The 180457-nt window shown below is 41.3% G+C and carries 151 protein-coding genes; 49 read left to right on the forward strand and 102 right to left on the reverse strand.

Annotated features, from left to right (window positions below; genetic code table 11):
- Positions 1–167: 167 nt before the first annotated feature.
- From hemG to pepQ, 4 genes are read right to left on the reverse strand one after another with little or no spacing between them, the layout of a single operon-like run.
- Positions 168–692: a menaquinone-dependent protoporphyrinogen IX dehydrogenase gene (gene hemG / locus PSF11_RS12935; RefSeq protein ID WP_060560932.1), complete on the reverse strand. Its 525-nt coding sequence runs from the start codon at positions 690–692 to the stop codon at positions 168–170.
- Positions 693–708: 16 nt separating this feature from the next.
- A complete protein-coding gene (gene trkH / locus PSF11_RS12940; RefSeq protein WP_004924738.1) occupies positions 709–2160 on the reverse strand; it encodes a Trk system potassium transporter TrkH in 1452 nt (483 codons plus the stop codon).
- Positions 2161–2187: 27 nt separating this feature from the next.
- Complete coding sequence (locus PSF11_RS12945; RefSeq protein WP_004924737.1) at positions 2188–2802, reverse strand: IMPACT family protein; 615 nt, start codon at positions 2800–2802, stop codon at positions 2188–2190.
- Positions 2802–4136, reverse strand: a complete 1335-nt coding sequence (gene pepQ, locus PSF11_RS12950; protein WP_072503006.1) for a Xaa-Pro dipeptidase — start codon at positions 4134–4136, stop codon at positions 2802–2804. The genes PSF11_RS12945 and pepQ overlap by 1 nt, the downstream gene beginning before the upstream one ends.
- 257 nt (positions 4137–4393) lie before the next feature.
- Between pepQ and fadB the strand changes: the two genes are divergently transcribed.
- Complete coding sequence (gene fadB, locus PSF11_RS12955; protein WP_053110157.1) at positions 4394–6586, forward strand: fatty acid oxidation complex subunit alpha FadB; 2193 nt, start codon at positions 4394–4396, stop codon at positions 6584–6586.
- A 4-nt stretch (positions 6587–6590) separates the two neighbouring features.
- On the forward strand, positions 6591–7757 hold the full coding sequence (gene fadA / locus PSF11_RS12960) for an acetyl-CoA C-acyltransferase FadA (protein WP_014656857.1): 1167 nt from the start codon (positions 6591–6593) through the stop codon (positions 7755–7757).
- Positions 7758–8095: 338 nt separating this feature from the next.
- On the opposite strand, the gene fre is transcribed toward fadA, so the two are convergent.
- The 3 genes from fre to pepE form a co-directional block, all read right to left on the reverse strand.
- Positions 8096–8797: an NAD(P)H-flavin reductase gene (gene fre / locus PSF11_RS12965; RefSeq protein WP_272682829.1), complete on the reverse strand. Its 702-nt coding sequence runs from the start codon at positions 8795–8797 to the stop codon at positions 8096–8098.
- Between the two features lie 10 nt (positions 8798–8807).
- Entirely contained in the window at positions 8808–10280 is a 1473-nt protein-coding gene (gene ubiD / locus PSF11_RS12970; protein WP_036941968.1) for a 4-hydroxy-3-polyprenylbenzoate decarboxylase, read from the reverse strand.
- A 114-nt stretch (positions 10281–10394) separates the two neighbouring features.
- A complete protein-coding gene (pepE, locus tag PSF11_RS12975; RefSeq protein ID WP_072502548.1) occupies positions 10395–11120 on the reverse strand; it encodes a dipeptidase PepE in 726 nt (241 codons plus the stop codon).
- Positions 11121–11288: 168 nt separating this feature from the next.
- Between pepE and rfaH the strand changes: the two genes are divergently transcribed.
- On the forward strand, positions 11289–11780 hold the full coding sequence (gene rfaH, locus PSF11_RS12980; RefSeq protein WP_004924724.1) for a transcription/translation regulatory transformer protein RfaH: 492 nt from the start codon (positions 11289–11291) through the stop codon (positions 11778–11780).
- A gap of 92 nt (positions 11781–11872) precedes the next feature.
- Here rfaH and tatC read toward each other — a convergent pair whose 3' ends face one another.
- The 17 genes from tatC to ltnD all read right to left on the reverse strand — a co-directional run bounded on the left by tatC (position 11873) and on the right by ltnD (position 27575).
- Positions 11873–12646, reverse strand: a complete 774-nt coding sequence (gene tatC, locus PSF11_RS12985; RefSeq protein ID WP_014656860.1) for a Sec-independent protein translocase subunit TatC — start codon at positions 12644–12646, stop codon at positions 11873–11875.
- 3 nt (positions 12647–12649) lie between these two features.
- Positions 12650–13198 (reverse strand): Sec-independent protein translocase protein TatB, encoded by a 549-nt coding sequence (tatB, locus tag PSF11_RS12990; RefSeq protein WP_014656861.1) that lies wholly within the window; start codon positions 13196–13198, stop codon positions 12650–12652.
- A gap of 3 nt (positions 13199–13201) precedes the next feature.
- Positions 13202–13495, reverse strand: coding sequence for a twin-arginine translocase TatA/TatE family subunit (gene tatA, locus PSF11_RS12995; protein ID WP_004924718.1), 294 nt, complete (start codon positions 13493–13495; stop codon positions 13202–13204).
- 113 nt (positions 13496–13608) lie between these two features.
- Positions 13609–15243, reverse strand: a complete 1635-nt coding sequence (ubiB, locus tag PSF11_RS13000; RefSeq protein WP_004924714.1) for a ubiquinone biosynthesis regulatory protein kinase UbiB — start codon at positions 15241–15243, stop codon at positions 13609–13611.
- On the reverse strand, positions 15230–15883 hold the full coding sequence (locus tag PSF11_RS13005; RefSeq protein WP_004924712.1) for a ubiquinone biosynthesis accessory factor UbiJ: 654 nt from the start codon (positions 15881–15883) through the stop codon (positions 15230–15232). Before PSF11_RS13005 ends, ubiB begins: the two co-directional genes overlap by 14 nt.
- Position 15884: 1 nt before the next feature.
- Positions 15885–16640 (reverse strand): bifunctional demethylmenaquinone methyltransferase/2-methoxy-6-polyprenyl-1,4-benzoquinol methylase UbiE, encoded by a 756-nt coding sequence (gene ubiE, locus PSF11_RS13010; protein WP_004924710.1) that lies wholly within the window; start codon positions 16638–16640, stop codon positions 15885–15887.
- 76 nt (positions 16641–16716) lie between these two features.
- A complete protein-coding gene (rmuC, locus tag PSF11_RS13015; protein ID WP_004924708.1) occupies positions 16717–18072 on the reverse strand; it encodes a DNA recombination protein RmuC in 1356 nt (451 codons plus the stop codon).
- Positions 18073–18176: 104 nt separating this feature from the next.
- Positions 18177–18707, reverse strand: a complete 531-nt coding sequence (locus PSF11_RS13020) for a DedA family protein (protein WP_004924706.1) — start codon at positions 18705–18707, stop codon at positions 18177–18179.
- A 69-nt stretch (positions 18708–18776) separates the two neighbouring features.
- The gene (locus tag PSF11_RS13025; protein ID WP_004924704.1) at positions 18777–19559 is read right to left on the reverse strand and encodes a tyrosine-protein phosphatase; all 783 of its coding nucleotides are present in this window, start codon (positions 19557–19559) and stop codon (positions 18777–18779) included.
- Positions 19560–19772: 213 nt separating this feature from the next.
- Positions 19773–20528, reverse strand: a complete 756-nt coding sequence (gene udp, locus PSF11_RS13030) for a uridine phosphorylase (RefSeq protein WP_004924702.1) — start codon at positions 20526–20528, stop codon at positions 19773–19775.
- Between the two features lie 258 nt (positions 20529–20786).
- Positions 20787–22163 carry a GntP family permease gene (locus PSF11_RS13035; RefSeq protein WP_004924699.1) on the reverse strand — a complete coding sequence of 459 codons (1377 nt, stop codon included), beginning with the start codon at positions 22161–22163 and terminating at the stop codon, positions 20787–20789.
- 10 nt (positions 22164–22173) lie between these two features.
- The gene (denD, locus tag PSF11_RS13040) at positions 22174–23133 is read right to left on the reverse strand and encodes a D-erythronate dehydrogenase (RefSeq protein ID WP_072502549.1); all 960 of its coding nucleotides are present in this window, start codon (positions 23131–23133) and stop codon (positions 22174–22176) included.
- 55 nt (positions 23134–23188) lie between these two features.
- Positions 23189–23956 carry a DeoR/GlpR family DNA-binding transcription regulator gene (locus PSF11_RS13045; RefSeq protein ID WP_105874153.1) on the reverse strand — a complete coding sequence of 256 codons (768 nt, stop codon included), beginning with the start codon at positions 23954–23956 and terminating at the stop codon, positions 23189–23191.
- Positions 23957–23968: 12 nt separating this feature from the next.
- The gene (gene otnI, locus PSF11_RS13050; RefSeq protein WP_004924693.1) at positions 23969–24748 is read right to left on the reverse strand and encodes a 2-oxo-tetronate isomerase; all 780 of its coding nucleotides are present in this window, start codon (positions 24746–24748) and stop codon (positions 23969–23971) included.
- A 10-nt stretch (positions 24749–24758) separates the two neighbouring features.
- Positions 24759–25400 carry a 3-oxo-tetronate 4-phosphate decarboxylase gene (gene otnC, locus PSF11_RS13055; RefSeq protein ID WP_036941979.1) on the reverse strand — a complete coding sequence of 214 codons (642 nt, stop codon included), beginning with the start codon at positions 25398–25400 and terminating at the stop codon, positions 24759–24761.
- Positions 25393–26670, reverse strand: coding sequence for a 3-oxo-tetronate kinase (gene otnK / locus PSF11_RS13060; RefSeq protein ID WP_072502550.1), 1278 nt, complete (start codon positions 26668–26670; stop codon positions 25393–25395). Before otnK ends, otnC begins: the two co-directional genes overlap by 8 nt.
- On the reverse strand, positions 26667–27575 hold the full coding sequence (gene ltnD, locus PSF11_RS13065; protein WP_004924688.1) for an L-threonate dehydrogenase: 909 nt from the start codon (positions 27573–27575) through the stop codon (positions 26667–26669). Before ltnD ends, otnK begins: the two co-directional genes overlap by 4 nt.
- Before the next feature lie 396 nt (positions 27576–27971).
- Between ltnD and PSF11_RS13070 the strand changes: the two genes are divergently transcribed.
- On the forward strand, positions 27972–28361 hold the full coding sequence (locus PSF11_RS13070; RefSeq protein ID WP_004924685.1) for a YidB family protein: 390 nt from the start codon (positions 27972–27974) through the stop codon (positions 28359–28361).
- 68 nt (positions 28362–28429) lie between these two features.
- Here PSF11_RS13070 and metE read toward each other — a convergent pair whose 3' ends face one another.
- Positions 28430–30703, reverse strand: a complete 2274-nt coding sequence (gene metE / locus PSF11_RS13075; RefSeq protein WP_072502551.1) for a 5-methyltetrahydropteroyltriglutamate--homocysteine S-methyltransferase — start codon at positions 30701–30703, stop codon at positions 28430–28432.
- Positions 30704–30810: 107 nt separating this feature from the next.
- Between metE and metR the strand changes: the two genes are divergently transcribed.
- The gene (metR, locus tag PSF11_RS13080; RefSeq protein WP_004924682.1) at positions 30811–31767 is read left to right on the forward strand and encodes an HTH-type transcriptional regulator MetR; all 957 of its coding nucleotides are present in this window, start codon (positions 30811–30813) and stop codon (positions 31765–31767) included.
- Here metR and PSF11_RS13085 read toward each other — a convergent pair.
- From PSF11_RS13085 to PSF11_RS13095, 3 genes are all read right to left on the reverse strand, one after another.
- Positions 31667–32551: a carboxylate/amino acid/amine transporter gene (locus tag PSF11_RS13085; RefSeq protein WP_014656864.1), complete on the reverse strand. Its 885-nt coding sequence runs from the start codon at positions 32549–32551 to the stop codon at positions 31667–31669. The genes metR and PSF11_RS13085 overlap by 101 nt on opposite strands.
- Positions 32552–32568: 17 nt before the next feature.
- Positions 32569–34218 carry a Na+/H+ antiporter gene (locus PSF11_RS13090; RefSeq protein WP_004924681.1) on the reverse strand — a complete coding sequence of 550 codons (1650 nt, stop codon included), beginning with the start codon at positions 34216–34218 and terminating at the stop codon, positions 32569–32571.
- A 260-nt stretch (positions 34219–34478) separates the two neighbouring features.
- Positions 34479–35825: an NCS2 family permease gene (locus tag PSF11_RS13095; RefSeq protein ID WP_004924678.1), complete on the reverse strand. Its 1347-nt coding sequence runs from the start codon at positions 35823–35825 to the stop codon at positions 34479–34481.
- A 634-nt stretch (positions 35826–36459) separates the two neighbouring features.
- On the opposite strand from PSF11_RS13095, the gene PSF11_RS13100 reads away from it, so the two are divergent.
- Positions 36460–38130 (forward strand): ArnT family glycosyltransferase, encoded by a 1671-nt coding sequence (locus PSF11_RS13100; RefSeq protein WP_072502552.1) that lies wholly within the window; start codon positions 36460–36462, stop codon positions 38128–38130.
- 51 nt (positions 38131–38181) lie between these two features.
- Here the strand turns inward: PSF11_RS13100 and PSF11_RS13105 are convergent, their stop codons facing one another.
- The gene (locus PSF11_RS13105) at positions 38182–39372 is read right to left on the reverse strand and encodes an MFS transporter (RefSeq protein WP_004924464.1); all 1191 of its coding nucleotides are present in this window, start codon (positions 39370–39372) and stop codon (positions 38182–38184) included.
- Between the two features lie 168 nt (positions 39373–39540).
- On the reverse strand, positions 39541–40293 hold the full coding sequence (locus tag PSF11_RS13110) for a sulfite exporter TauE/SafE family protein (RefSeq protein ID WP_014656867.1): 753 nt from the start codon (positions 40291–40293) through the stop codon (positions 39541–39543).
- Between the two features lie 224 nt (positions 40294–40517).
- Between PSF11_RS13110 and PSF11_RS13115 the strand changes: the two genes are divergently transcribed.
- Positions 40518–41075 (forward strand): helix-turn-helix domain-containing protein, encoded by a 558-nt coding sequence (locus PSF11_RS13115; protein WP_004924471.1) that lies wholly within the window; start codon positions 40518–40520, stop codon positions 41073–41075.
- On the opposite strand, the gene PSF11_RS13120 is transcribed toward PSF11_RS13115, so the two are convergent.
- The 4 genes from PSF11_RS13120 to ivbL all read right to left on the reverse strand — a co-directional run bounded on the left by PSF11_RS13120 (position 41072) and on the right by ivbL (position 44104).
- Complete coding sequence (locus PSF11_RS13120; protein WP_014656868.1) at positions 41072–41734, reverse strand: hypothetical protein; 663 nt, start codon at positions 41732–41734, stop codon at positions 41072–41074. The two genes, PSF11_RS13115 and PSF11_RS13120, sit on opposite strands and share 4 nt — an antisense overlap.
- A gap of 191 nt (positions 41735–41925) precedes the next feature.
- Positions 41926–42210 carry an acetolactate synthase small subunit gene (ilvN, locus tag PSF11_RS13125; RefSeq protein WP_004924476.1) on the reverse strand — a complete coding sequence of 95 codons (285 nt, stop codon included), beginning with the start codon at positions 42208–42210 and terminating at the stop codon, positions 41926–41928.
- Positions 42211–42212: 2 nt separating this feature from the next.
- Positions 42213–43910, reverse strand: coding sequence for an acetolactate synthase large subunit (gene ilvB / locus PSF11_RS13130; protein WP_014656869.1), 1698 nt, complete (start codon positions 43908–43910; stop codon positions 42213–42215).
- A 104-nt stretch (positions 43911–44014) separates the two neighbouring features.
- Positions 44015–44104, reverse strand: a complete 90-nt coding sequence (gene ivbL / locus PSF11_RS13135; protein WP_154598840.1) for an ilvB operon leader peptide IvbL — start codon at positions 44102–44104, stop codon at positions 44015–44017.
- Between the two features lie 385 nt (positions 44105–44489).
- Between ivbL and PSF11_RS13140 the strand changes: the two genes are divergently transcribed.
- Positions 44490–45656: an MFS transporter gene (locus PSF11_RS13140; protein ID WP_060560925.1), complete on the forward strand. Its 1167-nt coding sequence runs from the start codon at positions 44490–44492 to the stop codon at positions 45654–45656.
- 156 nt (positions 45657–45812) lie between these two features.
- On the forward strand, positions 45813–46220 hold the full coding sequence (gene aarP / locus PSF11_RS13145) for an HTH-type transcriptional activator AarP (RefSeq protein ID WP_004924490.1): 408 nt from the start codon (positions 45813–45815) through the stop codon (positions 46218–46220).
- Between the two features lie 490 nt (positions 46221–46710).
- Here the strand turns inward: aarP and PSF11_RS13150 are convergent, their stop codons facing one another.
- The 3 genes from PSF11_RS13150 to PSF11_RS13160 form a co-directional block, all read right to left on the reverse strand.
- Positions 46711–48060 carry a DNA-processing protein DprA gene (locus tag PSF11_RS13150; RefSeq protein ID WP_036941998.1) on the reverse strand — a complete coding sequence of 450 codons (1350 nt, stop codon included), beginning with the start codon at positions 48058–48060 and terminating at the stop codon, positions 46711–46713.
- Positions 48057–50156: a RecQ family ATP-dependent DNA helicase gene (locus tag PSF11_RS13155; RefSeq protein WP_004924500.1), complete on the reverse strand. Its 2100-nt coding sequence runs from the start codon at positions 50154–50156 to the stop codon at positions 48057–48059. The genes PSF11_RS13150 and PSF11_RS13155 overlap by 4 nt, the downstream gene beginning before the upstream one ends.
- A 650-nt stretch (positions 50157–50806) precedes the next feature.
- On the reverse strand, positions 50807–51322 hold the full coding sequence (locus tag PSF11_RS13160; protein ID WP_004924506.1) for a single-stranded DNA-binding protein: 516 nt from the start codon (positions 51320–51322) through the stop codon (positions 50807–50809).
- Between the two features lie 389 nt (positions 51323–51711).
- On the opposite strand from PSF11_RS13160, the gene uvrA reads away from it, so the two are divergent.
- Positions 51712–54546: an excinuclease ABC subunit UvrA gene (gene uvrA, locus PSF11_RS13165; RefSeq protein ID WP_061064667.1), complete on the forward strand. Its 2835-nt coding sequence runs from the start codon at positions 51712–51714 to the stop codon at positions 54544–54546.
- Positions 54547–54795: 249 nt separating this feature from the next.
- Positions 54796–54906, forward strand: a complete 111-nt coding sequence (locus PSF11_RS21330; RefSeq protein ID WP_350572682.1) for a transposase domain-containing protein — start codon at positions 54796–54798, stop codon at positions 54904–54906.
- A 213-nt stretch (positions 54907–55119) separates the two neighbouring features.
- On the opposite strand, the gene PSF11_RS13170 is transcribed toward PSF11_RS21330, so the two are convergent.
- From PSF11_RS13170 to dnaB, 3 genes are all read right to left on the reverse strand, one after another.
- Entirely contained in the window at positions 55120–56316 is a 1197-nt protein-coding gene (locus PSF11_RS13170) for an amino acid aminotransferase (RefSeq protein ID WP_014656877.1), read from the reverse strand.
- A 69-nt stretch (positions 56317–56385) separates the two neighbouring features.
- A complete protein-coding gene (gene alr, locus PSF11_RS13175; protein ID WP_004924542.1) occupies positions 56386–57468 on the reverse strand; it encodes an alanine racemase in 1083 nt (360 codons plus the stop codon).
- Positions 57469–57609: 141 nt separating this feature from the next.
- Positions 57610–59019, reverse strand: coding sequence for a replicative DNA helicase (gene dnaB, locus PSF11_RS13180; protein WP_004924545.1), 1410 nt, complete (start codon positions 59017–59019; stop codon positions 57610–57612).
- A gap of 329 nt (positions 59020–59348) precedes the next feature.
- On the opposite strand from dnaB, the gene PSF11_RS13185 reads away from it, so the two are divergent.
- Positions 59349–60332: an NADPH:quinone reductase gene (locus PSF11_RS13185; RefSeq protein ID WP_036942008.1), complete on the forward strand. Its 984-nt coding sequence runs from the start codon at positions 59349–59351 to the stop codon at positions 60330–60332.
- Between the two features lie 37 nt (positions 60333–60369).
- Here PSF11_RS13185 and dusA read toward each other — a convergent pair whose 3' ends face one another.
- The 6 genes from dusA to PSF11_RS13215 form a co-directional block, all read right to left on the reverse strand.
- Complete coding sequence (gene dusA, locus PSF11_RS13190; protein WP_061064665.1) at positions 60370–61383, reverse strand: tRNA dihydrouridine(20/20a) synthase DusA; 1014 nt, start codon at positions 61381–61383, stop codon at positions 60370–60372.
- 198 nt (positions 61384–61581) lie between these two features.
- On the reverse strand, positions 61582–62376 hold the full coding sequence (locus PSF11_RS13195; RefSeq protein ID WP_081368638.1) for an inositol monophosphatase family protein: 795 nt from the start codon (positions 62374–62376) through the stop codon (positions 61582–61584).
- 50 nt (positions 62377–62426) lie between these two features.
- Positions 62427–62906, reverse strand: a complete 480-nt coding sequence (locus PSF11_RS13200; RefSeq protein WP_036942011.1) for a DUF6882 domain-containing protein — start codon at positions 62904–62906, stop codon at positions 62427–62429.
- 78 nt (positions 62907–62984) lie between these two features.
- On the reverse strand, positions 62985–63920 hold the full coding sequence (gene uriH / locus PSF11_RS13205) for a uridine-preferring nucleoside hydrolase UriH (protein WP_004926079.1): 936 nt from the start codon (positions 63918–63920) through the stop codon (positions 62985–62987).
- 102 nt (positions 63921–64022) lie between these two features.
- Complete coding sequence (locus PSF11_RS13210) at positions 64023–66182, reverse strand: ornithine decarboxylase (RefSeq protein ID WP_072502554.1); 2160 nt, start codon at positions 66180–66182, stop codon at positions 64023–64025.
- Between the two features lie 271 nt (positions 66183–66453).
- The gene (locus PSF11_RS13215; RefSeq protein WP_004926073.1) at positions 66454–67473 is read right to left on the reverse strand and encodes a mechanosensitive ion channel family protein; all 1020 of its coding nucleotides are present in this window, start codon (positions 67471–67473) and stop codon (positions 66454–66456) included.
- A gap of 190 nt (positions 67474–67663) precedes the next feature.
- Between PSF11_RS13215 and PSF11_RS13220 the strand changes: the two genes are divergently transcribed.
- Positions 67664–68068, forward strand: a complete 405-nt coding sequence (locus tag PSF11_RS13220) for a DUF2750 domain-containing protein (protein ID WP_072502555.1) — start codon at positions 67664–67666, stop codon at positions 68066–68068.
- Positions 68069–68158: 90 nt separating this feature from the next.
- Here the strand turns inward: PSF11_RS13220 and rbsK are convergent, their stop codons facing one another.
- Positions 68159–69079, reverse strand: coding sequence for a ribokinase (gene rbsK, locus PSF11_RS13225; protein ID WP_036942016.1), 921 nt, complete (start codon positions 69077–69079; stop codon positions 68159–68161).
- A gap of 171 nt (positions 69080–69250) precedes the next feature.
- On the opposite strand from rbsK, the gene deoC reads away from it, so the two are divergent.
- Both deoC and deoR read left to right on the forward strand, forming a co-directional pair.
- On the forward strand, positions 69251–69919 hold the full coding sequence (gene deoC / locus PSF11_RS13230) for a deoxyribose-phosphate aldolase (RefSeq protein ID WP_014656886.1): 669 nt from the start codon (positions 69251–69253) through the stop codon (positions 69917–69919).
- Between the two features lie 46 nt (positions 69920–69965).
- A complete protein-coding gene (deoR, locus tag PSF11_RS13235; protein ID WP_014656887.1) occupies positions 69966–70745 on the forward strand; it encodes a DNA-binding transcriptional repressor DeoR in 780 nt (259 codons plus the stop codon).
- Between the two features lie 93 nt (positions 70746–70838).
- On the opposite strand, the gene rnz is transcribed toward deoR, so the two are convergent.
- Positions 70839–71753, reverse strand: coding sequence for a ribonuclease Z (gene rnz / locus PSF11_RS13240; protein ID WP_040132740.1), 915 nt, complete (start codon positions 71751–71753; stop codon positions 70839–70841).
- A 99-nt stretch (positions 71754–71852) separates the two neighbouring features.
- Positions 71853–73433 carry an RNA repair transcriptional activator RtcR gene (gene rtcR, locus PSF11_RS13245; protein WP_004926065.1) on the reverse strand — a complete coding sequence of 527 codons (1581 nt, stop codon included), beginning with the start codon at positions 73431–73433 and terminating at the stop codon, positions 71853–71855.
- A 476-nt stretch (positions 73434–73909) separates the two neighbouring features.
- Here rtcR and PSF11_RS13250 point away from each other — a divergent pair, with 476 nt between their 5' ends.
- The 5 genes from PSF11_RS13250 to PSF11_RS13270 all read left to right on the forward strand — a co-directional run bounded on the left by PSF11_RS13250 (position 73910) and on the right by PSF11_RS13270 (position 78528).
- Positions 73910–75031, forward strand: a complete 1122-nt coding sequence (locus PSF11_RS13250; protein ID WP_169342296.1) for a slipin family protein — start codon at positions 73910–73912, stop codon at positions 75029–75031.
- A 3-nt stretch (positions 75032–75034) separates the two neighbouring features.
- The gene (locus tag PSF11_RS13255) at positions 75035–76261 is read left to right on the forward strand and encodes an RtcB family protein (protein WP_072502556.1); all 1227 of its coding nucleotides are present in this window, start codon (positions 75035–75037) and stop codon (positions 76259–76261) included.
- Positions 76262–76270: 9 nt separating this feature from the next.
- Positions 76271–77062 carry a nucleotidyltransferase domain-containing protein gene (locus tag PSF11_RS13260; protein WP_072502557.1) on the forward strand — a complete coding sequence of 264 codons (792 nt, stop codon included), beginning with the start codon at positions 76271–76273 and terminating at the stop codon, positions 77060–77062.
- A gap of 117 nt (positions 77063–77179) precedes the next feature.
- Positions 77180–77878, forward strand: coding sequence for a helix-turn-helix transcriptional regulator (locus PSF11_RS13265; RefSeq protein ID WP_004926059.1), 699 nt, complete (start codon positions 77180–77182; stop codon positions 77876–77878).
- Positions 77879–77928: 50 nt separating this feature from the next.
- Positions 77929–78528 (forward strand): glutathione S-transferase family protein, encoded by a 600-nt coding sequence (locus PSF11_RS13270; protein ID WP_014656891.1) that lies wholly within the window; start codon positions 77929–77931, stop codon positions 78526–78528.
- A 56-nt stretch (positions 78529–78584) separates the two neighbouring features.
- On the opposite strand, the gene PSF11_RS13275 is transcribed toward PSF11_RS13270, so the two are convergent.
- Positions 78585–79007, reverse strand: coding sequence for a DoxX family protein (locus PSF11_RS13275; RefSeq protein ID WP_014656892.1), 423 nt, complete (start codon positions 79005–79007; stop codon positions 78585–78587).
- A 472-nt stretch (positions 79008–79479) separates the two neighbouring features.
- Here PSF11_RS13275 and PSF11_RS13280 point away from each other — a divergent pair, with 472 nt between their 5' ends.
- The gene (locus PSF11_RS13280) at positions 79480–80535 is read left to right on the forward strand and encodes an AraC family transcriptional regulator (RefSeq protein WP_004926055.1); all 1056 of its coding nucleotides are present in this window, start codon (positions 79480–79482) and stop codon (positions 80533–80535) included.
- On the opposite strand, the gene PSF11_RS13285 is transcribed toward PSF11_RS13280, so the two are convergent.
- The 6 genes from PSF11_RS13285 to PSF11_RS13310 all read right to left on the reverse strand — a co-directional run bounded on the left by PSF11_RS13285 (position 80523) and on the right by PSF11_RS13310 (position 88420).
- Positions 80523–81311, reverse strand: a complete 789-nt coding sequence (locus PSF11_RS13285; protein WP_004926053.1) for a MoaF C-terminal domain-containing protein — start codon at positions 81309–81311, stop codon at positions 80523–80525. The genes PSF11_RS13280 and PSF11_RS13285 overlap by 13 nt on opposite strands.
- A 20-nt stretch (positions 81312–81331) precedes the next feature.
- The gene (locus tag PSF11_RS13290) at positions 81332–82384 is read right to left on the reverse strand and encodes a RidA family protein (RefSeq protein WP_004926051.1); all 1053 of its coding nucleotides are present in this window, start codon (positions 82382–82384) and stop codon (positions 81332–81334) included.
- A gap of 60 nt (positions 82385–82444) precedes the next feature.
- A complete protein-coding gene (locus tag PSF11_RS13295; protein ID WP_014656896.1) occupies positions 82445–83584 on the reverse strand; it encodes a class II histone deacetylase in 1140 nt (379 codons plus the stop codon).
- A gap of 63 nt (positions 83585–83647) precedes the next feature.
- A complete protein-coding gene (locus PSF11_RS13300) occupies positions 83648–85318 on the reverse strand; it encodes an amidohydrolase (RefSeq protein WP_072502558.1) in 1671 nt (556 codons plus the stop codon).
- A gap of 10 nt (positions 85319–85328) precedes the next feature.
- Positions 85329–87101, reverse strand: coding sequence for an SDR family NAD(P)-dependent oxidoreductase (locus PSF11_RS13305; RefSeq protein WP_004926047.1), 1773 nt, complete (start codon positions 87099–87101; stop codon positions 85329–85331).
- 2 nt (positions 87102–87103) lie between these two features.
- Positions 87104–88420, reverse strand: coding sequence for an MFS transporter (locus PSF11_RS13310; RefSeq protein ID WP_072502559.1), 1317 nt, complete (start codon positions 88418–88420; stop codon positions 87104–87106).
- A gap of 314 nt (positions 88421–88734) precedes the next feature.
- On the opposite strand from PSF11_RS13310, the gene chiP reads away from it, so the two are divergent.
- Positions 88735–90120: a chitoporin ChiP gene (gene chiP / locus PSF11_RS13315; RefSeq protein WP_169342291.1), complete on the forward strand. Its 1386-nt coding sequence runs from the start codon at positions 88735–88737 to the stop codon at positions 90118–90120.
- A 511-nt stretch (positions 90121–90631) separates the two neighbouring features.
- On the opposite strand, the gene PSF11_RS13320 is transcribed toward chiP, so the two are convergent.
- From PSF11_RS13320 to soxR, 12 genes are all read right to left on the reverse strand, one after another.
- Positions 90632–91702, reverse strand: a complete 1071-nt coding sequence (locus PSF11_RS13320; protein ID WP_230084741.1) for an adhesin — start codon at positions 91700–91702, stop codon at positions 90632–90634.
- A 47-nt stretch (positions 91703–91749) separates the two neighbouring features.
- Positions 91750–92271 carry a fimbrial protein gene (locus PSF11_RS13325; RefSeq protein ID WP_072502560.1) on the reverse strand — a complete coding sequence of 174 codons (522 nt, stop codon included), beginning with the start codon at positions 92269–92271 and terminating at the stop codon, positions 91750–91752.
- Positions 92271–92798 carry a fimbrial protein gene (locus tag PSF11_RS13330; protein WP_004926035.1) on the reverse strand — a complete coding sequence of 176 codons (528 nt, stop codon included), beginning with the start codon at positions 92796–92798 and terminating at the stop codon, positions 92271–92273. The genes PSF11_RS13325 and PSF11_RS13330 overlap by 1 nt, the downstream gene beginning before the upstream one ends.
- Positions 92791–93198, reverse strand: a complete 408-nt coding sequence (locus PSF11_RS13335) for a hypothetical protein (RefSeq protein WP_060560911.1) — start codon at positions 93196–93198, stop codon at positions 92791–92793. Before PSF11_RS13335 ends, PSF11_RS13330 begins: the two co-directional genes overlap by 8 nt.
- Positions 93199–93237: 39 nt before the next feature.
- Positions 93238–93975 (reverse strand): fimbrial biogenesis chaperone, encoded by a 738-nt coding sequence (locus PSF11_RS13340; RefSeq protein ID WP_036942049.1) that lies wholly within the window; start codon positions 93973–93975, stop codon positions 93238–93240.
- Positions 93976–94028: 53 nt separating this feature from the next.
- Positions 94029–96545: a fimbria/pilus outer membrane usher protein gene (locus PSF11_RS13345; RefSeq protein WP_072502561.1), complete on the reverse strand. Its 2517-nt coding sequence runs from the start codon at positions 96543–96545 to the stop codon at positions 94029–94031.
- 58 nt (positions 96546–96603) lie between these two features.
- A complete protein-coding gene (locus tag PSF11_RS13350) occupies positions 96604–97185 on the reverse strand; it encodes a fimbrial protein (protein WP_014656905.1) in 582 nt (193 codons plus the stop codon).
- A 60-nt stretch (positions 97186–97245) separates the two neighbouring features.
- Entirely contained in the window at positions 97246–97797 is a 552-nt protein-coding gene (locus PSF11_RS13355) for a fimbrial protein (RefSeq protein WP_004926028.1), read from the reverse strand.
- Between the two features lie 197 nt (positions 97798–97994).
- Complete coding sequence (locus tag PSF11_RS13360) at positions 97995–98264, reverse strand: helix-turn-helix domain-containing protein (protein WP_004926025.1); 270 nt, start codon at positions 98262–98264, stop codon at positions 97995–97997.
- 1036 nt (positions 98265–99300) lie between these two features.
- Positions 99301–99975, reverse strand: coding sequence for a hypothetical protein (locus PSF11_RS13365; RefSeq protein ID WP_040132730.1), 675 nt, complete (start codon positions 99973–99975; stop codon positions 99301–99303).
- 65 nt (positions 99976–100040) lie between these two features.
- Positions 100041–101687: a Na+/H+ antiporter gene (locus PSF11_RS13370; RefSeq protein ID WP_004926020.1), complete on the reverse strand. Its 1647-nt coding sequence runs from the start codon at positions 101685–101687 to the stop codon at positions 100041–100043.
- A gap of 555 nt (positions 101688–102242) precedes the next feature.
- Positions 102243–102740: a redox-sensitive transcriptional activator SoxR gene (gene soxR, locus PSF11_RS13375; protein WP_004926014.1), complete on the reverse strand. Its 498-nt coding sequence runs from the start codon at positions 102738–102740 to the stop codon at positions 102243–102245.
- 159 nt (positions 102741–102899) lie between these two features.
- Between soxR and PSF11_RS13380 the strand changes: the two genes are divergently transcribed.
- From PSF11_RS13380 to PSF11_RS13395, 4 genes are read left to right on the forward strand one after another with little or no spacing between them, the layout of a single operon-like run.
- Positions 102900–103328: a DoxX family protein gene (locus PSF11_RS13380; protein WP_004926011.1), complete on the forward strand. Its 429-nt coding sequence runs from the start codon at positions 102900–102902 to the stop codon at positions 103326–103328.
- 12 nt (positions 103329–103340) lie between these two features.
- Positions 103341–104450, forward strand: a complete 1110-nt coding sequence (locus PSF11_RS13385) for an efflux RND transporter periplasmic adaptor subunit (protein WP_004926007.1) — start codon at positions 103341–103343, stop codon at positions 104448–104450.
- Between the two features lie 10 nt (positions 104451–104460).
- A complete protein-coding gene (locus PSF11_RS13390) occupies positions 104461–107565 on the forward strand; it encodes a MexW/MexI family multidrug efflux RND transporter permease subunit (protein WP_072502563.1) in 3105 nt (1034 codons plus the stop codon).
- Positions 107562–107738: a hypothetical protein gene (locus PSF11_RS13395; RefSeq protein WP_004926002.1), complete on the forward strand. Its 177-nt coding sequence runs from the start codon at positions 107562–107564 to the stop codon at positions 107736–107738. The genes PSF11_RS13390 and PSF11_RS13395 overlap by 4 nt, the downstream gene beginning before the upstream one ends.
- 56 nt (positions 107739–107794) lie before the next feature.
- Here the strand turns inward: PSF11_RS13395 and arnT are convergent, their stop codons facing one another.
- The 4 genes from arnT to dcuC all read right to left on the reverse strand — a co-directional run bounded on the left by arnT (position 107795) and on the right by dcuC (position 114711).
- On the reverse strand, positions 107795–109444 hold the full coding sequence (arnT, locus tag PSF11_RS13400) for a lipid IV(A) 4-amino-4-deoxy-L-arabinosyltransferase (protein WP_004925999.1): 1650 nt from the start codon (positions 109442–109444) through the stop codon (positions 107795–107797).
- A gap of 480 nt (positions 109445–109924) precedes the next feature.
- Positions 109925–111199 (reverse strand): bifunctional O-acetylhomoserine aminocarboxypropyltransferase/cysteine synthase, encoded by a 1275-nt coding sequence (locus PSF11_RS13405; RefSeq protein WP_072502564.1) that lies wholly within the window; start codon positions 111197–111199, stop codon positions 109925–109927.
- A 607-nt stretch (positions 111200–111806) separates the two neighbouring features.
- Positions 111807–113054, reverse strand: coding sequence for an aromatic amino acid transport family protein (locus PSF11_RS13410; RefSeq protein ID WP_072502565.1), 1248 nt, complete (start codon positions 113052–113054; stop codon positions 111807–111809).
- Positions 113055–113352: 298 nt separating this feature from the next.
- Positions 113353–114711 carry an anaerobic C4-dicarboxylate transporter DcuC gene (gene dcuC / locus PSF11_RS13415; protein WP_004925992.1) on the reverse strand — a complete coding sequence of 453 codons (1359 nt, stop codon included), beginning with the start codon at positions 114709–114711 and terminating at the stop codon, positions 113353–113355.
- 753 nt (positions 114712–115464) lie between these two features.
- Here dcuC and PSF11_RS13420 point away from each other — a divergent pair.
- The gene (locus PSF11_RS13420; protein ID WP_072502567.1) at positions 115465–115764 is read left to right on the forward strand and encodes a PAAR domain-containing protein; all 300 of its coding nucleotides are present in this window, start codon (positions 115465–115467) and stop codon (positions 115762–115764) included.
- Between the two features lie 20 nt (positions 115765–115784).
- On the opposite strand, the gene PSF11_RS13425 is transcribed toward PSF11_RS13420, so the two are convergent.
- Together PSF11_RS13425 and PSF11_RS13430 are read right to left on the reverse strand one after the other, a co-directional pair.
- The gene (locus PSF11_RS13425; RefSeq protein ID WP_072502568.1) at positions 115785–116240 is read right to left on the reverse strand and encodes a regulatory protein RecX; all 456 of its coding nucleotides are present in this window, start codon (positions 116238–116240) and stop codon (positions 115785–115787) included.
- Positions 116241–116321: 81 nt separating this feature from the next.
- Complete coding sequence (locus tag PSF11_RS13430) at positions 116322–117782, reverse strand: DUF4026 domain-containing protein (protein ID WP_004925984.1); 1461 nt, start codon at positions 117780–117782, stop codon at positions 116322–116324.
- A gap of 236 nt (positions 117783–118018) precedes the next feature.
- Here PSF11_RS13430 and PSF11_RS13435 point away from each other — a divergent pair, with 236 nt between their 5' ends.
- The 8 genes from PSF11_RS13435 (at position 118019) to PSF11_RS13470 (ending at position 127035) form a co-directional block, all read left to right on the forward strand.
- The gene (locus PSF11_RS13435) at positions 118019–118201 is read left to right on the forward strand and encodes a hypothetical protein (RefSeq protein ID WP_072502569.1); all 183 of its coding nucleotides are present in this window, start codon (positions 118019–118021) and stop codon (positions 118199–118201) included.
- Positions 118202–118416: 215 nt separating this feature from the next.
- Positions 118417–119418 carry a hypothetical protein gene (locus PSF11_RS13440; protein WP_072502570.1) on the forward strand — a complete coding sequence of 334 codons (1002 nt, stop codon included), beginning with the start codon at positions 118417–118419 and terminating at the stop codon, positions 119416–119418.
- On the forward strand, positions 119418–120569 hold the full coding sequence (locus tag PSF11_RS13445; RefSeq protein WP_014656913.1) for a BamA/TamA family outer membrane protein: 1152 nt from the start codon (positions 119418–119420) through the stop codon (positions 120567–120569). The genes PSF11_RS13440 and PSF11_RS13445 overlap by 1 nt, the downstream gene beginning before the upstream one ends.
- The gene (locus PSF11_RS13450; protein WP_072502571.1) at positions 120569–121714 is read left to right on the forward strand and encodes a DUF4056 domain-containing protein; all 1146 of its coding nucleotides are present in this window, start codon (positions 120569–120571) and stop codon (positions 121712–121714) included. The genes PSF11_RS13445 and PSF11_RS13450 overlap by 1 nt, the downstream gene beginning before the upstream one ends.
- Before the next feature lie 478 nt (positions 121715–122192).
- A complete protein-coding gene (locus tag PSF11_RS13455; protein ID WP_014656915.1) occupies positions 122193–122999 on the forward strand; it encodes a protein bax in 807 nt (268 codons plus the stop codon).
- Positions 123000–123259: 260 nt separating this feature from the next.
- Complete coding sequence (locus tag PSF11_RS13460) at positions 123260–124678, forward strand: MBOAT family O-acyltransferase (protein ID WP_036944032.1); 1419 nt, start codon at positions 123260–123262, stop codon at positions 124676–124678.
- Positions 124665–125852 (forward strand): SGNH/GDSL hydrolase family protein, encoded by a 1188-nt coding sequence (locus PSF11_RS13465; RefSeq protein ID WP_041705094.1) that lies wholly within the window; start codon positions 124665–124667, stop codon positions 125850–125852. The genes PSF11_RS13460 and PSF11_RS13465 overlap by 14 nt, the downstream gene beginning before the upstream one ends.
- Positions 125803–127035 carry an SGNH/GDSL hydrolase family protein gene (locus PSF11_RS13470; RefSeq protein WP_014656917.1) on the forward strand — a complete coding sequence of 411 codons (1233 nt, stop codon included), beginning with the start codon at positions 125803–125805 and terminating at the stop codon, positions 127033–127035. The genes PSF11_RS13465 and PSF11_RS13470 overlap by 50 nt, the downstream gene beginning before the upstream one ends.
- A gap of 228 nt (positions 127036–127263) precedes the next feature.
- On the opposite strand, the gene gntU is transcribed toward PSF11_RS13470, so the two are convergent.
- From gntU to gntR, 3 genes are all read right to left on the reverse strand, one after another.
- A complete protein-coding gene (gntU, locus tag PSF11_RS13475) occupies positions 127264–128622 on the reverse strand; it encodes a gluconate transporter (protein ID WP_004925967.1) in 1359 nt (452 codons plus the stop codon).
- Positions 128619–129161: a gluconokinase gene (gene gntK, locus PSF11_RS13480; protein ID WP_004925965.1), complete on the reverse strand. Its 543-nt coding sequence runs from the start codon at positions 129159–129161 to the stop codon at positions 128619–128621. Before gntK ends, gntU begins: the two co-directional genes overlap by 4 nt.
- A 193-nt stretch (positions 129162–129354) precedes the next feature.
- Positions 129355–130350, reverse strand: a complete 996-nt coding sequence (gene gntR / locus PSF11_RS13485) for a gluconate operon transcriptional repressor GntR (RefSeq protein WP_004926113.1) — start codon at positions 130348–130350, stop codon at positions 129355–129357.
- A 202-nt stretch (positions 130351–130552) separates the two neighbouring features.
- Between gntR and PSF11_RS13490 the strand changes: the two genes are divergently transcribed.
- From PSF11_RS13490 to PSF11_RS13525, 8 genes are all read left to right on the forward strand, one after another.
- Entirely contained in the window at positions 130553–131578 is a 1026-nt protein-coding gene (locus PSF11_RS13490; RefSeq protein WP_072502572.1) for an ABC transporter substrate-binding protein, read from the forward strand.
- Positions 131575–132579 (forward strand): FecCD family ABC transporter permease, encoded by a 1005-nt coding sequence (locus PSF11_RS13495; protein ID WP_014656919.1) that lies wholly within the window; start codon positions 131575–131577, stop codon positions 132577–132579. The genes PSF11_RS13490 and PSF11_RS13495 overlap by 4 nt, the downstream gene beginning before the upstream one ends.
- Positions 132576–133343, forward strand: a complete 768-nt coding sequence (locus PSF11_RS13500) for an ABC transporter ATP-binding protein (RefSeq protein ID WP_004925950.1) — start codon at positions 132576–132578, stop codon at positions 133341–133343. The genes PSF11_RS13495 and PSF11_RS13500 overlap by 4 nt, the downstream gene beginning before the upstream one ends.
- Positions 133344–133353: 10 nt before the next feature.
- A complete protein-coding gene (locus PSF11_RS13505) occupies positions 133354–134172 on the forward strand; it encodes a class I SAM-dependent methyltransferase (RefSeq protein WP_014656920.1) in 819 nt (272 codons plus the stop codon).
- Positions 134169–135014, forward strand: coding sequence for a ModD protein (gene modD, locus PSF11_RS13510; RefSeq protein WP_072502573.1), 846 nt, complete (start codon positions 134169–134171; stop codon positions 135012–135014). Before PSF11_RS13505 ends, modD begins: the two co-directional genes overlap by 4 nt.
- A 108-nt stretch (positions 135015–135122) precedes the next feature.
- Entirely contained in the window at positions 135123–137132 is a 2010-nt protein-coding gene (locus PSF11_RS13515; RefSeq protein WP_072502574.1) for a TonB-dependent receptor plug domain-containing protein, read from the forward strand.
- Positions 137133–137607: 475 nt separating this feature from the next.
- Positions 137608–138597 (forward strand): winged helix-turn-helix domain-containing protein, encoded by a 990-nt coding sequence (locus PSF11_RS13520; protein WP_014656923.1) that lies wholly within the window; start codon positions 137608–137610, stop codon positions 138595–138597.
- Positions 138598–139077, forward strand: coding sequence for a FidL-like protein (locus PSF11_RS13525; protein WP_004925940.1), 480 nt, complete (start codon positions 138598–138600; stop codon positions 139075–139077). It begins immediately after the preceding gene.
- A gap of 69 nt (positions 139078–139146) precedes the next feature.
- Here the strand turns inward: PSF11_RS13525 and PSF11_RS13530 are convergent, their stop codons facing one another.
- The 9 genes from PSF11_RS13530 to PSF11_RS13570 form a co-directional block, all read right to left on the reverse strand.
- On the reverse strand, positions 139147–140199 hold the full coding sequence (locus PSF11_RS13530) for an isoaspartyl peptidase/L-asparaginase family protein (protein ID WP_004925938.1): 1053 nt from the start codon (positions 140197–140199) through the stop codon (positions 139147–139149).
- Between the two features lie 75 nt (positions 140200–140274).
- Complete coding sequence (locus PSF11_RS13535) at positions 140275–141042, reverse strand: fimbrial biogenesis chaperone (protein ID WP_004926106.1); 768 nt, start codon at positions 141040–141042, stop codon at positions 140275–140277.
- A gap of 34 nt (positions 141043–141076) precedes the next feature.
- Positions 141077–142339, reverse strand: a complete 1263-nt coding sequence (locus PSF11_RS13540; protein ID WP_014656925.1) for a hypothetical protein — start codon at positions 142337–142339, stop codon at positions 141077–141079.
- A gap of 120 nt (positions 142340–142459) precedes the next feature.
- On the reverse strand, positions 142460–145000 hold the full coding sequence (locus tag PSF11_RS13545) for a fimbria/pilus outer membrane usher protein (RefSeq protein ID WP_072502575.1): 2541 nt from the start codon (positions 144998–145000) through the stop codon (positions 142460–142462).
- Positions 145001–145095: 95 nt separating this feature from the next.
- Complete coding sequence (locus PSF11_RS13550) at positions 145096–145800, reverse strand: fimbrial biogenesis chaperone (RefSeq protein ID WP_072502576.1); 705 nt, start codon at positions 145798–145800, stop codon at positions 145096–145098.
- 17 nt (positions 145801–145817) lie between these two features.
- Positions 145818–146393 (reverse strand): fimbrial protein, encoded by a 576-nt coding sequence (locus tag PSF11_RS13555; protein WP_072502577.1) that lies wholly within the window; start codon positions 146391–146393, stop codon positions 145818–145820.
- A 15-nt stretch (positions 146394–146408) separates the two neighbouring features.
- Positions 146409–146981, reverse strand: coding sequence for a fimbrial protein (locus PSF11_RS13560; RefSeq protein WP_041705099.1), 573 nt, complete (start codon positions 146979–146981; stop codon positions 146409–146411).
- A complete protein-coding gene (locus tag PSF11_RS13565) occupies positions 146962–147708 on the reverse strand; it encodes a fimbrial biogenesis chaperone (protein WP_004925930.1) in 747 nt (248 codons plus the stop codon). The genes PSF11_RS13560 and PSF11_RS13565 overlap by 20 nt, the downstream gene beginning before the upstream one ends.
- An 80-nt stretch (positions 147709–147788) precedes the next feature.
- A complete protein-coding gene (locus tag PSF11_RS13570) occupies positions 147789–148346 on the reverse strand; it encodes a fimbrial protein (protein WP_014656930.1) in 558 nt (185 codons plus the stop codon).
- Between the two features lie 2137 nt (positions 148347–150483).
- On the opposite strand from PSF11_RS13570, the gene zur reads away from it, so the two are divergent.
- A complete protein-coding gene (gene zur, locus PSF11_RS13575) occupies positions 150484–150999 on the forward strand; it encodes a zinc uptake transcriptional repressor Zur (RefSeq protein ID WP_004925923.1) in 516 nt (171 codons plus the stop codon).
- A gap of 166 nt (positions 151000–151165) precedes the next feature.
- On the opposite strand, the gene lexA is transcribed toward zur, so the two are convergent.
- Positions 151166–151789 (reverse strand): transcriptional repressor LexA, encoded by a 624-nt coding sequence (gene lexA / locus PSF11_RS13580; RefSeq protein ID WP_004925920.1) that lies wholly within the window; start codon positions 151787–151789, stop codon positions 151166–151168.
- 136 nt (positions 151790–151925) lie between these two features.
- Positions 151926–152300, reverse strand: coding sequence for a diacylglycerol kinase (locus tag PSF11_RS13585; protein WP_004925918.1), 375 nt, complete (start codon positions 152298–152300; stop codon positions 151926–151928).
- 126 nt (positions 152301–152426) lie between these two features.
- On the opposite strand from PSF11_RS13585, the gene plsB reads away from it, so the two are divergent.
- The gene (gene plsB / locus PSF11_RS13590) at positions 152427–154895 is read left to right on the forward strand and encodes a glycerol-3-phosphate 1-O-acyltransferase PlsB (protein WP_014656931.1); all 2469 of its coding nucleotides are present in this window, start codon (positions 152427–152429) and stop codon (positions 154893–154895) included.
- Positions 154896–155038: 143 nt separating this feature from the next.
- On the opposite strand, the gene ubiA is transcribed toward plsB, so the two are convergent.
- The 3 genes from ubiA to pgi all read right to left on the reverse strand — a co-directional run bounded on the left by ubiA (position 155039) and on the right by pgi (position 158339).
- The gene (gene ubiA / locus PSF11_RS13595) at positions 155039–155893 is read right to left on the reverse strand and encodes a 4-hydroxybenzoate octaprenyltransferase (protein WP_169342289.1); all 855 of its coding nucleotides are present in this window, start codon (positions 155891–155893) and stop codon (positions 155039–155041) included.
- Between the two features lie 33 nt (positions 155894–155926).
- The gene (gene ubiC / locus PSF11_RS13600; RefSeq protein WP_004925912.1) at positions 155927–156433 is read right to left on the reverse strand and encodes a chorismate lyase; all 507 of its coding nucleotides are present in this window, start codon (positions 156431–156433) and stop codon (positions 155927–155929) included.
- A gap of 259 nt (positions 156434–156692) precedes the next feature.
- Positions 156693–158339 carry a glucose-6-phosphate isomerase gene (pgi, locus tag PSF11_RS13605; protein ID WP_040132715.1) on the reverse strand — a complete coding sequence of 549 codons (1647 nt, stop codon included), beginning with the start codon at positions 158337–158339 and terminating at the stop codon, positions 156693–156695.
- Between the two features lie 264 nt (positions 158340–158603).
- Between pgi and lysC the strand changes: the two genes are divergently transcribed.
- A complete protein-coding gene (lysC, locus tag PSF11_RS13610) occupies positions 158604–159980 on the forward strand; it encodes a lysine-sensitive aspartokinase 3 (RefSeq protein ID WP_004925907.1) in 1377 nt (458 codons plus the stop codon).
- 53 nt (positions 159981–160033) lie between these two features.
- Here the strand turns inward: lysC and PSF11_RS13615 are convergent, their stop codons facing one another.
- The 4 genes from PSF11_RS13615 to metH all read right to left on the reverse strand — a co-directional run bounded on the left by PSF11_RS13615 (position 160034) and on the right by metH (position 166584).
- Positions 160034–160651 (reverse strand): LysE family translocator, encoded by a 618-nt coding sequence (locus PSF11_RS13615; protein WP_004925905.1) that lies wholly within the window; start codon positions 160649–160651, stop codon positions 160034–160036.
- Positions 160648–162129 (reverse strand): tetratricopeptide repeat protein, encoded by a 1482-nt coding sequence (locus PSF11_RS13620; RefSeq protein ID WP_004925902.1) that lies wholly within the window; start codon positions 162127–162129, stop codon positions 160648–160650. The genes PSF11_RS13615 and PSF11_RS13620 overlap by 4 nt, the downstream gene beginning before the upstream one ends.
- Positions 162130–162276: 147 nt before the next feature.
- Positions 162277–162864 carry a hypothetical protein gene (locus PSF11_RS13625; RefSeq protein WP_004925899.1) on the reverse strand — a complete coding sequence of 196 codons (588 nt, stop codon included), beginning with the start codon at positions 162862–162864 and terminating at the stop codon, positions 162277–162279.
- Between the two features lie 54 nt (positions 162865–162918).
- A complete protein-coding gene (gene metH / locus PSF11_RS13630) occupies positions 162919–166584 on the reverse strand; it encodes a methionine synthase (RefSeq protein WP_072503007.1) in 3666 nt (1221 codons plus the stop codon).
- A 227-nt stretch (positions 166585–166811) separates the two neighbouring features.
- On the opposite strand from metH, the gene iclR reads away from it, so the two are divergent.
- Positions 166812–167642 carry a glyoxylate bypass operon transcriptional repressor IclR gene (gene iclR / locus PSF11_RS13635; protein ID WP_004925895.1) on the forward strand — a complete coding sequence of 277 codons (831 nt, stop codon included), beginning with the start codon at positions 166812–166814 and terminating at the stop codon, positions 167640–167642.
- A gap of 18 nt (positions 167643–167660) precedes the next feature.
- Here the strand turns inward: iclR and PSF11_RS13640 are convergent, their stop codons facing one another.
- From PSF11_RS13640 to PSF11_RS13650, 3 genes are all read right to left on the reverse strand, one after another.
- Positions 167661–168545, reverse strand: a complete 885-nt coding sequence (locus PSF11_RS13640; protein WP_014656937.1) for an N-acetylmuramoyl-L-alanine amidase — start codon at positions 168543–168545, stop codon at positions 167661–167663.
- A gap of 917 nt (positions 168546–169462) precedes the next feature.
- Positions 169463–169738, reverse strand: coding sequence for a helix-turn-helix domain-containing protein (locus PSF11_RS13645; RefSeq protein WP_004925889.1), 276 nt, complete (start codon positions 169736–169738; stop codon positions 169463–169465).
- Positions 169739–170209: 471 nt separating this feature from the next.
- Positions 170210–170998 (reverse strand): N-acetylmuramoyl-L-alanine amidase-like domain-containing protein, encoded by a 789-nt coding sequence (locus PSF11_RS13650; RefSeq protein ID WP_004925887.1) that lies wholly within the window; start codon positions 170996–170998, stop codon positions 170210–170212.
- A gap of 357 nt (positions 170999–171355) precedes the next feature.
- Here PSF11_RS13650 and edd point away from each other — a divergent pair, with 357 nt between their 5' ends.
- Complete coding sequence (edd, locus tag PSF11_RS13655) at positions 171356–173152, forward strand: phosphogluconate dehydratase (RefSeq protein WP_376739128.1); 1797 nt, start codon at positions 171356–171358, stop codon at positions 173150–173152.
- A 25-nt stretch (positions 173153–173177) separates the two neighbouring features.
- Positions 173178–173819 (forward strand): bifunctional 4-hydroxy-2-oxoglutarate aldolase/2-dehydro-3-deoxy-phosphogluconate aldolase, encoded by a 642-nt coding sequence (locus PSF11_RS13660; RefSeq protein WP_072502579.1) that lies wholly within the window; start codon positions 173178–173180, stop codon positions 173817–173819.
- Positions 173820–173880: 61 nt separating this feature from the next.
- On the opposite strand, the gene aceK is transcribed toward PSF11_RS13660, so the two are convergent.
- The 4 genes from aceK to metA form a co-directional block, all read right to left on the reverse strand.
- Complete coding sequence (aceK, locus tag PSF11_RS13665; RefSeq protein WP_004925884.1) at positions 173881–175632, reverse strand: bifunctional isocitrate dehydrogenase kinase/phosphatase; 1752 nt, start codon at positions 175630–175632, stop codon at positions 173881–173883.
- 105 nt (positions 175633–175737) lie between these two features.
- On the reverse strand, positions 175738–177045 hold the full coding sequence (gene aceA / locus PSF11_RS13670; protein WP_072502580.1) for an isocitrate lyase: 1308 nt from the start codon (positions 177043–177045) through the stop codon (positions 175738–175740).
- Between the two features lie 53 nt (positions 177046–177098).
- Entirely contained in the window at positions 177099–178697 is a 1599-nt protein-coding gene (aceB, locus tag PSF11_RS13675) for a malate synthase A (RefSeq protein ID WP_014656941.1), read from the reverse strand.
- Between the two features lie 354 nt (positions 178698–179051).
- Complete coding sequence (gene metA / locus PSF11_RS13680) at positions 179052–179981, reverse strand: homoserine O-acetyltransferase MetA (protein ID WP_014656942.1); 930 nt, start codon at positions 179979–179981, stop codon at positions 179052–179054.
- Positions 179982–180457: the final 476 nt, after the last annotated feature.

Consider the following 180457-nt stretch of genomic DNA (forward strand, 5'->3'; position numbering starts at 1 on the left):
TCACTGGTTTCTTTTCTAACCTGACCACCGAAGCGGTTTGTCGTGACAACGGATGCGCATTATAGGGAGTCAGAAAATTCTAGCAAGTGTTTTTTAAACTTTTTAATTCAACCGATGAAACATTAAACAAATCGTTTAAAAACACCACTTATCGTTAAAGATATGAGCTATAAACAGTCAAATTCCTGTGTAAACTTGCTCACTTTTTCCCAGTTCGTATATTCTATCTCTGTATTTGGGTCGGTTGGCCCATCTGTCATTTTCATAATAAGTCGAATCATCGTCTTATCGAACCAACCATAACGTGGATAGAACAATGCGCCAGCAAATACTGAGCTTAGTGTTGGTTGCCAAGGGCTTTTCTCCAGAAACTTGCGCGTATAGGCATTCGTTTCAGGAGTATCTTTGCCTTCTTTGCGCGCAGTTAAGTTCACACCAAAGAAAGCGGTTTTCATTGTATTTAATTGGCTTTGATGAATCGTTGCGAACCGCATCAGTGCTTTATTGAAGTGACCATAACGAATAGACGCTCCAACTAACACCTTTTCATACGATGTAATATTGATATTTTTTTCGCTATTTAAATCTCGAATATCACATTGGCGCCCTACACTTCGTAGTTGCTCCGCCATTTTCAAAACAATTTTTTTAGTTTGTCCATCTGTGCTCGAATGCAAAAGTAAGTAACTCATTCTTGATCCTATCTTATTAATCGCGCCAGAAGGTTGGCGTGAATAACACTAATAATGTAAAGACTTCAAGACGACCGAACAGCATAGTCACTACCAGTATCCATTTCCCTGCTGGGTTCATCGATGTAAAGTTATCAGCGACAGTGCCAAGGCCTGGCCCTAGGTTATTTAACGTTGTTGCGATAGCTGAAAAAGCAGAAAATTCATCGACACCCGTTGCAATTAATAGAAGTAAACTGACGATAAAAACGAGCGCATATGCTGAAAAGAAGCCCCATACCGCTTCGATGATCCTTTCAGGTAAAGCTCTTTGCCCTAACTTTATGGTGTAAACGGCATTTGGGTGAACAAGCCTTTTTAATTCCCGAGATCCTTGCAAAAACAATAGCAAGATACGGATAACTTTTAATCCGCCTCCTGTTGAACCAGCACAACCGCCAACAAATGCGGCACATAGAAGAAGCATCGGCAGGAACAAAGGCCATCCGGCAAAACTATCTGTTGTAAAACCTGCAGTTGTTGCCATTGAGACAACTTGGAAAAATGCCTGATCTAATGTTTGCCCAAAAGAGCCATACACTGAGTGATAAAGTAAAACCAGTGTACAGATAATGACGAGGGCTAACTGGAAGCTAATGAATGTTTTAAATTCAGGATCGCGCCAATAGATACCTAAGCTACGCCCAGTAAGCACGGCAAAGTGCAGACCAAAATTACAACCTGAGATAATTAAGAAAACCGCAATAATGGTATTTATCGCTGGGCTATTGAAATACCCCACACTCGCGTCATGCGTTGAAAAACCACCAATCGCTATTGTAGAAAAACTATGAGAGATGGCATCAAACACATCCATACCTGCTATCCACAGCGCAATCGCACATACAATCGTCAGCAATACATAGATGAGCCAAAGGGTTTTTGCCGTTTCTGCAATACGCGGTCGCATTTTATTATCTTTAAGCGGCCCAGGCATTTCAGCACGGTAAAGCTGCATTCCCCCAACACCGAGTAATGGCAGGATCGCCACAGCAAGTACGATGATCCCCATCCCACCTAACCACTGTAGCATTTGCCTATAAAATAAGATGGCTTTCGGGAGCGTATCGAGCCCAGTTAACGTTGTCGCTCCTGTTGTGGTTAACCCAGAAAAGGATTCAAAAAAAGCATCGGTTATGGAAAGGTTTGGCTTTTCAGAAAAGATAAAAGGTAATGCCCCCACACTTCCTAGCACGGTCCAAAACAAGACGACAATAAGAAACCCTTCTTTTGCTTTAAGTTCATGCTTGCTGTTGCGCGTTGGGATCCATAACAGTAATCCGAGCACTAAAGCCGTAACAAACGTTTGACTAAATGCTCGACCTGCTCCATCACGATAAATAAGCGCAACAATACCCGGCACAACCATGGTAAAAGAGAAGATAATAACGAGTAGCCCGACAATACGGGTTATTGCACGAAAATGCATTCGGCAGGTTCCTTGCTAACCAATTGACTATTCAGATTCAGGTATGAGTTCTAAAGCCCCGCGACTCATATCGCGTAATTTATCATTGACTTCTTGCTCTAAGGTAGCAGGAATTGCAATTCGTAGGGAAACAGATTCGTTATATTCACTGTGTAAAATCATCCCGTTGACCTGCGTAACTAGCTGCTCAACCGTATTAATAAATGCATAATCACAAACTAGCTGGAAAAATTTTTGCGGTACTTTTGTTTGTGTTGGTAATAACTTAAGTGCTTGCTGAGCACCATTACCATAAGCTTTAACTAAACCGCCTGTCCCTAGTTTGATACCACCAAAATAACGTACAACAACACAGGTGATCTCCCCAAGATTGCTGCCGAGCAATTGTGCCATTATTGGCTTTCCGGCCGTTCCTGTTGGCTCACCATCGTCGGAAAAACCTAACTGCTGAGAATCATCCGGGCGTCCTGCAACAAATGCCCAGCAATGGTGCCGAGCATCTGGGTATTGAGCTTTAATGGATTGAATATACTCCTTTGCGGCATCAATACCTTCTGTATGTGCAAGATAGGTAATAAAACGGCTTTTTTTAATTTCTTCTGTATAACAGATAGATTCAGCCGGTATTAAATAAGGTTTCATTACGGTAGTTGCAAATCTCGCGTCATATTTTCAATCCGATTATGATGAATGATGATGTTATCTTCAATACGAATACCCCCATAAGGTTTGAACTGCTCAATTTTTTCCCAATTAAAGTGTTGAGCAAATTCGCCTGCGCGCCAAGATGACAGTAACGATTCGATAAAATAAAGGCCGGGTTCAATAGTCAGCACCATTCTTGGTTCCAGTACGCGAGTGCAGCGAAGGAAAGGATACATTTTCGGTGCAGCAAGCAGTGTTCCATCTTCATCCTGCATAAAACCAGCAGCATCATGAACTTGTAAACCTAGAGGATGGCCTAACCCATGGGGTAGGAATGGCGTGGTTAGCCCTTGCTCCACCATAGTTTCTTCGCTAATTCCCTTAATGATTGAGTGTTTTTTCAATAGTTTAGCAATTCGATGGTGCATATCGACATGGTAATCGGTATAGCGTACACCTGCTTTGATGGTATCAATCAAGGCCAACTGTTCTTTATTCATATCGGCAACAAGAGCAGCAAACTCACTTTTGCCTTTTGCGGCATAAGTACGAGTTATATCAGCAGCATAGCCGTTATACTCAGCCCCTGCATCAATCAGAAAGCTTCTTATTTCATTCGGTGCTTGTTGCTGTAATTTAGTGTAATGCAATACGGCTGCATTTTCATTGAGTGCAACAATATTTCCATAAGGCACATCTGTATCGCGATGCCCTGTCGCTTGTAAGTAACTGATGTTGATATCAAACTCACTCATGCCTGCTTGGAAAGCCTCGAATGCCGATAAATGACCATTTACCGCCATTTTTTGCGCTTCACGCATGCAATACATTTCATAATCTGTTTTATAAGAACGATGGAAATGATAGAAATCAACGACAGGTTTTGGGTTAATATTTTGTAGGCGAATACCCAGTGATTCCGCTCTAGCTTTAGCAGAACCAATATAGGCAATATTTTCTTTAGGTATATTCGCTAAAAACTCACTAATATCATCTGCATTTTTTAAATGAATAAGCTCAACTTCTTTGGTCCAAAAGCTATTTGGTAATGGCTCAACGCTGTGCCAATAATCAACGGGAGAATAGAACCAAAGTTTAGGTTTATTCACACCATCCACTAATAACCAAGAATGTGGAACATCGGTGACAGGCACCCATGCTTTAAAGTGAGGATTCACTTTGAAAGGATAGTCGCTGTCATCAAGAAAAATACGTTGAGGTTCACCCGAATGAATCAGTATGGCGTCTAGCTTGCTGCGTTGTAAGACCTGCTGAGTTGTTGTTTGCAAAGTTTTAATATGGTCAGCGTAGAGTGCAGTCAGTTTTTCCATTTCATTCAACCTTTCAGTTTTATTAGAAAATCCAAGCTTAGCACGTTCTTGAATTGACTGGTATGCAATCTGAGGGGAAATCCACTTAATCAACTGATTATTAAATAGAATACTATTTTCCCTCTCCTATATTTCACTTATTTGCTGTGATCAACGTTCCAGTTTTGTTATCAATTATTTGCATTCCCTTAACATTCTAGTCACACTCAACTCTATCTGGTCGTACCAGATGATAAAATCATCATAAGGAGAACGGCATGCTTTATCAAAGTGAAACAATCTATGTTCAATGGTTGAAAACAGGTATTGCAGAACTCGTTTTTAACTCGCCTGGGCCAATAAATAAATTGGATACTCATACCGTTGCTTCACTTGATGAAGCAGTTGCTGTACTTGAACAGCAATCAGGCCTATTAGGCGTTATTCTAAGATCTGACAAGCCTGCATTTATTGTTGGGGCAGATATCAAAGAGTTTCTTTCACTTTTTGAAGCACCAGCAGAGACCCTAAGCGAGTGGTTAGGCTACGCAAATGGTATTTTTAATCGTATCGAAGACTTACCTGTTCCTACTCTTAGCGCCATTAATGGGTATGCGCTAGGTGGAGGCTGTGAATGTATTCTTTCTACTGACTTACGTATTGCGACTCCAGATGCGCGTATTGGGTTACCTGAAACGAAACTCGGTATTATGCCGGGCTTTGGCGGCTCTGTTCGTTTACCTCGATTAATCGGTTTAGATAGCGCCCTAGAAATTATTACCGCAGGCAAAGACATTAGTGCCGCAGAATCACTCAAATTCGGCTTGGTTGATGCCGTTGTTGAGACGGACAAACTTGTAGAATCAGCCCTTGCCCTCATTGAATCAGCAATCGCAGGAGCGATTAATTGGCAGCAAAGACGTCAACCTAAGTTACAACCATTACAACTTAGCCCTATTGAACAAAACATGAGCTTTAATGTTGCAAAAGGTATGGTGTATAAGATTGCAGGAAAACACTATCCCGCCCCTATGACGGCAGTCAATACCATTGAAAAAGCAGCCAACTGTGCTCGTACTGAAGCCCTAAAACATGAAACAGCAGCTTTTGTTCCACTTGCTCATAGCGATGTTGCTCGCTCATTAGTTAGTATTTTCTTAAATGATCAGCAAGTTAAATCAACAAGCAAACAGCTTTCTCGTCACGTTGAAGCCCCTCAACATGCCGCAGTACTAGGAGCAGGAATTATGGGAGGTGGAATAGCCTACCAGTCCGCAAGTAAAGGCGTTCCTGTGCTCATGAAGGATATTAATGAAAAATCTTTAGATTTAGGCATCGAAGAGGCTCATAAACTATTAAATGGTCAATTTGAGCGCGGGAAAATCAATGCCTCAAAAATGGCGAAAACACTCGCATCGATTCATCCTTCGCTTTCTTACGCGGGTATCGAAAATTCACAAGTGATCGTGGAAGCGGTCGTTGAAAACCCCAAAATTAAAGCCGCTGTGCTGACGGAAGTTGAAGCATTAGTTAGCCCAGAAACAATTTTAGCGTCTAATACGTCGACCATACCGATTACTGAGCTAGCGAAGTCGTTAAAACGCCCCGAAAATTTTTGTGGTATGCACTTCTTCAACCCTGTGCATCGCATGCCGCTTGTTGAGGTTATTCGTGGTCAAAAAACCTCAGAGGATACCATCGCCAAAGTCGTCGCTTACGCCAACAAAATGGGTAAAACCCCCATTGTCGTTAATGACTGCCCTGGTTTCTTCGTCAATAGGGTTCTTTTCCCTTACTTTGCAGGTTTTAACTTACTGCTACAAGATGGTGCAGATTTCAGAGAAATCGATAAAGTCATGGAAAAAGAATTTGGCTGGCCGATGGGACCTGCATATCTTCTTGATGTAGTTGGTATTGATACCGCATCCCATGCAGAGCATGTAATGGCACTAGGGTTCCCTGAGCGCATGAGTAAAACAGGCAAAAATGCTATTGATGTTATGTTTGAAGAAAAACGGTTTGGGCAAAAAAATGGTAAAGGCTTTTATCAATATGAAAAAGATAAAAAAGGAAAGCCAAAGAAAGTTGATGACCCCGCCACAGATGCATTACTCGCCTCAATCAGCCAAGGCAAGCGCTCATTTACAAAAGAAGAGATCATTGCACGTATGATGATCCCGATGATCAATGAGGTCGTTCGTTGCTTAGAAGAGGGCATCATTCAAAGCCCTGCCGATGCAGACATCGCTTTAGTTTACGGCCTTGGGTTCCCTCCTTTCCGAGGAGGCGTCTTCCGCTACTTAGATACCGTTGGCACACAATCTTATGCTAAGACAGCGGAGGCCTATGCTCAGTTAAGCCCTCTGTATCAAATTCCTGCGGGTCTCAAAGAAAAATCTCAGGCCAATTCCAGTTATTATGCGAAGCCACCTGTAGTGGCAATTGATATTAAAAAAGTTGCGAGAGGCTAATAGTATGGAAAATGTCGTTATTATCGATGGAATACGTACACCAATGGGGCGTTCAAAGGGCGGTGTATTTCGCCATGTCCGAGCGGAAGACCTCTCAGCACACCTGATGAATGTGATTTTTGAACGCAACCCTAACGCAAGCAAAAAAGAACTCAATGATATTATTTGGGGCTGTGTGCAACAGACCCTTGAACAAGGGTTCAATATCGCTAAAAACGCTGCGTTACTGACTGATATCCCACATACAGTTCCTGCGGTCACAGTTAACCGTTTGTGTGGCTCTTCAATGCAAGCTCTGCATGATGCTAGCCGACTTATTATGACAGGCGATGCAAACTCAGTCTTAATTGGTGGTGTGGAGCACATGGGTCATGTTCCCATGACACATGGTATTGATTTCAACCCTAAATTAACGTTACGTGTCGCAAAAGCGGCTGGTGCAATGGGTCTAACCGCAGAAATGCTGGCTAAAATGTACAAAATTAGCCGTGAGGAGCAAGATGCGTTTGCCCTTAGATCGCACCAACGTGCTGCCCAAGCCACTAAAAATGGTCAATTTAAACATGAAATAGCGCCCGTAGCTGGGCATGACAGCCAAGGCAATCTCTTTGCCGTGGATTATGATGAAGTTATCCGTTTTGATGCAAGCCTCGAAAGCCTAGCATCATTGCGCCCCGCCTTTGACCCCGTAAGTGGTACCGTCACGGCAGGTAACTCTTCTGCCCTTTCAGATGGGGCGTCAGCAATGCTCATCACAGGCGAAAGCTACGCTAAAGAACGAGGGCTCAAGCCACGTGCCAAAGTTCGCTCAATGGCCGTTGTTGGCTGTGATCCTTCAATCATGGGCTTTGGGCCAGTTCCTGCTACAGAGCTAGCGCTAAAACGCGCGGGGTTATCATTAGCGGATATCGATATTATTGAATTAAATGAAGCATTTGCCGCTCAATCCATTGCCTGCTTAAAAGGGCTGAAACTGCCAGAAAGCCTTATTGATGAAAAAGTCAACCTTAATGGCGGTGCTATTGCATTGGGCCACCCTCTGGGTTGTTCTGGGGCAAGGATTACAACGGCATTGCTCAATCAGTTAGAGCTGAAGGATAAACAATTTGGCCTAGCAACAATGTGTATCGGATTTGGGCAAGGCATTGCCACGATCATTGAGCGTGTATAGTGTGTCTATACCCTAAGTCGTTCAAGCGCATGTTTGCCAAAAGGATAAGCTCAAAAACGGTATTATCTGAGCAATGCCAAACAGCTAAACCTGCGCCAATTGAAATATAAAGGGTATAGCCACGAGTTGCCGTAGTGTTGTTGTATGTTGTCAACATTCCCGCCTAGTCAGGGGCGGGCTTTTTCTTTTTTGCCACTTGGTTTATCCATTTGGGCAAAGTTTAACTGACAAATTACTGTCTAAAACAACCAATCAATGTCATCACCAACGAGGAAAGTGGCACATATACGCTCAATCATGCCACAGGCCATCGATTCAAATATTCAGTAAATTATCATTTAAATAAACTCGTAGGCATCACCAAATAATTGTTCAGGCTTTGCATTACGCTCTGCACAAAAACGTTCTCTGGCGATTTTTGCCATTTCAAAACGCCCTGCTATGTAAATATCATAGGAGGACAAATCACCAAAATCTTCCAATACCCCACTTAAAACCGTTCCTGAGCGCCCTCTCCATTGTTCATCCGGTTGTTCAACGATAGGTATCACTTTTAGATTAGGATAACGTTCACTAAGCGCTTGCAGCTCTCCTAAGTCGTAAAGGTGCTCTAGCTGACGCCCCCCCCAGTAGAAGGTAATATCCCTAGAAGGGTTTTCCATGAGAGCCGCGAGTAGGATCGAATGCGTGTAAGAAAACCCCATGCCCCCTGCAACTAAGATCATTGGGTTTTGGCTATTTTCTCTAAACCATGCCTTGCCATGTGGGATATCAATATCGATGCGGCGTTGATCTAAAATTCGATCCATCACCGCCATGGCATAAAGATTGATTTCTGAAGCGCCAATATGTAATTCAATTGTTTCGTTATTAGCAGGTGTAGATGCCATTGAGAATGGGCGCTTATCACGCTCATCCATGATCACCATAAGGTACTGACCTGCTTTAAAATGAAAAGGACCATCCGGCAACAAAATAACCCGATATACTGTGTCAGTTATGGACTCAACAGATGTGACTTTACAGCTCAAAGTTGCCATGGCTCCCCTCTTATTTTTCAAAAATATTCAATTGATCCCAAATATCATCAATTCGCGACTTCACTTGTTCATCCATAACAATTGGCCTACCCCATTCCCTGTTTGTCTCACCGGGCCATTTATTTGTTGCATCTAGCCCCATTTTTGACCCTAGACCAGAGACTGGTGATGCAAAATCAAGATAATCGATAGGTGTATTTTCCATCATAACAGTATCGCGAGCAGGATCCATACGAGTGGTTATCGCCCAGATCACATCTTTCCAGTCACGCGCATTGATATCATCGTCACACACAATAACAAATTTTGTGTACATAAATTGACGGAGGTAAGACCAAACACCCATCATGACGCGTTTTGCATGGCCTGCGTATTGTTTTTTCATCGTAACAACAGCAAGACGATATGAGCACCCTTCTGGAGGAAGGTAAAAATCGACGATTTCTGGAAACTGCTTTTGTAAAATAGGTACTAGGACTTCATTTAGGGCTTCACCCAGTACGGCAGGCTCATCGGGTGGCCGGCCTGTATAGGTAGAATGGTAAATCGCATCACGGCGTTGAGTAACATGGGTTACCGTAAAGACAGGGAAACTATCTATCTCATTATAATAACCAGTATGATCACCATAAGGCCCTTCCGGCGCGAGCTCACCAGGTTCAATGTAGCCTTCTAAGATAATCTCAGCGCCCGCAGGTACTTCAAGATCATTCGAGATACATTTAACGACTTCCGTTTTATTACCACGTAATAAACCGGCGAACGCATATTCAGACAGCGTATCAGGAACTGGAGTCACCGCACCTAGGATAGTTGCAGGATCCGCACCAAGCGCTACTGCGACAGGGAATTTTTCACCCGGATGCTGTTGGCACCACTCTTGAAAATCCAGCGCACCACCGCGGTGAGAGAGCCAACGCATGATCACTTTATTTTTCCCCAACACCTGTTGGCGGTAAATACCCAAGTTTTGACGCTCTTTATTAGGGCCTCTTGTTACCGTTAATCCCCATGTAATCAGCGGCGCAGCATCTTCAGGCCAGCAGTGCATAACAGGGATTTTGGTTAAATCGACGTCATCCCCCGCCCAAATTTGCTCTTGGCAAGGGGCTGAGCTTAGCCGTTTTGCTGGCATGTTGAGTACCTGTTTGAACTTAGGTAATTTATCAAACAGGTCACGAAAACCTTTCGGTGGATCCGGCTCTTTTAGAAAAGCAAGCAGCTTACCAACATCGTGTAGTGCCTTGATATCTTCCTGCCCCATTCCCATCGCAACACGTTTGGTTGTGCCAAATAGGTTGCACAAAACGGGCATATCATAGCCTTTAGGGTTTTCAAATAATAAGGCAGGGCCCCCTGCTCTAAGCGTGCGATCAGCTATTTCCGTCATTTCGAGGTAAGGGTCGACTTCCATCGTAATACGTTTTAGTTCGCCTTGCTTTTCAAGCTGGGCAATGAAGTCTCTTAGGTCACGGTATTTCATTGTCATCTTTTACTATTACAGAGGGAGTCTCATTATAAGACGTCCGGCCAAGGTTACAAGTTACCCATAAAAACTATTCATAATCAATATGGTTATAGTCAAAAACATCTTATTTTACTGGCAATCGAATGGAACCAATGCTTTTAATGATAAAGTATCAAACTGTTCAGGAAATGATTGGTTGTGCTGAAAGAGTTTAAAACCTTCATTTTTACCACTGAAATAAGTCAATGTGTTGCCTTTAATCTGTAATCCACTACCTTCTCTCAGCGCAACCACGACTTCATGAGGGTTGATGACACAAAACTCTTGTAATCGCTCATCTCGTGTTTCCCCCATATGACCTGAGATATGAGAATCGATATAGTGGGGATTTATCTGTACGGGAAACAACCCCAAAGACGGCATAATCACCGCATTACTCACAGGCATATCATTGGTCGTACGAATACTTGGTGTAGCCACATTACAACCCGCACTCCAACCAATATAGGGAACATCACGCTCTTTAACCGCGCGCTGGATAGCAACAATCAACCCATTTTCATGCAGGCATTTATTTAACCACCATGTATTGCCCCCACTTACAAGGATACATTCTGCTTGTTCAATCGCTTCGACAGGGCTGGAAAAATGTTCAATTGACGTAACTTTAATACCTAAAGCTTCGCTTAATTGCTCTGCTCGCTCATCATGAGGATCCCGTAATATCGCATAAGGCACCAATACCGCTGATTTAATGTTCCTACGTGCGATCATTTCATGGATACGAGGTAAGGCATAACTTAGCCATACTGGATTGTTTGGAAGCTTACCGTTACTCAATAAAAAAATTTCCATGCTGTCTCCTAGATAACCTGTTATTACATTATCACTAACTATAATTTATTGATTTTTAGTTAGTATATATTTCTGATTCTAAATGCTATTCTTACTTTGTCGATTAGTCACATTTTTATACTTTAATTTGTTATGATGAGCATAATTTTGTTGTATTGGGTTTAAGAAATGGAAAAATGGCATCTGCTATATTGTAAACGTGGCCAAATTGATAGGGCCATAGAGCACCTAAATAGGCAAAATGTGATCTGCATGACTCCCATGACAGAAATAGAAAAAGTGGTTAGAGGAAAGCGAACAAAAGTACAAGAGCCGCTATTCCCTAATTATCTGTTCGTGAAGTTCGATCATAACGAAATCCATACCACTACAATACAATCCACTCGCGGTGTCAGCCATTTTGTCCGTTTTGGCCTACACCCCGCCATTGTACCAGACGAAATCATCGAACTTTTGCAACAAGCGCCCCTTGGGCATCTCGTCGATCCCGAAACGCCAACTCATGGTGATAATGTCTTGATTACCGAAGGCATTTTTGCAGGTATTCAGGCAATTTATGATGAGCCTAATGGTGAATCACGCTCAATCTTATTACTGAATATTTTAAATAAAAATGTGTCTAAAGTACTCGATAATACTCAGTTTAAAAAACTATCTTAACCCACATAAAAAAACTGCACCTTAATTGGGTTGGCTACCAACCTGTTGAGTGCAGTTATAAATCGAGTTTTTATAGACTGAATAACGATAAATTAAGGCTCTTCTTTCTCTTCATCGTCTTCTTCATTATTTTCCCGATCTCGCCGACCTTTACCCACATAAAAGTTAGATAAAAGCACACCAAGCTCAAACAACAGATACATTGGCACGGCAAGTAACGTTTGAGAAAGTACATCTGGTGGTGTTAAAAACATCCCCACAATAAATGCACCGACTAAAATATAAGGCCGTTTGCGTTTTAGTGATTCAGGGGTTGTGACGCCGGTCCAACACAACAGAATAATAGCAATCGGTACTTCAAAGGCCGCACCAAATGCCATAAATAAGGTCATTACAAAACTGAGATATTTACTAATATCAGGAATGAAATTGACGCTATCCGGTGTTGTTTTGACAAAGAAACCAAAGGCTAATGGGAAGACAACAAAGTAAGCAAAAGCCATCCCTAAATAGAAAAGGAAGCTACTGGAGACCAATAAAGGCAGCATCAGCCGACGTTCGTGCTTATATAACGCTGGCGCAATAAAGGCCCAAATTTGGTATAGGATCACCGGTATCGAAATAAATACCGATACCATCATGGTCAGTTTAATTGGAGTGAAAAAGGTTGATGCCACATCTGTCGCACTCATTTGAGAACCAACAGGAAGCTTATCAATCAAAGGTGCGGCGACTAGCCGATATATATCATTTGAAAAGTAAGCTAAGGCAGCGAACACAATCAAAACCGTAATCAAACAGTTTAACAGCCGCTTCCTGAGTTCAATGAGGTGGCTAATAAGTGGTTGTGTATCATTTACAGCCATGTTCTATTTTTCGCTTTCTGTCTGATTAGGATTTTTTTTCTCTGTAACGCCATTTTGCTGGTCGCTGTCATTGTTTAGCGATGGCTTTGTCGGCTCATCGACGACAGCTGCCATTTTTGCTGCATATTCAGGATCAGGATCCGATTCAGACTCTGGTGGTTGCGAAGCTTTATTTTGAGCATCTTTAACTGCATTGTCGTAGTTATCAGTTAACTCTTTTGCTTTTTGTAGCTCACTTGCAACGCTCTCTGTTGTCGAGTGATATCCTGTTTTTAATGATTGTGCAGCTTGGCGAAGCTCATCCATAGATTGTTTCAGTTCAGGGGAAAGCGTTTCCATACCCGCTTTTTCCTGAACTTTTTTCAACGTGTCTTGTAACTCTTGCAATTTGAGTTCTTGTGACAATTCATTTTGCACATTGGAGGCTAATGAACGCATCGCACGGATCCAACCAGCAACAGTTCTCACTGCTACTGGTAGGCGCTCAGGGCCTAAGACGACAAGACCAATAACTGCAACAAGCAGCAGTTCACTGAAACCTATGTCAAACACGGTTTAACCCTGCTCTTTATTTTTGCTCTCAACTGGGCTGTCTTTCTTGTCAGCAGCCTGTTGCTGTTCTGTAATATTTTTAGGTGCAAAGTCAGCATCTTGTTTTTCTTGCTCTTCTTTTGCAGCCTTAGCAGCTTCATCATCGTTCATCGCTTTTTTAAAGCCTTTCAATGATTCACCTAAATCCGACCCCAGAGAACGTAATTTTTTGGTGCCGAAAATTAAAATAATAAGTAGAGCAATAATAATAAGTTGCCAAGGGCTACCAAAAGCGGCCGTTGCAATAGTTGATTCCATTGTTTATACCTCTGTAAAAGTGGGATCAATAGTTATTTATCCCATTATATACAACCTGCTCACAATACGGAAATATTCACAGGCTTATAAACTTGTCGCAAAACAAGGTTTACTTAACTTTTCCCCGATTTATACCAGCCTATAATCCATGATAACGCGCCAGCAGACATAAATGCTATAGCCATTCTATTTGAAGCGGAAATAAAGAATAAACTCCCGCAAAGAATCAGTGTTGCACCAATTCCTAATAGGTATTGAGACTTACGCTGTTTATTACGTTGCTGTTTTAATTGTTCTGACAATTGTTCGATATTGGACTGTAAGAACTTATGTTGACGCAAAGCACCATAAATTAAGTCTGGAATTTCAGGCATTTTCTCGGCCCAGTAAGGGGCTTTCTCTTTTAACGCTTGGGTAATTGCAGGAATACCGACTTGACTGTGTACCCAATCTTCTAAAAATGGTTTCGCCGTTTTCCATAGATCCAATTGAGGATAAAGCTGACGGCCTAAGCCTTCAATATAGAGTAAGGTTTTCTGTAGCAGTACAAGTTGGGGCTGCACTTCCATATTGAAACGGCGCGCAGTATTAAATAAGTTTAATAGCACATGCCCAAATGAAATTTCAGCTAACGGTTTTTCGAAAATAGGTTCACAAACGGTTCTGATAGCAAACTCAAAATCTTCAACGTTAGTATCTGCTGGCACCCAACCTGAGTCGACATGCAGTTCAGCGACCTTACGGTAATCACGATTAAAGAAAGCAATAAAGTTCTCTGCAAGATAGCGCTTATCTTCTTTATTCAGTGAACCAACAATACCACAATCGATGCCGATATACAGCGGATCTTCAGGGTGCTCATAGCTGACAAAAATATTGCCGGGGTGCATATCTGCATGGAAAAAGCTGTCACGAAAAACTTGAGTAAAGAAGACTTTCACGCCCCTTTCCGCCAAGATTTTCATGTTTGTCCCTTGCGCTTTTAAAGCCGCAATATCGGAAACAGGAATACCATAGATACGCTCCATGACCATAACGTTTTCGCGACAATAATCGGCATAAACCTCCGGTACATATAGCATTGAGCTATTCTCAAAATTACGACGAAGCTGAATAGCATTAGCCGATTCACGTAAGAGATTTAGCTCATCGATCAAGGTTTTTTCATATTCACGAACCACTTCTTTAGGGCGTAGACGGCGACCATCAGGCAGTAAAGGCACCCAATTAGCGATACGATACATGAGTTTTACATCCGCTTTGATAACCGGCAGGATATCAGGACGGATAACTTTTAAAACGACTTCCTTACCATTTTCTTTGAGTTTTGCGGTATGTACTTGAGCAATCGAAGCTGACGCTAGTGCCTTTTCATCGAAATCATCAAACCACTGTTCGAGTGGGCCGCCTAATGATTCTTCAATGTAACGACGAGCCAGTTTGCCGTCAAAGCTAGCGACCTTATCTTGCAGCAAAGAGAGTTGGTCAGCGATAGCGGGTGGAAACAGATCGCGTCGGGTAGATAGCATCTGCCCAAACTTGATCCAGACAGGCCCCAATTCTTGTAAAGCTAAACGTAAACGCTCACCAAGCTCTTTGCCCTTATGCTGGTTTTTAATCCAAAAGAAACCAAAACGACCAATACGCAGTGGTAACGTCAGCTTTACTTTTGGGATGAGCTCATCCAAACCATACGAAAGGAATACCCGAATAATAAAGTAGAGACGTTTTATTTCACCGGGCGTCATTATACTCCTCCAACTGGCTCAATCGTTTTTCTAGCTCACTTAGTGAATCAGAAACTTGTTCTACTTCATCACTAAAATAAGCCAGTTCGAGTGGGTTTGGAGCCATTTTCCACTCTTCAAGCAGTGTGTCTTTGATATAGTTTTTTTGCCTGCATGCTAAATGTGAAGCTAAACTCGCGCCCTTGCGTAGTACTTGGCTAATACCTTGTGCCGCGACATCGCCTAAGTAAGGGGATAGATAGTGTGCAGGATCCCAAATTGCCATATCTAATAATGACGACCAATGCTGTACAACCTGCATATCACCTTCAATAACAATTTCACCACTATTGATTAGCTGTGATAACTGTTGTTTGTCTTTTAGCTTAATTAGCGTAAAGAGGGATGTTTTGATTGTACAATCAGCAGGCTCATGCCATTGGCTTAAAACATCGACATGGTTATCACTGAAAATCAACGTCAATGTTTTATTCAGCTCTTTCAAATCGATAGACATGACTTTACCCGCTAAGCGTGCTCTAGCGGGTTTTAAGACCGATTCTTTAAATAACATATGATTCAAACATGTTTCCATGAATGCCGTCATTAAAGAATATAACACTGTATTTTGGCTTTCAGCCTGTGCTGATGTGGCTTCCATCTTAGAATTTAAACCCTTTATGCAATGCGACAATACCACCTGTCATATTGGTATAGGAGACTTGTTCAAAGCCTGCATTTTCCATCATTGATTTCAGTGTTTCTTGGTCTGGGTGCATACGGATAGATTCTGCAAGATAACGATAGCTATCAGGATCCCCAACCACAGCTTGACCAATACGAGGTAGAACATGGAATGAATACGCGTCATAAGCCTTATTAAGCGGCTCAATAACAGGCTTAGAGAATTCAAGTACTAGCAGACGACCACCTGGCTTTAACACTCTGAACATTGAGCGTAAAGCTTTGTCTTTATCGGTCACATTACGTAGCCCAAAAGAGATGGTGATACAATCAAAATAGTTATCAGGGAATGGCAGTTCTTCTGCGTTGGCTTGAACATAGCTAACATTACCAACAATACCAAGATCACGTAATTTTTCACGTCCCATTTTTAACATAGAGTCGTTAATATCAGCGAGGATCACCTCACCTTTTTCACCGACAAGACGAGAAAACTTCGCGGTTAAATCACCAGTACCACCAGCAAGATCTAAAACACGTTGGTTACGACGTACACCACTGGCTTCTATCGTAAAACGTTTCCAGACACGATGAATGCCGAAAGACATTAAATCATTCATCAAGTCATATTTTGATGCTACAGAGTGAAAAACATTAGCCACAAGGCCAACTTTATCTTCTTTGCCTACGGTACGGAAACCAAAATCAATAGTTTCTTTTGATGGTTCTGTCATTTCTATTATGCCTGTTTATAATTCAAACTTTTGTAGGAAGTGTAACAGTCTTTGAGGTAAAACCCTATCAAGAAGTCTAAGATTCCGCACAATATGGCTTATCTGACTTTTCAACGAGCTGTGGTGAAATAGGCTGTTTTACCTCAACCCCCATTTCTTTAAAGCTTTCTGCCTGACTAATTAAATTACCACGCCCCTCAGCCAACCTTTTCATTGCGGATTGGTAAGCATTATCCGCTTTATCAAGGCTTGCCCCTAAAAGTTGCATGTCATCAACAAAAAGGCGTAATTTGTCGTACATTTTTGCGGCTTTTGCGGCAATTTCTTGCGCATTTTGCCCTTGGCGTTCATAGCGCCACAAATTGTTAATTGTTCGCACCGCCACTAATAATGTGGAAGGGCAAACTAACATGATATTCTGTTTTATACCTTCATCAAGTAGCTCAGGCGATTCTTTTAAAGCCAATAAGTAAGCAGGTTCAATTGGAATAAACATCAATACATAATCTAAAGAGCGTATCCCCGGTAGTTGATGATAGTCCTTATGACTTAGCATACGCATGTGATTACGAATTGAAGCTACATGGTTTTTGATAGCCTGAGTTTGTTCGTCAGGGTCTTCACTATTGAAATATCTTTCATAAGCGACCAGTGACATTTTTGCATCAACAATCACGTCTTTACCTTCAGGCAAGCGGATAATCACATCAGGCTGATAACGGCTGTTATAGCTGGTATTAATACTGACTTGTGTTTCAAACTCACTCCCTTTGCGTAAACCAGAAGCTTCCAAGATCCGCGTCAGAATGGTTTCTCCCCAGTTTCCTTGGATCTTGTTATCCCCTTTAAGGGCTCGAGTCAGGTTAACCGCTTCTTTGGTCATTTGAGTATTTAGCTGCTGTAACTGACGGATTTCATACGCCAGTGTATGCCGCTCTTTGGCTTCTTCACCAAAGCTTTGCTGTACCTGTTGGCGGAACCCTTCAAGCTGTTCACGAAATGGGGATAGCATGGCAATCAAGCTTTTTTGCTGCTGCTCTGATGCCCTACGCTCATTCTGCTCAAAAATCCGGTTGGCTAAATTTTCAAATTGAATCGTTAACCGCTGCTCACTGTTTTGCAGCAGGCGCTGTTTCTCTTCATTGGCTAGCTGGCTTTGCTCAAAACGTGTTGTGATTTCTCGTAATTCAGCTTCTTGCTCACGATTAATATCTCTGAGTGTTCGCAACTCTTGATCGAGACGTTCATATTCCATTTTCCACTCAGAAAGATGGATGTTTTTTTCATCACTGGCCGCAAGTTGACGATTAATGTGTTGGAGTTCTTGCTCTTTTTGGTTAAGTTTTTGCGCAATAAACAGCCAAACGGCTAAGCCGCCAATTAATATACCGCCAAGGGCGCCAATAACCCCATATAAAAGAGAGGTATCCACTGTTAAATCCTTACATGACGAGATCTAGGGTAAGGTAATCGGATACTGTATATCAGTCCAGAAGTAATTTAAAACAAGCCCTAAATTGCGAGACGATTCGCAGCTTAGCCCATCCACTGAGCTAGCCAACGTAATCCAAATGCACCTGGCGCTAATATACCAAATGCCCAAATCATCGCAGACACTAGGTTTGCCGCCTGAAAATAGCGTTTAGGCATTTTACAAATCCCAGCCACTAAAGGTACGACAGCTCTGAATGGCCCGAAGAAACGCCCTAAAAAGACACTCCATATGCCCCAACGATTGAAAAAGTGCTGCCCTCTATCAATCATTTGAGGTTTGCGAGAAATCGGCCACATTTTACGGACGTTATCTTTATAGTGAAAACCAAACCAATAAGAGAGCCAATCACCAAAAAATGCCCCTAACGTTGCCGCAAGCCATACAGGCCAGAATGTAATACCACTTTCGCCGATGAGGGCACCTAAACCTAACAGGATGACAGTTGCAGGCAACAGCAAAGATAAAAAGGCTAAAGATTCACCAAATGCTAGAAAGAAGATGATTGGCAGCGCCCATATTTCATGTTCACGGGTAAATTCGGTCACGGTATGGACGATTTCATTCAACGTCACAGCCTTTCTCCCTTATAATGGATTGGTTTAATACATTAACTAATATGTAATAAACCAATCTTAAACTAATTATTCGAGAAAATAACTTTGAAGTAAGCTTCTGCCAGCATTATCCAGTCCAAAATCACTCTCCAGCCATTTATCAATACTACCATAATGTGTTTTTATGCTATTTATGGCTGTCATAAGAAATTCTTCACGCACAGAATAGACATACTCAAACTTTTTCACCACACTGTCACTCATCCTTTGTGCATGCTCTTCCAATAAATGCTTACGGAATGGCGCGAGGGTTTCATTTGTCAGTAGGTAATCTTCCATGACGGTATCTAAGTCTGCACCCAGCGCAAATAGTACCAAAGCGGCGCCAACACCAGTACGATCTTTACCGACCGCACAATGCTGAACGATCCCCCCTTTTTCAGGCTGCTTTAACATACTCACAAGTTGATGGTAAGCAGGATTATTTAAAGGCAATAGCTCGTAAAGGCGCCCCATAAATATTTTAGGGTCAAACTGTTCAAGTGACTCTGGTGTCAGTTGACCTAAGTCGGCACTGACCTCCTTTGCCATAGGGTTCGCTGGGGCATTAACATAATGAGCACCATCCCAAATCATATCTGGTTTTGCTTTTGTTTCCGCCACATCACGGTAATCCAAGATTTGATAAAGGTTTTGTGATTGTAAAACGGCCAAATCCTCTGTCGTTAAATGGTTCAAAGCTCCTGAACGAAATAGCACGCCTGATTTTATTTTGTTGCCATTGGCTAATTTTTTTCCGCCGAGGTCACGGAAGTTAATTCCACCTTTTAACGGTAATACTGAAGGGTGTAAATAAGGTGTTTTTGTCATAATTATCGCTACCTATGATATTGATTATGACTAAAACCATAACAGATTATGACCGGAAAAAAATCAGAAAAAATACCCGCCGTTAAGCAGGTATTCATAAAAGAGTGCATTGAAATGTAATCAATATCGAAAAAGAGAAAGAAAACTGGGCTCGTCTACGGTTTATTCACAACCGAGCGAACATCAAAGTAAACGAGCCAGTAATAGGAGAAATTAAAGTAGACGACGCGCAGCTTCAACAACAATGCTTAATACATTGCTTTCTGTTTTCTTCAACAGTGCTTCGTCTGGAATTTCTTGTTGAGTACGGTTAACAATCACACCCGCAACCATACCCGCACGTAGGCCTTGGCTTGAGCACATGGTCAGCAACGTCGCTGATTCCATCTCATAGTTCATCACGCCCATATCTTGCCATTCTTTCATTGAACCTCTGAAATGGCGCATCACACGACCAGTATAGGTGTCATAACGCTCTTGGCCTGGATAGAAGGTATCCGATGAAGCAGTCACACCCACATGGACTGTTGCACCCGCTTCTTTCGCTGCATCATAGAGTGCATTCGTACAAGTAAAGTTAGCAACGGCTGGGTATTCCAATGGCGCAAAATGTTGGCTCGCACCGTCTAATCTTACGGCTGCGGTTGTCACTAACACATCACCAACATTAATATTTTCTTGAATAGCCCCTGTAGTACCAATACGCAAGAAAGTACGAATACCTAGCTGCGCAAGTTCTTCTACAGCAATAGAGGTTGAAGGACCACCAATTCCCGTTGAACAAATAATGACTGCTTTACCATCAAGCTCACCACGCCAAGAGGTGAACTCACGTAAAGAAGCGAGATGTACCGGATTATCCATCAGGCGTGCGATTTTTTCGACACGATTTGGATCACCGGGAACAATTGCAACGGTTGCACCCTGTAAGTCACTCTTTTTTAGCCCTAAGTGGAATACGTCAGACATATCAAACTCCTTTACACAATGGCATCATTGAATTTATACGTTGTGATTAATATAGCGGTAAACCCATGTCAATTTAGTGACCATAGTCACTTTTAATGGAAATGATTTTATCTAGATTTCATTAAATGGTGATTTAGCTCACAAATTAATTGTTTTAAATACAAATATGCAATCAGTATAGACGATATGAAAGAAAGTCACGAAAAAGCGCCCGAAGGCGCTTTGAATTATTGGCAGAAATAAAAGATAGTTTATCTATCAGAGAACTACATCAAGGATCAGAACGCCTACTAGACCAATGGCCCAAGCTATCGTTGTTGGGATAGACCAAACCATCATCTGTTGTCTAACGTCCTTAATACCCATCATTCGGTTAACAACCCAGTAGAGGCTGTCGTTGAAATAACCAAAGAACAGTGACCCCATTGTCGCAGCTTGAGCCGCAACAAGCAGATTGATATCAGGGATCTGGCTAATAATGGGAGCAGAAATCGATGCCGCTGTGATCATCGCGACGGTGCCCGAACCCTGAATTAAACGTACCAATGTGGCGATAATAAATGGGATCAACACTGGAGTGATTGGTAAACTCGCCACATGCTCCGCTAAAATATTCCCCGTACCACTGTCACGTAAAACCGCACCTAACGCACCACCCGCACCTGTTACCAGTAAGATGATCCCGGCTGACTGTAAGCCTTCTTCCATGCGGTCGATGACTTCTTCTTTCGTCGCTTTTGGCATCAGCGTATAAACGGCAATCAACACACTGATAGACAGAGCGATTATTGGCGCACCAAGGAATTCAAAGGTTTGGAAATACCAATTATTCTCCATCCCTTGAAAGGCGTCGGTTTTTAGCAATAACCCGTTGACCGCATTGATAAAGATCAACAAGATCGGTGTTACGATAGGTAATACAGATAAGAAGAGGCTTGGTAACGGCTTGTTCGCCTTTTCTTCCATATAGCGGTCGTGAATTTCTTTCAGATCTGCGTTGTTGCTTTCATCGGGCATAAACTCAGGGTATTTAACAGCTAACCACTTCGCGTAAAATACGATCCCAATAACGCAAGGGATAGCAAGGGTCATCCCCGTTAAGATCATGGCACCAATATCCACACCGAAGATCCCAGCAACCCCTAAAGGACCCGGAGTCGGCGGCACTGTGTGGTGAGTAACCACTAAGCCACCAGCTAATGCGACACCAAGAGTCAACAGACTACGCTTACCATTTTTCGCTAATGCCTTCGCTAATGGGTAGAGGATCACGAATGCGGAGTCAACGAAAATTGGAATACTGACGATATAACCTGTGATAGCCAGCGCCCATTCTTCGCGTTTTTTCCCTAACCAACGAATAAAGCTATACGCTATTTGTTCAGCGGCACCAGAAACTTCTAGTACCCTTCCCATCATTACCCCGAGACCGATAACAATACCGATACCACCGAGTGTGCTACCAAAACCTTTTGTAATTACAGAGACGGTTTCTGCGGCGGTTAACCCACCTGAGATACCTGCAATAGCTGCTGCAATCAACATGGCAAGTAACGCATGAATACGCGTTCGCAATACCAAGAAGATCAGGACAAATATGGCCACCGCGAGGCCAATAATAGGAATATAGGACATAGCTTATCCCCTATTGCTGTGAGCCGTGGTGAGTGATGAATGAACGAATTGCATCAGCAAACGAACCATCTGCACGGAAACCAAGGCCTAAAGCACGGCTAATATCGAATTTACCCGGCCAACTTGCGACAATACGGTTAATGGCTTCATCCGGCTCAAAACGGATCAGATCAACCGTTTTTTGGCCTGCGACATCACGTAGAGCATCAATCATCCCTTGAACTGTCACAGTGATCCCCGGTAAGTTAACCGTACGAGACAAGCCAAATTGCTCTGCTGAAATGGTTGCAGCATGAATGAAATTACTGACAACCGTTTCTGGACTCGAGAGCCACAACGCAAGTTCAGGTGAAACAGGGCAAACACTCTCAACCCCATTTAATGGCTCACGAATGATGCCACTGGCAAATGAAGAAGCGGCTTTGTTCGGAACGCCAGGGCGCACACTGATTGTTGGTAGGCGTAACACACGTCCATCAACATAGCCTTTACGTGAATAGTCATTAACCATCAATTCGCACATCGCTTTTTGTGCACCATACGATGATTGCGGGTTAACCACACAAAGGTCAGTGATAACGTCAGGTAGTTCACCGCCAAATACTGCTAATGAACTGGTAAAGATAAACTTCATTGCAGGGTTTTTAGCACGAGCCACTTCCAATAATTGGCGAGTCGCTTCGAAATTTACTTTCATGCCTAAATCAAAATCGCTTTCAGCATGACTACTCACAATAGCAGCGAGGTGATAAACGATGTCGGTTTGCGCATCAATCAGCTTATCAGCGGCACCCGGCTGAGTTAAATCTGTTGCAACACAACTCACTCTAGCGTCTTCAATTGGCGATGTAGGGCACTGAATATCCGCTAAAACGAGTTGGTCAAATTTAAAACCCTGGCTGTTTTTAAGTAAAGCAGCGGCTAGCTGCTGACCCAAAAAGCCAGCGCCGCCTGTAATGATAACTTTCATTGTTATTCTCCTTGAATAGCCCTAATTTGAGCTATTCATCATTAGGTAAGATTATTTATGTCTTTATTAAATGAAGTTTTATATTTTGTTCTGTTATCCGCTGCACAGCATCGTTTGGTAGCTGATTATCACAAATAATGTCGTGCAATTGATTTAGTGGGCAAACACGGAACATGCCATATTTACCAAATTTGCTACTGTCAGAAACCAGCACACAGCGCCGAGCAACATCCAGTAATGTTTGTTTTATTTGTACTTTTTCTTCATGAGGCGTGGAAACCCCATGCAGTAAATCCCAAGAGCTAGTGCTAATAAATGCCACATCAACATTTAGGGTTTTCAGCATCATTGCGGCGGTATTGCCAACACACGAATGGTTACGTTTATCCACTTGCCCCCCCGTGTGATACAGATTGAGTTGTGATTTGTTCATCAAATACTGCATGATAGAAAAATCATTAGTCACAATCGTCAAATTAAACCGTTCACCCAGCACACGGGCTATCTCAAATGTCGTTGTTCCCGCATCGAGATAAACCACTTGCCCATCTTCAACGAGCGATGAGGCAAATTTACCTATTTCACGTTTGCTTCGGTGATGTAAACGCGCTTTCTCACTCCAAGGAAGCTCTTGGCGTAACGCATCGTTTAACCGAACACCACCGCTTATTGCAACGACTTTCCCTTCCTCTTCTAGCATGCGGATATCACGTCTTACCGTCATATGCGACACATTCATTAGCTCCACCAAGTCGTTAATCGACACGGTTTGGTACTCATGGACGTAACGGTAAATAAAATCACGACGCTCTGAAGGGATCATAGGCTCTCCTGTTTAAGACTGTGCTTGCTTCAGCCAACCTAAACCGTCTTCGGTACGACCTGCGGGGTGATATTCACATCCAAGCCAACCTTGATATCCCATTTCATCTAATTGTTTGAAAATCCATGGGTAATTGACTTCACCGCTATCAGGCTCATGACGATAAGGAACTGAAGCTATCTGAATATGACTAAATTTACCCCATAAACGCTCAATTGTTTTCAATAAATCACCTTCCATAATTTGGCAGTGATAGAGATCCAATTGAATAAACACATTTTCACGTGCGATCTTTGGTAGCAATGCCTCAGCTTGCTTTTGCGTAGTCAAAAAGTAACCCGGCATATCACGCGTATTGATAGGCTCAATTAATACACGAATGCCATGCTCAGCCATAATATCTGCGGCATATTGAATATTTTTAATAAAACACGCTTGCTGCTGTTCAGGGGTAAATCGGGCATCCAATTTACCTGCCATCGCATGCACCTGCTTACAACCCAACGCTTTGGCATATTTCAGTGCCGTCTGTACGCCTTGTGCGAACTCATCTTCACGACCCGGAATAGATGCCATGCCGCGTTCACCCGCCGCCCAATCGCCCGCTGGCATGTTGAACAGCGCTTGAGTTAAACCATATTTTTCCAACTGTTCAGCTATCGCTTCAGGTTGTTCTTCATAGGGGAAAAGATATTCAACGCCAGTAAAGCCCGCTTGTGCAGCGCGTTCAAAGCGCTGAATAAAAGGAACTTCGTTAAACATCATACTGAGGTTTGCTGCAAATTTAGCCATATCAGGTGCCTCATTTCTTTGGATAACGGCTTTCTAGCTCGTTAACTTGCTCTTCAGTGAGTGTTGTAAAACCTTGCTGGCGTAATGTGATATATAAACGCGCCGTATCTTCCAACTCTTCAGCATTGAAGAAAGCTTGCCTTAAGGTTTTACCGCCAACTACGGGTCCATGATTCGATAGCAGTACTGCGTTATGGTTAGGAGCCAATTTTTCAATTTCTTCACCAATACGGTCATCCCCCGGTGGCAAGTATTGAATTAATGGCAATTTGCCGACTCGCATCACGTAATAAGGCGTGATTGGCGGCAAGCAATTGCTGCTATCAAGCCCTGATAAACACGACAGTGCGGTTAGCCAAGGGGAGTGTAAGTGAACCACCGCTCGGCAATCAGGACGCTGTCGATACATCGCCATATGCATAGAGACTTCTTTAGTGGGCTTATCGCCATCGATCCAGTGCCCTTCTGCATCCAACTTACTTAGTCTTTCAGGATCTAAATCCCCAAAGCTGGAGTTAGTTGGCGTGACGATAATGTTCCCATCCGGAAGTTTGGCACTGATGTTTCCAGCTCCGCCGCTACTATAGCCACGGTTAAACATCGATTTAGCCCAATCAGCCAGCTCTTGGCGTAGTGCCTTTTCTTCACTCATTAAACATCTCCTGTGCGTACTGGAAGAAATTCTCTTGGCCGAAATTACCCGATTTGAGTGCCAACCAGTGACCGCTTGTTAAATCTTGAACCCATGGAACGCCCGGTGCGATTGGCGCACCAATGCTTAATTGCTCGGTTCCTAGGCTTTGAACGACTTTGCCGGATGTTTCGCCACCCGCAATAATAAAGGTGTTATAACCTTGTGCTTGTAAGATTTTTACCACTTCCCCAAACACATTTTCCACTGCGCTACTCGCTATATCTGCCCCATACGTTTCTTGAATTTTTCTCAGAATTTCAGGTGGTTGGGTCGCATATAATAGTGGTGCGAGTCCTGTTAATTTTTGCTCTTGAACCCACGTTGCTAATTGTTGGGCATAGAGAGGGTTATCAATACACTCCCCGACATCCACGACTTTAGCTGGTGCAATTTGTTGGTAGTTTTGCACTTGTTTGTTGGTCATTGCTGAGCAACTGCCAGATAAAATCACGGTCTGACGGCCTTGGCGGCTAGGCGTTTCACCACGGCTACCACCTGCCCCCCATTCACATCCGGTATCCACATTGGCTAATGCCGCCCCAAGTCCAGAGCCACCTGTCAGTAAAGGCATCTCTTTTACCGCTTTGGCGATCGGTAACAAATCATTCATTGTTAATGAATCAACAACGATGTAACTCGCACCTTGCTCGGCTAAGGTTGCTAAACGCTGTTTAATTAGCGTGCTGCCTTGCTGAATATCAGATAATGGGATCAGTCCAGCTTTACCTTCAGATTGCTTTTCCATCACCCTCATCAAGTTAGCATCCGTCATTGGCGTCACGGGGTGATGCTGCATACCACTTTCATTGAGCAGCTGACCATTGACAAATAAATGTCCGTGAACCACGGTTCTGCCATTAATGGGCAGTGCAGGACAAATCAGTGCAACTTGAGTATCAAGCTGCTTCATCAACGCGTCAGTCACTGGGCCAATATTGCCTTTGTCAGTAGAATCAAATGTGGAGCAATATTTAAAGAAAATTTGTTGGCAGTGTGCTTGTTGCTTTAACCAACGACATGCGTTTAACGATGCGTTAATTGCTTCATCTACAGGACAAGAACGGCTTTTTAGGCTGATAACAATCGCATCAACATCGTGTGGTACGACTGTATTGTCATCTGGTTCATTCAGTAATTGAACGACTCGCCAGCCGTTCTGGACCATAAATCCTGCGATGTCGGTTGCACCAGTAAAATCATCGGCAATCACACCTAATTTCACAGTCATACTTTTTTCTCCGGTAAAGCAATGCCTTTGAAAGTTTTGATCACTGCACTGTCATCTTGAAGGCCAAAACCTTCGTTACTTGCAGAGATAAACATTTGATGAGCAGTGGCCGCGATAGGTAATGGGAAGTTCAAGGCTTTCCCTGTTTCCATGACCAACCCTAAGTCTTTCACAAAAATATCAACGGACGATTTGGGCGTATAATCACCATCAAGAACATGCTGCATACGGTTCTCAAACATCCACGAGTTACCCGCTGCATGTGTCACGATGTCATACATCATATTCAGGTCGATACCCGCTTTGGCGGCTAATGCCATGCTTTCGGCAGCAACCGCAATATGAACCCCAGCAAGTAGTTGATGGATGGTTTTTACTGTCGACCCCAACCCCACCTCATCACCGACACGATATAAACGCTCAGCTATCGCCTCAAAAACTTCGTTAAGCTGTTCAAACAAGATCGGAGCGCCAGATGCCATCACCGTTAGTTTGCCTTCTGCCGCTTTCAGCGCGCCGCCTGAAATAGGTGCATCCATCAGTGGTAACTGATATTGCGCCAAACGCTGAGCAATCTGTTTTGTTTGCTCAGCAGATAGCGTACTATGCAACATAATAATAGTGCCTGGCTGCAACTGCTCTACCAGAGGCTTATCGCCACCAAATAGGATTGCCTCGACTTGGCGACCATTGACGACAACTAACAGTAAAGCTTGCAGATGTTGAGCGTACTCCGCCGCATTTTGGCCTACTGCGACAGCACCGGCTTGCTTTAAGGTTTGGCAGGCATCTTGGTTTAGGTCAAAGCCATAGGTAGGAATATTATTTTTTATTAGGGATTTAGCGATCCCCATACCCATTGAGCCTAAGCCAATAACACCGACGTTCTTAACGAAATTTCCCATAACAACCCCTGATGTTGTTAATCTTTGTTATTGATGTGAATTCTCACATAACAAAATTCACAAACACATGATGGATATCACATTATGAATAATATAAAAAATCACCAATATTATTTTAATTTATTGTTTTTAATGCATTTTTAATTTTTGGTAATTAACAAAACAATTCACATCGCAATGTGATAAAAAATGTGATGAGAGCGTGGTTTATACCTATCAAGTGTAAAAAATAAAACTTTTCCGCTTTTCCGTTCAGTTAAATCGCAATAGCATCATTTTTGATTGACGCCTCGCTGAAATTGACCAAAATAGCCGATTACTTAATTTTTAGGGATCCTTTAACGCACTGAACACGCTGTTGAAGCCCACAATTTGAGAAATAATGAGGAGTATTAAATGGGTTTGTTCGATCAACTGATCACCATGGTTGCCGGTGATAAAATGAGCCAGTTTCAATCCGTAATTGAATGGATTGATAAACAAGGTGGGTTAGCAGGGGTTGTTGATAAATTTAACCAACAAGGCTTAGGTGACATTATTCAATCATGGATCAGTAACTCTGAGAACCTACCTGTGAGCGTTAACCAATTAATTCAAGTTTTTGGTAACTTAGATATCCAACAATTAGCTCAAAAAGTGGGTATTGACCCGCAAGAAACGACAGAATTGATCGCCAAATATCTCCCAAAACTCGTTAATCAAGCTACACCAGAAGGTGTTCTGCCAGAACACGTTGATTTGTCTGCAGTTGGCATGAATATGCTGAAAGAAAAGTTGTTTGGTTAATACTGCCTCATCAAAGCAAAAGTGGTAGGTTAACCAACATGCTAACCTACCACTCACCAATATTTAGCTTAGTATTCGCTTCTTAACCTTTTAGCAGCTTCCACCATGTTAGCCAATGATTGACGTGTCTCTGTCCAACCACGGGTTTTCAAGCCACAGTCAGGGTTCACCCACAGACGTTCAACCGGAACACGTTTAGCAGCTTTTCTCAGTAGCGCCACAATCCACTCAACATTTGGCACGTTTGGTGAGTGAATATCATATACACCTGGGCCAATTTCATTGGGATAATGGAAGTCTTCGAAAGCATCCAACAATTCCATGTCAGAGCGCGAAGTCTCAATCGTGATCACATCAGCATCCAGCGCAGCAATCGAATCCATGATGTCATTGAACTCGCAATAACACATATGGGTGTGGATCTGAGTGTCATCATCGGCAATTGCCGCACTGAGTTTAAATGCTTCTACTGCCCAATTTAAATATTCAGCCCACTCATTCTTACGTAATGGCAAGCCTTCGCGAAGTGCAGGCTCATCGATTTGAATAATGCCAATCCCCGCTTTTTGTAGATCATCCACTTCATCGCGTAGCGCCAAAGCAATTTGTTTGGCAATTGTTTCACGACTAATGTCTTCACGCGGGAATGACCAACATAGGATAGTCACAGGCCCCGTTAACATCCCTTTGACTGGCTTTTCAGTCAGCGATTGTGCGTATTTCGCCCACTCTACCGTGATAGCTTCTGGTCGGCTAATATCTCCAATAATGACGGGAGGTTTCACACAGCGCGAACCATAGCTTTGTACCCAGCCATTTTGTGTAAAGACATAACCGTCAAAATGCTCACCAAAGTATTCAACCATGTCGTTACGTTCGGCTTCACCATGCACTAACACATCAATATCAAGCAGTTCTTGCTCTTTAATCGCCTGCTTAATGTGTTCACTGATACTGGTACGATAGTGCGTTTTATCTAAGTTACCTTTTTTGAAATCAAGGCGCAGTGTTCTAATTTCACTCGTTTGTGGGAACGAACCAATTGTTGTGGTTGGCCATAATGGCAAATTAAAGCGTTCACGTTGACGTTGAGCGCGTATTTCATATGGGCTATTACGTTCAGCATCCCCTTTACGGATCCCTTGCAAACGCTGATTGACCGCCGCATTATTGACACGAGTTGATGTCTTACGAGCACGAACCGGAGCGCTGTATTGTTCTAATCCAGCAAGATGCTCTGCCGTTGGCTCATTTAACGCTTGGCTTAGTAATGCTAATTCCGCACATTTTTGTAGCGCAAAAGCAAACCAACTTTTCACTTCTTCATCTAAGCGAGTCTCATCGTTGAGATCGATAGGGCTATGGAGTAGTGAACACGATGAGCCGACCCACAAATTACGTTGGCCTAACAACGGCTTAATACGTGCAAACTTTTCACCTAAATCAGCTTTCCATACGTTACGACCATTGATAATGCCTAATGAGAGCACCCAATCTTGTGGTAGCGCTTGGTGTAATTTTTCGATGTCATCTTGCCCAGCGACAACATCAACATGCAATCCCTGTACTGGTAGCTGTTTAATCAGATCCAGATGGTGACTGATGCCATCAAAATAGGTTGTCAGCAACAGTTTGGTTTTCCCAGCTAACGCTTGATAAGCCGTTTGATACGCCTGCTGCCACTCTGTTGGTAAATCTAACACCAGTGCTGGCTCATCAATTTGTACCCACTCAATTCCTTTTTGCGCCAAACGTGCAAGAATTTCTTGATAGACAGGTAGCAGATCATTCAATAATGATAAACGATCGAATGATTCACCTTTTACTTTGCCTAACCATAGGTAAGTCAACGGACCAATTACAACAGGTTTGATAGTATGGCCTAGTGCTAACGCTTCATCGACTTCATCAAACAGTTGTGTCCATGATAAGCTGAATTTCTGCCCTTTTTGGAACTCAGGTACGATGTAGTGGTAATTGGTATTAAACCACTTAGTCATCTCGCCTGCCGCTGCTGGCTTTCCTGTTGGCGCGCGGCCACGAGCCACTCTAAATAGTGTATCTAAATCAATTGAGCCATCTTCGTTTTGATGACGTGGAGGTACATTCCCCAGCAATAAGCTCGTCGTTAATACTTGGTCATACCAAGCAAAATCACCGACCGGTAATAGTTGCACACCGGCATCTTTTTGTTGTTGCCAGTGACGAGCACGTAATTCACGACCCGTTGCTAAAAGCGCTGCTTGGTCAATTTTTCCAGCCCAATAATCTTCTTGTGCGCGTTTTAGCTCCCTTTTCAGACCGACACGAGGAAATCCAAGTGTATGATTTATAACAGACATATTGACCCCTTAAATTTTTAGCCGTCTAGATGTTTACACATCTATAATCAACAGGTACTGTATAAAGCACAAGCGCAAATTATTCATTGTCATCTTGAAGGTTTCTCATGATCGAATTAAAACATCTAAAAACATTGCATGCGCTCAGCCAACATGGCTCATTGGCAGCGGCTGCAACTTACCTGCACCAGACTCAGTCAGCATTGTCACATCAATTTAGTGACTTAGAACATCGTTTGGGCTTTAAGCTATTTATTCGTAAAAGCCAGCCATTACGATTTACACCGCAAGGGGAAGTGCTATTGCAACTGGCACACCAAGTATTACCAATGGTGAAAGATGCTATTCGTATTTGTAATGAACCGGGCGTGTCGACGCTACGTATCGCTATCGAATGCCATAGCTGCATTCAATGGCTAACACCTGCATTACAGCAATTTAGGCAAACATGGCCGCAAGTTTCAGTGGATTTTAAATCGGGAGTGACTTTTGACCCGCAGCCCGAATTACTTTCACGAGAGCTGGATATTGTACTGACTTCAGATATCTTGGCTGATAAAGAGATCCACTACACGCCGCTGTTTGATTATGAAGTAAAATTAATTGTGGCTAATGATCACCCTTTAGCAAAAAAACCGATTATCGAGCCTCATGATCTCGCCGATGAGACCTTACTAATTTACCCAGTACAACGTCATCGCTTTGATGTTTGGCGCCATTTCTTACAGCCAGCTGGGGTTTCACCAAAGGTGAAAGCCGTTGATAATACATTGATTTTAATACAGATGGTGGCAGCTAAAATGGGGATCGCCGCATTACCACATTGGGCGGTGGATTCGTTTGAAAAACAAGGGTTAATTAGTATAAAAACATTAGGGAGTGGTTTGTGGAGCCGGTTGTACGCTGCATGCCGTGAAGGAGAGCAACGCCAACCCGCTATTGAAGCTTTTACCAAAACGGCCACTAATCATGCCGTTGAGAATCTGTCTTACGTGAAACCGGTGAAAGTATCCAACGCCTATGTACCCACAGAGACGCGACAATCAGGCTCGCTCCAATGGTAAAACTCAACCAATCTGGATGCTGTTGCCAGATGGCAAAATTAACCAGTAGCCCCGCTGGAACCATCATATTATTCATGATAGCAAGGGTTCCGGCGTCTACTTTTGTGGCGCCATAATTCCACATAAAGTAACCGATGCCAGAAGCCACAACACCTAACCACAGTAAAACCCACCATTGAACATGTGTGGTTGGCACTAGCGATTTATCCCCAAATAGCCCCCATCCGAACAGTGCGACCAGCGTTGCACCGATATAAAACCATGAAAAAGCTTGATGCTGAGGGATAGGATATATTTCCATCAAACGCTTATATCCCACCTGACCGACAGCAAAGAAGATATTAGCTAATTGCACAAATATCAGACCTACCCAGAAAGATTCACTAAGATGGTCATAACGAATGATGGCTGCACCAATAACGGCAAGTAGCGAGCTAAACAAATAGCCCATCCGTAAACGTTGGCGCTCCAATAGATCATAAATGAGCGTCACATACAGAGGGGTGAGTACCGTAAATAACAAAAATTCCGCGACGGTGAGATGGCGATACGCTTGGAACACAAAGAAATACATAATACCGAGTTGGCATGCACCAACAATCATGTACAGCACAATCACTTTGAATCCCAGCCCTCGCCAACGTAAAAATGGCAAGAAGACCAATGCCGCTAAAGAAACACGTATTAGGACGGATAGCCAGCTATCCACTTGCCCAGCGAGATATTCACCAATAAGACTAAAAGACGCTGCCCAAAGCAGCGTCGTAATCACAAGTAACCACATTATTGTATTGTTCTCAATTAATGCTCTTTTTCAATCAATACAGCTTCCAACAAATCGAGATCCGTCAGTAAGGATTGCAGCGTTTCATTGCTAATTTTACGCGTTGCACGCAGGTGATATAACTCACCACGTTCAGCACGTAATGCGGTTAGCCTAAAGCGCCGCTCTAAATCTTCAATCTGTAAGTTATGTTCGATTTCATCTTGGCTAGCGGTACGTCGGCGCAAATGCCCCGTAACCCTTGAAGCCACTTCACTAATATCCTCTGGGTCTAATTTTTCATCAACATCCGCCGATAAACGCTCTTCCATCTTGTTTAAACTCACAATGGCGACTTCAGCCATTGCGGCTTTCGCCATACGAATTTCGTTAATATCCGCTTCTTTATCACCGACTTTAAAGTTGCGCAGCAACAGCGGTAACGCGATGACGCCCGCGAATATTGAGAATAAAATCACCCCTGCCGCAATAAAGACTAATTGATAACGCGCTGGGAAAGGTGAACCATCACTTAAAAAGAGGGGTACTGAAAGCACACCGGCTAAGGTAATCGCCCCACGAACTCCCGCAAAAGAAGCTAGCCACAGCTCACGTACCGTATAGTTAGCAAATTGCAGTGGCCTTTTTTTCAGGAACAGGCGGCTAAACCTTTTCATGAGCCATAACCAACAAAAACGCAAAATTAGCAAGGCAAAGTAGATAATGGCGACTGCCGCAAACAACATCCACGTTTCTACGCTAGGATCCAGTTCCGCTTGCAGTACTGATGTTTCCCAAATCCCCGGCAATTGTAAGCCAAGCATGATAAACACCAAACCGTTAAATACGAATTCTAACATTGACCATACGCTGTCAGCACGCAGTCTCATCGCTAATGGCGCATTACGGATCACCCCAGATTTGGTGATTGTCATCCCCGCAGCCACCGCAGCCAAAATGCCTGAGAAACCGATATGCTCCGCAATCATATAAGAGGCAAAAGGCAGCAATAACATAAAGACAATTTGGGTTGCAGGATCATCGCCACTCCAGCGACTCATTAAGCGCAATGACTTGCTGTAAACCCAAGTCACAATGATACCGGATAGCAAACCACCTATCGCCACTTTAAAAAATTCAATCGTGACACCAGACACTGAGAACATCATGGTTTCCATTGCAATCGCAACCGCAAATTTTAATGCAACCAGACCTGAAGCGTCATTCATCAATGCTTCGCCTTCCAACACGCTCATCATACGCTTAGGTATACGACCTTTACCGACAATCGAAGAGAGCGCTACCGCATCCGTTGGCGAAAGGACAGCAGCAAGTGCAAATGCAGCAATCAAAGGAATACCCGGCATTAACCAGTAAATGAGATAACCGATACCCACAACGGTTACCAATACCAGTACTAATACTAGGATGAAAATCTCACGACCATTTTGGAAAAATTCACGTGTTGGCGTTTTCCAGCCATCAACGAATAGCAATGGCGGGATCAATAGAACCATAAAGAGTTCAGGGTCAAACGTGACATGTAATCCAAACTGAGGCCATGCAAGCAATGCACCAATCGCGATTTGAATTAAGGGTAATGGAACGCGAACAGGGATGACTTTTGTCACCACACCTGAAACAGAAACTGCCAAAATTAAGATGAGAATAGTAAAGAAAATTTCCATGTTGCCCTTACTGATTAACGAAATGAACCAAACCCAAATATGACCCGTCGCAGCAGAATATTAGGTAGCTCGTCAGGCCATGAAATTTTTCAGTAAAGCCAGCAACTCGTGAAAACCCGCGGATTTCACATGTTTCACCGCCTTTTGTCTATTCTATCCTTAACTAACTACTAGGCGGGAAAATAATTCAAACTTTAAGATTAATCGCGATAATACATTAGGGGGCAGCCGATGCGCCAGCCCCCACAGAACAACGAATCTTAAATCGCTAAATCAGCAGCATAAAATGCCACTAATAGAACAGCAATAACCACGGTTCCAATATTCAGCTTACGCCACTCACCTGCAAAGATACGTCCAATCACCAATGCGGCGAAACCTAACATAATGCCAGTAACAATGTTACAGGTCAGAACAATAAACACAGCACATAATAAACCGGACATCGAATCGACAAAGTCATCAAAGTTCAGTTTAGAAACATTACTCAACATCAACAGACCGACATACATCAAAGCCGGCGCCGTCGCATACGCAGGTACTAAATAAGACAAGGGGGATAAAAATAGAATCAATAAGAACAACAGGCCAACGACCACCGCAGTAAGCCCCGTACGACCACCAGCAGCAGTACCAGCAGCAGATTCGATATAAACCGCAGCAGGAGAAGCCCCAATCGCTCCAGCAAAGATACTGCTTACCGAGTCCGCAGTTAATGCTTTACCACCATTAATAATTTGCCCATCTTTATCCAGCAAGTTAGCTTGACCAGCAACCGCACGGATGGTTCCTGTCGCATCAAAGACTGCGGTCATGACCAATGCTAATAAGCTTGGTAACACGATAGGTTGCAAGGCTCCCATAATGTCCATGCTCATGATCAGTGATAAACCATCTTCACCTAATGAAGGAAGCTTAAAGAAACCTTGGTACTTAACGGCAGGGTCAAAAATTAACCCTATGATTGAAATAGCAATAATCACCAACAGAACACCACCGGGCACGCGACGCTTCTCTAAGCCAAAAATAACCGCTAAACCCGCTAATGCCATTAATACAGGGAAAGAGGTAAAATCGCCAAGTGCAACAGGTAGCCCTTCATTTGGGTTTTTAACGACCAGCCCGACACCATTTGCGGCTATCAGTAATAAAAATAACCCAATACCAATCCCAGTACCGTGCGCAATCCCCATAGGCATATTACGCAGGATCCAGCTACGAATTCCTGTCACCGAAATAATAGTAAACAGGCACCCCATAAGAAACACGGCCCCTAAAGCAACAGGGATACTGATTTTCTGGCCTAACACCAAGCTAAAAGCCGTAAATGCGGTAAGTGAAATCGCACAACCAATCGCCATTGGCAGGTTAGCCCACAGCCCCATCAATAGTGAGCCAAAACCCGCCACTAAACAGGTCGCAATAAAGACAGCTGTAGGAGGGAACCCTGCCTGCCCTAACATTCCCGGAACGACAATGACGGAATACACCATCGCCAAAAATGTCGTTAACCCTGCAATAATTTCACGGCGAACCGAAGAGCCACGCGCAGAAATTTTAAAATATTTATCCAATTTGCAATTGGTTGAAGCCTGTTGGCCAGACATGGAAATACCCCTGCTAAATATGACAAAAAGCGCCTAATCTCACTGACGAAAACGATTACGTTTTTAGAAAAAACTGATTGAGCGAGTGATTTACTCACTCCCCACTCTCACGCAATCGTTTGGCTTTAACAATAGAGATGGCAGACTATGAAGCGGGCAATTATCAATCGAAATCGACGTATTGATCAAGTGTTTTCAAGTTACATGGGGCAATCGCACACAACAAAGCAAACTTAACATAAATTTTTAGATTTTATCCCTAGCGCAGTGAGGAGGTTTTACCGAATTTGGCATCCTTACTATCCGACTTATTAGCCCTCTCTATTGTGAATGGATTTTCTTTTCGTTTAGCTACAGTTAATAAATATTTTGTTAGAGTTAAGTGTTGCTTCGCTAAATAATAGTGAGGGGTATTAGCGAGAGGATGACAAATAACTTATTTTTTAAATCGCATTTATTACATAGAATATAATGCTGCAAAAATATAATCTGACAACGAGAATTTAAATAAAAATCAACTTTAATTTCATCATGTTAACAATTTTTATGTGTAAACATTAATTATATTTGATCTCGTTAAAATTAAATATCACATAAAATTATTAATTACTGACATATATTCACTGCAAGAACAATGCAAAAAAAATTAACACCTAATCAAAAGTCATTAATTTTATTTATTGGCTTTCTCGCCATCTATCTTTTACCTGGTATTTACGGGCACACTCCGTGGAAGCAAGATGAAAACTATAGCTTTGGTATTATCCAAACTATGTTCGAAACAGGTAATTGGCTCGTACCAACGAATGCTGGCGAACCGTTTATGGAGAAGCCACCACTGTACTATTGGGTCGCCACCATCAGTGCCCATTTGCTATCTGGCTTTATGCCGCTTTATGATGCGGCGCGCAGTGCGACATTGTTATTTTCAGTGATTAACTTTTCATTTTTTATTCTACTTGCTCGCCGAGCCTTCAATACAGACCATATTAGTGATAAACGCATTTGGATTGCATTCGCACTCTACCTTTGCGCCCCCGGCATTTTAAGGCATAGCCATGATATGTTTACGGATGTTGCACTCATTACAGGTGCTACTATCGGTTTGTACGGCATTCTTGGGCTAATACGCCAAGAAAAGGTTGCGATGTCCGCATTATGGCTAATGTTTGGCACAGTGATCACCATGCTATCAAAAGGGGTGTTTATTCCGGGTGTGTTATGGTTAAGCTTACTGCTAGCCCCGATTTTTCTACCACACTGCCGCCAAAAGCTTTTTTGGCTACCTGCAATCATCGCCGGTCTCGCTGCTCTTATCTTGATTTTACCTTGGCCTATTTTACTCTATCGCCAACATCCCGATCTGTTTATGACTTGGTTTTGGGAAAATAATATCGGTCGTTTTCTAGGCTTCTCTGTTGAAAAATTAGGTGCCAAAGCGAACTTAACACGTGTTCCAGCATCCGTACTGCTATTTGCACTGCCAGCAGGCATACTGGCTACCCTCTATTTTATTAGAAATCCGTTAAAACGATTACGTAGCCGTAACGAGTACTTAGTCACCATTTTCCCGCTACTTGGGATTGTATTTTTACAAATTTCAGCAACAGGTAGAGCGCTCTATTTGCTCCCTTTCATCGCCCCACTTGCAATCTTAGGGACCCAAACCGTGCTTGCGCTTCCTGAAAAAGTGCTACGCGGTTTCTCATGCTTTGCGGCTACGCTATGGTCACTACTTATTATTTTCCTGTGGGTTTGCTATTTTATCGCCCTTTCGGGTCAGACGCAGGTGTGGCTTACACCTTTTAGTAAATGGCTACCGATGAGTTACCAAATGCCATTTTCGATAGTTGCTTTGCTAGTCGCGACAATCCTCACCGCCATCTGGTTTTTACGCGGAGCGTTATTGAGCCGACAGATTACCTTACGTGCCATGCAAAACTGGACGCTAGGCATGTGTATCGTATGGGGGATCACATTCAGCTTATTTTTAGGCTGGATAGACTATACCAAAGGGTTTAAAGATGTCTTTGTCGATTTAGAACAACATCTAAAAGGCCATTATCATACCAATGACTGTATGGCATCCGATAATATCGGTGAATCCGAAGCCCCTATGCTGTACTACTACACAAAGATCTTACATCAACGGCAAGATCGCTTTGAAAAACCAGAGCAGTGCCGCTGGTTAATTGTGTTATCAAAACAGATCAAGCCAGCTCCCGCAGGTATGACGCTATTTTGGAGCAACCACCGCCCCGATGAATTCACCGAAAACTTAGTTGTTTATAAAAGCATTGAGTAGAGAAATGAAAAATCTGTGCCAGTTTATCACCACTGGCACACTATTTTTTAGTTAAGCTTGTTGCGTGCTTTGGGCGCTATATTTTTCACGCGTAAACCACAAAAACGCTGTAGCAATAAAAATGAGTAATACGGGTAACCCCGCCAGCGAAAGAGATGTCGCGACGCCAGCTAATAACGGCCCGGACAAATTACCAATTCCCCATAACATAGCCGCAGCGGCATTCGCAATAATTAGGTCATTGCCTTTAAAATATTGACCAATTTGCACAAGCGCAATGGTGTAAATAGCACCGGCTGTTGCCCCCAAAACAAATAACAAGACCCAAATTAAATAATGGTGAGTTATCAAGAAAGGTAATAAACAACTCGCTCCTAATGTGACAACGCCGCAAATCCGATACAGTTTTTCACGGTTCATATGGTCCGCTAACCATCCAAATGGCATTTGCATCACCGCATCCCCCGCTAAAATTGCACTGATCATCATCGCGGCAATCGCCTCAGTATGCCCCATTCCCATACCATAAATAGGGAACATCGATAAAATCGTGCCATCAAAAAAGGCAAAAAATAGAATACCAGCACAAATGCCCGGAGCGACTTTAACAAACTGAATAATTGAAAAACGTGATTCACTGGCTGTCGCGGAAATACGGTCACCCACCTTTTGTTCCATAATTAAAAATAGTGCTATAGATATCAGGTGAAGTAAGGTGCAAATCAATAATGGAGATTTATCTTCTACGCCATAGTAAGCAATAAAAGAGGGGCCGAGTAGTTGGCTCACGGTAAAAACGGTGGTGTAGATGGCGAGGATACGGCCTCGCTTGCTTTCTGGGCTAAGTTCATTAATCCATGTTTCCCCTAAACAAATCAGTACACCGCTGGCTAACCCTGTAATCAAACGTAATGGAAAGAGCAGCCACAATGGTAACGAACTCAGTAACGGTAGCAAACTTATTGCAGAAATAATGGTTGCGATAAGCATTGCTTGTCGTTTCCCACACCAACGAACAATCCGTTGCACCATAGGGGCAATTAAAAACATCCCTAAAGCAGGTGCAGCTGAAATAATGCCAATATAGAGTTCGCTAACACCATAGTTATTTAATCGCAAAGCGACCATTGGGATACTTAAACCAATAACGATACCAATGACAGCAATACTGGTTGTAATGGTAAAAATAGCGAACGAAGGGGTACGACGAAAATGCTGTAAACGCTGATTATCAGAGCTCATTTTGATATTAATCTGCTTTCATTAATGAAAGCTTCCATTTTAAATTCTATTTATTAACGTTAAACACAATATAAAAACCCTTCATCATCTGGAATTACCGAAGATGACGAAAGGTAATTGTATCATGCTTTATATTTTATACTGATAAATCTTTAACAGTGACGTGAGTTACAAAATAAAAAAATAACGATATAGCAAGGCAATACCTGAAATTAAAATAATAATATTGATAATTTTCAGGAAAGATTCTCGCGATATTTTCAAGGTAATATGGCGCCCAGCCCAAATACCAATCAACATTGCGGGTGAGAACGCTAATGCCATCAGCAGAATATCGACATTCACATAGACACCCATCACTAAAAAGATTGTGACACGCGTTAACGTGCTAAAGCCTATTAATGTCATTTGGGTGATGCGAAAGCGCTGTTTATCGGCTATGCGGCTTGATAAGTACATAGCATAAATAAAGCCACCGCTACCAAATAACGCACTAAAAATACCGCCGATCAAGCTGAAAGGAACAACTAATATCTTAGAAAAATGCGATTGGCCTTTCTTTGAAAAAAAGGCGTTCATAACATAAAAAATCACAAATATACCAAGTAATAAAATCAGAATATCTGGGCGTGTTTTTAGTAAGATAGCCGCACCAATTAAACTCCCCACAACCATGAGTGGAATAATCCATTTTATTTCTTGATAATCCGCGTTTTTACCATCTTTTACTAGATTGATCAGCGCCGCCGTTAAATCAATCAGTGCTAATATAGGCACGATCATATTTAAAGGAAGATACATTGCTAATACAGGCGTGGCTATCAAAGCGGATCCAAACCCAGCCATCCCAAAAACTAAATAAGCGCACAGTAGTGTAAAAAAACAGATCGCCATTTCTAGCGAGAAAAAATCAAACGGCATAATTAGCCCTTACAGGGAGTATTTTTGTTCACTATAATTTTTTCTGAATAAATAAAAAAGCCCTGTTTTTATTACCTAAGTGAACGGATTGATTATTAAATCAGGTTGCCATCTTCATTTTCTTCCATTGTCGAAATATTATGCCTTTATCAGTACGTTTCTGACATAACGTTGTTATGATGGTAGAATTAGCAGCATAATTTAACTTTCAAGGAAGACACAGGGTGGATAAAAAAATCAACATTAAAATTGGTCAAAAAGTACGCTTACTCCGGCAAGCAAGGAACCTCTCCTTGAATGAACTAGCACGTTTATCAGGGATCTCAAAAGCGGCTCTTTCTAAACTGGAGTCTGGCGATTCAAACCCAAGAGTTGATACCTTAGAAGCCATCGCCATCGCATTACGCTTCCCATTGAGTGATCTATTTACATTACAGCATGAAGCCTACCCCTACTTTGTGAAGTCAGCTCCTCAGCAAGGGGATTATTCACAACAATTTAAATTTCGTATCAATATGGGCAATATTTCTGAAATATGGCAGTTGAATATGAAACGAGGCGCCATTATTAATAGCCCCGCACATATGAGCGGAACTCATGAACATATCATGCTGCATACTGGTTCATTGATGTTACGCTTAAAAGATGAACAAACCGTGTTATTAGAAGAAGGGGATTTTTATGCCTTTAGTTGTGATTTTCCCCACTCCTATCTCTGCATGGAGGGGGAATTAAATGCAACAGTCGTGATGACGTACTCGCATCTTAGTGACAGTATCTAAACTTCGACATGCTTCGCATCATAACTGATCCGCAAGATCCCTTTTTTATATTTCATCGACTTAATCACAAACTGGCAAATTTTACCGAGTGAATCAACATGAGTGCCGCCACAAGGCACCTCATCACCTTCAGAAACGCGACAAAGGCGTAACTCTCCTCGTTGCTCAACAGATACAGGATAGTCACCGTGCAAGCGTTGATTGACTAAAGCTTCTATTTCCCTTTCATCTAGTTGTTCAATGGGGGTGGGGTTATCACTAATTGCACTAAACTCTACTCGTGACTCATTCGGAAAATGGTGCCCTTTTTGCCCCTTCCATCCAAAACAAGCCATTTCCCAACTTAATAAGTGCCCCGTCGTATGCAAAGCCGCATGATATTGGCGCTGTGCCTTATCAATTTTCGCACTGACAGCATCACCAACATTCAAATTCTGATCCGGCGCTAAATAAGCAATTATCCAGCCATTTGGGTGTTTCTTAATACGAACAGGCTGATCATTGATCCACCCAGCATCGGCTGGTTGACCTCCGCCTTGTGGATGAAAAATATTATCCCTTAGCGCAACCCATTGCCCCTCATCATCTTGGCCTTTTTCAAGTACAGTTGTTTGAATTTCATAGCGATAAGTATCAGTCAGATAAATATTATTCTGCATAAAATGCCCCACTTATTTGTTGATGCTTTACAGCGTAATGCTGAGTTTGTTATACCACCATTGTTCACTTTAAGAAACAATAGAACATTAAAACAAACAAATGTGCTTAAATTGTGCGTTCAAACCAAATAAAAAATTCAACCTACAGGATAAATGTAGGTTGAATATAGAGAGCCAGTGGCGATGCAATGTTATTGCAAATAGTTTTGCATTGTCTCAAATAGTCTTAGGTCATCACTAAAACGGACTTCCCTAACATCTTCTAGTTTTTCAACTTGATTCACCATTTGTGACAAGCGCTCATCTTTTTGTACTAATAGCCAAATTCGGCTTTCATCTTTATCTTTTATTGGCATACATAAAATGCCGTCCACATTAAAAGCACGACGCGCAAACAGGCCACAAATATGCGACATAACACCAGGATGGTTGCGGACAATAAGTTCTAATGCAATTGGGTGATGTTCAAAAACCATAATTACGCTCCGATCATATCAATATTTGCTGCACCCGGTGGAACCATTGGATAAACCTTTTGATTCACATCGATCAGGGCATGAATTAAGCAAGGACCTTTCGTGTTCATAATCGCTTCTAATGCCATTTCAGGATCCGCTTCCGTATTTAAATCACAGGTTTTCAAACCAAACCCCGCCGCAATTTTAATAAAATCTGTTTGATATGGATAAGCTGCGGCATATATGCGGTTATCAAAAAACAGCTCTTGTTGCTGATACACCATCCCCAATGCTTGGTTATTCATCAGAACAATTTTGATATTTAATTGGTGCTCAACTGCGGTGGCAAGCTCTTGAATATTCATCATCAAGCTGCCGTCACCAGAGAAACATACGATGGTTTGCTCTGGGTTCGCCAATGCCGCACCAATCGCGGCAGGAAGACCAAAGCCCATCGTGCCTAAACCGCCAGATGTTAACCACTGGCGAGGACGTGATAGCGGATAAACCTGTGCCGCCCACATTTGATGCTGCCCAACGTCAGTGGTCACTATCGCTTCTTCGCCCGCGGCTCTTGCAGCAGCAAGCACTAAGCCGTAATGGCTTAATGGATTATCGGCTTCGCTTAAATTTAATGGGTAGTCCTGCTTTAATTGATTAACTCTTGTCATCCACTCTTCACGTTGATTTTTTTCAACTAACGGCAGTAATAACTCGAGAATTTGCCCTGCATCTGCATTGATAGCAATATCAGGTCGTTTAATTTTACTGATCTCTGCTTTATCAATATCTACATGAATAATTTTGGCATTAGGACAGAATTTTTCTGCACGACCTATCGCTCGGTCATCAAAGCGAGCACCGATAACAATTAGCAAATCAGCTTCTTCCATCACCATATTCGTGCTACGCGCCGCATGCATTCCCAACATTCCCAAGTAGAGCGGGTGGCGCATAGGAATAGTCCCTAATGCCATCAGCGTCATCGTCGTTGGTAATGTCGCTTTCTCTGCAAACGCAATCGCCGTCTCTGTGGAGCCTGAACTAATCACGCCGCCCCCAAAATAAAGTACAGGACGTTTCGACTGATTAATCATTTCCGCCGCTTGGATCACTTTTTCCATCTCAAAGTTCGGCGCCTTATCTTTTGGCTGAATATCTGGCAATGCGTCTAATTCGATCGTTGCCGTCTGCACATCTTTAGGAATATCAATCCATACTGGGCCGGGACGACCGGACTCTGCGATTCGGAAGGCGTCACAAATTACTTGCGGTAATTCATTGATGTTACGAACTAAATAGTTGTGTTTTGTGACAGGAATAGAAATCCCATAAGTGTCAACTTCCTGAAAAGCATCGGTGCCAATCATTGAAGAAGGAACTTGGCCTGTAATACAAACCAGTGGAATAGAGTCAAGCTTAGCGTCCGCAATGGCCGTGACTAAATTCGTTGCTCCTGGGCCACTCGATGAAATACACACTGCCGCTTTTCCGGTTGTACGCGCAATACCTTGTGCAATAAAGCCAGCACCTTGCTCATGACGCGCCAAAATATGGCGGATTTGCTTGCTTTTACCTAAAGCATCATAAAAAGGGAGGGCTGCACCGCCAGGGATCCCTGAAACAATGGTAATGCCATGTTTTTCTAACAAATGGACTATCAGTTCTGCACCTGTGTAGCAGGTTTTATCTGATGATGTTGTACCCGATTCGCTCATAATCTTATCCTTCACACTAGCCGGTGAGATTCGAGCGGCGATTCATAAAAAAACCCCGCTCGGTTTGCGCCGGCGGGGTTTTTAATCTGCGTTGATTGTTCCCGTTACGGCGCTAAGCCCACGACCACCACCACACGCACGACCACCGCGGCACGTGGCGCGGTTAGTAGTAGGTTTGAATGATGAAGAGTCATGTTCACGGGTTATTCCTGTCTGTCGATATTAATTTGGTTTAAATTATTAATCATTATTTTGTGTAAGTGCATTTAAGAAAACACATCTTGTTCACAATGACAATCATTTTTTCCATTTTTATTCATCTCACATTTAAAACGCGATCAATATCACACTACTAACTTACCAGAGCATTTAACTGGCAATTAGTTATTTTTTGGTTTTATCCTCTCGTTAAACCGAGATAACAACCAGGCTCTTAAATTGACTGATATTCCCTCTTGACTTCAAGTTGACTTGAAGTTGTAAGCTGAACATTTCCTGTATTTCACAACAATAAACTGGCAAAGCAAACTCAGCTTAACTGATTATTTCTATTAGTTTATTTGATTTTTAGAGGGTATTATGCCTAAAAATGTTTGGTGGTTAGCTATCGCATTAGCACTGTTTACAACGGGGAATGCTATTGTACTTTCAGTGGCAGTCGTGATCGGCGAGAAACTTTCCGTAGATCCGACTTACTCTACGGTTCCACTCCTGAGCCAATATATTGGTTTAATTATGGCAACCATTCCTATTGCATATTTAATGCAGAAATACTCAAGAAAACTCGGCTTTATACTGGGGAGTTTTTCTGGGATGATCGGAGCCATTCTATCCATTGTTGGTATTATTTATTACAACTTAACCTATTTCTCAATTGGCCTATTCTTTACAGGAATTGCCATTGGTACAGCACAACAATTTCGTTTTGCAGCGCTCGAAGAAGCTCCTAAAGCTTTACATGCTAAAGCGGTTGGGTTAGTGATGAGTGGAGGAATTGCAGCCGCCTTAATCGGCCCAACGTTGGCCGTTATGACACAGCGCTTTTTCACTGAATACCCTTTTGCTGGCCCCTTTAGTGCATTAACGCTCATCTATGTTATCGCTTTTATTTTATTATTAAGAGTGCCTTTGAAAAAAGTCGAACAACAAAGGCAAAACCATAGCAAAGCGAAACGTAGTTATAAACAACTGTATTCACAACCGATATTAAAATTAATTACTATCGTAAGTGCGGTTGGCTATGCGTTAGTGGTATTGACTTTCGCTTCCATTCCACTCTCTATGAAACAACACAATTTCCCCTTCTCTTTAATAGCTCTTGTATTCCAGTGCCATGTACTCGGTATGTTCGCACCCTCTTTTTTTACAGGGCACCTTATTCATCGTATTGGAACAAAAAAGATCATCGTTATCGGTATTTTGTTGCTGTTTCTCTCTGCCACAATAAACCTGCTGGGAAGCCAATTTTATCACTATCTACTATCAGGCATATTCGTTGGTGTCGCGTGGAATTTTATTTTAATCAGTACCACCCAACTATTGCCTCTCGGCTATGAAGATCACGAAAGAGCAAAAGTGCAAGGTATGACAGATTTTCTTATTTATTCTTTTGGTGCTTTAGGTAGCCTTGCAGCCGGTGTGTTATTTTTCTCGCTCGGTTGGCAATTGATGAATGTCCTGTCAATGGTCATTTCAATTTTCATTCTTGTTTTTTGTATTGTTTTAAAAAAACATATTACGCAATGAATTAAACAATAAGATAGGTATTTAATTTTATATATACAGGTGTAATCGTCGTCTGCCATAGTGGAATACACTGTATTATAACCTGTTTAAGTTTTATTTATTCAAAAGCTATCCGATGAGTAATATGCTTATAATCTAACAAATAGGAAATGTATTATGTATAATAAATTACCCATTTCATATAGCAGAAAACATACTCAATTTCAGTCCTCTATTATCTCTGAAATCCTAGTTTGGATAGAAGGAAACCTTACTAATCGATTATCATTAGATGATATTGCACAACATTCTGGATATACCAAATGGCACTTGCAACGGGTATTTCGTAAAATTGTCGGTATGCCTTTAGGGGAATATATACGCCGTCGACGGATCTGTGAAGCGGCGAAAGAGCTACAAACCACAAACCTTCAAGTAATTGATATTGCTTTGAAATACCAATTTGACTCCCAGCAATCCTTTGCCAAAAGGTTTAAGGCTTATTTAGGTATTTCACCTTCTTTATATCGTCTTTCCGACACTGGTTATAATGACCTCTTGTTGCTAGAGCCTAAGGTCGCTTAACCATTGAATATGAAAAGACATCGAAATTTGACGCATTACTGTATTACTGACTAATAAGCTCCTAGTAATAATACTTACTGGAGCTTTATTTTTATTTAAATCCATTTGTTATCCTTTTTCCTTTTGATTGAATATTAAGAAACCCTTAATGTTCATCCTCGATAAATATTTTATAATTGATATAAAAAGACAAACTTTCATTATTAGGTTAAATAAAAAACCATATTAATTAGAAACTTTTTATATTTAGGTATTTTTCTAAACCTATTGCATACGGTGATAATATTAGTGTCATTTTCTACATTCAAATCACAATAATATGATACTCAGTATTAATCTCCTATATTGTAATAGCTTCCCCCATTGGATCATCGGCATATTAGGCGATATTGTTTATCAATGCTATAAATCCCTAAAACCCCCTTACTCTGCCATCACTCGTTCAATTGTTACCAATTAAGTAAAACATCCTTGTTCCACTGCGTGGTATTTAGCCCTGCTCTTTCTCAATTACCGCTTGATAACGGACTGGCCGTTTGAGTTTTTTTACTAAGCCATCTTTTTCTGCGCGCTTCAACCACTCATTTAATTGTGATTTGTGTAATTCTGTCTTTGCAATAAGTTCATCAAGTGAAATTGGTTCTTTAGCCAACCCTTGAAGTTCCATTGTGAATAATTGATAAAAATCTACAGGAGTTGAACGCAGCTCCTCAATCTCTATAGACTGCTTTGAAACGGCCAAACTGTCTGTTTGCTCCACACCACTTGATACATTGCTCTCTATCTCTGGCAGGTTGGCTTCTAATATTGGATTAGGCTCTGCAAATAATTCTGGTTGTTCAGGAACGGCAGATGAAAAAAGATCAGGCTGTTCTTCTTTTACCTGCTCAACACTATTGACGTCATTTCTAATGAGTTCTGCAATATTAGAGTGTTGCACATCATCCGTTAACCAGCGCGCGCCTTTAGCGACCAAATCAGCATTAGCAGCACTTTTGTCAATTGTCGGCTTGACCCATAGAGGCACCCACATTTTTTTTAGATTTTCTTCAGCACCACTTAACGTGCCCCCTTTTTTACCTGAATGGATCACAAGAGCGCTATCTGCTAAACAGTAAATATACTTATTGCGAGCCATCGCATTACCGGTGCTAAAACCCGCTTCTGGATAAAAAGGTGATACTAATACCGCATGCCCCTCCATTAGCCCTTTACGCCATTTACTACTCGTTGCGGCTTTTAGTAAATTATCCGCCACCACACCAATAATTACGCCACCTTGCCGCATAGCGCCTAACATTGCCGTTTCATCGACACCACGTGCTGCCCCTGAAATAATCGCGACATTATCGGATGCTGCTTTAGCACCAATTTGGTCTGTATAAGTGAGATCAGACACACTTGCATTACGTGAACCAATAACGGCTAATCCCCCCATATTCAATAACGCTTTATTCCCACAACCAAATAACACGGGGGGAGAATCTGTTTTTAACCGCTGTTTTAAACGTTTTGGGTATTCAGGATCAGAACGCGTAACCACCCACAAACCCGCTCGTTGCCATTTCTCTATGGCAAGAGCAAGGCTATGCCCACGGTTCAATAGCTCCACAATCCGTTCTGTACTAATACGAGCATCGTGCCACCCACTGAGTAGTGCCTTCGGATCAGAGACTAAAAGGTCTGCTGGTGTCGTTGATTTTTCTTTCAACCATAACGCAAACCGCCCCCACTCCGTATTAGTGAGCGGCTTGACGGCTTCACTACTCGCCTTGGAAAAATAGCTAGTTAGCAATAAAGTCGCTTGCGCTGTTGGTGACAATGAGCTAGATACATTCATGAGTCTTTTACCGAAGAAGAGGCAAGTGCAACTGGATATACCATACCACTGCCTGCCTGCTGTAATAATGCCGCGATGACTGTTAGCGTCCAGCCGGAGTCCACAATGTCATCGACCAAAAGTACGGGCTGCCCACATAATAATTCTGTAATAGCAAATGCGCCATCCAAATTCTGGCACTGGTGGAAACGATTTTGCTGACTTTTTTGTGGCTGGTTATCTTTAATTTTGCTCACAGAATTCACAAATGGCAAGCCTAGTCGCGAGGCTAAACGGCGAGCAAAACTTGGTACTAATTCTGGATGGTTTCGCGATGGTACACAACAGACCCATTGTGGTGCAGGGGTTGGTTTCCAGCGGTTTTGGATCATTTCTGCCATCGCTTCGACTAATTCATCACTAAAATACCCAGCATATTTGTTGTTTGCAACTAAACGCCCCCAACCAGCATCCCCCCAACGTGATAAAACCCGTCCTTCTTGAGCACGGAGATTTTGTGGCAGACTACCTTTAAAGCCATACTCCAAGAAAGCATTAGCGGCAACCTGTGCTTTAGGTTTAATCGCCATCTCGGCGTGCTTAAGAAAAGTTCCCGCCCGATGAACCAAAGCGGGGTCGATGGCTTGGTTGACAACTGGGCGTGCTATACAGGATGCACACTTACCGCAAGGAGTCGGGTCATGGTCGTCTAGAGCTTTGCGCAGAAAGGTCATCTTGCATCCACTGTCTTTCAAATAGGCCTGTACTTCTTGCCACTCTTGAACACGCTGTCCTGTTAAATGTTCAATACGCGCATGATCCATTTGGTAATGTACAGGCGTCCTTACCCAGCGGCTACCATTTTTAATGACGGGCGCCGGGTTTTCCACGCTCAATAATTTAAGTACCTTCTCAATCTGCCCGTAGCGCAGGTTAGTTTTCTCCTCGATATTACGTATTGATAAACCATCACCCTGTTCTAGCGCCTGTAAAACCTCATTGACTTGCATTTCAGATGGAAACGCTGAGCCCCAGAAAAATTCATGAATGTCCCGATCCTCTACACCAGACATTAATACGCCTACTGCATGGTCAATACCACGGCCAGCACGCCCTACTTGCTGATAATAAGCGACAATAGACCCCGGAGCTTGATAGTGAATGACGAAACTTAGGTCGGGTTTATCATAACCCATGCCTAACGCGGTCGTCGCCACCAACACCTTTAATTGATTATTAAATAGTAATTCCTCTAAATGTTGACGGTAAACATTACTATTTTCAAAATCATCACTTTCAACGCTGCTATGATAAGCCTTCGCATCGATACCGTTACGATTTAGCCATTCAGCAACTTGTTCAGCATCACGTACTGTTAATGTGTAAACGATGCCTGTACCCGGCAAATTGGGAATTACCTGAGCTAGCCATGCTAGACGAGAACTTTGATCGGGCAGAACCATGGTTTGCAATGCAAGGCTCTCTCGGATCAATGAACCACGCTGGATCCGGATATGACCAAGTAAGGCCTGAATATCATCGACGACACGATTATTAGCCGTCGCAGTGGTGCCTAATACTGGGGTGTTTGCAGGTAACTGACGCAAAATATTCACAATGCGACGGTAGTCAGGGCGGAAATCATGCCCCCAATCGGAAATACAATGAGTTTCATCAATCACCATCAAAGCGATACGATCTGCAATAGGCTGAAGTACTGTTTCAATAAAACTATCATTAGCTAACCGTTCAGGTGAAATCAACAAACAATCAATTTGATTATTGTGAATACGCTGCGTAACACTTTGCCAATCATCTTGGTTAGTTGAGTTCATCGTCTCAGCCACAATCCCCAAACGTTCCGCTGATTCAATTTGGTTGCGCATCAAGGCCAACAATGGCGATACAATAATCGTTGGCCCCATACCTCTATCGCGGAAAATCTTCGTACTGATAAAATAAACCGAACTCTTCCCCCAACCTGTTCGCTGTACAACGAGTAACTTCTGTCGATGATTTACTAGTGTATCAATCGCTTCCCACTGACCATCTCGAAATTCGGCAGTAGGGCTAGCTAGAGCGGTTCTTAGTAGTTGTAGGGCTTCGGCACGGTTCATTATTACTCCTTAATTTATTCGGTAAGTTCACCGTTGATAAGTTTGGGTAGCAACAAGTCGTGAAATTGCATAATGTTCGCTATATTCAAACAGCCTGATAATTTAGAGCATCGATTTTCAACCTGAATATCACGTGTATTCATTCAAGCTAATAGGAAACAAAAAATATCAACTGCATTAATATTATTTATATTTAAAGGCAATAGCACGACTTCCATTATTATTTTCTCGCTTCATGAACTGCATAATAAAGCCACATTTTACCTTTTCCAGCCGGAGGTAAAAAACTGCGAACGTTCTCAAATTTCTGTTCAATTTATTGATATTAAAATGCTTCTGAAACAATAAATTCATTTGGTAAAAGCACAAACACTCTTTCCGTATTGTTAGCCATTACATATAGCTTCTTTTAGGGAATTATCTTTCAGTCTAATGGAATGATTCTGATTGGTGAAAAGAGAGGGAACGACCACTATTTACCTAAATAAAAAATAATATTTTTAGTATTTATTCAACACCCAACATTTGTCTAAAACAAAAAACCTTCTAAATGTTCTCACACTTAGAAGGCTGAAGTTTGTTTTCTGCACTTTGTAAATCAGACGGCTAAAAAAGCCTCAGATCTACTTTAATTCGAATTTTTATTCCAATCAGAACGGAATATCGTCATCGAAGTCCATTGGTGGTTCGCTGCTTTGTGGCGCAGGTGCTGGTGAACGCGCTGGGGCGCCGCCGCCACTGAATTGCTGAGCCGCTGGTTGCTGAGGCTGACCCCAACCGCTTTGACCACCTTGGCTTTGGCCTGATGATTCGCCACCACGACCGCCTAACATTTGCATTGAGCCACCGATGTTAACCACAACTTCAGTGGTGTAACGGTCTTGACCACTTTGGTCTTGCCATTTGCGAGTCTGCAAAGAACCTTCAATATAGACTTGAGAACCTTTTTTCAGATATTCACCAGCAACTTCAGCTAATTTGCCGAAAATCACGACACGATGCCATTCTGTTTTCTCACGCATTTCACCAGTTTGCTTATCGCGCCAGCTTTCAGAAGTTGCCAGAGTCAGGTTTGCAACAGCACCACCGTTAGGCATGTAACGGATTTCAGGATCTTGCCCTAAGTTACCGATAAGAATTACTTTATTTACGCCTCTGCTGGCCATTTAAACACTCCTGATCCATTAAATTTAATCTCTGTATTAGTCGTGAAGTTTAGCACGACCAACCCATAATGCATACGAATTGCATACTAAAATAGATGTAGCTTGCTCAAGTTGCGAGCAGCTTTGAAAATTTAAATTGTATCGTTCTTGAAGGTTCACAAACTGACAACCTGAATAATTTACTGTGCAGCTACGCGATACATTAATAATTCGACAATGCAAACACCAGCCTTGTTCAGTGCGAATGAATATAATCAACAACGCGACAACTCAAGATCACATGATTATAATCTGTTTTTTAATAAAACACTGTATATTCATTCAGTCTGAATTGTGCGATAATGATTCACTTATGATTGTTCACTATCAAATCATCCGGGAAGTGGTAAATGGATAATATCGAAGTACGCGGTGCCCGCACTCATAATCTGAAAAACATCAATCTCATCATCCCCCGAGACAAACTGATAGTTATTACGGGGTTGTCAGGTTCAGGGAAATCATCATTAGCTTTTGACACACTCTATGCAGAAGGTCAACGGCGCTATGTAGAGTCCTTATCCGCCTATGCAAGGCAATTTCTCTCACTGATGGAGAAACCCGATGTTGATCATATAGAAGGGTTATCACCCGCTATTTCGATTGAACAAAAATCCACCTCTCATAACCCAAGGTCAACGGTGGGCACAATCACCGAAATCCATGACTACTTACGTTTATTATTTGCCCGTGTAGGTGAACCACGCTGCCCAGATCACGATATTCCGCTAGCGGCTCAAACCGTGAGTCAAATGGTCGATAACGTGCTAGCACAGCCTGTTGATCGTCGCATGATGTTATTAGCCCCTGTCGTGAAAGACCGCAAAGGTGAACATGTCAAATTGTTAGATAACTTGGCCTCTCAGGGCTATATTCGTGCACGTATCGACGGTGAAGTGTGTGATCTGTCCGATCCTCCAACGTTGGAGTTACAAAAGAAGCATACCATTGAAGTTGTGGTTGACCGCTTTAAGATCCGTGATGATATCGCACAGCGCCTCGCTGAATCTTTCGAAACCGCTCTTGAGCTATCCGGCGGTACCGCGATTGTTGCCGATATGGATGATCCCGACGCAGAAGAGTTAGTGTTTTCAGCCAATTTTGCCTGCTCGGTATGCGGCTATAGCATGGTGGAATTAGAGCCTCGCTTATTCTCCTTTAATAACCCCGCCGGGGCATGTCCGAGCTGTGATGGCCTTGGTGTTCAACAATTTTTTGATCCTGAAAGGGTGATCCAAAATACCGAGATATCACTCGCAGGTGGGGCTATTCGCGGCTGGGATCGCCGGAACTTCTACTACTTCCAAATGCTGCAATCCCTTGCTGAGCATTATAAATTTGATGTTGAAGCCCCTTATGATTCTCTGAGTCCTTCCATTCAGAAAATTATTCTGTACGGCTCAGGTAAAGAGACGATTGAGTTCAAATATCGTAATGATCGCGGCGATATTACGGTTCGTCACCACCCTTTTGAAGGGGTGCTCAATAACATGGAACGCCGCTATAAAGAAACGGAATCAACGGCGGTACGGGAAGAACTCGCCAAATACATTAGCAATCGCCCTTGTGTGACATGTCACGGAACACGTTTACGTAAAGAGGCGCGTTTTGTTTTTGTCGAAAATACCACGTTGCCTGAAATTGCTGACTACAGTATTGGTCATGCGATGGCGTTTTTCCAAAATCTTAAACTCAGCGGGCAACGGGCAAAAATTGCAGAAAAAGTCCTTAAAGAAATTAGTGACCGATTAAAATTTTTGGTGAATGTTGGTCTTAATTACTTAACGCTTTCTCGTTCGGCAGATACTTTATCGGGCGGTGAGGCGCAACGTATCCGTCTCGCTAGTCAAATTGGTGCAGGCCTTGTCGGGGTCATGTATGTTCTGGATGAACCGTCAATCGGTCTCCATCAACGCGATAATGATCGCTTGTTGGAAACCCTCATTCATCTACGCAATCTAGGTAATACCGTTATTGTGGTAGAGCACGATGAAGATGCTATTCGCGCCGCAGATCATATCATTGATATTGGTCCGGGGGCTGGCGTCCATGGTGGTCAAATCGTTGCACAAGGCACCTTAGAAGATATTGTCGCCAATACAGACTCTTTAACAGGCAAGTTCCTAAGTGGCGAACGGCGCATTGATATCCCTAAAAAACGGGTTCCCGTCAATAAAGACAAGATGCTCAAACTGTTTGGCGCTAAAGGGAATAACCTGAAAAATGTGACCTTAAAGCTTCCTGTTGGCCTATTTACCTGTATCACTGGGGTATCGGGTTCAGGGAAATCCACATTGATCAACGATACCTTATTCCCTATCGCACAACGTCAATTGAATGGTGCCACCACAATTACACCAGCACCTTATCTTGATGTTGAAGGGCTTGAACACTTTGACAAAGTCATCGATATCGACCAAAGCCCTATCGGGCGAACGCCTCGCTCAAATCCAGCGACTTATACAGGGGTGTTTACACCGATTCGTGAGTTATTTGCTGGTGTACCGGAATCTCGTACTCGTGGCTACAATCCAGGTCGTTTTAGCTTTAACGTTAAAGGGGGGCGCTGTGAAGCCTGCCAAGGTGATGGTGTTATCAAAGTTGAAATGCACTTCTTACCTGACGTTTATGTGCCCTGTGATCAATGTAAAGGTAAGCGCTATAACCGCGAAACATTAGAGATAAAATATAAAGGCAAAAGTATCCACGAAGTGCTTGATATGACTATCGAAGAGGCTCGTGATTTCTTTGATGCTGTGCCAGCACTGGCTCGTAAGCTGCAAACCTTGATGGATGTGGGGTTATCCTATATCCGCTTAGGCCAATCAGCGACGACCTTATCCGGTGGTGAAGCACAACGTGTGAAACTGGCTCGTGAGCTATCGAAACGCGGTACTGGGCAAACCATCTATATCCTTGATGAGCCAACCACTGGGCTGCATTTTGCCGATATTCAGCAGCTTTTGACGGTACTGCATCAATTACGTGACCAAGGCAATACGATTGTCGTCATTGAACATAACTTAGATGTGATCAAAACCGCTGATTGGATTGTTGATTTAGGCCCTGAAGGGGGAAGTGGTGGCGGTGAAATCTTGATTGCTGGTACACCTGAAGAAGTAGCTGAATGTGAAAAATCGCATACTGCTCGTTTCTTAAAACCCATCTTAGCACGGGGCTACTAACCACAAGCGTGACAGCGCCTTATTTTGAAATCGAAAAACGCGGGCAAAACCCTAATGCCGATCAGTCAGTTAAGAACTCAATAATAGGTTGAACGATCCTACAGTGCTGTAAAAATCCGTAATCATCCCAAGATTACGGATTTTTTTATGTTACTTAGTCAAGCTCTCAAGACTGTTCAGGCTTTTTCGCCAAAATAATTTACAGCCCTTTCTGAGCTCCTTTCCGCTGAACTCATTGACGAATGTCTCGTGGATACTGGGATTGTTACAATAAGAAAACGCCGTCTTCCGATGGGAATGATGGTATGGGCTGTAATGGAAATCTCTCTTTTTCGTTCTCTTTCCATGGCTCAAGTCTAAGCCTACTTTCCGCAGTAGCTCCGGGGAAAATACCGAAATTCATCAATGAGATATTGGCTATGGCTGGAAGTTTTGTACTACCTAGTAGGCGACAAAGGCATTACTCTTGAGCAGTAAAGAAAAAGCCGCAACGGTATCCGTTACGGCGATATTAATGACTTAACTGACAAGCATTAGGGCAAAACCCGCGTTTTTTAATCAATAATTCACGAATTATTTGCTTACAGCAGCGAACGCTTCAACAATACGTTGAACATTATGACGGTTTACACCAGCCATACAAACACGCCCCGTACCCACTAAGTAGACAGCAAACTCATCTTTCAAACGCGCAACCTGCTCTTTCGAGAAGCCTGTGTAACTAAACATACCGCGTTGTTTTAACAGATGGTCAAAGTTTTTTTCTGGTAGTGCTTTTTTCAGTTCATCCACCAGAACAGTACGCATTTCTAAAATACGTACGCGCATCTCTTCAACTTCCTTCAACCATTGTGCTTTCTGTTCACTGTTTGTGAGAACTTGCGCCACAATTTTAGCCCCATTTGACGGTGGGCTTGAGTATAGGCGACGTACCCCTGCTTTTAATTGGCCTAATACGCGGTCACGTTCTTCTTGGCTTTCACAAATAACTGACAAACCACCAGCACGTTCACCATAGATACCAAAAATTTTAGAGAATGAATTACTCACAAACACAGGCAAGCCTGCTTTTACCATCGCACGGATAGCATAAGCATCTTCTTCAATACCTTCCGCAAATCCTTGATATGCAATATCCAAGAATGGGATCAGTTTTTGTGCCTTAGCCACTTTAGTCACTTCATCCCACTGCTCTGGCGTGAGATCTGAACCGGTTGGGTTATGGCAGCAAGGGTGCATTAAAATGATGCTATTTTCTGGCAATGTCTTAAATGTTGCCAGCATTTCAGCAAATTTTACCCCTTTGCTCTTTTCATCAAAGTAAGGGTAATAGTGAACTTTAGTACCTGCTCCAGAGAAAATTGATGCATGGTTTTCCCATGTAGGGTCACTGCACCACACCTCTGATTTAGGGAAGTAATGGTTGAGGAAATCCGCACCCAATTTTAGTGCCCCTGAACCACCGATAGTTTGTACTGTCGCGATACGTTCTTGCGCAATAAGAGGACAATCAGCACCGAAGAGTAATTTTTGGATCTCTAGGCGATAATCTTTGAGACCTTCCATCGGTAAATACAGTGACGCGCTTGCTGGTAACTTGTTTAATTCCGCTTTCGCATGACCAACAGTTTTCAGCTCAGGTGTTTTACCTTCCCCATCATAGTATAAGCCGATACTCAGGTTGATCTTGTTTTCACGAGTATCTTTATTAAATTCATCCATCAGCGATAAGATCGGATCGCCCGGGTAAGAATCAACATGTTGGTACACAGTACATCTCCATAATCAGATAAAAATAATATTTTTTTGTTTCGTCTTTTGAAAATAACCCTTTGTTTGCTATTCGTCTACATATTCCATGACAACTCTTGAGGTTAATTTAGTCAGTAACTCATAATTGATAATGCCTGTTTGTGCGGCGATTTCTTCAACTGGCAGAGATTTCCCCCATAAAATCACCTCATCACCCACTTTATCATTGGCATTTGGCCCAAGATCAACGGTGATCATATCCATTGAAACTCGTCCTACAATAGGCACTTTTCGCCCATTTACCAAAACTGGCGTACCTGAAGGCGCGCTTCGGGGATAACCATCACCATAACCTATCGCAACAACGCCCAACCGAGTGTCACGCTGGCTACACCATGTTGCACCATAACCCACACATTGCCCAGCAGCATGCTCCCTAACAGCAATCAATGTTGATTTTAGTGTCATCACACTTTGTAAGCCAAAATGCTCGGCGGATGTGCCTTCTTGAGGGGAGGCACCATACATGATGATCCCCGGCCTAACCCAGTCATAATGGGCATCTGGCCATAATAAGATCCCTGCCGATGCCGCAATCGATTTTTCTCCGGCCTTATTGGCAACAAACTGTTTAAAGCAGTGAATTTGATTTGCTGTTGTCGGTAATTCAGGTTCATCAGCCTGACAGAAATGGCTGATAATATTGATGGGGTGTTTGACGTTTTTACACGCTTGCAAGCGCTGATAGAATGCTTCCGCATCTTGAGGCAACACGCCTAAGCGGTGCATGCCTGTGTCGAGTTTCATCCAAACTTTAATCGGGTTCGCCAATTCGGTTGCTTCCAGCATTGCAAGCTGTTCAACACAGTGGATAACCGTATCGATTTGATGTTCCACTAACAAGGGGAGATCAGAATGTTCGAAAAAACCTTCAAGTAATACAATAGGAGCCGTTATCCCTCGTTCCCTCAGTGCCAGAGCTTCTTTAAGTCGGGCGACACCAAAACCATCAACGAGATCTTCAAGGGTGGTGCTGACTTCGGTTAATCCATGGCCATAAGCATTTGCTTTAACAATGGCAATTAAACGGCTGTGTGGTGCGAGTTCTCTAACTCGTTGCAGATTATGTCGCAGAGCGCGGCGGTTAATTAAAGCGGTTGCCGCTTTCATTATGTCCTCTTTTTACTTTCTTATAAATCATCCAAGATGCAGCTCAGCGCCAAAGATAGATAAGCCGCTTGCTGCATACATACTCATCTGACTAGCCCACATGAGCCTAGTCAACAACACTGCCGCTTTTAGTATGACAGATCACTCATCGTCATAGGCAGGCCCCGCATAGTTATCAAAGCGAGACCATTGACCATTGAACGTTAATCGAACCGTACCAATCGGACCGTTACGCTGTTTACCGATAATGATTTCCGCCACCCCTTTCAAGTCACTGTTATCGTGATAAACCTCATCACGATAGATAAACATAATAAGGTCAGCATCCTGCTCAATAGAGCCTGATTCACGTAAGTCTGAGTTGACTGGACGTTTATCCGCGCGTTGTTCCAAGCTCCGGTTAAGCTGTGATAGCGCCACAACAGGCACATTAAGTTCTTTAGCTAATGCCTTCAGTGACCGAGAAATTTCAGCAATTTCAAGTGTACGGTTATCCGATAATGCAGGGACTCTCATTAACTGTAAATAGTCAATCATAATCAGACTTAAACCACCATGCTCTCGATAGATACGACGCGCACGGGAACGTACTTCTGTTGGTGTTAAGCCAGAGGAGTCATCGATGTACATGTTGCGCTTTTCTGACAGAATCCCCATGGTGCTAGAAATACGCGCCCAGTCCTCGTCGTCAAGCTGGCCTGTACGAATACGTGTTTGATCAACACGCGATAAGGAGGCCAACATACGCATCATGATCTGGCTACCGGGCATCTCCAAACTGAAGATCAACACGGGTTTTTCTTCCGTCATCGCTGCATTTTCACACAAGTTCATCGCAAAAGTGGTTTTCCCCATTGATGGACGAGCTGCAACAATAATAAGGTCAGAGCCTTGTAGACCCGCCGTTTTCTTATCGAGATCTTGGTAACCTGTCGACACCCCTGTCACACCATCGTGAGGTTGCTGATACAGTTTTTCTATTTTTTCAATGGTTTCAGCCAAAATTGCTTCAATATCTTTTGGCCCTTCGTCCTTATTCGCTCTCGACTCTGCAATTTGGAACACCTTCGTTTCGGCAAAATCGAGTAAATCTTCACTGCTACGCCCCTGTGGGTCGTAACCCGCATCGGCGATATCATTCGCGACTTTGATCATGTCACGCACAACAGCACGTTCGCGGACGATGTCGGCGTAAGCATTGATATTCGCAGCACTTGGGGTATTTTTTGATAACTCGGCAAGGTAAGCAAACCCCCCGACATCATCCAATTTACCTTCCTGTTCAAGGGATTCGGATAATGTGATCAAATCGATGGGTTTACCCTGCTCGAGCAGAGTTTGCATTTGAGCAAAAATGGTACGATGCGGATGACTGTAAAAGTCTGCATGGGTGACACGCTCGGAAACAGTATCCCAACGGTCATTATCCAGCATCAACCCTCCCAATACAGACTGCTCGGCTTCGATAGAGTGTGGTGGAAGTTTTAAGCCTTCCATTTGCTGATCGCGCGGCGCACTGTACTTGTTTTCTGAAGGGTATTTCTTAGCCATACTTTCTTATCCACATCCATAATTAACTAGCACATTAGTATACGCCAAACTTGTTACTGACGTTGGCTTTCTTTGTGTTTTTCTAACGGGTATTGTGCCTTTCGTCGTTGTGGCACTAACCAATAATTCTATCATCAAACCATAGCGTTATTATTGCGTGATTGATATGGTAGGCAAATCAAACGCGAAATCATTTGTGTTGTTTGTTGAAGGCAAGAAATTATCCCTATTGAGCCAGCGATGAGAAAATGGGCGTTGTCTGCCCATCATCCAGCCGGTAATTTGATTATACGACAAGTACAAGCAGACTGTTCCTATCGGAGATGATCATGGTAAAACGTATTGAATTTGCACAACATGGTGGCCCAGAAGTTCTCAGCTATTCCGATTTCGACCTAAAAGAGCCTGCCGATAACGAAATTCAGATAGAAAATCATGCAATCGGCATCAACTATATTGATACTTATGTCCGTAGTGGGTTATACCCCGTCGCGAGTTTACCATCGGGGCTTGGTACTGAAGCTGCGGGCATTGTGGTAAAAACCGGCTCCCAAGTGACAGGTTTTCGCCCAGGTGACCGAGTGATGTATGCTCAAGGCCCGCTAGGTGCTTATAGTGAAGTTCATAATGTTCCTGAACATGCTGTTGCCCATCTTCCTGATGGAATTTCATTTCAACAGGCTGCCGCCTGTGGCCTGAAAGGTATGACTGTCTATTATCTGCTGAATCAAACCTATCAAATCAAACGAGATGAAATCTTTTTATTCCATGCGGCTGCGGGTGGTGTAGGCCTGATTGCTTGCCAATGGGCAAAAGCGCTTGGCGCTAAAATGATTGGTACCGTTGGCAGCGCTGAAAAAGCAGAGCGCGCTAAAGCGGCGGGGGCATGGGAAGTCATCAATTATCAAACAGAAGATATCGCGGCACGAGTCAAAGAGATCACTCAAGGTGAAAAGGTGAATGTCGTGTACGACTCAGTGGGCCAATCAACTTGGATTGCCTCATTAGATTCACTAAAACGCCGAGGTTTAATGGTGAGCTTTGGTAACGCATCCGGCCCTGTGACCGGCGTGAACTTAGGGATTTTAAACCAAAAAGGCGGCTTATACGTCACTCGCCCATCATTAGGGGTCTATGTCACTAATCGGGCGGAGTTAGATCAGGCAAGCCATGCGCTGTTTGATATGATCTTAAGTGGCAAATTGAATGTGGATGTCCCTGAAAAACAGATCTTTGCCTTGAAAGATGTGCAAACGGCCCACCGCACATTAGAGTCGAGAAAAACCCAAGGCTCTAGCCTGCTAATCCCATAATTTTGAGTGAGATGCCAACGACGGTTGGCACCTCACACTACAATTGGTCGCGGGTGACGAATGCAAGAGCCTGCTCGACCACCGCCAAATCAGCCCCTTTCTTATGGGCATTTTCACTCAAATAGCGCCGCCATTGGCGAGCACCGGGTATTCCTTGAAATATCCCTAACATATGACGAGTGATATGACCAAGATAAGTGCCTTGTGATAACTCTTTTTCGATATACGGGAACATTTGGCGCACAGCATCCACCGCATTCACCACGGGTAATTGGCTATCGAATAATTGGTTATCTACCGCGGTCAAAATAGAGGGATTTTGATAGGCTTCACGCCCTACCATCACGCCATCAAGGTGACGTAAATGCTCTTTTGCCTCTTCCAGTGTTTTTATTCCCCCGTTAATCGCCATGGTTAAGTGGGGAAAATCCCGTTTTAGCTGATAAACGCGCGGATAGTCCAATGGAGGAATTTCACGGTTTTCTTTCGGACTTAGGCCGGATAACCACGCCTTACGCGCATGGATGATAAACATTTCACAACCGCCTTTAGTTGAGACGGTATCAATAAAATCACACAGGAATTCGTAGCTATCTTGCTCATCAATGCCAATGCGTGTTTTCACTGTGACAGGTATCGACACAACATCCTGCATCGCTTTCACGCAATCAGCCACAAGCTGAGCATCCGCCATTAGGCAAGCGCCAAAACGACCATTTTGTACGCGGTCTGAAGGGCAACCAACATTGAGGTTGATTTCATCATAACCACGCTCTTGCGCCAACTTTGCACATTGCGCTAATGCCTCAGGGTCGCTCCCCCCCAGCTGTAATGCTACTGGCTGCTCTTCTTCACTAAATGCCAGATAATCGCCCTTACCATGAATAATGGCACCTGTTGTAACCATTTCAGTATAGAGCAACGTATTTTTGCTCAATAAGCGATGAAAATATCGGCAATGGCGGTCAGTCCAGTCGAGCATCGGCGCAACGGAAAATCGATTTATGTTTTTATAGCCTGTCATACCTTGAAAAACCTTGTTTTCAGTCATTTTTATATTTGACGTGTTTCGGTGTATCTTAACCTATTTAATCTGTTTTTGCTGTATTGGAAACACGACTAAGGACACCATGGCTTTGGTGTCCTCAACAAATGACGGCTCCCCGCCGTAAAACTGATTTGCTGCCATAAAGCACGCCGATTTTTTTAGAGTAGAAACTTTCATTACCTACGGTCGAGTTTACTCTATTTACGGGTTCATTAACTTAACCAGTTGATCGGCAAGTTCAGGCGTTGAGGCACTCAATAGGCTGCCACTAAACATGACGTTATCGCGCTCACCACTTAACGAACATACATCCCCCCCCGCTTCACGAATACATGGTATCAATGCTGCGCTATCCCACGGTTTCATAATCGTATCAATGGCCCCATGTAGACGCCCTGTTGCCACCATGGCATGCTGGTAAGCATCGTTGGCAAAAATAAAGTCGCGAGCGCAACTGACAACACGGTCAAGATGGTAAATCGTTGTACCTTCTCGTTGATTGTAAGTGCTACTGTGGATCCCCGATGCGGAAATGACGGCATTAGCGACCTCTTTAGGCGCATCAGTACCTAATGTTAGCCGCCGAGATAAACCGTTATGTGTTTCCAAGTAGCAACCTTGCCCTTTTGCTGCGTAAACTACCGTTGAAATGACAGGGAAGCTGATCACCCCAACGATAGGCTCCCCCTTTTCAACATAAGCAATCAAAGTGCTAAAGAGTGGAATGCCATAAATAAAGGCACGCGTGCCATCAATCGGGTCAATCACCCATCCAGATTCAAAAACAGTATCGCCTTCAAGGCCAAATTCTTCACCAAGGATCGGCACATCCGGTGTGTGTTGGGCAAAGTGCTCACGCAATGCCGACTCAACACGTAAATCTGTTTCCGTGACCACTGAACGGTCGGGCTTATAGTCAAAACTGCCCGCACCTTGAAATGCTTCTACGGTCATCGCTCTGACTGATTTTGCCGCTTCAAGCGCAATCGCCAGCATACTGTGGGCTCCTATTTAAAATATAACATTATGGCAATCATAACCCATGATTATGCTTGGGTTTTATGCAGTTTGACCTCACCAAAGGTCATAAAAATCAATGTGCTCCCTGCGACCCCACGATAAGCCCCTTGCTGCTGATTCAATTCGCAAGCGAGTGCCGTAAATAGCCATGCTTCATTTTCCGAGATGTCACACATCGCATCGGTAAGCTGCTCATAACCTTTGCGTTCAGCAAATTCTTGTACAGCCAATGCGTCTTGTAACAATGGCTCCTCAATCGAGCTATTTGCCCATCCCCACATCCAACTCCCTTGGTTTTGATCATAAGTACCAATGATTTGCACGGGAGCAACAGCAACGAGACCGTCTGGAGCATGAAAAACAATTGTGCCCTCTTCTTGATCGACTGACCAACTCGCCTGATCAAGATGCCAAGTATCACAGTGGAATTGGCTTTTATGCTGTAGAGCATTCATACTTCGCTCGATTAACGTATCGTAAGGTAAATCTTCAAGTTCTTGATTCATCCATATATTCCTTAAACTACAGCGTGATTATCGAACGTCAGTTTTTTATCTTATTTATCCTATAAACTGTCTTATTCACTAACCAATATTTTTTAATGCATCGACGACCAATTGCCAAAACTTAGCATGATCGAGTTTGACGGCAACCTGAGTATGGCAATCTTCAGGAGCCGGATGGCGGAAATCGGCCACAGTCATTCCAAGGGTGAGAGTTCCTGTCAGTTCAATATCTACAGGTACGCGCTGTGTCGTCATGACGGAAGGGTCGATAACATAGGCAACGGCACAGGGATCATGCACTGGTGGAGCATCAAATCCTTGTGCTTGTTTATACATTTTGCCAAAGAAATCGAGTAATTCGACGACAAATTTCGCGCAGGGTGTTCCCACGTCAGCAATGTTAGCAACGATATCTGTGGTGGCAAGCGCTTGATGGGTGAGATCTAAACCAACCATCGTTAGTGGCCATTTTTCATTAAAAACAATATGTGCCGCTTCTGGATCAATTTTGATATTAAACTCAGCCACAGGACTCCAATTTCCTACATGGTAGCCTCCGCCCATCAGCACGACTTCTTTGACGCGTTCGACGATACGTGGCTCCAACCTTGCGGCTAATGCGATATTGGTTAGCGCCCCAGTAGGCACTAAAGTGATTGTTTTGGGTGGATGCGACATGATCAATTTAATGATCAATTCTACCGCATGGCAGTTTTCCAAAGTCAACGATGGCTCAGGTAGTTGAGGACCATCTAACCCAGAGTCACCATGAATATCGGGGGCAATTTCAACTTCACGTACCAGTGGTCGTGAGGAGCCGGCAGCAAAAGGAATACCACGAATTTTTGCCATTTCAGCAACGGCTAAGGCATTGCGAGTCACTTTTTCAAGCGTTTGGTTACCAGCAACGGTCGTCACTGCCAGTAAGTCAATTTCAGGGTTGCCATAAGCTAATAGCATCGCAATTGCATCGTCATGTCCGGGGTCGCAATCAAGGATGATTTTCTTTGCCATACACCTTACCTTATTGAATTAAAAGGGAGCCTTTTATTAAAGCTCCCAATGTAACCAGCTAACAAAGTAAAATCTATGAGCTTTCGCCGATTTAAAAAATGTTTACTTCAAAACATGCGCATAGACACGTTTTTGTCCATCTTCTGTTTTCGGGATATATACCCCTTGTAGCTCAGGCGCAAATCCCGGAAGCAAGTTGATCCCCGCCTCCAAAGCTTGGAAGTAACGCAAGACAGGCCCTTCCCAAACTTCACCGGGCACCACACACAGTACGCCCGGAGGATAAGGCAGCGCCCCCTCAGCGGCAATACGCCCTTCTAGCTCACATAGAGGAAGCAGCTCCACGTTGCCGCGAATAAACTCAAGGTGCGCTTGTTGTGGGTTCATTTTCACTGTCGGAAAATGCTGCTTACGGAACATCTCTTTTTGCAATTGCTTAATATTGTACTGAACACTCAACTGGTGCATTTCTTGGCACAAACGACGTAATGTGTAGCCTTGATAATGCTCTTGGTAGCGTTGATAAACGGACGGTAACACTTCTTCCAGTGAAGCATCTTCATCCAGTAATTGTTCAAAACGAACCAAATGGGTAACTAGTAGCTCTAATTTCTCTTTACTCTCTGCAGGGGTGAGTAAAAATAGGATGGAATTTAAGTCACATTTCTCGGGGATCACACCATGTTCACGTAAGAAATGCGCCAATATAGTCGCCGGAACGCCAAAGGATTCGTATTCACCACTTTGAGCATCGATACCCGGCGTTGTTAGCATCAACTTACAAGGGTCAACAAAATATTGATTTTCCGCATACCCTTCAAACGCATGCCAACGTTCATTAGGAATAAAATTAAAGAAGCGCTGTTCAGAAGCAATTTGCGCCGTTGGGTACTCTTGCCATGGTTTTCGGTCGACAAATTCAGGCACAAAGGGTCTAAAATAATGGCAGTGGTTGATAATGGCTTTTCTAACCTCAATGCCAAGTCTTACGCACTCCATCCACATCATTTCCCCTGCATCCCCTTGATGCATACGCGCATTGACATCTAACGAGGCAAACAGCGGATAAAATGGACTGGTAGACGCGTGCATCATAAAAGCGTTATTCAGCTTTTTATGCGAGACAAAGCGCTCTTGCCCTTTAATATGATTATCTTTTTTATGGATTTGCGACGCTTGCGAGAACCCTGCCAATTGTTTATGCACCGATTGAGTCACCATAATACCAGGATCATTTTCATTTAATTCAAGTAATAGTGGCGAACATTGGCGCATCATAGGGATAAATTGTTCGTAGCCAACCCACGCAGAATCGAACAAAATATACTCACATAAATGACCAATTTTATCGACAACCTGCCTTGCATTGTAAACCGTGCCGTCATAAGTACCGAGCTGGATCACCGCTAAGCGGAATGGACGTTCACGCGTATTTTTTTCAGGCATGACGTCATTAATCAATGAACGCAAGTAGTCCTCTTCAAAACAATGCGCATCGATTCCCCCGATAAAACCAAATGGGTTACGTGCCGTTTCAAGGTAAACCGGTGTTGCACCCGCTTGGATCAGGGCGCCATGGTGGTTTGATTTATGATTATTGCGATCGAATAAAACCAAGTCTCCCGGTGTTAGCAAGGCATTTAACACGACTTTATTGGAAGAAGAGGTGCCGTTTAGTACAAAATAGGTTTTATCTGCATTAAATACGCGAGCCGCAAATTTCTGTGCTTCTTTCGCAGCCCCTTCATGGATCAGCAGGTCTCCCATCGCGACATCAGCATTACACAAGTCGGTACGAAATAGGTTTTCGCCATAAAATTGGTAAAACTGTTCGCCAGTTGGATGGCGGCGAAAAAATTGTCCACCTTGATGACCCGGACAAGCAAAAGTGACATTATGCCCCGCAGCATAATCCATCATTCGCGCAAAAAATGGCGGTAATAGCTGTTCAAGATAGTGATTTGCCGCTGCAAATAATTGACGACTATTTTCACTACGCTCAGCCGGTGCAGGCGGCAAAATTCCCGTTAAATAAGGAGGATGAGGGATATCATCTGGAAGCTGTTTATCACTAATGATAAACAGCGGAATACTGAGTTTACTCTCTGCAACCCTTTTCCACAGCCCTTGATTGGCATCCAACTCGGATAGCACAACAGCAGCAATATTGTTTAACTGTGCATCGCGAATATCTACCCATTGGAATTCTCCCGTAAAGTAGATAGCGACCCCCTGGCTACATGCCACATTGATTTTTTTCATAACAGTCTGGCTCTTAGTTAGCTGAGGAAAAGAGGCCGACAATATACTTGATAGGAAATCAGATTGGAATTGCCATACAGTGCGGGAATAATTCTAATTTTTCGGGAGGAGATAATATTTGATAACCTACTGTTTAATAGCATAAAAAATTTCTATGCCATTTTTAAGTTATCAGCATTAAACAAGGAGAAATGGGTGCGAAATTCATTAACCGACTAACATTAAGCCTATTAGCAGAATATTAGTCGGCCAATTTCTCTAAACTGGGAGCTTAGTTGTTTTTTTCCATATACAGTGTCTGTGTAGGATAAGCGAAGTCCGCACCATGCTGTTTGACGATGGCAATTATTTTTAAATAGACTTCTTGTTGTGCGGCTAACCATTCGGCCCACACGGTAGTTTTCGTAAAACAATACACCATAATATTCAGTGACGAATCCGCAAACTCATCAAAATAGACTAATAATGTTTGCCCAGTATCAATACTTGGCTCTTGTTGCAACATAGTCCGAATATCACTCACAATAGCGCCGATTTTATCAGCATCTTCATAGCGCAGACCTAATGACGTTTTGATTCGGCGGTTAGTCATACGCCCAGGGTTTTCAACGCTTATCGATGAAAAGAGTGAGTTAGGGATATACAAGGGTCGATGGTCAAAGGTGATAATTTTAGTAATTCGCCAACCAATCTCAACCACCGTACCTTCAATGTTTCTGTCGGGTGAGCTAACCCAATCGCCGATATTAAAAGGCCTATCAAAGTAAAGCATGATCCCTGAGAAGAAGTTACTCAGAATATCTTTACCAGCCATACCGATAGCAATGCCGCCAATCCCGCCGAAGGCCATCAACCCCGATAGGCTCATGCCGAAATGTTCGCCAAATAGTAAAACCATTACGACAAAAATGGTGGTTTTAAAGACTCGAGCGATAATACGTGCAGAGGTTGGATCACTTCCTCTTTTTATTTGCGTTTTTTCAAGTCTATTGACGAGCTGAAACAGCTTACGCACGAGAATGATCGCAATGATGGCAACTGTGATGAAATTAATCAGCGGAGTTGAAATAAAGGTTAAATTAAAATCCGTTGCCGCCATATCCAAATATTGAGCGGCAACCATCACCATACTACACAGCACAGCGGTCTGAATAACATGAATAAAAATACTTTTATTCTTATGCTTATGCCTACGTTTTTTACTTATCATCTCGAAAATAATAGCCACGGCTAAACACACCGCAACGATAGTAACGCCAATGGCATATTTTTCGAGTAATGAATCAATCATATCTCACCGCTCCAAGCTGCCCATTTTACTTTTTAATAAAACTTATATGTCTACTACGCTATTTTCGATAAACTCTTGATGGATCAAACGCAGCAATAAAAAAACCTCACTAAGATAGCAACTTTAAACGTGATTTTCTCAACAATTATCAACTGTTTTTTTAGACTATCTAATATGGATATAACGCATAATGTTTACCCCTGATCCCAAAGAAATTGATACTGTACTTCGATTAAATCTACAACAAAAATACCGCTATTTTGTCAGTAAAGTTGCCGATTGGGGGGAAGTTTGGGTGATTTTCTGCCAAGAGGAGCTTGTTACCATGCGAGATAATAATAGACGCTTATTATTATCTGTTTGGCCTGCTCAAGCCTATGCACAGCGTAATCTTAATGCTCAATGGGCCAAGTGTACGGCAACCAAGCTAACACTGACCCACTTTATGACAGAGATATTGCCAGATATGGATGGCGCAAATATGACAGTTGCCATGATGGTAGACAGTCAATGCCAAACTTATGTGATTGCCGAAGCGAAGTCGCTATTACAAGATTTAATTGAAGCGTGTAAGCACCGCAGCTCATCGATTTAGGCTGATAATTAGCCATAAGGAATAAAACTTTCTCACATGAGTCAGCCTTATGAGCTTATCAGCCTAATTGCCACTCTCGCTCTTAGCGATTCACGATTTAAGCTGCACGAATTCAGCAAATTCTTCAATACTTGGATAAGAGGATTGCGTTCCTTTACCTGTCACACTAAATGCAGAAAACATGACAGCCTTTTTCAAAGCTTCCGCGATATTGCCTGTATGCACATAATAATGAGAGAAACAGCCAATAAAAGCATCCCCTGCACCACTGGTATCCACCGCATTCACTTTAATGGCAGGGATCAACAACTCGTTATCGCGAGTCATCCAGAGTGCACCTTTATCACCCAACGTGACGATAAGATTTTTCAACCCTTTATCGAGCAAAGACTTGGCTGCACGGCGGATGTTTTCCATCGAATCAACAGGCATATTAGTGAGGATCTCAAGCTCAGTTTCATTCGGCACAAAGAAATCACAACGACAAGCAAAATCAAGATCTAACGTACGCTGTGCTGGTGCAGGATTCAGCAATACAGGAATGTTATGTTTGTTACCAAAAGCAATCGCGTGATAAACCGTTTCTAATTGAACCTCAAGCTGCAATACGATCAATTTGCATTTTTTCAAATCGTCAGCCGCACGCTCAATATCTTCAGGGGATAAAAATTTATTTGCTCCTTTCACAATGAGAATGCGATTAGCAGAATTCGGATTAACAAAAATCGGTGCTACACCGCTAGAAGTACATGGCACTTTTTCCACATAACGGGTGTTAATACCATAAGACTCAAGATTACGAATGGTGTTATCAGCAAAAATATCATCACCGACTTTTGTTAACATAATCACTTTTGAATTAAGTTTTGCCGCAGCAACCGCTTGATTGGCACCTTTACCACCACAGCCGATTTTAAATGCAGGCGCCTCCAAGGTCTCACCCTCTTTTGGCATCTGATCCGTATAAGTGATCAGATCGACCATATTTGAACCTATAACTGCTATATCCATAACGCCTCTCATGTTAAATAAATCACATTATGATACTATATTAACATTATCATGTTGCATAAATATCATTCGTGATTAAGATCGCGAATAACGAATGAGCAAGTGTCATATCCGCCACATTTTTTCATTCCTTATTATTGACTCTCTCTATTCTCAATAGGAAAAATTTACATGAAAAATATAGCACAATATATCGATCATACTCTGTTGGCCGCCAATGCAACCGTCAATGACATCAAACAGCTTTGTGCCGAAGCCGCAGAGCACCACTTTGCTTCTGTCTGCGTGAACACAGGTTATGTTCCTTTAGCCAGCGAATGTCTGAAAAACAGCGATGTTATGGTCTGTTGTGTGGTAGGCTTTCCGCTCGGTGCATGCTTAACTGAGGCCAAAGCATTTGAAGCCGCAGAAGCCGTACGCCGTGGTGCTAATGAAGTTGATATGGTGATTAACGTTGGTATGCTAAAAAGTGGTGACCTTGAGTTCGTTCGCCAAGATATTGCCGCCGTTTTAGCGGCTTGTGGTGAGGCAACTTTAAAAGTTATTTTGGAAACTTGCCTATTAACCGATGATGAAATCACCCAAGTTTGTGAAATTTGCCGCACATTAAACGTTGGTTTTGTGAAAACTTCAACAGGTTTCAGTACAATGGGCGCTACAGAGCACCATGTCGCGTTAATGCGTAAAGTCGTTGGTGATAAAATCGGCGTTAAAGCATCAGGTGGTGTGCGTGATCGCGAAACCGCAGAAAAAATGATCAAAGCCGGAGCTAATCGCGTTGGGGCAAGTGCCAGTGTAGCGATTGTTTCGGGAAACAGTGTAACCTCTAATGGCTACTAAATGTTGGGGCGCGGTTAGCCCGCGCCAATAAAGAAAGGATTGATCGGTGATAGAAACGAAACAAAAAGAACGCCTTCGTCGTTTGAGTGAATGTATTAAACGCTCAGGAAGAATTCACCTTAAAGATGCCGCAAGAATACTTGAAGTCTCTGAAATGACGATCCGCCGTGATCTGAATGCCGAGACCGAAGGGCCTATTCCAATGTCTCTGCTTGGTGGTTATATCGTTTCTGTCACCCAACCTTCCTCACTGGCACAAAATGATCCTCAAGCCGACATCTTTACCCCCGATCAAACCGAAGAGCTACATATCCCCAATTTAGCGGCGAGTATGGTGTCAGAAGACGATGTGATCTTTTTCGATAATGGGATCGAAATGGCCACCTTAATCGCCTTGATCCCAGAAGAGATAAGCTTTACAGGGATTTGTTATTCACATAACGTTTTTTTGGCTCTAAGCCAGAAAAAAAATGCCACCGCATTACTCTGTGGGGGGGAATATCGCCCTAAAAGCGACTCATTTTATAACCCGACCCAACCTTCTCTCCTTGATTCGATTAACCCGAAAAAAGCCTTTATCTCGGCTGCCGGTATTCATAGTCACTATGGCGTCACATGCTATAACTTAGACGATTTAGCAATGAAGAAAAAAGCGATGGAAAAATCAATCCGCAAAATTTTGCTCGCCAAATACAACCTGTTTGATGAAGTCGCCACGGCCAATATGGGGGAACTTTCGCAATTTGATGTCATTATTACCAATCGGCAACTCGCTGATGAATATGAAACCTATTGCCGCAATGGGTTTGTGAAAGTCATTTACTGACAGCAGTGATATCCAATTTACTGCCTATTTTTTCGACACGCATGATAACGTGCCGAGTTCATCTATTAGCGAACAAGAGGCCATGCCATCGCTCTAGATTTTAATGGTTAAATAGTCGCTCGCTATCTCGGTATTAGGGAAAATGGCTTGGCACTCCGCCAGCAGCATTGGCATATCTTCAGCGCTATAACGACCACTGATATGCGTCGCAATAAAACGTTTCACACCCGCGTCTCGCGCTAACTGCGCCGCTTGCCCTGTGGTACTGTGCCCCCGATCATTGGCTTTTTCATGATACGCATTTTCCAGCGTCGTTTCATGCACCATAACATCGGCATTCTTTGCCAAGAAAAGAGCCTGTTCCGTTGGTTTGGTATCCCCAAAAATCGCAATGACTTTGCCAGGCTTTGGCTTACCTAAATAATCAGCACCATTAACACGGCGACCGTCGGCTAACATAATAGTTTCACCGGCCTTTAACGCTTGCATCCACGGGCCGCGTGGAATGTTATCTTGCGCTAATTTATCAACATCTAATGAACCTCGTTTAGGATGTTCTTCAATACGGTAACCATAGCATTCAACGCGATGGTCAAGCGGGTAGGCTGTCACGATTAACTCACCATCATCAAACAACTGCCCTGGCTCTATTTCGATCATTTCAAGAGGATAAGTCATATAAGAGCTGCTCAGGGTCAGTACTGTTTCGACATACTGTTTTAAACCTTTTGGACCATATAACGTTAATGGATCAGTTGATCCCCCCATTGAGCGGCTACATAACAGCCCCGGTAATCCAAAAATATGATCTCCATGTAGATGGGTAATAAAAATTTTTTCAATTCTTGGCGCCTTAAATACGCTATTTAAAATGCGATGTTGAGTTCCTTCACCACAATCAAACATCCAGTATGTTTTACGTATGCCTGTTAGGTTTAATAGCATACTGGTGACGTTACGCTCTTTGGTCGGCACACCGGCACTCGTTCCTAAAAAGGTTAACTCCATCTTTTCACACTCCATACTTAACTGTTTTTATTATTTTTATAATAAATAAACTTAATGTTTCTAATAGATTACTGAGTATCTTATCAATTTCGCCAAGCACTAAGCCTTTTTCACCTTATCCCAATCTAATCCAAAACGCGCCAAATACTTACGTAACCTATCTGCATCATTCGGCTGCTTTTTCTGCTGTCTTGAAACAGCAAACAGTACTCTACCCGCTTCTGAGAGACTTGATGAGCGACGGCATACATCTAATACTGTGGCTAATTGTTGCTGCTCAAATAGGTCAATTTCGCCAACTTCTGGCGGCAAGGTGTCTTTTGCTTTTGTGACCCACTGTGATTGCAATCTCATGATCTCTTCATCAACGACCGCTTTTGTCACACGACCACGTTCAGCAAAGGTTGCCATGCGGCTGATTGATGCTCCGAGTTCACGGAAGTTACCCCGCCACAACGCTTGCGCTGAACAGGCAAACGTTAAGTAAGCTTGGCGAGCTTCACTATCAAAGCGGATTTGGCTTTGTGCATCCTGACTAAATTTAGCCAACTCATAATCGATATTAGGCTCAATATCCTCACGTCTTTCCGCCAGCCCAGGTAAGGTGAAAGTCCACATATTGATACGCGCAAATAAATCTTCGCGAAATTTACCCTCTTCAACCCATTGCGCCAAATTACGATGTGTACCCGCTATCAATTGAAAGTCACTTTGCACTTCCTCATCGGAACCGTACGGAAAAAAACTTTTTTCTTCAATGGCTTTTAGTAGCATGGCTTGTTCGTCCAGCCCTAATTCAGCAATTTCATCTAAAAATAAGATACCACCGTCAGCCTCTTTAAGCAGGCCACGACGTGGGTTAATCGCGCCTGTAAACGCGCCTTTAATATGCCCAAATAGCGTTGACATCGCGTTATCACCGCGTAACGTGGCACAGTTAACCTCAACAAAGCGCCCTTTAATATGATGGCGACTTTCTCGCAATTGATAAATTCTGCGCGCCAAAAAGGATTTACCCGCCCCTGTAGGGCCATTTAATAAGATAGGCGCTTTTGAACGTAAAGCGACTCGCTCGATCCGCTCAATCATCGCGTTAAAATTCGCGTTACGAGTTGCGATACCTGATTTTAAAAAAGACACTTGAGCCTGTTGCTCTTTTTGAAAACGGCTCGTGATGTGCGTATAGCGACTGAGGTCGAGATCAATCACCGTATAGATACCCGCGGGATCTTTTTCTCTTCCCGCTTCTGTCGGTGAGGTTTGCAATAATTTAGCGGGTAAATAGTGTGCTTCTGTTAACAAGAACCAGCAGATTTGCACCACGTGAGTACCCGTCGTGATATGAACCAAATACTCTTCATTCTCAGTGTCAAAAGGGTAATTTGAAGAAAAATCCAGTAACGAGGTATAAACCTCTTCAAAATCCCACGGATCAGCAATATCCACCTCGCGTAATATGACCTCCGTCTGTGGTGAGACTTGCTCAATATCCTCTTTCACATGATGAGCCATATTATAATTATTTACCTGATGGATTAATTCAAAGCGATGAATATCCAGATCAGGTTGCTGACATAGCCCAACTGAAGGGCGCCATTTCGTCCACCGATTCGTTCTTTTTCCACGTCGATCCAGTGCCGTACCTAATACGCCAATAACAACCTTACGCTTCTTATTCATTTTATATAAATTTATAAATCACGATAATTAAAGATAAAAAATAGCATAGGTTATTTTTTATCTGAATCATACCAGAATAATTCCAAAAAAATTAAGTTATTACATATCAATAAGATAAATATTTTTTTGTTATTTTAAACAAAGTTGGCACGCTTATCGCAATATTAAAATCATCCACTGCCGGATATTGTCAGAACTTCGGTTCTACCGGTGCAGACATGGTGGCGAAATGATGTCACTACATGGTCTGTATTCCGCCGTCAGTAAGATAATAACTTAATGATAGTTAATCTGTTCCTTCCAGAACAAAAAACTTGATATAACAACGGGTTATAAAAATTAGGCAACACACCACCCTCCGAGATCTTTATCGGGTCATGGGCAGAACCTTAGACAGCCAGTTTGACGGCACTCTAACTTTCCCCCCATCACTCCATACCTTTCTTCGATGGTGGCTCATAATAATAAAGGAATAAATAATGAAAAAAATAATTGTGGCACAAGGACAAATTGCGCTGACCGAGAAAAACGGTAATTTTCAGCATCTTTTGCTAGCAGGTGAACACCGTATCAATGATTGGTTTAATAAACTCACCGTTAGCCTGTTCACACTTAATCATGAACCTATTGATGCAAAGTTGGCTGATCATTTGCGCCAATATCACCCTGATTGGGTGGAAGCGCATTGTATAGATATTAATTTATCGGATAACGAGATCGCTTTTTTATATCTTCATAATAATTTGACTGAAATTTTAGCGCCGGCAACGCGACGCCTGTATTGGAAAATTGCAGAAACATTACGTGTAGATATTCAACAAACAGGTGATATTGCTATCCCACAAACATTAGTCAACCGCCTAAATAGCAAAAAATGGATTAAGGGTCGAGATATCAGCTTAGTGGTCCAAGTTCCAGCGTGGCATGTTGGGGTATTAAAGGTTGATGGTGAAGTCAAAACATTATTGCAACCCGGAAATTATGGTTACTGGTGTATTGAACACCAGCCTCAGGTAGACGTTATTGATACCCGTTTACTGGCGATTGAGGTCAGTGGTCAAGAGATCCTAACCAAAGACAAAGTGACATTGCGTATCAATTTGTCAGCCAACTGGCGCTACCGTGATATTTTGTTGGCCTTCTCAAAGTTGAGCCAACCCGTCGATTATCTCTACCGTGAGCTACAGTTTGCCTTACGAGAAATTATCGGCACACGCTCATTAGATGAGTTACTGGAAAACAAGCAACTCATTGATGAATTGATGCTAGAACAAATTACCCAATGTGTCGCTGAATTTGGCTTGGATGTCGATAGCATTGGCGTAAAAGACATTATTTTGCCGGGTGATATGCGAACTATTTTATCGCAAGTGGTAGAAGCGGAAAAGGCCGCCCAAGCAAACGTGATCCGCCGTCGAGAAGAAACCGCGGCAACACGCTCATTATTAAACACGGCAAAAGTCATGGAAAACAACCCCATTGCTTTACGTTTAAAAGAGCTGGAAACACTAGAAAGCATTGCGCATCGAATCGACCAAATATCCGTTTATGGTGGATTGGATCAAGTATTAAACGGACTGGTAAAAATTAAGGAATAAAGAATGAACAATAACGCTGTTAACGAACTTATTTTGGAAAATAGCGCACCTGTAAAAATGTGGACTAACGGTGTACCGGTTGATCCTAAAGCCGTAGTACAACTGCAAAACACCGCTAAAATGCCTTTTATTTTTAAACATTTAGCAGTAATGCCTGATGTACATGTCGGTAAAGGTTCCACTATTGGTAGTGTGATCCCAACCAAAGGCGCCATTATTCCGGCTGCCGTTGGCGTTGATATCGGTTGTGGGATGATAGCAGTGCGAACTTCACTAACCGCCTCTGATTTACCGGATAGCCTGCAAAATATCCGTTTTGCAATTGAAGCGGCTGTTCCACATGGACGTACAACTCAACGCCATGGTCGTGATAAAGGAGCCTGGCATCGAGCACCCGAAATTGTTGATCAGCATTGGGCGTATTTAGATGAAGAATTTAAACGTATTTGTGATAAATACCCAAAACTGCGTGGAACAAACCACTACAACCATTTAGGAACATTAGGAACAGGTAACCACTTTATTGAGCTGTGTTTAGATGAACAAGATCGTGTATGGGTGATGCTACATAGTGGTTCTCGCGGTGTCGGTAACGCGATTGGTAACTTATTTATTTCATTAGCACATAAAGATATGCAACAGCATATTGCCAATCTGCCTGATCGCGATTTGGCGTACTTTGAAGAAGGGAGCCAACACTTTAATGATTACATGGAAGCCGTAGGTTGGGCACAAGATTTCGCTCGCCATAACCGTGAAGTCATGATGCACCGAGTACTAGAAGCACTATCAAAAACGATCACGAAGCCATTCACCACACAACAAGAAGCGGTGAATTGCCACCATAATTATGTACAAAAAGAGCACCATTTTGGTGAAGAGATACTGGTAACCCGTAAAGGTGCCGTATCTGCGAGAAAAGGGCAAATGGGGATCATTCCCGGCTCTATGGGGGCTAAAAGCTTTATCGTACGCGGTTTAGGGAATGAAGAAAGTTTCTGCTCTTGCAGCCATGGTGCAGGCCGTGTGATGAGTCGAACAGAAGCGAAAAAGCGCTATTCTGTGGCAGATCAAAAACTAGCAACAGCCCATGTAGAGTGTCGAAAAGATAGTGACGTCATTGATGAGATCCCAATGGCATACAAAGATATTGATGCCGTGATGGCCGCACAATCGTCATTAGTAGAAATCGTACATACACTGCGTCAGGTCGTGTGTGTGAAAGGATAGGAGAATGGCATGGAGAGTGAAAGCATAACGCCATTAATGCGAGAGCGCATACAAAAAACATTAGCTGAAATAGAAACAACCCATCGGGTAAAAATCCTGTTTGCGTGCGAGTCTGGAAGCCGCGGTTGGGGTTTTGCTTCTTGTGATAGCGATTATGATGTGAGGTTTATTTATGTTCATCAATTAGATTGGTATTTAACACTCGATAGAAAACGCGATGTGATTGAAAAACCCATTGATAATGAACTGGATGTTTCCGGTTGGGAATTATCAAAAGCTTTAAAATTGATGCGTAATTCTAACCCCGCGTTAATTGAATGGCTGCATTCGCCAATTGTTTACCACAAGGATGCGTCATTTATTCAACAATTTGAATTATTAGCGTCAAAATTCTATTCACCGCTAAAGGCGCGTTATCACTATTTATCCATAGCAAAACGTAACTTGCGGGAAGATTTTAAAGGGGAAACAGTACGCCTAAAAAAATATTTTTATATCTTAAGGGCAATACTGGCGTTGCGTTGGATTGAACACTCAAAAATCATGCCACCAATGGCTTTTTCACAATTGGTCAGTGCAACAGTCACCGATCACGCCGTTTTGGCGGAAATCAATGAACTGTTAGTGATCAAACAAAATGTATATGAAAGCGAATATGGTTCACGGCGCCCTGCTATCGACAGGTTGATTATTGAGACGATTGAAAAATCAGAAAAACTCAATCTTCCAGAGCCTTATTGCCGTGATAGCGCTTTATTAGATAAGTTTTTGCAAAAAGCTATCTTAGCAAACGATAGATAGCCACCATCAATCCAGTCATTTTTAATTAGCGGTGAGGCCATTCTCGCCGCTATTTTTTATTCTCGCCTTAAGCACCAATGTTATAATACGATTTCCAGCCAACGCACAGAGTAACCAATGACCCGCACTCAACGTTTATTGACTTTATTACAGATATTAAAAGAAAGTCGCTATCCCATTACGGCTGAGTCTCTCGCGTCACAATTGCACATCAGTATTCGGTCTGTTTACCGTGATATTGATGAACTACGCTGCCAAGGTGCCGAAATTACAGGTGAAGCAGGTATCGGCTATCAGCTAAAATCCGGTTTGTTACTTCCCCCTTTAATGTTCGATGATAACGAACTCGAAGCGCTGATCTTAGGTTTACGCTGGGTACAAAGTAATGCCGATGAAGAGCTGAAGTTATCCGCCATGCGCGCAATCAATAAAATCAATGCGGTTGTCAAACAGGGGTCACAAAACCTTATCAACCAAACAACATTATTTGCACCTAGCACACAAATTGCACCGATTAATAATGTGATTGCGAAAAACCTAAGACTGAGTTTACGAAAAGAAATAAAAGCTAAAATTGACTATCAAGATGAAAGTGGGAAATTTAGCAGTAGAGTTATCTGGCCAATCGCAATTGGCTATATGAAAGATACCCAAGTCTTAGCCGCTTGGTGCGAACTCAGAGAAAGTTATCGCCATTTTCGCTTAGATCGGATCCAATCCTATATTGCTCTGGAGGATAAATTACCCTATCCCAAACATTATTTATTTGAGCAATGGCGAAAAGAGACTTTATGTGTGACTACTGACAGAATCTGACACACCGCTACCTTATGATAGCGACTCAACTTAATCATAAGGAAAAGGCGATGAGCTCACTTACCCTATATACAAATTCGATGTCACGCGGCAATACGGTCGACCTGCTATTTAAACTGTTAGATGTACCTTATCAGCGAATTGAGCTTGAATATGGCGAGCAAATGCATACTGCCGAATATCTTGCTATTAATCCGATGGGAAAAGTTCCCGCTTTAGTCGATGGTGAACATATTATCACTGAAACTGCGGCTATCTGTGTCTATTTAGCCGATAAATTTATAGAAAAAGGGTTAGCGCCGGCGTTTAATTCCCCACAACGAGCAGCCTATTATCGCTGGTTCTTTTTTACCGCAGGCCCTATTGAAGCGGCATTTACAACGCATGCAATGGGCTTACAGTTAGATGAAGCACAGCAAAAAATGTCAGGTTTTGGCTCATTTAAACGCGTTATGGATTGCCTAGAAACAGGACTTAGTAACGCTGCACCTTATATTTGCGGCCAACAACTAACCGCAATCGATGTGTATGTCGGGGCTTTTCTTCTATTTATGGAAAAGATAAATTTTATCGAAAATTCCGCGGTCATTAATCATTATCTCGACACATTAAAATCTCATCCAAAGTTCGCCAAAAGCATTGCATCATAAGCTTTTAAGGATACAGGCCACCATTTATGATGGCCTGATATTCATCGTATTGAGCCTTAACGCCACGTTGCACTCTTCATAACAGAAAAGCGCCCTGCTCCCATTAACGCAAGTGCAATTGATCCCACAAAGAAATAAACAATACTTTCAATTGCCCATGCCCCCGTTTTATCCAATAAAAACGTTTTATCAAGCCCTACCATTAACCAAGCAATAAACATGGTAAAAGCGACAAGCAGCGCGGCTGGGCGAGTGAGTATCCCTAATATAATGAAAATCGGTGCGACAACTTCCCCCAAAATAGTTCCATAAGCAATAAATTCGGGTAAACCATATGCAGCAAGCATAGCTTTAATGCCACTAGCGCCTGTTAACAATTTACTCATGCCATGGAATAACATTAATCCGCCAATAGTAATACGTAATAACAATTTTCCAGCATCGTCATGTGCCAATAACCGATTTACTGTGCCTATCATTGTGTGCTTCTCCAAGAAAAATATACTGCAACCTATGACGCGTTTACGACCAATACAATAAGAGTGACTTTTATTTATTATTGTTATAGCAGCATTGTAGTTATTTAATAGCTTTTACTCTTACTTTGGTGACACCAATAGCATTTATTCATAAAACTAAGGTATGAACTAAAAAATAAAAGGTCAATCAACAACAATTAAGTCAAATTTAAAAAAAACAAAAAATACTAAATAAGAGCATTCTAAAAAGAGTGTTAATGAATTAAGATAATTGATGTTCAAAATAATTGTTATTTATTTAAGATTTCAATCAAAAATAAAGAATATAACGATATATTTATATCATCAATATAAAATAATAATGATATAAATTCATTGCTATTTTGTTACTAACATGTAATTTTGTCATATCAAAGAATGTGCGGTTAATGAATTCAAGCAAAATAGCATCTCATTAATACGAGGCATAAAAATGAAACCTGAAACTAACGCCCATCATTCATATAACTCTTATATACATCAGCTAAAAATATCCGAGATCATGAGTTATTTACAGTCACTGGATATTCCTTTTTCATATAGATCAAAAATTTTATATAATAAATTTAAATTACTAAAATTAACAGAAGTTGCCCCCATACAAGCTTATAACGAGTTTCTACGTTTAATTGCTCATGAAACAAAAGATCAGCATTGGTGTGCGAAAGCGGGTATCGCAGCCCCCTATCATAGTTACTCACCGATCAGTGAAATTTTTATGTCGGCAAAAACATTACATGCCGCTTTAATCGAACTCAACCAATATACCGATCTATTTCAAGGCAAAACACACACTAATATTGTCATAGAAAACAAAAAGGTTTTAATCAATTATGAAGTGAGTATATTTAAGCCTGAATACTATAAGTTTGACATTGAGTACAGTTTATTTAGGTTAGTGAGTCAAATAAGAGAGCGACTTGGTAAAGATTGGATACCTGATACATTTTATTTCCAATATGCATTAAGTCGAAAAGATAAAGATAATTTGAAAAAAATCATTCCAACTCACTATGAAGACAATGCTAAATTCAATGGTATTTCATTTGATGAAGAGTGGCTAAATGCTGGTATTAATAAAAAAGAGCATGATGAAACGTTCATTTTTTTCTTAAAAAATCATCTAAATAAACTTAAACACTCAAGTTGTATGCCCGAATCCATGAGTATGAAAGTGCAAGATATTATGTACCAACATATTTTATCACAAAAAGACATTTCATTATCTTGGGTAGCGGCAAAGCTGTATATCTCACCAAGGACATTACAACGTAAATTAGCAAAAGAAAATATTAATTATTCAGATATTCTGGATAAAATTCGCTGTGATATTTCTATCGATAAACTCGTTGAAGAGAAGATTAGAATAGATAGCCTAGCTGAACTACTAGGCTATACGGACAGCGCCGCTTTTTCAAAAGCATTTAAACGCTGGACTGGCTCACCGCCACTTCAATACATCAAAAAACAGGGCTATCATAAAGCGTGAAAATTGTGCTCTTCAAGCCGTTTATTAATCCGCTTCATATAGGCTCCAATAGGGATGCTAAACCATTGCTCATCCGTATAGCCAACGGCAAACCCGGTGTTGCGCATTGACTTTAAGTCTAAGAGCAAAATAATCGCGACATCGACCGCTAACTCTCTAAAACCAAGTAAATACACATCATCTTTAATTTTTAGGTAAGTTGCTTGGTCACAATCACATTCACCATGTCTTACCCCTCCATAAATATGATACGCATACCATTGGCTATTAATATAAATATGTTCAACGGCGGTACTTTCACTGTATTCATTCAGAATATGTAAGCCAATAAGATCTCGTGTTTCTGCGGGGAGAAGCGTATTATCGTTATCACCAATAATCTTTCCAACATGATAATGCTGTTCGAATCTCGGCGTCGTTTTCTTACTTGGCTGGTATTGAGAGCTAAACAGGACAACATGACTATTATTGAGGTCTAGTACTAAAATTGAGTGAGCAAAATCAATGCTCCCTTTTGATAATTCAATTAAAAATACTTTATCCGCAACTTCGGTCATATCGCTGATTTTTCTTTTTTTCTTATCAAAATAAGAGCTTAAAAAAACACTATTCGTTATAATATGGTCATGTTCATCAATACGAAAATAAAAACTTTCATTGTTTAAATAAAGATTAAATTCAATATTAATAATGTCATAACTTCTCTTTATTCGATTCTTTTTTAACTCATTCGTAAACATATCAAATGATGTATCAGAAATTATTTGCTCTGTCATGTTATCACCTGTGATATAAATTAAAATGAATGAATGCTTATTTCTAAAAATGACTTGTTATTCATGAGTTTTTTGACTGGCAATGTCTCTACAATATAATTTTCCACATGGGCGCTTGTTAACTTCGTCATTAGCTCATCATGTATAATATCAATATAAGCCTCACTACTGTTTTTACTCTTAACATATTTTATTGTGATTCTAATACTGGATGAAAAATTATTTTCCAATATATTATCTATATGTTTTTTTGCATGTATAAAGCTATCATATAAATCTAGGTTAAGTTGAAAGCAAGCATAGTGAATAGGTGCAGCCAACTGTGATAATGGGCTTTTTACAAAACCGTCTATTTCTATTAAAAATTCATCAACGGCCATCCCATCACAATAGGTGACATTGAGTTCACAATTAATAGCTTGAATATTTCCAGTATATTTAGCAATCTCGTCTTTTATCAGATCTATTACTGGCTGATATGCGACATCACTACGAAGATAAACATTTAATAAAATAAGATCATCCATTGAGTAATCTAACTCAATTATTGAACGATTAATTTTATCAAAAATCACCGCAACTTGCTCTTCAAGGGTATCATTGATGTAATAAGCATGGCTATTATCATCGGAAACAATCAAAGCTTCCGTGCCTGTAATATAAAGTAGCTCCTCATAAATTAAAGAGCGGCTAACGTCCATTTCCATATTATAGAAAGGTAAGCATTGAACCGCCTTGTTATGACGAGGAAAAATAAACTCAATGGCTACCAGAGCATTATCATTGCTAAAATTCGGAAGCCGAATAATTGTTCCAACAGGCTTTTTATTACCGTAGCCTTGTGCTATTTCGTGGCTAACTTTATGAAATTGATTAATCGCATAGATGGGATCAACTTTATCACTTTTAATCGCTATTGTATGTTTTAGCATATCCGCATAACTAATCCCCATTTTTATTAATGCATTATTTACTTCAGAGATAATTATTGCTAATTGAGTATCAAAATCGCCTCCCGAAAAAGAAGAGTGCCACCCAATAATGACATTATCATTGGTTTTTAGTATATTCATTATGTCTCACCCAATTAATAGATCAATTTAATGTGTAACGCTTGCTCTAATAGAATATTGTTACAAACCCAATTTAATCGCTTGGTGATTTATTAAATTTTCTTGTAACTCTTTGAGTGCTTGAGGAATCGTTTGTTGTTGGATAAAAGAAATAAAAGGGTCGACAACCTGAGTATTTATGCCACTTAACCCTTCTAGTAGTGCTAATGCACAAAAGGGAACATAATGCTCAGAATAGCCTCCTTCATGTATGACAACCACTTTTCCATGGCAAACGTCCTGAGCGACCGCGACAATACTTTCTATCATTTCTCGATAACTCTGGCTATGGAGTTGCATATGTCCTAGAGGGTCAAAGGTACTTGCATCATAACCACTGCCAATAATAATGAGATCCGGTTTGTAGGTCCTAAGAGCAGGGATTGCTATTGTTCTTAATGCATATAAATATTCATCATGGCCACATCCCGGTAATAACGGAATATTAATATTGAATCCTAAACCTTCTCGGTTACCTTGTTCTTCGATACCTCCTGAGTTAATTGGGAAGCAGTTATCTTGATGCATAGAGATGGTAAGCACTTTATTATCGTTATAAAAAATAGCTTGAGTTCCATTTCCATGATGCACATCCCAATCCAATATAGCGACTTTTTTTGCCCCTAAATTCTCAAGGGCATATTTAGCGGCAATACTGCTGTTTGCTAAATAGGTCGCCCCCATCGCTTTATCTGGCAAAGCATGATGGCCTGCTGGCACACATACGGCATAAGCCCTATTTAAAGAACCGTCCATCACTTGATGAACAGCGGCTTTTGCTTGGCCTGCGGATAATAGCGCTATTTGATACCCCCCCGGTCCAAATGGTGCCTGTAAACCTAATTCCCCCCCTTCATTTTTACTCAGTTCAATAAAATCATTCAAATACTCTTGGGTATGAACACGCGCCGCATCATTATAAGTAATGGGGGGTGCACTGTATGAAAATAAAAATTCATTCATGCCACTCACATCAATTAAGGATTTAAAACGACGTACGCAACTTGCAGAGCTAGCCCCAAATTCATTATTCGCGAAAGGTTGCATCCAATTCATTTGATTATAAGCTAGCGGTGATGATTTATAACTCCGCCCCCATAAACAATATTCATGATAAAAAAGACCAGTTTTAATCGTGGAGTCTTTCATGCTGCAAAACATATTATTCCCCTAAGTAGATAATCTGGTGTAGCTTCAATAATCGCGAGCACATCTGGTATTCCATTACCGTTGATACACAACTTTTCCATTACAAATGGTCATAATGACATTGGTTTTCCCTATTTGCTCAGCCGGAATAGTAAATAGGTCATGACTTAATATTTGTAAGTCAGCCAATTTCCCTACTTCTATCGAACCTCTTTCATGTTCAAGATGTTCCTGAATGGCACCATTAATGGTGTACATGCGAATGGCATCCTCAATCTTACAACCTAGGTCAGATTGATAAATTTGATTGTTTTTAGCTTTTCTAGTCAGCGTAAATTCAAGTCCTTTTAACCAATTAAATGGGAAGCAACAGGCATCAGAGCCAGCAGCAACCACAACGCCTTCATTAATATAAGACTGCCAGTCAAATAACTTAGCGTTGTACTCATCGGGTATAATCTGCTTAATATCATTGATCATGCTATAGCCTGCGATTGGTTGGCAGGATAGCAAAATATTATTTTTTGCCATTGTTTTCGCATTCTCAATCGTGAGATCATCACCATGAATAATAAAATGGCGTAAGTCTTTATTTGGCATGATCTTTTCTGCATAAGAAAAGGCATCTATTGCTGCATCAATCGTTTTTCCACCAATTGCATGAATACCAACCTGCCAACCTAAGCGGTGTAATTCAACAATGGTTTTATTAAGTTCGGCAATTTGTTCTTCAACACTATGACCAGCAAAGGTTAGCTCTCCTTGATAACCATTGCATGATCTTCGAATACAAGGTGAACTATCACCAAATAACTTTATCGTATCGACTTTTAACCATGATTTATCGGTATGAAGTGGATATGAAAACGCTTCGGCACCAGAAATAATATTTTTAAAACTGTGCACACCTTCTTTTGCCGCAAATAAATTAACACTAACCCGAGTTAATAACTTATTTTCATCATAAAGCGCCTTATAGAGCTTTATGACTCTGCTACTCCAAGCACCATGAAATAGATTATCGCCTCCTGGCCCTAAAATATCGGTGTAACTTGTGATGCCATTTTGCAGTAAATGATATTGGATAAGTAAAATATAGCTTTTAAGTTCTTCATCAGACAGCTGAGGTAAATATTTCCCGACAAGGTTCATGGCTCCCCATTCAGAAATAATACCGTTAGGCTCACCTTGCTGATCAATACCTATCCGTCCGACCTCTTTCGGTAGCTCTATGGATTTAGAATTTAACCCTGATAATTCTATAACCTCCTGATTAACAATTAGGTTATGTAAACTAAAATCACTAAAGCTTGCTAATTTCCCATTCGTTTTTTGGGATAAGTAAGCTTGGTTAACCGCGATTTTTTCGTCGTTATCATCAAGGAGTTCAAAGGGGCATCCAATGCCGTAGATCCAGTCCCTGTTTTTTTTAGCGGTTAAATGAGTCTCCAACTGACTTTCAAACTCATTTTTTAATTTACTCTCAAACAAATTTAGGAAATCACCAGAAATCAGCATGCCCGTGTGTGTCGCATGGATATGCGCATCATGTGCAGCAGGTAACACAAGCTTATTTTTTGCATCAATTATCTGAGTATGAAAACCTATTTTTTTAAAAATATCATCATTATCACCAACAGCAATAATTCTCTCTTTTGCAATCGCTATCGCCTCATAGAAAGAGAAGTTTTTATCTACCGTTGCAACCTTGGCATTAATAATGACTAAATCAGCATCTTGACTCATTATAAACACCTTATGTTGGAATATAATTTAATGGGTAATTTAATGAGTTAAGAGAAATAATATTTGCACCGGCTGGAATATTAATCATTTTATTCACTTCTGACAGATTTCCCCAGCCTTTCCCTGTTGTCGTCTTATTCTCCAAGTCATAAACAAAAACAAAGGATAGGTCGATTAATAGCTCTCGCCAAGTCACCACATAAGTAGAATCGTCAAACTTATAATAACTCACTTGATCGCATCCCCCATCACCTTTTCTGATACCATTAATGACGTTATAGCAATACCAATGTGAATTGATATAAATATGCTCATACACTGTCGGTGGTAAATTCGAATAACAATATAACGCCCGACTGCCAATCAAATCACTCGTAATAAAAGGATACCGGCATTCATTAACTTTATGGTTTCCAGTCAGTATTATTGCTGGTGTAAAATATTGCTGATAATTAGACGCTAACTTTAATGGTATTGGCTTGCTGTGATCAGGCAAACTTTTAGGCTGATATTGTGTAAGAATAAATAGCGCTTTATTTGTGGTAAAATCGAGTGCAATAGATAGCGTAATTTCCGTATGCTCTGGAAATAAAAGATCCACAAAAAACAGATTATTTCTCACCTCAACCGCTTCATAATTTGCCTCTTTCGGGATAAAAATACCTTGTTGGTGATAACCTTCTATCGTGCAGCTCTTTTGATCGAAAAAGATCTCAATCACTGCGTTTTCTGTTTTAAATTCTATCCCTGTCAGGCTAATTTTTTTGCTTTGAGGTAAACGATTATGGGCCAACTCCCCATAACTCACTTCAGATTTCAGTTTGGCGTATTCTGTAAATGTTTCATTCACCATTTCTTCCGAGAGGTGCCATAATTTTTGACCGAAAGCGACATCCAGTACCCATGGAATAACCCCCGTTCCCTGCCGCGTATCCTCATTAATTTGAGAATAACTGCAATGTTCTAAAAAAATCCCCCCTTTATCCGCAAATTCAGGGTGACACAATGCCATAATCTGTGTTGCAACACCGGCTGATAATGATTTTACAGGCACTTTATTGGTGTCCTGTTTCTCTGCTAACTCTTTAAAATCATCGTGCTGCAAATGCAGATGTAGGTTTGTATCAAGAACAATGCCGGGAGCTACCGCAAAAGCTCGAATATTATAATCTTTCCAGCGCCTATCAAACTCAAATGCAAATAATACATTTGCTGATTTAGATTGCCCGTATGCAGTCCAACGGCTGTATGGTCGATGATTGAAATTTGGATCATCTAAATCGACATTACTTAAGCGATGCGCCCCCGATGTCATCATAACAACCCTTGCACCTTTTAATAAGCAAGGTGTCAGTTTGTTAATTAATAGAAAATGCCCTAAATGATTAATGCCAAACTGTTGTTCAAATCCATCGACGGTTAATTTAAAATCAGTGGCCATTACCCCGGCATTAGCCAATATCCCATCAAGTTTCACATCTTCTAGAATAATTTGCTTTACGAAACGCCGAATATCATTTAACGATGACAAATCAAGCAATTTAATTTCAAATAAAGCATCATCAAATTGTGAAGAAAGCTCCGTATAAAGTTGTTGTTTTTTTTCCTCTGTCCTGACGGTAAGAACAACATATCCTTCATGGCTTAATATTGCCTTAGCAGACTCTTTGCCTAATCCAATATTAGCGCCTGTGATTAGATACTTTTTATTCTTTAACGATATTCCGTCTAGTACTTCATTCCACGTAGTATGCACATGATAATGATTTAAATTTTTTGTCATTATTAAGCCTTATCTTTATTATTTTTAAAAATTATTTTCATAATGATTACCATGGAGGCAACAAGTAATAATAAATTGAATAAAAACATTGCAGAAAAACTAACACGCTCAATTAACATTCCGCTAAACATCGGCCCTAACGCGATACCCAGCCCCAATGTAAGTGATGTAAGGTTCATAACATTTCCATCGACTTCATATTCAGCAGCAATACTCATCGTAAATGGTAATATTAGTGTCCATATATATTTAAAAGCGTAACAACTGATAATCACAAGCATGATGCTAGTATTTAAGTACATTGCTAGCACAGATGCGATTAAAAATATAAAGCAAGTAACAAAAACTAAATTTACTTTTTTACTAAATAAAATTGAAGTTCCCGCGCCCAATATACCGACCATACTTGCCGAACCTAAAATGTTATACACGACTGAAAGATCGACTTGTAACGCGCTAAGATAACCTCCAATAAATGTCCAAACACCAGCAACCACGACATTAAATAAGAAGATACCTGCTAAGCATAGATACATCTCATTTTTTACTGTACGATTTTTTACCGCTCCTTGGGCTTGTTCTTTAAAAATATTTTCCTCTTTCATTCGCCAAATAGCATCTATACCTTTAGTTAGCGGTAAAACACAAACTAACAGTATGGACACGAAAATATAAACTGAAAATATGCCATAACTTTCAAGGAATAGCGGTAAAATAAACAGCCCTAAACTCCCTAATATAATTTGGCTAAATAGGGAGATACTGAACGCTCGATACGAGTTTGGCAATAACGCCATACACGAATTGGTTATGATAAAAATAGTCGTTCCTGATATTGCAGAGAGGATTCTGATAGCAATATAAAGATTAAAATGATCTTTAATTAAAAAACCTGAGATAATGTTTAATACCGCGGTAAGTAGGATCATAGCCACATAAATATGATACCAGTTTATCTTTGTTTTTAACCAAAAGAAGGCAATAACGTTTGCTAACATCCCGGTTAAAATTTCTATCATATAGATAAAACCTACTTTTTCTGGCGAAAAACCAAGTTCCTTATCCATTTGAATAGTAATTAATGGTGCCCACAAGAACATCATCGGAATAAATATTCCACCTATAATAGGTGAAAGATAAACTCGCCATGTTGATAACTGCATTTTTTGAGACTTCATAGATCCGACTGATTCACTCATATCAAACCCTCTTATTTTCCATTTTTCATAATATAAATATAAATTTAAAAAACTTTTAATAGCTAAAGGTGACATTTTTTTGTTTTTATACGTCACATAATAAAATACTGGATAATGCATTAAAGGTTTTCACTTTTAAAAACAGCATTTAGAAATCCAACTCCGCAATTTAACCCAAAAAAACAAGATCACTCAGTATAAAAACCCAACCTTATATAATATCTCGACATCAACAGCTACCATGGTCCCTATTGGCAAATGACATTCTCTTAAATTCATAAAACCCTACTTTTCAGATTGCTTAATATTAATCACAAAATATAAATGTTATTGGCTTAGTGTTTTATTTATCACTTTGCCCTTCATTATTTATAAAAAATAAAAATCAATTAATTAATTCAATCAATATTGAGGAATAAAGAATGGCTAATTCCATGATTAAGCATACTAAAAAACTATTAGCATTAGAGATATTTTCTATATTAACCGCAAGTTGTTATATTCCTAAAATCAATGCTCAACCATTTTTTGATGATGCAACATTAAAAGGTGGTATCTATTATTGGCAAAGGGATAGATCAAGAAAAGAATTAACACCCGGCAGTGATAAATATGGTCAATATACAGATAATCTTAAACACTCATCATTAAATATAGCTCTCGACTTTTCTTCTGGTTATATTCAAGATTTTATTGGCTTTGATTTTGCCGGGTATACTGCTGTCGAATTATCAAACGGTGGCCCTGCCGCACCGAATGAAATTGGCTTTAGTGATGCCAAAAATGTTTGGGATGAGAAAGGCACAGGCGACCGTAATGGGTTTACCTTCACGACCGCTGCAACAAAATTAAAATTAGGGCCATTTTGGGGTAAAGCAGGCTATATACAACCAAGTGGTCAAACTTTGTTAGCCACCAACTGGAGCTTTTTACCCGGTACTTACCGTGGTGCCGAAGTGGGGGCTGAATTTGATACCGAGGACAGTGGGAAATTTAATATTTCCTATATGTGGACGGATCAATATAAAGCGCCATGGTATCGTGAAATGTATGAATTCCGCGAAGCCGACTCAACAACCACGATTGATTATTTACACTCACTGGGTGTGAAATATGATGCCAAAAACAAGCTGGTGCTAGAGGGTGCAGTTGGTCAAGCTGAAGGTTATATGGATCAATATCTTGCCAAGATCTCTTACGCATTCCCGCTTGCTGGACGTGATTTAAGAGTATCGTATCAATTCTACGGCGCACAAGATAAAGACAATAGTGGTGGTGTTAATGATGTCTATGATGGATTAGCTTGGTTACAGGCGTTCACTTTAGGCTATACCTACGATGCTTTAGACTTCCAAGTTGAAGGAACGATGGTGCACTCTCCTGGTCAACAAGGTTACTTCTTACAGCGCATGACCTCGGCTTACGGCACTTCAAATGGTCGTATAGATGTTTGGTGGGATGCCCGTTCAGATTTCAACTCCGACAATGAAAAAGCGCTATTTGCTGGTGTGACCTATGATTTATCCAGTTGGGATCTCGCAGGTTGGAAAATCGGCACCTCTTATGTTTATGCTTGGGATGCAAAACCGAGTAATAATCCAATTTATGACCAAAGCCAACGCGTCAGAGAAAGTGCATGGAATTTTGATATTCTCTACACCATTCAAACTGGTAAAGCTAAGGATACTACCTTTAAATTACATTACACTCGTTTTGATAACCACAGCGATATCCCAAGCTGGGGTGGAGGATTTAATAACATTTTCCAAGATGAAAAAGATATCAAATTTATTGTGACTGCCCCATTTACGATTTTTTAATTCACACAATAATTTATTAAATTTATTTTTCTTGGATGCTTAGGTTTTTTAATAGCAAATGATCGTTATCTTTTCATTTATGCCGGTCATAATTATGACCGGTATTTCACTCATAACCACGGATAGCCCCTATCCATTATCGTTAAAAATGGCAATAGCAAACAAACAAGGCTAGCCAAGCTGCCAAAAATAGAAATGATATTTCCATCTGAGTTAATGCGAGCCATTATGCGAAATATCCCTCTAAATCGCGTCGATAGCATAAAACGCGATGTGTGGGTGCATTCTCGACCATGTTTAAAAAATGGTTGAGCAAAACACCTTCAAATTTTATTCAGCGTATTCATCAATAACAGAGGATGGGTTGAGCCGCCATTTTCCTCCTAGTGCAATAAATGAAGCCAGCGAGATGATTATCTAACAAAAACAGACCGAGGCACGCTTCCCAAACCTGTTTCAAGATAACTGGCTCTTGCGGCTCAACCGAATAGCTTATTGTCAGCAAGACAAGTTAATCATAAGTCGCAATTAACCACGCGGATCCTCGATAATCCCCCGCAGCTGCATTTTGCCCTTGAATGCGACTGGTAATGCTGATGGTATCGAGTTGATGGATCTCAAGGTTTAAACTTTGCCCCGTTTGCCCTGTCGCTTCATCGGTCATTGTTAATTCACTATAAATGACATCGTGATGGTTTAACTGGCTTTTTAATGGCAAGCGCTTTTGAGGGTCATCATCTTTGGTGTAATCCAAACGTAATCGGATGTTAGTCGATGATTTAAACTTACAACTGTAAGTGACTTTTTCTACCACTGTACTATCGTAATTCACACTACTGAGTTTGCCATGACGTAGGCTGACGGTTTCTGCTTGCCCTGTGCTAGTCATGGTCGTGCACAGAGAGCCAATATGAATTTGTGAAGCAGCCAGCCGTAATGGAACCGTTGTCTCATTGATAGGCCAACTGTCGTAAGGCGGTACCGTTTTCTTGGCGGTATAAGCGCGAACATAGCCACCTAAATCCATAGCATTTATCACTAATTGCCCATCAATAATTCGCTCATTAATATAGAAGGTTAATTTGATTGGAAATTGGCTATAGAACTGCCCCGAAGGAAAAATGTCTCCATCAAAGCCATTAGAACAAACCGCAGCGTCAATATTGACCCAACTCATCAAGTTTGTTTCAACCGTCATGACTAAATTACTGTTGATTTGATAGGCTGGTCTCCCTTCAATATAGACACCAGCCATTGGCGCATACATAAATAAGCGATGAAATGCGTTTTCCGATGGGATGCCTACACTGCTCTCTCCCCATTGCCGACCTAAGCATTTAACATAACCGGATACACTCACATCTTTACTGGCACTATCAATTAGCATCGTATTGCCAATGCGGTAATAATTTTTTCCATTAGAGCCAACAAGTGGCGTCGCCACTAATTCACTGTTACGCTCTAATTTGATCACATACCCTGTGTTGGGGTCGACAATTTGAGCTGCGTAATCAGCCGTTGCATCTAAGCTATTTATCATTAAAGATAAACCTATCATCCACGCATAATTTTTAGCTGTCATATACCTACGACCATCATCTTTAAAATCACACATCGCTTTAGCCCTTATTAGTCATACGCGACTAAAATTGTCATAGCAGAAGTGAACTTGCCTGCCGCTAATTGTTCAGCAGGAATGCGATTAACAAGGCGCGCCTGTAAATCAGTTTGGTATTCGGTAGCGCTAAGCCGTTGTGGGTTAATTCGTTGCAGCTTGTTCATCGCCAAAGGACGGATGCCCCCATCAATGACTTCATTGAAAGAGATCCCTAATCCAGAAATTGAGGTCGCTAATACTGTTTGCCCATTATGAATGAATGTATTGTTCCCTTTCGGCGCCAGCATAATCGCTAAATCTTTATTAAAGTCACACCCTGAAAGTTGAATCGCAAACGCTCTATGGTGCGAAGCGTTATTTAATTCATCAAACTTTACCGTACCGAAATCTATTTTTAACGTAGAGCCATGATGTTCACTGTGAATATTGCAGCTAGGCGCCACCATAGTTGCACTGACCTCCACTAAAACATCTGCGTGAACTAACGAGCCAAATAGCATCAACACGGTGATCAGTGTCTTGTGTTGTTTCATTATTCGTACTCCACCACAAATGTCGCCGTGCCTTTAAAATCCCCCGTTTTGATTTCACCGCTTGCAGGTTTACGAACAAATACCCCAAAGTTTAATTGTTGGCGATTATCTACGACTGACACGACACCAACCTTAATGGGTTGATTCCAAATAACAGGCTGCTTGTCTTTATCCATTTCTATCAATCCAAGTAACGCCCCGCTTGCGCCTTGCGTCGTTAGATAATGGTTACCATCAATGTCGATTAATTGATGGCTTTGCCATGTTAGACGGATTATTTTATTCAGATCAGATGGGCTACATTTATTAATTTCAATAAAAAAGGGAAACACGTCGCTGACGCTATGTTCATTAAGATATTGTTTACGCAAATAACCTAATTGAATTTGTTTATTAATAGATCCCGCTGCAATTTGGCAATCGTGATGAATAAGTTCACCTTTAAATTCAACATCTAAATGATTTTTACCCAACGCATTTAATGGGCTGAAAGAGCATATGGCAATTAAGATAAATGCTTTATTCATAACTCACCTCTAGCCCCACTCTATTTTGATTTTTATTGAGTTCAGGAAGCGGTATTGGGTTATTGCCATTACCTAAGCTCATCTCAAAATATTCCAATACAACGCCTTGCCGCATATCAATAAATTGTACTTTGACAGGCGTTTTCGCAGCCCCTTTCAAAAGGGCACTGTCACGAAATAGCCCACCACTTCCACATCCTGTCAAAATAGCCTCAGTGTGGCTGATTAAATTACAAGGAGCATGAAATAAAACAGCATTAACCCTTACCCATCCTTGTAATAGCTGCCCATCATTGTCTCCCGTTATCAATGTATTGGATATCAATGGCGCGGCTTTTGCCCAATTACCTATAGCGCCAATCAGAGCAAGTAGACATAGCAATACAATTTTTGAATTCATTATTTCCTTCCTTTTTATTGTTTGCTGCCAAGATGGCTATCACAGCTCCTCTCTCACGGTGCAAATCGCATCAATACAACGAAATGCCAGAGTTGGCTTGCCACCGTAATCGTTAATGTAAGTAAGATAAGGAGTTGATAATGAAGGTGATATAATGTCGTGCGTTGATTTAGGTGGAACCATAACAACATCAAAGCGACTTTGTTCAGATTGAGATTTGCTGTTACCTAAGCCAATAACAGTTAAATGAAAAGGCGTATGATTATTCAGTTGATAACCTTTTGCCGTTCTCGCCAGTGTGATCTTATGTGCCCATTGTGTCTGCGACTCTGACAAAATATTCTTAGGGCGATAAAACAACTTAACGCGAGACTGCAACGCAATTTGTAATGTATTTCCTTCTGTCGATTTAGGAGGTACTTCCCGTAAATTAAAATAAAATACCGATTCTCTATCTTGCGGTAATTGTTCCAGCAGCGGTGTCACACTTAATCGCACTAAACTATCGCTATTGGGTTCAATTCGCTGCAAAGGTGGTGTCGCTAAAATCGCCCCTTTGGTTAATTTATTTCCTTGTAAATCTTCTATCCAGCTTTGTGCCAAATAAGCTTCTTCAGGATTATCATTCGTGATCCTGATATTGATCGCGCGTTCATCTCCGGGAAAAACGATCCGAGTTCTATCTAATGTGACGGCACTATGCGCATATAGCGTGGTTAGCAACAGAAATAAACAACAACCGACAAACAGCCCATGACGTAAATATAAATTCAACATACCTAACCTCATAAACCTAATTTAATTATTTTTTACCTAGATGATGAATGAAACTACAACTTCCCCCGTAGGCATGGCAGTAACAACATGTCCGACGACACAACAAACGTCTCTGGCAATTTGATCCCGCATTGCTTTTGGTTATCCCAATAAACAAATAACGACTCTTGTGCCGAAACGCCCACTAACCAAGTCACTCCATCTTCCCCGACAATACCTAATTCACGATTATCAGCATTGCGTACACTCGCACCAAAAGGCGCTTTCTTGCCGTTCTCTAATGACAAAATGGCAAAGAGTTTTTCTCCCTTCATCACCGTTAAATGGCGATAACCAATCGCTCCTTTAGTGAGCGTAATATCGGTTGTCGACGTTAACGTCTCTAAATTATCGGGTAATTTGCTGGTATTAATGGATGCAGTAGACTTACGATAGCTATTCACATTTGGGATCACCGCTAACCCAAAAGCGTTGGTTTTGATCACGCCATTATCTAAAGGCACGCCGCTGATCCCCGACGTATCTATCATTAATCGCGTGTCACCATTTGCTGAACGATGTAATGCAACACCTTTAGCGGTCGCGGTTATTCCACTGTTTATGGAGGCTCCCACACTACGATATTCATGCGGTACATAGCTGGCATTTGCTGAGATATTCGCTTGCGATAAGTCTCGAGAATAGAAACCACTAAGGCTGGTTTGGTTATCCATGTTTTGGCCATGGTGATAACCCATATTTAAGCTGTAATTATCGGTCGTGTTGTAGCCGCTATAACCCACGTTGTGATTGAATTGATTATGACCGGATGAGCGAGAGTAAAGCTCTGAAAACGTTAAGCTATGCCCTGTATAAAGAGGAACCGTTAGGTATAGATTAATTGCATCATCTTCAAAACCATTATCCCGCTCTGTTCGCGTAGCAGACAGCGATAAACTCGCCCCATGTTGAGATAAGGCTGGCAAGTTGAGATGGGTACTTGCATACATCCCATATTGTGTTTGAGGATCGTTTTGCCAATAAGTACTGTATTGATAATTTAAGGAAATATTAAAGTGTTCAAAGTACTTATTCAGGTAAATTTGATAATTCGTTTTCGGCGCATAGGGGGTAATACCTGTACGCGCCTCATCAGAAAATTGTGTCAACGTCCGGTAGTCTTTATCGGCAAAACGGTAGCCTGCAAATGTAATATCCGTACGCAAATCATCAAAGGATTTAGCATAGTTGACTCGATAAGAGCGCCCTTGTCGCTTCTTATCTTCAAGATCAGCAAAGGACTGAGTGATATCAACGGAAATAGCGCCAATGGAAAAAAGATCACGCCCTAAACCTACCGCTAGCGCCTGATAATAACCATTTAACTGAGAGCCTCCGTACAATGACCAAGCATTAGAGACGCCATAGGAAAACTCGCCACCAATAACGGGCTTACCTGTAAGATGATGGCTATCATAACGCGTTTTTCCACCGACTAACTTATAAATAAGGCGTCCCGGTCGCGTTAAATAAGGCAGTGACGCTGTGCTAACCGTAAATGTCTTCTCTTCACCATTTTCTTCTCTCACGGTGACATCCAATATACCGCGTATCCCACTCTCTAATGTTTGAATACGAAAAGGCCCTGGTGGAACAAGCGTTTCAGAGATAACCCTATCTTGGCTACGGACGATCACCGTCGCATTGGTATTGGCTACGCCGATAATTTCAGGCGCATAACCAACCAGCTTGGGAGGGAGCATTCTATCGTCACTTTCTAATGACACCCCGCTATATTGCCAAGCGTCAAAAATATCAGAATAAAAATAATTCTCGCCTAACGTCAAAATAGCGGCTGACTCTGTTAATGAAGTGAATGCATATAACCGGCTGAAATCAAACTGATGTGTTTCTTGTGGCGAGTATCCTCCACGCTGTTTTTGGTAGCTTCCATTATAATCCCCGCGAAAGCGCCAAGCGCCGGTATTTATCCCCATCGTTCCATTGGTTGATAAATAAACTCGTTTAGTGCCGCCTTTTTCTTTTGTTGCTGACGCGTTCGCATTGAAATCAATAAATCCCCCGTTTACACCTTCCTCCCATAATGCTGGCGGTATCCAGTAGGGATCTCTGTACTCCATCCACATTTGAGGGATAGTTATTTTTAATGATAATGTTGATAGCTCAACTTGAGTTTGTGCCCCGGATAACAATGATAAATCTAGGCATCGCCCTTCGTTTAACGTGGTTAATTTGCGCTTTGCAGAATGCGTCAATCCTATTAATTGCAGCATATCTGTTGGTATACAAACAAATGGAGAGCGTTGCTCGGCAGAAGGGCTTTTCTCATATACGGAAATATCACGTGGGGCGCCTAAGCGCAGCCCATTAACCCACACAGTTAAAACATAATCTCCCGGCGGTACATATCCGGCGACAGAGAATCGGCTTATATCGATATTTTGCAGATCTTCTGCATCCAGCACATCAGTATTGAATTCAGCAGCACTCGCGCCCCATGTCGTCAGGCCAAACGCCAATAAAATAACCCGCCGTAGTTTGCTATGTTTAAACACCATGCTCTGTTCCATCCCTAATACGACAAAGAAGCACCTCAAAAATAAGTGATGAGGCCCTTATTTCTGTTTCTTATTGATAGTCGATGAAAAAACGAACCAAACCTTGATAGCTACCTGCTTGAATCGGTTGCCCTGTCAGCTCTAGTTGTAAGAAGTAACGTAAAAAAAGAGTCTCCCCAGATTTGTCTTGTCGTAACACGTGGTTAGACAAAAAATAGCGCTGCTCAGGAACCAATCTTTTTCGTTGTTCATCCAATACGGAAATGCCTAAACCGTGTGAAGGCCCCTGTAATACAAAGGCATTTATATTTTGAGTTGTATGTCCGGAAAAACGTATTGACCATGTTTTACTGTCGATTGTCGAGTGCATGCTGCCGCAACCATGTAGCTCAATGATAAAGGGTTGGCTATAGCGCTCACGACCGCTGGCTGTGGATAATAGCGTTAAGGTCAACGGGGAAAAATTGATTGTTTGGTAACGATCAGTCATGGCTATTGAACAGGGAGTGGCAATCACTGTTCCTACTATTCGGGTCATTCCATTGAAAGAATGGCGCTGTGTATCAATCGCAGCATACACGGTAGCGTGACCAAGTACCCACAGCATCATGAATTGTATAATGTGGCGACTAAAATGTTTGTAAGCACTCACAGCACCCTCCGCATGCCTTGATGGTTCCGCCAGCAAAAGGCTGGCGGACGGCTATCCTGTTTACTGGTAAGTAATTCGGAAGTTGGAGGTTGCATTGAACTGCCCTTCAACAACATCTTTTGTTGTGTCTACGGCTTTCGCAAATGCTTTGAATTTTAATGTATTATCTCCTTTTTTGTTCGCTATCCGCGATAAAACATCCTTCGCTTTACCGAACTCAAAACCCTCAATGCCAACACCGACATTATTCGTGTTGCCCACCGATGTTGAGAGTAATGTGCTTGCAGCGTCAGCATAGCTTTTACCTGTAAACACCAATTCCATGGTTTTCACTGCCATTGGCTTTCCTTCTGCATCTTTATCGAAGTCTGTAAAATCACACCCCGTGAATTCAATATTAAAATCCACCTCGGCAACCCTACCATTCTCAAGTGCACGACGAGAAAGCTGTCCGAAATCAATAGTTTGTTTTAATGATGATTGGGCGATATTACAGGGGGTACTGACGACTGTACCGATAAAATCCACTGTACCTAAGTTATCCGCAGTCGTGTTGAAAGAGGCAACAGATGTAGCAACAACAACCACTTGCGTGAATTTTACTAGTTTCATGTGTTTTTCCTTTCAATATAAAATAAGACTTAAATTGCTATAAATTCATCATAAGGCATTGATATGATGGAATTTACTAATTGATTCTTAATAGGTAACAATAAAAAAATCATCCCTGATCAAACCGCTTTCGTCTCCTTGCATACGCAATGGCGCTTCGCGTATAAATTACCGTCGTTAAATTCTGCTACTGGAGGCTATCTGTAGAGTTTTAATTCCGCTATTTCAGCCGAATAATTTGCCATCACTTTGAAAAAAAAGTCTGACCAATCCATATCTAATCCTTTTAATAAAACATCTAATGTTTCAATGCTGATACTTGTTTCTCCTCGTTCGTAACGGGAAATTTGTTGTTGGCTAATATGCAACATTTTTCCAAGTTGAAGACCAGTTAAAGATTTACCTCTTCTCGCTGCTCTTAAAAAATCACCAATATCTTGTCTTAATAAAATTCTATTTTTGCTCATATTAAAAAACCAATCGTCAGATATTTAAGTTTCATAATAAAGTCACTATTTTCAAATAGCCTTCTCTTATTACTAATAATTAAATTAGCAAATGGATTCACTGATAATAAATAAAAATATAATTTTATTAAAATATAGATTTATCAATTAAATGTGTAAATACGTTTATATCGATCAAACACCTAATTATTAATAGTTAAATCCTATCAAAAATAAGCAAATCGATCGTTTATCACGATGGGATAATAATATAAAATCATTATTATCAAATAGTTAAAAAATATACTTCAATATTGAATAATGTTTTTTGCAATTAATTTTCTTGCTATTTCAATAAAAATAGTGAAAATAAACAGATAAAAATACACTTATCTAAAGTAATTATTTAAATCAAAACTATAGGATATAAAACAGTATATTAAAGCTAAGAAAAGTAATAATCCCACTCAAGAAAACTAAATAAAAAACACTTACAACATAAGAAATTGAAATTACACCATTATAGAGTAAAGCCAGGGTAGAAAAACATTAAATAAAAATAGAATAATTAAAATAAAACTATCGTTAATTTAAAATACACCATTATTATTAATGATATATTTTTATATAGAAACTAATTATTTAATTATATTTTAACCATGGCATTATCCATTTTATATCAAATAATTTTTAATAAAGAACCATAGTATGACTATGCCCTATTTAAACTTTTATTTTACTACTGAAAACCAAAACCAATCATAATCTGACTGAAATTAACTGTTGCGCTTTTCTATTTTAAGCATATAACATGAATTTCAATTTAAGCACGCCCCATTTATCGAAGAAATTCCATAATGTTATTCCACCATGTTCACTTCACTCCGTATGACCATTCATGGGCTTCCCTCTTTAATACAACAAAAAAACCCGCTTTATCTGGCGGGCGATGAGTGCAACTTATTTCTACCACTCAGAGATAGTACAAGCTGCAACGTTTAGCATATCTAGCCGATACCAACTAACCGCTTAAATAGAGTCTATGAAACGACGAGTGCTATATGTCAAAAAAAGAAAATGGAGCCGAGAAAGCGGCACTAAAAGAAGCGCCAATAAAATCAAAACCAAACTGTAAGGCATTAACGCTTAAGCAAGCTGTATCCCACACTGTCCACCCTTCTTCATCTTTATTCATCTCATTTTGCAACGTCAACAGAAGTTGTAAGTTAATGGGGAGTACGCCGAGTTTTTTATCTGCGCCTTTATTGGAAATGTCATCAACTAACACCGCGGCCCAACCATATGGGCTATTTTGCTCACCATAGTTCTTATGACCAACCCACTGACCAAAAATATCTACTCGAAACCCTTTTTGCTCATTATCCGCGGAGTGTTTTACTGCCATTTGCCATAATTGGTTAATCCGCTCAGCACTGATACTTTCTATTGGTAGCATTTTTAAACGATATTTCGGCTCAGAAGGCTGACCTAACTTGTCAACGACCTTCCAATGCACGGGGGTATAATCATTAAGCTGATTGGTACCTTGGTTGTGCTCTATTTTTATTGGAAACCAACCATATTCACTTTTCCGATTGCCATATTCATGACGACAGATCCAGTTTCCCTGTTCATCCTTGCGGAAGCCTTTTCCTTCATTATCACGGGAAATAAATAACGCTTTTTTCCATAGCTCATCTAATTCTTGATCTGAAAATTGCTTATTTTCCATGCCTTATTCCCTCCTATTGGACATTAAAAAAACGGCTAGAATCGAAACTCTAGCCGCTATTTTAATTAGTGTTTTTTGCTTTTATGATGATTGAGCGTTTCTTCTTTAAGATCTAATTCATCACGTAAGCGATGATATACGCGCTCACTGATATTCTTACCTTTACGCATGAGATACAAGGCATCGCGTTTCGCTTGTAAAGCTGAGCGAGACATTTCTCGTTCCATATCAATCATTTTGTGTAGGTCATAGACATCAGACTCAGTTTCATCAGTATTATCTAAGCGTCTGCCATAGATTTCCAATAATTGAGAGCCTACTTCGGTGCGCATTGCAATTTCATCAACATCTTCTGAAGGATGGTTCATCAATTCACGTAAATGTGCCATTGCAGCCTCATTGAGAGCCATACGAGCACGGATCTCATCATTATCATACGGTAAATCCTGTACCAACCCTTTCGTCAAAATAGGCAATGCAACGCTAGCAATTAACAATGAACACAAAATCACCCCCATTGCCAAGAAGATAGCCACATCACGATTTGGGAATAGGCTATTATCCGGCATTAGCAGTGGTAATGTTAGGATACCCGCCAAAGTAATCGCACCACGAACCCCCGCTGTTGCCATTACCGCCATCATGCGAATGTGTAAAACATCCGCTTCTTTACCACGACGACGGTTGTTAAATACGGTTAAGGTCATTGAGATCCAAACCCAAGCAAAGCGTAAAATCGCTAATGCGACGGTGATAACAATCACATACACAAATAGCATCCAAGGGTGGCTTGCTCCCGCCGCTTCCGCGACTTGCGGCATGTTATTCCACATACCAGGTAATTGTTCCCCTAATAAGATAAAGATCATCCCATTAAGTGCCGTTTGCACCGTATCCCATACCGCTTTACTTTGCATACGAGTTGCCGCCTGCATGCGCCCTGCAATTTTTTCATAGTGCATAGCGATACCCGCAACCACTGCGGCTAGGATCCCAGAGACATGAAGATGTTCAGCCAATAAGTAAGCACTAAATGGCATCAATAGGCTGATCATGATTTGGATTGCCGGCTCTTCACCGGTACGTTTCACCAAAAATTGGTTTAACCAGCCAATAACCCAAGCCACTAATAAACCAATTAAGATCCCGCCAAACGCGACAAGGGCAAATTCTCCTGTTGCGGATGTTAAAGAGAAGGTACCTGTTAATGCTGCCGCTACAGCGAATTTAAAACACACCAAGCCTGTCGCATCATTGAGCAGAGATTCACCTTCAAGAATATGTGCCATACGTGAAGGGAGTGGTGAATTGACTGTCATTGCAGAAACAGACACTGGGTCGGTTGGTGACAAAATTGCCGCCAGCGCAAAAGCAACGGCTAATGAAATTGCAGGGATCAACCAATGAATAAAGAAGCCCATCCCAACCACTGTCACCACCACAAGACCTATCGCCAATGACATAATTGGCTTAATCTCTTGGAATAACGCTTCCTTAGGAATACGCCAGCCATCCAAGAACAGTAATGGAGGAATAAACAAAAACAAGAAGAGATGCGGTTCAAATTCAACCACAAAACCAAAAGCTGACAACGCTGCACCTAGCGCTATCTGAATAATAGGTAAAGGAATAATATCCTTAAGTAGCCGAGAGACAAATACGCTCACAATAACGGCCAATAAAAAAACTAACACAAGGGTCACAACTGACATGGATTTGCTCCAGTATTAAGCTAAGCAGAAGTTATCAGTAGTGAAGTAAATAGATAAATTGAATCAATGTAAAGTATCTATTTACTAGAAAATAAAAAAACAGAATTTTCAGAAAACTATCAGTACAATCATTCTGTTACAGAATATTACAAACTTTATCGAGCCGAGCTTAATAAAATCCTATTATGATGATAATTAAATAGTTATAACGATTATTCGTGATAAATTATCAATAACTCGTTGGTTTTATCTGTTTTGCTATTTTTCTTATACCATCTTGTGTTCACATACATCTGTCGTAATCGCCTAAGGCTATATTTAAGTGATATAAAAGGGTACTGACAATAAAAGTTGTCACAATCATCATTGCCATACTCACTATTACTTTATTGTTCAAAAATCAACAAACACATAAAACGTTAAAATCATTTAAATTGCCTATTACTGCTTTCATCTTTCAATGTGCTATTTTTCAGTGACTCTTTCCCTGACCCGCAAAGCGGGTTGACTGGTCAAGTCGATAACATTTCACTTCACCAGTCATCACGCCACTTGTTATGGACGTTCTAAAATTCGAGCCCCCGGCCCTTTACGCCCTAAAATATCATCAGGGTTACGCAGTGGACATTCACTCAGAGATAAACAGCCACAACCAATACAATGGTCTAACTCATTACGTAAGCGAGTCAGTTGCCGGATCCGCCTATCCAACGAGGTTTTCCACTCCGTCGACATCTCTTTCCACTGCTCTGAAGTCAGTTTACTGTTAGCCGGAAACTTACCTAACGCATCTTGGATCTCTTTTAAAGGTATCCCTGTGCTCTGTGCCACTTTGATAATCGCAATATAACGTAATACCACCGACGGAAAACGTCGTTGGTTGCCTTGTGTTCTCGTACTTTGGATCAATCCTTTTGACTCGTAAAAATGCACGGTAGAAACGGGAACACCAGAGCGTTTAGCAACCTCTCCGACAGTCAATGCCCTTGTGAAATCAATCTTATGTTCACCGTCTCCACGCCTTTTTGTCGTTTTCGTGTTTTTCTCAGCCATTTTTGACTACCTGCTCTTGACCTCAACTTAACTTAAGGTTTTATAGTTCTAGCCACTGAATTTGTCAATTCAGATTATTCCATTCTATTTTCTGCATGAGGTGGTGACAGCGCTTATTTTGTGACATGCAGGCTAACTTGATTTTAAAGGGGATAGGCTATGCCATCGGTAATTGCCAAAATTTTAGAAAGTAACACATTATGGATTATCGCTCGCTTGCTGATATTAATTCTGTTTATTTCATCTGGCTTAGCAAAGGTTTTTGACTATGAAAATAGCCTAGCAGAAATGCGCGCAGCAGGTTTACATCCAGACTGGTTCTTCAACATCGCCTCTGCATTTGTGCTGCTAGTAGGCTCGCTATTAGTACTCTTTAACCGCCTACTTTGGCTTGGAACTGGCGCACTCGCCGTATTTTTATTCCTGACCATCGTGATTGTTCATACTTTTTGGAGCTATACCGGTGAAGAAGCCAAACTCGCGATGTTTTGGGCTATTGAGCACACCTCTGTCATTGGGGGATTAATGGCTGTCGCCATCGCAGGTCATTTCCGTGATCTTTATTTCGCTGTTAAGGCACAGAAATAGTAGGTATTTATAATGAATAAAAAAACAATTGTCACGCTGTGCTCACTGCTGATTGTTGCTGGTGGTGGCGCAGCGATTTACACCTCCTACGCCCAAGACGGAAAAGACGAACAGGCGGCTTACCAATATCCACCAGTGAAAGTCGCATTAGCACCAGTGACTCAAGACAATGCACCACGCACTTTTTATGGTGTCGGTGAATTAGAGGCTGGCAGCCAAGTCTTTGTTGCGGCGGAAACCAGTGGCCGCATTACCAAAATCAATTTTGAATCGGGTCAACAAGTGAAAAAAGGCCAGCTTCTGGTTCAACTCAACGATGCAGTTGAACAAGCTGACTTAGCTCGCTATCAGGCTCAGTTGCGCAATGCGGCACGTTTGTACGACAGAACCCGTACCTTGGCTGCTAAACATCTCGTTGCAGAAGCACAGGTCGATAGCACTCGTGCGGAACGTGATATCGCGCAAGGTTTGATCCGGCAAACACAAGCGTTGATTGCACAAAAGGCGATCCGTGCTCCATTTGACGGCACTATCGGTATTCGTCAGGTTCACGAGGGTCAATACCTCAGCCCCGGCGAAGCCATTGCAAGCCTCGTCGATACCAAAACATTAAAACTTAATTTTTCCCTTGATGAGCAAGCTGCGCCAGAGTTACATGTTGGCCAAATTGTTGATATTCATGTCGATGCTTATCCAGGTAAAACCTTCCCTGCACGTATCAGTGCCATCGACCCATTAGTGGGTAAATCGCGTACCATCCAATTACAAGCCACGCTTGAAAATAGTGACGGTGAGTTAAAGGCGGGTATGTATGCCAATGTGAATGTCGTACGCCAAGCAAACAGTGAGGTACTAACAATACCTGAAACGGCAGTGACTTATACGGCCTATGGTGACACAGTTTTCATCGCTGAAGGCAGCGGCGAAAAAATGACGGCAAAACAAGTCTCTGTGAAAACGGGCCAACGCTGGGATGGCAAAATCGAAATTGAGCAAGGGCTAAAATTGGGTGACAAAGTGATCACCTCAGGGCAATTACGTCTTAACAATGGCTCCGCCATCACCCCTGTCGCACAAGATACATTAGCAGAATCACCGGTTAAGACCGCTCAGGATTCATAAGGAAGGCGCAATGAAATTTACTGATGTTTTTGTGCGCCGCCCCGTTTTGGCGCTGGTTGTGAGTTCATTGATTGTATTGATAGGGTTGTTTGCATTAAGTAAATTGCCTATTCGCCAGTATCCACAATTGGAAAGTTCTACCATTACTATCACTACACAATACCCCGGCGCATCCGCTAAGTTGATGCAGGGCTTTGTGACTCAGCCTATTGCGCAAGCTGTCTCTTCTGTCGAAGGGGTCGATTACTTGTCCTCTTCCTCTGTACAGGGCAGTAGCTTAGTGACCGTACGAATGGAGCTTAACCGTGATTCAACGCAAGCACTTGCACAAGTCATGGCGAAAGTTAATCAGGTTCGCTACAAGCTTCCAAAAGAAGCTTATGACCCAGTTATAGAGCTGTCTTCCGGTGAATCTACCGCTGTTGCATATATCGGTTTTTCCAGTACAACCCTTTCTATTCCGGCACTGACGGACTATTTATCTCGGGTTGTTGAGCCGATGTACTCCTCCATCGAAGGTGTAGCAAAAGTACAAGTGTTTGGTGGTCAACAGTTAGCCATGCGTTTATGGTTAGATGCCGATAAACTTGCGGGGCGAGGATTATCTGCCGCAGATGTTGCGCAAGCGGTTCGCCAAAATAACTACCAAGCGGCGCCCGGTAAAGTGAAAGGCGAGTATGTGATTTCTAACGTCTATGTGAATACAGATCTGACTAACGTCTCTGAATTCCAAGACTTAGTCATACGCAACGATGGTAATGGGTTAGTTCGTTTACGTGATGTTGGTACTATAGAGCTAGGTGCCGCAGCCACTGAAACCAGTGGTTTGATGAATGGAGAGCCTGCAATTTATTTAGGCCTATTTGCAACCCCAACCGGGAACCCGTTGGTGATTGTCGATGGTATGAATAAATTGATGCCTGATATCATTAAAACGTTACCACCGAACGTTAAAGTAGAGATGGCATTTGAAACTTCTCGCTTTATCAAAGCCTCAATCGATCAGGTATTCCATACGTTGGTGGAAGCATTATTGATTGTTATTGCTGTTATTTATTTATGCTTAGGCTCTATTCGCAGCGTTATTATTCCTATATTGGCGATCCCATTGTCAATGTTAGGGGCCGCCGCACTAATGATGGCGTTTGGCTTTAGTATCAACTTATTAACGTTACTTGCCATGGTGCTTGCCATCGGATTGGTGGTGGATGATGCCATTGTTGTCGTGGAAAACGTCCATCGTCATATTGAGGAAGGTAAATCGCCAGTTCTCGCTGCACTGATAGGCGCTCGTGAAGTGGCAGGGCCTGTGATTGCCATGACCATCACATTAGCAGCGGTGTATGCACCGATTGGCTTGATGTCTGGTCTAACAGGGGCGTTGTTTAAAGAGTTTGCCTTGACGCTCGCAGGCTCCGTGATTGTTTCAGGTATTGTGGCCTTAACTTTATCACCTGTGATGAGTTCGTTTATGTTGAACTCAAAACAGAATGAAGGCCGCATGGCACATATGGCGGAAAAGTTCTTCGCTTTCCTCGCTCATTACTATACCAAAGGGCTGAATTTCTCACTGAGGCATCGTTGGATCACCGGCATTATCGCGGTATTTGTCTTCATCAGCTTACCTCTCCTGTACCAATCAGCCCCCCGTGAACTCGCGCCGGTTGAGGACCAGTCTGCCGTATTGACGGCAATTAAGTCACCCCAACACGCTAACTTAGAGTATGTAGAGCGTTTTTCTCATAAACTGCATGATGTGATGATGGAATTGCCTGAGACGGAAAGTACTTGGATCATCAATGGCACAGACGGTATCTCATCAAGCTTTGGGGGAACTAACCTCACCTCATGGGAGAAACGAGATCGCCCTGCTTCTGCCATTCAATCAGACTTACAAGCTAAAGTAGGTGACGTTGAAGGTAACAGTATCTTTGTCTTCCAGTTACCGGCTCTACCTGGCTCTACAGGCGGTTTGCCAGTACAAATGGTGCTGCGTAGCCCACAAGGTTACCCCGTTTTGTATAAAACCATGGAAGAGATCAAGCAACAAGCTCGCGAAAGTGGATTGTTTATGGTCGTAGACAGTGATCTTGACTACAACAACCCTGTGGTTGAAGTCAAAATTAACCGCTCCAAAGCCAATAGTCTTGGTATCAGCATGCAAGATATCGGTGAATCACTCACATTATTGGTTGGTGAAAACTATATTAACCGCTTTGGTATGGACGGACGTTCATATGATGTGATCCCTCAAAGTGTACGCAGCCAACGATTAACACCCGATGCGCTTGCTCGTCACTATGTCAAAGCACAAGATGGCACAATGATCCCGCTATCAACAGTTGTTGAGATCAATACGCAAATTGAACCGAACAAGTTAACTCAGTTCAATCAGCAAAATGCGGCGATTTTCCAAGCTATCCCTGCACCGGGCGTCACATTAGGACAAGCCGTTTCTTACTTAGAGAGTATTGCTAGTGCACTACCCGCAGGTTTCAGCCATGACTGGCAATCTGATTCGCGCCAATATAAGCAAGAAGGCAATACCCTCGCCTTTGCGTTTATGGCGGCGCTCATCATCATTTATCTGGTTCTTGCTGCACAGTATGAAAGCTTAGTCGACCCACTGATTATTTTAATCACCGTACCGTTGTCAATTTGTGGGGCATTAATTCCTCTCGCCTTGGGATATGCCACCCTCAATATTTATACCCAGATTGGCTTGGTGACGCTCATTGGCCTCATCAGTAAACACGGTATTTTGATGGTGGAGTTTGCTAACGAATTACAAGCTCACGAGGACCTCGACAAGCGCCAAGCTATTTTGAAAGCCGCTCAAATTCGTTTACGCCCCATTTTGATGACAACTGCCGCGATGGTGATTGGCTTAGTTCCCCTGTTATTTGCGACAGGTGCAGGCGCAAACAGCCGTTTCGGTCTGGGCTTAGTGATTGTCACAGGTATGTTAGTTGGAACCCTGTTCACGCTGTTCGTTTTACCAACCATTTACTCATTGCTTGCACGTAATCACAGTGCAACCGCATTAACACCAAGGCGTTATGAGCTTGCCGAAGCGAACCGCCTGCTAAAAGAAGATGAGGAGAAAGCGTCATGAACCACAGCATAACGAATCGTCATTCGAAAAATAGTCGAGGTATCAGTGGCAACGAAATGAGTACGATGAACAATAGCTTTGCTATGCTAATGATTTATCATGGGCTAACAAGTAGCGAAGCTAAATCGTCGCATGAAAAAGAGGTACCAACCTTCTATAAGGCCACGAGATAGCCTAAATACATAATCAGCCGCATAGTCACTATGCGGCTTTTTTGTTGAGCATGCGATTATTTTCGGCCCTCATAGAGGACTAAAACTAAATTCCCCTCTCGAATAATAATCGGTTTCCCCGGTAACGAATTTAATATCCTATCTTGCGTGCCTTCAACAACGACCGCAACATCCTGATAATTATGTTGCTCTAACAAGGTAGGTAACTGATCTAACCGATAGAAGCGGTTTGCTGCATCTGGGTATTTCAACCCATAACTCAATTCACCACTTTGATGGAGCATCGTAATATCACTACGCTTTAAGACCCATGCGAGTGCCGTACCTAACCCCACATTATTCGTCAATAAATAGGTTTTATTCGATAGCTGAGGGCGATATTTTTCGATGAGCTTTTGTGGCGTATTATTGCTGGCGATATGATTTGGGATCACATACCCCACACTGAGGCTCAATACCAAAGTACATGCCGCTGCCCACGCCCAAAAACGTCTGCGGTATGAAATGATGCCAATCACGCCCCAAAATAAAAATGCGCTTGCTGCAAGTAGCCGCTTATTATCTTCATCTGCCGCATAAATATCGAGTTGCCCAAAGTAAGGTAAAAAAAAGATTGCCGCTGCCGTAAATAAGCCAATACAAATATTGATAATGGCATTCAGGCGGATAGCGCCAGTCTGTTGTTGTTGCTGTATCTTATCAATATACGCGGCCATTAAGATCGCAACGGGGGCAATACAAGGCAAAATATAGGTCAGTAACTTCCCTTTCGTAATACTAAAAAAGATGAAAGGAACTAAGAACCACAGCAAGAAATAGAGATGTAGCCCTTTTTGGCGAACACTGTTTATCAGTGAAGCAAAAAAATAGCCCAGCCAAGGTAATACTGCTGCAAGCATTATTGGAATATAAAACCAGAAAGGTGAACGGTTTTGGGCGTTCTCTGACATAAAGCGCTGCACATGTTCCACCCAAAAGAAATAACGCCAATAATCTGGCTCGCGACTAGCAATCATGATGGCCCAAGGCAAGCAGACAATAAACATGCTGCACAAAGCCACAAAGGCAAAGCAGAAAACTTCCTTAAACTGTTTATAGTAAATTGACGTTAAAAAAATCACTAAGCCTGGGATGACTAAAACCAAAAAGCCTTTTGTCATCAGCCCCAATCCACCTGCGATACCTAATAAGATAAAGGCGGTTAGCTTTTGTGAAAAAACCTGTGTTGTTAGCCCCCACTGATAAAAGAAAATCGCCATTGTGATAAACGCGGTCAATATCGGGTCAAGGATATTGTATGTTCCCATCGCGAGTATCATGAGCATTGAGAGGTAAATCAGTGTGGCATTAAATGCAAGATCGGCTTTTTGCCATGCCCTTTTTGCACTGAGATAAACAAACAATGCACTGATTAAGGTACTAAAAACAACACCAAGCCTAACGGAAACGTTGTTCTCACCAAACAGCATTTGAAAAAATGCGTTTACCCAATACCCAAAAATGGGCTTTTCAAAATAACGAATATTGAGAAGTTCAGGTACGCTCCAGTTATAACTTAGAATCAATTCTCGACTTATTTCAGCATAACGTAACTCATCAGGTTGCCAAAGAAGCCGCCCCGGAAGAGGAATAAAATAAGTGAGTAATACAAACCCAAATAGCAGGCACCACTTAAGGTAGGCAACCTTATTATTTGCCATAATCATGTTTCTCAACCATTCTTTCGATAAATGTTTAATAATAATTAGATATAAACCTGAATATTATTGTTCACCTTAAAGTGACATAACATCGGGCTATTATTTAGCTTTAATCAGGTTAATCACACTATTATCATCAGTGTGAGTAAACCTCATATAAACAAATAAAAAATTAATTTGCCGTTCTTAAACAATCAATAAATGAATATAAAATAAAGTGTTAACGCACATTTCAAGCTTTTCGGTAATGTAAGACTGGAGTGGTTTAAAATAGTTCAACGTTAAAACATTATTCCATAAAATATTTAAGACATAATCATTCGTTTAATTACTCTCTTAATTCGATAACATCAATTAACGATGACAAATACCCATCAATGGAGTAATAGACTTAAATAAAATAAAGCGATACAAAAAAGCGATTATCGATAAATATTGTATTATCAATAATCGCACATATTAAGTAGCTTGATTCAGTAGATGGCTTTATTGCGCAGCATGCAGCGCTTGTTCAAGATCCGCCAAAATATCATCAATATGTTCAATACCAATAGAAAGGCGGATCATATCACGTGAAACACCCGCTTTCGCTAATTCAGCATCGTTAAGCTGGCGGTGGGTCGTTGAAGCTGGATGGCACGCCAATGATTTAGCATCACCAATATTGACCAGCCTGACGATTAATTTTAAAGCATCAATAAAACGCGCCCCAGCGTCCTGCCCACCTTTAATACCGAACGACATAATACTGGCAGGCTTGCCATTCATATATTTTTGCGCCAACGTATGCTCAGGGTGGCTAGGCAGCCCCGCGTATTTCACCCAAGCCACTTGAGGGTGTTTTTCCAAAAACTGTGCGACTTTCAACGCATTCTCTGTATGGCGCTCCATACGTAAAGCCAACGTTTCTAGCCCTTGTAAAATCAAAAAGGCATTAAATGGAGAAAGCGCGGCCCCCGTTCCGCGTAATGGTGCTACGCGGCAGCGAGCAATAAAAGCTGCCGCACCAAAATGCTCAGTATAGCTAACTCCATGGTATGCAATATCTGGCTCAATCAATAACGAAAAACGATCTGCATGCTCAGTCCAAGGGAACTTACCTGAGTCTACGACCATTCCGCCAATAGAAGTGCCATGACCGCCAATATATTTAGTCAAGGAATGCACGACAATATCAGCACCATGTTCAAATGGACGGCATAAATAAGGTGTTGCCACCGTGTTATCCACAATTAGAGGCACACCATGGCGATGAGCCACTTCCGCTAATGCCGCAATATCGACAATAAACCCAGCAGGGTTAGTGATAGATTCGCAAAATACGGCTTTGGTTTTATCATCAATCAGAGCTTCCAAAGCGGCTAAATCATCATGTTCTGCAAAACGCGTTTCGATACCAAAACGAGGTAGTGCATGCGCCATTAAGTTATAAGTACCACCGTACAATTTGGCAACCGAAACAATATTATCGCCCGCTTGTGCGATAGTTTGGATAGCATACGTAATTGCCGCCATCCCAGATGCTACAGCCAGCCCAGCAATCCCGCCTTCTAAGGCGGCAACGCGTTGCTCTAAAACATCATTGGTAGGGTTCATAATACGGGTATAAATATTTCCCGCGACTTTCAAGTCAAACAGATCTGCGCCATGTTGTGTATCATCAAAAGCGTAAGACGTTGTTTGATAGATAGGAACAGCAACCGCTTTGGTGGTTGGATCGGGTGAGTAGCCGGCATGAATCGATAATGTTTCTAATTTCATTTGTTATCCTTATTATGCCGCAGTAAACAATATGACCTGATATAGCATATCTGTATTTACTACGTATCTGTTATATCAATAGATATTATCTAATTGTATTAAGCAGACAACCCATCTCAATGTGAAATTATTTCACATAGCTGAATATCCTATTGATTAACAAGGGCGAAGGAGTAACGCCGTGTCATTCGTGATTTATTAAGTGCTTAATCATAACTTTAAAATATAAAAAGCCTCTTTTAATTTGTTAAAACAGCCGCGACCTAGCAATCACAAAGATTAAAAAAGAAATCAAAAAGGCCCCTAATGGAGAACGCGAAAAGCTTAGCGTTTACTAGATGGAAGTGTGAATATCCTATTATTTTTCACCGAAATGCAGAAGGCACACATTCGACAGAATATCTGAAAGAAAAGTGAACACTTTGGCAATTTAAATATCGCTATAGCGCATTTTGATGTAGAGGGAACGCTGTCGATATGGTGAGTAAGAATACGAGACGCATCTTTGCGTAGTGATCGCTCCTCTATCTGAAGGCCCGTTTACGGGCCTAAATATCAGAGCGTTATGTACCTATTAGGGTGAGCCCCCTCATACAGGAGGGAGTTGTTAGAGTAATTGTTGCAATAGACCATAAAGGACGGAAGTGATAGCCGCTAAACCACAAATAATGGTGAAGATCTGCGCAACAATTGATGTGCTGAATTTTTTCATCGCCGGCACAATACGCATCGCAACGACTGGCAGAATAAACAAAATAGCAGCTATCATTGGCGCACCCAGCGTCTCAATCATATAGATAATATTTGGGTTTTTGATAGCGACAATCCATGTTGTGAGAACAATAAACAGCATGGATACCGTTTGAATTTTTCTCACTGAGAAAGAAGTACGAGATTTAATTAACCCAACTAAGCCTTCATGTGCCCCTAAGAAGTGTCCAAAGTAACTTGATACGATAGCGGTAAAAGAAACAATCGGCCCGAGGTAAGAGATAATCGACGATGAGTCAATATTCGCCATATGAGATAACACACTAATGTTTTTGTCATTTGCGGTTTTAAGCTCAGCAGGACTTAATGACAAGACCACCGAAAAAACAAAAAACATCACAAATCCAGTGAGCATCAATGCTGCGCCGCCTGTGATCATATCCGTTTTAATGACCGCATTATCACCGAATTGCTGACGCTGATCTTTTGTAAACTGGCTGATAATCGGGCTATGGTTGAATGAGAACACGATAAGCGGGATCGCCATCCAGACAACGACTGGCATTGCGGCCCAATCGGGGCTCACTTCTAGCATAGAGGTATTCCATCTAGGGATAAAGTAGATGGACAAAGCTAACAAAATGAAAACTAAAGGATAAACCATCACGGAAGTCAGGCGTAACATCAAGTCACGCCCAAACAACACACCCGCCGTCATCGCACCAATTAATATCCCAGACAGTAGCCAACGTGGCATCTGCTCCATGTGTAACTGGTGAACTAAAAAGGAGTCAACCGTGTTAGTGATACCCACACCGTAAATCAGAACGATTGGGTAAATAGCGAAAAAGTAGGCAAACGTGATAATGTTCGCCCCCGTTTTACCAAAATGCTCTTCTACCGTATCCGTAATATCTGAATTGGGATTTTTCGCGGATAAAACAAAACGAGCCAATCCTTTATGTGCTAACCAAATCATTGGCGTCGCAATCAATGCAAGTATTACCAGCGGCCAAAAACCGCCACTTCCTGCTTTAATCGGTAGAAATAACACACCCGCACCAACCGCGGTGCCGAATAAAGATAAGACCCATGTAAAATCTTTATAAGTCCATTTGTTAACTGGTTTGTCTGTCGTCTTCATAGCATTATCATTAATTGTTCATATAAAAAAGATGTGCGGATTTTGCATCAATTACTATTGAGTACCTAGCTTATTTTCCGGCTTTTGTTTGTCTTTTTGGTGCAGATCTCAAAAAAGGCGCTTAATAGGGAAAAATGGGGGAGAATAAAAAATAAAAAACCTTATTTTATTTAAAGAAACACACTAAAAATTAACAAATTTTCGATTACTAGCGTGATTAACTATCCGCCTTCAAATAAAAAAGCGGCTGAAAAAAGATCGCTTCAGCCGCTTTTCCAATCACAACACTAAAAAGTGATCAGCGATATACTGGAACCAAAATTTCCGTTGCAATAATCACCACCAAAAGACCCACTAATACAGGAACGGAGGTTCTTTTGACCACTTCAAATGGTGATATTTTTGCCATACCGGATACCGCGACGACAACGCCAGAAACGGGTGATAATGTTCGTCCTAGGTTAGAAGCCTGCAACATAGGGATCACTAAATAGGCTGGATTCACTCCCATCTGTTTTGCTAAATGAGGAATAAGTTCAACAAAGGCATAGAAAGGCGCATTCCCTGAGCCTGTTGTCATCGCCGCTAACATGGTGATAATGACCAGTACAATCATCATCACTATTGCACCAGAGCCGAAGGATTGCGCTAAACCAATTAGCCCCTTGATAAAGCCGACACTACTTAAGCCTTGTGCAAAGACCCCAGCGGCCACCAACAGCATCACCACACTGGCAAATGCATCAGCCATACCTTTATAACAGGCATCTAACCCCGAATAGACCTGTTTGGCATTGAAACTACGTAAAAATTCAATAACTGCTGCCAAAATAATACAAGCAACAATAATTGTGATGATGTGTAATTCAGGCGCCCACTTACCATCAAAGATCAGCACACCAATAATCGGGGTGAACGGTAAGATGGCATAAAAAGTCGGAGCATGAGTTTTAATTTCACTCACATCCAACATTTCTGTGTTGACCTGCTCTTTTTTATCGAGGAAACGCTGCCAGAAGAAGTGAGCGATAGACATGGCTACGATCGCAATAATTGAAATGGGTAACGTCGTTTTAAAAGCAAAATCAATGAGCGGCATTTCGGCAGCTTCTGCCGCTAAAATCACATCGCCAGAAGTTGGCGCTAAAATAATGGCCGCTGGTGAAGCACAGATAGCGGCTGCGGCGCCACGACTAATCCCCACATTTACCATGACAGGGAACAAGGTCGCCATTAATAATACCCCTAGCCCCGTCGCCGAAGAAACGGCCAATGACATTAAACAAGCGACAATATAAGCGGCAACCATCAACATATAAGGTGAGTTGATCATCTTTAATGGTTTTGACGCAATTTTGACAACAACATCATTTGCGCCAATGTGGGTCATATAAGAGGCAAACCCACACAACACCATGATCATCATCCCTAAGTTGCCACCACGATCCATCAATAAGTATTTTATATACTCAATAATGTCGGTCGCACGCCATCCCGTAGGTTTTACTGCTTCTGGTAAAATACTTTTCCCCATAAGCACGGTAATGATCAGGAGTAAAATACCGCCTGTCATCAACACACCCGTTGCTGAATAGCCTTTGATAATATAGCGCCCAACGCCTATCGCGACGATGACGCCAATTAACAACTCAATCATATACTTCCCCTGCCTGTTTCATTTTTTATTTGATGGTACTTTGCCCAAGATATGAACGGGATTTACTGACGCGGATCATGTCAATATCAGATAATTATGACAAATAAACACATTAGCAATACATTAAATGGTAAATAATTTTATAAGGATGGGAAAAGAAAGACTAGCCCACTGCCGAGCGGAGAAACCATTATCTCGACACGCCACGTGCAGCGCCGTTTGTACCTCATCAAACAGCACAGAATTTGCTTCACCGTAGACAGCTATTTCCTGATCGCGATGGATAAACCGAGGGGAAAAATTTGCGTTTAAAAGGGACGTACTGGTGTTGATATTGGCAGGGATCAGTCTGTTTCTCACGTATTGGAGCATGAGCGAGTATCAGAACCAGACCGAGTGAAAACGGTCAGCCAAAAGATATCAGACGCAGAGCCACAATATCAAATTGACCAACTGCACCATGGACGACAAGCGTAAGAGCGCGTTATCTCAGCGTGTCGGGGAATTCGCGACACAGGACAGTCAGTTAGCCATGCAATACAGGGAAATCAGTCAACAGTTAGAAAACGCTAGTTAAGGGTGTCTTAATTAATGGGGAGTGGACAGGTATTACCACAATAAAACAGGATCTCCATTAGAGGCCTATTTTGAGCAAGGGGATTTTGCTTTTGATGTGGGTAAAAATGATCTAGGCACAACCATTTGGCATTTAATACGTCAAGGAAAACGAAGTGATTAGGCACAAAGAAGAAAATGCGCTGCACCATTGATAACCGTAAAGTGATTCAAAAAGGAGATACCACATCAACGGGCGGTACTGTATTAGAAAGAAGCGATGTTGCTAGCCAGAAAGATATCGATATCGCTACAGAGGGTATGAAAGTCTTTTGTCCGGCGTGTAAAAAAACAGGCACCATCAAGGCCGTAATAATGCCTCCTAGGGTAAAAACTATTCACGTCGTATTGCAAATAGCACTTATCTGGAATTGGAGAAAACCGATTAGCCGCACCAATCTAGTTGTTTTGAGGGGTCGTGTACGCGTAGGCATGTGATTAAAAAATTAAATGATGGGTTATCGAAACTGTTCAAAAATCATATCACCTGAAAAACCTCGATACTGTAAATAACGGACTTGCTTGCTTTTTTCTCTAAAGTCGCGAGGAATTTCATCGCCGAATTTTTTACAACGCACATCCGTCGCAAGCTCAAACCAATCCACATCAAGCTGCTCAAACTGCTGTTCAATTAAAGTCGCAGTAAAACCTTTTTGGCGTAATTCCTGCTTGATCCGTAATGGTCCATAACCTTTACGAATATAACTACGTAACTGTAGCTCTATGACGCGAGTATCATTCAGGAAATGCTGTTCACCTAAACGTTCAATTACCCGCTCAATCAACGGCTCGTCAATAATACCGTCATTTTTTTCATACATACGCCGTTTCATGCGTGCTGATAATTCCGCCGTTCCGTAATCACGGCGAGACAGCATAAATAACGCATATTGATATAATTCAGTTTCATTCATATACGACACTCTGTAATAAAAATGGGTACTCAAAGTACCCATTCTATACGCTAAATTATCCGAGTGCAGCTAAGCAGAGATTTAATGCACTTGAGACCCAGACAGTAATTTATAAATGGTATCCGGAGTATAATTACCGTCTTGGTAATAGATGGTCCAGTCGGTGATATCATCACGAGTCAAAGGATATACTTCCCCTTCCTGCATCGTCTTCACATAGAAAGGATGATTGATCAAGCGCCCCTCAAACTGATCACCGTTCCATGAAACGGGTTCAAACCACATATGCTCATGGCCATCGTAGTCATCTTCCTCGTCACGATAACCGATGCCACATTTCACCAAGAAACGCCATTCGCTCTCTTCTTCGGTGTCTGATTTTCCAAGTAGCTTAGAAAAGAAGCCTTTTTTCTGTACTACAGGTTTCGGACCATAGTTATCCAGCATATGGGTGAAGTATTCCCAACGCAATTTAGCCTTACGAGACATATCCGCCGTTTCTTCGTCGGTACGCATAAACATCATGGCGTTTTGATCTTCAAAACCTTTAAAAAAGCTTTCTAAAACTGGTTCTTCTTGTGTCACTCTAAAGAGCATCACAGACGGATGTTGATGAGACTCATCACGATCCTGCCAATCCCCCATAAAACGGTTGGAATCAGCATCGCCAAATTCATAATTCATCTCTTCGAGTGGTTTCAAATTATCAATTGGCGTTGATTGCCCAACATGTTTTAAGCCTTCTTCAAACGGTAGCGCCACTAAATACTCATAACCACTTTCTGTTTGTCCGATAAAAATTGGTTCATTAAACTCAATTTTGCCATGTGTAATGCTGTTATTAACAAAGCTCCAAAATAGCTCTGGAATACCGTAATAAGAAGCAATCGGATGTGGAATAATGATTTCCGCTTCGGATAAGCCACAACGTGCAAGGCCATGCGTGTGGAACCAATACATGGTTGGGCCACGCTCCTCGTTCTCTTGCTCTTCACTTTCGTCATGATCATAAATAGCGTGAACAACATATAAAGAATCGATACTTGGCATTAAGTCATCGATAAGTTGGAAATTTAACCATTCACGAGTAAAGACTTTCCCTGCCGCCGATAAATCAAGCCCCAACAATAAATCAGGGACTAATATTTGAATAAGTTTTAGTTGCTGTAGATAGCTAACCAATGGCTGGTCTCGAAATAGACACTCAACAATCACCGCTTGCGGTGCAGCGCTTGCCTCTGCATACAATTCCGGGCTGATTGGATCGGTTGAAAAATAGGGATTAATGACGTACTCAGGATCACTATCCACTAATGAGACATAAAAACGCAGTTCTTCTTCTCCGCGTTTACATGAAAAGAAAAAATCACTTTCACTTTCAGGTAAATAATCAATTTCACCTTCAGTAAAATAGTCTTGCTCTTCTAAACGTAGCTCTAAGAGAGATAACGTTAATTCAGAGGCAGGGATTGCCACCATCATAGATGCTTCTTTTTCACCTTTACCGGCGGCAATATCGAGGTATTGTTGTTTATTATTCATTATATAAGCCTATAATTTATTTACTCGGCAAAGGATAGCAGCTTAGTCTATCGTTTTATATTGTGAATAATCTTAACGAATTCATATTAAAATGATTATCTGTATATTTAGAAATAGTCATTATTCGACAACAACTTATTCTACTTTTCAATCCGAAGTCACTCAGGCACAATAACCTTAATTCAACTATCCTCTTGGATACTCTCTTTTATGACATTTAAATATGGGCTTTAGATATGGCAGAACTCACCAAAGAGCAAAAACAGTACATTGATCAGCTCGCGATGGAGCGTGTTTTTGATATGAACAATGATGATGTTTTGATCAATGCATTAGAGCAAAAAGTACACCAAATGGAAGATCATTTAAAAGCCTACTTCCATGAGCGTGTGCATTTTCATCAAAACAAACAGAAATAATCAGACGATCGTCAATAAAAGAAGCTCCCCGCTTCTTTTATTGTTTGTGAACACTTCCTTCTCAATCTAATAGACTATAAAAGTAATTGACCAAGCTCAAGTTTTCTTCAAACACAGCATTTAACGCCATCTATTAATTCCCCTATTATGCTAAACTTATCACTCGTCTTTTATAGACTTGTTTTCCCTTGTTTATTTCAATGTTGAGCCTATTTATGACACGCATTCAACTTAGCAAAGCGTTGCTATTCTCTTGTTGTTTTTCTATTCCTGTCAGCTTTGCTGATAGTGATCGCCCACTTTTTTCAATCACCATGAGTGAGTCTGGCGTTCCACAAAATAACAGCGAAGGTGGTATTACGCGCTCATCCTCAAGCGAATCTCGTGTATTACCAATTTGGGGCGATGAAGCACGCGCCCGCGGTTACGATATCCCAGAGCCTTTTGGTGTGAGCTACGGCTATATGAACCTGCGTCAAGATGTTGTCGTGGATAAAATCGGTTTTATTTCTAATTCAAATATGGACTTAGAGAAATTACTCCATATCGAAACTGGGCATACACGTAGTAAAAATGAGTCACATGTCTTAAAGCTTGATGCTTGGGTGTTCCCTTTTATGAATGTGTATGGGCTCTATGGAAAAACAAAAGGAACATCAAAAACAAATCTAAATAACGTAGAAGCCCGAATGAAATTACCTTTGGGCACAGATTGGATTATCCCTATCGGGAAGAATTTACCTTTCGAATTAGAGTATGAAGGGAAAACATACGGCGGTGGTGTCACTTTTGCTGGCGGGTACAACCAATTCTTTACAACCTTAGATGCTAACTATACTAGAACAAATCTAGATATTTTAGACGGCGATATCTCAGCCTTAGTTATTACCCCACGTGTGGGTTATGAGTTTATTTTTGATCCTCTGATTAGCGGTCAAGGAAATACAAAAATTCAAGTTTGGACTGGTGCTATGTACCAAGATATTACCCAACGTTTTAAAGGGGATATCAGTAAGCTTGATCTACCTCCTGACTTAAGCAAATGGATGATATTTGCACCCGGTGACACAAAATTCGATGTTAAACAACATCTTGCCCATAAATGGAATAACATTGTCGGCGCACGCGTTGAACTGACTCGCAATTTTAATGTTCTGACCGAAGTTGGCTTTAATAACCGCAATAGTTTTTATATCTCAGGTGAGTTTCGTTTTTAATGCTGCAGCAACAACACTCTTCTTTATTAAGGCTGACACTGCTCAGCCTTTTTATTGCCCTCCCCACGCAAGCGGAACTGCTACCTGATCGGCAAAAAATTGATGGCTGGTTAAATGATCTTGGTGGTACAAACCATTTCGATGAGAGTAAAACCATTGATTGGGGGTTATTGCCCGGCCCTTTCTACACCCCCGAAATGGGGATTGGTATAGGTACTGCATTAGTGGGGTTATACCGCATTGATAAAAATGATAAAGAGACTCAACCGTCTTCAATAGGTTTAAGTGGCTTTGCCTCTTCTACAGGCGCATTTGGCGTTAACTTTACCAACTATAACTTTATTGACCATGACCAATGGCGGTTATTTGTTTCTGGTACGTTAAACAATATTCCAACCTACTATTGGGGGAAAGGTTACGCCGCCGGTAAGAATGACCATAATAAAGAAAAATATCACTCTCAAGAATTTGAAATTACGCCTCGTGCACTCTATCGTCTCACCGACGCTACTTATATTGGGCTCGGCTGGAACTTTTCTTCTATTAATGCTAACGACCCTGATGATGGTGCTAAACGTTATTTTCAACAATCAATTGGCGGGCAGTCTGTTATTAATTCAGGCATGAGTGCCTACTTTAGTTATGATACACGCGACTTTTTGCCAAATGCGCATCACGGGCAGGCTTTCGAAGCGGTCTACACTTATTTTTCGCCGAGTTTTGGCAGCGATACACGTTTTCAAAGTACCCAATTACAATACGCCTATTACCACGAGCTCACTGAAAACACAGTCATAGCACTCGATAACTATGCACGATTTACCACGGGTGAAGTACCATGGGATCAGCTGTCATTATTAGGTAACGCCAATCGTATGCGAGGCTACTATGAAGGTCGCTATCGCGATAATAATATTTTTACGACACAATTAGAGTTACGGCATAAACTCGATTGGCGTCATGGTATCGTCGGCTGGGTAGGTACAGGCACGATGAGCGATAAAACGGCTGAATTAGGTGAAGGTCATTGGTTGCCTACCACGGGTGTCGGTTATCGTTTTGAATTCAAACCACGTATGAATGTACGGCTCGATTTTGGGGTTGGTCGCAATAGCACTGGTTTTTATTTTCAAGTAGGGGAAGCTTTTTAATGTTACAGCGATTAATCATGCTTATATTCACTTTATTATTAGCAGCATGCCAAAACACTACCCCCTACAAGCAACCCAGCGTTCTTCCTGAGCTGAGTAGTGATACTCACGAATCAGCGACTCAGACATGGCCAGTATTATCCCCTCTAGCACCGCCTCAAGGCCTAAGAGCCTGTTGCGCTTTTGGCTATGATCTGCACGCACAACTTTGGGGTATCCCAGTTCCTTTCTATACGATTGATAATATCGTCGAAGCCGATAAGTTAGGTGAACATCATTATAACGATAGCTTTTTCGGGGCCACCGCCGCTTTAATGGGCGTGAGTAAGGAAAAGGTTGGCCTGTTATATAGCGAGAAAGGCGGGTTTATCGATATTTCCCATGTCAGGGACACGGCTGACTATACCCTCTTTTTGTTTAGTCAAATTTACCCAAAACTGGGGGAAGGCTGGACGCTCAAATTAAGTGATGAACTGGCTAGCCGACAAATCGTCTTCCACTCATTTGCGCCCCCGACTTCCGCTCAGGAGCGTTATACACTTAGCGCTTATTTAGCAGCAAAATTGGCATTCCAGCTAGCAGCTTGGCATGAAATTGCCCAATGGTATGGTTACCAATCTGTTCCCGGCTTTTCCGAGGGGATCTCAGCTTTTTCACCAGAAGACCTCTATTCCAACCTACTTGGCGCCCGTTTAGCCATGACATTAATTTTACAGGGGAGAGCGCAATCATTGCCGATGTTCTCTCAATCTCTGGAAAACACCCTGCCTATCGCATTGGAGCAGCTAGGTGCGAATAGTAAATCACAAACTCGGAAGATGTTCGACCGCGTCGATGGCTTATGGTGGAATAGCTACCAACGAGTTCCTGAAAAATTCCTTGTGTTAACCCGTGACTACGATACCTCAGATAATCGTTATCCTTTAATACCTTTGCAAATGATACCCACTGAGCACTTACGTTTAAGTTTGCCTAACGAGTATCGAGGCTATGTTTTACACCAGCTTGCGCAACTTAGGTTATTACCGACAAAAAAGATGGCCCAATTGCCTATTCCGCAAACCTATTGGACCGTCGCTGATTTTCCAGCTTTATCCACCAAAGTGCAAAAACAGGATCAACAGCAGCAGCGATTGTCGTTTTAAAACAACCTAAACGAAAATAGGTGGAGATTGCTCACTTAGGCTAAATTTCCACCGATTTTTCACCCCCTCCCCCGCATTTTTTAGCTCATTTTTTCACTCGAAAACTGCTCATATTAATATCATCACCCTTTGATAAAAACGCAAATTACCAATTTTGTATAAAAAACAGGCTATCGATCGCTTAATAAATAAGCAAAATAACCTTATAATAACGAGGTGAACTGTGTGTTATTTACCCACATTTGAGTTAAGTTAACTTGTTTTTTGCATCAATACATCATTAATATTTATTAGTTTTAAGTGTAATATTAACACAAGAAATATAACACATTATTAAACAAGGATAAATTAAACAAAAAATAAATCACAATGTGAAAATGCAGTAATTTAGCTAAAGTCAGCCGGATAAAAGTAGCTACCCAAAAATTATTCTGTTACTATTCGCTCGATTTTTGTTCAGAGAAATTAGGAGAAGCAAATGCCCTCTCGAACGATGAGGACAAACGCCGTCTTCGCTTTCTTACTGTTATTTTTATTTTCGGGGTTGAGTTTTGGCTCAACAAGTACCAGTACCACACTCAAGAAAGAGTATTCTCACAAGGCCGTGCAGAGCTCAAATCAGGCTCATACACCTCTGCCTGATTTGCGAAAATACCCATCCGGTACACCACGTAAGAAAGCGTTTTTAAAAACGATTGTCCCTGTGATTGAAAAAGTCAATCAAGAAATCATGGCTGAGCGTAAATGGTTACTTTCTGTACGCAAAAACAAAAAGTGGAGCGCACAAGAACTTCGCCGTCTAGCTCAAATATGTAATAGCTATGGTATGACCTGTACCAGCCCAAATAGAGTCAATTGGGATAAGCTGTTAAGCCGTGTTGATATCATGCCAACCCATTTGGTTGCGACCCAAGCAGCCACTGAGTCAGGTTGGGGAACGTCACAGCTAGCACAGCAAAACGGTAATTTATTTGGTATGAGATGCGGCAGAGGTTGCCAAGTCAATCAGGGGAAAATTAAAGGCTATTCCGCCTATAACTCTGTTGAAGAGACCGTGTCTGCCTATATGAAGAATATGAATACTCACAATGCCTACGAGTCACTACGATCGTCTAGAGCAAAACAACGTTTATCAAAAGATGAGCTAGATACAACCAAGCTTATCAATGATATGAAAGGGTATTCACAACTAGGTTCCTCTTATAACCGTTATTTGCAAGAGATGTACGTGAGCAATGAAGAACTGATTACACAAGCTCAAAAAACGGCATCGACTCGAATTTAATTTGTATCACCAGGTACAAGTACTCATCTAAAATCCACTTTTTTATAAAGTGGATTTTTTCTTATTGCAACCAGGCCGATTATTAATATGATGTGAATACACATTTATACTTCAAATAATTCGAGATGCCGTTAAGCGATACAGAAACACACACTAAGTAGATCCCCTATTTTGTGGCACGTGTGAATAAATGTAGTCGGTAGCGCAGCTAACTTGATGTATGACGAGTATGCAACAATAATTAACAATCTGAGTCTTATATGAATTTTTTCTCATTCGAGTTTCTTGGCTCTTTTTTGGTATTTTTCCTTATTTACTGGAGCTGCCAGCCTAGTGCGAAGCTTCAAAATGGGCTACTAATAACCGCAAGTTATTTTTTTGTTTATTCCTTTAATCCCGATTTTGCTTATATCTTATTCGGCTATACCCTATTTATTTATTTTCTTACTAATTGGGTTTCAAATTGGCTTTCCAATAAATGGGTATTTACATTACTCGCGATAGGAATAATCAGTTGCTTTACTGCATTTAAATACTACTCATTTTTTCAAGAAACACTCCAGCAAACCTTCGATAAATTGGGGCTTAATGTAGGTTTACCTATTATTGAATTATTAGCGCCGCTTGGACTCTCTTTTTATGCTTTCCATTCCGTCAGCTATACACTTTCAGTTTGCCGCAAAGAGATCCCCAAAGCCGATTTCTTCGATGTCGTGCTATACCTTAGCTTTTTTCCGAGTATTGTCGCTGGTCCAATTAACCGAGCAAAGAATTTTATTCCACAAATTCAAGCAGAAAGCCGCGAAATACTGGATGCGCGAAAAGCAATCCTACTTATTTCATTAGCGTTGGTTAAACTGTTTCTATTTAGTGCCTATTTATCGGAAAACTTTGTGAACCCTGTCTTTGATGCGCCAGCAGGCTTCAGTGCAGGAGAAATACTCGTCGCAACCTATGCCTATGCATGGAATATTTATTTTAACTTCTCAGGTTATACCAACTTAGTAACTGGTATTGCCTTACTCTTAGGTTTTCGAGTTCCTGTTAACTTTAATGCGCCTTATATGGCCGCCAACTTAAAGGAATTTTGGGCGCGTTGGCACATTAGCCTCTCGACATTTATCCGTGACTATATCTATATCCCACTAGGAGGCAACCGAAAAGGCTTTAGTCGGATGAATACGAATGTCTTTTTGGCAATGGTGATTTCTGGATTATGGCACGGTGCGGCAATGACCTTTGTTATTTGGGGAGCCATTCATGGCCTAGGGATTGTCTTACTCAACCTTAAGAATCTATGGATGGAAAAATTAGGTTGGGCCAATAATCGATTTAATCACACCGCGACCACACTTATATCGCGCATTGTGACATTCCATTTTGTCTGCTTTGCTTGGATATTCTTCCGCAGCCAAACCTTTGATGACGCACTCATGATGATCTCACAGTTTGGGGCGCCTGGATTTATTGCATCAATAGGCTCCAGCCTCGGCCTATTAATCGCATTTTGGGCATTATTGCTGTTGTACCCTTATTTTGTACAGTCATATCACTATATTGCGAAAAAGTACCAAAATATAGCTTGGTACTATTACCCTATTCCACTCGCGCTTATTTTGACTGTTATGTTTATGCTTTCACCTTCAGGAATGCCGGGATTTATTTATGCTAACTTCTGAGTTTAAAAGAAATCTAATAAAAACCGGACAAGTCTTTTTTATTGTTTTGGTCGTAGGGCTATTATTAATTTGGCTCAATCAAGGTTCATTAGAGCGTTTTTGGCAACAAAAATATCACCGCGATCCCCCTTGGGCGTCTCTGTCTGGAAACCCTGTTTGGGATTATGGTGCTTATTTAAATGAGGGTTCACTCGCTGCGGGTAGTACTTTCCTCTATCATGTGTCAGGGCAACATGCTCAAGATACTAAAGACGCAGAAGCACTTGCCATCGCAAATGAAAATAGCAAACGCACCTTTCCTGAAGGCTATCAAGTTGGGCTACATTTTATTAATGGCTATCTCTATCCGGCAGAATCTCTCTCTGTCACCTTCCCTGAATTACTCAAACGCCAACAAGCGCGGGCGACATTAAAGGGCAACAAACTCGGTCCAGTAAAAGTCGCTCATACCGGGCCTATTGAGCCTAAAACGGTGGCGAAATTAGAGAAAGGTGATCAGGTTCTGTTTGCGGGTGATTCGATGATGCAAGGTGTCGCACCACATGTGAAGAATATGCTATTGAAACACTATAATATCGATAGCATTAACCTGAGTAAGCAAAGCACGGGGCTTGCTTATCCACGCTTTTTTAATTGGCCGCAAACCATTTCTAAGGCGTTGAATGATAACCCTAAAATTAAAGTGCTGGTGGTTTTCCTTGGCCCTAATGACCCATGGGATATGCCACCAGATACGGGCTATAAATATGTGAAGTTTAAAAGCGAAATATGGGAGCAGGTGTATCGTTCTCGCATTAATGATATATTAACGACTGCGCGCCAACATAATGTCGATGTTATCTGGGTTGGCCCTCCCAATATGCGCAAATCTACTCTATCAGAAGGTATGAGGTTCCTAAGGAGTCTCTATCAATCCGAAGTCGAAAACAGTGGTGAAATTTATTTTTCCGTGAATGATGTCTTTAAATACAAAGACCTCACTTACTCCGATTATTTCGGCGACGATAGCAGCAAAATTAAGCTCAGAAGTGGTGATGGGATCCATTTCAGCCCCAAAGGGCAACAAGCGATAGCTGAAAAAGTATTTTCATTAATTCATTTTGAAGAGGAAAAAGAGATACCTCATGAAGCAGAACAAACTGCGTCAAGCCAAATCCAAGTTAGCGGCAGCTAGCGTCATCGCTTTGCTGTCGCTAAGCTTGTTGTCCTGTCAACAAGATGCCGAGCGGACGAGTCAAGGTTCAACACGAGGTGGTACACTCACAAATGTGAATGTACGTGGGCAGCTCATCAATAACGCTGAGCCAAACCTCAGCCACTTTGCGAGCAAACTAAAGCAAGGTCATCAACAGGTCCATATTGTTCAAATTGGGGATTCTCATACTGCTGCCGATTTCTTTAGCGGTAATTTAAGAACATTGTTCCAACAACGCTATGGTGATGCGGGGCCAGGTTTTGTACCTGCGATTTCCATTCCGGGGCAGCGCACTGCGACAATTAACCGTAGAAGCGATAAACAGCAATGGGAACTGTTTAGTAGCCGTAAGGATGAGCGTTTCGATTACCCTCTTGGTGGGCTTATCGCGTTACCAATGACATCGGCGAGCACTGTACAACTGATGCCATTGCAAGCGGCAAATGGGGTTTATCAACTGCAAGCTCTTTACCAAAACACAGCGGGCAGTCAGATGAGTGTCTCCCCTGCGGCTTCATCACCCGTTGCATTACCCGCAACAGGCAATTATTGGCGCTTCTCTTCTCCTGTGAATACTCAGTTACCGGCTGAAGTTACTGTAAGTAATGACAATAACCTCAAGCTAGGAGGGTGGCTGTTGCGCTCAAATCGTCCGGGCGTTATGTTATCGGCGATCGGCATTAATGGCGCGACAATCAATATGATTGATAAATGGCAGCCACAATGGGTTGAAACATTGGCACAGATGTCACCCGATATGGTGATCTTAGCTTATGGCACTAACGAAGCATTCAACGACAAGTTAGATTTAATTGCGTACCAGCAAAGCTTGCGTGAGAAAATTCGTCAAATCCGCCAATATATGCCAAAAAGTGTCATCGTTTTAGTCGGCCCTAATGACTCAATTAAATTTAACGATGCCACAAGCTGCGATGCCAAAATGCCTGTGCATTTAAAGAATGTTATCAAGATCCAAAAAGCGATAGCAGCACAAGAAAATACTCTATTCTGGGATTGGCAGGATTTTATGGGTGGGCCTTGCTCGATTCGTTCATGGGCCGCACAGGATCTCGCACGACCTGATAATGTTCACTTATCTGCCGAAGGCTATAAAAGAAGTGCGCAAGGCTTTTATCAACAGCTTAGCCAGTTATTAAACTAATCTAAAAAGCAAATGGCGAGATACGCTCTCGCCATTCTTTTTAGCAGCAAATACATTCATCGCATTATCTGCCACTCTTATTACCATCGCCCCTATAAACAACAATGCTCGTATGGTACGGATCTCCTATCGAGTGGTCATACAAAATTCGCTTAATGAATCTCTTTGGAATTGCCCTATTTTGCTCACTCCTCCCCGAACGCGATTGGCTTTCGGGGAGTCGTTAAATTACAAGAAAGCGAAGAAGATCATACCGACTATTGCCCCTGTAGTACCGAGGATAGTTTCCATAATGGTCCACGTTTTCAATGTCTGAGCTTCCGTTGCCCCCGTAAACTTACCAAACAACCAGAAACCGGAGTCATTCACATGGCTTAAAATGAGTGATCCACCAGAAATACAAGTCGCTAATGCCGCCAATTGTGCCCCTGAATAACCTAACTCACCAACTACAGGCAAGACTAACCCAACCGTTGTTAAACAGGCTACCGTTGCCGAGCCTTGGATCACACGGACAGCGCCAGCAAGGACAAAACACGCAACGGCAATAGGCAAGCCTGCACCGATTAATGAATCACCTAATGCGGGGCCAACACCGGAATCAACAAGTACTTGCTTAAAGACACCACCAGCACCCGTTACCAATAAAATGATCCCCGCAGGTTGGATTGCCGCAGAGCAAACCTCCATGACTTTTTCTTTATTCATGCCATAGCGGAAACCTAAACCGTAAACAGCTAGCAGACACGCTAATAATAAAGCCGTAAATGGATGACCAATAAACTCAAGCCAATGCTCAAGCGTAGAGCCTTTTTCAACCAAGTGTGTTCCGATAGTTTTCAGGCCTACTAATACCAATGGGAACAAGACTAAAGATAGGCTAAACCCGAAACTTGGCATTTTGCCGTGATCCATCGTTGGTGCTTGGTAATCCGCTGGGATATCAATACTGACATGTTTACTAATAAAACTGCCAAAGAGTGGACCTGCCAATAACATACCGGGTATTGCCGCACACAGACCAATTAAGATCATCCAGCCATAGTCGGCGCCCATTTGTGAAGCGACCAACATTGGTGTAGGCCCTGGGAGTAAGAACGCAGCCGCAGCTGCTACCCCAGCAAACAACGGAATAGCCATGCGAACAACATTATGACCTGTGCGGTTTGCTACAGCGAATACCACCCCAATCAACAGCACGATCGCAACATCAAAAAATAGTGGTAATGCACAGATTAAACCGGCGATCCCTACAGCATAATGCGCTCTTTTCTCCCCAAATAATTGGAGTAGTTTTGTCGCAACCTGATCGAGCGCGCCTGTTTCATGTAAAATTTTCCCAAACATGGCGCCAAGTGCGACAACGATAGCCAAGAAACCGAGTGTTCCTGCCATCCCTTTTTGCATCGTTTCTGTGATGTCTTGCACTGGCATACCTGAAAATAATCCAGCGCCGATAGAGACAATCATCAATGCAACAAAAGCATGTAAACGGGCGTACATGACAAGAAACAGTAATAAAACCACAGAGCCGACCGCAGTCAGAACGAGTGTCAGTGTGCTTAATGCTTCAACTGGGGTGTTCATGAATTGCCTCCAGAAACAATTTGATGAATAGCCGTACGTGTATTTTCAATCACTTCATCAAGTGATGGGCGAATATCGACAACATGAACATCCTGTTCTTCTGATGTAGGCTCTTGCAGTGCCTGAAATTGTGATACCAACATTTCAGGCTTAAAGAAGTGCCCTTTACGTGCTTTGAGGCGATTTTCAATGAGCTCAGCATCCCCTTTCAGGTAGATAAAATAGAGATTCTTATTACCTTCTCTTAACTTATCGCGATAACTTTTTTTCAATGCAGAGCATACAACCAAAGAAATAGGGTTGGTTCGCTGCATTGCAAAAATGGCATCATTTAATGCTGCAAGCCAAGGTTGGCGATCTTCATCATTCAGTGCGTGGCCCAAAGCCATTTTTTGAATATTTGCTCTCGGATGCAGAAAATCACCATCTAAAAAAGCCGCATTTGTTTTTTGAGCGACACCGCTTGCGACAGCCGATTTACCGCTACCCGATACCCCCATAAAAACAAATGTATAATTTTGTGCTTGGGTATCACTCATGGGAAACTCCTCAGGTGTTAAATAAAAAAGGTACGCTTATTTTTTGTTTACCGATGATAGAAACTGAATTGTTACCGGTAACAGTTACCAGTAACATTATCAGCAGTGCGGCTATTTTTAGCAATTATCTTGATAGGGAAATAAAGAGATCTGTGATGCCTCTCTCACTAATATGCTGCATCACTTTTTAATTTCAAATACTTTCACCGGGCAGTAACTCAAAACCAACATCAAATAACGTTTGTGGTAACTTTTTACCATTAATGCGCGCGAGCAGTACTTCGGCGGCCTTACGCCCCATGCTATCCCGAGGGGTTAAAACACTGGCTAATTTCGGCGTCATGACTTGCCCAACATCATGACCGTGAAAACCTGATATTGCCAAATCTTCAGGAACTTTAATGCCAAGACGCTGGCACTCAAAAATAGCACCGATGGCAAGGTCGTCGTTGGTACAAAATAAACCATCTGCCTCGGGGTATTTTTCTTTGCACTCATGAAGTAACTGAGCGCCTAATGAATAAGAAGAGCTTGCTTGCGTCATCACATTACGAGGCTCCAACCCCGCATCACGCATCGCTTGCTCATAGCCTTGTAGCCGAATAAAGGTCCGTTCATCATATCGAGCGCCAAGATACACCACATGTTGGCAGCCACGCGCTAACATAGCTGCTGTCATCTGCCGTGAGGCTTCAAAGTTATCAATACCGACAGCAACATCTAAACACGGAGAGACGCTATCCATGATCTCAACCACAGGGATCCCCGCGGTCTTCAACATTCTAAGCGTGCGATCAGTATGGGTACGCTCTGCTAAGATCACACCGTCAATATTGTAAGAAAGTAGAAAAGTTAAGCGCTCCTCTTCTTTTTCAGGAAGGTAACCATAGTGTGCTAGCATGGTTTGATAACCATAATGGTCAGTCACTGTTTCAATACCGCGGATCACTTCAGCAAAAACTTGGTTGGTCAGCGACGGCAACAGAACACCAATCGCATGGCTGGTTGCATTAGACAGCAAATCGGGGGCCTTATTGGGAATATACCCTAACGCTTCCACCGCTTGAGCAATTTTACCGCGTAACACTTCAGAAACCTGCTCTGGGTTTCGCAAAAAGCGACTAACTGTCATTTTCGTGACACCGACTCTGTCGGCAACATCCTGTAGTGAGGGTCTTTTTTTCTTCATATATTCCGTGTTTCTAACTTACGCAAGTGCGAGTGACTATGTTCAGCGATCTTTGTATGGATAGCAATGTTTGTTACTGATTTACATCACAGAATAGCGGAGTTTTCCGACTAATGTCTCTTTTGTTATTGACTCCTTAGTATGACTCCGTTAACTTCCACGCTATATATCAATAAATATAACGAAATTTCTTTTTAGCACTATGGGAATCAATCGTAGACTCTTTATTCAATCCTGCGCGGCGTTAGCGGCACTCGCTTATTTGCCTGCTTATGGGCGCATTGAACAAGCGTTGTTTGGTGTATTACCACAACCAAACAAAATCCAGCGTGTAATGAGTTCTGGTCCACCTGCAGATTTACTGCTATTTGCTTTAGCCCCTGAAAAAATGGTTGGATTCTCATCCATTCATTTGCAAAAAGGGCATGACGAACTATTTGCTCAACAATGGCGAGATTTGCCTATTTATGGTCGCCTAGCAGGTCGAGGAAGTACGCTATCTTTGGAAAAGCTGCTCGATTATAACCCACAGTTAATAATTGATACTGGAAATATTGATGACACTTATCGCTCTCAGGCGGCGAAACTTGCCAAACAAACAGGCATTGCTTATTTACTGATAGCCGGAGGGCTACAAGATTCACCACAGCAATTACTTCAACTCGGTGAGACCTTAAATGTACCGCAGCAAGCTCAAACGCTCAGCACATTTGCCAAACACTATTTGCAAGACGCGAAACAATTCGCCATACAACACCATGCGAATGCCCCCAGTTTCTACCTAGCTAGAGGCGCCAAAGGTTTACAAACAGGCACCCGAGGCTCTATTCATACTGAAGCCATAGAAATATTAGGTTTCCGTAATGTCGCCGATATTCCTAATTTTAGGGGGCTAACAGAGGTTTCAATGGAACAACTGTATGATTGGAACCCCGATATTATTATTACTCAATATCAAGAAGCCGAGGAATTTATTCGCCAATCCGCGTTATGGAAAGGGTTAACTGCGGTTGCCACTAACCAATTACTGACCTTTGGAGGAATGCCATTTGGTTGGCTTGATGGCCCCCCAGGAATTAACCGCCTCTTAGGCATGCGCCGGTTACAAAGCCATTTTGATCAACAAATCGAATCCACCATACGCGATGACATCAAACAATTTTTCCATCTGTTTTATCACTCATCGGTGACTGATACGCAAATTGATAGATTGATGGAATTATCATGAGCCGCACAATCAAACCGTTACTTCTTGTTATCGTTTTTATCGGCGCCCTGATCATTGCATTAATTAGTGGTAAGTATTCACTTACGCTTAATCAGCTCATTGATTTAGTTGTGTCTGAATTTACCTCACAAACTCTCGCCGATGACCCACGCAATGCCACTGTTTTTTGGCAAATACGTTTTCCTCGCACACTCGCCGCGATGGTGATTGGAGGAGGACTGGCGATTGCAGGAGCGGCTTATCAGGGAATGTTTCGAAATCCATTAGTATCACCCGATATACTTGGGGTTTCAGCGGGGGCTGGGGTAGGTGCTGTTATTGGTATATTTTTAGGTCAATCGCTGCTCTACATTCAACTAGCCGCCTTTGTTGGTGGGCTATTGGCAGTATCTTTAGTGTGCCTAATTGCCCGAATGGCGCGCCAGCATGACCCCATTTTATCTCTCGTCTTAGTTGGTGTTGCGATCAGCGCCTTATGTGGTGCAGCCATCTCTTTAATAAAAATTCTTGCAGACCCTTATACCCAATTGCCTTCTATCACCTTCTGGCTATTAGGCGGGCTTTCATCCATCACCCAAAGCGACCTACTGTCTGTGTTGCCCATTATGTTGGTTGGCATTATGCCACTGTTACTGTTGCGCTGGCGCATGAATTTACTGAGTCTCTCTGATGAAGAAGCGAAAAGTTTGGGGATCAATGTCAGCTTAATGCGAACAATATTTATTATTTCAGCAACATTGATTACCGCCAGTGCGGTATCCATTGCAGGGATCATCGGTTGGATTGGCTTAATCGTTCCGCATATCACCCGAATGATAGTGGGCGCTAACTTCCGCTATCAACTCCCTGCCTCAATGGCTATTGGAGCCATTATGTTACTCATTACCGATACACTCGCTCGCACTATTGCTTCCATTGAGCTTCCACTCGGCATATTAACTTCAGCGGTCGGTGCCCCTTTCTTTTTGGCAATCCTTTTACAAACACGGAGTGCCAAATGAACCTAATCAGACTGGAAAATGTGGCGATTGGCTATCATCATCAAGCCATTATGACAAAAATTAATTTCGCGTTACAAGCTGGCGCGATGACCTGCCTTCTCGGTGCGAATGGGTGCGGCAAAACAACGCTAATGAAAACTTTATTAGGGCTTCTTCCTGCTCTTGAAGGTCACATTTTATTAAAAGAAAAGTCACTCACCTCTTATAAACCGGCTGATATAGCGAAAGTAATTGCTTACGTACCTCAAGCTCATGATACCCCGTTCACCTTTACTGCCATAGATATGGTCATGATGGGGCTGACGCCTCACCTCTCACTCTTTTCTGTTCCCGGCGCCAAAGAACGCGTACTCGGGCTAGAACAACTAAAAAAGCTGGGGATTGAGCATCTTGCCTCGCGTTTATACAGCACCCTCAGTGGGGGAGAAAAACAGTTAGTATTGATAGCCCGAGCCTTAATCCAAAAACCAATCATGTTAATTATGGATGAGCCCGCCGCGAGTTTAGACTTTGGTAACCAGATCCGTTTATTGAAGCAAATTGAACAATTAAAAGCAGATGGGATCACTGTTCTCATGTCGACTCATCACCCACAGCATGCTGCCGCCATTGCAGATAATGTTATCTTACTGGATAAACATGCTGGCGTAAGACAAGGCTCTGCCGAAAGTATGTTAACACTTACCAACCTAGCAAGACTCTATTCTATTGATGAAGAGAGTATTGCCGCTCATTTTCAGCTTCCAGCTCATTTTACTCGCTAAGGTGAAAGTTATGCTTATTGACCAATTAGATTTTGCTCAGATGTACCAACAACATATGCAACAAGCCCAGCGTTCACGCAAAGAGCCTGAGCATTGGGATAAAAAAGCGCAAAAAATGGCACAAACCTGTGCAAACCCACAAGATCCCTACTTAATTCGTTTTCGTGAACTCATGGATTTTACTGGTGCAAAAACCTTATTGGATGTCGGATGTGGGCCGGGCTCTGTCTGTTTGGCACTGGCAAAGCATTTCACCACCGTCATTGGTATTGATTACAGCCAAGGTATGCTTGATGCTGCCCAAGAGCGTGCGAAAGCAATGGATATCAATAATGTTCAATTTGAACAATTAGCATGGGAAGATAACTGGGCGCAATTGCCTAAAGTCGATATCGCCGTCGCTTCACGGTCCACTTTAGTCGATGACCTTAAAACAGCCTTATTGAAGCTCAATCGCCAAGCAAACTTACGTGTTTACACCACGCATACTGTAAACCCAACCTTTATTGATGAAAATATCATCCAATTTATTGGTCGGGAAGTCGTTCGCTTACCGACTTACATCTATGCGGTGAATATTTTGCATCAAATGGGAATAAATGCGCGAGTCGATTTTATTAACAGCCCAGATAAAGGCGGATTTGAACAGGTTGAAGATTTTGTCGAAAGCGTCAATTGGTCACTCAAAAATCTCTCTGATGAAGAGATTGCAAAATTACACCAATATTACGACCTGCAACTCGCGTCAGGAAAGCGCATTCCCTATCCTGCGCGCAACTGGGCCATGGTGTCATGGGATGTTGTTGATGAAATGAGTCTAACATTATGATTTATTTACCCGATAGTTTTATCGACCAGCTACTTCTTGATGATATTCAATATGGCGATTTAACAACACGCTCTTTAGGCCTGCATACTCAAGCAGGCACAATGACATTGGTTTCGAAACAGGGTGGGTGTATCAGTGGTATTGATGTTGCCTCACGCATGCTAAATAAACTCGGTATTGATTTTCAAGCTAATTATCGTGATGGCGACGTGGTTCCAGAAAATAGCTGCTTAATAAAAGCCTCTGGAACAGTAGAAGCCCTTCATCAAGCATGGAAAGCCGTACAAAACGTCCTTGAATGGTGCTGCGGTGTTAGTCACTACACCCACCAAATGGTCAGTCTCTTAAAGCGTTATCAACCTGATGCCCAACTTGCCTGTACAAGAAAAACGGTGCCGGGAACAAAGTTACTTGCATTGACCGCTATTATTGCTGGCGGCGCTATTATTCACCGAGCAGGGAGTGCGGAAAGCATTCTATTGTTCACCAACCATCGTCGTTGTCTTGCCGACCCCGATGATTGGCACTCGCATATTCATACACTTAGGGAAGCCGCCCCTGAAAAACAGATTATTGTTGAGGCAGATAATAGACAACAAGCGACACTCGCCATTGAGGCTGGCGCCGATATTGTTCAATTAGATAAATTCAGCCCAGCACAAATCCGCCAATTGCATCAACAAATACAAACACAAAATCGTTTATGTCGGCTATCTGCGGCTGGAGGGATCAACTTACAAACAATAGAGGCGTATGCGCAAACAGGCATTACATTGTTTGTCACATCGGCTCCTTATTACGCTCCCCCCAGAGATATCAAAGTAAACATTTTCACAGGATAGACCTAATTTAAACGCACCCTATGTTGCAAAGGGTTCGTTTTCTCAATAAACGACGCACATCGTTATATAAAAAACAACATATCGGTTTAGGCAAATTGGAATTTTATGATGAAAATAAAACAGATCACTTATTTAGTTGGGATGGCACTATTTACTACACACAGCTTTGCAGCCACCTTTGAAAAATTAGCTAATCGTGATGTGATGAGTGTTTGGAGTACACCACTTGCAGCCGATGAAAACATCATGACTCAAGCGCAAATGAAGCAGCTGAATAAAACAAATGTTGCTCAAGCGCTTAGTACAATGCCTGGTGTAGTGATCCAAAAATCAGGTAATCGTAATGAAACTCAAGTGAATGTCCGTGGTTTTGATAGTCGCCAAGTACCTGTGTTTTTTGATGGTATCCCAACTTATGTTCCTTATGATGGAACATTAGATCTTGGGCGTTTTATGACCAGCGAACTCGCTAGTGTTGAGTTGTCGACAGGCTATACGTCATTGTTACAAGGCCCCAACTTGATGGGTGGCGCCATAAACTTAACGACCGCCACACCTAAAAAACCTTTAGAGGCCAATATCAATCTAAATCAAGGCTTTGCTCGCGGCGCTGATAATGCGCGCAATATCAGCGCTCGTTTAGGCGGTCGTAACGATCTTGGCTTTATTCAGCTCAGTGGTAGTCAATACAAACAGCGTTTTATGGGGTTGCCTGATTCGGCTGATAATAACCCATTAGCCGGTAGTCACGGTCGTCGAACTAATTCAGCCACAGACGATAAGCGTTTAATGTTAAAGATGGGCTGGACGCCACGCGACGCTGATGAGTATGTGGTCACTTATTTAAAACAAGATGGCGATAAAAATAGCGCCCCCAGTGCTGATAATAAAAAACAGCAAATTTGGCAGTGGCCAGAGTATAACAAAGAGAGTGTTTACTTTAATGGTACGACCCAAGTTACCAATGATATTGCGCTGCAAAGTCGGCTCTATCACGACAAATTCAAAAATACGCTCCATCAATACAAATCAGTTCAGGATTATCGAGCAGGCAAATACAATTACAGCCACTATGACGATTACAGTAATGGTGCCGACATGCGTATCGATTTTACCCTTCGTGAAATAGACATGCTGTCGTTCGCTGCCCACTGGAAAGAAGATATCCACCGCGCACGTAGTAATAAAGTCGTTCCTTATGATCGTTATAAAGATCAAACTTGGTCAATCGCCACTGAATACCAATGGGTTGCAACCGATCAGCTTGATATCATTGGTGGGCTTGGCTACGACTGGCGCAATAGTGATGATGGGAAACGTTATTTATACAATAAACAAAATGTCGTTACTGGGATTGAAAACTATGAAGATAACCGCCAACGTGCCTTCAATTGGGAATTTATGGCCCGTTATCATCGAGCAAACAATGATACGGTACAATTTTCAGTGTCAGATAGAAGCCGTTTCCCAACCCAAAAAGAGCGCTACACTAAAAATAAGATGAAAAACAATGATAGTTTTATCATCAACCCGCATCTTGATGCAGAGCGTGCTTTAACATTTGATCTCACTTATAAAGGCTACATCACCGCCGATTGGTCCTACAATGCTAGCGCTTATTATAATCATGTCTCTGATGCCATCATGGCACACTACATACATTATGACCCCGCCGCGGGCAGCGACGTTTATCAAAACCGTAATAGCGGTAAGGTTAATTATGCTGGGATTGATTTAGGCAGTCATGGCCAAATTACTGACTGGATGGCTGCGGGTTTAAGTTATAGTTATATTCATGCTGACCCAAAACACGATAGCGTAAAACATGTTGCAGAATTACCAACACATAAAGCGTTCGTTTGGATTAAGTTTATGCCTAATGAACCATTTAGCATTACAGTAACAGAAGAAGCAAGAAGTTGGGCATTTAATTATATTGATAGTAATGAGAAAGTTAGGGGTTTTGCAAAAACGGACATTCGCTTTAATTATGATCTAGGTCATGGAATTTCTATAAATTCGTCAGTGAATAATTTATTTGATAAGTCATATCAATATACCTCTGGATATATTGAAGAGGGTCGTAATTACTGGTTGGGATTTGAATATAACTATTAACCATCAATTAATTTAGGTAAGAGGTTCATCTCTTACCTAATAATTAAATAGATAATAAGACTTATATTAAATCACTATTTTCAAATAAAATTTAATAATATAGGTGCTTGTACTTAGGATTCGTCTTAATAATATTTAATCTCTTAAGCCCATTATCATAGCCAAACCTATATTTTAGTGATATATGGTTTTTTACACATATTTAATGCTATATACAGATATATAATTCTAACTTTACATAATTATACATTACACAACTCTGTTTTATCAGCTATATCTATATATTTAAGTCTAAACTCATCAAAGTCTCATAGCGCAATACTTGAAGTTAATTGATTCCGTATTTAGACTATAGGAATTATAAATATTCATAAAAATATACTTTTACTAATACTTTTAGATTTTAGAAAATTATTCAGTTTTTATCATGATTTCGCCGTCTTAGGATTAGAAATTAGAGAGAGCAACCGTGTTCATGAAAAATAGCAAAGACTATCTCATAAATAATAAATTTATTTTTGAGACAGGTAAGAACTTCATTTTTATAAAGAATGAAGTTGATAAGTTCGTTGAGTTATCAAAGCCTGCGTCACGACTATTGAATGAAATCATCATACTTAACCAAAAATCCAAAATTGCTACAAGAGAAGAGCTACTGATAAAAGTTTGGGAAGAGTATGGCTTAGTAGGTTCAAACAATAACTTAAATACTTATATTAGTGAAATAAGAAAGAAATTTGAGTTGATCGGTATCGACCCAAAATCTATTGTTACCGTTCCTAAAAAAGGGTTTCGTTTTGATTGTGACGCCTTAGAAACCATCACTGATGAAAACGATACGCCATATTTGCCAGAAGAAGAGATAGTCGTACTAAATAGCAGTGATGTTACTTTAGGTTTAGATGACTATGAACATTCCGTTACGTATTCTTCACAATATAGTGAAAAAAATGCTGAGGAAGCAACAACTCAATTTGTTGATCAGAAATCAATTATAGAAGAGCATCTTCATCAACCACGACAAGATAATTCGATATCAGAATTATCATCAACCGTACAAGAAGAGCCACAACTGCTCAAAATACAGAATAAGGGTAAATTTAAAAATAACCCTATTTTGTTCGCTTTGATTGCAATGTCATTATTTTTGTTCATTTTTGTTTTCTATTACACCACTAATTCTAATGCAAGCATGGAAGTAAATAGCTACATGACAGTCAGTGAGCGAGACAAATGTTTGATACAAATACCTATTAATCTCATTGAAAGCTCAACAAAAGATAGCATCGATTTTGTGAATAAAAAACTTGATAAATATAATGTAAATTGTCAAGAGCCTAAGCGTGTTATCTTACTTTCAGAGCCGAATAGTATTCAGTCTATTGATAAAAATATATCCCTTAGTATTTGTAAGGAAAAAAAGGCTCAATATGACTGTGTATCAATCAATGATCAGAGAATTTAAATGAAAAAATATATTTTATTGTTTTTATTTGTTTTTATTTCGGCTGTGGCAACAACAACATTTATCTATAATAAAGATAATGATGTGAATATTTGTAACTCTGATATTTTATGGATAAAAGATAACGGTACCGATGATGGGATTATGCTGAAGTCAAAAACCAGTGTACTCGTCGCAGATGATAACACCGGAAGAATGAATATGTATGGTTATATCAAGGAGAATAATATTTTTTATCGCCTTGATAGAGCGCTCTATTTTAGCTACCACGCGATTGATAAAAATAACCATTATTCGATACGGTTTAAATCGTTATCGATCACAAGTTCGGATAACGTTCCTCAAAAGCTGTTTGCAAACTTTATTCAGCTTGAAGAAGAAAAAATACACTATTATATTAATTTAACTAAAATGGATGATAATATTTACATTATCAAAGATGAAGCCTACTCATCATTTACTTGCCATGCTGATAAATAGAAAAAGCCTACTTAGAAAAAGTAGGCTCAGCCGTGAAAATTTCAGAAAAACACTCAAAAGGGTTAATAACTAAGGCCCAAATATGGCTACTTGTGGAATGCCATCCTGACCGATCGTTCCACGAAACATTCCCTTCGTATTGAATTGCATAACAAAATTACCTTTGCTATCTATCGCAATAATACCACCCGTACCACCCATATTTTTCACAGAGTTTAAAGTATTCATCACCGCTTCTGCTAACGGTGTATTACTGTATTTTATTTGTGCCACAACATCATAAGCGGCCACTCCACGAATAAAAACTTCACCTAACCCCGTGGTAGAAATTGCAACTGTATTATTATCAGCATATGTTCCTGCCCCAATAATAGGCGAATCCCCAATACGACCGTAATGCTTATTGGTGCTGCCACCTGTAGAGGTTGCCGCAGCAACATTTCCACGGCTATCTACAGCTACTGCACCTACCGTGCCATATTTATAATCATAAAGCAGAGGATCTTCAAATAAGGCAGCATTTAGCCCTTTTTCTTGATCAATTTTATGGCTAATTTCTTTGACTTTTTTTAGCTGTTCAAGTCTAGATTCAATAATAAAATAAGAAGGATCAACGAGTTCCAACCCCTCAGCTTTTGCAAATTGTTCTGCACCGGTACCACCCATCATAACATAAGGGCTTTTGGTCATAACTTTATAAGCCGCTATAATTGGATTTTTAATGTTAGAAACCCCAACGACGGCCCCCGCGGTATGGTCACGTCCATCCATAATGGAAGCATCCAGTTCTACTTTATTATCCGTAGTTAAAGATGCGCCTTTACCCGCGTTATATAATGGAGAATCCTCCATGATGATCACAGCGGCCTGTACAGCCTCAATACTGTCTCCACCTTTTGATAAAATTTCATACCCTGCTTGCAAAGCTTCTTTCAACTTTAATTCATGTTCTTTCTGTAATTGAGGTATAAGTGATTTTTCTGTTATATCACCAGCTCCTCCATGAATTAACAACCTAAAATTATTATTTTGTTGAGACATTGCAAAAGAAAATGGGAATAATAAAATAAAAAAACTCAGAAAAAGCGCTAGTATTTTATGTATATAGAATATTTTTTTCATTCGAAAACCGTGTAAACTAATTACCAAATATTACTCTTTCTGAGTTTTAGACCGGAAATAACTAAGATGAGTCGTTTATAACGTTGTTGTACGCTGTTCTAAAGGCATAGAAAACTCGTCCAGCACTCTCCAAGTTACTTTCGCGCCACTAGGAACAGATTTATTTTTCAGTTTAAACCTTTGCTCTCCTTTAGGAATCAATGGTTTAAATGTTTCATTTCTATCAATCTCAATAGAATTCACTGAAATATCTTCGAAAGTCATATATATAGGTGAATTATTTGTAACAATAAGTTCATTATTCTCCACCCTAAATTGTAATTTATCCAACTCTTCTTTAATTCTATAATATTCAAGCTGTTTTGGTCGGTAATATACTTTAAAATTCATCACGCGTACTACTGATAACTCAGAATTATGCTCGACATTATCACCCTCCTTTGGTACTTCAGAGGTTGGTATTGCTCTAAATTTAGCGATATATACAGACTCTCTGTCTTTGGGCATTTTTGACACATCACCAGCAAAGATAACTCGCCAATAATAGCGAGTTTTACCCTCTAATTTGTGTAATGGTGGCGTAATAATGAAAGGGATTTCTTCAGTATTACTATTCAATAAAGTAATGCCCGTATTAGTATCTAATGCTTCCATAGAGCCTTGGATCAGATAAGGGAGACTCTCTTTATTCCGTAAAGAAATAGAGATACTTTTATTACCTTCAACATAAGTACTCCGTATTAACTGAAAGCTAATACTATCCGGAATGTTACTATATGCAGATGTCATCGACAAAAAGAATAGAGCACCTAAAATAAATATTATCTTGCCTAGCTGTCTCATATTACTCTCTTAAACTATTAATGCTTAATATTGATCAAACCTTAGTATACACTAGCAATTCAACTCTTCCTTTATACTTACCAGGTTTTACATCACGATTCTTACACATTAACCAACGTATGTTTAAGTTATCATTTTCAGCTTGCGCATTTTTGTTTAGTGGAATATCTGAATTATCAAACTTAATTAAATTTGATTGATTCGTTGCGTCGCAACTCAGCGCAGGGATATTACCACCATCAAAATATGGTGCCCCTATAACCCAAGGTTTTACTGTACTCTTCTCACCTGAATCAATTTGTTCTAATTCCAGCTTCGTTAAATTGTCACCTTTGGCTTCACCCATTCTCGGAATTGCAGACATATATAACGGATTCCCTTGCCCGCTACAGTTAAATGTTAACCGCGATTCTAGTGGGATTGAATCAGCACGGCCAAAAGTTTCGTGGAATACAGTACCACTTGCTGCACTTATACGACAAACTCGGGCTATTTTAACATTGGTAATAAAGCGAACCTTTATCTCCCCATCAGCTCTAAAACCTTTATGTCCTCCTAAGCTTACAAGTCTAAAGGCACTATTATCCATTATAAAGTCACCAGGAACCGCTTTTCCATTTAAATAGACTTCTAAAGGCTTAGCAATAGAAAACTGAACATGTTTGGTTCCACCATAGCCTATAGTTATTTTACCTGGTGGAATATAACATAAATTTAAACCTTGGGTTTTTTTTGGATCAATAGACTTAAGATTTGCTATCGGTTCACCAAGAACACCCGAATATGATGTCTTTAACCCTTGAGTGCCGTTAGGTAAGTTTAAATTGATATCAACTTTAAAGCTAGGAACAACCCACGCGAATAAACCAGAAGCGTCTGTGTGTTTCATTTTAAAAGCAAATTTTTTACCCTGACCTAATACCGTATGTTCTGATGCATTAAAGGTCTCTGCTCTGCAACGACCTGAATAGTCAGAGATACCGACTATTGCGAACTCATCATCCCATTCTCTATTGTTAAGCGTTGAAGTGGTGTTCGGGTAATATTCAGGACGTTGAGTATAAATACCATACTCTGGAGGCCCCATCGTAATCGATGTCGCCCCCATCATCCTTGCATCAAGCAGATGAGGTGTCCCCTCAGGAACCTCATCATCTAGGTCAATCATACCATAGAGCTGTACAATCATTTGACCTGCCTGCATTGGACCTTCAGCATGCGCATTAGAAAAAAGCATCCCTATCGACATAGCTGATAAAGAAATCGCTTTCAAACATTTAGAAATACTTTTACTCATAACTGAACCTACCTTAACAAATATACAGTCAATCATTTATAATGCGCTAATTCATCTCATGTTCATTTTGAACGCTATCAATAAAATAAATGATTTGCTTTTTAGTGTATTAATAACAAGCTAGCGGCATTCTGCAGCAAGAGTACGAACAGGCTGCGTACTTGTTGTGATAACTTTATCTAGGCCGGTGAATTTCAATACACAATGTTGTTCTTGACCACTTCCCCAGCTAATATTTAATGTACCTGAATTAGGTAATCCACTCATAAATAGCTTATTATTATCACCTACAATACCTGTATTTTCTTCTACCACGTTACTTTCTACTAATGTAGCGATGGCTCCAAAAGGTACTGCACTTCCATTTGCCATACGTATATTAAAGAGCACCTGATAACCCACTTTTGTATCGAATTTAGCCTTAACAAAAGCCCCTGCCGATGGATAAATAGTCTTGGTTGTCTCCTTCAGCATGACATCATCAGGTAAAGTATTCACATCTAGGGTCACAATATTAGAGCTATAAGGTGTTGCATATGGATATAACGCATAACCTTGCCCGTTAACAACGGTATTTTGGTTATTCGTTTTTGTTCCTTTTGCTTCTGGAGCCTCAATAATAATACCACTATCACCAATTGTACGGCTAAACAGCACTCCGCCTTCGTGTAATAACATTCCACCGGACAAGCTACCATTCACAGACTGGTTATTTTTTGAGTAATTATAACCCGCAGATATGCCAAAATTAGGCGCAGAGTAACTAGAGCTTAGCGTACCGCTTCCACCAACTCCTTTATTTCCATATGCTTGAGAAATTCCATAAGAGAAACTACCATCTCTGGAAGTACCACTGATCCCTACCTGTTGGTTAATATAACCATCATTATCTTGACTGTAAGAATATGTACTATACATATTCTCTATTAATTCATTATTAGAGAATATACTAAATGGAATATCTACGTTGATAGATATTTGTCTGTTCTCAGGCCAACTTTCTTTATCTTTAATACGGTCAATGCTGTAGTTTACTGAGTAGTTAACTTTTTTAAATGAACCATTATATCCTATGGATAATTGTTTCACTTTCCTATCTATTTCCCAATAGTCATAAATACTACCGGAGATATAAACACTTCCGTACTCCCCTAACGACTGTCTTAGTGCCGTCGTGAAGCTACTACGTTGACGTTGATTTAACCACGGTGCCACATTATCTTTTAGCTTATGGTCATAGTTATTAAAATCAGCAAAACTAAAATACGAACGAGTTGAATAACGTAAAGCTGTCAAGTCAACAGATGTCCCTGTCGATGCCATACTTTTTGAATATCTTATTCTGAATGACTGCCCTGAACGATCACCAAGATTACCATCCATATTTGCTGTCGCATGGGTGATATCTGCAGATAACGCCCCAAATGTTCCCAAAGATATTCCAAGACCTGCCGCAGCAGAAAAATAGTCTTTAGCCATCAATAGCCCACCGTATAGTGTGCTATTTGTAGGTAATCCGTAAATAAATGACCCTAAAAAGAAATCAGATTCTCTAGAGGTTTTGGTATATCCACCATCATAACGACCTACAACGGCCTCATATTTATAACCATCAGGACGAAGCATCACAGGTAAAGATGAGAAGGCAACTGTTGATGTTTTCTCAGTACCATTCTCCTCTTTAATGGTGACATCTAAGTCACCCGCGTTTCCTGTAGCGTAAATATCTTTGATGACAAACGGACCAGGGGAAACATAAGTTTGATAAACAATATAACCATTCTGGCGGATAGTGACCATTGCATTTGACTGCGCGATACCTCTAACTTCAGGTGCAAAACCTCTCATACTACTAGGTAACATTTGCTCATCAGATGCAATTTTCATCCCTTTCAATGGAACGGCATCAAAAACATCACTTCCTGAGCTGATTTCCCCGACAGAAAAAGTGGATTTGATAGAATGTAGTGCACGCATAACATAAGTGTTAGAGAAACTCGTTTGGTCTTTTTCTCCCTTAGACTTACTATATGCTAAATTTGATCTTAACCTCCAAGGTCCTGCATTTAACCCTGCACGGATGTTCGCAAACATATTTTCATTTTTAATTATTTCATTTGCGTCATTTCTGCTTTTGTTACCACTGACAAAATAATTAAAAAATAATGCAGGAACACCATCATCTAATAAGCTAGGATCGATATAACCTTGTACCTTGTTATCCATAGCTATTTGAGGAATAGTTAACGTTAATCTTAGGTTTTGGATGTTAGGTGTCACCGTAGCATCTGGAATATATTTAGAAAGGTCTAAAATAGAGGTATCCGGATTAACGCCATTGAAACTCGGTAAAGTTTTAGTAGCCACGCCCCAGTCCTCCAAAAGTTTTGGAGTAAACTCGGGAACAACCTCACCTTGAGGGTTTAATTTAAAATTAACTTTTTTACTACCCAGAATATTACGGTTTACTTCAACAGTGATCAAATACTCACCAGGAGGCACACTATTTGTTGCAGTAAATTTAGATAAGTCAATCTGAGATGCGTCAACCCCCAACTGACTTTCTAACATTGTTGGATCAAAATAATCGTCACCATAGGAATATAGAGACAAAAAAATTAGTGACGATAACATACTTATTTTGAATAATTTCATTTCCATTTCACTGACCTTTATTTGCCTTTATATTCCCAAAGTTAATCGTTAATAATTTAGAAACTCTTAGATATATAAAGCTAAAGCACCTTTAAAATTTATTAATTATCAACAGATCCGTATTTATAGTGATATACATCAGTAGCAGAACCATAATCGTTCATAAAACGCCATCCACCGCTCATTTTCTCGCCATTAAATTTTATTTTATCTAAAACATATTTATTGAAGGGTGGAATTAGTATTGTTTCTTTTAACTCATTACCATTGTAAGTAAAATCGACAATAGTCATATTAAATGGAGTAGGATTATCAATAACCCATTTACCATTATTTTTATTGATAGTAATTTTTTCATAATCCGAGGTTTTAGGGGCGGATATACCTTCCGGCCGATAAAAAGCCTTGATAACAATCGCCGTTACAAATACAACACTCAGCTTATTTTCTTGTTCATTATTTTTTGATGTTGGCGGTATAGCTCTTGCCTTAAAGTAAAAGAGCGACTCTCTATCTTTAGGTAGATTAGAGTAGTCATTGGGTCTAATTCTTACTGAGTATCCACTATTAGCTTCGACTCTAAATAAAGGAGGTAAAACAATAAAATTATTATTCTGAGATTTTTTATCCTCACCCAACATTGTTGTTTGAACAATGAGTGGATAATTCGAGTCATTTATAAGTTGAATATCTTGACTCACATCCTTATGTGAAAAAATAATTCTACTTTTATTTAGAGATATTCCATTCGCGAATACGCTGGATGTCATCAGTAATGCTATCAAGAACAGTATTTTTTTAAACATTAGAAAAACCAATTTAGTTAGTCAACCATATAAGTTAACGTGAACGTTGACTTGAATTGACCAATGTTTGCGTCAGATGCACAGTCTTTAACCCCATTCTTGCACATTAAATAGGCATAAAACTGTTTTTCCATGACATTTTCTTGAATATTGGTCCAAATTTTGTTTTTATTTTTATCAAAAAAGACATCATCAGCTTGCGTAGCTGTTTCTTTATCACTGATTCTTATAGCAAAAGTTCTCTCACCAGGATCATCTAAGAATCCATTATTTTCAACAACATAGTTACCATCTAAAGTAATATAATTATTAGCAAAGTCATTATTTTTACACTCCGCTAATTTAATCGAAAAAGGTAATTTAACTTTTCCCTCAGCGGAATCAGACTTTAATCTTGCCAAAGCGATTGAACCAAAATCAATGACATTCTGTGAAGTACCTTCAATAAGGATATCACATGTATTTTTAGGTACAGTCACATTAAATTCTATGTCTACCCCTTCTTTATCCTTTGCATTTGCATTTGCATTTCCAAATAACATACACACGCCTAAAGTAACCGCAAATATAAGATTATTTCTCTTAAAATTCATTATAATAATTCCTTATTATGGTTGCTCTAACGTAATATCTATAGAGGAAAGCAACTCTCCAGGTTTTAAAGAACTTTCACCATCTAATTTAACCACACTAACTTCGAATAAATTTTCTGCTTTACCATTCCCTTTTATAGTAAAAGGTACATGTTCTGATTTTGAAAGTTCAACTATTTTGCAACTGGACTCATCGTCTTTACAAGACCATAATACAAACGCTGCATTTGTTATATTATTAGTAGGATAGATTTTATTCATGCTATTAACTTCAGTACCACTGCCCGAAGTTATTTTCATCAGATATGGTACACCCGCATTTCCATTAGAAAAATCAAAGCTATCACATTCATAACCAAATAAAAATTGCTTCACATGCGTTTTATCTGTAACAGCTTCTTTTATTGTATTGGTCTGTATCGGTAAATTAAAAGTAACATCTAATGTAGGAGAGACAACTTTACAAGAGCCTTTAATGATATTACCTTTAACTTCAAATTTAACTGCATTTGCAACACTATTAAAACCTAATAAAAACGGTAACGTTAGGCAACCAAGTTTGATGTATTTAAAGTATTTGGCCATCATATTTCTCCTCGCCACCTAGATCATTAATTACAACCCATGTAGCTTGCTTATTATTCAAACCTCCACCGACTGTATAGCTATAAGAACTATATGGCGCAATCATGGTATTCTTTTTCTGTAGGCTTAAACTGACCTTTTTTCCACCAACCACTAATCTATTTAGATTTATGTAGTAAGGAGAGTTATTTTCAACTACTACACCTGATGGAGAGGATTTAATCACTAACTTCTTATATGCATCTTCTATTGATATAGGTAAATTATTAGGACGATAGAATAATTTTATAATATTATTATAGCCAATATTGATACCCGCACCTGTTGCTGGTCCATTAGTTGAGGGGATCATAGTGCCTGTAAAGTAAAAAACTGTTTCTCTATCTACTGGTAGGCTATGAGGCTGTATAAATATTCTAATATCTTGGCTTTTTTTACTATCAACTTTAACTAAAGGTGGATAAATTGCGAAAGGAACATTTTTACCACCGTTCTCTTGGGTTATAGCAAATTTAGCAAGATAGTTAATACTCGTATTATTTCTTGCACTAATAGAAATGCTTTCCTCTCCTTGAGAATAGACTAATCTTGTAGCATTTAACCCTACTCCACCATTCGCAAATGACTGCGCGGAAATAAATGGTAAAATAAAAACAAACAGTAAAATTAACAATCGCAGATTATCTATCGAAAAATTCAAATTTCTTTGTTTTAGTTTTATTGTTTGCATTATCTAAACCTACATTTTCCATCTTCAATAATAAGAGGCTGTAAATAGCCTCTTATGCCATTATCTAAACTTTATCAGTATTAGTTATAAGATACAGAGAAAGTAACTGGTACGTTTAATGTATCAGGAGCAACACCTACTTGAGTCAGTAAAAGTTTAGCCAATACAGGAATTGTAGTGCTACCGTTAACATCTACAGCGTTAGAGAATTTCAGCTCTGTGTCTACGTTTGGTTTGATATCTTTACCACCTGAAGATAATGCAACTGCTAAAGATTTAGCACCTGTGTTTGCAAAATACTCTGGGAATAGTGGAGATTCTTTACCTTCTGCATGAACGAAAATAGCTGCATCTTCTGCTGCTGCTTTAGAACAGTTAGTCAGGATCAGGTTGAAGTTTTTATCTGAACCTAATTGGTCTTTAACATTCTTACCATTAGTTTGGTCAAGAGTAAAAGTACCCCAATCAATTACAGAACCTTCCGCAGTTGAAGCTACATCACAAGAAGCCGCACGTAATTGAGCTTTGAAACGTACTTCAGTGCTTTTTTTACCTACTTCATCAGCAGCTAATGCTGAACCAGCTACCATTGAACTTGCTAATACTGCGATTGTTACTAGTTTCTTGTTGAATAACATTTTAAATACCTCTGTATTTATAACATGTAGTAGTGAAAGACATTGTTATTTAATGTTCAAATTTAAATTCGTTACATCCTTGTAAATCCAGTCCTAAAATTTTGAATATAAACTTGAATAATCAGCATTAGCCTATTTAGCTAACACCATTAGGGTTAAAAAAATCCTTTTAATCCCCTTTTTAAAGGCAAGTCAAAAAAATTGACTCTAAAAAAGGCACTACCCTTTCTACTTACATACTCAAAAACACATATTAAGTAGTCGTATTTTTACGGTTCTAGTGACTCTTGAATTTAACTTATTGTTAGCTTTCAGCTATCCAGTAATAGACTCCTGAGCACCGCCTATAGTAAAAAATAAAAATACTATTCCTATAAAGGAAAGTGACGGCCAATATAGAAATAGCTATATGGATAAAATTTTCAACCTAGTTAATTAGTCATTTCATTAACTATTAACTAGACAAAGATAATAGCCAACATCAGGAACATATTTAATGTTAGGAGTTTTCTTATATTTGGAAGATATCAAAATCTTTATCTAATCGCGTTTTCTCTAAAAGCAAAACGTAGTAGCATAATTATCTTTTTCAATATGAAGAATATTTCCAAACATCCTCATCAACTGGTTCCAATATTACCGCAACAATATCTTTTGTCAAAAACACAACAAAAAAGCACTACAAACAAAATATAATATTTACAAACACCAAGACAAAAGAATAAACAACCACAAAAGCTAAAAAATCATATTTTTAGCCATCAAAATTGGATTAATTTATATTTATAAAAGGCAAATAATTTATAAAAATTTACATTTGTATCCATTTGTTTGAAATAATTTCATTACATATAAAACTATAAACAAGGAATATACTGAAATAAAATTCTATATTTTATAATCTAACAATACTTAACACCAACTTACACACAAAAGAAGATAATTAAATCTATGTGGCTGAATTGTTGTAAGATAAGTCTTAATTGACATTCACCCCAAATGTAACAGTTCTTTACTTTTCATGTCATCCGCTTTGAGTGTAATGATTACCCTTTGGTTTTATTTAGAATTTCACCAAGTGGCTATTTTTTAATTAAACTTACGGCATTACTTTACTTAGATACAAAGATGTATCTCCACTCAAGAGAATAATTTTTCAATAGCAATGTTCTATCTCTAATCGTTACCTTTAAAAAACCATGATAATCCTAAACATATCAACGCTGTTCTCCTATATAGATAGGGGAAACATGCCTCATATGCAGTCGCTTAGCAGTGAACGATGATATTCTTTTATCTAAGGGTGAAGTGAGAGAATATAAAGATATTCATCTATAAAGAAGAGATAGAAGTATTTCAAAGACTTCTCGCGGTATGAGTTTATAACTAGAAAAATAAAGTGATATGAAACTCAAGATTTATTTTTGATTATGTGGGTCACGGGCAGTGAAACAATATTCGCTAAATAAATACATTAGAATATATAACTAAGTAAATACTACTCTATTTATGCCTCTACTAATTTTTTATTACAAATTAATTATCCACTAATGAAGTTTATTGATATTGCAGACGATCTTTTAACTATTCATAAAAAGACACTCCCCATAATAGCCTAGTGATTGTTGCTTCTATTGACGAAAAAATACTTACAAAGTACCTTAAGTCACAAATTATCGCTTTATTTTAATTAAATAAGATATCTTAAATAGAATATTTAACCACTATTGAGATACAAAAAACAAAATGCATAATTTTAAATTTTACACCTTAATTTTATAAGGTTAATGACCGTAGACGGTTATAGCATCCCAAAATCGGCAGTTTTGTGCCGTTTACCGATAAACATCGGTCTAACAGAAAAGCCTAGCCTAAAGCCTTACAATTACTGACAGTTAAGAAAAGCGCCCAAACTGTGTTATGACAATTAACCTCAAGCGATACATTTAAAATGTAATATGACTCTATTTTTGTCCGATATTGCGGATTAAAATTTTCATTCTTGTTTTTGATAAATAACTATTTTTCTCTATGTTAGCCCTTTTGCTCTCTTCTTATTTCCATCTCTATCTGCAATGAAGTTATGGTAAACTTGTTTACAACAGCAATTTTCAGTTTTGATGTAAGGTCAATTACCATGAAAAAAATGAGTGAAGATAAACTGCTAGTGATGGCCGAAAAAATTTGCCAATCAAGAGGCGTTCGGCTCACACCGCAAAGAGAAACTGTTTTACGCCTGATTGCACAGCAACATGGCGCAATCAGTGCTTATGACTTATTAGATTTATTAAGAGAGGTAGAGCCTCAAGCAAAACCACCAACGATTTATAGAGGCTTAGAGTTCTTAATAGAGCAAGGGTTTATTCATAAAATAGAATCAACAAATAGTTATGTCATCTGTCACCATTTCGATAACCCGAGTCATATCTCAGTAATGTTGATTTGTGATCATTGCGGAAGTGTCACAGAGAGTGATTGCACAACAATTGAAACAGCAATTATGTCTCTTGCAAACAGCCACCAATTTCACCTGAGACACACTGTGGTAGAAAATCATGGATTATGTCATGAATGTTACGAACTCAGCACTTGCCAGGATCATGAACATTGTGAACACAACCATGAGCAACCGGTTATCACAAAGAAGAAATAAGAAGTGGCGTAGAATTACTGCTGATAGTAGGTACTTGCTGAGGGAGCACTTAAATAGAGTGGCAGACTTTTTATCTAATTTAATAACCTAATGACAAACCTAGGTTGATATTAGAAAACAGTAAAATCTGCCAGCAATATTTTGAAGGGTGGTTATAAGACCAATATTAACACCAATCACCATTGCGAATCACACCTACCGCTAATCCTTCAATAGTGAAATTTTGTTGACGTAAATCGACAATAATAGGTGCAAACTCTGGGTTTTCGGCGATTAACTCAACGCGGTTACCTTGTTGCTTAAAGCGTTTTACCGTAACCTCATCTTCAATACGCGCCACAACCACTTGCCCATTACGGACATCTTGTGTTTTATGAACAGCTAACAGGTCACCATCCATAATCCCGATATCTTTCATCGACATCCCATTAACACGCAATAAAAAGTCAGCATGTGGTTTGAATAGCTCAGGATCAACCTGATAATGACTTTCAATATGCTCTTGCGCTAATAAAGGTTCGCCGGCAGCGACACGCCCAATTAAAGGTAGCCCCTGAATTTCAGGATCATTTTCTTCTTCAAGCAGTAAACGGATACCACGAGAAGCCCCTGAAACAATCTCTATCACCCCTTTACGAGCTAAGGCCTTAAGATGCTCTTCTGCCGCATTAGGCGAACGAAAACCAAGGCTTGCTGCTATTTCAGCACGTGTAGGTGGCATACCCGTCTGAGAAATGTGATCGCGCACCAGATCATAAACTTGCTGTTGTCTAGCGGTCAGTGCTTTCATTTCGTTCCCCTGTTTGTTTATACAGTCAGACTGTGAGTATATACAGGTAAATGAAGATTTGAAACACTTAAATCACTCGAATGCCATATTTGCCAGTAATCTCACCGATAATCGCTCTGTTTTCGATAATTTCTGACTAGCCAACGAAATAATGCTGCCACAATATCGTCGCCCAAATAACTAAAGCTAACCCAATCGTGATAAACACAGCCGCTGAGCCAATATCTTTCGCTCGTCCAGACAACTCATGATATTCACTTCCTACACGATCCACGACCGCCTCTATTGCACTGTTAATTAATTCTACGATAGCGACCAGTACAACAGAGCTAATCAATAATAATCGGTCGATATAGCTAACATCCAGCCATAACGCGATAATGACAGCAAGTATTGCCGCAACGGATTCTTGCCGAAATGCAGCCTCATTGACCCAAGCTGCTTTCAACCCTTTAAGGGAGTAACCCGCAGCCTTAATTACACGCGTAAATCCCTTAGTTTGGTTTGCCATATTTATTCCTCAAAATTACAAAACAATAATCATTTTTTGCGGTCAAAGTTAATTGTCAGTAACAGATTTGCCAGTTGATTTCTGGTATGCTTGCGAAGCATTGTTAACAAGAGGCTATAATCATTTATGTCACTATGGCGTAAAATATATTACAACACGTTGAATTTACCACTTAAATTACTGGTAAAGAGCAAACTCGTTCCAACGGACCCTATTTCAGAACTTGAATTGGACACCAGTCGGCCCACATTATATGTGCTGCCATATCATTCTAAATCTGACCTTTTAACATTACGTCACCAATGCTTATCTATCGGCCTACCTGATCCTTTGGTCGATAATGACATTAATGGCACTAAATTACCGGCTTACGTCTTTATTGATGATGGCCCTAGAGTATTTCGTTATTATTCTCCTAATCCACGTAAAGAATCGGTGAAGGTATTCCATGCCTACTTAGATTTGCATCGTAGTAATCCGAATCTTGATATCCAAATGCTACCGGCTTCTGTCATGTTCGGTCGCTCTCCTGGGCGTGAAGGGCATACACCGGCGCCGCCATTGCGTTTACTTAACGGTATTCAAAAGTTCTTTGCCATAATCTGGCTTGGACGAGATAGCTTTGTTCGCTTTTCCCCTCCAGTGTCGATGGGCTTGATGGCGCAAGAACATGGCACAGATACTATTATTGCGAATAAACTTGCACGGGTCGCGCGTATTCACTATTCACGCCAACGCCTTGCTGCTGTTGGCCCTAAATTGCCTGTTCGCCAAGAGCTATTCAATAAGCTGCTAACCTCAAAAGCCATTGAAAAGGCGGTTGAAGACGAAGCCCGTAGCAAAAAAATTCCACTGAAGAAAGCTCAGCAAAATGCCGTCAATATGATGGAAGAAATTGCCGCTAACTTCTCTTATGAAGCGATACGTCTTACTGACCGAGTGTTAAGTTGGACTTGGAACCGCTTATATCAAGGGATCAACGTTCAGCATGCCGAGCGGGTTCGCCAATTGGCGCAAGATGGTCATGAAATCGTTTATGTGCCTTCTCATCGCAGCCACATGGATTACTTGCTGCTGTCATACGTTTTATATCATCAAGGCTTAGTTCCTCCTCATATCGCGGCAGGTATCAACTTGAATTTCTGGCCTGCGGGGCCTATTTTCCGTCACCTCGGCGCTTTCTTTATTCGTCGAACCTTTAAAGGTAATAAACTCTATTCAACCGTATTCCGTGAGTACCTCAGTGAATTATTTGCGCGGGGTTACTCTATTGAATATTTTGTTGAAGGTGGTCGCTCCCGTACAGGCCGTTTACTTCAGCCAAAAACAGGTACCTTGTCGATGACGCTACAAGCGATGCTACGTGGCGACTCTCGTCCTATTACGATCGTGCCCGTTTATATTGGCTATGAAAATGTTCTGGAAGTGGGAACCTATGCCAAAGAGCTACGAGGTGCTGAAAAAGAGAAAGAAGGCTTCTTTTCGATGGTTCGCGGCCTACGTAAATTACGTAACTTAGGCCAAGGCTATGTGAATTTTGGTCAGCCTATTTCACTCTCTCAATATCTCACAAAACGTGTACCTGATTGGCGCGACTCGATTGACCCTATCGAACCTCAGCGCCCGAGTTGGTTAAACCCAATCGTCAGTGGGCTAGCAGATCACATTATGGTCAATATTAATAATGCTGCGGCAGCTAACGCTATCAACCTGTGCTCAACGGCATTACTTGCGTCGCGCCAACGTTCATTAACGCGTGAACAACTTATTGAGCAAGTCGATTGTTACCTACAGTTATTGCGTAATGTTCCTTATACGGCTGATGCAACAACACCAAATAAAACAGCGGAGCAATTGTTAGAACATGCTTTGCAGATGGATAAGTTTGAAGTCGAAAAAGATAGTATGGGAGACATTATCATTCTTCCTCGTGAGAATGCCGTCCTCATGACTTATTATCGTAATAACATTCATCACTTATTGGTGTTGCCATCACTGATCTCGAGCATTGTGCTCCATCATGAAAGTATTAGCCGCCAAGATATCCACTATCAAGTAGGGCAAATTTATCCCTTCCTCAAAGCTGAACTGTTTATGCGTTTTGATAGTGGCTCTTTGGTTGACGTCGTTGATACCTTAATTGATGAGCTAAATAACCAGAAATTAGTGTGCTTAAAAGAAGACGATATTGTCATTCTTAATCCACGTCGTATACGCCCATTACAGTTGCTCGCAGCAGGTGTTCGCGAAACCTTACAGCGCTATGCGATTACGCTTTCTTTACTCAATGCGAGTCCAGAAATTAGCCGTAATACATTAGAAAAAGAGAGCCGCATGCTAGCTCAACGTCTTTCTGTGCTGCACGGTATTAACGCTCCTGAATTCTTCGATAAAGCGGTCTTTTCAATCTTAGTCGAAACGCTACGGGAAGAAGGCTACATTGATAATGATGAAAACGACATTTTCACGGCCAATGCGAAAAAACTCTATGCGGTTATTTCGCGTTTAATGTCGCCAGAAATTCGTTTGACTATCGAGAGCGTGAGTCAACCAGAGGAGCGCGCTACTGAGACAGAAAAATCAAAAGAAGACTAACTTTTAAGTCTAAAGAAACCAAAAGGGGGAATGCAATTCATGTTCCCCCTTATAAACAAAATCCCACGTTAAAAACGTAGGGTCGTCAGTACGTAAAAGGGGTAATGTGCTTCACATTACCCCTTTACTATTCCACAAATGGTTTACAAGTAACTTAAGAAAATCCCAATAAATAAGATCAATCCAACATAGTTATTATTTAAAAAGGCTTTAAAACACGGTGCTCGTTCCCTATCTACCATTAATTTTTGTTGGTAAATAAACAGCAATGCCGATAGTGATAGTGCGATATAGTACACCGCTCCTAAATCAGCCAATGAACCCACTAACACCAATAAAACAATCATCACGATCTGTAAAATACCAATAATCAGCTTGTCATATTGGCCAAACAGTATCGCTGTTGATTTAACGCCGATTTTTAAATCATCATTGCGGTCAACCATCGCATACTGGGTATCATAAATCACGGACCACAAGATATTGACCAAAAACAGTACCCAGCACACCAATGGTAACGATTCACTGACAGCAGAGAAGCCCATCGGGATAGACCAACCAAATGCGGCACCTAAAACAACTTGAGGTAAATGGCTGACTCGCTTAACAAAAGGATAAATCCACGCCAAAGCTAATCCGGCAACAGATAGCCAGATAGTCATTGAATTTAGCGTCAGTACCAATAAAAATGAGAGACCAACGAGGCTAGCGAATAAAATTTTTGCTTCTTTTTCTGTCACATCACCACTGGGTAATGGGCGGTGTTTCGTTCGCTCAACATGGCCATCAAAGTGGCGGTCTGCGAAATCGTTAATCACGCATCCGGCTGCACGCATCAAGAAAACGCCCGCCGTAAAGACAATAAGAATATGTAAACTCGGTATACTTTGAGCGGCAATCCACAACGCCCAATAGGTTGGCCATAACAATAATAGCGACCCTATCGGCCTATCAATACGCATCAAACGGCTGTAGGCATGCCATTTACTTAGCGCCATACTTCCCTCCATTTGTTGTGCTCCTTTTATTTTTTATCTTTTATATGCAGGTGATTCAGGTAAAAACAGTTCGGTTAATAATAAAGGTTTTTCAGATAATCTTAATAGAGAGCGGCGGATCCATCGCAAATTTTGCTGCCCTATATGAATATAATCACGGGAAAGATTATCATGGCTAAAGAGATAACGCCCTAACGGTACAGCACCGATATCAATAAGTTTCCGGTCTTCACCAGTCAATGTCTCCTGTGGAATTAACGTTCGTCCAAGTAACCATGGAATATTATCACCATACATAATGACTTCACGTAACCAATAATATTCACTGACAGGTAAACACGCCGCTTCTTCTTCGCTCAATGCCTCTTGAGTCACATAACGTTGCGTATAAGGAACAACCGTGACACGTTGGCAATGCTGCTCTAAGCGTTTTGTCATCGACCCTAGTTCATGTAGCCAATCTAAAACATTTTCAGGAACAAGGTCATCATCTTCTGATAGCCATGTTATCGGGTGAGAGATAAAAAGCGTTTCATCCATTACTCATCATTCCACCACTATACTGTGTGGTTTTGTATCATATTGGTTCTTAGCATGAAGGATATCACGTTGCCTTGCGATAAGGTTAAAGTTAGCTAACAAATTAGTTAAAAAATCACAAATCCCACATGAATTGTAAAATTTTCTTAAAATAATTTTTAACGCTAATGAGTCATACACACAAAATGATCAAGTAGAAATGATTAAATAGCGACAGCCTGCCATTATGGCAGGCTGTGAAAGGTAGCTATGACGCTTATCAACGCCAAGCTTTATAACGATTAATTAGTCCATTAGTTGAGCTATCATGGCTGCTGATTTCGTCTTTACTTTCTAACTCAGGCAAAATTCGGCTCGCCAATTGTTTCCCAAGCTCTACACCCCATTGGTCAAAGGTGAAAATATTCAGAATTGCCCCTTGCGTGAAGATCTTATGTTCATACATCGCAATGAGTGCACCTAATGAATAAGGTGTGATCTCTTTAAGCAAGATTGAGTTTGTTGGGCGGTTACCTTCAAACACTTTATAAGGAGCAACATACTCCATATCTGTAGGGTTTTTACCTTGAGCCGCAAATTCCGCATCAACAACTTCACGCGTCTTACCAAATGCCAACGCTTCCGTTTGAGCAAAGAAATTCGACAGTAATTTATCGTGATGATCACCGAGTGGATTATGCGTTACTGCTGGCGCAATAAAATCACAAGGGATCATTTTAGTTCCTTGATGGATCAATTGATAAAAGGCATGTTGGCCGTTCGTGCCCGGTTCACCCCAAATAATTGGCCCCGTTTGATAAGAAACTTTGTTGCCATTACGGTCAATATACTTACCATTTGACTCCATATTTCCTTGTTGGAAATAAGCGGCAAAACGGTGCATATATTGATCATATGGCAGAATCGCTTCAGTTTCCGACTCAAAAAAGTTGTTATACCAAATGCCAATTAAGCCAAGGAGAACAGGAATATTCTTTTCAAAAGCCGTTTGGGTAAAGTGCTTATCCATTGCATGAGCCCCTTCGAGGAGCTGAACAAAATTGTCATAACCCACAGACAAGATAATGGATAGGCCAATCGCTGACCATAATGAATAACGGCCACCAACCCAATCCCAAAACTCAAACATATTTGCCGTATCAATACCGAACTTCGCGACTTGCTCACTATTGGTTGACAGTGCCACGAAATGTTTTGCGATATGCTGTTCATCTTTCGCTTGTGCGAGCAACCAATCACGCGCTGAATGCGCATTCGTCATGGTTTCTTGCGTCGTGAAGGTTTTTGATGCGATTAAAAACAGAGTTGTTTCTGGATTTAAAACTTTCAACGTTTCCGCTATCTGCGTGCCATCAACGTTAGAAACAAAGTGCATATTTAAGTGATTTTTATAAGGGCGTAGCGCTTCGGTGACCATAAATGGACCAAGATCTGAGCCACCGATACCGATATTCACCACATCCGTGATAGCCTTGCCAGTATACCCTTTCCACTCGCCATTAATAATGCGCTCACTAAATTGATGCATCTTTTCTAAGACCGCGTTGACATCTGGCATCACATCTTTGCCATCAACATAAATCGGTGTATTGTCACGGTTACGTAGTGCGATATGCAATACAGCACGATCTTCGGTACGGTTAATTTTTTCACCACTGAACATACTATTCATTGCGCTTTTTAGCTGAGTCTCTTCAGCCAATGCGAATAACTTATCCAATGTTTCTTGAGTAATTCGGTTTTTGGAGTAGTCCACCAAAATTTGGTCGTCAAATGTCGCGGAAAATTTGGTAAAGCGATCATTGTCTTGTTTGAACAGGTCGCGCATATGGGTATCTTTCATTTGCGCAAAATGTTGCTCTAGCGCCCGCCATGCTGCCGTTTGGCTTGGATTAATACTATTCATGGATAACACTCTCCAAAATATTTGAAATAAAAATAATTGTAACTCGCCGAGTCATCTTGACCTATCACTTTCCTGCGTTCTTGCAATCCTTATGATATTGGGCAATTTTTTGCAATTTTTCCAGAGCTTATTACAGCCATCGGGAAAAGCGATAATAAATTAGTCATCATTAGAATTACTGATTTGCATCGATTCTTCATTGACGGCATCGGCCTAACCCGATATTTCTATATAAAAAATAGATTGCCAAAAGGGATTGATACCATGAATGCAGTAGCCTCTTTGCCAGAAAATAATCCGTACGTTATCGCCAAATTTGGGGGGACAAGTGTCGCTAATTTTGAAGCCATGAACAAAAGTGCAGACGTTGTTCTTTCGAACAATAATGTCCGCGTAGTGGTACTTTCTGCTTCTGCGGGTATCACTAATTTGTTGATAGAGCTTGCCGAAGGTTGCGATGCCGACAAACGTAATCAGCTACTGCAAAAAGTTAAAGAGATCCAATATGCGATTATTGATCATTTACAACATGCGGAAGTAATTCGCGAAGAGATTAATCGTTTATTAGATAATATTGCTCATTTGGCAGATTCCGCTTCTCTGGCAACTTCCGATGCGCTCACCGATGAAATGGTGAGTCACGGTGAACTTATGTCGACTTTGCTGTTTGTTGAAGTCCTCCGCCAGCGTGGGGCTAACTCACAATGGTTTGATGTGCGCAAAGTAATGAAAACAAATGCAAACTTTGGTCGCGCTGAACCCGACCTTTTGCAATTAAAAGAGTCGGCCCAACAACACTTGCTCCCTCGCCTACAGGGTTCTTTAGTCATTACACAAGGTTTTATTGGGCAAGATAGCAAAGGACGCACAACAACACTTGGCCGTGGCGGTAGCGATTATACCGCGGCATTATTGGCTGAAGTTCTCAATTTAGCACGTGTTGATATCTGGACAGACGTTCCTGGTATTTACACGACAGATCCACGCGTCGTACCCGCAGCACAGCGTATCGATGAAATTGCTTTTGACGAAGCCGCAGAAATGGCAACGTTTGGCGCTAAAATATTGCATCCAGCAACGCTATTACCTGCGGTACGTGCTGGGATCCCTGTTTTTGTTGGCTCCAGTAAAGAGCCACAAGCTGGCGGAACCTTAGTGTGTGATAAAACCGCGAATGCCCCTCAATTTAGAGCGTTAGCACTGCGCCGTAAACAAACACTGCTCACGTTACATAGCCTAAAAATGCTGCATGCTCGAGGCTTCTTAGCTGAAATATTCACGATTTTATTACGTCACAATATTTCCGTTGACTTGATCACCACATCCGAGGTGAGCGTAGCCCTCACATTAGACACCACTGGCTCTACGGGTACAAATGGTAGCTTACTCACCAACGCACTGATGACAGAGCTATCAGCGCTATGCCGCGTAGAAGTAGAAGAAAACTTAGCGCTAGTGGCCATCATTGGTAACGAACTGTCGCAAGTAAATGGCCTCGGCAAACAAATTTTTGGGGCGCTAGAATCCTTCAATATCCGAATGATCAGCTACGGTGCCAGCAGCCATAATATCTGCCTACTGGTACCAGGTAATGACGCGGAAGAGATAGTGCGCACTCTGCATTCAAATCTATTTGAATAACGGCTCACTTTACTGAGAAGACAGGCGCTCTTAGATAAAGGGCGCCTTTGACTTTATCGGCGAGAGAAAGCTAATTTAGCCGCGAACATAATAAAAATTAGCCCTGTTGTTCTGTCCATCCAGCGAATTACCGCCGGTTTTTTAAATAATGTCGATAGGGGGCGGGTAGCACCAATCAACAAGCCACTCCAAATAATCCCTAAAATGACATGGATCCCCACCAGCAAAAATGTCCACATCACTACATCTTTTCCGGCAGGGATAAATTGCGGTAAAAATGAGACATAGAAAATACCTACTTTTGGGTTAAGTAAATTGCCCAAAAAGCCTCGCATAAACCAATTTTGTTGCTTGGTGGATGTCGCGTTATTACCTGAAAAATGGTTTCTCGGTTTCAATAGCATTTGAACACCAAGCCAACACAAATAGGCAGCACCACACCATTTTAAAATAGAGTAAGCGAGTTCAGAGGCGGCAATCAGTGCGCCTAAACCAAAGGCTACCATAGCCCCCCACGCCAAACACCCTAACCCAATTCCTGCCGCGGCGGCAAAGGCCGTTCGTGTTCCCTGAACCGTTGATGTTCTTAAAATTAGTGCGGTATCAATACCTGGTGTTATTGTTAGCAATGTTGCCGCGAGTACATATGCGACCATCAATTCAGCTATCATTCATCACCTCCCTTTATCTTAGCCATCGCCTTTTGTACATTTGCCGTGTACTCCAACATCGCTGCTGTCACCGCTGCATTCTCTTTTAACAACCTTAAATTTTTTTGTGCTGTTGTATCATCCTGCTGACTCGCCCGCTCAAACCACATGATGGCTCGAAAGATATTTTTATCGCCACCAAGCCCCTTGGCATACATGACGGCAAGGTTATTTTGTGCATCACTGAGGCCTTGAAACGCGGATTGTTGCCATAATTCCCGCGCTCTTCGCGCATCTTGTTTTACCCCATTTCCCGTTAAGTAAAAAATGGCCAATTGATTTTTTGATTGGATATCATCCTGCTCTGAGGCTTGTAGCCAACTCACCACTTTTTGAATATCTATCTCAGGGAGTTGCCCTGCAATATACAATTCAGCGAGTTTTGTTTGTGCTTCGACAATATCATCCTCGGCCATGCTCATATACCATTCAATGGCTTTTCCATGATTGGCTTTGACACCGCCTAACCCTTTTTCGTAAAACTCCGCGACTTTCATTGCAGCAGGAACAGAACCATTATTGGCGCCTAGCAAATACCACTCAAAGGCACTGCCAAGATCTTTGCCTACACCATCACCCTCTTCATAGCCCCGCCCCATCACAAACAGTGCATCTGTATACCCCTGTGATGCAGCACGCTTATACCAATACATCGCTTGATACGGGTTCTTTTCAATCAAACGGTGGCCTTCATAATAGAGATCCCCCATATTCATTTGTGCAATTGCTGAACCCATATTTGCTGCTTGTCGATACAAATCAATGGCTTTTTCCTCGTCCTGCTGAACGCCTTCACCCTTTTCATATAAGACAGCTAAGTTATTGACTGCCGCAGCCACTCCCTGCTGTGCACTCTTTTCATACCACATTTTGGCTTTTTGATAATCAACCTCACCGTCTAAGCCATCGTAATAAAACATACCTAACGCCAACTGGCTATACGCGCCCCCTTGTTCGGCGGACTTCGTATACCATGCTTTAGCTTGTTTATAATCTTGCTCCAAGCCTAAGCCGCGCTCATACAAAAAACCTAAACTATATTGGCAATCAGGGTCACCCTTTTCTGCCCCTTTCCGATACCAGCGCACTGCCTCTGCATATTTTTGCTGCTGTTGTGCTAAAAGCCCTAAATAATAGTCACCATCGGCACTGCCGCGATCAGAGACTTTTTTAAACCAAATGAAAGCCTTATCTGCATCAGGAGATAAATAATCAGTACCATCCATATAAACAAGGCCAATATTGAGCATGGCATCAATATCACCAGACTCAGCTTCTTTTAATTTATGAGTAAACTCGACAGGAAGGTTTTCAGGGGGTGTGGCAAGAGAAGCTGGCGGTTGCTGTTTTCCTTGTACCGATAATGTTTCCTTGGAATTAGCCTGCACAAAAGCAGCACTGCCTAAACAAAGCAAAAATATTAAGGGTCGTAAATTCATTCAATCAATCCATTCGCCAGCATTATGCTTATAACATAACACTCCTCATGGAAAAGCATAAGCGTTCAGCTCCTAAAATCAGCAACGAATAATAGAATATTTAGGCATATTTTAGGTGGTGAAAAACCGTTCACCACCTACAGGGGATTAGTTGACTCGATAACCGCCATGTTTGCTTGCGAATAAATTAAATTTCCCCCATTCCACTAGCATGGATTCCAGCATTTCATGGCTGACCTTACATAGGTTCGCTATTTGTGACACAACAAATTGGTTTTCCCCGATTAATTCAGGGGAGAAAACTTCAGCTATCCAACCACACTCTTTCATGGTGACCAACCAACCGTCATTGGTGGCAAACTTATGCACAGGGATCATTCCCTCTTTCGGGCTTTCTTTCGATAATAATTTATCTTCATCGCGTTGTGCTTGGTGGAATGCGTCAATTTCTTCTTGTGAAGGAACAGGCTCAACCATTTGTGCATCTTCTAAATAAAGATAAATCTCCTCCGCACGAGCCGGTGTCAATTCACTTTTTAGCCAAATTTGATTGAAACAGTGGTCATCTAACATCTCATCGGTATCAAGCTTATCCATGATTTGCAAAATACTCATCATGGCGCTCACCAGATCTTCACTCATGAAAAATGTCTCAGGTGCCGCACTGTTTTGGATTTTATAAGGATAAACTGCCGTGTTCGGCAGCCTATCTTCAATAATAAATTCGTAGCTCATCGTTCAGCCTCTTTAAGTGTCTTACTGATAAGATGGTGCCGACCCTCCGGAAATTCAATCCTCTGGGTCATAGCCTAAATTTGGTGCGAGCCATCTTTCAAGTTCACTGACTGACATTCCCTTACGTTTTGCATAGTCCTCGACCTGATCCCGCTGCACCTGAGCGACGGCAAAATATTTACTTTCAGGGTGGCTGAAATACCAACCTGAAACCGACGCTCCAGGCCACATTGCATAAGAACTGGTTAATTGCATACCGACTTGATTTTCCACATCTAATAACTGCCAAATTTTGGCTTTTTCGGTATGTTCAGGGCAAGCTGGATACCCCGGCGCCGGTCGGATCCCCTGATATTTTTCACGGATCAGCTCATCATTCGGCAAATCCTCGTCAGGGGCATAACCCCAATACTCTTTTCTCACCTGCTGGTGCAAGTATTCCGCAAATGCCTCCGCAAGCCTATCAGCTAACGCCTTCAACATAATTTTATTATAGTCATCATGTTGCTGTTCATATCCATCTGCAAGGGCATCTTCTTCTAACCCCCCCGTAACCGCAAAAGCACCAATATAATCCGCTTTTCCACTGGCTTTAGGGGCGACAAAGTCAGATAAACAGTAGTTAGGAAACTCTTTCTTCTCTGTTTGTTGACGTAGGTTGAGAGCGATAACATCTGCACTATCACGAGCCGAGGAACGATATATTTCAATATCATCCCCTACACTGTTTGCAGGAAATAGACCAAATATGCCTCTTGGCGTCAGGGCATTATCCTTCGCGAGTTGATCTAGCATGTTGTTCGCGTCTTTTAGTAATTTACGCGCCTCTTCACCGACCACCTCATCTTCTAGGATGCGTGGATATTTCCCCGCGAGCGACCATGTCATAAAGAAAGGCGTCCAATCAATATAATGACGTAATGTCTCAATCGATGCTTTGACCTCTTTCACACCAAGGAAACGTGGCACAGGTGGCTGGTAATTTTGCCAATCAATTTTCACTGAGTTAGCGCGAGCAATTTCAAGGGAGACTGGCGGGGTTTTGGGTTTTTTACGTCCATGTTGCTCACGAACGATTTCATATTCACGGCGAGTTCGAGCAACGAACTCCGCTTTTTGTGTTGCGGAAAGTAGCGCGGAAACCACGCCTACAGTGCGCGATGCATTTTGTACATATGTCACTGAGTGGCTGTAATTGGGTTCTATTTTTACTGCCGTGTGAGCTTTTGATGTTGTCGCTCCCCCAATCATCAAAGGGATTGTAAAGCCTTGGCGCTCCATCTCTTTAGCCACATGGACCATCTCATCCAACGAAGGCGTAATTAACCCAGAAAGGCCAATAACATCAACATTCTGCTCACGGGCTGTTTTTAAGATGGTTTCACAAGGTACCATCACGCCCAAGTCAACAATCTCATAGTTATTACACTGTAAAACGACGCTGACAATATTTTTACCTATATCGTGAACATCACCTTTAACGGTCGCTAATAAAATTTTACCCGCGCTGCTACCTGATTGTTTAAGTGCCTGAATATAAGGTTCTAAGTAGGCAACTGCTTGTTTCATCACTCGAGCGGATTTAACAACCTGTGGTAAAAACATTTTCCCTTCACCAAACAAGTCACCCACGACATTCATCCCATTCATCAATGGTCCTTCAATCACTTCAATAGGGCTTGCTGCGAGTTGGCGCGCCTCCTCCGTATCTGGGATGATAAATTCGGTGATCCCTTTAACTAACGCATATTCTAAACGCTTTTCGACAGCCCAAGAGCGCCATTCAGCCTGTTGAACTTGCTGCTCCTCACTGCCTGATGCACGATATTTTTCCGCTAATTCCAACAGGCGTTCAGTGCTATCCTCACGGCGGTTTAAGATCACATCTTCGACCGCATCTTTTAACTCTTTAGGCAGATCATCATAGATAGCTAACTGCCCCGCATTGACGATCCCCATATCCATGCCATTACGGATAGCATAATAGAGGAACACAGCATGGATCGCTTCACGAACGGGATCATTGCCTCTGAATGAAAACGACACGTTAGAGACACCACCAGAGATCATCGCATGTGGAAGCTGCTGCTTAATATCCTGACAAACTTCAATAAAATCGACAGCATAGTTATTATGTTCTTCAATACCTGTCGCGACGGCAAAAATATTTGGATCAAAAATAATATCTTCTGGAGGGAAACCGACCGTGTCAGTCAATACGTGATAGGCACGACGACAAATTTCGATTTTTCGTTCACGGGTGTCGGCTTGGCCTACCTCATCAAATGCCATCACAATGACTGCGGCACCATATTTACGCACCAATTTGGCATGTTCGATAAAGGCACTTTCCCCCTCCTTCATCGAAATTGAGTTCACAATGCCTTTGCCTTGAATGCATTTCAGCCCTTTTTCGATAACATCCCATTTTGAAGAGTCGATCATAATGGGAACACGGGCAATATCAGGTTCGCCAGCAATTAAATTAAGAAAACGCACCATCGCCGCTTCCGAATCCAACATCCCTTCATCCATGTTGATATCGATAATCTGTGCGCCGTTTTCCACTTGCTGGCGAGCAATATCTAATGCCTCTTGGTAGTTTCCTTCCTTAATGAGACGTTTAAACTTCGCCGATCCCGTCACATTCGTACGTTCGCCGACGTTAACAAATAACGAGTCTTTGCCAATATTAAGTGGTTCTAGCCCTGATAAACGGCACTCTACAGGTAACTTTGGTAAGGCGCGCGGCGCAATTCCTTTAACGGCTTCAACAATTTTTTTGATGTGCAACGGTGTCGTACCACAACATCCCCCGACAATATTCAAAAAGCCTGCTTGTGCCCATTCACGAATTTGTTCCGCCATATTTTGTGCATCGAGATCATATTCGCCAAAAGCATTGGGTAAGCCTGCGTTAGGGTGTGCACTGACATAGCACTCCGCAATACGCGATAGTTCAGACACATATTGGCGCAATTCATTTGGCCCTAAAGCACAGTTGAGACCAAAGGATAAAGGTCTAGCATGACGCAATGAGTTATAGAAAGCTTCGGTAGTTTGCCCCGATAGGGTACGCCCAGACGCATCGGTGATCGTCCCCGAAATCATAACTGGCAGAGTCACTCCCAAGGCTTCAAATTCTGTTTCAACCGCAAAGATCGCCGCTTTTGCATTTAACGTATCAAAAATTGTTTCGATCATGATCAGATCGACACCTCCTTTGATCAAGGCGCGCGTTGATTCACGATAGGCTTCAACTAATTGATCAAAATTGATATTCCGAAATGCGGGGTCGTTAACATCAGGGGAGATCGAGGCTGTGCGGTTAGTCGGTCCCAACACACCAGCAACATAGCGTGGCTGTTCCGGTGTTTTACGTGTCCACTCATCGGCACATTCACGGGCGATACGTGCAGCGGCTTCATTTATTTCGGCAGACAACGATTCCATTTTGTAGTCTGCCATCGCAATCGTTGTTGAGTTAAATGTGTTTGTCTCAACAATATCTGCCCCAGCCGCAAAGTATTGATCATGAATATCGCGGATAATTTCAGGCTGAGTCAAAACAAGGAGGTCGTTGTTTCCTTTGAGGTCACAAGGCCAATCCGCAAAGCGTTCACCACGGAATTGTTCTTCGGTTAGCTTATGGCGCTGGATCATCGTCCCCATTGCGCCATCCAGTACTAAGATCCTTTTTTGTAATTCTTGTTCTAACATACTGATTTTATAAACCACTTTCCCTGCCTCCTAAAAAACAACAACCAAAGTCATAAGTTAAATTAGTGCCACATTCATCCTATCATAATTTTTACGTTGAGAATTCCACCTCATGATGAGAGTTTCTCAGGTTGCATAAGATCTAATTTTTCACTGATCCGATGAGTATTTTGAGGTGAAATCATCCATAATAGAAACAAAAATTCATTCCAGTCAGGAGAGACTTAATGGCGACTGCATCAATCAGTAAAAAAATAAAAAAGGCAAAGGGGCCGGCAAGTGGAGCACCTGCGGCAGGTCAAGTCCAGTCATTAAGTCGTGGGCTAACCCTTTTGGAATATATTTCTGAATCAACGGGAGGGATTGCGTTGACCGACCTTGCTCTACAAGCGGGTCTACCTAACTCCACAACCCACCGTTTGCTCATGACACTCGAACAACACGGTTTTGTCCGTCAGACTGGCGATCTCGGCTTATGGGTGATTGCTTCTAATGCGTTTATTATTGGGAGCAGCTTCCTTGAAAGTCGTAACCTACTGGCCTTAGTTCACCCTATTTTACGTCGTTTAATGGAAGAGTCCGGTGAGACCGTCAACCTTGCCATTCTTGACCATAGTGAATTCGACGCAGTCATTGTCGACCAAGTGCAATGTAATGCTTTAATGCGCATGTCTGCCCCTATCGGTGGGAAACTTCCTCTGCATGCTTCCGGTGCAGGCAAAGCATTTATCGCCAACTTACCGGAAGAACAACTCATTCCACTATTGAGTAAAAAAGGGCTTCACGCCTATACACCTTATACTTTAACGACGCCATCTGCCCTTAAAGAAAACCTGCAACAAGCGAAAAAGCAAGGGTTCTCTTATGATGATGAGGAGCACGCTTTAGGACTCAGGTGCATTGGCGCATGTATTTATGATGAACACAAAGAGGCGTTTGCTGCCATCTCTATTTCAGGGCCACTTTCACGGATCACCGACGATCGGGTGACTGAACTCGGCGCTATGGTGATCAAAGCCGCCAAAGAGATCAGTCGTGAATATGGCGCGATCCGCTAACCTATAAAAATAAGGTTATTAATTAGTTATATGCTGAACCTGTGGATGCGTAAATGAATTTGTAGATAAGAAACGTGGCATATCACGGTACTTTTCAATAAGCGCTAACGCAATTGCCTCAGTTTCAGCATCGGCTTTTCCATCAATGTTCCGTGGACGGAAATGCATTTGGAATGCGCTAATGATCTGTTGCGTCTGCCCATCCAGCTCCCCTGATAGCGGAATTTCCGCATAGCCATAAAACCTTAGCGCCTTCTGTAACAATAGCACATTACTCGGCTCGTCTTTCCCTCTATTCGACAAATAACCTTTTACTGTCGCAGCATCAGGCCATGCGCCAATGCCTTGTTTCGCCAATTCTTCCCATGGAAAGGCTCTACCGGGGTCCTCTTTGCGTAATGGCGCAATATCACTATGCCCGATGATATTTTGCGCAGGGATATTATAGCGCTGCATAATATCTTTCACTAACGGGATTAAAGCTAAAATTTGCGACTGATTAAAAGGAGCCCATATTTTACGGCCATTCTGATCCGTGGAAAAACCTGAATTCACAATTTCAATACCAATAGAAGTATCATTCAAATTACTGCTATTTAGCCAATGGCTATCACCAGCATGCCATGCCTTTAGCGATTCCGGCACTAGCTGTAATACCACGGGCTTATTATTTTCCTGTGAGGGAGTACTTGGGATCAGATAATGGGAACTCACATTACCTTTAGTGAGCAGATAGATAGATTGATTGTCATCAGACACTGTATAGTGCAAAACCACATATTGGACCCTTTCACTCGTATTGCGTGACGGATAGCGATTATCAACATAGTATCCCTGCCGTGGTGACAGCGTTGAACAACCTGAAATAATAAAAACCATTAGAATTAATAAATAACGGATCATTCAATCTGTCCTTATAGCCCCTATGTTAAATTGACAGGCATTCTACCTATTTATTTGTTTACAAAGAATACACAAAATAAAAATAGACGATTATCTAAGCTAAATCGCCAAGAAAAATAGGGCATTATCCATATTAAAAAAAACGATTGAAATACCTTTTTTACCCATGCTTAAGCCAAAATGCGTAACCGTTATTTTGAGCATTTTAACCGTTCGATTCAGGCTATCATATACACGGAAAATGCTTTATAGCCTGCACGGCATCCTTACCTTAAATGGGTTGATTATTTTATCTCTAATTTGTTTCAAAAGAATTTAGCATAAGTTTAATTCATTGGTTTAGGTTACCATTATCAATCTAGTTACTATTTTACTTTAATCAAATATAGCCTTTATTTGGTTAATAGTTAAAACCAAAACCTAATAAAAGGGTAAAAATACGAAAACGGTCTGGTTTCTTTAAAATCAAATTATCAAAAATTGATATGATAGATGATTAATTTTAGAATAATTTATAATTAATCTGATAAAAAATAATCAATCGGAATACTTTATTAAGTATAAACCACATGTTTATTTATCTAGTCTTGATAGTTCAGATATAAGTTGACCTTCAATCGCGATTATTTATCCGATGTATAACGAAAGAGTCATGGATGACTAAGGTAAATAAGCATACCTTGAGTGATATATTCACCAATTATATTAGTATATTTTACAGTTTGAGTGGGTAACCGATAATTTAATACCAGTTACCCATAGAGGTGCTCGAACACATATTACGCGTTGATAACTAGTCACATTGACTATATTAGATTAAAATTATTAACAAAGTTTTAGTCTTTATCAGAACAGCCTAAAAATTCCTCTAATAAATTAGAGAATCTCGTCAGACCTCCTAATCTCAAATAAATTTCCTATTCTATTGATGTATAGAAAGTTCGCTTCTCATGTTCAACTTCTGTCGTAATAATCCTCACAATATCTTTAACATCGATATCTAAAAATACAATAATTTCAATAAGTTTATCTAAACTCAATTTATTTACGCCACGCTCATAACGCGAGATTTGTTGCTGACTTAAATTAATAATATTTGCTAATTCGTGACCAGATAATCCTCTTTTCATTCTTGCTTGACGCAAATGGTGACCTAATAAAGCATACACATCTTCTCTTTTTTTTATCGCCATATCCCTCTCCTAGAAAAGGAAATAATATTATTTTATTAGCCCAACTATTATAGAATTTCCCCCCCTCTTTAAAAATAGTTATCAGCAATCAAAATTTAACATATTGATAGTTAATAGTTATCATTCATTTTATTAAACAAATTTATTCCTTTTTTAAAAAAGCAATTCATTGCTTTTTAATCATTTTTTTATTTTTATCACGCCTACAATTAGTTTTATAGTTAATTATTTATACTTAATATTTTAATAACTATTTACACTTTAAATAACTCTAGAAATAGTTAGACACTTTAAACAATATTTAGAATTCCTGAAAAATGAGTAACAACAATCCATAATATGAGGTAGATCATAATTTATGAATTAAATATTAAATTAAATCCAATTCAAATTGAATACAGTCAGCTCCATAAAGATATATTTAAAGCTGTAAATTTAACTAATGGCGATATCAGAACTTGAAGTAATCCCCTAATATCCGGTCGATGAGTCTACTGTGGATCTGACGACAATGATCCCAGCCTTACCACGCAAATAGCGCATTAACTCTATATCCATAACTTGCAAATTAAGTTTTAATGAGGAAGCATTTCTAAAATAAATTTTACCGCCCTGACGAATAGCAATCCCAACGTGACTTACATCTAGCCCAGCCCGATTAGCATAAATCCCAATATAATCCCCTGTCTGTAGCGCATCTAACACAGCCTCATCAATATACTCTGTCGGTATATAGCTGACTACGCGTTTCGTTACCGGTAGACCTTGAATAAAGCGCTGCCCATGACTTTTTAAATTAAGATTTTTATACACCTGAACTGCGTTAGGGCTGATGGTTTGTGTGATATCAAACACCATACCGTCGTTTTGATACAACCAATCGGTGAAAAAATGCCGTCGATTCACATAGGAGATATTATCTTGCGTATAACGGATATTTTTTAGATTATGAATAAAATCATCATAATTCTCTGATCTTTTAAATGCTTCTGTATATTCAATAAAAGTCATGCAATCCATTGATTTTAAATTTATAACCAACGTTTCTTTCGCCGAAAAAGAAGCGTTCAACGTGTGACTGTTATAAGGCGTGCCTAGCAATGTTTCAGTTATCACTTTAACCCGCTGCTCTTCATTCAGTCCTTTTGTACGTTGCTGAATATCATTGAGTATTGATAGCGAGCCTGATTCCAATACCGTCTCTGCATATGTTAAAGACGATGTGAACAGTAATGCCACTGCAATAAACCGTTTTAGCATGAATCCCCGACTATAGACCTTCTTTCTCAATCAATGTGTAAGCCTATTACTAGACCACAAATCATTCACAAAATTCAGCCTATTAATCGAAAACAGCACAATTTTCCCTCAATCAACAAGTCAAGCAATCTTGATTCAGATCACAGATACTTCGAAATCTGTCCACGATCCATTGCAACTCTATGCATTTCAATTAACAATGTTACCGGTAACATATCGCTAAACAAATAAAGTCTCTTCAGCGCCCTTATTTGATAAATGCGTGTTGGTAGATAAAAAGTCTCTGTGATGAGGTTAGTAATTATGAGCAATTCCAATAAGATAGAGAACGGTTATTCCTCCGTTCATCCTGAAATAATGCGGATCACCAAACGTATTATCGCTCGCTCAAAAAAAACAAGAGAGCATTACCTACACAAAATTGAGCAAGCACGTAGTACAACCGTTCATCGTGCAGAACTTGCTTGTGGTAACCTCGCTCATGGATTTGCAGCCTGCCAACCTGAAGATAAGAAGATCCTCAAAAGCATGACACGCTCTGATATTGCGATCATTAACTCTTATAATGATATGCTGTCAGCTCACCGCCCCTATGACAATTACCCTGAGCGTCTGAAAAAAGCGTTACTCGAATCGGGTGCTATTGGGCAAGTTGCCGCCGGCGTGCCTGCAATGTGTGATGGTGTAACTCAAGGGCAAGATGGCATGGAATTGTCTCTGCTAAGCCGTGATGTGATTGCAATGTCTACCGCAATTGGCCTTTCACATAATATGTTTGACGGCGCGTTATACCTTGGGATCTGCGATAAAATTGTGCCCGGTCTCATGATTGGAGCCTTGTCCTTTGGTCACCTTCCCGCTATTTTTGTTCCTGCCGGTCCAATGGCAACAGGGTTACCGAATAAAGAAAAAGTCCGCATCCGCCAGCTATATGTCGAAGGCAAAGTAGATAGAAACGCGCTATTAGAAGCTGAAGCTGCCTCTTATCATGGTATTGGCACCTGTACCTTTTACGGTACCGCAAACTCTAACCAAATGGTCATGGAGGTTATGGGGCTACATTTACCGGGGGCCTCTTTTGTTCAGCCGGATACCCCTTTACGCGACGCCTTAACCGAGGCAGCAGCACGCCAAATTACTCGTTTAACCGAACAATCAGGTAATTACCTGCCAATAGGTCAATTAATTGACGAAAAGGTCATTGTGAATGGTATTATCGCCTTACTTGCAACTGGCGGTTCAACTAATTTAACTATGCACCTAGTGGCTATTGCACGAGCAGCAGGGATCATCATTAATTGGGATGATTTCTCTGAGCTATCAGCAGTGATCCCATTAATCTGCCGCATTTACCCCAACGGTCAAGCAGATATAAATCAATTTCAAGCCGCAGGCGGAGTACCTCTCCTTATCCGCCAGCTCTTATCCAAAGGATTACTCCATCACGACGTTCATACTGTTGCTGGTGATGGCCTCTCGCGCTACACCATGGAGCCTTGGCTAGACAACGGTCATTTAGCGTGGCGTGACGGCCCCGATACCTCCTTTGACTTGAACGTCATCGCAGATATTAATCAGCCATTTTCCCATCATGGTGGTACAAAAGTTTTATCAGGGAATTTAGGACGCGCCGTCATGAAAACCTCCGCAATACCGGAAGCGAATCAAATCATTGAAGCTCCTGCTGTCGTCTTCAATAACCAACACGATATTTTGCCGCTGTTTGAGTCTGGAGAATTAGATCGTGATTGCGTCATTGTTGTCCGTTTTCAAGGCCCATCTGCAAATGGTATGCCTGAACTCCATAAACTCATGCCTCCATTAGGGGTTCTGATGGATAGAGGTTATAAAGTTGCACTAGTAACAGACGGTCGATTATCCGGCGCATCAGGTAAGGTTCCTTCGGCCATCCATGTCACCCCGGAAGCACATAATGGCGGTTTACTGGCTAAGGTGGAAAATGGCGATATCGTTCGTGTGAATGGTGTAACGGGTGAATTGACTCTGCGAGTCGATGAACCAACACTCGCCGCTCGTCAGGCTTATCAACCAGATTTAAGTGCCCAACGTTCAGGCTGTGGTCGAGAGCTCTTTAGTGCATTAAGAAACCACTTCTCGGGTGCCGAAGAAGGGGCTTGTAGTCTCGATTTTTAACTCCTTCAGTGAATAGGAAAAGATTATGCATAATTGGAAATTAGCTGCTGCAGATGTACTCAATGCAGGCCCTGTCGTTCCCGTCATTGTGATCAATAAACTTGAACAGGCGGTTCCTCTCGCAAAAGCACTGGTAAAAGGGGGAATTAGAGTACTTGAAGTGACACTGCGTACTGAGTGTGCCATTGATGCAATTCGTCTTATTGCCAATGAAGTGCCCGAGGCGATGATCGGAGCAGGCACTGTGATTAATGCTCAACAACTCACTGCCGTCACTGAGGCTGGCGCCCTATTCGCTATTAGCCCAGGTCTTACCGAAGAGTTACTCAGTGCAGCAACAAAAGGTTGTATCCCTCTAATTCCAGGTATATCAACCGTTTCAGAATTAATGCTCGGTATGAATTATGGCTTAAAAGAGTTTAAGTTCTTCCCTGCCGAAGCCAATGGCGGTGTAAAAGCATTAAAAGCAATTGCTGGCCCCTTCTCACAAGTTAAATTTTGTCCAACGGGTGGAATATCGCCAGCTAACTACCGCGATTACCTTGCCTTGAAAAGTGTATTGTGTATCGGTGGTTCATGGTTAGTGCCAGAAGATGCCCTTGAAGCCGGTGATTATCAACGAATCACTCAATTGGCAGAAGAAGCGATTAAAGGCGCTCAGCAATAATTAAATTTGATATATCAATATGAGCCAGAGTATCCCAATACTGTGGCTCTATTTGCTTAACTCAGCCACTAAGTCGCTGCATTGGCTCCTGTCCAAAACGTAAACTAAAGCGCAAATCTTCTCGATAAGCATAGACGTCCTCGATATAGCCGCTGCGGATCCTATTTTGTAAGCCTTGCCAATATTCTGCCGTAAATAAGTTGGCATGCCGCTTCTGTAAATAACCGCGTATTTTAGGGTCTTGGCATAAAAATAACGCAAACTCCTCTGGAAAAACATCCTGCTCTCCCACGCTGTACCAAGGCTCCCCCGAAAGTTCTTGCTCTGGGTACATAGGTTCAGGGATCTTCCTAAAATTTACTTCGGTCATATAGCAAATTTCATCATAGTCATAAAAAACAACGCGGCCATGACGTGTCACACCAAAATTTTTAAATAACATATCGCCTGGAAAAATATTTGCTGCCGCTAGCTGTTTTATCGCCTGACCATACTCATCAATCACATGATGTAATTGCGCTTCGTCAGCCTCATCCATATAAATATTTAATGGCGTCATCTTCCGTTCCATATACAAATGACGGATCAATATTTTGTCGCCTAAATCTTCTATCAGGGAAGGGGCTTCCTTAAGTAATTCCGCCATCAGTTCATCACTGATATAACGCTTTTCAATAATAAAGTTTTCAAATTCTTGGGTATCCGCCATTCGCCCAACCCTATCGTGTTCTTTAACAAGCCGATAGCACTCCTGTACACGTTCCCTCGTGACCTCTTTTTGTGGAGCAAACTCATCTTTAATCAATTTAAATACGCGATCAAAAGAAGGCGAAGTGAATACCAACATTACCATTCCCTTCACACCAGGCGCTATCGTGAACTGTTCTCGAGAAAAATTAATAAAAGCCAGATATTCACGATAGTACTCCGTCTTTCCATGTTTTTGGCAGCCAATTGCCATATACAGTTCAGCAATAGATTTACTCGGTAAAATTTCCCGTAACCAAAAAACCAATGCGGCTGGAAATGGGGCATAAACCATAAAATAAGAGCGAGCAAAACCAAAGACGATGCTGGCTTCATCAAACCCCGTTAAACAGGTATCAACATAAATTTTGTGGTCAGCGTCATGATGAATAGGTAATAAAAAGGGGTGAACTTCATTATTAATGACCAATTTTCCCACCAGCCACGCTGCCTTATTTCTATAAAACAATTCATTCGCAATCTGGAAAGTAACCGTTTCATTGCGAATATTAGGGAATCGTTCTATTAGGCTCTCAACAATGCATTGCACATCCCAACTTAAAGAGCGCCACTGCAAACGTAGCGGCAATGCACTTAGCACTTCTTCCAGTACATTAAACAAACTGTCTTTAACCGGATATTCTCGAGCTAATGGCCTAGGCAGGTCACTAAAACGCCGAGCTGGCTGAGAGGTAAAAATAAATAAGTTGTCTTGCGTCAGTTCCCGATGCTGGAACAAACGACAATACACCGAATTAAAAAAACTTTCTGCAATCTCAAAACGCGGGTAATGCGGTAACAATGCCGTGTATACCCGTTTAATATTCGAAAGCATTTCTGGCGTTAATGACTGAACCAACCCCATAAATTGTAACTGAGCCACGACTAACCCTACATGGTGGTCATACAACTGTATTCTTTGTTTCATCGCATCTTGAATAGCATGCCAATCTGCCCGTTCAAATCGTTCCTGTGCACCTGATGTAATCTCTAAAAAACGACCATACTGAGCATCAAAACCTTGTAAAATGGTTTGAGAAATTATCTGTTCAGTCGATAGTGTCATAGTAGCTCCCGACAAAAAACGGCACTCGAAAGTGCCGGTAAAACAAAAAACAGATACATATGAACAAAAGAAAAATATGCGCGGCTTAATGAAAGAAGTTTCTGGTTAAAACTGCTCTTCTTCCGTCGAACCTGTCAGCGCAGTGACTGACGATGTTCCACCTTGGATCACAGTCGTTACCTTATCAAAATAACCCGTTCCCACCTCCTGCTGATGCGAAGAGAAGGTATAACCCTTATCAATCGCAGCAAACTCACGCTCCTGAACTTTCTCTACGTAGTGCTTCATACCTTCACCTTGTGCATACGCATGAGCTAAATCAAACATGTTAAACCACATGCTATGAATACCCGCCAATGTGATAAACTGGAAGCGGTAACCCATCGCTGAAAGCTCATCTTGGAAGCGAGCAATCGTCGCATCGTCCAAGTTTCTCTTCCAGTTAAAGGAAGGTGAGCAATTATAAGCCAGTAATTTACCCGGGTATTTCGCGTGGATCGCCTCGGCAAATTGGCGAGCCGCCTCTAAATCAGGTTTTGATGTTTCACACCAGACCAAATCAGCATATGGCGCGTAAGCGAGCCCACGGCTAATGGCTTGCTCAATGCCCGCTTTAGTACGGAAAAAGCCTTCGTTGGTTCTTTCCCCTGTGATAAATTCGGCATCATACGGGTCGCAATCCGACGTTAAAAGATCGGCGGCGTCTGCATCCGTTCTCGCGATTAAAATCGTTGGTACTCCCGACACATCCGCTGCTAAACGAGCCGCAACTAACTTTTGTATCGCCTCTTGGGTTGGTACTAGTACCTTTCCACCCATATGACCACATTTTTTAACCGCCGCGAGCTGATCTTCAAAATGTACCGCAGCAGCTCCCGCTTCAATCATACCTTTCATTAGTTCAAAGGCATTTAGCACCCCACCAAATCCCGCTTCAGCATCAGCAACGATAGGGAGGAAGAAATCAATGTATTCCTTATTTTCTGGCCCAATCCCATTAGCCCATTGAATTTGATCCGCCCGACGGAACGTGTTGTTTATCTTTTTCACGACCGAAGGAACCGAATCGACCGGGTATAACGATTGGTCAGGGTACATACTTGATGCCGTGTTCGCATCCGCTGCCACTTGCCAGCCAGAAAGATAAATAGCTTCAATTCCCGCTTTGGCTTGCTGTAATGCTTGTCCCCCCGTTAAGGCACCTAAGGCATTCACATAACCTTTTTTAGAATAGCCATGGAGTTGATCCCATAACCTTTGTGCCCCTCTGGTCGCTAGAGTATGTTCTGGGTTAACTGAACCACGCAGCTTCACCACTTCTTCAGCACTATAAGGGCGAGTGATCCCTTCCCAACGTGCTTTTTTCCACTCATTCTCTAATTGGGCAATCTGCTCTGCGCGTGATATCGTCATGTTCGTATTCCTTATAATTTAAGTAGGGCCTATCGGAACGGCTTTAATCGTGCTTAATTAATAAATTGGTAACCAGGTATTGTTAAAAACTCAATGAGTTCATCTTGCGTTGTTATTCTTCGCATCAAGTCAGCGGCCTCACGGAAACGACCACTTTGGAACTTCTGATCACCAAGCTCTTTTTGAATGACTTGTAATTCTTCATCTAACATTTCTTCAAAGAGGGCTTTAGTGACTTTTTCACCATTTGAAAGCGACTTACCATGGCGGATCCATTGCCAAATAGAGGTACGAGAAATTTCTGCCGTTGCAGCATCCTCCATTAAGCCATATATCGGTACACAACCATTTCCAGATATCCATGCTTCAATATATTGAACTGCAACTCGGATATTCGCTCGCATACCCGCTTCCGTCCTTTCGCCATCACAAGGCTGCAATAGCTGCTGAGCGGTAATTTCTTCGTCTGAATCGCGCGATACGTGTAATTGGTTTTGGTGTTCGCCCAGTGCTTGGTTAAAAACCGCCATGACGGTGTCTGCTAACCCAGGGTGTGCAACCCATGAGCCATCATGACCATTACGGGCTTCTAATTCCTTATCAGCTTTAACCTTCTCTAAAATAGCTTTATTCTCTTGTGCATCTTTACTTGGGATAAAGGCAGACATCCCCCCCATTGCAAAAGCCCCTCGACGGTGGCAAGTTTTAATCAGCAACCGAGAATAAGCACTTAAAAAAGGTTGTGTCATGGTCACGACTTGGCGATCAGGTAATACCCTATCTGCGTGCTCTTTTAATGTTTTGATATAACTGAAAATATAATCCCAACGGCCACAATTTAGACCAACGATATGCTGGCGCATGTGATACAAGATTTCATCCATCTGAAAAACAGCTGGCAGTGTTTCGATAAGTACGGTGGCCTTAATCGTTCCTCGTGGTAAACCAACAGAGTCTTCGGCCATACTAAATACATCACTCCACCATTGAGCTTCCTGCCAAGACTCAAGTTTGGGTATATAGAAGTAAGGGCCACTTCCTTTTGCTAGTAGCGCTTCATAGTTATGAAAAAAGTAGAGCGCAAAATCGAATAACCCTCCGGGGATTGGCTTACCATCGAGCAAAACATGTTTTTCATCTAAATGCAGACCACGAACACGCGCGATTAATACAGCAGGGTTAGATTTTAATTGGTAAACCTTTCCATTTTCGTTGGTATACGAAATATCGCCTCGAACCGCATCTCTTAAATTAATTTGCCCATCGATCAATTTATCCCATGAAGGGGAGAGTGAATCTTCAAAATCAGCCATAAAAACTTTAACATTGGCATTAAGCGCATTGATCACCATCTTACGCTCTACAGGGCCAGTGATCTCAACTCGGCGATCACGCAAATCCTCAGGGATATTTTGAATTTTCCAATCAGCCTTTTTAATGGAATCACTTTCTGAAATGAAATCAGGCAACATGCCAGAATCTATTTTCTGTTGTCTAACTTGCCTTTCTTTCAATAGCACATCTCTTTTAGCGGAAAACTTTTCTGCCAGATCAGAAAGAAACGCGATAGCTTCAGTCGTTAGCACCTTGCTATCTTGCTGATTAAAACTCTTAGTAAATGTTAATGTTGATGCTGATAATTGCTGATCCATTGGTCGATCCTCTCTCATATCTGCCGATAAATTAAGACTAACTCAAAATAAAAATAAATCAAAAACAGTTTCCATTTTATTTTAATTTAAATACAACATATTGATATATAATTAAATTAACAAGATTCTAATTATGATTGCAGGTTCCCTTTTCACAACAAAAGATGTTAAAATTAAGTTAAATCAATGTGTTGTAAAAATAACAATCATTTACTAAAAAACAAAAAAAGCAGCCTCATCAGGGCTGCTTAAATTCTTTAATTAGGATTCAACTTAAATGAAATCGCTGTAATTTATCATTACACTAGGCGAATACGTTGTTATAAGCGTATCTGGCAGTAGATAGGTGGTTTTTTAATCTAACGTCGGCTGCATATGACTAAGATCGAAAGGTGTGATCTGATACACATAATAATTTAACCAATTTGAGAAAAGTAGGTGCCCATGACTACGCCAAGTAATAATGGGATCCTTTTCCGGATTATTTTCCCTAAAATAATTACAGGGGATATTTGGCGAAATTCCAGCATCAACATCGCGCCAATATTCTTGAGCGAGGGTATCCGCATCGTATTCTGGATGACCTGTAACAAAAACTAATCGCTTATCTTTAGATGCAAATAGATAAGCCCCTGCTTCTTGTGAACTAGCTAATATATCCAAATCCGTATGTTTGCGGATCAATGATTCAGGGAAGTCAGCATAGCGTGAATGAGGCGCATAAAAAGATCCATCAAATCCTCGGGTTAATAGGGCAAAAGGCTCAAGCGTATCATGCTGATAAATACCAGATAGCTTTTCTTCCCGTGTCCATTTAGGTAAATCATAAAGCACTTTCAATGCAGCCTGCACCGCCCAGCAAACAAATAGAGTCGAGGTCACATGATCTTTCGCCCAATGAATCACTTTTTCTATTTGCTGCCAATAAGCAACATCACAAAACTCCACTAAACCTAAAGGAGCACCAGTCACAATCAATCCATCAAAATTCTGGTCTTGGATATCCTCAAAGTCACAATAAAAGGTATTCAGATGTTCCGCAGGCGTATTTTTAGATTCACGCTGATCAATTCGCAGTAACTGAATATCAACTTGTAGCGGTGTGTTCGACAGTAAACGTAAAAATTGATTTTCAGTTTCAATTTTCTTAGGCATCAAATTGAGTAGTAACACTTTCAAGGGACGGATCTCCTGAAGGCTTGCTCTTGTCGTTGTCATGACAAAAACATTCTCCTCTCGTAAGAAATTTACCGCTGGCAACTCATCAGGTAAACGAATTGGCATCATCTTCCCCTTTTATACATTTATACGTTTAGACTTCTAGAATGCTAAATAATCTAACCAAAGTTGCCATCATTGTCGAGTCTTTCAACACTAATTGAAATTATTTCAAGTGATTAGATTTGGTACAATTTGATTGCTATATATAGCATGGTTATAACTGTATGATTCTATTTATATTATGATAAAAACTATTCAATTATAAACATCAATATTTATTAGAATTTTTATTTATATCCTATACAGAGACAAAGATACTAAGTACTAGTAATGCTGGCTGGAATCCGCCAAAAATAGAGAAAATGGGAAAAGAAGGGAAGTGATGGAAGGTAAGGTATGAAATAGATGAGGGCTTTGATAAATTTCTTACTAATAATTCTTTAATCTATCTATTGGAATAACCCATATTTGAAAAAATAAGCCGCCTTAAATAAGGGATTAAACTTTATCTTCTCCCAAACGCAAAAAAGCCACCCATC

The organism is Providencia sp. PROV119 (assembly GCF_028482435.1).
Taxonomy (GTDB): Bacteria; Pseudomonadota; Gammaproteobacteria; order Enterobacterales; family Enterobacteriaceae; genus Providencia; species Providencia stuartii.

What these genes read in the sequence shown, in the direction of transcription:
- hemG (WP_060560932.1), bottom strand. Translation starts at nt 692, where the DNA reads ATGAGTTACTTACTTTTGCATTCGAGCACAGATGGACAAACTAAAAAA.
- trkH (WP_004924738.1), bottom strand. Translation starts at nt 2,160, where the DNA reads ATGCATTTTCGTGCAATAACCCGTATTGTCGGGCTACTCGTTATTATC.
- PSF11_RS12945 (WP_004924737.1), bottom strand. Translation starts at nt 2,802, where the DNA reads ATGAAACCTTATTTAATACCGGCTGAATCTATCTGTTATACAGAAGAA.
- pepQ (WP_072503006.1), bottom strand. Translation starts at nt 4,136, where the DNA reads ATGGAAAAACTGACTGCACTCTACGCTGACCATATTAAAACTTTGCAA.
- fadB (WP_053110157.1), top strand. Translation starts at nt 4,394, where the DNA reads ATGCTTTATCAAAGTGAAACAATCTATGTTCAATGGTTGAAAACAGGT.
- fadA (WP_014656857.1), top strand. Translation starts at nt 6,591, where the DNA reads ATGGAAAATGTCGTTATTATCGATGGAATACGTACACCAATGGGGCGT.
- fre (WP_272682829.1), bottom strand. Translation starts at nt 8,797, where the DNA reads ATGGCAACTTTGAGCTGTAAAGTCACATCTGTTGAGTCCATAACTGAC.
- ubiD (WP_036941968.1), bottom strand. Translation starts at nt 10,280, where the DNA reads ATGAAATACCGTGACCTAAGAGACTTCATTGCCCAGCTTGAAAAGCAA.
- pepE (WP_072502548.1), bottom strand. Translation starts at nt 11,120, where the DNA reads ATGGAAATTTTTTTATTGAGTAACGGTAAGCTTCCAAACAATCCAGTA.
- rfaH (WP_004924724.1), top strand. Translation starts at nt 11,289, where the DNA reads ATGGAAAAATGGCATCTGCTATATTGTAAACGTGGCCAAATTGATAGG.
- tatC (WP_014656860.1), bottom strand. Translation starts at nt 12,646, where the DNA reads ATGGCTGTAAATGATACACAACCACTTATTAGCCACCTCATTGAACTC.
- tatA (WP_004924718.1), bottom strand. Translation starts at nt 13,495, where the DNA reads ATGGAATCAACTATTGCAACGGCCGCTTTTGGTAGCCCTTGGCAACTT.
- ubiB (WP_004924714.1), bottom strand. Translation starts at nt 15,243, where the DNA reads ATGACGCCCGGTGAAATAAAACGTCTCTACTTTATTATTCGGGTATTC.
- PSF11_RS13005 (WP_004924712.1), bottom strand. Translation starts at nt 15,883, where the DNA reads ATGGAAGCCACATCAGCACAGGCTGAAAGCCAAAATACAGTGTTATAT.
- ubiE (WP_004924710.1), bottom strand. Translation starts at nt 16,640, where the DNA reads ATGACAGAACCATCAAAAGAAACTATTGATTTTGGTTTCCGTACCGTA.
- PSF11_RS13025 (WP_004924704.1), bottom strand. Translation starts at nt 19,559, where the DNA reads ATGACAAAAACACCTTATTTACACCCTTCAGTATTACCGTTAAAAGGT.
- udp (WP_004924702.1), bottom strand. Translation starts at nt 20,528, where the DNA reads ATGTCTGACGTATTCCACTTAGGGCTAAAAAAGAGTGACTTACAGGGT.
- PSF11_RS13035 (WP_004924699.1), bottom strand. Translation starts at nt 22,163, where the DNA reads ATGTCCTATATTCCTATTATTGGCCTCGCGGTGGCCATATTTGTCCTG.
- denD (WP_072502549.1), bottom strand. Translation starts at nt 23,133, where the DNA reads ATGAAAGTTATCATTACAGGCGGCGCTGGCTTTTTGGGTCAGCAGCTA.
- PSF11_RS13045 (WP_105874153.1), bottom strand. Translation starts at nt 23,956, where the DNA reads ATGATCCCTTCAGAGCGTCGTGATTTTATTTACCGTTACGTCCATGAG.
- otnI (WP_004924693.1), bottom strand. Translation starts at nt 24,748, where the DNA reads ATGGCTAAATTTGCAGCAAACCTCAGTATGATGTTTAACGAAGTTCCT.
- otnC (WP_036941979.1), bottom strand. Translation starts at nt 25,400, where the DNA reads ATGAGTGAAGAAAAGGCACTACGCCAAGAGCTGGCTGATTGGGCTAAA.
- otnK (WP_072502550.1), bottom strand. Translation starts at nt 26,670, where the DNA reads ATGACTGTGAAATTAGGTGTGATTGCCGATGATTTTACTGGTGCAACC.
- ltnD (WP_004924688.1), bottom strand. Translation starts at nt 27,575, where the DNA reads ATGGGAAATTTCGTTAAGAACGTCGGTGTTATTGGCTTAGGCTCAATG.
- PSF11_RS13070 (WP_004924685.1), top strand. Translation starts at nt 27,972, where the DNA reads ATGGGTTTGTTCGATCAACTGATCACCATGGTTGCCGGTGATAAAATG.
- metE (WP_072502551.1), bottom strand. Translation starts at nt 30,703, where the DNA reads ATGTCTGTTATAAATCATACACTTGGATTTCCTCGTGTCGGTCTGAAA.
- metR (WP_004924682.1), top strand. Translation starts at nt 30,811, where the DNA reads ATGATCGAATTAAAACATCTAAAAACATTGCATGCGCTCAGCCAACAT.
- PSF11_RS13085 (WP_014656864.1), bottom strand. Translation starts at nt 32,551, where the DNA reads ATGTGGTTACTTGTGATTACGACGCTGCTTTGGGCAGCGTCTTTTAGT.
- PSF11_RS13090 (WP_004924681.1), bottom strand. Translation starts at nt 34,218, where the DNA reads ATGGAAATTTTCTTTACTATTCTCATCTTAATTTTGGCAGTTTCTGTT.
- PSF11_RS13095 (WP_004924678.1), bottom strand. Translation starts at nt 35,825, where the DNA reads ATGTCTGGCCAACAGGCTTCAACCAATTGCAAATTGGATAAATATTTT.
- PSF11_RS13100 (WP_072502552.1), top strand. Translation starts at nt 36,460, where the DNA reads ATGCAAAAAAAATTAACACCTAATCAAAAGTCATTAATTTTATTTATT.
- PSF11_RS13105 (WP_004924464.1), bottom strand. Translation starts at nt 39,372, where the DNA reads ATGAGCTCTGATAATCAGCGTTTACAGCATTTTCGTCGTACCCCTTCG.
- PSF11_RS13110 (WP_014656867.1), bottom strand. Translation starts at nt 40,293, where the DNA reads ATGCCGTTTGATTTTTTCTCGCTAGAAATGGCGATCTGTTTTTTTACA.
- PSF11_RS13120 (WP_014656868.1), bottom strand. Translation starts at nt 41,734, where the DNA reads ATGCAGAATAATATTTATCTGACTGATACTTATCGCTATGAAATTCAA.
- ilvN (WP_004924476.1), bottom strand. Translation starts at nt 42,210, where the DNA reads ATGGTTTTTGAACATCACCCAATTGCATTAGAACTTATTGTCCGCAAC.
- ilvB (WP_014656869.1), bottom strand. Translation starts at nt 43,910, where the DNA reads ATGAGCGAATCGGGTACAACATCATCAGATAAAACCTGCTACACAGGT.
- ivbL (WP_154598840.1), bottom strand. Translation starts at nt 44,104, where the DNA reads ATGACTCTTCATCATTCAAACCTACTACTAACCGCGCCACGTGCCGCG.
- PSF11_RS13140 (WP_060560925.1), top strand. Translation starts at nt 44,490, where the DNA reads ATGCCTAAAAATGTTTGGTGGTTAGCTATCGCATTAGCACTGTTTACA.
- aarP (WP_004924490.1), top strand. Translation starts at nt 45,813, where the DNA reads ATGTATAATAAATTACCCATTTCATATAGCAGAAAACATACTCAATTT.
- PSF11_RS13150 (WP_036941998.1), bottom strand. Translation starts at nt 48,060, where the DNA reads ATGAATGTATCTAGCTCATTGTCACCAACAGCGCAAGCGACTTTATTG.
- PSF11_RS13155 (WP_004924500.1), bottom strand. Translation starts at nt 50,156, where the DNA reads ATGAACCGTGCCGAAGCCCTACAACTACTAAGAACCGCTCTAGCTAGC.
- PSF11_RS13160 (WP_004924506.1), bottom strand. Translation starts at nt 51,322, where the DNA reads ATGGCCAGCAGAGGCGTAAATAAAGTAATTCTTATCGGTAACTTAGGG.
- uvrA (WP_061064667.1), top strand. Translation starts at nt 51,712, where the DNA reads ATGGATAATATCGAAGTACGCGGTGCCCGCACTCATAATCTGAAAAAC.
- alr (WP_004924542.1), bottom strand. Translation starts at nt 57,468, where the DNA reads ATGAAAGCGGCAACCGCTTTAATTAACCGCCGCGCTCTGCGACATAAT.
- dnaB (WP_004924545.1), bottom strand. Translation starts at nt 59,019, where the DNA reads ATGGCTAAGAAATACCCTTCAGAAAACAAGTACAGTGCGCCGCGCGAT.
- PSF11_RS13185 (WP_036942008.1), top strand. Translation starts at nt 59,349, where the DNA reads ATGGTAAAACGTATTGAATTTGCACAACATGGTGGCCCAGAAGTTCTC.
- dusA (WP_061064665.1), bottom strand. Translation starts at nt 61,383, where the DNA reads ATGACTGAAAACAAGGTTTTTCAAGGTATGACAGGCTATAAAAACATA.
- PSF11_RS13195 (WP_081368638.1), bottom strand. Translation starts at nt 62,376, where the DNA reads ATGCTGGCGATTGCGCTTGAAGCGGCAAAATCAGTCAGAGCGATGACC.
- PSF11_RS13200 (WP_036942011.1), bottom strand. Translation starts at nt 62,906, where the DNA reads ATGAATCAAGAACTTGAAGATTTACCTTACGATACGTTAATCGAGCGA.
- uriH (WP_004926079.1), bottom strand. Translation starts at nt 63,920, where the DNA reads ATGGCAAAGAAAATCATCCTTGATTGCGACCCCGGACATGACGATGCA.
- PSF11_RS13210 (WP_072502554.1), bottom strand. Translation starts at nt 66,182, where the DNA reads ATGAAAAAAATCAATGTGGCATGTAGCCAGGGGGTCGCTATCTACTTT.
- PSF11_RS13215 (WP_004926073.1), bottom strand. Translation starts at nt 67,473, where the DNA reads ATGATTGATTCATTACTCGAAAAATATGCCATTGGCGTTACTATCGTT.
- PSF11_RS13220 (WP_072502555.1), top strand. Translation starts at nt 67,664, where the DNA reads ATGTTTACCCCTGATCCCAAAGAAATTGATACTGTACTTCGATTAAAT.
- rbsK (WP_036942016.1), bottom strand. Translation starts at nt 69,079, where the DNA reads ATGGATATAGCAGTTATAGGTTCAAATATGGTCGATCTGATCACTTAT.
- deoC (WP_014656886.1), top strand. Translation starts at nt 69,251, where the DNA reads ATGAAAAATATAGCACAATATATCGATCATACTCTGTTGGCCGCCAAT.
- rnz (WP_040132740.1), bottom strand. Translation starts at nt 71,753, where the DNA reads ATGGAGTTAACCTTTTTAGGAACGAGTGCCGGTGTGCCGACCAAAGAG.
- rtcR (WP_004926065.1), bottom strand. Translation starts at nt 73,433, where the DNA reads ATGAATAAGAAGCGTAAGGTTGTTATTGGCGTATTAGGTACGGCACTG.
- PSF11_RS13255 (WP_072502556.1), top strand. Translation starts at nt 75,035, where the DNA reads ATGAACAATAACGCTGTTAACGAACTTATTTTGGAAAATAGCGCACCT.
- PSF11_RS13260 (WP_072502557.1), top strand. Translation starts at nt 76,271, where the DNA reads ATGGAGAGTGAAAGCATAACGCCATTAATGCGAGAGCGCATACAAAAA.
- PSF11_RS13265 (WP_004926059.1), top strand. Translation starts at nt 77,180, where the DNA reads ATGACCCGCACTCAACGTTTATTGACTTTATTACAGATATTAAAAGAA.
- PSF11_RS13270 (WP_014656891.1), top strand. Translation starts at nt 77,929, where the DNA reads ATGAGCTCACTTACCCTATATACAAATTCGATGTCACGCGGCAATACG.
- PSF11_RS13275 (WP_014656892.1), bottom strand. Translation starts at nt 79,007, where the DNA reads ATGATAGGCACAGTAAATCGGTTATTGGCACATGACGATGCTGGAAAA.
- PSF11_RS13280 (WP_004926055.1), top strand. Translation starts at nt 79,480, where the DNA reads ATGAAACCTGAAACTAACGCCCATCATTCATATAACTCTTATATACAT.
- PSF11_RS13285 (WP_004926053.1), bottom strand. Translation starts at nt 81,311, where the DNA reads ATGACAGAGCAAATAATTTCTGATACATCATTTGATATGTTTACGAAT.
- PSF11_RS13290 (WP_004926051.1), bottom strand. Translation starts at nt 82,384, where the DNA reads ATGAATATACTAAAAACCAATGATAATGTCATTATTGGGTGGCACTCT.
- PSF11_RS13295 (WP_014656896.1), bottom strand. Translation starts at nt 83,584, where the DNA reads ATGTTTTGCAGCATGAAAGACTCCACGATTAAAACTGGTCTTTTTTAT.
- PSF11_RS13300 (WP_072502558.1), bottom strand. Translation starts at nt 85,318, where the DNA reads ATGAGTCAAGATGCTGATTTAGTCATTATTAATGCCAAGGTTGCAACG.
- PSF11_RS13305 (WP_004926047.1), bottom strand. Translation starts at nt 87,101, where the DNA reads ATGACAAAAAATTTAAATCATTATCATGTGCATACTACGTGGAATGAA.
- PSF11_RS13310 (WP_072502559.1), bottom strand. Translation starts at nt 88,420, where the DNA reads ATGCATTATCCAGTATTTTATTATGTGACGTATAAAAACAAAAAAATG.
- chiP (WP_169342291.1), top strand. Translation starts at nt 88,735, where the DNA reads ATGATTAAGCATACTAAAAAACTATTAGCATTAGAGATATTTTCTATA.
- PSF11_RS13320 (WP_230084741.1), bottom strand. Translation starts at nt 91,702, where the DNA reads ATGACAGCTAAAAATTATGCGTGGATGATAGGTTTATCTTTAATGATA.
- PSF11_RS13325 (WP_072502560.1), bottom strand. Translation starts at nt 92,271, where the DNA reads ATGAAACAACACAAGACACTGATCACCGTGTTGATGCTATTTGGCTCG.
- PSF11_RS13330 (WP_004926035.1), bottom strand. Translation starts at nt 92,798, where the DNA reads ATGAATAAAGCATTTATCTTAATTGCCATATGCTCTTTCAGCCCATTA.
- PSF11_RS13335 (WP_060560911.1), bottom strand. Translation starts at nt 93,198, where the DNA reads ATGAATTCAAAAATTGTATTGCTATGTCTACTTGCTCTGATTGGCGCT.
- PSF11_RS13340 (WP_036942049.1), bottom strand. Translation starts at nt 93,975, where the DNA reads ATGTTGAATTTATATTTACGTCATGGGCTGTTTGTCGGTTGTTGTTTA.
- PSF11_RS13345 (WP_072502561.1), bottom strand. Translation starts at nt 96,545, where the DNA reads ATGGAACAGAGCATGGTGTTTAAACATAGCAAACTACGGCGGGTTATT.
- PSF11_RS13355 (WP_004926028.1), bottom strand. Translation starts at nt 97,797, where the DNA reads ATGAAACTAGTAAAATTCACGCAAGTGGTTGTTGTTGCTACATCTGTT.
- PSF11_RS13360 (WP_004926025.1), bottom strand. Translation starts at nt 98,264, where the DNA reads ATGAGCAAAAATAGAATTTTATTAAGACAAGATATTGGTGATTTTTTA.
- PSF11_RS13365 (WP_040132730.1), bottom strand. Translation starts at nt 99,975, where the DNA reads ATGGAAAATAAGCAATTTTCAGATCAAGAATTAGATGAGCTATGGAAA.
- PSF11_RS13370 (WP_004926020.1), bottom strand. Translation starts at nt 101,687, where the DNA reads ATGTCAGTTGTGACCCTTGTGTTAGTTTTTTTATTGGCCGTTATTGTG.
- soxR (WP_004926014.1), bottom strand. Translation starts at nt 102,740, where the DNA reads ATGGCTGAGAAAAACACGAAAACGACAAAAAGGCGTGGAGACGGTGAA.
- PSF11_RS13380 (WP_004926011.1), top strand. Translation starts at nt 102,900, where the DNA reads ATGCCATCGGTAATTGCCAAAATTTTAGAAAGTAACACATTATGGATT.
- PSF11_RS13385 (WP_004926007.1), top strand. Translation starts at nt 103,341, where the DNA reads ATGAATAAAAAAACAATTGTCACGCTGTGCTCACTGCTGATTGTTGCT.
- PSF11_RS13390 (WP_072502563.1), top strand. Translation starts at nt 104,461, where the DNA reads ATGAAATTTACTGATGTTTTTGTGCGCCGCCCCGTTTTGGCGCTGGTT.
- PSF11_RS13395 (WP_004926002.1), top strand. Translation starts at nt 107,562, where the DNA reads ATGAACCACAGCATAACGAATCGTCATTCGAAAAATAGTCGAGGTATC.
- arnT (WP_004925999.1), bottom strand. Translation starts at nt 109,444, where the DNA reads ATGATTATGGCAAATAATAAGGTTGCCTACCTTAAGTGGTGCCTGCTA.
- PSF11_RS13405 (WP_072502564.1), bottom strand. Translation starts at nt 111,199, where the DNA reads ATGAAATTAGAAACATTATCGATTCATGCCGGCTACTCACCCGATCCA.
- PSF11_RS13410 (WP_072502565.1), bottom strand. Translation starts at nt 113,054, where the DNA reads ATGAAGACGACAGACAAACCAGTTAACAAATGGACTTATAAAGATTTT.
- dcuC (WP_004925992.1), bottom strand. Translation starts at nt 114,711, where the DNA reads ATGATTGAGTTGTTAATTGGCGTCATCGTCGCGATAGGCGTTGGGCGC.
- PSF11_RS13420 (WP_072502567.1), top strand. Translation starts at nt 115,465, where the DNA reads ATGCGCTGCACCATTGATAACCGTAAAGTGATTCAAAAAGGAGATACC.
- PSF11_RS13425 (WP_072502568.1), bottom strand. Translation starts at nt 116,240, where the DNA reads ATGAATGAAACTGAATTATATCAATATGCGTTATTTATGCTGTCTCGC.
- PSF11_RS13430 (WP_004925984.1), bottom strand. Translation starts at nt 117,782, where the DNA reads ATGAATAATAAACAACAATACCTCGATATTGCCGCCGGTAAAGGTGAA.
- PSF11_RS13435 (WP_072502569.1), top strand. Translation starts at nt 118,019, where the DNA reads ATGGCAGAACTCACCAAAGAGCAAAAACAGTACATTGATCAGCTCGCG.
- PSF11_RS13440 (WP_072502570.1), top strand. Translation starts at nt 118,417, where the DNA reads ATGACACGCATTCAACTTAGCAAAGCGTTGCTATTCTCTTGTTGTTTT.
- PSF11_RS13445 (WP_014656913.1), top strand. Translation starts at nt 119,418, where the DNA reads ATGCTGCAGCAACAACACTCTTCTTTATTAAGGCTGACACTGCTCAGC.
- PSF11_RS13450 (WP_072502571.1), top strand. Translation starts at nt 120,569, where the DNA reads ATGTTACAGCGATTAATCATGCTTATATTCACTTTATTATTAGCAGCA.
- PSF11_RS13455 (WP_014656915.1), top strand. Translation starts at nt 122,193, where the DNA reads ATGCCCTCTCGAACGATGAGGACAAACGCCGTCTTCGCTTTCTTACTG.
- PSF11_RS13460 (WP_036944032.1), top strand. Translation starts at nt 123,260, where the DNA reads ATGAATTTTTTCTCATTCGAGTTTCTTGGCTCTTTTTTGGTATTTTTC.
- PSF11_RS13465 (WP_041705094.1), top strand. Translation starts at nt 124,665, where the DNA reads ATGCTAACTTCTGAGTTTAAAAGAAATCTAATAAAAACCGGACAAGTC.
- PSF11_RS13470 (WP_014656917.1), top strand. Translation starts at nt 125,803, where the DNA reads ATGAAGCAGAACAAACTGCGTCAAGCCAAATCCAAGTTAGCGGCAGCT.
- gntU (WP_004925967.1), bottom strand. Translation starts at nt 128,622, where the DNA reads ATGAACACCCCAGTTGAAGCATTAAGCACACTGACACTCGTTCTGACT.
- gntK (WP_004925965.1), bottom strand. Translation starts at nt 129,161, where the DNA reads ATGAGTGATACCCAAGCACAAAATTATACATTTGTTTTTATGGGGGTA.
- gntR (WP_004926113.1), bottom strand. Translation starts at nt 130,350, where the DNA reads ATGAAGAAAAAAAGACCCTCACTACAGGATGTTGCCGACAGAGTCGGT.
- PSF11_RS13490 (WP_072502572.1), top strand. Translation starts at nt 130,553, where the DNA reads ATGGGAATCAATCGTAGACTCTTTATTCAATCCTGCGCGGCGTTAGCG.
- PSF11_RS13495 (WP_014656919.1), top strand. Translation starts at nt 131,575, where the DNA reads ATGAGCCGCACAATCAAACCGTTACTTCTTGTTATCGTTTTTATCGGC.
- PSF11_RS13500 (WP_004925950.1), top strand. Translation starts at nt 132,576, where the DNA reads ATGAACCTAATCAGACTGGAAAATGTGGCGATTGGCTATCATCATCAA.
- PSF11_RS13505 (WP_014656920.1), top strand. Translation starts at nt 133,354, where the DNA reads ATGCTTATTGACCAATTAGATTTTGCTCAGATGTACCAACAACATATG.
- modD (WP_072502573.1), top strand. Translation starts at nt 134,169, where the DNA reads ATGATTTATTTACCCGATAGTTTTATCGACCAGCTACTTCTTGATGAT.
- PSF11_RS13515 (WP_072502574.1), top strand. Translation starts at nt 135,123, where the DNA reads ATGAAAATAAAACAGATCACTTATTTAGTTGGGATGGCACTATTTACT.
- PSF11_RS13520 (WP_014656923.1), top strand. Translation starts at nt 137,608, where the DNA reads ATGAAAAATAGCAAAGACTATCTCATAAATAATAAATTTATTTTTGAG.
- PSF11_RS13525 (WP_004925940.1), top strand. Translation starts at nt 138,598, where the DNA reads ATGAAAAAATATATTTTATTGTTTTTATTTGTTTTTATTTCGGCTGTG.
- PSF11_RS13530 (WP_004925938.1), bottom strand. Translation starts at nt 140,199, where the DNA reads ATGAAAAAAATATTCTATATACATAAAATACTAGCGCTTTTTCTGAGT.
- PSF11_RS13535 (WP_004926106.1), bottom strand. Translation starts at nt 141,042, where the DNA reads ATGAGACAGCTAGGCAAGATAATATTTATTTTAGGTGCTCTATTCTTT.
- PSF11_RS13540 (WP_014656925.1), bottom strand. Translation starts at nt 142,339, where the DNA reads ATGAGTAAAAGTATTTCTAAATGTTTGAAAGCGATTTCTTTATCAGCT.
- PSF11_RS13545 (WP_072502575.1), bottom strand. Translation starts at nt 145,000, where the DNA reads ATGGAAATGAAATTATTCAAAATAAGTATGTTATCGTCACTAATTTTT.
- PSF11_RS13550 (WP_072502576.1), bottom strand. Translation starts at nt 145,800, where the DNA reads ATGTTTAAAAAAATACTGTTCTTGATAGCATTACTGATGACATCCAGC.
- PSF11_RS13555 (WP_072502577.1), bottom strand. Translation starts at nt 146,393, where the DNA reads ATGAATTTTAAGAGAAATAATCTTATATTTGCGGTTACTTTAGGCGTG.
- PSF11_RS13560 (WP_041705099.1), bottom strand. Translation starts at nt 146,981, where the DNA reads ATGATGGCCAAATACTTTAAATACATCAAACTTGGTTGCCTAACGTTA.
- PSF11_RS13565 (WP_004925930.1), bottom strand. Translation starts at nt 147,708, where the DNA reads ATGCAAACAATAAAACTAAAACAAAGAAATTTGAATTTTTCGATAGAT.
- PSF11_RS13570 (WP_014656930.1), bottom strand. Translation starts at nt 148,346, where the DNA reads ATGTTATTCAACAAGAAACTAGTAACAATCGCAGTATTAGCAAGTTCA.
- zur (WP_004925923.1), top strand. Translation starts at nt 150,484, where the DNA reads ATGAAAAAAATGAGTGAAGATAAACTGCTAGTGATGGCCGAAAAAATT.
- lexA (WP_004925920.1), bottom strand. Translation starts at nt 151,789, where the DNA reads ATGAAAGCACTGACCGCTAGACAACAGCAAGTTTATGATCTGGTGCGC.
- PSF11_RS13585 (WP_004925918.1), bottom strand. Translation starts at nt 152,300, where the DNA reads ATGGCAAACCAAACTAAGGGATTTACGCGTGTAATTAAGGCTGCGGGT.
- plsB (WP_014656931.1), top strand. Translation starts at nt 152,427, where the DNA reads ATGTCACTATGGCGTAAAATATATTACAACACGTTGAATTTACCACTT.
- ubiA (WP_169342289.1), bottom strand. Translation starts at nt 155,893, where the DNA reads ATGGCGCTAAGTAAATGGCATGCCTACAGCCGTTTGATGCGTATTGAT.
- ubiC (WP_004925912.1), bottom strand. Translation starts at nt 156,433, where the DNA reads ATGGATGAAACGCTTTTTATCTCTCACCCGATAACATGGCTATCAGAA.
- pgi (WP_040132715.1), bottom strand. Translation starts at nt 158,339, where the DNA reads ATGAATAGTATTAATCCAAGCCAAACGGCAGCATGGCGGGCGCTAGAG.
- lysC (WP_004925907.1), top strand. Translation starts at nt 158,604, where the DNA reads ATGAATGCAGTAGCCTCTTTGCCAGAAAATAATCCGTACGTTATCGCC.
- PSF11_RS13615 (WP_004925905.1), bottom strand. Translation starts at nt 160,651, where the DNA reads ATGATAGCTGAATTGATGGTCGCATATGTACTCGCGGCAACATTGCTA.
- PSF11_RS13620 (WP_004925902.1), bottom strand. Translation starts at nt 162,129, where the DNA reads ATGAATTTACGACCCTTAATATTTTTGCTTTGTTTAGGCAGTGCTGCT.
- PSF11_RS13625 (WP_004925899.1), bottom strand. Translation starts at nt 162,864, where the DNA reads ATGAGCTACGAATTTATTATTGAAGATAGGCTGCCGAACACGGCAGTT.
- metH (WP_072503007.1), bottom strand. Translation starts at nt 166,584, where the DNA reads ATGTTAGAACAAGAATTACAAAAAAGGATCTTAGTACTGGATGGCGCA.
- iclR (WP_004925895.1), top strand. Translation starts at nt 166,812, where the DNA reads ATGGCGACTGCATCAATCAGTAAAAAAATAAAAAAGGCAAAGGGGCCG.
- PSF11_RS13640 (WP_014656937.1), bottom strand. Translation starts at nt 168,545, where the DNA reads ATGATCCGTTATTTATTAATTCTAATGGTTTTTATTATTTCAGGTTGT.
- PSF11_RS13645 (WP_004925889.1), bottom strand. Translation starts at nt 169,738, where the DNA reads ATGGCGATAAAAAAAAGAGAAGATGTGTATGCTTTATTAGGTCACCAT.
- PSF11_RS13650 (WP_004925887.1), bottom strand. Translation starts at nt 170,998, where the DNA reads ATGCTAAAACGGTTTATTGCAGTGGCATTACTGTTCACATCGTCTTTA.
- edd (WP_376739128.1), top strand. Translation starts at nt 171,356, where the DNA reads ATGCGGATCACCAAACGTATTATCGCTCGCTCAAAAAAAACAAGAGAG.
- PSF11_RS13660 (WP_072502579.1), top strand. Translation starts at nt 173,178, where the DNA reads ATGCATAATTGGAAATTAGCTGCTGCAGATGTACTCAATGCAGGCCCT.
- aceK (WP_004925884.1), bottom strand. Translation starts at nt 175,632, where the DNA reads ATGACACTATCGACTGAACAGATAATTTCTCAAACCATTTTACAAGGT.
- aceA (WP_072502580.1), bottom strand. Translation starts at nt 177,045, where the DNA reads ATGACGATATCACGCGCAGAGCAGATTGCCCAATTAGAGAATGAGTGG.
- aceB (WP_014656941.1), bottom strand. Translation starts at nt 178,697, where the DNA reads ATGGATCAGCAATTATCAGCATCAACATTAACATTTACTAAGAGTTTT.
- metA (WP_014656942.1), bottom strand. Translation starts at nt 179,981, where the DNA reads ATGCCAATTCGTTTACCTGATGAGTTGCCAGCGGTAAATTTCTTACGA.